Source organism: Variovorax durovernensis, assembly GCF_977011995.1.
This window is the reverse complement of the sequence record NZ_CDRNCW010000001.1, coordinates 4,911,823-5,134,396: the sequence shown is the minus strand read 5'-3', so window position 1 is coordinate 5,134,396 and position 222,574 is coordinate 4,911,823. Positions and strand designations below refer to the sequence as shown.

At 67.0% G+C, this 222,574-nt stretch carries 211 protein-coding genes, 4 tRNA genes and 1 pseudogene (2 of these 216 running past the window's edge); 127 read left to right on the top strand and 89 right to left on the bottom strand.

Features of this window, described 5'->3' with window-relative positions:
• Positions 1-1,511 carry the 5' portion of an MFS transporter gene (locus tag ACWV14_RS24415; protein WP_454904173.1) on the bottom strand. Its footprint begins 58 nt before the window's first position, so 1,511 of the gene's 1,569 nt are visible here — the first part of the coding sequence; its start codon is at positions 1,509-1,511; its stop codon lies beyond the left edge, outside the window.
• A gap of 109 nt (positions 1,512-1,620) precedes the next feature.
• Between ACWV14_RS24415 and ACWV14_RS24410 the strand changes: the two genes are divergently transcribed.
• On the top strand, positions 1,621-2,487 hold the full coding sequence (locus tag ACWV14_RS24410; RefSeq protein ID WP_454904172.1) for a LysR family transcriptional regulator: 867 nt from the start codon (positions 1,621-1,623) through the stop codon (positions 2,485-2,487).
• Positions 2,488-2,557: 70 nt separating this feature from the next.
• On the opposite strand, the gene ACWV14_RS24405 is transcribed toward ACWV14_RS24410, so the two are convergent.
• Positions 2,558-3,469 (bottom strand): LysR family transcriptional regulator, encoded by a 912-nt coding sequence (locus ACWV14_RS24405; protein ID WP_454904170.1) that lies wholly within the window; start codon positions 3,467-3,469, stop codon positions 2,558-2,560.
• Positions 3,470-3,645: 176 nt separating this feature from the next.
• On the opposite strand from ACWV14_RS24405, the gene ACWV14_RS24400 reads away from it, so the two are divergent.
• Together ACWV14_RS24400 and ACWV14_RS24395 are read left to right on the top strand one after the other, a co-directional pair.
• Positions 3,646-4,521, top strand: coding sequence for an NmrA/HSCARG family protein (locus ACWV14_RS24400; protein ID WP_454904168.1), 876 nt, complete (start codon positions 3,646-3,648; stop codon positions 4,519-4,521).
• Between the two features lie 54 nt (positions 4,522-4,575).
• Positions 4,576-4,977 carry a hypothetical protein gene (locus tag ACWV14_RS24395; protein WP_422087830.1) on the top strand — a complete coding sequence of 134 codons (402 nt, stop codon included), beginning with the start codon at positions 4,576-4,578 and terminating at the stop codon, positions 4,975-4,977.
• A 136-nt stretch (positions 4,978-5,113) separates the two neighbouring features.
• On the opposite strand, the gene ACWV14_RS24390 is transcribed toward ACWV14_RS24395, so the two are convergent.
• On the bottom strand, positions 5,114-8,344 hold the full coding sequence (locus ACWV14_RS24390) for an Rne/Rng family ribonuclease (RefSeq protein ID WP_454904166.1): 3,231 nt from the start codon (positions 8,342-8,344) through the stop codon (positions 5,114-5,116).
• A 553-nt stretch (positions 8,345-8,897) separates the two neighbouring features.
• Here ACWV14_RS24390 and ACWV14_RS24385 point away from each other — a divergent pair.
• Genes ACWV14_RS24385 through ACWV14_RS24370 form a run of 4 tightly spaced genes read left to right on the top strand, consistent with a single transcriptional unit; the run spans position 8,898 to position 12,070 of the window.
• The gene (locus tag ACWV14_RS24385; RefSeq protein WP_454904165.1) at positions 8,898-9,998 is read left to right on the top strand and encodes an RluA family pseudouridine synthase; all 1,101 of its coding nucleotides are present in this window, start codon (positions 8,898-8,900) and stop codon (positions 9,996-9,998) included.
• Positions 9,991-10,662, top strand: coding sequence for an HAD family hydrolase (locus ACWV14_RS24380; protein ID WP_081271213.1), 672 nt, complete (start codon positions 9,991-9,993; stop codon positions 10,660-10,662). Before ACWV14_RS24385 ends, ACWV14_RS24380 begins: the two co-directional genes overlap by 8 nt.
• A gap of 21 nt (positions 10,663-10,683) precedes the next feature.
• Positions 10,684-11,052: a Rieske (2Fe-2S) protein gene (locus tag ACWV14_RS24375; protein ID WP_454904163.1), complete on the top strand. Its 369-nt coding sequence runs from the start codon at positions 10,684-10,686 to the stop codon at positions 11,050-11,052.
• A 1-nt stretch (position 11,053) separates the two neighbouring features.
• The gene (locus ACWV14_RS24370; protein ID WP_237679208.1) at positions 11,054-12,070 is read left to right on the top strand and encodes a S49 family peptidase; all 1,017 of its coding nucleotides are present in this window, start codon (positions 11,054-11,056) and stop codon (positions 12,068-12,070) included.
• Positions 12,071-12,080: 10 nt separating this feature from the next.
• Here ACWV14_RS24370 and ACWV14_RS24365 read toward each other — a convergent pair whose 3' ends face one another.
• Genes ACWV14_RS24365 through ACWV14_RS24355 form a run of 3 tightly spaced genes read right to left on the bottom strand, consistent with a single transcriptional unit; the run spans position 12,081 to position 14,574 of the window.
• Positions 12,081-13,232 carry an MFS transporter gene (locus tag ACWV14_RS24365; RefSeq protein ID WP_454904161.1) on the bottom strand — a complete coding sequence of 384 codons (1,152 nt, stop codon included), beginning with the start codon at positions 13,230-13,232 and terminating at the stop codon, positions 12,081-12,083.
• A 2-nt stretch (positions 13,233-13,234) separates the two neighbouring features.
• Positions 13,235-13,996 carry an SAM-dependent methyltransferase gene (locus tag ACWV14_RS24360; protein ID WP_454904160.1) on the bottom strand — a complete coding sequence of 254 codons (762 nt, stop codon included), beginning with the start codon at positions 13,994-13,996 and terminating at the stop codon, positions 13,235-13,237.
• The gene (locus ACWV14_RS24355) at positions 13,993-14,574 is read right to left on the bottom strand and encodes a Maf family nucleotide pyrophosphatase (protein WP_454904158.1); all 582 of its coding nucleotides are present in this window, start codon (positions 14,572-14,574) and stop codon (positions 13,993-13,995) included. The genes ACWV14_RS24360 and ACWV14_RS24355 overlap by 4 nt, the downstream gene beginning before the upstream one ends.
• An 82-nt stretch (positions 14,575-14,656) precedes the next feature.
• Here ACWV14_RS24355 and ACWV14_RS24350 point away from each other — a divergent pair, with 82 nt between their 5' ends.
• The 22 genes from ACWV14_RS24350 to nagZ all read left to right on the top strand — a co-directional run bounded on the left by ACWV14_RS24350 (position 14,657) and on the right by nagZ (position 34,145).
• Entirely contained in the window at positions 14,657-15,226 is a 570-nt protein-coding gene (locus ACWV14_RS24350; protein ID WP_454904156.1) for a YceD family protein, read from the top strand.
• 146 nt (positions 15,227-15,372) lie between these two features.
• Positions 15,373-15,555, top strand: coding sequence for a 50S ribosomal protein L32 (gene rpmF, locus ACWV14_RS24345; protein WP_007830466.1), 183 nt, complete (start codon positions 15,373-15,375; stop codon positions 15,553-15,555).
• A gap of 61 nt (positions 15,556-15,616) precedes the next feature.
• Positions 15,617-16,714, top strand: coding sequence for a phosphate acyltransferase PlsX (gene plsX, locus ACWV14_RS24340; RefSeq protein WP_422087822.1), 1,098 nt, complete (start codon positions 15,617-15,619; stop codon positions 16,712-16,714).
• Positions 16,714-17,694 carry a beta-ketoacyl-ACP synthase III gene (locus ACWV14_RS24335; protein WP_454904154.1) on the top strand — a complete coding sequence of 327 codons (981 nt, stop codon included), beginning with the start codon at positions 16,714-16,716 and terminating at the stop codon, positions 17,692-17,694. Before plsX ends, ACWV14_RS24335 begins: the two co-directional genes overlap by 1 nt.
• Before the next feature lie 54 nt (positions 17,695-17,748).
• On the top strand, positions 17,749-18,702 hold the full coding sequence (fabD, locus tag ACWV14_RS24330; protein ID WP_454904153.1) for an ACP S-malonyltransferase: 954 nt from the start codon (positions 17,749-17,751) through the stop codon (positions 18,700-18,702).
• Between the two features lie 27 nt (positions 18,703-18,729).
• The gene (gene fabG, locus ACWV14_RS24325; RefSeq protein ID WP_106935307.1) at positions 18,730-19,473 is read left to right on the top strand and encodes a 3-oxoacyl-ACP reductase FabG; all 744 of its coding nucleotides are present in this window, start codon (positions 18,730-18,732) and stop codon (positions 19,471-19,473) included.
• A gap of 99 nt (positions 19,474-19,572) precedes the next feature.
• Positions 19,573-19,812 (top strand): acyl carrier protein, encoded by a 240-nt coding sequence (acpP, locus tag ACWV14_RS24320; RefSeq protein WP_007830471.1) that lies wholly within the window; start codon positions 19,573-19,575, stop codon positions 19,810-19,812.
• A gap of 99 nt (positions 19,813-19,911) precedes the next feature.
• Complete coding sequence (gene fabF / locus ACWV14_RS24315) at positions 19,912-21,156, top strand: beta-ketoacyl-ACP synthase II (protein ID WP_454904151.1); 1,245 nt, start codon at positions 19,912-19,914, stop codon at positions 21,154-21,156.
• A 13-nt stretch (positions 21,157-21,169) separates the two neighbouring features.
• On the top strand, positions 21,170-21,652 hold the full coding sequence (locus tag ACWV14_RS24310) for a hypothetical protein (protein WP_454904149.1): 483 nt from the start codon (positions 21,170-21,172) through the stop codon (positions 21,650-21,652).
• A 10-nt stretch (positions 21,653-21,662) separates the two neighbouring features.
• On the top strand, positions 21,663-22,337 hold the full coding sequence (gene rpoE, locus ACWV14_RS24305; protein WP_081271200.1) for an RNA polymerase sigma factor RpoE: 675 nt from the start codon (positions 21,663-21,665) through the stop codon (positions 22,335-22,337).
• A 17-nt stretch (positions 22,338-22,354) separates the two neighbouring features.
• Positions 22,355-23,032: a sigma-E factor negative regulatory protein gene (locus tag ACWV14_RS24300; protein ID WP_454904147.1), complete on the top strand. Its 678-nt coding sequence runs from the start codon at positions 22,355-22,357 to the stop codon at positions 23,030-23,032.
• 27 nt (positions 23,033-23,059) lie between these two features.
• On the top strand, positions 23,060-24,154 hold the full coding sequence (locus ACWV14_RS24295; RefSeq protein WP_454904146.1) for a MucB/RseB C-terminal domain-containing protein: 1,095 nt from the start codon (positions 23,060-23,062) through the stop codon (positions 24,152-24,154).
• A 103-nt stretch (positions 24,155-24,257) separates the two neighbouring features.
• Positions 24,258-25,739, top strand: coding sequence for a DegQ family serine endoprotease (locus ACWV14_RS24290; protein WP_454904145.1), 1,482 nt, complete (start codon positions 24,258-24,260; stop codon positions 25,737-25,739).
• Positions 25,740-26,261: 522 nt separating this feature from the next.
• Positions 26,262-28,073, top strand: a complete 1,812-nt coding sequence (gene lepA / locus ACWV14_RS24285; RefSeq protein ID WP_454904144.1) for a translation elongation factor 4 — start codon at positions 26,262-26,264, stop codon at positions 28,071-28,073.
• 8 nt (positions 28,074-28,081) lie between these two features.
• Positions 28,082-29,047, top strand: a complete 966-nt coding sequence (lepB, locus tag ACWV14_RS24280) for a signal peptidase I (RefSeq protein ID WP_454904142.1) — start codon at positions 28,082-28,084, stop codon at positions 29,045-29,047.
• Between the two features lie 34 nt (positions 29,048-29,081).
• On the top strand, positions 29,082-29,450 hold the full coding sequence (locus ACWV14_RS24275; RefSeq protein ID WP_422087811.1) for a DUF4845 domain-containing protein: 369 nt from the start codon (positions 29,082-29,084) through the stop codon (positions 29,448-29,450).
• Between the two features lie 17 nt (positions 29,451-29,467).
• Positions 29,468-30,154, top strand: coding sequence for a ribonuclease III (gene rnc / locus ACWV14_RS24270; RefSeq protein ID WP_081271193.1), 687 nt, complete (start codon positions 29,468-29,470; stop codon positions 30,152-30,154).
• 7 nt (positions 30,155-30,161) lie between these two features.
• Positions 30,162-31,127: a GTPase Era gene (gene era, locus ACWV14_RS24265; protein ID WP_081271192.1), complete on the top strand. Its 966-nt coding sequence runs from the start codon at positions 30,162-30,164 to the stop codon at positions 31,125-31,127.
• A 1-nt stretch (position 31,128) separates the two neighbouring features.
• Positions 31,129-31,902, top strand: coding sequence for a DNA repair protein RecO (gene recO / locus ACWV14_RS24260; RefSeq protein WP_454904139.1), 774 nt, complete (start codon positions 31,129-31,131; stop codon positions 31,900-31,902).
• Positions 31,899-32,660 (top strand): pyridoxine 5'-phosphate synthase, encoded by a 762-nt coding sequence (locus ACWV14_RS24255; RefSeq protein ID WP_454904138.1) that lies wholly within the window; start codon positions 31,899-31,901, stop codon positions 32,658-32,660. The genes recO and ACWV14_RS24255 overlap by 4 nt, the downstream gene beginning before the upstream one ends.
• A gap of 13 nt (positions 32,661-32,673) precedes the next feature.
• Entirely contained in the window at positions 32,674-33,066 is a 393-nt protein-coding gene (gene acpS, locus ACWV14_RS24250; RefSeq protein WP_081271189.1) for a holo-ACP synthase, read from the top strand.
• On the top strand, positions 33,063-34,145 hold the full coding sequence (gene nagZ / locus ACWV14_RS24245; protein WP_454904137.1) for a beta-N-acetylhexosaminidase: 1,083 nt from the start codon (positions 33,063-33,065) through the stop codon (positions 34,143-34,145). Before acpS ends, nagZ begins: the two co-directional genes overlap by 4 nt.
• A gap of 30 nt (positions 34,146-34,175) precedes the next feature.
• Here nagZ and ACWV14_RS24240 read toward each other — a convergent pair whose 3' ends face one another.
• The 4 genes from ACWV14_RS24240 to ACWV14_RS24225 all read right to left on the bottom strand — a co-directional run bounded on the left by ACWV14_RS24240 (position 34,176) and on the right by ACWV14_RS24225 (position 38,312).
• A complete protein-coding gene (locus ACWV14_RS24240; protein WP_422087807.1) occupies positions 34,176-34,706 on the bottom strand; it encodes a YgjP-like metallopeptidase domain-containing protein in 531 nt (176 codons plus the stop codon).
• Entirely contained in the window at positions 34,706-35,980 is a 1,275-nt protein-coding gene (locus ACWV14_RS24235) for an Hsp70 family protein (RefSeq protein ID WP_454906059.1), read from the bottom strand. Before ACWV14_RS24235 ends, ACWV14_RS24240 begins: the two co-directional genes overlap by 1 nt.
• A 2-nt stretch (positions 35,981-35,982) precedes the next feature.
• On the bottom strand, positions 35,983-37,530 hold the full coding sequence (gene lysS / locus ACWV14_RS24230) for a lysine--tRNA ligase (protein WP_454904136.1): 1,548 nt from the start codon (positions 37,528-37,530) through the stop codon (positions 35,983-35,985).
• Between the two features lie 137 nt (positions 37,531-37,667).
• Positions 37,668-38,312 carry an LON peptidase substrate-binding domain-containing protein gene (locus tag ACWV14_RS24225; RefSeq protein WP_422087805.1) on the bottom strand — a complete coding sequence of 215 codons (645 nt, stop codon included), beginning with the start codon at positions 38,310-38,312 and terminating at the stop codon, positions 37,668-37,670.
• A 49-nt stretch (positions 38,313-38,361) separates the two neighbouring features.
• Here ACWV14_RS24225 and ACWV14_RS24220 point away from each other — a divergent pair, with 49 nt between their 5' ends.
• Positions 38,362-38,922 carry a YggT family protein gene (locus ACWV14_RS24220; protein WP_422089061.1) on the top strand — a complete coding sequence of 187 codons (561 nt, stop codon included), beginning with the start codon at positions 38,362-38,364 and terminating at the stop codon, positions 38,920-38,922.
• A 68-nt stretch (positions 38,923-38,990) separates the two neighbouring features.
• On the opposite strand, the gene accD is transcribed toward ACWV14_RS24220, so the two are convergent.
• The 18 genes from accD to ACWV14_RS24130 all read right to left on the bottom strand — a co-directional run bounded on the left by accD (position 38,991) and on the right by ACWV14_RS24130 (position 58,297).
• A complete protein-coding gene (accD, locus tag ACWV14_RS24215; RefSeq protein WP_422087804.1) occupies positions 38,991-39,863 on the bottom strand; it encodes an acetyl-CoA carboxylase, carboxyltransferase subunit beta in 873 nt (290 codons plus the stop codon).
• Positions 39,864-39,888: 25 nt separating this feature from the next.
• On the bottom strand, positions 39,889-40,734 hold the full coding sequence (gene trpA, locus ACWV14_RS24210) for a tryptophan synthase subunit alpha (protein ID WP_285412101.1): 846 nt from the start codon (positions 40,732-40,734) through the stop codon (positions 39,889-39,891).
• The gene (trpB, locus tag ACWV14_RS24205) at positions 40,734-42,020 is read right to left on the bottom strand and encodes a tryptophan synthase subunit beta (RefSeq protein WP_454904134.1); all 1,287 of its coding nucleotides are present in this window, start codon (positions 42,018-42,020) and stop codon (positions 40,734-40,736) included. The genes trpA and trpB overlap by 1 nt, the downstream gene beginning before the upstream one ends.
• A gap of 48 nt (positions 42,021-42,068) precedes the next feature.
• Positions 42,069-42,773, bottom strand: coding sequence for a phosphoribosylanthranilate isomerase (locus ACWV14_RS24200; RefSeq protein WP_454904133.1), 705 nt, complete (start codon positions 42,771-42,773; stop codon positions 42,069-42,071).
• Complete coding sequence (gene truA / locus ACWV14_RS24195) at positions 42,770-43,582, bottom strand: tRNA pseudouridine(38-40) synthase TruA (protein ID WP_422087800.1); 813 nt, start codon at positions 43,580-43,582, stop codon at positions 42,770-42,772. The genes ACWV14_RS24200 and truA overlap by 4 nt, the downstream gene beginning before the upstream one ends.
• A gap of 30 nt (positions 43,583-43,612) precedes the next feature.
• Entirely contained in the window at positions 43,613-46,444 is a 2,832-nt protein-coding gene (locus ACWV14_RS24190; RefSeq protein WP_454904132.1) for a FimV/HubP family polar landmark protein, read from the bottom strand.
• A 168-nt stretch (positions 46,445-46,612) separates the two neighbouring features.
• On the bottom strand, positions 46,613-47,782 hold the full coding sequence (gene asd, locus ACWV14_RS24185) for an aspartate-semialdehyde dehydrogenase (protein WP_454904130.1): 1,170 nt from the start codon (positions 47,780-47,782) through the stop codon (positions 46,613-46,615).
• 90 nt (positions 47,783-47,872) lie between these two features.
• On the bottom strand, positions 47,873-48,961 hold the full coding sequence (gene leuB / locus ACWV14_RS24180; protein ID WP_422087797.1) for a 3-isopropylmalate dehydrogenase: 1,089 nt from the start codon (positions 48,959-48,961) through the stop codon (positions 47,873-47,875).
• 36 nt (positions 48,962-48,997) lie between these two features.
• On the bottom strand, positions 48,998-49,654 hold the full coding sequence (gene leuD / locus ACWV14_RS24175) for a 3-isopropylmalate dehydratase small subunit (RefSeq protein ID WP_454904128.1): 657 nt from the start codon (positions 49,652-49,654) through the stop codon (positions 48,998-49,000).
• Positions 49,655-49,668: 14 nt separating this feature from the next.
• Positions 49,669-51,090: a 3-isopropylmalate dehydratase large subunit gene (gene leuC / locus ACWV14_RS24170; protein WP_454904126.1), complete on the bottom strand. Its 1,422-nt coding sequence runs from the start codon at positions 51,088-51,090 to the stop codon at positions 49,669-49,671.
• 61 nt (positions 51,091-51,151) lie between these two features.
• Positions 51,152-52,096, bottom strand: coding sequence for a LysR substrate-binding domain-containing protein (locus tag ACWV14_RS24165; RefSeq protein ID WP_454904124.1), 945 nt, complete (start codon positions 52,094-52,096; stop codon positions 51,152-51,154).
• Positions 52,097-52,273: 177 nt separating this feature from the next.
• On the bottom strand, positions 52,274-53,584 hold the full coding sequence (gene gltA, locus ACWV14_RS24160; protein WP_081270664.1) for a citrate synthase: 1,311 nt from the start codon (positions 53,582-53,584) through the stop codon (positions 52,274-52,276).
• Positions 53,585-53,608: 24 nt separating this feature from the next.
• Entirely contained in the window at positions 53,609-53,923 is a 315-nt protein-coding gene (locus ACWV14_RS24155) for an FAD assembly factor SdhE (RefSeq protein ID WP_081270663.1), read from the bottom strand.
• A gap of 29 nt (positions 53,924-53,952) precedes the next feature.
• Positions 53,953-54,654, bottom strand: coding sequence for a succinate dehydrogenase iron-sulfur subunit (locus ACWV14_RS24150; protein ID WP_081270662.1), 702 nt, complete (start codon positions 54,652-54,654; stop codon positions 53,953-53,955).
• A 16-nt stretch (positions 54,655-54,670) separates the two neighbouring features.
• Entirely contained in the window at positions 54,671-56,479 is a 1,809-nt protein-coding gene (sdhA, locus tag ACWV14_RS24145) for a succinate dehydrogenase flavoprotein subunit (protein ID WP_422087794.1), read from the bottom strand.
• A gap of 7 nt (positions 56,480-56,486) precedes the next feature.
• Positions 56,487-56,852: a succinate dehydrogenase, hydrophobic membrane anchor protein gene (gene sdhD, locus ACWV14_RS24140; protein WP_454904122.1), complete on the bottom strand. Its 366-nt coding sequence runs from the start codon at positions 56,850-56,852 to the stop codon at positions 56,487-56,489.
• Positions 56,853-56,865: 13 nt separating this feature from the next.
• Complete coding sequence (gene sdhC, locus ACWV14_RS24135; protein ID WP_081270659.1) at positions 56,866-57,312, bottom strand: succinate dehydrogenase, cytochrome b556 subunit; 447 nt, start codon at positions 57,310-57,312, stop codon at positions 56,866-56,868.
• 226 nt (positions 57,313-57,538) lie between these two features.
• Positions 57,539-58,297: a GntR family transcriptional regulator gene (locus ACWV14_RS24130; protein ID WP_106935286.1), complete on the bottom strand. Its 759-nt coding sequence runs from the start codon at positions 58,295-58,297 to the stop codon at positions 57,539-57,541.
• A gap of 183 nt (positions 58,298-58,480) precedes the next feature.
• Here ACWV14_RS24130 and ACWV14_RS24125 point away from each other — a divergent pair, with 183 nt between their 5' ends.
• The 7 genes from ACWV14_RS24125 (at position 58,481) to ACWV14_RS24095 (ending at position 67,703) form a co-directional block, all read left to right on the top strand.
• A complete protein-coding gene (locus ACWV14_RS24125; RefSeq protein ID WP_301506779.1) occupies positions 58,481-59,467 on the top strand; it encodes a malate dehydrogenase in 987 nt (328 codons plus the stop codon).
• A gap of 12 nt (positions 59,468-59,479) precedes the next feature.
• Positions 59,480-60,271, top strand: coding sequence for a trans-aconitate 2-methyltransferase (gene tam / locus ACWV14_RS24120; protein ID WP_454904120.1), 792 nt, complete (start codon positions 59,480-59,482; stop codon positions 60,269-60,271).
• The gene (locus ACWV14_RS24115; RefSeq protein ID WP_454904118.1) at positions 60,268-61,266 is read left to right on the top strand and encodes an HpcH/HpaI aldolase/citrate lyase family protein; all 999 of its coding nucleotides are present in this window, start codon (positions 60,268-60,270) and stop codon (positions 61,264-61,266) included. The genes tam and ACWV14_RS24115 overlap by 4 nt, the downstream gene beginning before the upstream one ends.
• Before the next feature lie 34 nt (positions 61,267-61,300).
• Positions 61,301-61,873, top strand: coding sequence for a hypothetical protein (locus ACWV14_RS24110; RefSeq protein WP_454904117.1), 573 nt, complete (start codon positions 61,301-61,303; stop codon positions 61,871-61,873).
• Positions 61,874-61,953: 80 nt separating this feature from the next.
• The gene (locus ACWV14_RS24105; RefSeq protein ID WP_454904116.1) at positions 61,954-64,539 is read left to right on the top strand and encodes a bifunctional aconitate hydratase 2/2-methylisocitrate dehydratase; all 2,586 of its coding nucleotides are present in this window, start codon (positions 61,954-61,956) and stop codon (positions 64,537-64,539) included.
• 177 nt (positions 64,540-64,716) lie between these two features.
• On the top strand, positions 64,717-65,316 hold the full coding sequence (locus ACWV14_RS24100) for a hypothetical protein (RefSeq protein ID WP_454904114.1): 600 nt from the start codon (positions 64,717-64,719) through the stop codon (positions 65,314-65,316).
• A gap of 110 nt (positions 65,317-65,426) precedes the next feature.
• Positions 65,427-67,703: an acyl-CoA dehydrogenase gene (locus tag ACWV14_RS24095; RefSeq protein ID WP_454904113.1), complete on the top strand. Its 2,277-nt coding sequence runs from the start codon at positions 65,427-65,429 to the stop codon at positions 67,701-67,703.
• Here ACWV14_RS24095 and ACWV14_RS24090 read toward each other — a convergent pair.
• Complete coding sequence (locus ACWV14_RS24090; RefSeq protein WP_454904111.1) at positions 67,591-68,454, bottom strand: helix-turn-helix domain-containing protein; 864 nt, start codon at positions 68,452-68,454, stop codon at positions 67,591-67,593. The genes ACWV14_RS24095 and ACWV14_RS24090 overlap by 113 nt on opposite strands.
• Before the next feature lie 120 nt (positions 68,455-68,574).
• Between ACWV14_RS24090 and ACWV14_RS24085 the strand changes: the two genes are divergently transcribed.
• Both ACWV14_RS24085 and ACWV14_RS24080 read left to right on the top strand, forming a co-directional pair.
• Positions 68,575-68,988, top strand: coding sequence for a hypothetical protein (locus ACWV14_RS24085; RefSeq protein ID WP_454904110.1), 414 nt, complete (start codon positions 68,575-68,577; stop codon positions 68,986-68,988).
• Between the two features lie 114 nt (positions 68,989-69,102).
• The gene (locus ACWV14_RS24080; RefSeq protein ID WP_454904108.1) at positions 69,103-71,967 is read left to right on the top strand and encodes an aconitate hydratase; all 2,865 of its coding nucleotides are present in this window, start codon (positions 69,103-69,105) and stop codon (positions 71,965-71,967) included.
• Between the two features lie 34 nt (positions 71,968-72,001).
• On the opposite strand, the gene ACWV14_RS24075 is transcribed toward ACWV14_RS24080, so the two are convergent.
• Positions 72,002-73,450 carry a C13 family peptidase gene (locus ACWV14_RS24075; protein WP_454904106.1) on the bottom strand — a complete coding sequence of 483 codons (1,449 nt, stop codon included), beginning with the start codon at positions 73,448-73,450 and terminating at the stop codon, positions 72,002-72,004.
• An 83-nt stretch (positions 73,451-73,533) separates the two neighbouring features.
• Between ACWV14_RS24075 and ACWV14_RS24070 the strand changes: the two genes are divergently transcribed.
• From ACWV14_RS24070 to ACWV14_RS24030, 9 genes are all read left to right on the top strand, one after another.
• On the top strand, positions 73,534-73,995 hold the full coding sequence (locus tag ACWV14_RS24070) for a metallophosphoesterase family protein (protein ID WP_454904104.1): 462 nt from the start codon (positions 73,534-73,536) through the stop codon (positions 73,993-73,995).
• Positions 73,996-74,108: 113 nt separating this feature from the next.
• Complete coding sequence (gene efeU / locus ACWV14_RS24065; protein WP_081270647.1) at positions 74,109-74,945, top strand: iron uptake transporter permease EfeU; 837 nt, start codon at positions 74,109-74,111, stop codon at positions 74,943-74,945.
• A gap of 8 nt (positions 74,946-74,953) precedes the next feature.
• The gene (efeO, locus tag ACWV14_RS24060) at positions 74,954-76,144 is read left to right on the top strand and encodes an iron uptake system protein EfeO (RefSeq protein ID WP_454904103.1); all 1,191 of its coding nucleotides are present in this window, start codon (positions 74,954-74,956) and stop codon (positions 76,142-76,144) included.
• A 19-nt stretch (positions 76,145-76,163) separates the two neighbouring features.
• On the top strand, positions 76,164-77,489 hold the full coding sequence (gene efeB, locus ACWV14_RS24055; protein ID WP_454904102.1) for an iron uptake transporter deferrochelatase/peroxidase subunit: 1,326 nt from the start codon (positions 76,164-76,166) through the stop codon (positions 77,487-77,489).
• Between the two features lie 52 nt (positions 77,490-77,541).
• Positions 77,542-78,378, top strand: a complete 837-nt coding sequence (gene efeO, locus ACWV14_RS24050) for an iron uptake system protein EfeO (protein ID WP_454904100.1) — start codon at positions 77,542-77,544, stop codon at positions 78,376-78,378.
• A gap of 204 nt (positions 78,379-78,582) precedes the next feature.
• Complete coding sequence (locus ACWV14_RS24045) at positions 78,583-78,882, top strand: FeoA family protein (RefSeq protein ID WP_454904098.1); 300 nt, start codon at positions 78,583-78,585, stop codon at positions 78,880-78,882.
• Positions 78,875-80,770, top strand: a complete 1,896-nt coding sequence (gene feoB, locus ACWV14_RS24040; RefSeq protein ID WP_454904096.1) for a ferrous iron transporter B — start codon at positions 78,875-78,877, stop codon at positions 80,768-80,770. Before ACWV14_RS24045 ends, feoB begins: the two co-directional genes overlap by 8 nt.
• 129 nt (positions 80,771-80,899) lie before the next feature.
• Positions 80,900-81,187, top strand: a complete 288-nt coding sequence (locus ACWV14_RS24035) for a DUF6587 family protein (RefSeq protein ID WP_454904094.1) — start codon at positions 80,900-80,902, stop codon at positions 81,185-81,187.
• 5 nt (positions 81,188-81,192) lie between these two features.
• Positions 81,193-82,377, top strand: a complete 1,185-nt coding sequence (locus ACWV14_RS24030) for an FAD-dependent monooxygenase (protein WP_454904092.1) — start codon at positions 81,193-81,195, stop codon at positions 82,375-82,377.
• Positions 82,378-82,379: 2 nt separating this feature from the next.
• Here ACWV14_RS24030 and ACWV14_RS24025 read toward each other — a convergent pair whose 3' ends face one another.
• The 7 genes from ACWV14_RS24025 to ACWV14_RS23995 all read right to left on the bottom strand — a co-directional run bounded on the left by ACWV14_RS24025 (position 82,380) and on the right by ACWV14_RS23995 (position 89,107).
• The gene (locus tag ACWV14_RS24025; protein WP_454904091.1) at positions 82,380-83,630 is read right to left on the bottom strand and encodes an SMI1/KNR4 family protein; all 1,251 of its coding nucleotides are present in this window, start codon (positions 83,628-83,630) and stop codon (positions 82,380-82,382) included.
• Positions 83,631-83,732: 102 nt separating this feature from the next.
• Positions 83,733-84,605, bottom strand: a complete 873-nt coding sequence (kynA, locus tag ACWV14_RS24020) for a tryptophan 2,3-dioxygenase (RefSeq protein ID WP_454904090.1) — start codon at positions 84,603-84,605, stop codon at positions 83,733-83,735.
• Positions 84,602-85,879, bottom strand: coding sequence for a kynureninase (gene kynU, locus ACWV14_RS24015; protein ID WP_454904088.1), 1,278 nt, complete (start codon positions 85,877-85,879; stop codon positions 84,602-84,604). Before kynU ends, kynA begins: the two co-directional genes overlap by 4 nt.
• Before the next feature lie 10 nt (positions 85,880-85,889).
• Positions 85,890-86,540, bottom strand: a complete 651-nt coding sequence (gene kynB, locus ACWV14_RS24010) for an arylformamidase (protein ID WP_454904086.1) — start codon at positions 86,538-86,540, stop codon at positions 85,890-85,892.
• Between the two features lie 78 nt (positions 86,541-86,618).
• Positions 86,619-86,933 (bottom strand): YkgJ family cysteine cluster protein, encoded by a 315-nt coding sequence (locus tag ACWV14_RS24005; RefSeq protein WP_422087769.1) that lies wholly within the window; start codon positions 86,931-86,933, stop codon positions 86,619-86,621.
• Positions 86,934-86,966: 33 nt separating this feature from the next.
• The gene (gene argF / locus ACWV14_RS24000; RefSeq protein ID WP_454904084.1) at positions 86,967-87,902 is read right to left on the bottom strand and encodes an ornithine carbamoyltransferase; all 936 of its coding nucleotides are present in this window, start codon (positions 87,900-87,902) and stop codon (positions 86,967-86,969) included.
• A complete protein-coding gene (locus ACWV14_RS23995) occupies positions 87,899-89,107 on the bottom strand; it encodes an acetylornithine/succinylornithine family transaminase (RefSeq protein ID WP_454904083.1) in 1,209 nt (402 codons plus the stop codon). The genes argF and ACWV14_RS23995 overlap by 4 nt, the downstream gene beginning before the upstream one ends.
• Positions 89,108-89,267: 160 nt before the next feature.
• On the opposite strand from ACWV14_RS23995, the gene ACWV14_RS23990 reads away from it, so the two are divergent.
• The gene (locus tag ACWV14_RS23990; protein ID WP_081270633.1) at positions 89,268-89,597 is read left to right on the top strand and encodes a DUF3579 domain-containing protein; all 330 of its coding nucleotides are present in this window, start codon (positions 89,268-89,270) and stop codon (positions 89,595-89,597) included.
• A gap of 136 nt (positions 89,598-89,733) precedes the next feature.
• Here ACWV14_RS23990 and rpsT read toward each other — a convergent pair whose 3' ends face one another.
• A complete protein-coding gene (gene rpsT / locus ACWV14_RS23985; RefSeq protein WP_007831346.1) occupies positions 89,734-90,048 on the bottom strand; it encodes a 30S ribosomal protein S20 in 315 nt (104 codons plus the stop codon).
• A gap of 129 nt (positions 90,049-90,177) precedes the next feature.
• Between rpsT and murJ the strand changes: the two genes are divergently transcribed.
• From murJ to ACWV14_RS23960, 5 genes are all read left to right on the top strand, one after another.
• Entirely contained in the window at positions 90,178-91,731 is a 1,554-nt protein-coding gene (gene murJ / locus ACWV14_RS23980) for a murein biosynthesis integral membrane protein MurJ (RefSeq protein ID WP_454904081.1), read from the top strand.
• Positions 91,732-91,807: 76 nt separating this feature from the next.
• Complete coding sequence (locus ACWV14_RS23975) at positions 91,808-92,659, top strand: SirB1 family protein (RefSeq protein WP_422087765.1); 852 nt, start codon at positions 91,808-91,810, stop codon at positions 92,657-92,659.
• Between the two features lies 1 nt (position 92,660).
• Complete coding sequence (locus ACWV14_RS23970) at positions 92,661-93,086, top strand: bleomycin resistance protein (protein ID WP_454904079.1); 426 nt, start codon at positions 92,661-92,663, stop codon at positions 93,084-93,086.
• Positions 93,087-93,277: 191 nt separating this feature from the next.
• Positions 93,278-93,709, top strand: coding sequence for a YciI family protein (locus tag ACWV14_RS23965; RefSeq protein ID WP_422087763.1), 432 nt, complete (start codon positions 93,278-93,280; stop codon positions 93,707-93,709).
• 28 nt (positions 93,710-93,737) lie between these two features.
• Positions 93,738-95,030 carry an RNA polymerase sigma factor gene (locus ACWV14_RS23960; RefSeq protein WP_454904077.1) on the top strand — a complete coding sequence of 431 codons (1,293 nt, stop codon included), beginning with the start codon at positions 93,738-93,740 and terminating at the stop codon, positions 95,028-95,030.
• Positions 95,031-95,066: 36 nt separating this feature from the next.
• On the opposite strand, the gene ACWV14_RS23955 is transcribed toward ACWV14_RS23960, so the two are convergent.
• The 5 genes from ACWV14_RS23955 to purM all read right to left on the bottom strand — a co-directional run bounded on the left by ACWV14_RS23955 (position 95,067) and on the right by purM (position 99,522).
• A complete protein-coding gene (locus ACWV14_RS23955) occupies positions 95,067-96,071 on the bottom strand; it encodes a GlxA family transcriptional regulator (protein ID WP_454904076.1) in 1,005 nt (334 codons plus the stop codon).
• Positions 96,032-96,658: a DJ-1/PfpI family protein gene (locus tag ACWV14_RS23950; protein WP_454904075.1), complete on the bottom strand. Its 627-nt coding sequence runs from the start codon at positions 96,656-96,658 to the stop codon at positions 96,032-96,034. Before ACWV14_RS23950 ends, ACWV14_RS23955 begins: the two co-directional genes overlap by 40 nt.
• Complete coding sequence (locus ACWV14_RS23945) at positions 96,655-97,215, bottom strand: cysteine hydrolase family protein (RefSeq protein ID WP_454904074.1); 561 nt, start codon at positions 97,213-97,215, stop codon at positions 96,655-96,657. The genes ACWV14_RS23950 and ACWV14_RS23945 overlap by 4 nt, the downstream gene beginning before the upstream one ends.
• Before the next feature lie 123 nt (positions 97,216-97,338).
• Positions 97,339-98,430: an AI-2E family transporter gene (locus ACWV14_RS23940; RefSeq protein WP_454904073.1), complete on the bottom strand. Its 1,092-nt coding sequence runs from the start codon at positions 98,428-98,430 to the stop codon at positions 97,339-97,341.
• 51 nt (positions 98,431-98,481) lie between these two features.
• Positions 98,482-99,522 (bottom strand): phosphoribosylformylglycinamidine cyclo-ligase, encoded by a 1,041-nt coding sequence (gene purM / locus ACWV14_RS23935; RefSeq protein ID WP_285412071.1) that lies wholly within the window; start codon positions 99,520-99,522, stop codon positions 98,482-98,484.
• A 139-nt stretch (positions 99,523-99,661) separates the two neighbouring features.
• On the opposite strand from purM, the gene hda reads away from it, so the two are divergent.
• The 6 genes from hda (at position 99,662) to ACWV14_RS23905 (ending at position 105,069) form a co-directional block, all read left to right on the top strand.
• Positions 99,662-100,348 carry a DnaA regulatory inactivator Hda gene (gene hda / locus ACWV14_RS23930; protein WP_285412070.1) on the top strand — a complete coding sequence of 229 codons (687 nt, stop codon included), beginning with the start codon at positions 99,662-99,664 and terminating at the stop codon, positions 100,346-100,348.
• Positions 100,349-100,376: 28 nt separating this feature from the next.
• On the top strand, positions 100,377-102,011 hold the full coding sequence (gene pcnB, locus ACWV14_RS23925) for a polynucleotide adenylyltransferase PcnB (RefSeq protein WP_454904072.1): 1,635 nt from the start codon (positions 100,377-100,379) through the stop codon (positions 102,009-102,011).
• On the top strand, positions 102,008-102,658 hold the full coding sequence (gene folK / locus ACWV14_RS23920) for a 2-amino-4-hydroxy-6-hydroxymethyldihydropteridine diphosphokinase (RefSeq protein WP_454904071.1): 651 nt from the start codon (positions 102,008-102,010) through the stop codon (positions 102,656-102,658). The genes pcnB and folK overlap by 4 nt, the downstream gene beginning before the upstream one ends.
• A 6-nt stretch (positions 102,659-102,664) precedes the next feature.
• Positions 102,665-103,273, top strand: coding sequence for a trimeric intracellular cation channel family protein (locus ACWV14_RS23915; protein WP_454904069.1), 609 nt, complete (start codon positions 102,665-102,667; stop codon positions 103,271-103,273).
• A gap of 126 nt (positions 103,274-103,399) precedes the next feature.
• A complete protein-coding gene (locus ACWV14_RS23910) occupies positions 103,400-104,044 on the top strand; it encodes a DUF47 domain-containing protein (protein ID WP_012746613.1) in 645 nt (214 codons plus the stop codon).
• A gap of 14 nt (positions 104,045-104,058) precedes the next feature.
• Positions 104,059-105,069, top strand: coding sequence for an inorganic phosphate transporter (locus ACWV14_RS23905; protein WP_422087754.1), 1,011 nt, complete (start codon positions 104,059-104,061; stop codon positions 105,067-105,069).
• Between the two features lie 19 nt (positions 105,070-105,088).
• Here ACWV14_RS23905 and ACWV14_RS23900 read toward each other — a convergent pair whose 3' ends face one another.
• Entirely contained in the window at positions 105,089-105,535 is a 447-nt protein-coding gene (locus tag ACWV14_RS23900; RefSeq protein WP_454904067.1) for a hypothetical protein, read from the bottom strand.
• A gap of 7 nt (positions 105,536-105,542) precedes the next feature.
• Positions 105,543-106,067 carry an N-acetyltransferase family protein gene (locus ACWV14_RS23895; protein WP_454904065.1) on the bottom strand — a complete coding sequence of 175 codons (525 nt, stop codon included), beginning with the start codon at positions 106,065-106,067 and terminating at the stop codon, positions 105,543-105,545.
• 179 nt (positions 106,068-106,246) lie between these two features.
• Between ACWV14_RS23895 and rpsP the strand changes: the two genes are divergently transcribed.
• The 8 genes from rpsP to ACWV14_RS23855 all read left to right on the top strand — a co-directional run bounded on the left by rpsP (position 106,247) and on the right by ACWV14_RS23855 (position 112,401).
• Positions 106,247-106,510 carry a 30S ribosomal protein S16 gene (rpsP, locus tag ACWV14_RS23890; RefSeq protein ID WP_007831311.1) on the top strand — a complete coding sequence of 88 codons (264 nt, stop codon included), beginning with the start codon at positions 106,247-106,249 and terminating at the stop codon, positions 106,508-106,510.
• 16 nt (positions 106,511-106,526) lie between these two features.
• Positions 106,527-107,081, top strand: coding sequence for a ribosome maturation factor RimM (rimM, locus tag ACWV14_RS23885; protein WP_454904063.1), 555 nt, complete (start codon positions 106,527-106,529; stop codon positions 107,079-107,081).
• A gap of 16 nt (positions 107,082-107,097) precedes the next feature.
• Complete coding sequence (trmD, locus tag ACWV14_RS23880; RefSeq protein ID WP_454904061.1) at positions 107,098-107,844, top strand: tRNA (guanosine(37)-N1)-methyltransferase TrmD; 747 nt, start codon at positions 107,098-107,100, stop codon at positions 107,842-107,844.
• Positions 107,845-107,953: 109 nt separating this feature from the next.
• On the top strand, positions 107,954-108,334 hold the full coding sequence (rplS, locus tag ACWV14_RS23875) for a 50S ribosomal protein L19 (RefSeq protein WP_422087749.1): 381 nt from the start codon (positions 107,954-107,956) through the stop codon (positions 108,332-108,334).
• A gap of 162 nt (positions 108,335-108,496) precedes the next feature.
• A complete protein-coding gene (locus ACWV14_RS23870; protein ID WP_454904059.1) occupies positions 108,497-109,216 on the top strand; it encodes a CoA pyrophosphatase in 720 nt (239 codons plus the stop codon).
• 30 nt (positions 109,217-109,246) lie between these two features.
• Positions 109,247-110,248, top strand: a complete 1,002-nt coding sequence (locus tag ACWV14_RS23865) for a CobD/CbiB family protein (protein ID WP_454904057.1) — start codon at positions 109,247-109,249, stop codon at positions 110,246-110,248.
• 18 nt (positions 110,249-110,266) lie between these two features.
• The gene (gene hisC, locus ACWV14_RS23860) at positions 110,267-111,361 is read left to right on the top strand and encodes a histidinol-phosphate transaminase (RefSeq protein ID WP_454904055.1); all 1,095 of its coding nucleotides are present in this window, start codon (positions 110,267-110,269) and stop codon (positions 111,359-111,361) included.
• Positions 111,358-112,401 (top strand): hypothetical protein, encoded by a 1,044-nt coding sequence (locus ACWV14_RS23855; RefSeq protein WP_454904053.1) that lies wholly within the window; start codon positions 111,358-111,360, stop codon positions 112,399-112,401. The genes hisC and ACWV14_RS23855 overlap by 4 nt, the downstream gene beginning before the upstream one ends.
• 9 nt (positions 112,402-112,410) lie before the next feature.
• Here the strand turns inward: ACWV14_RS23855 and rsgA are convergent, their stop codons facing one another.
• Genes rsgA through ACWV14_RS23840 form a run of 3 tightly spaced genes read right to left on the bottom strand, consistent with a single transcriptional unit; the run spans position 112,411 to position 115,032 of the window.
• On the bottom strand, positions 112,411-113,370 hold the full coding sequence (gene rsgA, locus ACWV14_RS23850; RefSeq protein ID WP_454904051.1) for a ribosome small subunit-dependent GTPase A: 960 nt from the start codon (positions 113,368-113,370) through the stop codon (positions 112,411-112,413).
• A gap of 12 nt (positions 113,371-113,382) precedes the next feature.
• The gene (locus ACWV14_RS23845; protein WP_454904050.1) at positions 113,383-113,742 is read right to left on the bottom strand and encodes a 4a-hydroxytetrahydrobiopterin dehydratase; all 360 of its coding nucleotides are present in this window, start codon (positions 113,740-113,742) and stop codon (positions 113,383-113,385) included.
• A gap of 30 nt (positions 113,743-113,772) precedes the next feature.
• Positions 113,773-115,032 (bottom strand): M48 family metallopeptidase, encoded by a 1,260-nt coding sequence (locus ACWV14_RS23840; RefSeq protein ID WP_454904049.1) that lies wholly within the window; start codon positions 115,030-115,032, stop codon positions 113,773-113,775.
• 60 nt (positions 115,033-115,092) lie between these two features.
• On the opposite strand from ACWV14_RS23840, the gene orn reads away from it, so the two are divergent.
• The 6 genes from orn to ACWV14_RS23810 all read left to right on the top strand — a co-directional run bounded on the left by orn (position 115,093) and on the right by ACWV14_RS23810 (position 121,811).
• Positions 115,093-115,689 carry an oligoribonuclease gene (gene orn, locus ACWV14_RS23835; protein WP_454904048.1) on the top strand — a complete coding sequence of 199 codons (597 nt, stop codon included), beginning with the start codon at positions 115,093-115,095 and terminating at the stop codon, positions 115,687-115,689.
• Positions 115,690-115,937: 248 nt separating this feature from the next.
• Positions 115,938-117,842, top strand: a complete 1,905-nt coding sequence (locus ACWV14_RS23830; protein WP_454904046.1) for a DEAD/DEAH box helicase — start codon at positions 115,938-115,940, stop codon at positions 117,840-117,842.
• Positions 117,843-118,062: 220 nt separating this feature from the next.
• Positions 118,063-119,136 carry an NAD/NADP octopine/nopaline dehydrogenase family protein gene (locus ACWV14_RS23825; RefSeq protein ID WP_454904045.1) on the top strand — a complete coding sequence of 358 codons (1,074 nt, stop codon included), beginning with the start codon at positions 118,063-118,065 and terminating at the stop codon, positions 119,134-119,136.
• Complete coding sequence (locus tag ACWV14_RS23820) at positions 119,126-120,130, top strand: 3-hydroxybutyryl-CoA dehydrogenase (protein WP_454904043.1); 1,005 nt, start codon at positions 119,126-119,128, stop codon at positions 120,128-120,130. Before ACWV14_RS23825 ends, ACWV14_RS23820 begins: the two co-directional genes overlap by 11 nt.
• Positions 120,127-120,930, top strand: a complete 804-nt coding sequence (locus tag ACWV14_RS23815) for an alpha/beta fold hydrolase (RefSeq protein ID WP_454904042.1) — start codon at positions 120,127-120,129, stop codon at positions 120,928-120,930. The genes ACWV14_RS23820 and ACWV14_RS23815 overlap by 4 nt, the downstream gene beginning before the upstream one ends.
• Complete coding sequence (locus ACWV14_RS23810; RefSeq protein ID WP_454904041.1) at positions 120,927-121,811, top strand: quinone oxidoreductase family protein; 885 nt, start codon at positions 120,927-120,929, stop codon at positions 121,809-121,811. Before ACWV14_RS23815 ends, ACWV14_RS23810 begins: the two co-directional genes overlap by 4 nt.
• Before the next feature lie 27 nt (positions 121,812-121,838).
• Here the strand turns inward: ACWV14_RS23810 and ACWV14_RS23805 are convergent, their stop codons facing one another.
• Positions 121,839-122,318 carry a MarR family winged helix-turn-helix transcriptional regulator gene (locus ACWV14_RS23805; RefSeq protein WP_454904039.1) on the bottom strand — a complete coding sequence of 160 codons (480 nt, stop codon included), beginning with the start codon at positions 122,316-122,318 and terminating at the stop codon, positions 121,839-121,841.
• 144 nt (positions 122,319-122,462) lie between these two features.
• Here ACWV14_RS23805 and ACWV14_RS23800 point away from each other — a divergent pair, with 144 nt between their 5' ends.
• From ACWV14_RS23800 to ACWV14_RS23690, 23 genes are all read left to right on the top strand, one after another.
• Complete coding sequence (locus tag ACWV14_RS23800; protein WP_454904037.1) at positions 122,463-124,655, top strand: thiamine pyrophosphate-dependent enzyme; 2,193 nt, start codon at positions 122,463-122,465, stop codon at positions 124,653-124,655.
• Positions 124,656-124,754: 99 nt separating this feature from the next.
• Positions 124,755-126,290, top strand: coding sequence for an indolepyruvate oxidoreductase subunit beta family protein (locus tag ACWV14_RS23795; protein ID WP_454904035.1), 1,536 nt, complete (start codon positions 124,755-124,757; stop codon positions 126,288-126,290).
• Between the two features lie 13 nt (positions 126,291-126,303).
• The gene (locus tag ACWV14_RS23790; RefSeq protein WP_454904034.1) at positions 126,304-127,296 is read left to right on the top strand and encodes a PDR/VanB family oxidoreductase; all 993 of its coding nucleotides are present in this window, start codon (positions 126,304-126,306) and stop codon (positions 127,294-127,296) included.
• Positions 127,297-127,316: 20 nt separating this feature from the next.
• On the top strand, positions 127,317-128,630 hold the full coding sequence (locus tag ACWV14_RS23785) for an aromatic ring-hydroxylating dioxygenase subunit alpha (RefSeq protein WP_454904033.1): 1,314 nt from the start codon (positions 127,317-127,319) through the stop codon (positions 128,628-128,630).
• Positions 128,630-129,118: an aromatic-ring-hydroxylating dioxygenase subunit beta gene (locus ACWV14_RS23780; protein WP_454904031.1), complete on the top strand. Its 489-nt coding sequence runs from the start codon at positions 128,630-128,632 to the stop codon at positions 129,116-129,118. Before ACWV14_RS23785 ends, ACWV14_RS23780 begins: the two co-directional genes overlap by 1 nt.
• Positions 129,119-129,125: 7 nt before the next feature.
• Positions 129,126-130,751: an AMP-binding protein gene (locus ACWV14_RS23775; protein WP_454904030.1), complete on the top strand. Its 1,626-nt coding sequence runs from the start codon at positions 129,126-129,128 to the stop codon at positions 130,749-130,751.
• Positions 130,748-131,923: a thiolase family protein gene (locus tag ACWV14_RS23770; RefSeq protein ID WP_454904028.1), complete on the top strand. Its 1,176-nt coding sequence runs from the start codon at positions 130,748-130,750 to the stop codon at positions 131,921-131,923. Before ACWV14_RS23775 ends, ACWV14_RS23770 begins: the two co-directional genes overlap by 4 nt.
• An 85-nt stretch (positions 131,924-132,008) precedes the next feature.
• Positions 132,009-133,262, top strand: a complete 1,254-nt coding sequence (locus tag ACWV14_RS23765) for an SDR family NAD(P)-dependent oxidoreductase (protein WP_454904026.1) — start codon at positions 132,009-132,011, stop codon at positions 133,260-133,262.
• Positions 133,263-133,278: 16 nt separating this feature from the next.
• Entirely contained in the window at positions 133,279-134,091 is an 813-nt protein-coding gene (locus ACWV14_RS23760) for a cyclase family protein (protein ID WP_454904024.1), read from the top strand.
• A complete protein-coding gene (locus ACWV14_RS23755) occupies positions 134,088-134,822 on the top strand; it encodes an SDR family NAD(P)-dependent oxidoreductase (RefSeq protein ID WP_454904022.1) in 735 nt (244 codons plus the stop codon). The genes ACWV14_RS23760 and ACWV14_RS23755 overlap by 4 nt, the downstream gene beginning before the upstream one ends.
• A 49-nt stretch (positions 134,823-134,871) precedes the next feature.
• Positions 134,872-136,038 (top strand): ABC transporter substrate-binding protein, encoded by a 1,167-nt coding sequence (locus tag ACWV14_RS23750; protein WP_422087724.1) that lies wholly within the window; start codon positions 134,872-134,874, stop codon positions 136,036-136,038.
• Between the two features lies 1 nt (position 136,039).
• The gene (locus ACWV14_RS23745) at positions 136,040-137,185 is read left to right on the top strand and encodes an ABC transporter substrate-binding protein (protein WP_454904021.1); all 1,146 of its coding nucleotides are present in this window, start codon (positions 136,040-136,042) and stop codon (positions 137,183-137,185) included.
• 138 nt (positions 137,186-137,323) lie between these two features.
• Positions 137,324-138,649, top strand: coding sequence for an aromatic ring-hydroxylating dioxygenase subunit alpha (locus tag ACWV14_RS23740; RefSeq protein ID WP_454904020.1), 1,326 nt, complete (start codon positions 137,324-137,326; stop codon positions 138,647-138,649).
• Positions 138,646-139,110 carry an aromatic-ring-hydroxylating dioxygenase subunit beta gene (locus tag ACWV14_RS23735; RefSeq protein ID WP_454904018.1) on the top strand — a complete coding sequence of 155 codons (465 nt, stop codon included), beginning with the start codon at positions 138,646-138,648 and terminating at the stop codon, positions 139,108-139,110. Before ACWV14_RS23740 ends, ACWV14_RS23735 begins: the two co-directional genes overlap by 4 nt.
• Before the next feature lie 43 nt (positions 139,111-139,153).
• On the top strand, positions 139,154-140,317 hold the full coding sequence (locus ACWV14_RS23730) for an ABC transporter substrate-binding protein (RefSeq protein ID WP_454904017.1): 1,164 nt from the start codon (positions 139,154-139,156) through the stop codon (positions 140,315-140,317).
• A gap of 34 nt (positions 140,318-140,351) precedes the next feature.
• Entirely contained in the window at positions 140,352-141,407 is a 1,056-nt protein-coding gene (locus ACWV14_RS23725; protein WP_422087719.1) for a branched-chain amino acid ABC transporter permease, read from the top strand.
• On the top strand, positions 141,404-143,191 hold the full coding sequence (locus tag ACWV14_RS23720) for a branched-chain amino acid ABC transporter ATP-binding protein/permease (protein WP_454904016.1): 1,788 nt from the start codon (positions 141,404-141,406) through the stop codon (positions 143,189-143,191). Before ACWV14_RS23725 ends, ACWV14_RS23720 begins: the two co-directional genes overlap by 4 nt.
• Positions 143,192-143,273: 82 nt before the next feature.
• Positions 143,274-144,005, top strand: coding sequence for an ABC transporter ATP-binding protein (locus ACWV14_RS23715; RefSeq protein ID WP_422087717.1), 732 nt, complete (start codon positions 143,274-143,276; stop codon positions 144,003-144,005).
• Positions 143,995-145,584, top strand: a complete 1,590-nt coding sequence (locus ACWV14_RS23710; protein WP_454904014.1) for an ATP-dependent acyl-CoA ligase — start codon at positions 143,995-143,997, stop codon at positions 145,582-145,584. Before ACWV14_RS23715 ends, ACWV14_RS23710 begins: the two co-directional genes overlap by 11 nt.
• Positions 145,585-145,588: 4 nt before the next feature.
• Positions 145,589-146,335, top strand: coding sequence for an SDR family NAD(P)-dependent oxidoreductase (locus tag ACWV14_RS23705; RefSeq protein WP_454904013.1), 747 nt, complete (start codon positions 145,589-145,591; stop codon positions 146,333-146,335).
• 53 nt (positions 146,336-146,388) lie between these two features.
• Positions 146,389-147,165: an SDR family NAD(P)-dependent oxidoreductase gene (locus ACWV14_RS23700; RefSeq protein ID WP_454904012.1), complete on the top strand. Its 777-nt coding sequence runs from the start codon at positions 146,389-146,391 to the stop codon at positions 147,163-147,165.
• Positions 147,162-147,692, top strand: a complete 531-nt coding sequence (locus ACWV14_RS23695) for a MarR family winged helix-turn-helix transcriptional regulator (protein ID WP_237679327.1) — start codon at positions 147,162-147,164, stop codon at positions 147,690-147,692. Before ACWV14_RS23700 ends, ACWV14_RS23695 begins: the two co-directional genes overlap by 4 nt.
• A 2-nt stretch (positions 147,693-147,694) precedes the next feature.
• Positions 147,695-148,129 carry an acyl-CoA thioesterase gene (locus ACWV14_RS23690; protein ID WP_422087713.1) on the top strand — a complete coding sequence of 145 codons (435 nt, stop codon included), beginning with the start codon at positions 147,695-147,697 and terminating at the stop codon, positions 148,127-148,129.
• A gap of 10 nt (positions 148,130-148,139) precedes the next feature.
• Here the strand turns inward: ACWV14_RS23690 and ACWV14_RS23685 are convergent, their stop codons facing one another.
• Positions 148,140-148,535 (bottom strand): hypothetical protein, encoded by a 396-nt coding sequence (locus ACWV14_RS23685; RefSeq protein WP_422087712.1) that lies wholly within the window; start codon positions 148,533-148,535, stop codon positions 148,140-148,142.
• A 153-nt stretch (positions 148,536-148,688) separates the two neighbouring features.
• Between ACWV14_RS23685 and ACWV14_RS23680 the strand changes: the two genes are divergently transcribed.
• The 5 genes from ACWV14_RS23680 to ACWV14_RS23660 all read left to right on the top strand — a co-directional run bounded on the left by ACWV14_RS23680 (position 148,689) and on the right by ACWV14_RS23660 (position 150,218).
• Positions 148,689-148,892 carry a hypothetical protein gene (locus ACWV14_RS23680; protein WP_454904010.1) on the top strand — a complete coding sequence of 68 codons (204 nt, stop codon included), beginning with the start codon at positions 148,689-148,691 and terminating at the stop codon, positions 148,890-148,892.
• Between the two features lie 271 nt (positions 148,893-149,163).
• A tRNA-Arg gene (locus tag ACWV14_RS23675) sits at positions 149,164-149,240 on the top strand.
• 38 nt (positions 149,241-149,278) lie between these two features.
• Positions 149,279-149,485, top strand: coding sequence for a short-chain dehydrogenase (locus ACWV14_RS23670; RefSeq protein ID WP_454904008.1), 207 nt, complete (start codon positions 149,279-149,281; stop codon positions 149,483-149,485).
• A gap of 34 nt (positions 149,486-149,519) precedes the next feature.
• A tRNA-His gene (locus ACWV14_RS23665) sits at positions 149,520-149,593 on the top strand.
• Positions 149,594-149,654: 61 nt separating this feature from the next.
• Positions 149,655-150,218, top strand: coding sequence for an HNH endonuclease (locus ACWV14_RS23660; RefSeq protein ID WP_454904006.1), 564 nt, complete (start codon positions 149,655-149,657; stop codon positions 150,216-150,218).
• Between the two features lie 91 nt (positions 150,219-150,309).
• On the opposite strand, the gene ACWV14_RS23655 is transcribed toward ACWV14_RS23660, so the two are convergent.
• Positions 150,310-150,486 carry a hypothetical protein gene (locus ACWV14_RS23655; RefSeq protein ID WP_422087708.1) on the bottom strand — a complete coding sequence of 59 codons (177 nt, stop codon included), beginning with the start codon at positions 150,484-150,486 and terminating at the stop codon, positions 150,310-150,312.
• 272 nt (positions 150,487-150,758) lie between these two features.
• On the opposite strand from ACWV14_RS23655, the gene ACWV14_RS23650 reads away from it, so the two are divergent.
• A complete protein-coding gene (locus ACWV14_RS23650) occupies positions 150,759-151,175 on the top strand; it encodes a hypothetical protein (RefSeq protein WP_454904003.1) in 417 nt (138 codons plus the stop codon).
• A 46-nt stretch (positions 151,176-151,221) separates the two neighbouring features.
• On the opposite strand, the gene ACWV14_RS23645 is transcribed toward ACWV14_RS23650, so the two are convergent.
• The 4 genes from ACWV14_RS23645 to ACWV14_RS23630 form a co-directional block, all read right to left on the bottom strand.
• Positions 151,222-152,031, bottom strand: a complete 810-nt coding sequence (locus tag ACWV14_RS23645; protein ID WP_454904002.1) for a winged helix-turn-helix domain-containing protein — start codon at positions 152,029-152,031, stop codon at positions 151,222-151,224.
• A gap of 580 nt (positions 152,032-152,611) precedes the next feature.
• Positions 152,612-152,884, bottom strand: a complete 273-nt coding sequence (locus ACWV14_RS23640; protein WP_454904000.1) for a hypothetical protein — start codon at positions 152,882-152,884, stop codon at positions 152,612-152,614.
• A 182-nt stretch (positions 152,885-153,066) separates the two neighbouring features.
• Positions 153,067-153,249: a hypothetical protein gene (locus ACWV14_RS23635; protein ID WP_455342718.1), complete on the bottom strand. Its 183-nt coding sequence runs from the start codon at positions 153,247-153,249 to the stop codon at positions 153,067-153,069.
• 247 nt (positions 153,250-153,496) lie between these two features.
• Positions 153,497-153,572 (bottom strand) — tRNA-Lys (locus ACWV14_RS23630).
• Positions 153,573-153,711: 139 nt separating this feature from the next.
• On the opposite strand from ACWV14_RS23630, the gene ACWV14_RS23625 reads away from it, so the two are divergent.
• The gene (locus ACWV14_RS23625) at positions 153,712-154,419 is read left to right on the top strand and encodes an SDR family NAD(P)-dependent oxidoreductase (protein WP_454903997.1); all 708 of its coding nucleotides are present in this window, start codon (positions 153,712-153,714) and stop codon (positions 154,417-154,419) included.
• A gap of 51 nt (positions 154,420-154,470) precedes the next feature.
• Here the strand turns inward: ACWV14_RS23625 and ACWV14_RS23620 are convergent.
• Positions 154,471-154,546, bottom strand: a tRNA-Ala gene (locus ACWV14_RS23620).
• A gap of 91 nt (positions 154,547-154,637) precedes the next feature.
• Between ACWV14_RS23620 and ACWV14_RS23615 the strand changes: the two genes are divergently transcribed.
• On the top strand, positions 154,638-155,504 hold the full coding sequence (locus ACWV14_RS23615) for an alpha/beta hydrolase (RefSeq protein WP_454903996.1): 867 nt from the start codon (positions 154,638-154,640) through the stop codon (positions 155,502-155,504).
• 27 nt (positions 155,505-155,531) lie between these two features.
• Here the strand turns inward: ACWV14_RS23615 and ACWV14_RS23610 are convergent, their stop codons facing one another.
• Positions 155,532-156,509, bottom strand: a complete 978-nt coding sequence (locus tag ACWV14_RS23610) for a GMP reductase (protein WP_454903994.1) — start codon at positions 156,507-156,509, stop codon at positions 155,532-155,534.
• 206 nt (positions 156,510-156,715) lie between these two features.
• Here ACWV14_RS23610 and ACWV14_RS23605 point away from each other — a divergent pair, with 206 nt between their 5' ends.
• The 3 genes from ACWV14_RS23605 (at position 156,716) to ACWV14_RS23595 (ending at position 164,495) form a co-directional block, all read left to right on the top strand.
• On the top strand, positions 156,716-159,154 hold the full coding sequence (locus ACWV14_RS23605) for a UvrD-helicase domain-containing protein (RefSeq protein ID WP_454903993.1): 2,439 nt from the start codon (positions 156,716-156,718) through the stop codon (positions 159,152-159,154).
• Between the two features lie 107 nt (positions 159,155-159,261).
• On the top strand, positions 159,262-162,978 hold the full coding sequence (locus ACWV14_RS23600) for a DUF2339 domain-containing protein (protein WP_454903992.1): 3,717 nt from the start codon (positions 159,262-159,264) through the stop codon (positions 162,976-162,978).
• Entirely contained in the window at positions 162,975-164,495 is a 1,521-nt protein-coding gene (locus ACWV14_RS23595; protein ID WP_454903990.1) for a DUF3999 domain-containing protein, read from the top strand. The genes ACWV14_RS23600 and ACWV14_RS23595 overlap by 4 nt, the downstream gene beginning before the upstream one ends.
• A 27-nt stretch (positions 164,496-164,522) precedes the next feature.
• Here ACWV14_RS23595 and ACWV14_RS23590 read toward each other — a convergent pair whose 3' ends face one another.
• The 3 genes from ACWV14_RS23590 to ACWV14_RS23580 are packed head-to-tail and all read right to left on the bottom strand — an operon-like array spanning position 164,523 to position 166,857.
• Positions 164,523-165,353, bottom strand: a complete 831-nt coding sequence (locus ACWV14_RS23590) for a BPSS1780 family membrane protein (protein WP_454903989.1) — start codon at positions 165,351-165,353, stop codon at positions 164,523-164,525.
• Between the two features lie 9 nt (positions 165,354-165,362).
• Entirely contained in the window at positions 165,363-166,427 is a 1,065-nt protein-coding gene (locus tag ACWV14_RS23585) for a homoserine kinase (protein WP_454903987.1), read from the bottom strand.
• 55 nt (positions 166,428-166,482) lie between these two features.
• Positions 166,483-166,857 (bottom strand): hypothetical protein, encoded by a 375-nt coding sequence (locus ACWV14_RS23580; RefSeq protein ID WP_422087695.1) that lies wholly within the window; start codon positions 166,855-166,857, stop codon positions 166,483-166,485.
• 96 nt (positions 166,858-166,953) lie between these two features.
• Here ACWV14_RS23580 and polA point away from each other — a divergent pair, with 96 nt between their 5' ends.
• From polA to ACWV14_RS23565, 3 genes are all read left to right on the top strand, one after another.
• Positions 166,954-169,770, top strand: a complete 2,817-nt coding sequence (gene polA, locus ACWV14_RS23575) for a DNA polymerase I (protein ID WP_454903985.1) — start codon at positions 166,954-166,956, stop codon at positions 169,768-169,770.
• A gap of 41 nt (positions 169,771-169,811) precedes the next feature.
• Entirely contained in the window at positions 169,812-171,095 is a 1,284-nt protein-coding gene (locus ACWV14_RS23570) for a M20/M25/M40 family metallo-hydrolase (protein WP_454903983.1), read from the top strand.
• A 126-nt stretch (positions 171,096-171,221) separates the two neighbouring features.
• Entirely contained in the window at positions 171,222-172,124 is a 903-nt protein-coding gene (locus tag ACWV14_RS23565; RefSeq protein WP_454903982.1) for a LysR family transcriptional regulator, read from the top strand.
• 22 nt (positions 172,125-172,146) lie between these two features.
• On the opposite strand, the gene ACWV14_RS23560 is transcribed toward ACWV14_RS23565, so the two are convergent.
• On the bottom strand, positions 172,147-173,358 hold the full coding sequence (locus tag ACWV14_RS23560) for a D-amino acid dehydrogenase (RefSeq protein ID WP_454903980.1): 1,212 nt from the start codon (positions 173,356-173,358) through the stop codon (positions 172,147-172,149).
• A 241-nt stretch (positions 173,359-173,599) separates the two neighbouring features.
• On the opposite strand from ACWV14_RS23560, the gene ACWV14_RS23555 reads away from it, so the two are divergent.
• From ACWV14_RS23555 to ACWV14_RS23530, 6 genes and pseudogenes are all read left to right on the top strand, one after another.
• Positions 173,600-174,490, top strand: a complete 891-nt coding sequence (locus ACWV14_RS23555; RefSeq protein WP_454903979.1) for a transporter substrate-binding domain-containing protein — start codon at positions 173,600-173,602, stop codon at positions 174,488-174,490.
• Between the two features lie 45 nt (positions 174,491-174,535).
• Entirely contained in the window at positions 174,536-175,285 is a 750-nt protein-coding gene (locus ACWV14_RS23550; protein ID WP_454903977.1) for an aspartate/glutamate racemase family protein, read from the top strand.
• Positions 175,286-175,386: 101 nt separating this feature from the next.
• Positions 175,387-175,787, top strand: a pseudogene (locus tag ACWV14_RS23545) (dienelactone hydrolase family protein); the annotation flags it as partial.
• 120 nt (positions 175,788-175,907) lie between these two features.
• Positions 175,908-176,810: a ZIP family metal transporter gene (locus ACWV14_RS23540; RefSeq protein ID WP_454903976.1), complete on the top strand. Its 903-nt coding sequence runs from the start codon at positions 175,908-175,910 to the stop codon at positions 176,808-176,810.
• Positions 176,811-176,921: 111 nt separating this feature from the next.
• Complete coding sequence (locus ACWV14_RS23535; protein ID WP_081266868.1) at positions 176,922-177,134, top strand: hypothetical protein; 213 nt, start codon at positions 176,922-176,924, stop codon at positions 177,132-177,134.
• Between the two features lie 37 nt (positions 177,135-177,171).
• Entirely contained in the window at positions 177,172-177,711 is a 540-nt protein-coding gene (locus tag ACWV14_RS23530) for a DUF6886 family protein (RefSeq protein WP_454903975.1), read from the top strand.
• 25 nt (positions 177,712-177,736) lie between these two features.
• On the opposite strand, the gene ACWV14_RS23525 is transcribed toward ACWV14_RS23530, so the two are convergent.
• The 8 genes from ACWV14_RS23525 to ACWV14_RS23490 all read right to left on the bottom strand — a co-directional run bounded on the left by ACWV14_RS23525 (position 177,737) and on the right by ACWV14_RS23490 (position 187,930).
• On the bottom strand, positions 177,737-179,200 hold the full coding sequence (locus ACWV14_RS23525) for an N-acyl-D-amino-acid deacylase family protein (protein ID WP_454903974.1): 1,464 nt from the start codon (positions 179,198-179,200) through the stop codon (positions 177,737-177,739).
• A 333-nt stretch (positions 179,201-179,533) separates the two neighbouring features.
• On the bottom strand, positions 179,534-180,526 hold the full coding sequence (locus ACWV14_RS23520) for an ABC transporter ATP-binding protein (protein ID WP_454903972.1): 993 nt from the start codon (positions 180,524-180,526) through the stop codon (positions 179,534-179,536).
• The gene (locus ACWV14_RS23515) at positions 180,523-181,554 is read right to left on the bottom strand and encodes an ABC transporter ATP-binding protein (protein ID WP_454903971.1); all 1,032 of its coding nucleotides are present in this window, start codon (positions 181,552-181,554) and stop codon (positions 180,523-180,525) included. Before ACWV14_RS23515 ends, ACWV14_RS23520 begins: the two co-directional genes overlap by 4 nt.
• A gap of 10 nt (positions 181,555-181,564) precedes the next feature.
• The gene (locus ACWV14_RS23510; protein WP_454903969.1) at positions 181,565-182,458 is read right to left on the bottom strand and encodes an ABC transporter permease; all 894 of its coding nucleotides are present in this window, start codon (positions 182,456-182,458) and stop codon (positions 181,565-181,567) included.
• A 143-nt stretch (positions 182,459-182,601) separates the two neighbouring features.
• Complete coding sequence (locus ACWV14_RS23505) at positions 182,602-183,537, bottom strand: ABC transporter permease (RefSeq protein WP_081266863.1); 936 nt, start codon at positions 183,535-183,537, stop codon at positions 182,602-182,604.
• Between the two features lie 30 nt (positions 183,538-183,567).
• On the bottom strand, positions 183,568-185,151 hold the full coding sequence (locus ACWV14_RS23500) for an ABC transporter substrate-binding protein (protein ID WP_454903967.1): 1,584 nt from the start codon (positions 185,149-185,151) through the stop codon (positions 183,568-183,570).
• 137 nt (positions 185,152-185,288) lie between these two features.
• Positions 185,289-186,734: a M81 family metallopeptidase gene (locus ACWV14_RS23495; RefSeq protein WP_454903966.1), complete on the bottom strand. Its 1,446-nt coding sequence runs from the start codon at positions 186,732-186,734 to the stop codon at positions 185,289-185,291.
• A gap of 35 nt (positions 186,735-186,769) precedes the next feature.
• A complete protein-coding gene (locus ACWV14_RS23490) occupies positions 186,770-187,930 on the bottom strand; it encodes an NAD(P)/FAD-dependent oxidoreductase (RefSeq protein ID WP_454903964.1) in 1,161 nt (386 codons plus the stop codon).
• 203 nt (positions 187,931-188,133) lie between these two features.
• Here ACWV14_RS23490 and ACWV14_RS23485 point away from each other — a divergent pair, with 203 nt between their 5' ends.
• Both ACWV14_RS23485 and ACWV14_RS23480 read left to right on the top strand, forming a co-directional pair.
• The gene (locus ACWV14_RS23485) at positions 188,134-188,862 is read left to right on the top strand and encodes a helix-turn-helix domain-containing protein (RefSeq protein WP_454903962.1); all 729 of its coding nucleotides are present in this window, start codon (positions 188,134-188,136) and stop codon (positions 188,860-188,862) included.
• A 97-nt stretch (positions 188,863-188,959) separates the two neighbouring features.
• Positions 188,960-190,228: a M20/M25/M40 family metallo-hydrolase gene (locus tag ACWV14_RS23480; protein WP_454903960.1), complete on the top strand. Its 1,269-nt coding sequence runs from the start codon at positions 188,960-188,962 to the stop codon at positions 190,226-190,228.
• 52 nt (positions 190,229-190,280) lie between these two features.
• On the opposite strand, the gene ACWV14_RS23475 is transcribed toward ACWV14_RS23480, so the two are convergent.
• From ACWV14_RS23475 to ACWV14_RS23440, 8 genes are all read right to left on the bottom strand, one after another.
• A complete protein-coding gene (locus ACWV14_RS23475) occupies positions 190,281-192,323 on the bottom strand; it encodes a DUF3300 domain-containing protein (RefSeq protein ID WP_454903958.1) in 2,043 nt (680 codons plus the stop codon).
• Positions 192,324-192,486: 163 nt separating this feature from the next.
• Positions 192,487-193,125: a DUF3299 domain-containing protein gene (locus ACWV14_RS23470; protein WP_422087675.1), complete on the bottom strand. Its 639-nt coding sequence runs from the start codon at positions 193,123-193,125 to the stop codon at positions 192,487-192,489.
• Between the two features lie 2 nt (positions 193,126-193,127).
• Positions 193,128-194,390 (bottom strand): ABC transporter permease, encoded by a 1,263-nt coding sequence (locus ACWV14_RS23465; protein ID WP_237679377.1) that lies wholly within the window; start codon positions 194,388-194,390, stop codon positions 193,128-193,130.
• The gene (locus ACWV14_RS23460) at positions 194,387-195,133 is read right to left on the bottom strand and encodes an ABC transporter ATP-binding protein (RefSeq protein WP_454903957.1); all 747 of its coding nucleotides are present in this window, start codon (positions 195,131-195,133) and stop codon (positions 194,387-194,389) included. Before ACWV14_RS23460 ends, ACWV14_RS23465 begins: the two co-directional genes overlap by 4 nt.
• A 4-nt stretch (positions 195,134-195,137) precedes the next feature.
• A complete protein-coding gene (locus ACWV14_RS23455; RefSeq protein ID WP_422087673.1) occupies positions 195,138-195,716 on the bottom strand; it encodes a DUF2796 domain-containing protein in 579 nt (192 codons plus the stop codon).
• Complete coding sequence (locus tag ACWV14_RS23450) at positions 195,713-196,621, bottom strand: sulfurtransferase (protein ID WP_454903955.1); 909 nt, start codon at positions 196,619-196,621, stop codon at positions 195,713-195,715. Before ACWV14_RS23450 ends, ACWV14_RS23455 begins: the two co-directional genes overlap by 4 nt.
• A gap of 52 nt (positions 196,622-196,673) precedes the next feature.
• Positions 196,674-197,606, bottom strand: a complete 933-nt coding sequence (locus ACWV14_RS23445; protein ID WP_422087671.1) for a DMT family transporter — start codon at positions 197,604-197,606, stop codon at positions 196,674-196,676.
• A gap of 73 nt (positions 197,607-197,679) precedes the next feature.
• Positions 197,680-198,819, bottom strand: coding sequence for an aromatic ring-hydroxylating oxygenase subunit alpha (locus ACWV14_RS23440; protein WP_454903953.1), 1,140 nt, complete (start codon positions 198,817-198,819; stop codon positions 197,680-197,682).
• Between the two features lie 229 nt (positions 198,820-199,048).
• On the opposite strand from ACWV14_RS23440, the gene xseB reads away from it, so the two are divergent.
• The 3 genes from xseB to dxs are packed head-to-tail and all read left to right on the top strand — an operon-like array spanning position 199,049 to position 202,111.
• Entirely contained in the window at positions 199,049-199,315 is a 267-nt protein-coding gene (gene xseB / locus ACWV14_RS23435; protein ID WP_454903951.1) for an exodeoxyribonuclease VII small subunit, read from the top strand.
• Entirely contained in the window at positions 199,312-200,235 is a 924-nt protein-coding gene (locus ACWV14_RS23430) for a polyprenyl synthetase family protein (protein ID WP_422087669.1), read from the top strand. The genes xseB and ACWV14_RS23430 overlap by 4 nt, the downstream gene beginning before the upstream one ends.
• A 22-nt stretch (positions 200,236-200,257) precedes the next feature.
• The gene (gene dxs / locus ACWV14_RS23425; protein WP_422087668.1) at positions 200,258-202,111 is read left to right on the top strand and encodes a 1-deoxy-D-xylulose-5-phosphate synthase; all 1,854 of its coding nucleotides are present in this window, start codon (positions 200,258-200,260) and stop codon (positions 202,109-202,111) included.
• A 139-nt stretch (positions 202,112-202,250) separates the two neighbouring features.
• Here the strand turns inward: dxs and ACWV14_RS23420 are convergent, their stop codons facing one another.
• From ACWV14_RS23420 to ACWV14_RS23400, 5 genes are all read right to left on the bottom strand, one after another.
• Positions 202,251-202,982, bottom strand: coding sequence for an ABC transporter ATP-binding protein (locus tag ACWV14_RS23420; RefSeq protein WP_454903949.1), 732 nt, complete (start codon positions 202,980-202,982; stop codon positions 202,251-202,253).
• Positions 202,979-203,782, bottom strand: a complete 804-nt coding sequence (locus ACWV14_RS23415) for an ABC transporter ATP-binding protein (protein WP_454903947.1) — start codon at positions 203,780-203,782, stop codon at positions 202,979-202,981. Before ACWV14_RS23415 ends, ACWV14_RS23420 begins: the two co-directional genes overlap by 4 nt.
• A 61-nt stretch (positions 203,783-203,843) precedes the next feature.
• A complete protein-coding gene (locus ACWV14_RS23410; RefSeq protein ID WP_454903945.1) occupies positions 203,844-204,707 on the bottom strand; it encodes a branched-chain amino acid ABC transporter permease in 864 nt (287 codons plus the stop codon).
• Between the two features lies 1 nt (position 204,708).
• Complete coding sequence (locus tag ACWV14_RS23405; RefSeq protein WP_422087664.1) at positions 204,709-205,590, bottom strand: branched-chain amino acid ABC transporter permease; 882 nt, start codon at positions 205,588-205,590, stop codon at positions 204,709-204,711.
• Between the two features lie 129 nt (positions 205,591-205,719).
• Positions 205,720-206,874: an ABC transporter substrate-binding protein gene (locus ACWV14_RS23400; protein ID WP_454903943.1), complete on the bottom strand. Its 1,155-nt coding sequence runs from the start codon at positions 206,872-206,874 to the stop codon at positions 205,720-205,722.
• 220 nt (positions 206,875-207,094) lie between these two features.
• Here ACWV14_RS23400 and ACWV14_RS23395 point away from each other — a divergent pair, with 220 nt between their 5' ends.
• Positions 207,095-208,177, top strand: a complete 1,083-nt coding sequence (locus tag ACWV14_RS23395) for a TRAP transporter substrate-binding protein (RefSeq protein ID WP_081266844.1) — start codon at positions 207,095-207,097, stop codon at positions 208,175-208,177.
• A gap of 69 nt (positions 208,178-208,246) precedes the next feature.
• Here the strand turns inward: ACWV14_RS23395 and ACWV14_RS23390 are convergent, their stop codons facing one another.
• Together ACWV14_RS23390 and ACWV14_RS23385 are read right to left on the bottom strand one after the other, a co-directional pair.
• Positions 208,247-210,082 carry a TRAP transporter large permease gene (locus ACWV14_RS23390; protein ID WP_454903941.1) on the bottom strand — a complete coding sequence of 612 codons (1,836 nt, stop codon included), beginning with the start codon at positions 210,080-210,082 and terminating at the stop codon, positions 208,247-208,249.
• Between the two features lie 19 nt (positions 210,083-210,101).
• Complete coding sequence (locus ACWV14_RS23385; RefSeq protein WP_454903939.1) at positions 210,102-210,728, bottom strand: TRAP transporter small permease subunit; 627 nt, start codon at positions 210,726-210,728, stop codon at positions 210,102-210,104.
• Between the two features lie 162 nt (positions 210,729-210,890).
• Here ACWV14_RS23385 and ACWV14_RS23380 point away from each other — a divergent pair, with 162 nt between their 5' ends.
• Positions 210,891-212,177: an SUMF1/EgtB/PvdO family nonheme iron enzyme gene (locus ACWV14_RS23380; RefSeq protein ID WP_454903937.1), complete on the top strand. Its 1,287-nt coding sequence runs from the start codon at positions 210,891-210,893 to the stop codon at positions 212,175-212,177.
• 117 nt (positions 212,178-212,294) lie between these two features.
• On the opposite strand, the gene ACWV14_RS23375 is transcribed toward ACWV14_RS23380, so the two are convergent.
• From ACWV14_RS23375 to ACWV14_RS23355, 5 genes are all read right to left on the bottom strand, one after another.
• Positions 212,295-213,743, bottom strand: a complete 1,449-nt coding sequence (locus ACWV14_RS23375; protein ID WP_454903936.1) for an MFS transporter — start codon at positions 213,741-213,743, stop codon at positions 212,295-212,297.
• Positions 213,744-213,836: 93 nt separating this feature from the next.
• Positions 213,837-214,967 (bottom strand): 2-aminoethylphosphonate--pyruvate transaminase, encoded by a 1,131-nt coding sequence (locus tag ACWV14_RS23370; protein ID WP_454903934.1) that lies wholly within the window; start codon positions 214,965-214,967, stop codon positions 213,837-213,839.
• Positions 214,968-215,014: 47 nt separating this feature from the next.
• Complete coding sequence (locus tag ACWV14_RS23365; protein WP_454903932.1) at positions 215,015-216,748, bottom strand: putative 2-aminoethylphosphonate ABC transporter permease subunit; 1,734 nt, start codon at positions 216,746-216,748, stop codon at positions 215,015-215,017.
• On the bottom strand, positions 216,745-217,881 hold the full coding sequence (locus tag ACWV14_RS23360) for a putative 2-aminoethylphosphonate ABC transporter ATP-binding protein (RefSeq protein WP_454903931.1): 1,137 nt from the start codon (positions 217,879-217,881) through the stop codon (positions 216,745-216,747). Before ACWV14_RS23360 ends, ACWV14_RS23365 begins: the two co-directional genes overlap by 4 nt.
• A gap of 110 nt (positions 217,882-217,991) precedes the next feature.
• The gene (locus ACWV14_RS23355) at positions 217,992-219,032 is read right to left on the bottom strand and encodes a putative 2-aminoethylphosphonate ABC transporter substrate-binding protein (RefSeq protein ID WP_422087655.1); all 1,041 of its coding nucleotides are present in this window, start codon (positions 219,030-219,032) and stop codon (positions 217,992-217,994) included.
• A 158-nt stretch (positions 219,033-219,190) separates the two neighbouring features.
• Here ACWV14_RS23355 and ACWV14_RS23350 point away from each other — a divergent pair, with 158 nt between their 5' ends.
• The 3 genes in view from ACWV14_RS23350 to phnY are tightly spaced (at most 27 nt apart) and all read left to right on the top strand, a layout consistent with a single transcriptional unit that may run on beyond the window.
• Complete coding sequence (locus ACWV14_RS23350) at positions 219,191-219,919, top strand: phosphonate utilization associated transcriptional regulator (RefSeq protein ID WP_454903929.1); 729 nt, start codon at positions 219,191-219,193, stop codon at positions 219,917-219,919.
• Between the two features lies 1 nt (position 219,920).
• The gene (gene phnA, locus ACWV14_RS23345; RefSeq protein ID WP_454903928.1) at positions 219,921-221,147 is read left to right on the top strand and encodes a phosphonoacetate hydrolase; all 1,227 of its coding nucleotides are present in this window, start codon (positions 219,921-219,923) and stop codon (positions 221,145-221,147) included.
• A gap of 27 nt (positions 221,148-221,174) precedes the next feature.
• Positions 221,175-222,574, top strand: the 5' portion of a protein-coding gene (gene phnY, locus ACWV14_RS23340; protein WP_454903926.1) for a phosphonoacetaldehyde dehydrogenase. It continues 49 nt past the right edge of the window; the window shows 1,400 of its 1,449 coding nt (coding positions 1-1,400); its start codon is at positions 221,175-221,177; the stop codon falls past the right edge of the window.

Below are 222,574 nucleotides of genomic sequence, written 5' to 3'. Positions count from 1 at the left end.
CCGCTGCCGAAAATCAGCAGGCTGACGCCGGCCAGCACCCACACGCCGATACCGCCGTAGAGCATCACCCAGCCGAAGCTCTGCACAAGCGCCGCGTGCACCGTGGCGCCTGACGGGTCCGCCTGCGACAGCGCCGGAAAACTCTCGCCGAGCGATGCGAAGCTGCCGGCCGCGATCTTCTCCGCCAAAGCGCGCAGTTGCGGCGCGTCCAGCGACGCGGACAGCACGGCTTTCAGGTGCGCGTGAATGCCCTCGAGCAGGATGAAGCCCATCAACGCGATGTTGATGGCCAGCGTGATCAGGCGCGCGCTCATGTCCATGCCCGACGCCATGCCGGCGCGCGTGCTCGGCACCGATCCGGTCGCGGTGTTGGTGACAGGCGTGTTCGTCAGGCCCAGCCCGACGCCGGCCAGCAGGCAGCCGGGAAGCATCGTGACCCAGCTTGCATCGGCCATGCCACTGCCTAGCCGCATTGCCATGAAGCCCAGCCCGATCACGAACAGGCCCATGGGAATGACCACGCCGGGCTGCCAGCGCAGCGACAGCCGCTCCGCCAACGGTGGCAGCACCAGCGTCGGCAGCGTGTACGCCAGCAGGGCCGAGCCGGCGGTGACGGCGTCGTAGCCCAGCGCGCCCTGGAAGTAGAGCGGCAGGTAGATCATGAAAGGCCAGAAGCTGAAGTTCATGCCGACCGAGCCGATCATCGAGCCCGAGAAGTTGCGGATGCGGAACACCGAGAAATCGAACATCGGATGCGGATTGATGTTCTCGACCCACACGAAGACCGCGAAGCTCGCGGCCGACGCGGCAAGGATGCCCAGCGCCAGCGGGCTGCCGAAGCCGAGGCCCGGCCCCTGCGTGATGAAGCAGGTCAGCCCCAGCACCGCGAGCGACAGCGTGACGATGCCCGCGAGGTCGAGCCGGCGCGCGTCGGGGTCGCTGGACTCGCTCACGCTGCCGAGCACGAGGGCGAGCGCCACGGCGGCCAGAAGCACGTGCACCAGGAACACCCACTGCCAATTCGACAACGCGACGATCGCGCCGCCCACGATCGGCCCGAAGCCCAGGCCCATGCCGAAAACCACGCCCCAGATGGCGAAGGCCTTGCTGCGCTCCTTGCCTTGCTGGAACTGGTGGGAGAGCACCGCGAGCTGGCAGATCAGCATCGCGCCACCGGCCAGGCCCTGCAGGAAGCGGCTCGCGATGAGCACCCAGGCGCTCTGCGAAAGCCCGCAAACCAACGAAGTAATGCCGAACAGCACCACGCCGATGATGAGAATGCGCTTGCGGCCGTAGCGGTCAGCCAGCGTGCCCGCGGCCATCAGTACCGTGGTGCAGGCGATGGTGTAGGCGTTCATGATCCACTGCATGTCGCTGAAATCGCCATGCAGTTCTTTTTCGAGCGTGGGAAGAATGACCGGCACGCTGGAGATTTCCAGGCCGAACATGAGGGCGATCAGCGAAATCGCGGCCAGCGCGATCCGGTTCCTGCCGGTGTGGGAGAGAGACATCTGGCGTTTTCCGAAAAGTGGTTTCGGGGCGATTCTGGTGAAACCCGCCTCATGATGGAAATGATTAAATTTCCTAGAATTCATTAGGATCGATCATTTATCGGATGCCATGGACTTCGACCCCACGCTGCTGCGCGCTTTCGTCGCCGTCAAGGAAACCGGCGGCTTCACGCGCGCGGCGCAGCGGCTGCACCTGACGCAGTCCGCCGTCAGCCACCAGATACGGCGGCTCGAGGAGCAGGTGGGCCGGCCGTTGCTGCACCGCACGACGCGCCGGCTCACCGTCACCGAAGACGGCGAGGACTTTCTTCGCTACGCGCAGCAGATCCTGGAGACGCTGGACGCGATGACCCGGCGCTTCCAGCCTTCGCCGATTTCGGGCGTGGTGCGCTTCGGCGTGCCGGACAACTTCATGGGCGACCGGCTGCCGCCGCTGCTGTCGCAGTTTGCGCGCGCCTTTCCGGCCACGCGCATGGAGGTCAGCGTGAGCATGCACCTCGATTTGCGCGCAATGATCCGCGCGAGCGAACTCGATCTGGCGGTGGTGATGTCTCCGCCCGACTGCGTGGAAGGCACGCGCCTGCGTCGCTCGCAGTTGGTCTGGGTGGCGGCGGAAACCTTCGAGCCGCCGCCGGGCGCATCGCTGCCGATGGCGTTTTCTCCCAAGCCCTGCGTCAACCGGGAGGTGGCGGGCGCCGCGCTCGACGCCGCACCGTTCGAATGGCACGTCGTCTTCACTTCGGTCAGTCCGCACGGCATTCGCGCGGCAGTGCTGGCAGGTTTGGCGGTCACGGTGCTGGCGCGCGAGGACGTGGAGCCGGGCATGAAGATCGTCGACGGCCGCTATGGGCTGCCGCGGCTGCCCAGCGTGGATTTCTCGCTGATCTGGAGCGAGGGTGGGCGCACGGAATGCGCCTGCCGCTTCGGCCAGCTGATTCTCGAAATGCCGGACCTGCCGGTGTACGGGAAGGCATGAAAAACGTCGCCCGAACAAGCCGTGCAAACAGCCTGCGTCGAGTCCGAGACAAGTGCCTGTGTTCGTCCGCTCAACCGTGACTCAGCGCGTCGCGATGGGCGTCCTCACTGAAGTAGTCGCAGACGAAGGCGACGAATGCGCTGACCTTGGGGCTCACCAGCCGATGCGACGCATGAAGCACCCAGATTTCGGTCGCGGCCGCCGTCGACAAGCCCCAGCTCACCAGCCGGCCTGACGCGAGTGCGTCGACCGCGATCGTGCGCGGGATCATGGCGGCGCCCGCACCGCCCAGAACAGCGTCTCGCATCGACAGCGGCGACGCCAGGCGCAGCACCGCCTGCGGATGGAACACCCTCTCCAGGCCGGTCTCCTCGTCGATGACGCGCCACGTCTCGTCGTGCGACGCTCCCGTGCGCATGACGGCCGGGAAGCGGTCGGGCCGATCCGGTTGAGCGCCGACGGCGGGCCGCGGCAAGCCGGGCGGCGCGACCAGCATCAGCCGATTGCGCAGAAAGCATCGCCCCACGAGTTCGCTGTCCGGGCGAGGGTTCACGCGGATGACGGCGTCGACTTCGTCGGCGACGAGGTCGACGAAGCGGTCGTCGGTAGTGACCTCAAGCAGCACCTCCGGAAAAGCGGCCAGGAACGCGGCGGCCAGCGCGCCCAGGCTCGTCTGCGCGAACAACAGGGGCACGCTGACGCGCAGGCGGCCACTCGGTCGACCCAGCCCGGCCCTGACGTCCTGCAAGGCCTCTGCAATCTCGCCCATGTGGGAGCCGGTGCGCGCGTGCAGGGCCACGCCCTCGTCCGTCAGGCGCAGCGTGCGCGAGCCGCGCTCGATCAGCCGCACTCCGAGGCTTTTCTCGAGTTCTCGAACGCGACGGGACAGCGTCGCCTTCGGCTGGCCGCTTGCGCGACTGGCGCGGCCGAAACCTCCGTGGGTGGCGACGAGGTGGAAGTCGGCGAGGGCATGAAGATCCATTGCTGTTCCGGATATGAGACGAACCGTCCAAATACTGGAGTCTATGCGCCGGAATGGAGACAACCTAATCTTCAGTCATGGGAACAGAACGCCATGCCGACCCCGCCGGGCCGACAGCGGAAAGATCCCTTCCAACCCAGCGCAGCCATCGCCGCGCTTCACTTTCGGAGCAAATCATGTCCATCCTCGTTACAGGCAGCACCGGCCGCATCGGTGCCCAGGTCATCGCCCAACTCGCCGCAAACGGCGCCAGCGTCCGCGCGCTCACCCGTACGCCGCAGAAGGCCGGCTTTCCCGCCGGCGTCACCGCCGTCCGCGGCGATCTGCTGGACGCCGACGCGATGCGCCTGGCCCTCGCTGGCGTGAACACGCTTTTCCTGCTCGTCAGCAACGCGCCCGACGAACTGACCCAGGCCATCAACACGCTCGGGCTGGCCCGCGAGGCGGGCGTGAAGGGCATCGTCTACCTGTCGGTGACGCGAAGTGCCGAGTACACCGATGTCTCGCACTTCACCGCCAAGTACGCCGTCGAGCGGATGATCGAACAGATGGAACTGCCCGCGACCGTGCTGCGCCCGTCCTACTTCTTCCAGAACGACGCAACGCTCAAGGATCCGCTGACGAAAGCCGGGCTCTATGTCTCGCCGGTCGGCGACAAGGGTGTGTCGATGGTCGACGTGCGCGACATCGCGGATGCGGCCGTCATCGAGCTGCTGCGGCGCGATCGCTCGCCAGCCGCGCTGCCGCGCGCAACCTATGAGCTGTCGGGCCCCGACGCGCTCACCGGTGCCTCGCTGGCCAACGTCTGGTCCGACGCGCTGGGCCGCGACGTTCGCTACGCGGGCGGCGATCTCGACGCGTTCGAGAAGGCTGTCAAGACCCAGGCGCCGGCCTGGCTGGCGTATGACCTGCGCGCGATGATGCGTCGCTACCAGGTCGACGGCGCGGTCGCCACGCCAGCAGACATCGAGCGGCTGACGACCCTGCTGGGCCGCCCGCCGCGCAGCTACCGCGACTTCGCGCGCGAGACGGCCCTCGGCTGGCAGGCGTGATCGACTGTCCGTCCCCGGCACTTCATTTCTTCAACGAACCAGCAGGAGATTTTTATGACCTCGTCCATTGCCCCCAAGCGCGTGCTGTTCATCGGCCAGCAGCCCGAGACCGTCGATTTTTCGGACCCGGCGCTGCCACCCGGCTTCGACGCCGCGAAGATCCATGCCGGCATCGCCATCGGCATGCAGCAGATGGCCGATCGCGGCTGGGCCGCCGAGCTGTGCCTGGTGCCACCCGACGCCTCGGCGACCGAGATGGTGAAGAAGCAGCTCGCCGGCCAGGCCTACGATTGCGTGGTGATCGGCGGCGGCATCCGCATCCCGCCGAAGAGCCTGCTGCTCTTCGAGCAGCTGGTGAACGCCGTGCATCGGGCCGCACCCGGCACGGCCATCGCCTTCAACACGACGCCGCAAGACACCGCGGACGCGGCGGCGCGATGCTTCGGGACTGACTGAAGACGGTGCGGGCGTCTTGCGCGCTCGATCACGAGACCATCGCGCAATTCGCTCCCCCAATGAAAAATGCCCCGCTCATGCGGGGCATTTCGATTCAAGCGACCAGCAGACCAGTTACACGGCCTGCGGATGCCGCTCAGAGGGGATGTTGCTGCTGTTGCTGTTCGAACGGCAGCGACATCGAACCGAGGTCGCGACGGGTCTCGACCAGCACCAGCGGGCCTTCGTCGAGCACCACCAGCGGCGGACGCTCGCGCGGCACATGCACTGGCTTCGGCTCGGCGGCAATGACGGCGCGTGCCTGCGCAATGCGTTCGGCATCGGAGTTGACCCACTGCAGGCCCGAGTTCTGGGCGATCTGCGCGAGTTCGTCCAGCGGCAGTTCGAAGGGCTGAACCTTCGGCAGCGCGCGGCCGTTGGCGACGGGCACCGTAGCGGCTGCAGGCACGACGGCCGGCGCGGGGCGCTCGGCGCGCACCGGCTGGGGCGCGGGCTCGCGTGCTTGCGGCGCGGCGACTGCGGCTTCGGCCACGACGGCCTGCTCCGACGCGATCGGCAGTGGCTGTTGCTGGCGGCGCTGCACCGGGGCTTCTTCCTGCACGTCGGCCGTCGGTGCGGCTTCCGCCACGGCGACTTCGGCGGCGTTGGCGGTTGGTGCGCCGGCTTCGTTTTCGTCGCGCGGACCGCGTTCGCGGCGATCGCGGCCGTAACGGTCACGCGAACGGCCACGGCGCTCGTCGCCTTCGCGGCGGGGTGCCTGCTCGTTGCCGCCGTCGTTGGTCTGTTCGACATCGGCTGCTGCCGCCTCGGCACCGCGTGCATCGGCTTCGGCCTGCGGCGCGTCGTTGCGGCGCTCGCGGCGGCCGTCGTTGCGCTCGCCACGTTCGCCGCGCGGAGCGCGCTGTTCGTCGCGGCCGTTGCGCGGCTGGCGCTCGCCCTGGGCGGCTTCTTCGCCGGCAACGGCGGTTTCGCCGCGGGGCTGCTGGGCGTCGCCGTTGCGTTCGGCGCGGTCGTTGTTGCGCTCGCCGCGTTGTTCGCCACGCTCGTTGCGCTCGCCACGTTCACGGCGTTCGCCGCGGGCGCGCGGTGCGCGTTCGCCTGCATTGCCTTCTTCGCCCGAGACCAGTTGCTGGGCTTCGAGGTTCAGGTTGCCTTCGACTGCTTCTGCCGGTGCGTTGCGGCCATCGCGGCCTTCGCCTTCGCGGCGCTCGCCACGGCCGTTGCGGCGTTGTTCGCCGTCGCGCGGTGCGCGTGCTTCGCGCGGCTCGCGGGGTTCACGCTGTTCGCGCGGCTCGCGTTGTTCACGCGGTTGCTGCGGGGCGCCGTCGGCGCGCAGTTCGCTGCTGTTGCGACCTTCACGGCCTTCGCGTCCTTCACGGCGCTCGCCGCCGCGGCCGCCACGGCGTTCGCCGTCGCGACCACCCGAACGTCCGCCGCCTTCGCCGCGGCCTTCCGCGTTGCGACCTTCACCGCGGCCTTCGCCACCACGGCCGCCACGGCGCTGTTCGCCGTCACGCGAACCGCCGCGTGCTTCGCCGTCGCGGCCAGGGCGGCCATCGCGACGGGGCTTCGGTGCCTCGACCGGAATCGCGGACGGGGCCGGCGCCGGAGCAGGGGCCGGCGTACCGCCGAACAGGTTCTTGATCCAGGCGAAGAAGCCGGTCTGTGCCGGAACCGGTGCGCTGACCACGGGCGGTGCGACCGGTGCGGGTGCTGCGACGGGCGCGCGCACGGCTTCGGGCTTGGGCGGCACCACGGGCGCGGGCGCATCGGGCAGCACGCCCTTGATGACCGGCGTCTGCTTGTTGGTGGGTTCTTGCGAACGGCGCGTGACCGAGGTCGGGTCTTCGATCTCGTCGGCCATCTTGTAGCTGGCTTCGATGTGGTCGAGGCGCGGATCGTCGTGCTTCAGGCGCTCGAGCTTGTAGTTCGGCGTTTCGAGCGTCTTGTTGGGCACCATCAGCACGGTGACGCGCTGCTTGAGCTCGATCTTGGCGATTTCGGGGCGCTTTTCGTTCAGCAGGAACGAGGCGACTTCCACGGGCACCTGCACATGCACGGCGGCCGTGTTGTCCTTCATGGACTCTTCCTGAATGATGCGCAGGATCTGCAGCGCGCTCGATTCGGTGTCGCGGATGTGGCCCGAGCCACCGCAACGGGGGCAGGGGATCGACGAACCTTCCGACAGCGCCGGCTTCAGGCGCTGGCGGCTCATTTCCATCAGGCCGAACTTGCTGATCGAGCCGAACTGCACGCGGGCGCGGTCCTGGCGCAGTGCGTCGCGCAGGCGGCTTTCGACTTCGCGGCGGTTCTTCGACTCGTCCATGTCGATGAAGTCGATGACGATCAGGCCGCCCAGGTCGCGCAGGCGCATCTGGCGGGCCACTTCGTCGGCGGCTTCGAGGTTGGTGCGGGTGGCGGTCTCTTCGATGTCGCCGCCCTTGATGGCGCGGGCCGAGTTCACGTCGACCGAAACCAGTGCTTCGGTATGGTCGATCACGATGGCGCCGCCCGAGGGCAGCTGTACGGTGCGGGCGTAGGCCGATTCGATCTGGTGCTCGATCTGGAAGCGGCTGAACAGCGCGGCGTCGTCGCGGTAGCGCTTCACGCGGGCGGCATGCTCGGGCATGACGTGCGCCATGAACTGCTGCGCCTGGTCGTAGATGTCGTCGGTGTCGATCAGGATGTCGCCGATGTCGTGATTGAAATAGTCACGAATGGCGCGGATGACGAGCGAGGATTCCTGGTAGATCAGAAAAGCACCCTTGCCGCCCTTGGCGGCGCCGTCGATGGCGCTCCAGAGCTTGAGCAGGTAGTTCAGGTCCCACTGGAGTTCGGACGCGATGCGGCCGATGCCGGCGGTGCGCGCGATGATGCTCATGCCCTTCGGGTACTCGAGCTGGTCCATCGCCTCCTTGAGTTCGGCGCGGTCGTCGCCCTCGATGCGGCGCGAAACGCCACCTCCACGGGGGTTGTTAGGCATCAGCACGACATAGCGGCCGGCCAGCGAGATGAAGGTGGTGAGGGCAGCGCCCTTGTTGCCGCGCTCTTCCTTTTCGACCTGGACGGTGAGTTCCTGGCCTTCGCGGATCGCGTCCTGGATGCGGGCCTGGCTGGCCGACACGCCTTCGGCGAAATATTGCTTGGAGATTTCCTTGAACGGCAGGAAGCCGTGGCGGTCTTCGCCGTAGTCGACGAAACAGGCTTCGAGCGAAGGCTCGACGCGGGTCACGACCGCTTTGTAGATGTTGCCCTTGCGCTGTTCGCGCCCTTCGATTTCGATTTCGTAGTCGAGCAGTTTCTGCCCGTCGACGATGGCCAGGCGGCGTTCTTCGGCCTGCGTGGCATTGATCAGCATCCGCTTCATGATGCGTTGTCCTTATATGTATCGTTCTACCGGCTCTTGACGAGCCAACGATGCACGGACGACGCCCGCGAAACCAGGGAATTGCCGCTTCGGCCCCGAATGCTGTTCACTGCCGCGCCAGGCGCGAGCAGGCCTCTCGAGCGCTAGCTCAAGAAGACAGTCGGGGTGGGGGCGCGTGGATGGGCGCGAGCCAGATTCGGTGTTGAGTGGCTATCTTTTTGATAGCCGGTTGCGCAATGGTGGCGCGCGCTGCGGGCGATCCAATGCCTGAGGCCACTGGCATCAGCCAGTGCAGGCACATTTGAATCAGCAGCATCAACACAACAAGGGACTCGCTTCGATCCGCCGGCAGCTTGGACAGCTGCAGGCTGGTATTCCGTATCGGTGTTTCGTGGGTGTCGGCTTGACTCGGGTGCCGGGCCTGCCACTTTGCGCGATTGCGCGGGGTTTGCAGCTCGGCGCCAAAGCGGCATCGACCTCACAGCGCCGCCCTGGGTATTTGATGGCAGTGGACTAAACTTCTGTCTAATCAAGCACTTACATGACCGCGCTGGTGAAAAACATTATAGGTGCGAAGCAGAGCCTCGCGGCTGCTCCAAATCCCGCAGGCCAAAAAGCCTCAGGCGAGTCCGGGGCGCCGAATGCCGCCATCAAATTCCTCACGGTCGATGCCGAATCCGCCGGGCAGCGGCTCGACAACTTCCTGTTCCGCCATCTGAAAGGCGTGCCCAAGACGCATGTCTACCGGATCATCCGGTCGGGCGAGGTGCGCATCAACAAGGGCCGTGTGCAGGCCGAAACCCGCATCGAGGCCGGCGACGTGCTGCGGCTGCCGCCGATCCGTATTTCCGCGCGCGCGGAAGAGGGCGCGGCCCCGCCCGCGCCAGCGCGCGAATTTCCGGTGCTGCTGGAAGACGACGCCGTCCTGGCCATCGACAAGCCGGCCGGCGTGGCCGTGCACGGCGGCAGCGGCGTGAGCTTCGGCGTGATCGAGCAACTGCGCACGGCGCGGCCGGGCGCCAAATTCCTGGAATTGGTGCACCGGCTCGACCGCGAGACCTCCGGCATCCTGCTGGTCGCCAAGAAGCGCAGCGCGCTGGTCGCCCTGCAGGACCAGTTCCGCGAGCGCGAGACCGGCAAGACTTATCTGGCGCTGGTCGAGGGCGACTGGCCCGCCAACAAGAAGGTGCTCGATGCGCCGCTTGCCAAATACCTGCTGCCCGACGGTTCCGGCGCAGGTGCCGGCGAGCGCCGCGTGCGCGTGGTCGCCAAGGATCACCCGGACGCGATGCGCGCCGTGACGCTGGTGCGCGTACTGGCGCGGCTCACGCTGCCGGGCGATGCCACGCCGGTGTCATTGCTGGCCGTGACCATCAAGACCGGGCGCACCCACCAGATCCGCGTGCACCTCGCGTCGGCGGGCCATCCGATCGCCGGCGACGACAAGTACGGCGAATCCGACCGCCAGCGCGCCCTCCAGAAACTCGGCCTCAAGCGCATGTTCCTGCATGCCTGGCGCCTGCAATTCAACCATCCGGCCAGCGGAGAACGCGTGGCGCTGCAGGCTGGCCTGCCGCCCGAACTGAATACGCTGATGCCACCCGCCGCCCTCGAGGCGATGGCCCAACACCCCACTCCCACGGCCCATGACTGACGCTTCCCGACCTCCCCGTTTCGACCTGATCGCCTTCGACTGGGACGGCACCCTCTACGACTCCACGCGCCTGATCGTGCGCTGCATCCAGGCGGCGGTGATCGACGTCGGCGGCGCCAAGCCGAGCGAGAACGACGCCGCCTGGGTCATCGGCCTGGGGCTGGCCGAGGCGCTGGCGCGCGCGGCCCCCGACGTGCCGAAGGAGAAATACCCCGAGCTGGGGGCGCGCTACCGGTACCACTACCTGCAGCACCAGGACGACCTGGTGCTGTTCGACGGCGTGCTGCAGATGCTCGATGCGCTGCGCGCGCGCGGCCACAAGCTCGCCGTGGCCACCGGCAAGTCGCGCCGCGGCCTGAACGAGGCGCTGAAGTCGGTCGCCCTGCGCGACCGCTTCGAAGCCTCGCGCACCGCCGACGAAACCTTCGGCAAGCCGCACCCGCGCATGTTGCTGGAGCTGATGGAAGAACTCGACGTCACGCCCGAGCGCACCCTGATGATCGGCGACACCACGCACGACCTGCAGCTGGCGCAGAACGCCGGTTGCGCCAGCGTGGGCGTGAGCTATGGCGCCCACGAGCCCGCCAGCTTCGACGAATTCAAGCCGCTGCACGTCGCGCACTCGGTGGCCGACCTCGAAGCGTGGCTCCTGGGCAACGCCTGAACAACAAACCAGAGTGCTTCCATGAGTGAAGAATGCATCCCGCTTTGCAATGCCTCGGACCTGGTCGAGGGCGGCCTCGCCGTGCCTTTCGACGTGGTTCATGGCGGTGAAACCTGCCGCGCGTTCGCGGTGCGTTTCGAGGGGCGGCCGCATGCGTTTCTCAACCGGTGCAGCCATGTGGCGATGGAGATGGACTTCCAGCCCGACCGCTTTTTCGACGACACCGGCCAGTGGCTGCTGTGCGCCACGCACGGTGCCGTCTACAGGCCCGATACCGGCGAATGCGCGGGCGGCCCGTGCCGCGGCGGCCTCGTGAAGATCGCACTCAGCGAGCATGACGGCGTAGTGCACTGGCATACTGACTGGAACCTCCACCCCCTGACTTTCTGACATGACCGACCCGAACAGAACAGAACCCGCCGGGTTCGAGCCATTTGAGCCGGCCACCCCCAGCAACATGGCCAAAGATCCCACGCAGCGCCCCGGATGGGAGCGCGCCACCCTCGAGAAACTCGCCTTCGCATCGCTGAACGAGCAGAAGGCCACGCGACGCTGGAAGACCTTCGTGCGGCTCTCTTGGCTGGCCTTCTTCATATTCCTGGCCTGGCTGGCGCTGTCGCGCAGCGCGCCGAGCACGGCCAAGACCACGGCCCACACGGCGGTCGTCGAGATCAAGGGCGAGATCGCCAATGGCGGCGACGCCAGCGCCGAATTCGTGGTCGCGGCCATGAAGACCGCATTCGAGGACGAAGGCGCCAAGGGCGTGATCCTGCTGATCAACTCGCCCGGCGGCAGCCCAGTGCAGGCTGGCATCATCAACGATGAGATCAAGCGCCTGAAGGCCAAGTACAAGAAGCCCATCTACGCCGTGGTCGAAGAGACCTGCGCGTCGGCTGCGTACTACATTGCCGCCGCCACAGACAAGATCTATGTCGACAAGGCCAGCATCGTGGGCAGCATCGGCGTGCTGATGGACGGCTTCGGCTTCACGGGCGTGATGGAAAAGGTCGGCGTCGAGCGCCGCCTGCTGACGGCCGGCGAGAACAAGGGCTTCCTCGACCCGTTCAGTCCCATGAGCGATGCGCAGCGCGCCCATGCGCAGACCATGCTGAACCAGATCCACGCGCAGTTCATCAACGTGGTCAAGACCGGCCGCGGTGACCGCCTGAAGCTGGACACCCCGGGCCTGTTCAGCGGTCTTTTCTGGAGCGGCGAGCAAGCCGTTGAATACGGCCTGGCCGACCAGCTGGGCAACGTCGACTACGTGGCGCGCGAAGTGATCAAGGCCGACGAGGTGATCGACTACACCCGGCGCGACAACGTGGCCGAGAAGCTGGCCAAGAAGTTCGGCGCCTCGATGGCCGAAACCACCGTGCGCCTGATGCACACCGCGCCAGCACTGCGCTGACGCTGAGCTTCTATTTGCTTTCGCCGCTGGCGGTGTAGCGGGCAGACGCCGCCAGCGCCACGGCGAAGGCCACCACCACATAGAGCGCGGCGGTCAGCGAGGTCGCCCGCGCCAGCAGGCCGATCACCGCGGGGCCTGCCATGAACCCCAGATAGGCTACGGCCGAGACCGACGCAATGCCGCGCGCCGGCTCGACGCCCGGCACCTTCGCAGAAGCCGAGAACAGGATCGGCACCACGTTCGCGAAGCCGACGCCCACGCCGGCGAAGCCCACCAGCGCCAGCCAAGGCATGTCGATGACGAGCACCAGAGTCATGGCCGCCGCGGCGAGCAGGCCGCTGCCGAGCAGCAGCGTGGCCGGCGCGAAGCGGGCGCGCATGGCATCTCCGCCAAAGCGCGCCGCAGCCATTGCGGCCGAGAAGCTCGCATAGGCCAGCGCGGCCTGCTGCTGCGGGCTGCCGATCTCCTGCTGCATGTAGAGCACGCTCCAGTCGTAGATGGCGCCTTCGGCGATCAGGCCCAGTGCGGCGAGCACGCCCAGCACCGCCAGCGTGCCGCGCGGCAGCAGGAAGCCGTGGTCGGCTCCGCTCGCGCCGCTGGTGGCGGGGCGGGGAAGCATTCGCCGAGACGCCACGGCAACGAGCAGCACCATCGCTGCGGCGACCAGCAGCAGATGCGCCTGCGCGCCGAGCCCGGCCGCGAGCGCCGCACTGCCGCTCGCGGCGCCAGCCATACCGCCCAGGCTGAACATGCCGTGCATGCCGCTCATCAACGGCGTGCCGCCGTGCAGTTCGAGTTGCGCGGCCTCGGTGTTGATCGAGACATCGAACACGCTGGTCACGAGGCCGAAGGCCGCCAGCAGGCCCAGCAGCGCCACATAGCCGGGCATGGCGATCAGGCCGGCCAGCAACAGCGCGTAGATGCAGCCGCAGATGCCGGCCATGCGGCGCGGGCCATAGCGGCCGATCCAGCGGCCCGCGCTGGTCAGGCCGACCATCGCGCCGGCACCGGCCGCGAGCATGGCGAGGCCGAGTTGCGCCTCGTCGATGCCGTAGTGCGCCTTGACCGTGGGCACGTGCACGCCCCAGGTCGCGAAGATGAAACCAGCGGAAAAGAATTGCGCGCGCGATGCCCAGCGCGTGGCGGCGGTGATGGCTACCATGGTCAGCGCCCGATCGCGAACACGGCGGGCAGGCGTTCGTCTGTCGTGGGTTGCGGCTTGGCGCGCCAGGACTTCACCGTTTCGCTGCGCACATGCGCCGTGGCCAGCGTGAGGCCGCGGGCCACCGCAAGACGGGTGTTGTGCTGGAGCGTCTGCATTAGCGCTTGCAGCAAGGCGGCGTTGCGATAGGGCGTCTCGATGAAGAGCTGCGTCTGTCCCGACTTGAGCGCAAGCGCCTCGAGTTCGCGGATGCGAGTCTGGCGCTCGCCGGCGTCCTGCGGCAGGTAGCCGACGAAGGCGAAATTCTGGCCGTTGAGCCCGCTCGCCGCCAGTGCGAGCAGCAGCGAGACCGGGCCGGTGAGTGGAATCACCGTGAGACCCAGGTCGTGCGCGGCGCGCGCCACCGAGGAGCCGGGGTCGGCCACCGCCGGCATGCCGGCTTCGCTGAGCAGGCCGATGTCGTGGCCCTCCAGTGCGGCGGCGAGCAGGGGGCGGGCGTCGAACTGCCCGGCATGGTCGCCTTTCTTGTGCACCTCGCGCGGCAGTTCCTGGATGTTCTGTGCCTGCAGCGGCGCGGCCAGCGGCGTGACGGCGTCGATGCGCTTCAGGTAGGCGCGTGCAGACTTTGCGTTCTCGCAGATCCAGTGGGTGATGCCGGCGGCAGCCTGCAGCGTGCCCAGGGGCAGGGCGTCCTGCAGGGGTGCCTGGGTGTCGCAGCCGAAATCGAGCGGCGCGGGAACGAGGTAGAGCTTGCCGTGTGTCACAGGAGTTCGACTCCCGCGGCACGCAGCATGCGGCAGGTGCGGATCAGCGGCAGGCCGACCAGCGCGGTCGGGTCGTCGCTGTCTATGGCGTCCAGCAGCGCGATACCAAGGCCTTCGCTCTTGGCGCTGCCGGCGCAGTCGTATGGCTGTTCGGCCAGCAGGTATTGCTCGATGGCGGCGTCGCTGAGGTCGCGGAACACCACGCGCACGGGGGCGATGTCGCGCTGGACGAAGCCGGTGGCGTTGCAGACCACGGCCACCGCGGTCTGGAAGATCAGCGTCTGGCCGCGCATGCGGCGCAGCTGCGCCGTGGCGCGCTCATGGTCGCCGGGCTTGCCGAGCGCCTCGCCGCCGAGGTCGGCCACCTGGTCGGAGCCGATGACCACGGCTTCGGGAAAGCGGGCGGCGACGGCGTTGGCTTTCTCGAGCGCCAGGCGGACGGCCAGGGCATGTGGCGTTTCGCCGGGCAATGGCGTTTCGTCGACTTCAGGGGACTGCACGTCGAAAGGCAGTCGCAGGCGGGTGAGCAGTTCGCGGCGGTAGCGCGAGGTCGAGGCAAGAATCACAGGGCGTTGCATGGGGACGATTGTGCGTGAGTCGCATGGAATCCTCAGGCATGCACCATGCCGGTGAATCGTCCGGCGCGCTAGACTGGCGCGGATGAAGAGAGAATTTGCCCCCGAACGGCTCAATGTGCCCGCCTTTGCCGCGGCCGCCGCGACCCTGGAAGCCGCCGACCCGGTGCCCAACTACCTGCGCCTGAGCGCCGAACTGGCGGTGCCCGCGCCCGATGCGGCGGTCGATTGGAAAGCCAGCGCGGAAGAGCGCCCTGGCGCCGACGGCAAGGCCGTTCCCTGGCTGCACCTGGATGCCGAAGCCACGGTTCCGCTGGTTTGCCAGCGCTGCCTGTCGCCGGTCGATACCCTGTTGATGGTCGACCGCTGGTTCCGTTTCGTGGCCGACGAAGCCACGGCCGAGGCGGAAGACGAGGAATCGGAAGAAGACCTGCTCGTCGTGAGCCGCGATTTCGACCTCCATGCCCTGATCGAAGACGAACTGCTCATGGACATTCCCGTCACGCCCGTCCATGACGTCTGCCCCACGCCCGTCCAGCTTTCATCCAGCGACGACGACTTCAAGGCGGCCGAAGAAGCCAAGCCGAACCCGTTCGCGGTGCTCGGAGCGTTGCGTTCGCGCAAGCCGCAAGACGGGTCGGAAGAGGGCAAGTAGCCCTTTTCCTCAGGCTGGGCTATAATCATGGGCTTCGCGCGCGCCGCCGTGAGCAGCAATGCAGATCCAGGGATGCCAGCCATCCTTTTTCATTGCCACCGCTTGAGCCCGCATCCCATCACTCACTTAACAGTCCAGGAGCCATCATGGCCGTCCAGCAAAACAAGAAGTCGCCTTCCAAGCGCGGCATGCACCGTTCCCACAATGCGCTGGTCGTGCCCGGCATCGCCGTGGAGCCGACCACCGGCGAAACGCACCTGCGCCACCACATCAGCCCCAACGGTTTCTACCGTGGCCGCCAGGTGCTCAAGAACAAGTCCGAAGCCTGATCTCGCATCCCAAGGCCAAGGCCCGAAGCTACTTCTGCCGTAGCGTCGGGCCTTTGTTTTGATGGCTACGCCTTCTTCTCCCGAATTCACTGCTGCGCCCGCCGCAATCACGCTCGCCGTGGATTGCATGGGGGGTGACCATGGGCCGCGCGTCACGCTCGCGGCCTGCCGCGCGTTTCTCGAGCGGCACAGCGAGGCTTCGCTGCTGCTGGTCGGCGCGCCGGCCGCACTCGCGGGGTTTGCCGCGCATCCACGTGCCCGCATCGTTGCAGCCAGCGAGGTTGTGGGCATGGACGATCCGATCGAAATTGCCCTGCGCAAGAAGAAAGACTCTTCGATGCGCGTCGCGATCCAGCAGGTCAAGGATGGTGCCGCCCAGGCTGCCGTGTCTGCCGGCAACACCGGCGCATTGATGGCCATTGCGCGCTATCTGCTCAAGACGCTTGATGGCATCGACCGCCCGGCCATTGCGCCGCAACTCCCGAACGTCAAGGGTGGGGCGACGACCGTGCTGGATCTTGGCGCGAACGTCGATTGCGACGCCGAAGACCTGCTTCAGTTCGCCGTACTCGGTTCGGCATTGGTCTCGGCTCTGACCGGCAACGAGGCGCCTTCGGTCGGCCTGCTCAATATTGGCGAAGAAGCCATCAAGGGCAGCGAAACGATCAAAAAGGCCAGTCAACTGCTGCGTACGGCTGCCAACTCCAAAGATCTGAACTTCTACGGCAACGTGGAAGGCAACGATATTTTCAAAGGCACGACCGACATCGTCGTCTGTGACGGTTTTGTCGGAAATGTGGCGTTGAAGGCCAGCGAAGGCGTTGCATCGATGATCGGCGAGTTCATTCGCGTCGAGTTCTCGCGAAGCCTCTTCACCAAACTGGCTGCAATTGTTGCCTACCCGGTTCTAAAAGCTTTCAAAAGTCGTCTGGATCACCGTCGTTACAACGGGGCGGCCTTGCTGGGCCTGCGTGGCCTGGTTTTCAAGAGCCATGGCTCGGCTGATGAAGTGGCTTTCGGACATGCGCTCGATCGCGCTTATGATGCCGCTCGCAACAACCTGCTCGATCGCGTGCGGGCCCGCATCGCCCACGCCGCGCCTTTGCTCGCGCGGCAGGAACCGGCGGCGCCGGTCGACGCGACGGCCCTTCACGTTTGATGACGACCCCTTACTCACGCATTACCGGCACCGGCAGCTATCTGCCCCCACGCCGCGTGACCAATGACGATCTCGCCAAGGAATTGGCGACACGCGGCATCGAAACCTCCGATCAGTGGATCATCGAGCGCACTGGCATCCACGCGCGCCACTTCGCTGCGCCGGAAGTCACGAGCAGCGATCTTGGCTACGAGGCCGCCAGGCACGCCCTGGAAGCTGCCGGACGCAAGGCCAGCGATATCGACCTGATCATCGTCGCGACCTCGACGCCCGACATGGTGTTTCCGTCGTCGGCCGCCATCCTCCAGCACAAGCTCGGCATTGCCGGATGCCCGGCGTTCGACGTCCAGGCGGTCTGCAGCGGCTTCGTCTACGCGCTGACCGTCGCCGACGCCATGATTCGCACCGGCACCGCGCGTTGCGCGCTGGTGGTGGGCGCCGAAGTGTTCTCCCGCATCCTCGACTTCAACGATCGCACCACCTGTGTGCTGTTCGGCGACGGCGCGGGCGCGGTGGTGCTCGAGGCGAGCGAAGAGCCGGGCATCCTGGCCAGCGACCTGCACGCGGACGGCAAGCACGTGGGCATTCTTTGCGTGCCGGGCCACGTGTCCGGCGGCAAGGTGCTGGGTACGCCGCTGCTGCACATGGACGGCCAGGCTGTCTTCAAGCTCGCGGTTCGCGTGCTCGAAGAGGCGGCGCGCGCCACGCTGGCCAAGGCCGGCAAGACCGATGCCGACATCGACTGGCTGATTCCGCACCAGGCCAACATCCGCATCATGGAAGGCACGGCCAAGAAGCTGAAGCTTCCGCGCGAAAAGCTCATCGTCACGGTAAACGAGCACGGCAACACGTCCGCTGCGTCGATCCCGCTGGCTCTCGACGAAGCCGTGCGTTCCGGCAAGGTGAAGAAGGGCGAAACACTCATGCTCGAAGGCGTGGGCGGCGGCTTCACCTGGGGCGCGGTGCTATTGAATCTGTAGTGTGTTGCGCCGTCCCGGGAAGGGCGGCGGCAATGCCGAGACAACGCATAAACAATGAAATCCTTTGCTTTTGTTTTCCCTGGCCAGGGCTCGCAGGCTGTCGGCATGCTCGACGGCTGGGGCGATCATCCGGCCGTGGTCGAAACCCTGCGCGAAGCGTCCGAAGCGCTCGGCGAAGACATCGGCGCGCTGATCAAGAACGGCCCCAAGGAAGAATTGGCGCTCACGACCAACACCCAGCCCGTGATGCTGGTGGCAGGAGTCGCGGCCTGGCGCGCATGGCTGGCTGAAGGCGGCGCAACGCCAGCCGTGGTGGCTGGCCATTCGCTCGGCGAATATTCGGCGCTGGTCGCTTCCGGTGTGTTGACGCTGGCGCAAGCCGCGCCGCTGGTGCGCTTCCGCGCGCAAGCGATGCAACAGGCTGTGCCGGTGGGCGTCGGCGCGATGGCTGCTGTTCTGGGAATGGAATCCGGCAAGGTGGTCGCGGGCTGCGCGGAAGCCACTGCCAGCTTTGGTGCTGGCAGCGCCGAAATCGTCGAGGCGGTGAATTTCAACGACCCGATGCAGACAGTGATCGCCGGCAGCAAGGCTGCTGTCGACAAGGCCTGCGAGCTGCTCAAGGCCAACGGCGCCAAGCGTGCATTGCTGTTGCCGGTGTCGGCGCCGTTCCATTCGAGCCTGATGAAGCCTGCCGCCGAGGCGCTGCGCGAGAAACTGTCCTCCATCACGCTGGCTGCGCCGCAGATCCCGGTGCTGAACAACATCGACGTCGCTGTCGAAACCGATGCCGACCGCATTCGCGACGCCCTGGTGCGCCAGGCTGCGGGTCCGGTTCGCTGGGTCGAGAGCGTCCAGGCCTTGAAACTGCGCGGTGTAGCCGCCATCATCGAGTGCGGTCCCGGCAAGGTGCTGGCCGGCATGGTGAAGCGCATCGCCCCCGATCTGGACGCCGCGTCGGTGTACGACCCGGCCACGCTCGCGGACACCCGACAATCGCTCGCCGGCTGACCGGCGCAAGGCCCGATACTTTTTCTTATGAGCATTCCCAAATTCGAAGGGCAAGTCGCCCTGGTCACCGGCGCGACGCGCGGCATCGGCGCAGCCATCGCGCTGGAGCTGGCGCAGCGCGGCCTGAAGGTCGTGGGCACCGGCACCACCGACGAGGGCGCGGCCAAGATCACTTCGGCCCTGAGCGCCTACGACGGCCGCGGCCGTGCGCTCGATGTGAACGACGGCGCAGCGGTCGAAGCCCTGGTCGACGAGATCGTCAAGGCCTACGGCGCGATCCACGTGCTGGTCAACAACGCCGGCATCACGCGCGATACGCTCGCCATGCGCATGAAGGACAGCGACTGGGATGCGGTGCTCGACACCAATCTCAAGGCCGTCTTCTCGCTCTCGCGCGCCGTTATCCGCCCGATGATGAAGCAGCGTTATGGCCGCATCATCAGCATCACCAGCGTGGTCGGCGCCTCCGGCAATGCCGGCCAGGCCAACTACGCGGCCGCCAAGGCCGGCGTTGCGGGCATGACCCGTGCACTGGCCCGCGAACTCGGCAGCCGCAACATCACCGTCAACTGCGTCGCACCCGGTTTCATCGAAACCGACATGACGGCAAGCCTGCCCGAAGCCCAGCAACAGGCGCTGCTCCAGCAGATCCCGCTGGGCCACCTGGGCAAGCCGGCCGACATCGCGCACGCAGTGGCTTACCTCGCATCGCCCCAGGCGTCCTACGTCACGGGGCAGGAGCTGCACGTCAACGGCGGCATGCACATGTAGCCGCAAGGCGCAAGTTTTTCCCGTACCGGATGCGCGGCAAATGCCACAATGCGCCCGGCTAAAATCCACCGATTACCTACAACCCTCAGAGGGAACCAAATGAGCGATATCGAAGCACGTGTCAAGAAAATCATCGCCGAGCAACTCGGCGTGGAAGAGTCCCAAGTGACGAATGAAAAGGCTTTCGTGGCCGACCTCGGCGCCGACTCTCTCGACACGGTCGAACTCGTGATGGCACTCGAAGACGAATTCGGCATCGAAATTCCCGACGAAGATGCCGAGAAGATCACCACGGTGCAAAACGCCGTCGACTACGCCACCAAGAATCAAAAGGCCTGATCGGCCAGCTGACAAGATTGCAACTGCGGCCGGCGGCTTTTACTTGAACCGCACGCGCCGACAGGCAACTGTTCAGCGCTTCCAGAAAGGTTTGCCGGCATGACCAAACGCCGCGTCGTCGTGACCGGGCTCGGTTGCATCGCTCCTGTCGGAAACACCGCAACCGAATCCTGGGCCAACTTGTTGGCCGGGAAGTCGGGCATTGCGAACATCACCGCGTTCGATGCAAGCGCCTTCGCTTGCAAGTTCGCCGGTGAAGTCAAGGGTTTCGACATCACCCAATACATCTCGGAGAAGGAAGCGCGTCACATGGACCGCTTCATTCATCTGGGTCTGGCCGCCGCCATCCAGGCGGTGCAGGACAGCGGACTGCCGACCGGCGACGCGCTCTGCTATGAAGAGGCCGTGCGCATCGGCTGCAACATCGGCTCCGGCATCGGCGGCTTGCCGATGATCGAGGAAACGCACGGCGAACTGATGAACCGCGGCCCGCGCCGCGTGTCACCATTCTTCGTGCCTGCGTCGATCATCAACATGATCTCCGGCCACGTGTCGATCAAGTACGGCTTCAAGGGCCCGAACATCGCCGTCGTGACCGCCTGCACCACAGGCCTGCACGCCATCGGCACCTCGGCCCGCATGATCGAGTACGGCGATGCCGACGTGATGATCGCCGGCGGCGCCGAGTCGACCATTTCCCCGCTCGGTATCGGCGGCTTCACCGCGCCTCGCGCGCTGAGCACCCGCAACGACGATCCCGCCACGGCTTCGCGTCCGTGGGACAAGGACCGCGACGGCTTCGTGCTGGGCGAGGGCGCCGGCGTGCTGGTGCTCGAGGAGTACGAACACGCCAAGGCGCGCGGCGCCAAGATCTATGCGGAAGTCGCCGGCTTCGGCCTGACGGGCGACGCGTATCACATGACGGCACCCGACGTCGACGGCCCGCGCCGTTCGATGGCCATGGCGCTGTCCAATGCGGGCGTCAATGCCGACCAGGTGCAATACCTCAATGCACACGGCACCTCGACGCAGATCGGCGACGTCAACGAGACCAATGCGGTCAAGCTGGCCTTCGGCGATCACGCGAAGAAGCTCGTCGTCAATTCGACCAAGTCCATGACCGGCCACCTGCTGGGCGGCGCGGGTGGCATCGAATCGGTGTTCACGGTCCTGGCGCTGCACGAGCAGAAGAGCCCGCCGACCATCAACATCTTCAACCAGGATCCGGAGTGCGATCTCGACTACTGCGCCAACGAGGCGCGCGATCTGAAGATCGATGTCGCGGTCAAGAACAACTTCGGCTTCGGGGGCACCAACGGCACGCTGGTGTTCAAGCGCGCTTGAGCATTGCTCTGTCATGCACAGCGCACCGTCGGTGAACTACCCGGTGGGGCGCTCGCGCGGCGCAACCCGGATTCTCGTTGTCCTGTGGGCCCTCGGCGCCTGCTGCGCGGGCGCGTCCTGCTATCTGTTCGATAGCGCCGGATGGCGTCAGTTGTTGCTGGTGCTCAGTGTGGTGTTCGCGGGTGTCGCGGCGGGTTTCGGCCTGCGGCGCGACGGCGCGGGCGTGCTGCACTTCGATGGCCTTCAGTGGTCCTTGTCGAGTGCCGACGTGGCGCGTGGCGTGCGAAACGCGCGTGTGCTGGTGGCACTCGATTTCCAGTCGCTGATGCTGCTCCGGCTCACCGAGCCAGGCCGCGCCCGGCGTTGGATCTGGATCGAGCAGCGAGCCATGCCTGAGCGCTGGCGCGACGTGCGCCGTGCGGTATATTCGCGCCCCCCATCCGCGGAGCCAGCGGGCGACTCGTGGCGTGCGACGGCACCTGCCGACGCGCCCTGAACCTTTCTCGATGACCACTTCTCCGCCGCCAGTGCCGCCGGATTCCGGCCTGACCGATGCGCCCGCGGAAGCGCCGCGTCCGGGTGAGGTCGACTTCCAGCTGGTCCAGCGCACGGTCGCGGGCGACCAGAAGGCATTCGAGCTGCTGGTCATCAAGTACCAGCGCCGCATCGAACGACTGATCGGACGCATGGTGCGCGATGTCGACCTGATCGAGGACATCGCGCAGGAAACCTTCATTCGGGCCTACCGCGCGCTGCATCAGTTCCGCGGAGAGGCGCAGTTCTACACCTGGCTCTACCGGATCGCCGTCAACACCGCCAAGAAGGCGCTGGTGGACATGAAGCGCGACCCGACCGTTTCCGAAGCCGCCCTGAGGTCTTCTTCTGAGGACGAAGATGAAACTTACCGTCCCGGAAACGAACCAACCACCGACGAAACCCCCGAATCGGTACTGGCGGCGAACGAAATCGCCAGTGCCGTCGAAGCTGCCATGGAAGCACTCCCCGCCGAGTTGCGCCAGGCGGTCACGCTGCGCGAAATCGAGGGCATGAGTTACGAAGAGATCGCCGAGGTCATGGATTGCCCTATCGGCACGGTGCGTTCGCGTATTTTCCGGGCGCGCGAGGCCATTTCGGCCAGGGTCAAGCCGCTGCTGGACAACCAGTCCGGCAAACGTTGGTAAGTAAGCAGGTGAATGAAATGAATCAGACGATGACGGTTCGGGAACAGGTGTCCGCACTTGCGGATGGTCATTTGCAGGGCGAGTCGTTCGCGCAGGCGATCGAGGCCATCTGCGCCGACAGCGAGTCGCGCGCGACTTGGCAGGCCTACCACGTGGTGGGCGACGTGCTGCGTTCGGGCTCCCATTCGCCGTGCAGCGACAGCTCTGCCTTCCTGGCGCGCTTCCAGCAACGCCTGGCTGCCGAGCCCGTGGTACTTGCTCCGGTGGTGGCGCCGGTCGCCGCTCCAGTGGCACTCCCGGTGCAGCGCAGGGCCGAGGCGGCCAACGAGCCGGTGTTCCGCTGGAAGCTGGTGGCTGGCGCGGCCTCGCTGATGGCGGTGGCCGCCATCGGCTGGACGCTGGTCGGCAACGGCGCTGCCATTCCTCAGCCGGGCGCGCAACTCGCGTCGATCCAGCAACAACAACAGCCGGCCGTCAATTCGGTGCTGGCCTCCGCAGCCCTGAACGGCCCGCAGCAGCCTGCCAGCGGCACGCTGACGCCCACGCGCGTGATTGTCGGCAACGGCAGTCCGCAGGTCATGCTGCGCGACCCGCGGCTGGACCAACTGCTCGAAGCGCACCAGCAAGCCGGCGGCGCTTCGCAAATGCCCTCGGGCTTCCTGCGCAATGCCACTTTCGAGGGACCAACGCGCTGATAGCGCGCCCTTAGCCGCCCGCCCCTAATGACCGTTCAGATGCCGATCTCCGCGCGCGCCTGCGTGCTCGTGTTTGCAGCTTTCTGCCTGGCGCAGGTTTCCACTGCGCAGCCTCGTTCAGGCGCGGCGAATTCCAAGAACGCAACTGCGGCGCAGACGGACGAGCCGCCGGCAATGAGCGTCACAGAGTGGCTGCAGCGCATGCACGCAGGAGCCCGGCAGCGCAATTACGTGGGCACCTTCGTGGTGTCGGCGCCGGGCGGCGACCTTTCGAGCGCGCGCATCTGGCACGTACGCGATGGCGAGCACCAGATCGAGCGCATCGAGGCCCTGTCGGGGCCGCCGCGTTCGACCTTCCGGCGCAACCGCAACGTCATGACCTTCCTGCCGGAGGCGAAGGTCGTCAAGGTCGAGAAGCGGGAGAACCTCGATCTCTTCCCGAACCTGCCCGACAAGCCCGATTCCTCGATCGGCGAGTTCTACGACGTGCGCGCGATCGGCAAGGACCGCGTGGCGGGCTTCGATGCCGACGTGGTGCAACTGGTGCCGCACGACGCGCTGCGCTTCGGCTACCGCGTCTGGAGCGAGCGCCGATCCGGCCTCGTGGTGAAGCTGCAGACCATCGACAGCGAATCGCGCGTGGTGGAACAGTCGGCGTTCTCCGAGCTGCAGCTCGACGCGCCCGTGAAGCCGCAGGCGTTGGCACAGATGATGGCCAATACCTCGGGCTACCGCATCGAGAAGCTCGAACTCGAGCGATCCAGCGCACAGGACGAGGGCTGGACCCTCAGCACACCGGTGGCCGGCTTCAAGCCCCGCAGCTTCTTCCGTCGCCCCCCGAGCGGCGACGGCGGCAGCAGCAACAACGGCGGCAAGCAGATACAGCAGGACGCGACCACGGTCCAGTGGACCTTCTCCGACGGACTGGCCTCGGTGTCGCTCTTCATCGAGCGCTACGATGCCGCGCGCGCGCCCCGCGACGGCGTGCTGACCATCGGCGCCACCAATGCGATCCGCCGGCGCCTGCCGGAACCCGCCAGCGACTGGTGGCTGACGGCGGTCGGCGAAGTACCGCAGCAGACGCTCAACGCCTTCGCCCAGAGCCTCGCACGCACGCGTTGATTCGACGCATTTGCCGCGCAAGGCCGGTTGCGCTGAACCAAGCCTGTGCAGCAGACTCATAGCACTTGTTTTTTAGCCGCTCTGCTCTTTTGAAAGAAAACCGATGATCTTCAAAGTCGAGGGACACAAGCTTCGTTCCGGTGTTTTGGCTTTCGCGCTTGCGCTCACGGCGGGCGCCACCTTCCTGCCGGTGAAGTCCGTGCACGCGCAGACGCGCACGTTGCCCGATTTCACTGACCTGGTCGACCAGGTCGGCCCCTCCGTCGTCAACATCCGCACCGTCGAGAAGGTCACGCCGCGCGCCGGCAACGGAGAGATGGACGAGGAGATGCAGGAGTTCTTCCGCCGCTTCTTCGGCCAGCCGCTGCCGGGCGCACCCCGTTCGGGCCCGCGCCAGAACCGGCCGCAGCAACCGCAGGAAGAAGAGCGTCCTCGCGGTGTCGGCTCCGGCTTCATCCTGACGGCCGATGGCTACGTGATGACCAATGCGCATGTGGTGGAAGACGCCTCCGAGGTGTTGGTCACGCTGCCCGACAAGCGCGAGTTCAAGGCCAAGATCGTGGGCGCCGACAAGCGCACCGACGTCGCGGTCGTCAAGATCGAGGCCACGGGCCTGCCCGCCGTGAAGGTGGGCGACATCTCCAGGCTGCGCGTCGGCGAATGGGTCATGGCCATCGGCTCGCCGTTCGGCCTCGAGAACACCGTCACCGCCGGCATCGTGAGTGCGAAGCAGCGCGACACCGGCGAATACCTGCCGTTCATCCAGACCGACGTGGCCATCAACCCCGGCAATTCGGGCGGCCCGCTGATCAACATGCGCGGCGAAGTGGTCGGCATCAACAGCCAGATCTACTCGCGTTCGGGCGGCTTCATGGGCATCTCGTTCTCGATCCCGATCGACGAGGCGATCCGCGTGAGCGAGCAGCTGCGCACCTCGGGCCGCGTGTCGCGTGGCCGTATCGGCGTGCAGATCGACCAGGTGACGAAGGACGTGGCCGAGGCCATCGGCCTTGGCAAGGCGCAAGGCGCGCTGGTGCGCGGCGTCGAGGCCGGATCGCCGGGCGAGAAGGCCGGCGTGGAGCCGGGCGACGTCATCACCAAGTTCGACGGCAAGGCCATCGAGAAGCCGAGCGACCTGCCGCGCCTCGTGGGCAACACCAAGCCCGGTACGAAGAGCACGCTCACGGTGTTCCGCCGCGGCGCGTCGCGCGACCTCAGCGTGACCATCGCCGAGATCGAACCCGACAAGCCCAGCAAGCGCGCAACCGACCGCGACGAAACGCCGGCCAAGCCGCCGGTATCCGCGGCCGCCAAGTCGCTCGGACTGGCCGTGAGCGACCTCACCGACGCCCAGAAGAAAGAGCTCAAGCTGAAGGGCGGCGTAAAGGTCGATGCAGCCAACGACGCTGCAGCGCGCGCGGGCCTGCGCGAGGGCGACATCATCCTGGCCGTTGGCAATTCGGACATCTCGAACGCGCGTGAATTCGAGTCCGCCATTGGCAAGGCCGACAAGAGCAAGGCGCTCAGCGTGCTGTTTCGCCGCGGTGACTGGGCGCAGTACGCCCTGATCCGCCCCGCACGCTGATCTGACGCTGGCGTCAAGTGGCCCCACCCGGCAGTCGGGTTTGGGGCCGTTTTTTTGAGGTGTTTACGACGTTCTGGCGCCGCGCCCGAAAAAAATCTGCGAGGCCAAAAGCCTCCGAATTTGTTTGCGCCTACTAACTTGTAAAAGGGCTAAGGACGGATTTCGGTAGAATAGAGCACCCTCGACGGCCGGTCAGCGCATAAGGAGTGCGCTGACCTTCACGATGCGAGATGTCAGACAGCAGTCCACCGGTGCTCCACAGATCGCCCACAAGTTGTTCAGTAACTGCTCCACCGATCCTGTTGATAACCTGTTTATATCTTTGATGTTGTGGACCTGCAACGACCCCTTTGGAGCCTGTTCCCGGATGTACGTGCTTCCCTTTTTGCCTACAATGAAGTTCCAACTACTGCAGTTGCCATTGCTTGTTGGTTCAGGGCGCGTCTCCAGAAGACGCGCCCTTTTTTCTTGCCTGTCGCCCTCTGCGCACGAGCCAATTCAAGTACTTAAGCGTTCCCGTTGATGAATCACATCAGAAATTTTTCGATCATTGCGCACATCGACCATGGCAAGTCGACGCTCGCAGACCGTTTGATCCAGCGCTGCGGCGGCCTCGCGGAACGCGAGATGGAAGCGCAGGTGCTCGACTCGATGGACATCGAGAAAGAGCGTGGGATAACCATCAAGGCACAGACCGCAGCGCTGCACTACAAGGCACGCGATGGACAGGTCTACAACCTCAATCTGATCGACACGCCGGGCCACGTCGACTTCTCGTATGAAGTGAGTCGCTCGCTGTCCGCATGCGAAGGCGCACTGCTCGTCGTCGATGCATCGCAAGGCGTCGAAGCGCAGACGGTGGCCAACTGCTACACCGCACTCGACCTCGGTGTCGAAGTGGTGCCGGTGCTCAACAAGATCGACTTGCCCAACGCGGACCTCGAGAACGCGCGCACCGAGATCGAAGACGTGATCGGCATCGACGCGACCGATGCGATCCCTTGTTCCGCCAAGACCGGTGTCGGCATCGACGACATCCTCGAAGCCATCGTCGCACGCATGCCCGCGCCGCGCGGCAACCCCGACGGCCCGCTGCGCGCGATGATCGTCGACAGCTGGTTCGACCCGTACGTCGGCGTCGTCATGCTGGTGCGCGTGGTCGACGGCCGGCTCGTGAAGGGCGAGCGCATCAAGATGATGGCGTCGGGCGCGATGTACAACGCCGACAGCGTCGGCGTGTTCACGCCGGCCAACGAGCCGCGGCCTTCGCTGGAGGCGGGCGAGGTGGGCTACATCATCGCGGGCATCAAGGAACTGCAGGCCGCCAAGGTCGGCGACACGGTCACGCTCATCAAGCCGGGCACCGGCGGTGCGGCGGCCACGGCAACCGAGGCTCTGCCCGGCTTCAAGGAAATCCAGCCGCAGGTGTTCGCGGGCCTGTACCCCACCGAGGCGAGCGAGTACGACTCTCTGCGCGACGCGCTCGAGAAGCTCAAGCTCAACGATTCGTCGCTGCGCTACGAGCCCGAAGTGAGCCAGGCGCTGGGCTTCGGCTTCCGCTGCGGCTTCCTCGGCCTGCTGCACATGGAAATCGTGCAGGAGCGCCTTGAGCGCGAGTTCGACCAGGACCTGATCACGACCGCGCCCAGCGTGGTCTACCAGGTTGTCAAGAACGACGGCGAGGTGATCATGGTCGAGAACCCGTCCAAGATGCCCGACGTCGGCCGCATGGCGGAGATCCGCGAACCGATCGTCACCGTGCACCTCTACATGCCTCAGGAATACGTCGGCTCCGTCATGACGCTGGCCAACCAGAAGCGCGGCGTGCAGATGAACATGGCCTACCACGGCCGCCAGGTCATGCTGACCTACGAGATGCCGCTCGGCGAGATCGTGCTCGACTTCTTCGACAAGCTGAAGTCGGTGAGCCGCGGCTACGCCTCCATGGACTACGAGTTCAAGGAGTACCGCGCGTCCGACGTGGTGAAGGTCGACATCCTGCTGAACGGCGACAAGGTCGACGCGCTGTCCATCATCGTGCACCGCAGCCAGTCGCAGTACCGCGGCCGGGCGGTGGTGTCGAAGATGCGCGAGATCATTTCGCGCCAGATGTACGACGTGGCGATCCAGGCGGCCATCGGGGTCACCATCATTGCGCGTGAGACAATCAAGGCCCTTCGCAAGAACGTGCTGGCCAAGTGCTACGGCGGCGACATCTCCCGCAAGAAGAAGCTGCTCGAGAAGCAGAAGGCCGGCAAGAAAAGAATGAAGCAGATCGGCTCCGTCGAGGTCCCGCAAGAGGCCTTCCTCGCGATTCTGCAAGTCGAAGACTGATCAAAAAAATGGCATTCCTCACCTCCCTGGTACTCGCGCTTTTCGCCGGCTATGTCGGTGCCTGGTATTTCGGCGCGATCGAAGGCAACTTCGCGCTGCTGCTGTTCCTGGCGACGGTGGTCACCGGCCTCTACTGGCTGGCCGAACGCTTCTATTTCCTGCCGCGGCGCGAGCAGGCGGCAGCGAAGCTCGAGGCCTCGCTGGCCGAGCGCAACGAGCGGCTGGCCGGCCAAGGCATCAAGCAGGTCGACACCGCCGACGCCAAGGCGAGCGAACGCCTGCTGATGCAGCCCTGGTGGCTCGACTGGACCGCAGGGCTCTTCCCGGTGATCCTGGTGGTGTTCCTGCTGCGCTCGTTCCTGTACGAGCCCTTCAAGATTCCCTCGGGCTCGATGATGCCCACGCTGCTGACCGGCGACCTGATCCTGGTCAACAAGTTCACCTACGGCCTGCGCCTGCCGGTGATCAACACCAAGATCACCGATGGCACGCCGCTGGCGCGCGGCGACGTGGTGGTGTTCCGCTACCCGCCCAAGCCCAGCATGGACTACATCAAGCGCGTGGTCGGCATCCCAGGCGACGAGGTCTCCTACCTGAACAAGAAGCTCATGATCAACGGCCAGCCGGTGTCCAAGGAGCCGGACGCCGACTACCTCGACGGCGAATCGATGCGCCTGCTCAAGCAGTACACCGAGAACCTCGCCGGCAAGCAGCACAAGATCCTCAACGACGACGCCGCGCCCAACTTCGTGCCGGGTGCCAGCGACTTTCCGGGCCGCGAAAACTGCCGCTACTCGGTCGAAGGCGTGGTCTGCAAGGTGCCCGCCGGCCAGTATTTCATGATGGGCGACAACCGCGATAATTCGGCGGATTCGCGTTTCTGGGGCTTCGTCCCCGACCAGAACATCGTCGGCCGGGCGTTCTTCGTCTGGATGAATTTCGGCGACCTGGGACGCATCGGTCCGTTTCAATAAGCCGTCATCGGCATCGTTCGAGGGGTAAGAGGGCATGAGAACACATCGGTCTGTCGCCAGCAGGGCGTCGCAACAGCGCGGCATTTCGTTCATCGGCCTGGTGTTCGTAGCGGTCGTGCTCGCGTGCGTGGGCGTGGTCGTTGCGCAGGTCATTCCGACGCTGATCGAGTGGCAGGCGATCGACAAGGCCGCCAACAAGGCCAAGGAAGGCACGACCGTGCCCGAAGTGCGTGCCATCTTCGACCGCGCGCAGGCCATCGACGACTTCAAGTCGGTCAGCGGCAAGGACCTGGACATCAAGAAGGTCGGCGACAAGGTGGTGGTCTCGTATGCCTACGAGCGCGAGATTCCCCTGTTCGGCCCGGCCTACCTGACGCTCAAATACAAAGGCGAGACCCGCTGAACGCGGCGCTTAAAAAGGTGGACGGCAGCCTTGTCGCGCTGCAGGCGCGTCTCCAGCACACCTTCTCCGATCCGCGGCTGCTCCAGCTCGCGCTCACGCACCGCAGTTTCTCGGCCGACCACAACGAGCGCCTGGAGTTTCTCGGCGATTCGGTGCTGAATCTCGCGGTTTCCCACCTGCTTTACATCCGTCTTTCGGCGCTGCCCGAAGGCGACCTGTCGCGCGTGCGTGCCAACCTCGTCAAGCAGGACACCCTGCACCGCCTGGCGGTGGGTCTGGCGCTGTCACCGCTGCTGAAGCTCGGCGAAGGGGAGGCCCGTTCGGGCGGTCCCAACCGCCCGTCGATCCTGGCCGATGCGCTCGAGGCGTTGATCGGCGCGGTCTATCTCGACGCAGGTTTCGCGGCCGCCCAGGCGCTGGTGCACCGGCTCTACGAGGCGGTCGAGATCAACCCGCGCATGGAAGCCGCGGCGAAAGATCCGAAGACCGAATTGCAGGAATGGCTGCAGGGTCACAAAATGAAGCTGCCGGTGTACCGCGTGGCCGCCACACTGGGCGCGGCGCACAAGCAGACTTTCGATGTCGAGTGCGAAGTGCCCGAGTTGGGCCTTCGCGAACGCGGCATCGGCGGCTCGCGCCGCGCCGGCGAGCAGGCTGCCGCGGCCGCCATGTTGATCCGGCTCAAGGCACGCGGCGCCGCGTGAAATCAGAATGAACGATGCTATCAATCCCGTAGCGGGACCCGAAGACACCGCAGGCGATGCGCCTGCAACCGGGCCGCAGCACTGCGGCCTTATCGCCATCGTCGGCAAGCCCAACGTGGGAAAGTCGACGCTGCTCAATGCGCTGGTCGGCCAGAAGATCAGTATCACCTCGCGCAAGGCGCAGACCACGCGCCACCGCATCACCGGCATGCGCACGCTGGGCGCCACGCAGTTCGTGTTCGTCGACACGCCGGGCTTCCAGACCCTGCATGCCAATGCGCTGAACAAATCGCTCAACAAGACCGTGCAGGGCGCGGTCGGCGACGTGGACCTGATTCTTTTCGTGGTCGAGGCGGGCAGCTTCACGCCGGCCGACGAGCGCGTGCTCAAGCTGCTCGGCAAGGGCATTCCGACAGTGCTGCTGGCCAACAAGCTCGACAACGTGCACCGCCGCGGCGACATCGCACCCTGGCTGCAGACCATGCAGGAGAAGCACAGCTTTGCAGAGTTCGTGCCGATGTCGGCCAAGAACGCCAAGGACGTCGAGCGCCTGTTCGACATCTGCAAGAAGTACCTGCCCGAGCAGCCCTGGTTCTACGACGAGGACGAGCTCACCGACCGCAGCGAGAAATTCCTCGCGGGCGAACTGGTGCGCGAAAAACTGTTCCGCCTGACCGGCGACGAACTGCCCTACACCTCGACCGTCATCATCGACAAGTTCGAGGAAGAGCCGCCCCAGAAGAAGGGCCAGAAGCGCCTGCTGCGCATTGCCGCCACCATCGTGGTCGAGCGCGACGGCCACAAGGCCATGGTGATCGGCGACAAGGGCGAGCGCATCAAGCGCATCGGCATGGAAACCCGTGTCGAGCTCGAGAAGCTGGCCGACGCCAAGGTGTTCCTCGAACTGTGGGTGAAGGTACGCTCGGGCTGGGCCGACGACGAAGCCCGAGTCCGTTCGTTCGGCTACGAATGAAGTGGCTGCTGCCCACCGCGTTTCGCACGAACCGGCTTATGTGCTCCACCGCTACGACTGGAGCGAGTCGAGCCTGATCCTCGAGGTCTTCACCCGGCACCACGGGCGCATCGCGCTGGTGGCCAAGGGGGCGAAGCGGCCGAGTTCCAACTTCCGGCCGGTGCTGCTGCCGCTGCAGCCGCTGCAGCTCAATTACGGCGGCGACGCCGAGATCCGCACGCTCAAGGGTGCCGAGTGGATGGGCGGCCACGTCATGCCGACCGGCGAGGCGCTGCTGTCGGGCTACTACGTCAACGAACTGCTGCTGCGCCTGCTGGCGCGCGACGACGCCCATGAAGCGCTGTTCGACGCCTATGCTGGCGTGGTGCAGGTGCTGGCGGGCGACCACGCTGGCGCCCAGGCGGCCACCCATGCCGCCGCGTTGCGCGCCTTCGAACTGCTGCTGCTGCGCGGAGTGGGGCTGCTGCCGTCGCTCGAGGTCCAGACCCTGACGCTGGAGCCGCTCGTGGCCGATACCCGCTACAGCCTCGTACCCGAAGCCGGCCTGCGCCAGGCGGACGGCAAGGAGGCCGCGCTGGCCGGCGCCGACTGGCAGGCGCTGCAGGCCGTGCTCGACGACCGCGCCCCGTTCACCGCCACGCTGCGCGAAGTGGCCACCATGAACGCCGGCAGCAACAGCGCCCTGCGGAACCAGCTGCGCGCCTTGCTCAACTACCATTGCGGCGTGTCCACGCTGCGCACGCGGCAAATGATGAGAGATCTGCAAGCACTATGAGCACCTCAGGCAACGTCACCTCGCTGTCCGTCAACCTCAACAAGGTGGCCCTGGTCCGCAACACGCGCCATTTGGGCATTCCTGGCGTGGTCAAGGCCGCCCAGGCCTGCCTGGCCGCCGGCGCGCAAGGCATCACCGTTCACCCCCGGCCCGATGCCCGCCACATCCGCGCGCACGACGTGAGCGACCTGTCCGAACTGCTCGCCAAGGACTGGCCCGCCATCGAGTTCAACATCGAAGGCAACCCGTTCCAGAACCTGATGGACTTCGTGCGCACGCTGAAGCCGCACCAGGCCACCTTCGTGCCCGACAGCGAAACCCAGTCGACCAGCGACCACGGCTGGACTTTCCCCGACGATGCCGAGCGCCTGCGCCCGCTGATCGCCGAGGCCAAGGCGCTGGGCGTGCGCGTCAGCCTGTTCATGGACCCGATTCCCGAGATGATGGCCGCCGTCAAGGCCGTGGGCGCCGACCGCGTCGAGCTTTACACCGAAGGCTATGCCTCCTCGCGCGGCAAGCCCGACGAGCAGGCCGTGCTCCAGCGCTATGCCGACACGGCGCGCGCGGCCCATGCCGCCGGCCTGGGCATCAACGCAGGCCACGACCTGAGCCGCGACAACCTGACTGCATTCCTGCGCGCGGTGCCTGGCGTGCAAGAGGTGTCGATCGGCCATGCCTTCGTGGCCGACGCCCTCGAACTCGGCTATGCCGCCACCACCCGCGACTACCTGCGATGCATCAGCGAGGCGCAGCAGTGAGCGCCGGCGCCGAATGATCTACGGCATCGGCACCGACATCTGCGACCTGCGTCGCATCACCGCGACTTTCGAGCGCCAGGGCGAGCGCTTCGCCCGCAAGGTGTTGAGCGACGCCGAGTTCGCGGTCTGGAAGGCCCGCAGCGCGCGCTGGCCCAAGCGCGGCATCAGCTACCTCGCGACCCGCTTTTCCGCCAAGGAGGCTTTCAGCAAGGCGATCGGCATGGGCATGCGCATGCCGATGAGCTGGCGCCTGTGCGAGATCGCCAACCTGCCCAGCGGCAAGCCCGTCATCGTGCTGCACGGCGGCCTGAAGGACTGGTTCGAGGCGCAAGGGCTCACGGCCCACGTGACCGTAACCGACGAAAACGAATACGCCGCGAGCTTCGTGGTGGTGGAGAAGGTATGACCCCCGAGCTTGCTGCTCGCCCCCATGCGCCGCTGATCATCGATGTGGCCGCGACCGAACTCAATGCGGCCGACCGCCGGCGTCTTGCCAATCCGCTGGTCGGCGGCGTGATCCATTTCTCCCGCAACTGGCATGACCGGGCGCAGATGACCGCGCTCAATGCCGAGATCAAGGCGATCCGCCCCGACCTGCTGATCTGCGTCGACCACGAAGGCGGCCGCGTGCAGCGCTTTCGCACCGACGGCTTCACGCGCCTGCCGTCGATGCGCGCCTTGGGCGAACTGTGGATGCGCGACGCCATGCGCGCCACGCAGGCCGCGACGGCCGCCGGCCAGGTGCTTGCGGCCGAGTTGCGTGCCTGCGGCGTCGATTTCAGCTTCGCGCCGGTACTCGACCTGGACCACGGTGGCAGCGGCGTCATCGGCGACCGCAGCTTCCACCGCGACCCGCGCGTGGTGGCGCTGCTGGCAAAGAGCGTCATGCACGGCATGCTGCAAAAGGGCATGCGCAACTGCGGCAAGCATTTTCCGGGGCACGGCTTCGTCACCGCCGATTCGCACGTCGAGATCCCGGTCGACAAGCGCAGCCTCAAGGACATCTTGTCCGACGACGCGCGGCCCTACGACTGGCTGGCCGGCACGCTCACCGCAGTGATGCCGGCGCACGTGATCTACCCCAAGGTCGACAAGCGGCCGGCGGGGTTCTCATCGAAATGGCTCAAGGCGGTGCTGCGCCAGCGCTTCGCCTTCGACGGCGCGGTCTTCAGCGACGACCTGAGCATGGAAGCAGGGCGCTATATCGACGGCGAACTGCTGAGCTACACCGACGCCGCGCTGGCGGCGCTGGCGGCAGGCTGCGACGTGGCATTGCTGTGCAACCAGAGCATCGGCGACGGACGCGTGCTCGACCAATTCCTCGACGGCTTCGAGGCGGCCTCGCGCAGCGGGCGCTGGCAGCCCGACGCGGACAGCGAGGCACGCAGGCTCGCGCTGCTGCCGCAAGAGGCCGCGCCCGACTGGGACGCGCTTTCCACATCGCGCACATACCGTGACGCGCGGCGCCTGCTCGCCGCGATCTGAGCGCTTGGAGCGGCAGTACCAGGCTTTGCTTCAGGTAGGCGTGTCGTCTGCGCCCGAGGGGCGCCAGAGCCGTTCCCCGCCCGTTTCCAGATGGGTCAGGTATAGCCGCAGGTCGAATTCGAGCTGCTGGTACTCCGGCTCCATGTGCATGCACAGCGAATAGAAGGCCTTGTCGTGGTCGCGCTCCTTCATGTGGGCGAGTTCGTGCACGACGATCATGCGCAGCCAGGGAAGCGGCACGTCCTTGAACAGGCTGGCCACGCGGATCTCCCGCTTGGCCTTGAGCTTGCCGCCCTGCACGCGCGAGACGGTGGTGTGCGTGCCCAGCGCGTTGCGGATCACGTGCAGCTTGCTGTCGAACATCACCTTGGACAGCGGTTCGGCCTTGCGCATGAAGTCGCTCTTGAGCTCGCTCACGTAGGCGTACAGCGCGCGGTCGGTCTGGATGTCGTGCGAGCCTTCGGGGTAGCGCTTGAGCAGCAGCCCGGCGAGCCTGTCTTCGGCCATCAGCTGGCGGACCTGGTCCAGCAAGGGTGCCGGATAGCCCGCCAGGTATTTCATCAGCGTGCCGCGCGTCCGGTGCGCGCCACGCAGGCCAGGCCGGTGGCGACGCCGCCGAACAGGTCGCCTTCGACCAGGTTCACGCCCGCGAAGCTCTTGCGCAGCGCATGCTGGAACGGGCGCAGGGCCGACGAGCCGCCGGTGAGGTAGATCGCATCGAGGTCGCCGCTGCGAAGGCCCGCGCGCTTGACGCAGGCGTGGGCGCAGGCGATCACATTCTCGAGCGGGCCGGCCAGCTGCTGCGCCATGTCGGCGGGAGACAGCGAAGCCACGAGCCCGCGCTCGGCGCAATCGAGGTCGATGGAGGTTTCCGCGTCGGTCACCGAGGCATCGATCTTGGCCGCTTCCACGGCGCTGGCGATGCGGTGGCCGTGCCGTTCTTCCAGCACGTTCATGAGCCGGTCGTGCAGCCGCGTGTCGCTGTAGCTGGTGCGCAGTTCCTTGGCCTGGCGCACTGCCTTGGCGGCGTAGAGCCAGTTGATCAGGTGCCAGGACGACAGCTCGAAGAACACCTTGCTCGGCACCTCGCGCCCCTGGGGGCCATGGTGGCGAAAGCCGAAATGCGGCATCACGCGTTCGAGGTTCAGGCGCTGGTCGAAGTCGGTACCTCCGATGTGCACGCCGCTGGTGGCCAGCACGTCGTCGCCGCGGTCCTCGCGCGCCGCGCGGTCGGGACCGACGCGCACGACGGTGAAGTCCGAGGTGCCGCCGCCGATGTCGACGATGAGCACGATCGATTCCTTGCTGATGCGCTGCTCGTAGTCGAAGGCCGCGGCAATCGGCTCGAGCTGGAAGGCGATCTCGCGGAAGCCCGCCGCGCGCGCGGCGACGCGCAGGCTTTCTTCGGCGCGCTCGTCGCGCTTCGGGTCGTCGTCCACGAAGTGCACGGGCCGCCCGATCACGACGCGCTCAGGCAGCTGGCCCAGTTCGCGGCTGGCGCGCACGGCCAGTTCGCGCAGGAAGCGCGCGATGATGTCCTCGAAGCTCACGAGGCCGTCGTAGATCGCCGTCTTCTCCTGCATCAGCGCGCTGCCGAGCAGGCTCTTGAGCGAACGCATCAGGCGGCCTTCGGTGCCCGAGAGGTACTGCGCGATGGCATCGCGGCCGAAGTGGGTCGTGCGGTCTTCCGAGTTGAAGAAGATCGCGGTCGGCAGCGTGGTGGCCGCGCCTTCGATGGGCAGCAGGCGGGCGACGCCGTCGACCCGGCAGGCCACGGCGGAGTTGGAGGTGCCGAAGTCGATGCCGATCGTCGGCAGCGACGACGGTGACGACACGCTCAAGATTCCCTGCGCAGGGCGGGGAACAGGATCACGTCGCGGATGCTCGGCGAATCGGTCAGCAGCATCATCAGCCGGTCGATGCCGATGCCGCAGCCGCCGGTGGGCGGCATGCCGTATTCGAGCGCGCGCACGAAGTCATGGTCGTAATACATGGCTTCGTCGTCGCCGCCGTCCTTGGCCGCGACCTGCGCGTTGAAGCGCGCGGCCTGGTCCTCGGCGTCGTTCAGCTCGCTGAAGCCGTTGCCGAACTCGCGGCCGGTGATGTAGAGCTCGAAGCGCTCGGTGACTTCGGGGCGCTCGTCGTTGGCGCGGGCCAGCGGCGAGATCTCGGTCGGGTGCTCCATGATGAAGGTCGGCTGCCAGAGCTTCTCTTCGACGGTTTCCTCGAAGTACATCACCTGCAGGCTGGCCAGGCTGCGCTGCGAGAGCTTGTCCTTTTCTTCGCTCAGGCCGATCTTGCGCAGGGCGGCGATGAGCCAGGCGGTGTCGTCCACGCCCTGGGCCACGCCTTCGGCATCGGTGTACTTCAGGATGGCTTCGCGGATCGTCAGGCGCTCGAAGGGCTGGGTCAGGTCGACCGGCTTGCCCTGGTAGGTGAGCTGCTGCGTGCCCACGGCCTTGTCGGCGATGGTGCGGATCAGCGTCTCGGTGAAGTCCATCAGGTCGCGGTAGTTCCAGTAGGCCGCGTAGAACTCCATCATCGTGAACTCGGGGTTGTGCCGTACCGAGATGCCCTCGTTGCGGTAGCTCCGGTTGATTTCGAATACGCGCTCGAAGCCGCCGACGATCAGGCGCTTGAGGTACAGCTCGGGCGCGATGCGCAGGAACATTTCCTGGTCGAGCGCGTTGTGGTGCGTCTTGAAGGGCTTGGCGTTGGCACCGCCGGGAATGGGGTGGAGCATGGGCGTCTCGACTTCGAGGAAGTCGTTGGCCACCATGAACTCGCGCAGCGCGCTCACTGCCTTGCTGCGCGCGGTGAAGCGCACGCGCGCCGACTCGTCGGTGATCAGGTCGACGTAGCGCTGGCGGTACTTCTGCTCCTGGTCGGCCATGCCGTGGAACTTGTCGGGCAGCGGGCGCAGGCTCTTGGTGAGCAGGCGCAGCTGCGTGACCTTGACCGACAGCTCGCCGGTCTTGGTCTTCATCAGCGTGCCTTCGGCGCCGACGATGTCGCCCAAGTCCCAGCGCTTGAACTCGGCATAAGCCTCTTCGCCCACCGCGTCGCGCGTGACGTAGAGCTGGATGCGGCTGGTGGCGTCCTGCAGCGTTGCGAAGCTGGCCTTGCCCATGACGCGCTTGAGCATCATCCGGCCCGCTACGCTCACGGCAACGGCTTGCGCCTCGAGGGCTTCGGCTTCGGTGGCGCCATGTGCCTCGACGAGTGCCGCGGCGCGGTGGCCGGGCTTGAAGTCGTTCGGGAACGCAACGCCTTTGCCCTCGACCTGCGCGGTGCGCAGCAGCTTGAGTTTTTCGCGGCGTTCGGCGATGAGCTGGTTTTCGTCGACGGCGGGCGTGGGAGGCGTAGGGGTCTTTTGATCGGACATGGGGGGCGGGTGGCGCGCAACCGGGAGCGTGCGCGGGGCTGGCATTTTAGCCCATCGGGTTTGAACGGAGACTGCCCCTGAGTGCCCGTCAATCCTGCACAAAGCGCTACAAAAAAAGTAGCTGCCAAATGCGGTGTCTATTCAGTGATGCCCGTGCGCGCCAGCAGATCGCTCACCAGCTCCAGGCGCATCAGCGGGCTGTCGAGCTCCATCAGCCGCTGCCGCAGCTCGAGCTGCATCGGTACCAGCTCGCACCAGCGGTTGGCGACCCAGCCGCAGTCGTCGAGCCGGTAGGGTGCGCTGATAGGTAGCCGCACCGATTCGCCTTGCGCGCGGCGCCGTTCTTCGAGGGTGTCGAGCAGGCGCCGCAGCGCGGTGGCGGTGTGCTCGAGGTCGTCCGGAATCTCGAGCGCGACGTCGTCGTTCACCGCCTCTACCTCTGCCACCCACAGCCCGTGCTTCTGCAGTTCGGTGCGGCGCACGCGAAAGCGCTGCGTGCCGATGCATTCGATCTGCAGCAGGCCGCTTTGCGGCGACTCGAACTCGCGGATCATGGCCAGCGTGCCGATGCCGGCGAAGCTCTCGGTGTCGGCGCCGGCCTTGCGCACTTCGCTGCCGCTGGTGAGGCTCACCACGCCGAAGGGCGCATCGGCCTTGCGGCACTTGCCGATCATGTCGAGATAGCGGACCTCGAAGATTCGCAGCGGAAGCAGGCCGCCCGGAAAGAGAACCGTGCCGAGCGGGAACAATGGCAGTGAATGCAAAAGGGGTTGTGTCGTCATCGAAGAGCCTTGCGTGGCTATCATCGCATTCCGCTCACGGCTGCGCCCCATGCTCTATCAGATTCCCTCGTTCCTTCTCGACGTGATCGTCGGCCTGCTCGGCGGCGCCTGCCTGCTGCGCCTGTACATGCAGTACCACCGCGTGCCTTTCGGCAATCCGCTCGGGCGGTTCATCTTCGCCATCACCGACTGGATCGTGCTGCCGCTGCGGCGCATCGTGCCGCCGGTGAAGCGCTGGGACCTGGCGAGCCTGATCGCGGCGTGGCTGCTGGTGCTGGTGAAGTTCCTGCTGCTCTGGCTGCTGATCGGCAACCTCGGGCGGATCGCGACCTTGCCGCTGGTGTCGCTGGTGGGGCTGATGCAGCTGGCGGTCTCCGGGCTGACGGCGCTGCTGGTGGTCTATGCCGTGCTGTCGTGGATTCCGGGTGCGTCGCCGATGCTGCTCGACCTCATCTCCCGCCTGGCCGAGCCGCTGGTGCGGCCGTTCCGGCGCTTCATCCCGCTGATCGGCGGCATCGACCTGTCGCCGCTGGCGGCCATCGTGGTGCTGCAGGTGGTGGCGATCGTGCTGAGCAACCTGCTGGTGTTCGCCTACCAAATGACGTTCTGAACGAGCCCAACGAAAAAAGGGCCCTGGTGCATTGCACCCGGGCCCTTTTTCTTGTCGGCGCTTGTCTGTCAGCTGACAGCGTCGGCCGGCTGGCGCAGCAGCATCGCGAGCGTGTTGGCAATGGTCTTGCGCAGTTCGCGGCGGTCGCTGATGAAGTCGATGGCCCCCTTGGTCTGCAGGAACTCGGCGCGCTGGAAGCCTTCCGGCAGCGTCACGCGCACGGTCGATTCGATCACGCGCGGGCCGGCAAAGCCGATCAGCGCCTTGGGCTCGGCGATCACCACATCGCCCACGAAGGCGAAGCCTGCCGACACGCCACCCATGGTCGGGTCGGTCAGCACGCTGATGTAGGGCAGGCCCTTCTTCGCCAGGCGGGTGAGGGCGGCGTTGGTCTTGGCCATCTGCATCAGCGAGAGCAGGCCTTCCTGCATGCGCGCCCCGCCGGTGGCGGTGAAGCAGATGAAAGGCACCTTCTGCTCGATGGCGGTCTCGACGCCGCGCACGAAGCGCTCGCCCACCACGCTGCCCATGGAGCCGCCCATGAACTCGAACTCGAAGCAGGCCACGACCACGCTGATGCTGTGAACCGAGCCGCCCAGGACGACCAGCGCGTCGGTCTCGCCGGTGTTTTCCAGGGCTTCCTTCAGGCGCTCGGGGTACTTGCGGCTGTCCTTGAACTTCAGGGCATCGACCGGCAGCACTTCCTGGCCGACCTCGTAGCGGCCCTCGGCGTCGAGGAACGCGTCCAGGCGCGCGCGGGCGCCGATGCGGTGGTGGTGGCTGCAGCTGGGGCAGACGTTCTGGTTGTGCTCGAGGTCGGTCTTGTACAGAACGGTCTCGCAGGCGGGGCATTTGATCCACAGGCCCTCGGGCACCTGGCGGCGCTCGGACGGGTCGGTTTGCGCGATCTTGGCGGGTAGCAGTTTTTCAAGCCAGCTCATAAGGGGCTCCTTGTGTTGGCGGTGATTATCGACCAGCCGCGTTCTTGGCCGTCGCGGCGGGCAGCGCGTCGAGCGCCTCGCGGATGCCCGCGAGGAATTCACGCACGGCCGGCACGACCTTGTCGCGGGGCTGGTCTTCGATGAGTTGAATGATCTTGGTGCCGATGATGACCGCGTCGGCGGCCGATCCGACCGCCTGCGCCGTCCTGGCGTCGCGGATGCCGAAGCCCACGCCGACCGGAATGCCCACATGCTGGCGGATGCGCGGAATCATCTGGCCGACCGCTTCGGCGTCGAGGTGGCCGGCCCCCGTCACGCCCTTGAGCGACACGTAGTAGACGTAGCCGCTGGCGATGCGCGCGACCTGGGCCATGCGCTCGTCGGTGCTGGTGGGGGCGAGCAGGAAGATCAGGTCGATGCCGGCGGCCTTCAGGTCGGCGGCAAAGGCTTCGCACTCCTCGGGCGGGTAGTCGACGACCAGCAGGCCGTCCACGCCGGCGGCGGCGGCGTCGCGGATGAAGGCCTTCTTGCCGTGCACCAGGTCGTAGCGCTCGACCGGGTTCGCATAGCCCATCAGCACCACAGGCGTGGTGGCGTCCTTCTGGCGGAAGGCGGCCACGATGGCCAGCACCTGCTTCATGCCGACGCCCAGCGCCAGCGCGGCCTCGCCGGCCTTCTGGATCACGGGGCCGTCGGCCATCGGGTCGGAGAAGGGCACGCCGAGTTCGATCACGTCGGCGCCGGCCTCGACCATGCCGTGCATCAGTTCGGGCGTGATGTCGGCAAAGGGAAAGCCTGCCGTGACGTACGGCACGAGGGCGCGGCGGCCGTCTTTTTTCAGCGCGGCGAAGGTTGCTGCAATGCGGCTCATCACTTGCCTCCCTTCACGCTCAGACCGCGCATCGAAGGGCGGTCGTAGAAGTCGACGCCCGACAGGTCGGCCACGGTGCCGATGTCCTTGTCGCCGCGGCCCGAGAGGTTCACCAGGATGGATTGGTTGGGACGCATGGTCTTGGCGAGCTTCATCGCATGTGCCACGGCGTGGCTGGATTCGAGCGCAGGAATGATGCCCTCGGTTCGGCACAGGTAGTGGAAGGCGTCGAGCGCTTCCTTGTCGGTGATGCCGACGTACTCGGCACGGCCGATGTCCGCCAGGTAGGCGTGCTCGGGGCCCACGCCCGGGTAGTCGAGGCCCGCGCTGATGCTGTGGGTTTCGGTGATCTGGCCGTCTTCGTTCTGCAGCAGGTAGGTGCGGTTGCCGTGCAGCACGCCGGGGCTGCCGCGCAGGATGGAGGCCGAGTGCTTGCCGCTGTCGAGCCCTTCGCCCGCCGCCTCCACGCCGATCAGGCGCGTGCCCGCGAACGGAATGTAGGGGTGGAAGATGCCCATGGCGTTGCTGCCGCCGCCCACGCAGGCGACGACCACGTCGGGCTGCCTGCCCTCGGCCTCGCCGGTGATGCCGTCGGCGGCCAGCATGGCCGGCATCTGCTCGATGCATTCCGTGCCGATCACGCTCTGGAAGTCGCGCACCATGGTCGGGTAGGGGTGTGGGCCGGCGACGGTGCCGATGATGTAGAAGGTGTTTTCCACATTCGTGACCCAGTCGCGCATCGCCTCGTTGAGCGCGTCCTTCAGCGTCTTGCTGCCGGATTCGACGGGCACCACGGTCGCGCCGAGCAGGTTCATGCGGTAGACGTTGGGGCTCTGGCGCTTCACGTCCTGGCTGCCCATGTAGACCACGCATTCGAGGCCGTAGCGCGCGCAGATGGTGGCGGTGGCCACGCCGTGCTGGCCCGCGCCGGTCTCGGCGATGACGCGGGGCTTGCCCATGCGCCGGGCGAGCATCGCCTGGCCGATCACGTTGTTGATCTTGTGCGCGCCGGTGTGGTTGAGGTCTTCGCGCTTCAGGTAGATCTGCGCGCCGCCCATTTCGCGGCTGGTGCGCGCGGCGTGGTAGATCGGCGAGGGGCGGCCGACGAAGTGCTTCAGCTCGTAGTGGAATTCGGCCAGAAAGGCCGGATCGTCCTTGAACTTCGCATACGCGTCGCGCAGTTCGTTGATCGCGTGGGTGAGCGTTTCGCTCGCGAAGGTGCCGCCGTAGTTGCCGAAGTGGCCGGTGGCATCGGGTTGCTGGTAATCTTGGAATTGGCTTTGCATGGTTCTCGATCGGTGGGCCGCAGCCCGACAAACGATCGGCTGCGGCGGCTAACTTGAGAAGGACGCGTCTGCGGCCCTGACGGCTGCGACGAACTGCCGGATCTTTCCGGCGTCCTTGAGGCCCTTGTTCCCGGGACCGTCGATTTCGACGCCCGAGCTCACATCAACGGACAGCGACTTGCAGCGCGTCCGCAGGATGCGAATGCCATCGCTCACGTTTGCAGGTGTGAGCCCACCACTCAAGACGAGGTGAGCGTCGACGGCGGGTGGAAGAAGTGACCAATCGAATGCCTTGCCGCCACCGCCATAACCTTCGACATGGGCGTCGAGCAGGATGGCCTGGGCGTGGGAGTAATCGGACGCGTATTTTACGAGGTCGAAGCCGGCTCCGGCAGCCCCCATCGGAATGCGGGCCGCGCGCATGTAACGAAAGCGCTCCGGGCCGGTCGATTCCTCGCACTGTCCGGGCGTTTCCTCGCCGTGAAATTGGGCGATGGCGCCTCGCACGCGGGCGAGCGACGCCATGACTGCGGAGGCGTCTTCGTTCACGAACAGCAGCACCGGCGTGATGAAAGGCGGCAGGCGCGAGGCCAGCTCCGCGGCGCGCTCGAGGGTTACCGCGCGGGGGCTCTTGGGGTAGAGCACGAAGCCGATGGCGTCGGCGCCGGCTTCGACCGCCGCGTCCACGTCGGCCTCACGGGTCAGGCCGCAGATCTTGATGCGGGTACGGGTGGGGGCGCTCGTGGAAGTCATGGCGGGCCATCATACGGAGCCCCGCCGGCCTGCAGCGTGGCCTCGGGCGGCAGCCCCCACTTCGCGTCGTACAACGGGCCCAGGAAATAAAGGCCGTCCGCCGAGAATGTGGGCGCCGCGACCTTGCGGCTGCGCGCCTCCAGTACCTGAGAGATCCATTCGACACGCTCGTCGCCCCGGCCGATGCGCACCAGGCAGCCCATCAGGTTGCGGATCATGTGGTGCAGGAAGGCGTCGGCCTCGAACTCGAAATGCCAGCGGCAGCGCTCGCCGTCGCCGACGCGGGTGATTTCGATGCGCCGCAGGTCCTTGACCGGCGAGCGGGCCTGGCAGGCCGAGGCGCGGAACGAGCTGAAATCGTGCCGGCCAACGAGCAGTGCGGCGGCTGCGCGCATCGCGTCGCCGTCGAGCGCATGCATCGACCAGCCGACCCGGCCCGCATCCAGGCTGGGCCGCACCGGCGATTGAGAAAGCACGTAGAGGTAGCGGCGCGCCAGGGCGCTGGCGCGGCAGTGGAACTCGTCGGGCACCGGCTGGGCCCACTGCACGGCGATGTCGTCGGGCAGGAAGCGGTTGGGGCCGCGCATCCAGGAGAAGGGTTCGCGCTCGACGGTGGTGTCGAAATGCACCACCTGCATGAGCGCGTGCACGCCGGCGTCGGTGCGGCCCGCGCACAGCGTGCCGATGGGCTGTGCCGCGAACTTGGAGAGGGCCGCCTCGAGCTTGTCCTGCACCGTGCGGCCCGAGCGCTGGCTTTGCCAGCCCTCGTACGCCTGGCCGTTGTAGCGAATGCCGAGCGCCAGCCTCACGAATTCAGGAACGGGAACAACGACAACCGCTCAGCGCAGTTCCGCGAGCAGTTGACGGGCTTGCGACTTGAGGTCGCCAGCGCTTTCGGCTTCGACTTCCTCTACCAGCGAGCGTGCGCCTTCGACGTCGCCGATGGCTTGCAGTTCGCGAGCGAGGGACAGCTTGACGGCGTGGGGGCTGTCATCGCCTTCGTCGTCGTGCGTGGCGACAGAGGGGCGTGCCACGGGCGTTTCGGCGGTGCGAGCGGGCAGGCCGGCCAGCGCGCTCATGTCGAACTCGATGAAGCCCGAGTCCGCCGGCAGCGTGTTGCGCAGCATGGCGGGACGGGTGTTGTGCTCCGTGTCGCTCAGGCTCAGCGAGGACGGGCGCGTGTCGGGCGCCAGGGCGGTCAGGGCGCCGGGCGCGGTGTCGAAGTCGTTCTCGAGATCGACGGGCGTCGCGGCGTGGCCGTTCGACAGCGGGGCAGCGGGGCGCGCGGTCGTCGGTGCGGGGGCGTAGACCGACTTCGGCAGGCTGGCGCCGACCGGCGCATGGCTCGGGGCTGGAGCTGGTGCAGGGGGCGGCGGGGCGGTCAGGTCGAGGTCGAAGTCCAGTGGTGCCACCGACGGAACGAAAGCAGGCGGAGCGACAGCCGCCGGCGGCGCAGCAGGAGGCGGTGCCACCGGCTTGGCGGCTGCGGCGAGGGCGCCCGCGAAGGCGGCCGTCTCGGCGGCGCTGGCACCACCACCGCTGCGGCTGGCGCCGGATTCGTACAGCGGGTTGCCCGGATCGAGGTCCTTGCCCATGTCGACCACGCGCGTCCATTCGGAGCCCAGGCCGCCGGTCAGCTTGTGGACTTCGGTGGCGAGGCTTTCATAGGCCCGCACGTCGCGGCGCTTGGCATGGATTTCGAGCAGCTTGAGGTGGATTGCCGTGCGATCGGGGTTCAGGCGCAGCGCTTCGCGCAGGATTTCCTCGGCCTGCAGGTCGCGGCCATAGGCGAGGTAGACGTCGGCTTCGGCCACGGGGTCGACATCGCCTGCGTCGAGCTGGCTCGGCGAGTACGACAGTGACGACACGGTGGAGTCGCCGCGGTTCTTGGTATCGACCGATTCGCCGCCGCTGGCGCCGAAGAACGAGTCCTTGGGAATGCGGCTCTCGAGGAACACGCTTTCGCTCATTTCCTCGCGGCGGCGGCCCAGCACGCGGTACAGCAGGAAGCCGACCAGCAGCGCGATCAGCGCAGCGCCGGCCAGCATCAGCGGGTTGTCCAGCAGTTCTTCGAAGAAGGTGGGCTCCGGTGGGGGCGGGGGCGGTGCCACCACTTTCTTCGGGGCCGGCTTCGGCGCGGCGGCTGCCGCGGCGTCGCCTGCGGGAGCGGCAGGAGGCGTGGTGGCGGCATCGGCTGCGGGTGTTGCCGCAGGCGTCGTGGCTGTTGCTGCTGCGGGCGCGGCGGCTGCAGCCGTTGCTTCGGGGGCGGGCGCGGCTGGGGCTGCCGCAGGGGCGGCGGCTGGCGTTGCAGCTGCCGGTGCTGCCACCGCAGGTGCGGCGGCGGCCGGGGCCGCTGGCGCTGGTGCAGGCGCAGCAGCCGGTGCCGGTGCGGGGCTCGCGGGTGCCGTCGTGGCTGCGGTGGACGGAGCCGGAACAGGAATGCCCGGCGTGGCGGGTGCGGCTGCCGGTGCGGCTGCGCCGGTACCGCTCTTGAGCTTGTTCAGGTCGTCGATGTTCTTCGACAGCTCGGCGACGCGGTTGCTGGCGTCCTGCGCCTGGCGGGCCTGTGCGACCTTTTCATCGGCGGCACGGGTGGAGGCGCTGCCCTGCGAGATGGTGAGCTTGTCGGGGGCGCTGGCCGCGGCGTTGCGGTCTTCGACGTTGGCCTGCAGCTTGCCCGAGGCATTGCGGCTGGCGGCCGCGACGTTCGAGGTCGGCGCGTTCTCGGCCAGGCGCTGGCGGTAGGAGCCGAAGTCGCGGCTTTGGGCCGTGACCGTGCGGCGCGCCTCGGCGGCCGGCGTGGCTGCTGCTTCGGCTGCGGTCGGCAGGTCGAGCACGGCGCCCGCGCGCATGCGGTTGACGTTGCCGCCGATGAAGGCATTGGGGTTGGCGGCCAGCAGGGCCACCAGCATCTGGTCGAGCGACACGTCGGCCGGCTTGTAGGCGCCGGCGATCTTGCTGGCAGTATCACCGCGCTGCACCGTGACCTGTTCGCCGCTGCTGCCGCCGCCGGTACGGGCGGGTGCGCTGGCAGCGGCAGGAGCCGAAGCGGCGGCTGCCGGCGCGGGCGCCGCAGCGACCGGAGCCGAAGGTGCGGCGGCCACCGGCGCACGCTCGCGGCGCGCGCGTGCGGCCGGGCGCTCGACGGGTGTCGTGATCTGCGGGGCAATCGGGGATGCCGGCACGCTCGCTGCTGCCGCCTGCCGTGTGGTCGGCGGGTCGAGCAGCACGGTGTAGTCGCGCACGATCCGGCCCGACGAGCCGTTGGCTTCCAGCAGCAGGTCGATGAACGGGTCGTTGAGAGGGCGGTTGCCACTCAGGCGCACCACGTACTGGCCGCCCGCACGACGCTGCAGGGTCGCCCGGACGTCGCTGAGCGCCGGGTTGTACGGCACGCCGGCGTTCTTGAAAGCCTCGGCCGTGGCTATGTTGATCTTCAGGCCGTCAGCCTCGTTGGCGGCTATCTCGGTCACGTCGATCTCGGCGCGCAACGGCTCGCCCAGCGCCGATTGGACCTTCAGCTGGCCCAGCGCGAATGCGCTGGCGTCGGTGCTGGCGAGGCCCAGAGCCACGGCGGCCGCCGCGCCCAGAATGGAAAGGCGCCATCCGTTCGATGGCAGAGGCGGGCGAGCGGCCGATGGACTGGCCGCAGGCAACAGATGTCTTGTCATGCTGATAGGGGCGGCTCAGGCCCAGAATTTGTAAGAGGACGTTAGCACCATCACCGGGCACTGACAAGGCAATGCGCCCGTTCTACCCAGTGCGCGCATACTTACGATCACACCTTATGTCGCCTTTCGGCAACAATTTGTGTTTCAAAAGGCCCTGAGCACCCCGCATCAGGCTTCGAGCAGGATGCGCAGCATGCGGCGCAGCGGTTCCGCGGCACCCCACAGCAATTGGTCGCCGATGGTGAAGGCGCCGACGTATTCCGGGCCCATGGCCAGCTTGCGGATGCGGCCGACCGGAATGTTCATGGTCCCCGTCACTGCCACCGGCGTGAGGTCCTTGACCGTGGCTTCGCGCGTGTTCGGCACGACCTTCGCCCACGGGTTGTCGGCGGCGATCATCGCTTCGATGTCGGCCAGCGGGACGTTCTTCTTGAGCTTGAAGGTCAGCGCCTGGCTATGGCAGCGCATGGCGCCGATGCGCACGCAGAAACCGTCGACCGGCGTGGCGGCGGTGCCGAAGCCCGCGCCCTGGCCCAGGATCTTGTTGGTCTCGGCGCCGCCCTTCCATTCTTCCTTGGACATGCCCCATTCGGCGTCGTCCTGGCTCTTGCCCAGGCCCAGGTCCTTGTCGATCCAGGGGATCAGCGAGCCGCCCAGCGGCGCGCCGAAGTTGGCCGTTTCGGCGGCGCTGAGGTTCTGCTGCTTGTGCAGCACCTTGCGGTCGATTTCGAGGATGGCCGACTTCGGGTCGTCCAGCAGCGCGCGCACTTCGGCGTTGAGCGTGCCGAACTGGGTCAGCAGTTCGCGCATGTGCTGCGCGCCGCCACCCGAGGCTGCCTGGTAGGTCATGCTGGTCATCCAATCGACCAGGCCGGCCTTGTAGAGGGCACCCACGCCCATGAGCATGCAGCTCACGGTGCAATTGCCGCCAATCCAGTTCTTGCCGCCCTTGGCCAGTGCGTTCTCGATGACCGGCAGGTTCACCGGGTCGAGCACGATGATGGCGTCGTCCTTCATGCGCAGGGTGGACGCGGCGTCGATCCAGTGGCCGTTCCAGCCTGCGGCGCGCAGCTTGGGGAACACCTCGCTGGTGTAGTCGCCGCCCTGGCAGGTGATGACGATGTCGCACTTCTTCAGTGCTTCGATGTCGTTCGCATCCTTCAGCGCGGTCTCGTTCTTGGCCATGGCCGGGGCCTTGCCGCCGGCGTTGGAGGTCGAGAAGAAGATCGGCTCGATGAGACCGAAGTCGCCTTCGGCCTGCATGCGGTCCATCAGGACCGAGCCGACCATGCCGCGCCAGCCAACGAGGCCGACCAGAGGTTGAGATGCGTTCGCCATTTCAGTTTGCCCTTATGAAAAAAGAAAAAGTTGTCTTTTTTTGCCCCCGACTCGTCGAGCCGGGGAGGGGCGTGACGAAGCGGGCTGCGGTTAGCCGGTAATCGTCTTTTTGGTGATTGCTGCAACGACCGCGTCGCCCATCTCGCGGGTGCCGACGCGCTTCGTACCTTCTGACCAGATGTCACCCGTGCGCAGGCCGGAGGCCAGCACGTCCTTGACCGCCGACTCGATACGGTCGGCAGCCTCGGCTTGGTTGAGTGAGAAGCGGAGCATCATGGCAGCGGACAGTATTGTAGCCAAAGGATTGGCAACCCCTTTGCCGGCAATGTCTGGGGCGCTGCCGTGGCTGGGTTCGTACAGGCCCTGGTTGCTCGAATTGAGCGACGCCGAGGGCAGCATGCCGATGGAGCCGGTGAGCATCGCGGCCTCGTCCGAGAGGATGTCGCCGAACATGTTGCCGGTGACCACCACGTCGAACTTCTTGGGCGCCTTCACGAGCTGCATGGCCGCGTTGTCGACCAGCATGTGGTCGAGTTCGACATCCGGATATTCCTTCGCGATGTCGAGCATCACGTCTTTCCACAGCTGCGAGGTTTCCAGCACGTTGTTCTTGTCGACGCTGGTCACGCGCTTGCTGCGCTTGCGTGCCGCCTCGAAGGCCACGCGCGCGATGCGCTCGATCTCGGGGCGCGAGTAGCGCATCGTGTCGAAGGCTTCCTCGGCACCCGGGAAGTGGCCGTCGACGGCGGTGCGGCGGCCGCGCGGCTGGCCGAAGTAGATGTCACCGGTCAGCTCGCGGATGATCAGGATGTCCAGGCCCGCGATCAGCTCGGGCTTCAGGCTCGACGCGTCCACCAGCTGCTCGTAGCAGATGGCGGGGCGGAAGTTCGCGAACAGGCCCAGGTTCTTGCGCAGCCCCAGGATGGCTTGCTCGGGGCGCAGCGGGCGGTCGAGCTTGTCGTACTTCCAGTCGCCGACGGCGCCGAACAGCACAGCATCGGATTCCTTGGCCAGCTTGAGCGTCGATTCGGGCAGCGGATGGCCGTGCGCCTCGTAGGCCGCGCCGCCGACCAGCGCCGATTCCATCTCGAACTTCAGGTCGAGGACGTTGAGCACCTTGACCGCTTCGGCCACGATTTCGGTGCCGATGCCGTCACCCGGGAGAACTGCGATTTTCATTTTTGTCGTGTGTAGAAGAGAAGAAACGGAACGCGTTCAGGCGTTGGCGAGCATCGTATGCGCGAGCCACGGCTTCTGCGCCAGGCGCTCGGCCTCGAAGGCCTTGATCTTGTCCTTGTGGCGCAGCGTGAGGCCGATGTCGTCCAGCCCGTTGATCAGGCAGTACTTGCGGAAGGCCTGCACGTCGAAAGCGAACTCCTGCCCGTCGGGCTTCACCACCACCTGGCGCTCCAGGTCGATGGTCAGCGTGTAGCCGGGGAAGGCGAAGGTCTCGTCGAACAGCTGGCCCACTTGCGCTTCGGACAGCACGATCGGCAGCAGGCCGTTCTTGAAGCTGTTGTTGAAGAAGATGTCGGCGTAGCTCGACGCGATGATCGCGCGGAAGCCGTACTGGTCGAGCGCCCACGGCGCATGTTCGCGCGACGAGCCGCAGCCGAAGTTCTTGCGCGCCAGCAGCACCGAGGCGCCCGCGTAGCGCGGCCGGTTCAGCACGAAGTCGGGGTTCGGCTTGCGGCTGGCCGGGTCCTGGCCGGGCAGGCCCGGGTCGAGGTAGCGCCATTCGTCGAACAGGTTCACGCCGAAGCCGGTCTTCTTGATCGACTTGAGGAACTGCTTCGGGATGATGGCGTCGGTGTCGACGTTCTCGCGGTCCATCGGTGCCACGAGGCCCTTGTGCACGGTGAATTTCTGCATGTGATGTCTCCTGGTCAGGCGAAGGTGCGCACGTCGACGAAGTGGCCGTGCAGGGCGGCGGCAGCGGCCATGGCCGGGCTCACGAGGTGGGTGCGGCCGCCGGCGCCCTGGCGGCCTTCGAAGTTGCGGTTGCTGGTCGATGCGCAGCGCTCGCCGGGTTCCAGGCGGTCGGCGTTCATCGCCAGGCACATCGAGCAGCCGGGCTCGCGCCATTCGAAGCCCGCGGCCTTGAAGATCACGTCGAGGCCTTCGCGCTCGGCCTGTTCCTTCACCACGCCCGAGCCGGGCACGACCATCGCCAGCTTCACGTTCTTCGCGACCTTCTGGCCCAGCTTCTTGACCACGGCGGCGGCTTCGCGCATGTCTTCGATGCGGCTGTTGGTGCACGAGCCGATGAACACCTTGTCGATGAAGATGTCGTTCATGGCCTTGTTGGGCTCCAGGCCCATGTAGACCAGCGCGCGCTCGATGGCGCCGCGCTTGCTCGCATCCTTTTCCTTCTCGGGATCGGGCACGCGGCCGTTGATCTCGACCACCATCTCGGGCGAGGTGCCCCAGGTCACTTGCGGCTGGATCTGCGTGGCGTCGAGCTCGACCACGGCGTCGAACTTCGCGCCGGGATCGGACTGCAGCGTGCGCCAGTAGCTCACGGCCTGCTCCCATTCCACGCCGGTGGGCGCGAGCGGGCGGCCCTTGACGTAGCTGATGGTTTTTTCGTCCACGGCCACCAGCCCGGCGCGCGCGCCGGCCTCGATGGCCATGTTGCAGACCGTCATGCGGCCTTCCATGCTCAGGTCGCGAATGGCCGAGCCGGCGAACTCGATGGTGTAGCCCGTGCCGCCGGCCGTGCCGATCTTGCCGATGATGGCCAGCACGATGTCCTTGGCCGTGCAGCCGAGCGGCAGCTTGCCTTCGACCTTCACGAGCATGTTCTTCGCCTTCTTGCCCAGCAGCGTCTGCGTGGCCATCACGTGCTCGACCTCGCTGGTGCCGATGCCGTGCGCCAGCGCGCCGAACGCGCCGTGCGTGGAGGTGTGCGAGTCGCCGCAGACCACTGTCATGCCCGGCAGCGTCGCGCCCGATTCGGGGCCGATCACGTGCACGATGCCCTGGCGCTTGCTCAGGAACGGGAAGAACGCGGCTGCGCCGAACTCGGCAATGTTGTGGTCCAGCGTGGTGACCTGTTCCTTGCTGGTCGGGTCGGCAATGCCTTCGTAGCCGCGCTCCCAGCCGGTGGTGGGCGTGTTGTGGTCGGCCGTGGCCACGACGGAGCTGATGCGCCACAGCTTGCGGCCGGCTTCGCGCAGGCCTTCGAAAGCCTGCGGGCTGGTGACTTCATGCACCAGGTGGCGGTCGATGTAGAGGATCGCGGTGCCGTCTTCCTCGGTGTGGACGACGTGTTCGTCCCAGATCTTGTCGTAGAGCGTGCGTGCCATGTCGGTCTCTTTGTCTTTCGTGGGGAAATGGATTGTCTGTGTGTGCGGCTGCAATGTGGGTTCAGGCCGCGAGTTGTTCTGTCGCATCCGCGGCGGCGTGCAGGTGGTTCACCAGCGAGCGCGCTGCCACCGGCAGGGTGGAAAAATCGCGTGCCACGAGGCGAATCTCGCGCGCCGCCCAGGCGTCGTTCAGGGCGACGCTCGCCAGGCCGCGTCCGATGCCGTTCTGCATGAGCTCGAAGGCGCGCTGCGGCATCACGCCGATGCCCAGGCCGTTCTCGATCATCCGGCACATGGCGTCGAGGCCGGTCACGTGGATGCGCAGCTTGATGCTGCGCCCGGCATTCAGCGCCGCCTCGTGCATCGCGACGTAGATCGAGCTGTTGGTGTGCAGGCCGACGTGGTCGAAGTCGAGCGAGTCGATGAAATCGATGGCGCCCTGCGTGGCCAGCACGTGGCCGGTGGGCACGATGAGCGCCAGGCGGTCGTGCCTATAGGAAAGGCTCTGCAGTTCGCCAGCGCCGCCGGCCACGTGGCACACGCCGAGGTCGGCCGCGCCTTCCTGCACCGCGCGGATCACTTCGCTGCTCAGGTGCTCCTCGAGGTCGATCTTGATGGCCTCGTGTGCCCGCGTGAACACGCCCAGGTCTTCAGGCAGGAACTGCACGATGGCCGAGATGTTGGCATGCACCCGCACATGGCCGCGCACGCCGTCGGCGTATTCGCTGAGCTCGCCCTGCATCTTCTCGAGGCTGTAGAGCACCGAGCGCGCATGGTGCAGCAGGCTTTCGCCGGCCGGCGTGAGGTCTACGCCGCGCGCATGGCGGTAGAGCAGGGTGGTGCCCAGCGTGGCTTCGAGGTCGGACAGCCGCTTGCTGATGGCCGACGCCGCGATGAACTCGCGCTCCGACGCGCGGCCGATGCTGCCCAGTTCGCACACGGCCACGAACAACTGCAACGACGTGAGGTCGATGCGGCGGGCGAAGTTGCGTTCTGACGTGCTCATGGGGCTTGGGCATCGCGTCTGGCGATGAGTTGGCTATTTTCTTCTTGTTTTTCTCTTGAAGCCATCGTGATATGCGATGACCTCAATGCCCGCCGGCGAAGAGCGCTCACCGGCAGGCGGCCCCAAAACGAAAAAAGCTGCCCGAAGGGGCAGCTTTTTATTGAGGAAAGCGCTCGATCAGCGAGCCGAGATCGGCTTCACGTCACGCTTCGGCGAGCCTTCGAACAGCTGGCGCGGGCGGCCGATCTTGTACTCGGGGTCGCCGATCATTTCGTTCAGCTGGGCGATCCAGCCGACCGTGCGGGCCAGCGCGAAGATCGCGGTGAACAGCGGCACCGGGATGCCGATGGCGCGCTGCACGATGCCCGAGTAGAAGTCGACGTTCGGGTACAGCTTGCGCGACACGAAGTATTCGTCTTCCAGGGCGATCTTTTCCAGTTCCTTGGCCAGCTTGAACAGCGGGTCTTGTTCCAGGCCCAGCTCGGTCAGCACTTCGTTGCAGGTTTCCTGCATCAGCTTGGCGCGCGGGTCGTAGTTCTTGTACACGCGGTGGCCGAAGCCCATGAGCTTGACGTTCGAGTTCTTGTCCTTGACCTTCTTGATGAACTCGCCGATCTTCTCGACGCCGCCTTCCTTCTGGATGTCGTACAGCATGTTGAGTGCTGCTTCGTTGGCGCCGCCGTGGGCCGGGCCCCAGAGGCAGGCCACGCCGGCCGCGATGGCCGCGAAGGGGTTCGTGCCCGACGAGCCGCACAGGCGCACCGTCGAGGTCGAGGCGTTCTGCTCGTGGTCTGCGTGCAGGATGAAGATGCGGTCGAGCGCGCGCTCGAGCACCGGGTTCACCTTGTACTCTTCGCACGGGGTGGCAAACATCATGTGCAGGAAGTTGCCGGCGTAGCTCAGGTCGTTCTTCGGGTACATGTACGGCTGGCCGATCGTGTACTTGTAGGCCATGGCCACGAGCGTGGGCATCTTCGCGATCAGGCGGATCGCGGCGATCTCGCGGTGCTCGGGATTGTTGATGTCCGTGCTGTCGTGATAGAAGGCCGACAGGGCGCCCACGAGGCCGGTCATGATGGCCATCGGGTGGGCATCACGGCGGAAGCCGCGCAGGAAGAACTGCATCTGCTCGTTCACCATGGTGTGGTTCGTCACGACCTTGGTGAAGTTTTCCTTCTTGGCCTGGTCCGGCAGTTCACCGTACAGCAGCAGGTGGCAGGTCTCGAGGAAGTCGCAGTTGGTGGCGAGTTGCTCGATGGGGTAGCCGCGATACAGCAGTTCGCCCTTGTCGCCGTCGATGTACGTGATGGCCGACTGGCAGGCGGCGGTCGACATGAAGCCCGGGTCGTACGTGAACATGCCGGTCTGTGCGTACAGCTTGCGGATGTCGATCACGTCGGGGCCCACGGTGCCCTTGTAGATCGGCAGGTCGACGCTGTCGCCGCCGTTGCTGAACGACAGCGTGGCCTTGGTATCGGATGCTTTCATTTCGGTTTACTTTCAGAGGTGGATTCAGGACGAAGGAGAAATTGCGGGCCGCTGCGCACCGTCAGTGCGCATCAGCTGCAGCAATGCGACCACCTCGGCCCCGGCCCATTCGGGCTCGGGCTCCTTTCTGCACAGAAGGAGGTCGAGGAGATCGTTGTCCGACAGGTCCATCAGTGTCTCCATCGCTCCCGCTTGACCCACGGTCATGCGGGATTCGTGTCGCTCGAAGAAGCGGGCGATGAACAGGTCGTTCTCGAGCAGTCCGCGCCGGCAGCGCCATTTCAGCTTGCTCAGCGCACGTTCGCTGAGCGGCTGGTCGAGGTCGGCGGCGGGTTGCATGGTGGCGTCTCTAGGCAATGGATCAGGGATCAGATGGCGCGGCGCACCATCAATTCCTTGATCTTGCCGATGGCCTTGGTCGGGTTCAGGCTCTTCGGGCACACGTCCACGCAGTTCATGATCGTGTGGCAGCGGAACAGGCGGTACGGGTCTTCCAGGTTGTCCAGGCGCTCGGCGGTGGCTTCGTCGCGGCTGTCGGCGATGAAGCGGTAGGCCTGCAGCAGGCCGGCCGGGCCCACGAACTTGTCGGGGTTCCACCAGAAGCTCGGGCAGCTCGTCGAGCAGCTCGCGCACAGGATGCACTCATACAGGCCGTTGAGCTCTTCGCGCTCTTCGGGTGACTGCAGGCGTTCCTTCTCGGGCGGCACGCTGTCGTTCTGCAGGTACGGCTTGATCGAGTTGTACTGCTTGAAGAACTGCGTCATGTCCACGATCAGGTCGCGGATGACGGGCAGGCCCGGCAGCGGCTTGAGCACGACGGTGCCTTTGAGCGTGTTCATGTTGGTCAGGCAGGCCAGACCGTTCTTGCCGTTGATGTTCATCGCGTCGGAGCCGCAGACGCCTTCGCGGCACGAACGGCGGAACGACAGCGTCGGGTCCTGCGCCTTGAGCTTCATCAGGGCGTCGAGCAGCATGCGCTCATGGCCGTCGAGTTCGATCTCGACGGTCTGCATGTAGGGCTTGGCGTCCTTGTCCGGGTCGTAGCGATAGATCTGGAATGTGCGCTTCATCGTATGTTCCTAATTTTTAGAATGTCCGGACCTTCGGGGGCACCGAGGCGACCGTCAGGGGCTGAAGCTTGACCGGCTTGTACGACAGGCGGTTGTCTTCGCTGTACCAGAGCGTGTGCTTCATCCAGTTGGCGTCGTCGCGGCCGAGCGGTGCGACAGGATCGTCCGCCGGGCGTTCGTAGTCTTCCACCGTGTGCGCGCCGCGGCATTCCTTGCGGGCTGCTGCGGAAACCATGGTGGCTTGCGCCACTTCGATCAGGTTGTCGACTTCCAGCGCTTCGATGCGTGCGGTGTTGAACACCTTCGACTTGTCCTTCAGGCCGATGGCCTTGACGCGCTCGCGCACGGCGGCGATCTTGGTCACGCCTTCGTCCATCGAGGCCTGCTTGCGGAACACGGCGGCGTGCTGCTGCATGACTGCGCGGATCTCGCCGGCCACGTCCTGGGCGTATTCGCCGGTGGTGGTCGACTCGAGGCGGTTCAGGCGCTCCAGCGTGCGGTCGGCCGCATCGTTGGGCAGGGGCTTGTGTTCCTTGAGCTTGTCGTTGAACTCGACGATGTGGTTGCCGGCCGCGCGGCCGAACACCAGCAGGTCGAGCAGCGAGTTCGTGCCCAGGCGGTTGGCGCCGTGCACGCTCACGCAGGAGCATTCGCCCACCGCGTAGAGGCCATTCACGACGGCGCTGTTGTCTTCGCCCTTCTGGATGACGACCTGGCCGTGGATGTTGGTCGGGATGCCGCCCATCTGGTAGTGGATGGTCGGCACGACGGGGATCGGCTCCTTCGTGATGTCGACGTTGGCGAAGTTGACGCCGATTTCATACACCGAGGGCAGGCGCTTGTGGATGGTGTCGGCGCCCAGGTGGTCGAGCTTGAGCAGCACGTAGTCCTTGTTGGGACCGCAGCCTCGGCCTTCCTTGATTTCCTGGTCCATGGAGCGCGAGACGAAGTCGCGCGGCGCCAGGTCCTTCAGCGTGGGCGCATAGCGCTCCATGAAGCGTTCGCCGTTGCTGTTCAGCAGGATCGCGCCTTCGCCGCGGCAGCCTTCGGTCAGCAGCACGCCCGCGCCGGCCACGCCGGTCGGGTGGAACTGCCAGAACTCCATGTCCTGCAGCGGAATGCCCGAGCGGGCAGCCATGCCGAGGCCGTCGCCGGTGTTGATGAAGGCGTTGGTCGAGGCCTGGAAGATGCGGCCTGCGCCGCCGGTGGCCAGCAGCACGGTCTTGGCCTGAAGGATGTGCAGGTCGCCGGTTTCCATTTCGAGGGCGGTCACGCCGACCACGTCGCCTTCTTCGTCACGGATGAGGTCGAGCGCCATCCATTCGACGAAGAACTGGGTGCGGGCTTCGACGTTCTTCTGATAGAGCGTGTGCAGCATCGCGTGGCCTGTACGGTCGGCCGCGGCGCAGGCGCGCTGCACGGGCTTCTCGCCGTAGTTGGCCGTGTGGCCGCCGAACGGACGCTGGTAGATGGTGCCGTCGGGGTTGCGGTCGAACGGCATGCCGAAGTGTTCGAGCTCGTAGACGACCTTCGGTGCTTCGCGGCACATGAACTCGATCGCGTCCTGGTCGCCGAGCCAGTCGGAGCCCTTGATCGTGTCGTAGAAGTGGTAGTGCCAGTTGTCCTCGCTCATGTTGCCGAGCGATGCGCCCACGCCACCTTGAGCGGCGACGGTGTGCGAACGGGTCGGGAACACCTTGGAGAGCACGGCCACGTTGAGGCCGGCACGTGCGAGTTGCAGCGAGGCGCGCATGCCGGAGCCGCCGGCACCGACGATCACGACGTCGAACTTGCGCTTGGTGATTTTTTCTTTTGTGTAGGTCATGGTGGGGTCAGATCTTCCAAAGCACTTGAATGGCCCAACCCGCACAACCGACAAGCCAGACTATGGTGAAAATTTGCAGCACGAGACGGATGGCGACGGGCTGGACGTAGTCCATCCAGACGTCGCGCATGCCGACCCACACGTGGTAGAGCAGGGCGACGATCACGGAGAACGTCAGCACCTTCATCCACTGCTCCGCGAAGATGCCGGCCCAGAGGTCGTAGCCGATGGGGCCGCGGGTGAAGATCAGTTGTGCGAGCAGCACGATCGTGAAGAGCGCCATCAGGCCGCCCGTGATGCGCTGGCTGAGCCAGTCGCGAAGACCGTAGTGCGCGCCGACGACGATGCGCTTGGAGCCGTAGTTCACAGACATGGTTGGCTCCTTCTCAGTACAGGCCGAACAGCTTGGCGCCCAGCACCAGCGTGAGGATGATGCTCGCGCCCAGCGTGAAGAGGGCGGAGGTGTGGCCGAATTCCTTGGTCACCGCGGAGTGGCTCACGTCCATCCAGAGGTGGCGCAGGCCGGCGATGAAGTGGTGCAGGTAGGCCCAGATGAGCGCGAGCGCGACAAGCTTGAAGAACCAACCCGGAGCGAAGCCGATGCCGACGTTGAAGGCGCCCTTGAATTTCGCGAACGAATAGTCGGATGACAGCGAAGTGTCGAACATCCAGATGATGAACGGCAGCAGCAGGAACATGAGCACGCCGCTCACGCGGTGCAGGATCGACACGATGCCCGCCGGCGGAAGCCGGTAGGTCGTCAGATCGGTGAAGGCATTGATGTTCCGGAATTCGCGGCGCGGTGGCCGGGGAGGATTTGCAAGCTCTGTCATGGGGGGAGGGCTTTCGTGGCTTGGATGACTTGTTCTGAGAGCGAACGCTTTTGTTTCTTATGCGGAAGTGCAAACAACGCAAAATTCTATTGCAATGCACCATCGGGCAGCGGACGCGCATGAGTCAGCGCACCGTTGCAGTCGGATGCTATTGACTTCGTAGCACGTAGTGCATGTTGCGCGCGCACGCTGGCGCGCCGTGATTCGGCCTTTGTCTGCATCGGGGTCAGCCCAGCTGGTTCCTGTAGTGGTGCGTGTCGGTGCGATAGAGCCCGCGGCGCAATTCCATGGGCATGTCATGGTAGGTGTGCGCTACGCGTTCCACACTCAGCAGGGGCATCTGCGGTGTGACGTCGAGCAGCGCGGCCTGTTCGGCATCGGGTAGCACGGCGCGGATTTTTTCTTCGGCCCGCACCATGCGCACGCCGAACTCGGTTTCGAACAGCGCGTACATCGGCCCCGGCCACGCGCGCAGCCGCTCGGCCGTGAGGCCCTTGAAGGGCGTGCCGGGCAGCCAGAGGTCTTCGAGGATGGTCGGCACGCCGGCATAGGCCAACACGCGGCGCACCTGCAGCACGGCGTCTCCGGTGCGCAGGCCGAGCGCGCGGGCCACGTCGGCCGACGCGCGCAGGCGCTTGCAGTCGACGATGGTGCGCACGGCGGGGCCTTCGCTGCTGGGGTCGCCGGCATCGGGCACGAGCTTGAGGAAACGGTACTGCACATGCTGCTCTGCATGCGTGGCGACGAAGGTGCCCTTGCCCTGGCGGCGAACCACCAGGTTTTCGGCCGACAGTTCGTCGATGGCCTTGCGCACCGTGCCCTGGCTCACCCGATAGCGCACGGCCAGGTCCATCTCGCTGGGGATGGGTTCGCCCGGCTTCCACTCGCCCGCCTGCAGGCTCTGCAGGATCAACGTCTTGATCTGCTGGTAGAGCGGACTGAAGGACGGCGTCGCGGGCTCGTCGAGTGTTGTGGGCGTGTTCATGGCAGCGGTGGGGTGCGCCGTGGCGGCGCCCCCGAGGATATCTTATATAAGACATAAGACGGGGCTTATTGAATCGGCTTAAAATGCGGCCGGTCTCGCGCTGCGGGAGGGTATTTCACCCCGCAGAACCCTGGCGCCCCACGAGAGCGCCGACACCGTTTCATCACCTTCTGGAGTCTTCCCATGAGCAAAAAACCCGTCCGCGTTGCCGTCACCGGTGCCGCCGGCCAAATCGGTTACGCCCTGTTGTTCCGCATTGCATCCGGCGAAATGCTCGGCAAAGACCAGCCGGTCATCCTGCAACTGCTCGAAATCCCCGACGAGAAGGCCCAGAAGGCGCTCAAGGGCGTGATGATGGAACTCGACGACTGCGCGTTCCCGCTGCTGGCCGGCATGGAAGCCCACGGCGACCCGATGACCGCCTTCAAGGACGCCGACTACGCACTGCTGGTCGGTTCGCGCCCCCGCGGTCCCGGCATGGAACGTGCCGAACTGCTGGCCGTCAACGGCGCCATCTTCACGGCACAAGGCAAGGCCCTCAACGCCGTCGCCAGCCGCAACGTCAAGGTGCTGGTGGTCGGCAACCCGGCCAACACCAACGCCTACATCGCCATGAAGAGCGCACCTGACCTGCCGCGCAAGAACTTCACCGCCATGCTGCGCCTGGACCACAACCGCGCCGCCAGCCAGATCGCCGCCAAGACCGGCAAGGCCGTGGCCGACATCGAAAAGCTCACCGTGTGGGGCAACCACTCGCCCACGATGTACGCCGACTACCGTTTCGCCACCATCAACGGCGAAAGCGTCGCCAAGATGATCAACGACCAGGAATGGAACGCCAACGTGTTCCTGCCGACCGTCGGCAAGCGCGGCGCGGCCATCATCGAAGCACGCGGCCTGTCGTCGGCTGCCTCGGCCGCCAATGCCGCCATCGACCACATGCGCGACTGGGCCCTGGGCACCAACGGCAAGTGGGTCACCATGGGCATCCCGTCGGACGGCCAGTACGGCATTCCGAAGGACGTGATGTTCGGCTTCCCCGTCACCTGCGAAAACGGCGAGTACAAGCTGGTCGAAGGCCTCGAGATCGACGCATTCAGCCAGGAACGCATCAACAAGACGCTGGAAGAGCTCGAAGGCGAACGCGCCGGCGTTGCCCACCTGCTGTAAGCCATCCGCAGCATGCTCGACTGGAACCCCGCGCTCTACCGTCGCTACGAGGACGAGCGCACCCGCCCCGCACAGGAACTCCTGGCGCGGGTGCCGCTGACGGAGGCGGCCCGCGTGGTCGACCTCGGCTGCGGTCCGGGCAATTCCACCGAGCTGCTGGTTCAGCGGTTCCCGAAGGCGCAAGTCACCGGGACCGACAACTCCGAAGCCATGCTGGCCAGCGCGCGCGAGCGCCTGCCGCAGGCGCGCTTCGAGTTGAGCGACATCGCGACCTGGGCGCCGCGTTCTCAGGAAGAAGCGCCCGACCTCATTTATGCCAACGCGTCCCTGCAGTGGGTGCCCGATCACGAAAAGCTGATCCCGCGCCTGTTCGACGCGCTGGCCCCGGGCGGCGTGCTCGCCGTCCAGATGCCCGACAACCGCCAGGAGCCCACGCACCGGCTGATGCGCGCCGTGGCCGCCGAAGCGCCGTGGGTCGAGCCCATCGGCGACGCCGACAGGCTGCGCACCCGGCTGCTCGACCTCGGTGGCTACTACGACCTGCTGGCGCCGCGCGCCGCGCACGTCGATGTCTGGCACACCATCTACCAGCACCGCATGGCCGACGCCGCATCCATCGTCGAATGGGTGCGAGGCACGGGGCTGAAGCCTTTCGTCGATCGCCTCGAGCCGGCGCTGCAGGCCAGCTACCTGGCCGAATACGAACGCCGCGTGAACGAGGCTTATCCGCCCCGCGCCGACGGCAAGCGGCTGCTCGCGTTTCCGCGCATGTTCATCGTCGCTCAGAAGGGCGGCAACGCATGACGAACACTGTCCACCCCGCGCAAGTGCTGCTCGGCGCGCAGGCCGGCGCCGTGACGCTGCCCGTGTGCGACCACTACAGCGGCGTCGAGGCACGCATGAAGAAGAGCCTCGCGCTCCAGGCCGAGATGGCCGAGGAGTTCGGCGCGTGCGTGTTCGACGTCACCCTCGATTGCGAGGACGGCGCGCCCGTGGGCGGCGAGGCGGAGCATGCCGCACTCGTCACCGAGCTCGCGCTGGCCGCCAGGCCCGGCATGCGTGTGGGTGTGCGCGTGCATCCGGTCGACCATCCGGCCTTTGCCGGCGACGTGGTCACCATCGCCGGACGCGCCGGCCATCGCCTGAGCCACCTGATGGTGCCCAAGGTCGAATCGGTGGCCGATGTGTTGCAGGCTGTTTCCGCGCTCGAGGCGGCCGATGCCGGCGCGCTGCCGCTGCACGTGCTGATCGAGTCGCCGCTGGCCGTGCACAACGCCTTCGAGATCGCCGCACATCCGCGCGTGCAGTCGCTGAGCTTCGGCCTTATGGACTTCGTCTCGGCCCACGCCGGCGCCATTCCAGCCGACGGCATGGGCGCGGCGGGGCAGTTCAGCCATCCGCTGGTGGTGCGGGCCAAGCTGGCCATCGCATCGGCCGCGCATGCCTACGGCAAGGTGCCGTCGCACTGCGTGGTCACCGAGTTCAACAATACCGATGCCATGCGTACCGCAGCCCGCAAGGCGGCCACCGAATTCGGCTACACGCGCATGTGGAGCATCCACCCGAACCAGATCCGGCCCATCCTCGAGGCTTTCGCGCCCGACGAGGCACAGATTCAAATTGCCACAAAAATCCTTGTAAAGGCGGCAGCCGCAAATTGGGCTCCGACACAAATTGATGGCACATTGCACGACCGCGCGAGCTACCGCCATTTCTGGCAGGTTCTGACACGTGCCCACGCAACAGGGCGCGCGTTGCCCCCCGAGGCGAAAGCCTGGTTTGCGCTCGCGGCCTCCTGAAACCACCCGAACCCAGCCTCAAGGAAACCCACACATGAAGAAAATTGCCCTGATTGCAGCTGTCGCACTGGCTCTGCCCCTGGCCGCAATGGCCCAGGACGCTGCCAAGCCGGCCGCAAAGCCCGCCGCCAAGGCAGCTTCCTCCAGCACGGCAAAGGCCCCCGCCAAGAAGCACCAGGTCACCCGCAAGGCCGCCAAGGCCGTCGAGGAAGTCACGCCCATCAACACCGACACCGACGTGACGCTCTCCGAGGCCGACCTGGCCGTGGCCCAGCGCGTGTCCGTCGGCAAGGCCCAGTGCGAACTCGGCGCCGACGTGACCGTCACGCCCGACGACAAGAAGCCCGGCTTCTTCACCGTCAGCACCAAGGGCGCGAAGTACCGCATGCACCCGGTCGAAAGCCGCACCGGCGCCATCCGCCTCGAAGACCCGCGTGCCGGCGCCATGTGGCTCCAGCTCGGCAACAAGTCGATGCTGATGAACCAGAAGGCCGGCCTGCGCCTTGCCGACGAATGCCAGACCGAAGCCCAGGTCGCCTTCGCCGCAGAAATGAAGAAGAACCCACCGAAGGCGCTGTTCGACGGCGCTGACGGCGAAAAGAAGTAAGCGTACCGAGCGCCGGGTGCGGTGCGGCTCTTGCTAGACCGCACCGCATTCCTGCAAGACCAGTTTCCGGAGAAAAGAAGATGTTGCAAGCCTACGTTGATCATGTTGCCGAACGCGCCGCGCTCGGTATCCCGCCGCTGCCCCTGAGCGCGAAGCAGACCTCTGAAGCGATCGAGCTCCTCAAGAGCGCGAACGCAAAGGACGGCGCTTTCCTGCTGGACCTGCTCACCTATCGCGTGCCCGCCGGCGTCGACGACGCGGCCAAGGTCAAGGCGAGCTACCTCGCTGCCGTGGCGCACGGCACCGAGAAGAGCGAGTTCATTTCGCGCGCCCGCGCGACCGAACTGCTCGGCACCATGCTCGGCGGCTACAACATCAGCCCCATGATCGACCTGCTCGACGACGCCGAAGTCGGCGCCGTGGCTGCAGAGGGCCTCAAGAAAACCCTGCTGATGTTCGACCAGTTCCACGACGTCAAGGAAAAGGCCGACAAGGGCAACGCCAACGCCAAGGGCGTGCTGCAGAGCTGGGCCGATGCCGAGTGGTTCACCAGCCGCCCCGAAGTGCCCGAAAGCATCACCGTCAGCATCTTCAAGGTGGCTGGCGAAATCAACACCGACGACCTGTCGCCCGCACCCGATGCGACGACCCGTCCCGACATCCCGATGCACGCCCTGGCGATGCACAAGAACGCACGCCCCGGCATCGTTCCCGAAGAAGACGGCAAGCGCGGCCCGGTGAAGTTCATCGAAGACCTGCGCGCGCGCGGCCACCTCGTGGCGTATGCCGGCGACGTGGTCGGCACGGGTTCGTCGCGCAAGAGCGCCACCAACTCGGTGCTGTGGTTCACCGGCGAAGACATTCCCTTCGTGCCCAACAAGCGCTTCGGCGGCGTCTGCCTCGGCGGCAAGATCGCTCCCATCTTCTACAACACGATGGAAGACTCGGGCGCGCTGCCTATCGAACTCGACGTCACGCAGATGAACATGGGCGACGTGGTCGAACTGCGCCCCTATGAAGGCAAGGCGCTGAAGGACGGCAAGGTCATCGCCGAATTCCAGGTCAAGAGCGACGTGCTGTTCGACGAAGTGCGCGCCGGCGGCCGCATTCCGCTGATCATCGGCCGCGGCCTGACGGCCAAGGCGCGTGAAGCGCTGGGCCTGCCCGTTTCCACGCTGTTCCGCCTGCCGCAAAGCCCGGTCGACACCAAGAAGGGCTTCTCGCTCGCACAGAAGATGGTCGGCCGCGCCTGCGGCCTGCCGGAAGGCCAGGGCGTTCGCCCAGGCACGTATTGCGAACCCAAGATGACCTCGGTCGGCTCGCAGGACACCACCGGCCCGATGACGCGCGACGAACTGAAGGACCTCGCCTGCCTGGGCTTCTCGGCCGACCTCGTCATGCAGTCGTTCTGCCACACGGCGGCGTACCCCAAGAAGGTCGACGTCAAGATGCACCACGAACTCCCCGAGTTCATGGCCAACCGCGGCGGCGTGTCGCTGCGTCCGGGCGACGGCGTGATCCACAGCTGGCTCAACCGCCTGCTGACGCCCGACACCGTGGGCACGGGCGGCGACAGCCACACCCGTTTCCCCATCGGCATCAGCTTCCCCGCGGGCTCCGGCCTCGTGGCCTTCGCGGCCGCCACCGGCGTGATGCCGCTGGACATGCCTGAATCGGTGCTGGTGCGCTTCAAGGGCAAGATGCAGCCTGGTGTCACGCTGCGTGACCTGGTCAATGCGATTCCGCTGTACGCCATCAAGGCAGGCCTGCTGACCGTGGCCAAGCAAGGCAAGAAGAACATCTTCTCGGGCCGCATCCTCGAAATCGAGGGCCTGCCCGACCTGAAGGTGGAACAGGCTTTCGAGCTGAGCGACGCTTCGGCCGAGCGTTCGGCCGCCGGTTGCACGGTGCACCTGAACAAGGACCCGATCATCGAGTACATCAACAGCAACATCACGCTGATGAAGTGGATGATTGCCGAAGGCTACGCCGATGCCCGCACGCTGCAGCGCCGCATCGCCGCGCAGGAAGCCTGGCTCGCGAACCCGCAACTGCTCAAGGGCGACGACGATGCCGACTACGCCGCCGTCATCGAGATCGACCTGGCCGAGATCCACGAGCCCATCGTGGCCTGCCCGAACGATCCGGACGACGTGAAGACCCTGAGCGACGTGGCCGGCGCCGCGATCGACGAAGTGTTCATCGGTTCGTGCATGACCAACATCGGCCACTTCCGCGCGGCGTCGAAGCTGCTCGAAGGCAAGCGCGACATCCCGGTCAAGCTGTGGATCGCTCCGCCGACCAAGATGGACGCGCAGCAGCTCACCGAAGAAGGCCATTACGGCGTGTTCGGCAATGCCGGTGCCCGCACCGAAATGCCGGGCTGCTCGCTGTGCATGGGCAACCAGGCACAGGTGCGCGAAGGCGCGACGGTCATGTCGACCAGCACGCGCAACTTCCCGAACCGCTTGGGCAAGAACACCAACGTGTACCTCGGCTCGGCCGAACTGGCCGCCATCTGCTCGCGTCTGGGCCGCATCCCGACGCGCGAGGAGTACATGGCCGCCACGGGCGTGCTCGACGCCTCCAGCGCGCAAATCTACCAGTACCTGAACTTCGACAAGATCGAAGACTACAAGGGCGTGGCGGACTCGGTCACGGCCTGATCTCCGCGGCTTGGCCGCACCATTGAAGAAGCCCCGCCAGCCGGGGCTTTTTCTTGCGCGCTTCATTCTTGGGTGCAACGGCTGAAAACGGAAATAAGCCACCAAAGCGGGCAACCTCGCCACTGCCGTCCGCGGCATCGGCGAGAGCGCCTTCCTTTTTGCTCGACACTCGGCGCGATGCGCATCGGCATTTCAATCTTCACTCACGCGGGGCGGGGCGTCTGGCACCTGCTGCCCGCTCTGGCCGCATGGGCCACCACTGGCGCGGCGATCGCGCAAGGCGCGCCGGCGCCCCAGACACTCCCATTGCAGCAAGACACGCTCACACGTGCCGCCGCCAGCGTGGGCGTCGGGCGTTGCCTGAGCGCCATCACGCGGCTTTCCACACTCGCGGTGCATGGCAGCCGCGGCCATGACGTGCTGCTCGACTGGGACCGCAAGCGCCCCAATGCGGGACCTATGTTCTCGCTGATCGGCATCCAGTACCCGAATGCCGGCGTGGCCGCCTCGATCACCGCCGTGCCAGACGACACCGGCGGCTGCACCATGTCGGCCGAGCGCATCTCGGTCGCGCCTTTCACCTGCGCGAGCGTCGCGCAGCAGGAGCTGGCAGGCTACAAGGTGACGCAGTTGCTGCCCATCTACGCGGTCTACACCGACGACAGTGAGCCCGCCTCGTCGGTCTCATTGATCGATTCGCCGCCGGGCTGCCTGGTGATTCGGCGCTATGTGGAGTACGGCTGGAAAGACCCCGCGGCCGCCGCCAGAAAGCGCTAGGCGCGACCGTCTCCGACACACGGCTTCGCCCTCCGCCGGCCCGCGCGGCCGGTTACAAGCCTGAAGAATGGTGTCAATCCGCGCACGTTCGTCGCGGAAGGAGACGCACCATGCCGCTGGCGACACTGATCGGCCGATGGGCCATGAAGCCATTCTCGAAGGCGCTGCCACCGCTCGGCGACACCGAGCGGGCCGCGCTCGAGGCCGGCACGGTCGGCTTCGAGGGCCAGCTGTTCGCGGGGCGACCTGATTTCGACGCGCTCTCGGCCATGGGGCCGAACCGGCTCACCGAACGCGAGCAGGCTTTTCTCGACAACGAGGTGCGCACGCTGTGCCACATGCTGGACGACCACGCCATCGATCAGGCGCGCGACCTGCCGCCCGATGTGTGGCGCTTTCTTCGCGAGAAGCGCTTCTTCGGGATGATCATCCCCGAGGAGTTCGGTGGCCTCGGCTTCAGCCACTTCGCGCACGCCACCGTGGTGACGCGCATTGCCACCGTCAACACCGCCACGGCCGTCACGGTCATGGTGCCCAACTCGCTCGGCCCGGCCGAACTGCTGCTGCGCTACGGTACCGACGCACAGAAAGACCACTACCTGCCGCGCCTTGCTGATGGCCGCGAGCTGCCGTGCTTCGGCCTGACTTCGCCCTACGCGGGGTCGGACGCGGCGTCGATTCCCGATCGCGGCGTGGTGGTCGAGCGCGAGTTCGACGGCCGCAAGACGCGCGGCTTCCTGGTCGATTTCGACAAGCGCTACATCACGCTCGCGCCGGTGGCCACCGTGGTCGGGCTGGCCTTCCATGCCGTGGACGAAAGCCGGCCCGAGGGCCAGCGCGACCTCGGCATCACCTGTGCGCTGATTCCGGTGCCGCACGAGGGCATGGAGATCGGCCGGCGCCACCGGCCGATGGACAGCGCCTTCATGAACGGCCCCATCCACGGCCGGCAGGTGTTCGTGCCGATGGACTGGATCATCGGCGGCGAGAAGCAGGTCGGCCAGGGCTGGCGCATGCTGATGGAGTGCCTGGCCGCGGGCCGCGCCATCTCGCTGCCCGCGCTGGGCTCGGCGATGCAGCAGACCGCGCTGTACGTGAGCAACGGCTACGGCCAGATCCGCGAGCAGTTCGGCATGCCGGTCGGCAAGTTCCATGCAGTGGCGGGGCTGGTGGCGCAGATGTCGGCCGAGCTGTATGCGACCGACGCGGCACGCCGCTATACCGCAGCGGCGCTCGACAAGGGCGAGCGACCCAGCGTGGCCAGTGCCATCCTCAAGGTGCAGCTGACCGAGGCGGGGCGGCGCGCGGTGAACCACGGCATGGACATCCTGGGCGGCAAGGGCATCATTTCTGGCCCTTCCAACCTGCTCGGCGTGGCCTATCGGCAGGCGCCGATCGCGATCACGGTGGAGGGCGCGAACATCCTCACGCGCGCGCTCATCGTGTTCGGGCAGGGCGCGGTGCGCTGCCACCCGCACGTGCTCGACGAAATGGCTGCCGTGCAGGCGGGCGACGAAACCGCCCTCGGCAAGGCGCTGATGGCGCATGGCAGGCACGTGGCCGTCAATCTTTGGCACAGCCTGTTCGGTGCGCCGGTGTTGGGAAAACCGCCTGAAGACCTGCTGCCGGAGGCACGGCTGGTCGCGCGCATGAGTGCCAAGTACGCGCTCACCGCCGACCTCGCGATGGGCATGCTCGGCGGCAAGCTCAAGCGCATGGAACTGCTGTCGGCAAGGCTCGGCGACGTGCTCGCGCACCTGTACCTGGCCAGTGCGTGCATCTGGCGCTACCGCGTCGACGGGGCGCCCGAACTGCTGCCGTTCGCGCAGGCCGCAATCCGGCTGCAGCTCGACGAGGCCGGCAAGATATTGCGCGACCTGTACGCCAACCTGCCGACCTCCGGCCGGCGCGTGATCGGCGCGCTGGTGCTGCGCCGCACCGCGCACCTGGCGCCGTTGCGCGATGTACAGCTCATTGCGCTGGCAGATCTGCTGCGCAAGAACCCTCGCATCGTCGAGCGCCTCGCACCGGACCTCAGCGAGCCCGCGCCCGGCGGCCTGCGCGACCTGATGTATGCGATGGAACTCTCGGTGCAGCTCGGAGACACCACCGCCGCGCTCAACAAGGTGCTGCGCCGCACGAATTCACTGGAAGAGGCGGCCAGCTCGGCGCCCGATCCCGAACTGGCGCTGGCCTACCTGAAGGCGGCCGACAAGGTCATCCAGGTGGACGACTTCGAAGGCCCGCCGCGCGGCGCGGACGGCAGGGCCGATCTCAATCCGCCTGCGGCGTCGACTGCGCCAGCTGCGCCGCCAATGCAACCAGCGCCGCAGCCGTCTGCTCATCGGCCGGAAAGAACGATTCCACCGCGAGTTCCTGCAATGTGACGTCGACCGGCGTGCCGAAGATCGTGATGGTGCTGATGAAGCTCAGCACGCCGCTCGGCATGACGACCTGGAAGGGCACCGCCACCGCCGACAGCGCGGTGTCGAGCACGGGGGCGTCGTGGCTCACGGCGGGCGCGGGGTAGGCCGCGAGTTCGTCGTGCAGCGACTGCAGCACCGCGTCTCCGGTGGCCGCGATCTGCTGCTGCAGCCGCTCGATCAGGTGGGTGCGCCACTGCGCGAGGTTGGCGATGCGCGGGGCCACGCCGTCGGGGTGAAGGCTCAGGCGCAGCACGTTGATGGGCGGCTTCAGGAGCTCGGGCGCGGCGCCTTCCATCAGCAACGGCACCAGCGCGTTGTGCGCGACCAGGTTCCAGTGGCGGTCCACGGCCAGTGCGGGAAATGGCTCGTGCCCCTTCAGCACCAGGTCGATGGCGCGGCGCGCGGAGGCCATCGCCGGGTCGTCGAGCGAGCGCTGCCGGTACATCGGCGCGAAGCCCGCAGCCACCAGCAGCGCATTGCGCTCGCGCAGCGGCACTTCCAGCCGTTCGGCCAGCCGCAGCACCATTTCGCGGCTGGGGGCGGCGCGGCCGGTTTCCACGTAGCTCAGGTGGCGCGTCGAGACCTCGGCCTCCTGCGCCAGGTCGAGCTGGCTCAGGCGGCGGTGGGTGCGCCAGTGCCGCAGGTGGACGCCGAACGGGTCGCGAGCGCCGGGGCGGTCGGCCTTGGACGAATGAGAGCGGATGGTGTTCATGGAGCCGCATTCTGGCGCGGTACCGGCGCGGCGCCATGACCTCGGGGGTCATCGACGCGATGCGGTGTCGCGGGAATCATTGGCGCCGTACCGCCCCGGTACTACACCAAGGAGAACCGCATGTCCGTCTTCGCATCCCCCCGTTTCCTGCCCAACGTGATGTGGGCCGACGCCGCCTCATGCGCCGCGACCGGCGCGCTGCAGGTGGCGTTCACCGACGCGCTGGCGCGGCTGACCGGCCTGCCGGCGCTGCTGCTCATGGGCACGGGCGTCTTCCTGCTGGCCTATGCGGCAATGGCCGCCTTCATGGCCAGCCGCCCCACGCCGCCGCGCGGGCTGATCGGCCTTGTCGTCGTGGGCAATTTCGGCTGGGCCGTGGCCTGCGTCGCGCTGCTGGTGAGCGGCGTGTTCGCGGTCAGCGCGCTGGGCATGGCGTGGGTGCTGGCGCAGGCGGCCTGCGTGGTCGTGCTGGCCGAGCTGCAATGGACCGGCCTGCGCCGCACGCGTGGCGGTGCGCGAATGGCCATGGCCTGAAATGCCGGCTGCTCATTCGGAAAAACGGGGGCGAGCCGAGTCCCCCGACTACAGCCACTGACATCGATCCCTGCTATCTTTGAGAGGCTTCCACGAACCAACAGGAGTCTCTCTATGGCCAAAGCACCGGCGCATGCCTTTGCGTCCACCCTCAAGACCTTCAAGACAGCATCTGGCAAGTCCGGCAAGTACTGGTCCCTGAAGGAGCTGGCCAAGCAATATCCGACCGTCGACAGGCTGCCGGTTTCCATTCGCATCGTGCTCGAATCGGTGCTGCGCAACTGCGATGGCCAGAAGGTTTCGGCCAAGCACGTCGAAGAGCTGGCCCACTGGGCGCCCAACGCCGAGCGCACCGACGAAATTCCCTTCGTCGTCACCCGCGTGGTGCTGCAGGACTTCACCGGCGTGCCGCTGTTGGCCGACCTCGCCGCCATGCGCAGCGTGGCCGCCAAGCTGGGCAAGTCGCCCAAGACCATCGAGCCGCTGGTGCCCGTCGACCTGGTGGTCGACCACTCGGTGATGGTCGACTACTACGGCACGCCCAAGGCGCTCGACCTGAACATGAAGCTGGAATTCCAGCGCAACAACGAGCGCTACCAGTTCATGAAGTGGGGCATGCAGGCCTTCGACACCTTCCGCGTGGTGCCGCCGGGCTTCGGCATCGTGCACCAGGTGAACCTCGAATACTTTGCGCGCGGCGTCTACAAGAGCCCGTACGACAACGGCGACAAGCCCACCTACTACCCCGACTCGCTGGTCGGCACCGACAGCCACACCACCATGATCAACGGCATCGGCGTGGTCGGCTGGGGCGTGGGCGGCATCGAGGCCGAGGCGGCCATGCTGGGCCAGCCGGTCTACATGCTCACGCCCGACGTGGTGGGCTTCGAGCTCACCGGCAAGCTGCGCGAAGGCGTCACGGCCACCGACCTGGTGCTTTACGTCACCGCCATCCTGCGTGCCGAGAAGGTGGTGGGCAAGTTCGTCGAGTTCTTCGGCCCCGGCGCCGCGTCCATCGCCGTGCCCGACCGCGCGACCATCGGCAACATGGCGCCCGAATACGGCGCGACCATGGGCTTCTTCCCGGTCGACGAAATGACCGTGGCCTACTTCGAGGGCACTGGCCGCACCAAGGAAGAGGTCGAGCGCTTCGAGGCCTACTACAAGGCGCAGGGCCTGTTCGGCATGCCCGCCCCGGGCGACATCGACTACACCAAGGTCGTGCGCCTGGACCTCGGCACCGTGTCGCCCAGCCTGGCCGGCCCGAAGCGCCCCCAGGACCGCATCGACCTCGGCCACCTGGCCACCAAGTTCTCGGAGCTGTACAGCAAGCCCAACGACGCCAACGGCTTCAACCAACCGGCGGACAAGCTCAAGGTGCGCTATCCGCTGGTGGCTGCCGGCAAGGGCAGCGATGAGGAGGCGGCGTCGCCGCCCGCCGGCGCGCCGCTCGACGTGGTCGAGATGGTGGCCAACCGCTCCACCAAGGCGGCTGCGCACGTGAGCGCCACCGCGCCTTCGGCACCTAAGGGCGAAGTGACCATCGGCAACGGCGACGTGCTGATCGCCGCCATCACCTCGTGCACGAACACCTCCAACCCGAGCGTGATGCTGGCCGCCGGCCTGCTGGCCAAGAAGGCGGTGGAAGCCGGCCTCACCGTCAAGCCGCACATCAAGACCTCGCTGGCCCCGGGCTCGCGCATCGTGACCGAATACCTCGAGAAGGCCGGCCTGCTGCCGTACCTCGAGAAGCTGGGCTTCTACCTTGCCGGATACGGCTGCACCACCTGCATCGGCAACGCCGGCGACCTGACGCCCGAGATCAACGAAGCCATCACCAAGAACGACCTGATCGGCGCGGCCGTGCTGTCGGGCAACCGCAACTTCGAGGCGCGCATCCACCCGAACCTGAAGGCCAACTTCCTGGCCTCGCCGCCGCTGGTGGTGGCCTTTGCCATCGCGGGCAACGTCATGACCGACCTGATGACCCAGCCCGTGGGCAAGGGCAAGGGCGGCAAGGACGTGTACCTGGGCGATATCTGGCCCACGCCGAAGGAAATCGACGACAACCTGCGCTATGCCATGAACGCCAAGTCGTTCCGCGCGAACTACGAGAAGGTGAAGACCGATCCGGGCAAGTTCTGGACGAGCATCAAGGGCACCAACGGCCAAGTCTACGACTGGCCCAAGTCCACCTACATTGCCGAGCCGCCGTTCTTCGAGGGCTTCAAGATGAAGCCGCACGCGTCGGACGCGGGCTTCAAGGGCGCACGCATCATGGCGCTCTTCGGCGACTCGATCACCACCGACCACATCTCGCCGGCCGGCTCGATCAAGGAAAGCTCGCCCGCGGGCATCTGGCTGAAGGCGAACGGCGTGGTCAAGGCCGACTTCAACAGCTACGGCTCGCGCCGCGGCAACCATGACGTGATGATGCGCGGCACTTTCGCCAACGTGCGCATCAAGAACCTCATGATTCCGCCGGACGCCAACGGCGCGCAGGAAGAGGGCGGCGTCACGCGGTTCCAGCCCGGCAACGAGAAGATGTTCATCTACGACGCCGCCATGAAGTACATGGAGCAGGGCGTACCCACCGTGGTGTTCGGCGGCGAAGAGTACGGCACCGGCTCGTCGCGCGACTGGGCGGCCAAGGGCACGCAGCTGCTGGGCATCAAGGCCGTGGTGGCGCGCAGCTTCGAGCGCATCCACCGCGCCAACCTGGTCGGCATGGGCGTGCTGCCGCTGCAGTTCCGCGGCGCCGATTCATGGCAGACGCTGGGCCTCACGGGCGACGAGAAGATCGACGTGGTGATCGGCAGCGAACTGAAGCCGCAGATGGACGTGAAGCTGGTGGTGCACCGCCCCGACGGCACGCACCAGGAGGTGACGGTGCGCCTGCGCATCGACACGCCGATCGAGGTCGACTACTACAAGCACGGCGGCATCCTGCCGTTCGTGCTGCGGCAGCTTCTGGAATAACCCCCGGGGCCCCCTTGCAGGGGGCGCCCGACTGCTACTTCGCGATGCCGTCGAGGCGCTGCGCGAGGCGGTCGAGCACGGGGCGGATCTTTTCGCCGACGCTGATCTGCGGGTTCGAGAAGCCGTCTTCCTTGCCGGCATCGATCTCGCGCTGCTTGATCAACGGCACTGCCGCCGCGAAGGCGGTCTCGAAGGAGCGGGTCTTGCGCAGCTCCTCGTTGAACATCGCACGGCCGAAGAAGGTCAGCTCGGACAGCCGGCCGCATCCGTACGAGGTGTGGGTGGCGTCGGCGGCGGTCATCACCAGCGTGTCGTCGTTGGCCAGCGGCTCTATCCATCCTCCCGAATAGCAGGCCGAGACCGCGACCACCCTGTGGCGGATGCCGGCCTTGTCGAGCGCCTCGCGCAGTTCTTCCGGCGTGAGCCAGGGCACGGACAGCGGCCAGTGCGCGGCTGCAAGCTTGTGGTCGCGCGCGCCGTGCGAGGTGAGGTAGATCACCAGCACGTCGTTCTCCCGGTCCATGCGCTCGGCCAGCGCGGCGATGGCGCGCTCCAGGTTCAGCGGCGTGGCCCAGGGCAGCGTTTCGGCGGTGGTCGCATGGTTCATGAGGTGGATCACGCGGCCCTTGGCGTCGAAGCGCTCTTCCAGCAGTGCGGCGACCATGCGGCTTTCGCGCAGGAACACGTCTTCCGAAGCGTAGGGCGCGAACACGAGGCCGTAGACATCGGCCTGCCCCGGCTTGCCGGCGGCAAGGGTATCGACCGTGTGGTCCCACAGCGCCTGCTGTTCCTCGAAGAGCTCCTGCGTCAGGCGCATGCGCGGGCGCTCGGGCTCGGAGGACGCGCTGGCATCGGCCTGCCAGACGCGCTCCTGCGTGTATAGCGACTGCCAGAAGGTCAGCGCGAGCATGGCCACGAATGCGGGTACGAAGATCGCGAGTCGCCAGCGCGCACCGGCTTCGCGCGCGGTGAAGCGCGCGAGCGCCAGCACGATCCACGCGCAACCCAGGCCGAAAACGATCCAGTAGCCGGGAGAGGTCGCAAGCTTTGCCGGCAGCCAGCCGCGCGTATAGCCCAGGGCCAGCAGGCTGAGCATCAGGTTGGCCGGAAGCATTGCCCAGGTGGCCAGCACGAACCAGCGCGCCAGCCCGTTGTTGCCCGCCCGGGCAGACAGCGCGAACCAGCCCAGCCACGCGAGCACGCCGAGCGACCAGAGCGTGTTGAGGTTGACGGTGGCGTAGAGCCGCGCGGGGCCGTCTATCTCCAGGCGCGCCAGGCCGGTCCATGCGAGCTCGGGCAGCAGCACGAGCAGCAACAGCTGCCAGGGCGCGGGCCGTTCATCGACGCGCGGGTCGAGCAGCATGGAGGCACGCAGGCCGCCAGCGATCCATCGCAACAGGCCCGCGCGCGGCTGCGGCGTGGCCGCAGGGGGTTCTCCTGCGTTTTCGGAAGGGGTCGGCGATGCGATGATGTCTTCGGGCATGGCGCCGATCATGCCTTTGCGTGCCGCGCTTTTCGCGGGCCTTGCGGCCACCCCGGGTTTGCCTCGATAACTTTCTTCTTCCCATGCTTCGCATCGGTCTTGTCTCCGACACGCACGGCCTGCTGAGGCCGCAGGCGCTCGCGTTCCTGAAGGGCAGCGATGCCATCGTGCATGGCGGCGACATCGGCAATCCGGGCATCCTCGATGCGCTGCGCGAGCTGGCACCGCTGACGGTGGTGCGCGGCAACAACGACCGGGAAGCCTGGGCCGACGGCATCGCGGAAACCGAACTCGTCGCGTTCGGCGGCGTGCATCTGTATGCGATCCACGATCTTTCGCAGCTCGACATCGACCCGGCCGCCGCCGGCGTGCGCGTGGTCGTCTCGGGCCATTCGCACAAGCCGAGGATCGAGGAGCGCGGCGGCGTGCTGTACGTCAACCCGGGCAGCGCGGGGCCGCGCCGCTTCAAGCTGCCCATCGCCGTGGCCGAATTGCGGATCGACGGCGGTGCGGTCACGGCTCGCATCCACGAAGTCAGCGCCTGACACATGGCTTTCATTACCATTCGGTAATCAAAGCCATCAAATGAGAATGGATCTTATTTGATGGGGTATGCTCATTGGCTCCGGGACTTTCTACGCCCTGAATCCAGAAGCCGATGCTCATTCCCTTTCTCATCATGCTGCGCGAAGGCATCGAAGCCGCGCTGATCGTCGGCATCGTTGCCAGTTACCTCAAGCAAAGCGGACGCGGCGCGTTGATGCCCGCGGTGTGGGTCGGCGTGCTGCTGGCCGCCGCGCTTTCGCTGTTCGCGGGCGCGGGCCTGCAATTGCTCGCCGCGGAGTTTCCGCAGAAGCAGCAGGAGCTGTTCGAAGGCGTGGTCGGGCTCATCGCGGTGGTCATGCTGACGTCGATGGTGTTCTGGATGCGCAAGGCGGCGCGCTCGATCAAGGGCGAACTGCAGGCCTCCATCGACAGCGCGCTCGCCAAGGGCGCCGACGGCCAGGGCTGGGCGCTGATCGGCATGGTGTTTCTCGCGGTGGCGCGGGAAGGGCTGGAGTCGGTGTTCTTCCTGCTGGCCGTGTTCCAGCAGAGCAGCGGCTGGGAGGCGCCCGTGGGCGCGCTGGCCGGCATCGCGGTGTCGGTGGTGGTCGGCTGGGGGCTCTACTCTGGCGGCGTGCGGCTCGACCTGCGCCGCTTCTTCCGCTTCACCGGCCTCTTCATCCTGCTGGTGGCCGCGGGCCTGCTGGCCGGCGTGCTGCGCAAGCTGCATGAAGGCGGCGTGTGGAACCACCTGCAGACGGTGGTGTTCGACATGAGCGACAAGCTGCCGATGGACAGCCCCGTGGGCGCAGTGCTTTCGGGCCTGCTGGGCTATCAGGCCGCGCCCGTGGTGGGCGAGGTCATCGTCTACCTGGCCTTCCTGGCCGTCGCCCTGTTCTTCTTCCTGCGTCCGGCGCCCGCGCCGGCGCCACGCGCGGCCGCCGCCCGCTGAAACCCGCAATGTCTTCTTCTTCCTCCGACAACAAGCCCTCCACCTCGAACCTGATGCGCGCGGCGGTGGCCGGCTCGGCGCTGCTGGTCGTCGCCGGCCTCGCGGCCTTCTGGTATGCCTCGAACGAGGCCCGCAAGGCGCCGCCCAGGACGGCCGACAACGCCGTCACCGTCACGATCCAGGGCAACGCCTGCGATCCCAACGAGATCACCGTGCCCGCGGGGCGCACCACCTTCACCATCGTCAACAAGTCGAACCGCGCGCTCGAGTGGGAAATTCTCGATGGCGTGATGGTGGTGGAAGAGCGCGAGAACATCGCTCCCGGCTTCTCGCAGACCATGACGGTCAAGCTGCAGCCGGGCGAGTTCGCCATCACCTGCGGCCTGCTGAGCAACCCGCGCGGCAAGCTGCGCGTCACGCCTTCGGCAGCGTCCGATGCCGAAGCGGCGCGGCCGTCGCTGGTCAACTACGTCGGCGCGCTGGCCGAGTACCAGACCTTCCTGCGGCTGGAGGCGGGCTCGCTCGAAGACGCGGTGAGTGCGCTGTCCGATGCGATCAAGGCGGGCAACCTGCAGCAGGCGAGGGCGCTCTACACGCCGGCGCACCAGGCTTACAAGCGCATCGAGCCGATGGCCGAACTGTTCGCCGACCTCGACACCCGCATCAACGCGCGCGCCGACTACTTCGAGAAGCGGGAGGCCGACCCCGGCTTCACCGGCTTCCATCGCATCGAGTACGCGCTGTACAGCCAGAACGATGTGAAGAGCCTAGCGCCCGTGGTCGACAAACTGACGGGCGACATCGGCACCCTCAAGGAGCGCCTGCGCGGCCTCGACATGCCGCCGGAGCGGCTCGCGGGCTCGGCCTCGAAGCTGCTGCGCCGCGTGGCCGACAACCTGCCGGCCGGCGGCGAAGACCACTACGGCCACGCCGAAGTCGCCAACCTGCAAGGCACCTACGAAGGCACGAAAAAGATTTCCGAACTGCTGCAGCCGCTGCTGGTGAAAGCGGCGCCCGCGCTGCAGAAGAGCGTGGACGAGCGCTTCGCGGCCTTCGACGCCGCGCTGGCCCCGTACCGCGAGGGCGAGGGCTTCAAGCCTGCGCCGCTCGACGAAGCGCAAAGAAAGGCACTGGCCGAACCCGTGCGCGCGCTGGCCGAGGAACTCGGCAAGGTCAACGCCGCGCTCGGCCTGGAATGACGTGAGAGCAAGCATCCCCATGGAAAAGTTGAAGATCAACGAAGCCGTCTCGCCTGAGGGACGTCCCGAATCCCCGCACCGCCGCCGCATGCTTGGCGCAGCCGGCGTCGCCTTTGCAGGGCTGGCCGCCTCGGCCCGTGCCGGCGCCGCGCCTTCGGGCCCGCCCAATTCGCCGGACAGCGGCGCGCAAGTGACCGACGCGCCGCAGAGCACCCACACGCAAGACCGTGTGCCCTTCCGCGGCAAGCATCAGGCCGGCATCGTCACGCCGCGCCCGACGGCCGGCATGATCGCCTCGTTCTACGTGCTGGCCGAGAACCGCGGCGACCTGGAGCGGCTGTTCCGCACGCTCACCGAGCGCATCGCCTTCCTCACGCAGGGCGGCCCGCAGACCGACCCAGACCCCAAGCTGCCGCCCGCGGGCTCCGGCATCCTCGGGCCGGTGGTGCAGCCCGACGGGCTGACCGTGACGGTGTCGGTCGGCACTTCGCTGTTCGACGAGCGCTTCGGCCTCGAGAAGAAAAAGCCCCTGCGGCTGAACCAGATGCAGCGCCACCCGAATGACGCGCTCGACGCCGCGCTGTGCCACGGCGACCTGTCGATCCAGTTCTGCGCCAACACGCCCGACACCAACATCCACGCGCTGCGCGACATCATCAAGAACACGCCCGACCTGCTGGTGCTGCACTGGAAGCAGGAAGGCACCGTGCCGCCGATTCCGGCGGTGCCCGGCAAGCCGGCCGAGAGCGCGCGCAATTTCCTCGGCTTCAGGGACGGCTCCGCCAACCCCGACTCGGCCGACGACAAGCTCATGGACAACATCGTATGGGTGCAGCCCGGCGGTGACGAGCCGGCCTGGGCGGTGGGCGGCAGCTACCAGGCGGTGCGCATCATCCGCAACTTCGTGGAGCGCTGGGACCGCACGCCGCTGCAGGAGCAGGAGGCCATCATGGGCCGCCTGAAGCCCACCGGCGCGCCGCTGGACGGCGGCAAGACCGAGCACGACGTGCCCGACTACACCAAAGACCCCGAAGGCAAGGCCACGCCAATGGACGCGCACATCCGCCTGGCGAACCCGCGCACCAAGGCCTCGGACAAGAACCTGATGCTGCGCCGGCCCTTCAACTATTCGAACGGCGTGACCAAGTCCGGCCAGCTCGAGATGGGGCTGCTGTTCATCTGCTACCAGGCCAACCTGGAGAACGGCTTCATCGCGGTGCAGAAGCGCCTGGACGGCGAGCCGCTCGAGGAATACATCAAGCCCATCGGCGGCGGCTTCTTCTTCACGCTGCCGGGCGTGCGGGACGAGCGCGACTGGCTGGGGCGCAGCCTTATGGCCGCCTGAGGCGGCATCGGGCGCACAAGTTTTTTCACCACTGCCCAGAACAAGGAGATCCATGACCGTGCAGTTCCGCCGCCACTTCCTCGCCACTTTCGTTGCAGGCTTCGCCGGGCTCTGTGCCGTTGGCGCACAGGCCGCCGTGTCGCCGCTCGAGCTGGTCGGACCGATCTCCGACTACAAGATCTACGTCGCCGAGAACGTGCGCAAGCTGGCCGCGGACACGCGCGCCTTCACCGCCGCGGTGAAGGCCGGCGACATCGAGAAGGCGAAGAAGCTGTATGCGCCCACGCGCACCAGCTACGAGCGCATCGAGCCGGTGGCCGAGCTGTTCAACGACCTCGACAAGGCGATCGACTCGCGCGCAGACGACCACGAAAAGGCCGAGAAAGACCCGGCCTTCGGCGGCTTCCACCGCATCGAATACGGCCTGTGGGTGCAGAAGAGCACCAAGGAGCTCAACCCGGTGGCCGACAAGCTGCTGGCCGACGTGCTCGAGCTGCAGAAGCGCCTGGTCGCGCTGACCTTCCCGCCCGAGAAGGTGGTGGGTGGCGCCGCGGTGCTGATGGAAGAAGTCGCCGCGACCAAGATCTCCGGCGAGGAAAACCGCTACAGCCACACCGACCTGTGGGACTTCCAGTCGAATTTCGAGGGCGCTTTCAAGATCGTCGAACTGCTGCGCCCGCTGGTCGTGAAGGAAAACAAGGCCTTTTCGGACAAGACCGACGCCAATTTCAAGGTGGTGTTCGACACGCTGGCCAAGTACAGGACGGCCGATGGCGGCTTCGAGACCTATTCGAAGCTCACCGAGCGTGACCGCAAGCTGCTGGCAGGCCGCGTCAATACGCTGGCCGAAGACCTGTCGAAACTGCGCGGCATGCTCGGGCTGAACTAGGCTCGCCCCCAGGCTTCGCGCATTTCGTGTCGCTTCGCCTACCCCCTGCCGGGGGCAACACCTGCGGCCCGGCAAAGCCGGTTCCGCGGTGTTTCTTGCTTATGGCCCCCCATTTTTGACGGTGGTCAGGTTTTCGCGAGTGAGAATTGCTAGCATTCGGGTATTGCTTACTTGGCGCGCCGATATTCAGGGCGCACTCTCACCGTGCACACCAAAGACAACGGCGCAGCGCCGGCATCCGCCGTCCTGCACCTCGACCAGCTTCCGAACAACCAGTGGGCCACCGTGCTCGACGTGGCGCGCCCCGAGAGCGCCGATGAGCGCGAACTCGTGTTGCGCCTGACCGAAATCGGCTTCGTGCCTGGCGAGGCCGTGCGCATCGTCGCCAGCGGCCTGCCGGGCCGCGAGCCGCTGGCGGTTCGCCTGGGTCACACCACCTTCGCGCTGCGCCGCCACGAGGCCGCGCTCATTCACGTCACGCCGGGGGCTGCCAACCATGGTTGAGGCCGTCATCCAGGGCCCCGGCGGCTTTGCGCCCACCGCGCAGCCGGGCCGCATCGCCTTGCTGGGCAATCCCAATTGCGGCAAGACCGCGCTGTTCAACCTGCTTACCGGCAGCCGCCAGAAGGTGGCCAACTACGCCGGCGTGACCGTCGAGCGCAAGGAAGGCACTCTGCGCACGCCCTCGGGCCGGCGCGTGTTCGTGCTCGACCTGCCGGGCGCCTACAGCCTGAATGCGCTGAGCGCCGACGAGGCCGTCACCCGCGACATCGTCACCGGCCAGAGCAAGGAAGCCCTGCCCGACCTGCTGGTGTGCGTTACCGACGCCACCAACCTGCGGCTGAACCTGCGGCTGGTGCTCGAAGCCAGGAGGCTCGGCCTGCCGATGGTGGTGGCGCTCAACATGACCGACATGGCCCGGAAGCAGGGCATCGTGGTCGACAAGGCGGCGCTCTCGCGCGAACTGGGCGTGCCGGTCATCGAGACCGTCGGTGTGCATACCGGCGGCGCGCAGGGCCTGCTCGAAGCGCTCGACACTCCCGTGGCCGCCGCCGCGCCGCAGCCTTGGCAGGCCCCCGGCCTGGACGACGTGCTGGCCACGCAGCGCGAGGTACGCCGCATCCTCGGCCTCACGGTGAAAGAGCCGGTCGGCAGCCTCGCCACGAGCGACCGTATCGACCGCCTGGTGCTGCATCCCGTGTGGGGCATGCTGGTGCTGGCCGTCACCATGTTCCTGATGTTCCAGGCGGTGTTCAGCTGGGCCAATGTGCCGATGGACGCCATCAAGGCCGGCACCGAGGCGCTCGGCGGCCTCATCAAGGCGCACATGGGCGAGGGCATGCTGCAGAGCCTGCTGGTCGACGGCGTCATCGCGGGCGTGGGCGGCGTCATCGTCTTCCTGCCGCAGATCCTGATTCTTTTCCTGTTCATCCTCGCGCTCGAAGACTCCGGCTACCTGCCGCGCGCGGCCTTCCTGCTCGACCGCGTGATGGGCACCGTGGGCCTGTCGGGCCGCTCGTTCATTCCGCTGCTGTCGAGCTTTGCCTGCGCCATTCCGGGCGTGATGGCCACGCGCACCATCAGCAACTGGCGCGACCGCATCACCACCATCATGATCGCGCCGCTCATGACCTGTTCGGCGCGGCTGCCGGTGTATGCGCTGCTCATCGCGGCCTTCATTCCGGCGCGCACGGTGGGCGGGGTGTTCAACCTGCAGGGCGTGGTGCTGTTCGCGCTGTATGTGTTCGGCATCGTCTCGGCCATGGCCGTGGCGTGGGTGATGAAGCGTTTCCGCGACAACACCGCGCATTCGCCGCTGATGATGGAGCTGCCCGCCTACCGCTGGCCCAACCCGCGCAACCTGGCGCTGGGCCTGTACGAGCGCGCATGGATCTTCCTGCAGCGCGTGGGCACGATCATCCTCACGCTGACCATCCTGCTGTGGTTCCTGTCGACCTTCCCGTCGCCGCCCGAGGGCGCGACCGGCCCGGCCATCCAGTACAGCCTGGCCGGCATGATCGGCCGCGGGCTGGAGCACATCTTCGCGCCCATCGGCTTCAACTGGCAGATCTCGATCGCGCTGGTGCCGGGCATGGCCGCGCGCGAAGTGGCCGTGGGCGCGCTGGGCACGGTGTATGCGCTGTCGGCCACCGGCGACGATGTGGCGGGCCAGCTGGAGCCGCTGATCGCGGGCAGCTGGTCGCTGGCAACGGCGCTGTCGCTGCTGGTCTGGTACGTGTTCGCGCCGCAGTGCATTTCGACGCTGGCGGCTGTGAAGCGCGAGACCGGCTCGTGGAAGTACGTGTGGATCATGGCCGGGTACCTCTTCGCGCTTGCCTATATGGCCTGTTTCATCACCTACCGCGTTGCGGTGGCACTCGGAGCAGGGTAAAAAACAAACCCCCAGGCTTGCCCACTTCGTGTGGCCGCCAACCCCCTTGCAGGGGGCAATACCTGCGGCCCGGCAAAGCCGGTTCCGCGGTATTCCTGGAGTAGGCTTGGGGATTGGAGTATTCGAGATATGACGCAACAACTGATCGTCGGATTCATCGTCGCCGCCGCCGCGTTCTACGCGGTCTGGCGCTGGATGCCCGCAGGCTGGCGGCGTGGTGCCGCGCAGAAGCTCGCGGCCGGCACGCACCGCGCGGGCTGGGTCGACGAAGAGCGCGCCAAGGAACTGGCCGCCTCGCTGGCCAAGACATCGGGCTGCGGCTCGTGCGACAGCTGCGGAAGCTGCGCTCCCAAGACACCCTTCAAACCCACGGAAGCCGACCAGGCCACCGCCCGCCCGTCCACGCAAAGCCGCTGAGACCGATGCCCGCGCACATCCTCGTCGCCGGGGGCGGCATCGGGGGGCTGGCCACCGCGCTGGCGCTTTCCCGGCATCGGCACCGGGCAGACGTTTTCGAGCAGGCCGCCGTCTTCGGCGAAATCGGTGCCGGCGTGCAGCTCGGCCCCAACGCCACGCGGCGCCTTCAGCAGTTGGACCTGGGGCCGGGGCTCGCGGCCATCGCGGCGCGGCCCGATGCGCTCGTGGTCCACAGCGCCGACAGCGGCTCCGACCTGGCCCGCATGCCGCTCGGCGACGCCATGCAGCAGCGCTACGGCGCCCCTTACTTCTGCGCCCATCGTGCCGACCTGCACGGCCTGCTGCTCGACGCCGTGCGTGCGCGCGGCATCGGCAACCTCGTCACCGCCGCACGCATCACGCAGGTCGAAACCAGCGACGACCTCGTCTGCATGTCGAGCACCGACGCACGCGCCTGGGAAGGCGAGGCGATCGTGGGCGCAGATGGTCTCTGGAGCCTGGTGAGGCGCCAGCTCGACACCGCATCGGCAGCGCAATCGCCCCGCGTCACCGGCCACACGGCGTGGCGCGCGCTGATCGAGCAGGCGAAGCTGCCTGCTGCCCTGCGCCGCCGGCAGGTCGACGTGTGGCTCGGCCCGCGCCTGCATGCGGTGGCGTATCCGGTGCGCGGCGGCGACTGGCTCAACGTGGTCGTGATCGCCGAATCCGCGCCCGCGGGTGATGCGCGCGACTGGGACCAGTCCAGCAGCATCGCCGCGCTCAGGCAGGCCATGGGCTGCAGCTGCGGCGCTCTGCAGTCGCTGCTCGACGCCATGCCCGGCTGGCGCGCATGGTCGCTCGGCGACCGGGCGCCCATGACCTCCGCAGCCGACATGGCCCACGAGCGCGTCGCGCTGGTCGGCGACGCCGCGCACCCGATGGTTCCGTACCTTGCGCAGGGCGCGGGCATGGCCATCGAAGACGCGCTGGCGCTGGCCGATGCGCTGGGCGAGGGAAACGCGGCAGCCGTGCCCGCCGCCTTCGCGCGCTATGCCGAGGCGCGCTGGGCGCGCAATGCGCAAGTGCAGGCCAGGGCGCGCCGCAACGGCGAGATCTTCCACGCGACCGGCGCGGTGCGGCTGGGCCGCGACATGGCAATGCGCCTGCTGGGCGCCAAGCTGCTCGACCAGCCCTGGCTCTACGGCGGGTAGAACTAGAGCCTGAACGCCTGCAGGTGCTCGATGCGCTCGGCGATTCCTTCCTGCCCCAGATAGTGGCCGAGCTTGCCGTCCTGCATCTGCGCAAGCGTGGTCTCCAGCTCCACCAGCATCGCATCGCGGTCCGCGACGAAGGCCGGCGCCACGTCGATGCCTGCCTGCTCGCAGGCTTCCGCGATCAGGTGCGCGCTCGCAGGCGCGCCACAGGCCGCGCACTTGACGATGGCCGCCACGTTGGGCTCCGCGCCGTTGGCCAGCAGCGCGGCCGTGAGTTCGGGCGCGATCTGCCCGTCGATGCTGCCCAGCGCATCCGCAGCCACCGGCGCACCGGCACGCACCAGCGCTGCCGCTGCGGCAAAAGCACCATTCCCGACCGCGACATCGACCGCAAGCGCGCTGCCTTGCAGCGGCCCGTCGAAGCCCACGCCCGCTGCGGCAAGCTGGGCGACCATATCGGCGTCGTCCGTCGCGATCGCGTGGCGCAGCGCCACGCGTGCGAGCGAGGGCTTGTGGCGCAACGTGCCTTCGGCCAGCGGCGTGCGCCAGTCGACCACGGCGCGCGAATAGAAGGCAATCAGCTTGTCCATCAGGTCGAGATCGAGCCCGTGTTCCTCGTGCCGGTCGTCGAGGTATTCGAGCAGTGTCTGCCCCGCGAAATAGTCGCTCGTGGGGGCCAGCGGGTCTTCGTCCAGGTGCAGCGCAGCGAAGGCGCCCATCAGGTCGGAGGCGATGGTGTTCACGCTGTCTTCGTGCAGCGCGTGCGTCCAGGCCGGCGGCAGGCCCTTCTTCCAGGCAACGATCTGCCCGTGCTCGGCGCCCGGCTCGACCACCGCGTAGATGCGGTCGGTGTACTCGAAGCCGCCGAAGGGCAGGTGCGTGAGCTTGCCGCTCCACGGTTCGCCGCTTTCTTGCGCGGCTTCCCCGGCCAGTTCCAGTTCGTGGTCGATCCAGCCTTGCAGGTCGTGATAGCCGTCGCTGCCGTTCCAGAACACCTCGGTCCAGCTGATGCCTTCGAGGTTGCCGTTCATCTCGAGCGACAGGTCGTAGTCGAGCCGCCCGCCCGCGGTGACTTCCCACAGCGCCAGCAGCCCGCCGGGAATCGGCCCCGCGCACAGCGACTGCACGGCGGCAATCTGTGCCTGGGGCATCGGCGGCTGCGCGTCGAAGATCACGCGGTTCGCGAACAGCACGACTCCGTGTTCGCGCAGGGTGGAAAGCTCTTCGGGTGTGAACCGGATGTCGTGCATGGCGGTGGCCTCCGTTGTTTCCAAAACTGTAGCGCTTTGCGCCGAAGGAACAATCCGGACCACCCCAGCCTCATGAGGGCGTTTGCACGACGAGGCTGAGTTCTACAGGTCGGTGCGCAGCTTCCAGATCTCCGGAAACAGCACCACGTCGAGCATCTTGCGCAGGTAGCTCACGCCGCCGGTGCCGCCGGTGCCGCGCTTGAAGCCGATGACGCGCTCGACCGTCGTCACATGGCGGAAGCGCCAGAGGCGGAAGGCGTCTTCCAGGTCGGTGAGCTTCTCGCCGAGCTGGTACAGGTCCCAGTGGTCGTGCGGGTTGCGGTAGACGGTGAGCCATGCCGCTTCGACACCGTCGCTCGATTCATAGGGCTGCGTCCAGTCGCGCTCCAGCCGGTCGGCGGGCACGGGCAGGCCGTGGCGCGCGAGCAGGCGCAGCGACTCGTCGTACAGCGAAGGCGCGCGGTAGGCTGTCTCTACCTGCGCGAGCAGGTCGGCGCGGTGCGCGTGCGGCTTGAGCATGGCGGCGTTCTTGTTGCCGAGCGCGAACTCGATGCAGCGGTACTGCGCGCTCTGGAAGCCGCTGGAATTGGCAAGGTATGGGCGCATCGCCGTGTACTCGGGCGGCGTCATGGTCGACAGCACGGTCCAGGCGCTCACCAGCTGTTCCATGATGCGGCTCACGCGGGCCAGCATCTTGAAGGCATCGGCCAGTTTTTCTTCGGCGATGCAGGCGGTGGCGGCGCGCAGCTCGTGCAGCATGAGCTTCATCCAGAGCTCGCTGGTCTGGTGCTGCACGATGAACAGCATCTCGTCGTGCGCGGGCGAGAGCGGATGCTGCGCGTTGAGTATCTCGTCGAGGTGCAGGTAGTCGCCGTAGCTCATGGACTTGCTGAAGTCCAGCTGCGCCTTCTCTTCGTGAACGATGTTCTCGGGGCTTTTCGAGGGGCTCTTCTCGGGGTTCTGGTCGGCGGTCATGTCACTGCGTTCTTGCGGTTGAATTCAGCGCGTCGCCAATCGCCGGTCTCGAGCACCTGCACCAGATGCTCGACCGAGTTCCACACGTCCTCGAAGCCGATGTACAGCGGCGTGAAGCCGAAGCGCAGGATGTCGGGCATCTGCGAGTCGCCGGCGCGGTAGTCGCCGATCACGCCGCGCGCGATCAGCGCCTGCACGATGGCGTAGGCACCTTCTTCGCGGCTCAGGCACACCTGCGAGCCACGTTGTGCGTGATCGCGCGGCGTGACCAGCGAGAGGCCTTGTCCGGCGCAGCGCTCTTCGACCAGCGCGATGAACATGTCCGTAAGCGCGAGCGACTTGGTGCGCAGCGCCGCCATCGCGCCTTGGTCGCGGTTGAAGGCCTCGGCCGCGAGCACGGTGTCGATCCCGCATTCGAGCCCGGCCAGCGCGATGATCGGCTGCGTGCCGCAGAGATAGCGGCCGACACCTGGGGCAGGGCGGTAGTGCGGCGTGAACTCGAAGGGGGCCGCATGGCCCCACCAGCCGGACAGCGGCTGCTCGAACTGCCCTGCGTGCTTCGTGTTCACCCATGCGAACGCCGGCGCGCCGGGGCCGCCGTTCAGATACTTGTAGCCGCAGCCGATGGCGTAGTCGGCGTTGCTGTCGTTCAGCGCAACCGGCACGGCGCCCGCGCTGTGCGCGAGGTCCCATACCGTGAGCGCGCCCACGGCATGTGCGGCGGCGGTGATGGCCTTCATGTCGTGCATGGCGCCGGTGCGGTAGTTGACGTGCGTGAGCATCAGCACGGCCACGTCGTCGGTCAGCACGCCGGGCAGTTCGCTCGCGTCGATCAGCTTGAGCGTGAAGCCGCGCTCGCGGCACAGCGACTCGGCAATGTAGAGGTCGGTCGGGAAGTTGCTGCGCTCGCTCACCACCAGCTTGCGTCCGCTGTCCTTCTGCTGGGACAAGGCAGCGAACAGCACCTTGTAGAGATTGACCGAGGTGCTGTCGGTGCACACCACTTCGCCGGGCGCGGCGCCGATCAGGCGGGCCACCTTGTCGCCCAGGCGCTGCGGCAGGTCGAACCAGCTCGCGGTGTTCCAGGAGCGGATGAGGCCTTCGCCCCATTCCTTGGTCACGACTTCGGCGATGCGTGCCGGTGCGGCTTTCGGCATCACGCCGAGCGAGTTGCCGTCGAGGTAGAGCACGCCCTCGGGCACGATGAATTGGTCGCGCAGGGCGCGCAGCGGGTCTTGCGCGTCGAGCGCGCGGCAGTCTGCAAGGGTCGTCATGGTGGAGGTTTCAGCGAGGAAGTTCGCGCAGCACGGCGCGAACGGGGGAGGCATCGGCGCTGACCAGCTTCAGAGGCAGCGCGATGAGTTCGTAGTCGCCTTCGGGCACGTCGTCGAGCACGAGGTTCTCGAGCACGCGCAGGTCGAGGCGGCGGATGCGTTGGTGGCTCTCCAGCGTCTTGCTGTCGGCCGGGTCGATGCTGGCGGTGTCGATGCCGATGAGCTTCACGCCCATGGCCGCGAGGCGCTCGACGGTGGCGGGCGCATAGGCCGCGAGCTGCGGGTCCCAGTGGCCGACCGGCATGCTGTCGTAGGTGCGCACCAGCACGCGCTGGGGCAGGTGGCTGTCGATGGCGTGGGCGATGTGCTCCCACTCGATCAGCGGGCCCTTGTCGATCGCATGGATCACGCGGCAGGGGCCGAGGAAGGGCGTGAGGTCGACGTCGCCAATGGTCTGGCCCTCGGGGTCGTAGTGCAGCGGGGCGTCTGCGTGCGCGCCGACGTGGGGCGAGAGCTTGATCTCGCTGACGTTCACCGGGCAGCCGGGCGAGATGGTCGCGGCCCAGCGCTGCTGGTAGGGCGTGTCGCCGGGAAAGACCGGCGCGCCTTCATGCACGGGCGGCGAAATGTCCCAGATGCGGTGCTGATGTGATGAAGCCATGGCGCGAAGTTAGCGCCGGGCGAGGGGTCGTGGTGTCGGTTATTTCCAACACACTGCGTGACGAGTTGAAGCGAAGGCTCAGTGCGGCGACGACAGCGCCGGCAGCCCATGCCGGGCCCGCGCACGCTCGCAGGCATCGCTGCCCGATTGCAGCTCGTGGCACGGATTGGGCCGCCATTCGTAGATGCCGCAGCTCACGGACTGGCCGATCTTGCCGGTGAGGGCGGCGCAGCGCATGGGCGTGTGGTCGGTGCCGCGCATGCGGCAGAGGCTGTCGTTCACCTCGACGGCAAGGCCGGACGGCACCTTGCCGCCGTTGTCGTCGAGTTCATGCACGCTGAAGTCGACGCGGTAGCTGGCGCAGCAGGCGCCGCATTTCTGGCAATCGGACATGCGGCTGCGCCTTGCTTGTGCTTCAGGGAATGGTCAGAGCCTGCCCAGGAGCAGGAACTCCATCAGCGCCTTCTGGGCGTGAAGGCGGTTCTCTGCCTCGTCCCACACCACCGACTGCGCTCCGTCGATGACCTCGGCCTGCACTTCCTCGCCGCGGTGGGCGGGCAGGCAGTGCATGAAGAGGGCGTCGGGCTGGGCGGCGCGCATCATGTCCTCGTCGACGCACCAGTCGGCGAAGGCCTTGCGGCGTGCCTCGTTCTCGGCTTCGTAGCCCATGCTGGTCCAGACGTCGGTGGTGACGAGGTCGGCGCCGCGGCAGGCTTCCATCGGGTCCTTGAAGACCTTGTAGCTGTCGCCCGAGCGGATGCCGGCGATCGACTGGTCGACCTCGTAGCCGCTGGGCGTGCTCACGTGCACCGTGAAGCCCAGGATCTCGGCCGCCTGCAGCCAGGTGTTGGCCATGTTGTTGCCGTCGCCCACCCACGCCACCGTCTTGCCCTGGATGGAGCCGCGGTGCTCGATGTACGTGAAGATGTCCGCCAGGATCTGGCAGGGGTGGAACTCGTTGGTCAGGCCGTTGATGACCGGTACGCGCGAGTGCGCCGCGAAGGCGTCGATCTTGGTCTGCTCGTAGGTGCGGATCATCACGATGTCGACCATGCGGCTGATGACCTTGGCGCTGTCCTCGATAGGCTCGGCACGGCCCAGCTGGCTGTCGCCGGTGGTCAGGTGGACCACGCTGCCGCCGAGCTGGTACATGCCGGCCTCGAAGCTCACGCGGGTGCGCGTGCTGGCCTTCTCGAAGATCATGGCCAGCGTGCGGTCGACCAGCGGCTGGTGCTTCTCGTAGGTCTTGAACTTCTTCTTGATGACCGCCATGCGGTCGAAGAGGTAGGTGTATTCGTCGGCCGTGAAGTCGGCGAACTGCAGGTAGTGCCGGATGTTGGTGTTCGCGGTGGCGTTCGTCATTGGGGAGCAGGCTCCGACAGGAAGGCTTTGACGATGGGCGCGAGGATGGCGACGATCTCGTCGGCCTCGGCGATGGTCAGGATGAGCGGCGGCACGAGGCGGATCACCTTGTCGGCCGTCACGCTCAGCAGCAGGCCGGCGTCGCAGGCGCGGTTCAGGATCACGCCGCAGGGCCGGTCGAGCTCGATGCCCAGCATCAGGCCCTGGCCGCGCACTTCCTTCACGCCCGGCAGGCCGCCGATTTCGCGCTCCAGCGCGGCCTTCAGGTGGGCGCCCACGGTGGCGGCGTTCTCGAGCAGCTTGTGCTCTTCCATGATGCGGATGGTCTCGACACCGGCGCGCATGGCCAGTGGGTTGCCGCCGAAGGTGGTGCCGTGGTTGCCGGGGCCGAAGATGCTGGCGGCCTTGGGGCCGGCCACCACGGCGCCGATCGGCACGCCCGAGCCCAGGCCCTTGGCCAGCGGCATCACGTCGGGCTTGATGCCCGCCCACTGGTGGGCGAACCACTTGCCGGTGCGGCCCATGCCGCACTGCACTTCGTCGATCATCATGAGCCAGTCGCGCTCGTCGCACAGTGCGCGCACCTGCTTGAGGTATTCGATGCGCATCGGGTGGATGCCGCCTTCGCCCTGGATGGTTTCGAAGAACACGGCGACCACGTTCGGATTGCCTTCGGTGGCCTTCTTCAGCGCCTCGATGTCGTTCAGCGGCACGCGGATGAAGCCCTCGACCAGCGGGCCGAAGCCGGCCTGCACCTTGGGGTTGCCGGTGGCCGACAGGGTGGCGATGCTGCGGCCGTGGAAGGCGGCTTCGTAGACGACGATCTCGGGGCGCTCGATGCCCTTGTCATGGCCGTACTTGCGGGCCAGCTTCAGGGCGGCTTCGTTGGCTTCGAGGCCGGTGGAGCAGAAGAAGACGTTGGTGAGGCCCGACAGTTCAGTCAGCTTGGTGGCGAGCTGTTCCTGGCCGGGCACGTGGTAGTAGTTGGAGCTGTGGATCAGCTTGGTCAGCTGGTCCTGCAGCGCAGGCACCAGTTCGGGGTGGTTGTGTCCCAGGGTGTTGACGGCAATGCCGCCGAGGCCGTCGATGTAGGCCTTGCCCGCGGTGTCCCAGACTCGGCAGCCCTGGCCGTGCGACAGTGCGATCGGCAGGCGACCGTAGGTGTTCATGACGTGGGGCGAGGTGGGCTGGGCGGTAGCGCTCATTCGGGTTCTCCAGATAGGGAACGCGGATTCTAGGCGTGCGGTTTGACGGCTTCGTTGAGGATTCCGCATTACAGCAATGCCCCATGTTCAGGATGCAAAAAGTGGCGCAGATAGAATCTCGTGTTGCACCGCAGCACCTGCTCGGGCGCCTCATTCAACGATGATTTCCCCCACAGCCAAAGAAATCTTCATCCAGGGCATCACCAAGGATGGACGGACCTTTCGCCCGAGCGATTGGGCCGAGCGCCTTGCCGGCGTGATGAGCTCCTTCCGCCCCGGCGGCGCCTTTCCCGGCAGCTACCTGAGCTACTCCCCCTGGTGCGTGCCGACGACCATCAACGGCGTGAAGTGCGTGGTCGTGAACCGCGCGCTGCGCGATGCCGAGCCCATGGCCTGGGACTTCTGCGTGAACTTCGCGAAAGACAACGACCTGCAGGTAGCCGAGGCCTGCCTGGTGCCCGACACACCCATCCCCCCCAAGAAGGCCTGACAGACAGGCCTTTTTCTTTTTGCGAGCCGAGCAGGCATGAAAAAACCGCCCGAAGGCGGTTTTTTACACTTTGCTGCAGCGCACCCCGATCAAACGGCGGACCGGAGAATTCCGGCCCGGGCTTGCCTGACAGGTGTCAGGCGGCTGCCTTTTCAGGCGCCAGGGCGAGGGCCTTGACCTTGGCCGACAGGCGGCTCTTGTCGCGGGCTGCCTTGTTCTTGTGGAAGATGCCCTTGTCGGCGACGGTGTCGACGATGCTCTGGGCCTTCGCGAAGAGTTCGCTTGCCTTGGTTTTGTCGCCAGCCAGAACAGCCTTTTCGACGTTCTTGACAGCGGTACGGTATTTGGAGCGCAGCGAGGTGTTCGCAGCGTTGAGCTTGGTGTCCTGGCGGACGCGCTTACGGCCGGAGGCGAGGCGCGGGTTCTTTTTCTTGGGCTTGGCGGATGCCATGATTTAGTTCCTTAGGTGTCTGAGGATGATGCAGCAAAGCCCTCCATTATAGGCCGGGTTGGCCCATTCGCCCAATTCGCGCCCGAATCCGCCCGTTCCGGCGGCCGGCGGGGCCTACACTCGGCCCCCGTGTCCCTGCTCAAATCCGCCTCCACCGTCTCCCTGCTGACTCTCGCTTCGCGGATCACGGGCCTTGTGCGCGACGTGCTTTTCGCCTCGGTTTTCGGCGTCAGCGCGCTGACCGACGCCTTCAACGTCGCCTTCCGCATTCCCAACCTGTTTCGCCGCGTGTTCGGCGAAGGCGCCTTCAGCCAGGCTTTTGTGCCCGTGCTGGCCGCGCGCAAGACCGAAGACGGCCAGGAAGGAGCGCGGCAGCTGATCGACCATGTCGCCACGCTGCTGACCTGGACGCTGGTGATCGTCTGCGTAGCCGGCGTGGTCGGTGCGCCCCTGATGGTCTGGGCCATGGCGAGCGGGTTGCCGGGTTTCGACTCGGCCGTGGTCATGACGCGCTGGATGTTCCCGTACATCGGCTTCATGTCGCTGGTGGCGCTGGCGGGGGGCATTCTCAATACCTGGCGCAAGTTCGCGGTGCCGGCGGCTTCGCCGGTGCTTTTGAACATCGCGCTGATCCTGTCGATCGTGATCGGCGCACCGCTTTTTCGCAGGTATGGCATCGAGCCAATCTACGCGCAATGCGTGGGCGTGCTGGTGGGTGGCGCGCTGCAGCTGGGCCTGCAGATCCCGGCGCTGCGCAGGCTCGGGCTGCTGCCGCGCATCGGCGTGAGCCTTCGGGCGCTGCGCACCGCGTGGACCGATCCGAACACGCGCAAGGTGCTCAGGCTGATGCTGCCTGCGCTGCTGGGCGTGAGCGTGGCGCAGATCTCGCTGCTCATCAACACGCAGATTGCCTCGCACCTCGCGGTGGGCAGCGTTACCTGGGTGACCAACGCCGACCGCCTGATGGAATTCCCGACCGCCATGCTCGGCGTAGCCCTCGGCGTTGTGCTGATGCCTCAACTGGCCGGTGCCCGGGCCGCCAAGGACGATGCGCGCTATTCGTCGCTGCTCGACTGGGGCCTGCGCCTCGTGGTGCTGCTCTCCGCGCCGTGCGCCGTCGCACTGCTGCTCTTCGCGCAGCCGCTGGTGGCCGTCCTGTTCCATAACGGCGCTTATCCCGACGACGCCGTGCGGCGCACCGCCCTCGCGCTGACGGGCTACGGCGTGGGTCTGATCGGCATCGTGGCCGTCAAGGTACTCGCGCCCGGCTACTACGCCAAGCAGGACACGCGCACGCCGATGCTCATTGCCGTGGGCGTGCTGGTGCTGACGCAGGTACTCAATGTCTTCCTGGTGCCGGTGCTGCAGCACGCGGCGCTCACGCTGACCATCGCCATCGGGGCACTGGTCAATTCGGCCTGGCTGCTGGCCGGCCTGATCCGCCGCGGCAGCTACAAGCCCGAGCCCGGCTGGGGCAAGTTCGCTTTGCAGGTGCTGGCCGGCACGCTGGTGCTGGCGGCGCTGCTGGTTTGGGGCTCGGCCCATTTCGACTGGATCGGCCTGCGCCAGCAGCGCCTGCTGCGCATCGGCCTGCTGGCCGCGCTGATCGCCGCTTCCATGGTGCTGTACTTCGGCGTTCTGGCGGCGGTGGGCGTTCGCTTGCGCAGTTTCCTGCGCCGCTGAAAGCGCTCTCCGAGGGCGGCTGCAATACCCTGACGCCACGCCTTGACGCCCCCGGCGGGCTCCTCTACAAAGACACATGACGTTCAGCTTTCAGGTTCCCACCGCGCTGGAATATTTCGAATCGCTGGTCCGCAGCGACGATCACTTTCCGCTGCTCGAAGCCGCCGCCAGCCTGGCGCAGGACGAGTACCCCGATCTCGACGTGCAGCAGGTGCTGGGCGATGTCGATCAGCTCCTTGCCCGCCTCAGGCGCCGCCTGCCCGCCGATGCGGCCCCGCTGGCCAGGCTGCGCGCGCTGAACCAGTTCTTCTTCAACGACCTGAACTTCGGCGGCAACCTCAACGACTACTACGACCCCGACAATAGCTACCTGAACGCCGTGCTGCGCACCCGCCGCGGCATTCCCATTTCGCTGGCGGTGCTGTGGATGGAACTGGCGCAAGGCCTGGAACTGCAGGCGCGGGGCATCGGTTTTCCGGGCCACTTCATGCTCAAGGTGACGCTGCCCAAGGGTCAGGTGGTGATCGATCCGTTCACCGGCAAGTCGCTCTCGCGCGAAGAACTCGGCGAGCGGCTGGAGCCCTACAAGCGCAGCAACGGCCTGGTGGGCGACTTCGACGTGCCGCTGGGCCTGTACCTGCAGCCGGCCAGCTCGCGCGAGATCATCGCCCGCATGCTGCGCAACCTGAAGGAAGTGCACCACGCGCAGGAAGACTGGTTGCGCGTCATCGCCGTGCAGGACCGGCTGATCGCCTTGCTGCCCGGCGCCTGGGGCGAATACCGCGACCGCGGCATCGCGCATGCGGAGCAGGGCAACACCACGCAGGCCGTGCGCGACCTCGAGACCTACCTGGCAAAGGCCGAAGACGCCCTGGACATCGACGCGATCGCCGAGCGCGTCGCCGCCTTGCGCCGCATGGCCAACTGAAATGGACACCAAGGCCGGTGTGAGCCCGGCGCCCGACCTGGGCACCCTGCATGAGTTCCACGGCGTGCAGCCGGTGCTCCCGGTGTCGGACGTGTCGCGCGCCGCGCGCTGGTTTCGCGACGTGCTGGGCTTCGAGCTCGATTTCATCGCCGGTGAGCCGCCCAGCTATGCCCGCGTGAAGAAGGGCGACCGCAGCTACGGCGACCCGGTCTACCTGCGGCTTTGGCAGTGCAACACCCGCGAGGCCGTGCCCTGGCGCGGCGAAATCGTGATCCACGTGGGCAAGGACATCGACGGCCTGCATGCGGCCTACGTGAAGCGCGGCGTGACGGTCGTCGAGCCGCCGGTGTCCCAGCCCTGGGGCCTGCGCGAATTCGCGATTCGGGAGCCCGATGGGCATGTGCTGCGCTTTTGCGGCTATTTATGACCCACCCCCAGGCTTCGCGCACTTCGTGTCGCTGCGCTTCTGGCCTTGGCCGCGCCAGACTCAGAATTGATACACAAATTTACAAATAGATCGATGCGATCGTGTCGATCCGACTTGCGCCCGTCCGACGTGTGAACAGGAGCAGGCAATTTCCAGCAGCTCCCAGCCTCATCAACTTCAGGAGAAAAGACATGCGATTCATGATTCTGGTCAAGGCCAATGCAGATTCCGAAGCCGGCGTGATGCCCAGCACCGAAATCCTCACCGCCATGGGCAAGTTCAACGAAGAACTGGTCAAGGCCGGCGTGCTGCTGGCCGGCGAGGGCCTGCACCCCAGTTCCAAGGGCGCCCGCGTGCGCTGCGAAGGCCCGACCAAGCGCACCGTCATCGACGGCCCCTTCGCCGAGACCAAGGAACTGCTGGCCGGCTTCTGGCTGTTCCAGGTCAAGTCGAAGGAAGAAGCCATCGAGTGGATCAAGCGCAGCCCCTTCCAGGAAGGCGAGATCGAGATCCGCCAGGTGTTCGAGGCTGCCGATTTCGGCGACTCGATGACGCCCGAGCTGCTCGCCCAGGAAGATCGCCTGCGCGCCGAGACCGAGGCCCGCGGCAAGACCGGCGGCTGACAGTTCCCGGCGCATCGCGGGAGCCGCCGTGACCGCAGAAGAGGGCCGCGAAGACGCCATCCGCCGCACCGTCGAGGCGGTGTGGCGCATGGAGTCCGCGAAGATCATCGCCACCGTCGCGCGCATGGTGCGCGACGTGGGGCTGGCCGAGGAACTGGCGCAGGACGCGCTGGTCTCGGCCCTCGAGCAGTGGCCCGGCGAAGGCGTGCCCGACAACCCCGCCGCCTGGCTCACCGCCGTGGCCAAGCGCCGCGCGCTCGACCGCCTGCGCCACCTGCAACTGGCAGAGCACAAGGCCGGCGAGATCGGCCGCGAACTCGATGCGCAGCATGAAATGGCGCAGGCCGACTTCACCGACGCGGTCGATGCGGCGCTGGGCGACGACATCGGCGACGACCTGCTGCGGCTGGTGTTCACCGCCTGCCACCCAGTGCTGTCGACCGAGGCGCGCGTGGCGCTCACGCTGCGTCTCATGGGCGGCCTCACGACCGGCGAGATCGCCCGCGCGTTCCTCGTGCCCGAAGCCACCGTGGCGCAGCGCATCGTGCGCGCCAAGCGCACGCTGGCCGAGGCACGCGTGCCCTTCGAGGTGCCGCGCCGCCACGAGCTGGAGGGCCGGCTCGCTTCGGTGCTCGAAGTGATCTACCTGATCTTCAACGAAGGCTATTCGGCCACCGCCGGCGACGACTGGATGCGCCCCGCGCTGTGCGACGAGGCCCTGCGCCTCGGCCGCATCCTGGCCGAGCTGGTGCCCAGGGAGGCGGAGGTGCACGGCCTCGTCGCGCTGATGGAAATCCAGGCCTCGCGCATCGCCGCGCGCGTCGGCGCCTCGGGCGAGCCCGTGTTGCTGCTCGAGCAGAACCGTGCACGCTGGGACCACATGCTGATCCGCCGCGGCCTGGCCGCGCTCGCACGCGCCGAATCGCTTGGCGGCGCGCTCGGCCCCTATGCCCTGCAGGCCGCCATTGCTGCCTGCCATGGCCGTGCGCGCACCGCCGATGAAACCGACTGGGCGCGCATTGCCGCGCTCTACGACGCGCTGGCCGAGCTTGCGCCGTCGCCCATCGTCGAGCTCAACCGGGCGGTCGCGCTGTCGATGGCCTTCGGACCGGCGGCGGGGCTGGAGGTGGTCGACGCCCTCATGGACGAACCCGCGCTCAAGGGCTACCACCTGCTGCCGACGGTGCGCGGCGACCTGCTGTTCAAGCTCGGCCGCCACGACGAGGCTCGCAAGGAGTTCGACCGCGCTGCCACGCTCACGCGCAACACGCGCGAACGTGCGTTGCTGCTGGCGCGTGCGCGGGCCTGCATGGCCGAGTGAACGCCTGGCACTGAGCGCCACTGCTCAGGCCTTGACTCAGGCCTTGAAAGCCTGGCCGGCCTCCGACGGCGAGCCCGGCAATCCGAACTGGTGCCACGCGCGGCGCAGCTGCGTGTCGGAGCCGAAGCCCGACTGCTCCGCCGCCCGCGTGACGCTCGCACCCGAGGCCAGCGCGAGCTGCGCCACCGCCAGCCGCAGCCTGCGCAGGTAGGCCAGCGGCGCGACGCCCGCATGCTCCATGAACAGCCGCGTGAGATGACGCGCCGAGGTGTGCGCCACCTCGGCCATGCGCGGCACGCTCCAGTCGGCCTGCGGCTGTTCGCTGACCGCGTCCTGCACGCGGTGCAGCGCGGCATGCAGATGGTTGCGATAGGCCAGGAAGGGCGACAGCTCCGGGTCTTGCGGGCCGCGCCGCAGCGCCACCACCATGGTCTGCGCGACCTGCGCCGCCAGCGCCTCGCCGCAGAGTTCGCCGATGCGGTGCAGCACGAGGTCGATGCCGGTCGTCACGCCCGCGCTGCTGTAGACCGGCGGGTCGATCACGAAAACCCGGTTGGCGACCACGTCGCAGCGCGGCTCCACCGTGCGCAGTTCACCGAGGTGATGGTGGTGCGTGGTCGCGCGCCGGCCCGCGAGCGCGCCGGCATGCGCCGCCAGCACTGCGCCGGCGCAGATCGTCACCAGTTCCAGGCCGCCGCGCTCGAAGCGCTGGCCGCGCAGCCAGTGCAGCAGGTCTTGCGCCTCCGGGGTGTCGACGGCGATGGTGTCGCCGGGCAGCCCGACCAGCACGACCCAGCCAGGGCCGTCCCACTGCGCAGGCAGCGGCGCGAGCCCGGAAAGCGCGACGCCGACCGAGCCCATCGCGGTCGGCCGGGGGCTCGCGAACTCGATGGCGAAGCGCTCTGGCTGGCCCAGGGCGCGCAGCCGCTGGTTGGCGATGCGCAGCGCCTCGGCCGGTCCGGCCCAGTCGAGCACGAGGCTGCCGGGCAGGAGGACGAAGACTACGCGGATGGGCCGGTGCTGGCGGGGTTGCGGGTCCATGCGTAGTCCATCTGGCGCGCGGTGCGCTCGGCCAGTTCGTGGCCGGCCAGCCGCTCCACGAGGTGCAGGCTCATGTCGATGCCTGCGCTGATGCCGGCCGAGCTGACGATGCGGCCGGTGTCGACCCAGCGCACGTCTTCGCGCACGTCGAGCGAGGGGAATTGCGCGCGCAGGTCGGCGATGTCTTCCCAGTGCGTGGTGACGGCGTCGCTGGTGACCACGCCGCTTGCCGCCAGCAGGAAGGCGCCGGTGCAGACCGAAGCGACCACCTGCGCGCCGGTCGCGTTGCGGGCGATCCACCCCAGGGTGTCGGGGCTCGCCATCGGCGCATCGACCACGCCGCCGGGGACGACCAGCACGTCGGCTTGCGGGCTGTCCGCCAGCGTGTGGCTGGCCAGCAGTTGCAGGCCGGCGCGCGCCTGCACCGGCTGGCCCACGGCGGCCGAGACCACCTCGAAGGGCGCAGCCGTGCCGGGGCGCATTCGCCGGCTGACGCGGCTTGCGGTGGTGAAGACCTCGAAGGGACCGGCGAAATCGAGCGCTTCCACGCCGTCGAAGGCCAGGATCACTACACGCAGGCTGCTCATGCCACGGCCCGTTCCAGCGCATGCGCCACGGTGCAGACGGTGGCGAAGCGCCCGTGCAGCACGGTGGCGGTTCGGGCCTTGATGTCGGCGGCCGACAGCGGCTTGCCGTCGGGCTGCACCATGTCGAAGGTGAGGGTGGCGTCGGTCACGTAGTCGACCTGCCAGCCCAGGTCGGAGGCGTGGCGGGTGGTGGTTTCGCAGCACTGCTCGGTGCGGATGCCGCTCACTATCAGCCGGCCGATGCCGTTCTGGGTGAGCCAAACATCGAGTCCGCTGTTGACCAGCGCGCTGTGGCGGTGCTTGGTGAAGGTGGAGGCGGCTTCGAAGTGCGCCAGCCCGGTGATGGGACGCACATGGCCCGATTCGTCCGCGAAGGGGTTGCTCGCATCCGACGGCCCGTCGGTGTGGAAGACCCGCACGACCGGCAGGCCGGCGGCGGCGCAGCCCTCGATCAGGGCGTTCTGGGCGCCCAGATAGTCGGCGGCCAGGCTCTCGTTCCAGTAGGGGCGATGGCGGAACGACTCCTGTGCGTCGATCACAATCAGACAGGTTTTCATGGCGGAGGCTCGCAAGGGTGCGGAGTGGATGATGCCCCCGATTCTTTCGCGCGGCCAGTCGAAGGGCCGCTCGGTGCCGGACCAGAATCGATCAGATCCGGACATCGCTGTCCGGGCGGCCGGTCAGACCAGCGCCGCCGCCTGCAGCTCTTTCTTCAGGTACGCGTAGTACAGCGGTGCCGCCACCAGCCCGGCCGGGCCGAACACCGCCTCGGCCACGAACATCACGGCCAGCAGTTCCCACACGCTCATCTGCGTGCGGGCGCCGACCACCTTGGCGTTGATGACGTACTCGGCCTTGTGGATCACGATCAGGAAGATCAGGCAGGCCGCCGCCGTGACCGGCGACACCGACAGCCCCACCAGCGTGATGACCGAGTTGCACACCAGGTTGCCCACGATCGGCACCAGCCCCGCGAGGAAGGTGAGGGTGATGAGCGCCGGCGTGTAGGGCAGGTGCGCGCCCCACATCGGCATGATGAACAGCAGGAAGATGGCCGTGAGCAGCGTGTTGAAGGCGGCGATCCAGAACTGGGCCGCGACGATCTGGCCGAAGGCCTCGCCGAAGGTCTGCACGCGCTGGTGCAGCTGGTCGGCCAGCGGCAGGCGGCGCAGCGGTGCATGCGCCACGGCCGCCAGTGCGCCGACGATCAGCCCCACATAGGAAAAGAGCAGCCCGTGCAGCCAGGCGCGGCCGGCCATGGCCAGCGAACCGGCCTGCGCGCGCAGGTAGTTGGCGATCACGCGCTGGATTTCGGCCGCGCCCTCGGGCAGGTAGGCCGCGATTTCGCCGGGCAGCTTGGAACGCAGTTCGAGCACCGTGCGCGCCGTGTAGTCGAGCAGCTCGCGGTACTGGTCGGGCGCGTCGACGATGTATTCGCGGGCCTGCGACAGCAGCAGCGTGAGCAGCGCGATCGGCCCCACCAGCACCAGGATCACGGCCAGCACGTTGGCCCAGCCGCCGGCCCGTTCAGGGCGCCGGCCGAGCGGCGGAATGCGCTGCAGGCCGCCGGTGAGCACCCGAGCGAACCAGCGCGTGGCCAGGAAGCCGATGCACACGCACAGCAATCCGGGCAGCAGGTGCTCCCACATCACCAGCAGGAGCGCAGCGAGCATCAGCAGGTAGCTCGCGATCGTCACCCCGCGCGAGGCCGGGGGGCGTTGGATGGGGGCCTTCGCAACGGCGGGGGTGATGGGTTGCGGCTTCTTGGCCATCCGGTGGGTGTCGCGTGCTCTGCTCAGGGAATCGGACGGAGCAGCCGGCGGTCAGCCGACGACCACCGGGGCGCCTTCGCCGCGCGGGGCGATCACGCCGATTTCATGCACCGTCTCGCCGGCGGCGCGCAGGGTGGCGGCACAGGCGGCGGCTTCGGCCGCGTCGATGACCACGACCATGCCGATGCCGTTGTTGAAGGTGCGGTTCATCTCGATGTCGTCGATGCCGGCCACCTTCTGCAGCCAGGCGAACAGCTCGGTCTGCGGCCAGCTGCCCTTCTTGAGGTGGGCAGCCGTGCCTTCAGGCAGCACGCGCGGGATGTTTTCCAGCAGGCCGCCGCCGGTGATGTGGGCCAGCGCCTTGATCGGGTGCTTGCCCAGCGCTTCAAGCACCGGCTTCACGTAGAGGTGGGTGGGCTCCATCACGGCTTCGCGGAAGGGCTTGCCGTCGAGGGTGGCGGGCAGATCGGCGCCGGCGCGCTCGATCACCTTGCGCACCAGGCTGAAACCGTTGGAATGCACGCCGGCCGAGGCCAAGCCCAGCACCACGTCGCCGGGCTTGACGTTCTGGCCCGTGAGGATCTTCGATTTTTCGACCGCGCCGACCGCGAAGCCCGCCAGGTCGTATTCGCCGGCCGGGTACATGCCGGGCATTTCAGCGGTTTCGCCGCCGATCAGCGCGCAGCCCGAGAGCTCGCAGCCGCGGGCGATGCCGCCGACCACGGCCGCGGCCGTGTCCACGTCGAGCTTGCCGCAGGCGAAGTAGTCGAGGAAAAAGAGCGGTTCGGCGCCTTGCACCAGCACATCGTTGACGCTCATGGCCACCAGGTCGATGCCGACCGTGTCGTGCATGTTCCATTCGAAGGCCAGCTTGAGCTTGGTGCCCACGCCGTCGGTGCCGCTGACCAGCACCGGTTCCTTGTAGCGCTTGGGCACCTCGAACAGGGCGCCGAAGCCGCCGATGCCGGCCAGCACGCCTTCGCGCATGGTCTTCTTCGCGAGCGGCTTGATGCGGTCGACCAATGCGTCGCCGGCATCGATGTCGACACCTGCGTCCTTGTAGCTGAGCGGGGTGGGCGTGGAGGAGGTCATGGATGGTCGAGGTCGGAAGGACGCGAAAGGATGCGAGGAGTAGGAGCGGAAGGCGGCCCCGGTAACCATGTTGGCCGGGCCGATAGAATTCCTCACGATTTTAAGGGCCCTCGCGGCCCCCTCCATGAACCTTCCCGGGATGAAACAGCTCGCGCTCGATATCGGCATTGCGACGGGCCCCAGCTTCGACGCCTTTTTTGCCGGCCCCAACGAGGCGGCGCTGCGGCACCTGCAAGTGTGGGTGGGCGGCGCCGGCGGCCCCGCGCTGCACTCGCCGGTGCCGACCTATCTGTGGGGCGACGGCGGCAGCGGCAAGACCCACCTGCTCGAATCGGTGCGTGTCGCACTGCGCGAGCAGGGCGCCAGCGTGGGCTGGCTGCATGCCGGCCTGCTGGAGCCGCCCGAGTTCGACGAGCGCTGGGGCGCCGTCCTGCTCGACGACGTCCACCTCTACACCGCCGTGCAGCAGCACGCGGCCTTCAACTGGTTCGTCAACGCCCAGACCCTGCAGCGCGGCGTGGTTGCCGCCGGCGCCTTGCCGCCGGCCGACCTGCCGCTGCGCGAAGACCTGCGCACCCGCCTCGGCTGGGGCCATGTGTTCCACCTGCAGGTGCTGAGCGAAAGCGAACGCCGCGCGGTGCTGCGCCAGGCGGCCGATGCGCGCGGCGTGATGCTGTCCGACGACGTGCTCGACTACATGCTGCACCGCTTCAGCCGCGACCTCGGCAGCCTGATGGAGCTGCTCTCGCAGCTCGACGGCTATGCCCTGCAGACGCAACGCGCGATCACCATTCCGCTGATCCGCTCCATGCTCGAGAACGAATAAAAGAGCGAACTAGGCTTTCAACCAACAAATGATCAAGAAATTCATCGACAAGCTGCTCGGCAAGACCGCCGGCGGCGCACAGGGCAAGAGCCGCTTCGGCAAGCGCCAGGAGGTGCCGGCAGAGGTTCACAAGATCGATCCGGCCCTGGTCGACGAACGCGCGAAAAACGTGGTCACCACGCTGCAGCAGGCCGGCTACGAGGCCTACGTGGTGGGCGGCGCGGTGCGCGACCTGCTGCTGGGACTGCGCCCCAAGGACTTCGACGTGGCCACCAACGCCACGCCCGAGCAGGTCAAGTCGCTGTTTCGCCGCGCCTTCATCATCGGGCGGCGCTTTCGCATCGTGCACGTGGTGTACGGCCGGGGGCGCGAGCACGAGGTGATCGAGGTATCGACCTTCCGCGCCTACATGGACAACGCCGCCGCCGAGCAGGTGTCGGGCAACGAGCGCACCAGCAAGGGCGAACTCGCGAGCATGAAGCACGCGGTGGACGCCAGCGGCCGGGTGCTGCGCGACAACGTCTGGGGCCCGCAGGAAGAAGACGCTGCGCGCCGCGACTTCACCGTCAATGCCATGTATTACGACCCGGCCAACCAGGTCGTGGTCGACTATCACAACGGTATCAAGGACGCCCAGAAGCTCACGCTGCGCATGATCGGCGACCCGGCTACGCGCTACCGCGAAGACCCGGTGCGCATCATTCGCGCCATCCGCTTCTCGGCCAAGCTCGCTGCCCTGGGCTTCAAGATGGAAGCCAAGACGGCGGCCCCGCTGGTCGAGTCGAGCAAGCTGCTGGCCGACGTGCCGCAGAGTCGCCTGTTCGACGAAATGCTCAAGTTGTTGCAGACCGGCCATGCAATTGCCACGGTCGAGCAGCTGAAAAAGCTGGGGCTGGCCAAGGGCATCTATCCGCTGCTCGACGTGGTGGTCGAGCGTGCCGACCAACCTTTCGTGAAGGCCGCCCTGCAGGACACCGACCGCCGCGTGGGCGAAGGCAAGCCCGTGGCGCCCAGCTTCCTGCTGGCCTGCGTGCTGTGGGCCGACGTGCGCGACGGCTGGGCCCAGCGCCAGGAAGGCCAGCGCGGCCAGCGCCCGCAGGCGCCGTTCCCGGCTCTGCAGGACGCCATCGACGACGTGTTCAACGCCCGCATCGGCGATGTGTCGGGCCGCGGCAAGCTGGCCGCCGACATGCGCGAGATCTGGATGATGCAGCCGCGCTTCGACAAGCGCACCGGCTCCACGCCCTACAGCCTGGTCGAGCAGGCGCGTTTTCGCGCGGCCTTCGACTTCATGCGCCTGCGCGCCGACGTGGGCGAGGTCAGCGAGGCGATTGCCGAGTGGTGGCAGGAATTCAGCATTGCCGACGACGTGCGCCGGCAAGACCTGCTGGAGCAGGTGCGCGAAGAACAGAAGGTGCGCCAGCGCGTGCGGGTGCGCGACACCGCCGCGCCAGCCAAGCTGCGCAACGAGCCCGCGCCTCGCCAGAACCCGGCCCAGAACCAGAGCCGCGGCCAGGATGCGGAGCCGGACGACGAGGTCGAAGTCGAGGCCGGTGCCGTTCCGCCCGATGGCGAAGCCGTGGCGCCGCGCAAGCGCCGGCGCCGCCGCAAGCCGCGTCCCGCGGGTGGCGGTGAGGGTGGCGGCAGCGCCGCAGCCGAATGAGCGCGTCCGACCAGCCGAAGGACGGCAAGAAAAAAAGCCCTGCGGCCAAGGCAGGCAAGCCAAAGGCCGCGCCGCCGCGCGCCGCGGGCAAGCCGCCGGCAGCCGGTGCCAGGAGCGGCCCGCCCGCCCGCCGCGCACCCAGCCGTGCCCCCTTGCGCAGCCCCCGCGGCCCGCGCGAGGACTACCCGACCGTGCAGGCCTTCGTCGCCATCGGCGCCAACCTCGGCGATGCCGAAGCGGCAGTGAAGGCGGCCATGGCCGCGATCGGCGCGCTGCAGCGAACCCAGGTGACGGCCCGTTCGTCGCTCTATCGCAGCGAGCCGGTGGACGCCGAAGGCCCTGATTTCATCAATGCCGTGGTGGCCGTGCGCACCGGCCTGGATGCCGAGCAGCTCCTGGTGGCATTGCAGCGCATGGAGACGCAGGCCGGCCGCGAGCGGCCCTTTCCCAATGCGCCGCGCACGCTCGATCTCGACTTGCTGATGCACGGCAATTCGGTGATCGACACGCCGACCCTGACCCTGCCGCATCCCCGCATGCGGGAACGCGCCTTCGTGCTGAAGCCGCTTGCCGAAATCGCGCCCGACAAGGTGCCGCGCGCGGCGCTGGCGCGCGTCACGGGCCAGGTGGTCAAGCGCATCGTCTAGACGGCCGTGCTGCTCTACGTCCTCGATCTCGCCGGCGTGGCGGTTTTCGCGGTCAGTGGGGCATTGGCGGCCGGCCACGCGGGCCTCGACTGGCTGGGCGTGGTGGTGATCGCTTCTGTCACCGCGGTGGGCGGCGGCACGCTGCGCGACCTGCTGCTCGACCGGCATCCGGTGTTCTGGATTCGCGACACCCGCTATGTCTACGTGATCCTGGCCGCGGCGGTGTTCACCATCGCCTGGGTGCACTGGATGCCCTTGCACGAGCATTCGCTGGCCGTTGCCGACGCACTGGGGCTCGGCCTGTTTGCCATCACCGGCGCGCAGGTGGCCGAGGAAAGGCGCCTGCCGGCCGTCATAGTGATACTTGTCGGCACCATGACCGGCGCGGCCGGCGGCCTGCTGCGCGACGTGTTCACCGCCCGCGTTCCGCTGCTGCTGAGCAGCGGCATCTACGGCTCGGCCGCCATCGCGGGCATTGCTATCTACCTGCTGCTGCAGGCGGCCGGCACGCCGCGCCGCTGGGCCTTTCATGCAGGCGTGCTGCTGATCGTGGCGCTTCGCATGGGCGGCATTTATGGCGGCTGGCACCTGCCGGTGCTGCGCTTGCCGGCCTGAATTTCCGGCGTTCCGTCGGCCTCGAAAAGCCTGTCGGGCCGGATTGGACTCGCGCGCCCGTTAAACTTCGCCGGTTTTTTCATGAAGGCGTCATGAAATTGTGATTGGCGCACCCCAGGAGTTTCCATGTTCGGCAAGCTGCTGCCCCGCGAGGGCAATTTCTTCGAGATGTTCAACCAGCACGCCGAGCGCATCGTGGAGGCGGCCAGGGCGTTCGAGCAACTGGTCGCCAACTACAGCGACGTGCACCTGCGCGAGCAGTACAACCGCGACGTCGACAACGCCGAGCGCGCCGCCGACCGCGTGACGCACGACGTCAACCGGCTGATCCACAAGACCTTCATCACGCCCATCGACCGCGAGCAGATCCACAAGCTCATCAACACGATGGACGACGTGGCCGACCTGATCCAGGACTCGGCCGAGACCATGGCGCTGTACGACGTGCGCCACATGACCGACGAGATCGTGCGCCTCACGGCCCTGAGCGTGAAGTGCTGCGACCGCCTGAAGGACGCCGTCAAGTTCCTCGGCAAGATCGCCGACCCGGCCGTGGCCGAGGCGACGCTCAAGACCTGCGAGGAAATCGACCGCCTCGAGTCGGATGCCGACCGCGTCATGCGCAGCGCCATGAGCAAGCTGTTCCGCGAGGAGCCGGACGTGCGCGAGGTCATCAAGCTCAAGGCGATCTACGAACTGCTGGAGACGATCACCGACAAGTGCGAGGACGTGGCCAACGTGATCGAGGGCATCGTCCTCGAGAACTCCTGAGCGGGTAGCGACCGATGGCAACGGTTCAGGTCGCCCTCTGGGTGGTGATAGTGCTGGTCGCGCTCGCGATCCTGTTCGACTTCATGAACGGGTTCCACGACGCCGCCAATTCGATTGCGACGGTGGTTTCCACCGGGGTGCTCAAGCCGGGGCAGGCCGTGGTGTTCGCGGCTTTCTTCAACCTGATCGCGATCTTCGTCTTCCACCTGAGCGTGGCGGCCACGGTGGGCAAGGGCATCGCCCAGCCGGGCGTCGTCGACGTGCACGTGGTGTTCGGTGCGCTCGTGGGGGCCATCAGCTGGAACCTCGTCACCTGGTACTACGGCATTCCGAGCAGCTCGTCGCATGCGCTGATCGGCGGCATCGTGGGCGCCGTGATCGCCAAGACCGGCACCGGCGGCCTGGTGGCCTCGGGCATCTGGAAGACGGTGGCCTTCATCTTCGTGTCGCCGCTGCTGGGCTTCCTGCTCGGTTCGATGATGATGGTCGTGGTGGCCTGGGGCTTCCGGCGCGCCACGCCGTCGCGCGTGGACCGCTGGTTCCGCCGGCTGCAGCTTGTGTCTGCCGGTGCCTACAGCCTGGGCCACGGCGGCAACGACGCGCAGAAGACCATCGGCATCATCTGGATGCTGCTGATCGCCACCGGCTACGCCAATGCCGGCGACGCGAATCCGCCGACCTGGACCATCGTGAGCTGCTACGCCGCCATCGCGCTGGGCACGATGTTCGGCGGCTGGCGCATCGTGAAGACGATGGGCCAGAAGATCACCAAGCTCAAGCCCGTGGGCGGCTTCTGTGCAGAGACGGGCGGCGCGCTCACGCTGTTCCTGGCGACGGCGCTGGGCATTCCGGTGTCGACCACGCACACCATCACCGGTGCCATCGTCGGCGTCGGCTCCACGCAGCGCGCGAGCGCGGTGCGCTGGGGCGTGGCGGGGAACATCGTGTGGGCGTGGATCTTCACGATCCCGGCGTCGGCCTTCGTGGCGGCGATTGCCTACTGGGTCAGCATGCAGCTGTTCTGAGCGGCAGCCGTTAGCGCCGTCACTGCGAGATCTTTCGCCCCTCTTCGACCTGGTGCTCGAAGTACCGCTGGAAACTGAAAACGATGCTCGCCATCAGGATCGTGCTGCCGAAGAAAAGCGACAGCACCACCGCGCCGATGGTGAACCAGTTCGTGCGGCCGGGCGCCGCGTCGGAGGCGGCACTTGCGTTGAAGCGGGCGTTCCACTTCTCCGGCGTCATGAGGCCGTAGACGATAGCCGTCAGCGCGCAGCCGGCGATGGTGAAGCCCAGCAGCGGAATGAGTGCCCAGCTGACGCCATCGTCCACGCCGTACATGCGCACACGCTCGATGCCGTAGATGCCCAGCGCCGTGGGAATGGGCAGCAGCCAGCCGAGCCAGTCGCCCATGCCGCGCAGGTAGAAGCGGTGCAGGCCGAGCGGGCCGCCGAGGAAGGTGAGCCAGGCGGCGGTGGTCTTGTTTTTCATGCGGGTTTCATTCGGGTCGGGTGGCGCTGCCTTCGCCGAGCACTTTTTCCATCAGTACGACATCGCGCCATTCGCCGAACTTCCAGCCGCAGTCCTTCAGCACGCCCACGTGCGTGAAGCCCTGGCCGCGGTGCACGCCGATGGAGCCCGCGTTGGCCGAGTCGCCGATCACCGCGATCAGCTTGCGCACGCCGGCCGCCTCGGCAGCCTGGGACAGCGCGGCGAGCAGCTTGGCGCCCAGACCCTTGCCGCGTGCTGACTCGGACATGTAGATCGAGTCTTCGGCCGAAAAACGGTAGGCCGGGCGTGGCTTGAACCAGTTGCAGTAGGCAAAACCCAACACTTCGCCGTTTTCTTCCGCGACCAGGTACGGCAGGTTCTTGCCCAGTACGTCGGCGCGACGAGAGGCCATGTCGGCAGGGGAGGGAGGCTCCGTCTCGAAGGTGCCGGTGCCGTGCAGCACGTGGTGGGCGTAGATGGCCGTGATGGCTGCAACGTCTTCGTCGCGGCTGGGGCGGATGGTCAGGGGCATGGGCGAAAAACGGATGGCGCTAGGCCGGAATTCGGAGAAAACGCGTGTCGGGCTATAATCGCGGGCTTTTCAGCGTGTCGCTGGCCGGGTGGCCATGTCGCGTGTCTCGACGCTGGAAGAACATTGTGAGCGGGCCTTTTCTTAATCCACAAGGCTTGCTGACCACCCAAGGATAAATCATGGTCGTCATTCGACTCTCCCGCGGCGGCTCCAAAGGCCGTCCGTTCTTCAACATCGTCGTGTCGGACAAGCGCGTTCGCCGCGATGGCCGCTTCATCGAGCGCCTGGGCTTCTACAACCCGACCGCCAAGGAAAACGAAGAAAGCATCCGTATTGCCCAGGACCGCCTGGCGTACTGGAAGAGCGTCGGCGCACAAGCTTCGCCCACCGTTCTGCGCCTGATCAAGCAAGCTGCCGCGGCAGCTCCCAAGGCGGCGGCCTAAGCCGCCCCGCACGGCGATGCTGCCCACACTCGAAGCCGCCGAATTGCCGGCGGATGCGATCGAAGTAGGGCGCATCGCCGATGCATGGGGAATCAAGGGCTGGTTCAAGGTCCTTCCCCATAGCGCCCAGCCCGAGGCGCTTTTTTCTTCCAAGCGCTGGTTCCTGCAGGCTCCCGGAGCCTCTGCGAGCACCGCTTTCCGGCTTGCGATCCGCGAAGCCAAAGAACATTCCGACTGCATCGTCGCCACGTCCGAGGACGTGCCCGACCGCAATGCAGCCGAAGCCCTGCGCGGCGCACGTGTTTTCGTGCCGCGCTCCAGCTTTCCCACTGCCGGCGAGGACGAGTACTACTGGGTCGACCTGATCGGCCTGTCTGTGGTCAACCGCGAAGGCGTGGTGCTCGGCACCGTGCGCGAACTGCTCGCGACCGGCCCGCAGACCACGCTGGTGCTTGCCGCCGAGGAAGACGGCAAGGCCGTCGAGCGCATGGTGCCCTTCGTTTCCGTCTTCGTCGACAAGGTCGACTTGCCCGGCCGGCTCATCACGGTCGACTGGCAGCCCGAGTTCTGATCGGCGCTCGCGCGGCATGCGCTTCGACGTCATCACCCTGTTTCCCGAACTGTTCGCGCCTTTCCTGGCCAGCGGCGTGACGCGCCGCGCCTACGAATCGAAGCAGGTCGAGGTGGTGCTCTGGAATCCGCGCGACTATGCGCAGGGCAACTACAAGCGCGTGGACGACCGTCCGTTCGGCGGCGGCCCTGGCATGGTGATGATGGCCGAGCCGCTGGCTGCCTGCCTCGACGCGGCCTTGGCTGCGCGCGGGGCGCAGGTGCCCGTGGTGCTGTTCTCGCCCATCGGCGAGGCCTTGCGGCATGAATCCGTCGAGCGCTGGTCCGCCAGCGAAGGCGCGGTGCTGGTCTGTGGCCGCTACGAGGGCATCGACCAGCGCTTCATCGACGCGCGCATCACACACCAGGTCAGCCTCGGCGATTTCGTCCTCTCCGGCGGCGAGATCGCGGCGATGGCGTTGCTCGACGCCGTGGCCCGCCTGCAGCCGGGCGTGCTGGGCGACGAAGCAAGCCATGTGCAGGACAGCTTCAACCCCGCGCTCGACGGCCTGCTCGACTGTCCCCACTACACCCGTCCCGAGCAATGGAACGGGCAGGGCGTGCCGGCACCGTTGCTTTCCGGCCACCATGCGCAGATCGAGCGCTGGCGCCGCGACCAGCGCCTCGCCATCACGGCCGAGCGGCGCCCCGAGCTGATCGAGGCGGCCCGCGCCGCCGGCCGCCTGGGCAAGGCCGATGAGGCCGCGCTGAAAAAAAAGCTATAATCGTCGGCTCCCCGATCCTCTGTCCGGCCGCGCCCGGTCTTCTTGCGGTTGTCCCGTGAAGCCAAAGGCGCCTTTTGTGTAGCCCGACACGATCGAATATCAGGAAATCATGAACCTCATCCAGACCCTCGAGCAGGAAGAAATCGCCCGTCTCGGCAAGACCATCCCCGATTTCATGCCCGGTGACACGGTCATCGTCAGCGTGAACGTCGTCGAAGGCACCCGCAAGCGCGTGCAGGCCTACGAAGGCGTCGTGATCGCCAAGCGCAACCGTGGCCTCAACAGCGGCTTCACCGTGCGCAAGATCTCCAGCGGCGAAGGCGTGGAGCGTACGTTCCAGACCTACAGCCCGCTGATCGCCGGCATCGAAGTCAAGCGCCGTGGCGATGTGCGCCGCGCCAAGCTGTACTACCTGCGCGACCGCAGCGGCCGTTCGGCACGTATCAAGGAAAAGCTGCCGAGCAAGTCGACGGCTGCGTCGGCCGCTTAATCAGCCGCCTTCCTGTCGTGCAAGAAAAGCCGCCGCTCTGGCGGCTTTTTGCGTTGGTGCTCCGCACGGGACACGGCCCGAAAGACAGCACCGCGTTTTTACGCTCTACTCCCTCCAGCCGGTTCCCCGCCAATTCATCTCTTGACCAACATCGCCGTCCCCATGCAATCCGCGCCCCTCGAACCCGTCAATGCCGTGGTGCCGCCCACGCTGCTGCAGTTCGATCCGCGCGAGGCGCCGTTCGTGGATGGCAGTGATGGCTTGCCCGCCGTGTCGGCCGGGCAACTGACGGCGCAGGCCCTGCGCGCGCGTTTCGCCAACCCGCCGGAATGGACGCCCGAGCTGCGCCGCGAGCCAAGAATGATCGACCGCGCACCCGCGCAGGCCGCCGTACTGGTGCCGATCGTGCAGCGTCCCGAGGGTGCGACCGTGCTGCTCACCGAGCGCACCACGCACCTGTCGAACCATTCGGGCCAAGTCGCGTTTCCTGGCGGCCGCGTCGATCCGGAAGACGCCAACATCTCCGCCGCTGCGTTGCGCGAGGCCTGGGAAGAAGTAGGTCTCTCCGCGCAATTCATCGAAGTGCTCGGCAGCCTGCCGACCTACACGACCGTGACCTCGTTCATCGTCACGCCCGTGGTCGCGCTGGTGCAGCCCGACTTCGAACTCACCATCAACCCCTACGAAGTGGCGCAGGCCTTCGAAGTGCCCCTTGCGTGGCTGATGGACCCGGCCAACCACCGCCGCCACGCCGTGAGCGCAACCGACGGCCGCAAGCGCGAGTGGTATTCGATGCCCTACCAGGACGGGCCCGACGAGCGCTTCGTCTGGGGCGCGACGGCCGGCATGCTGCGCAATCTCTATCGCTTTCTCGCGGCCTGAACCTTCAGGCTGGATCGCTATCATCGAAGGATGAGCTTTTTTGCCATCCTGTGCGCGCTGCTGATCGAGCAGGTGCGGCCGCTGGGCCCGCACAACCCCGTGTACGGCAGCGTTCTGGCGTGGACCCGCTGGACGAGCCGCAACTTCGACGCGGGTAAACCGCATCACGGATGGATCGCATGGGGGCTTGCGGTGTTCGTGCCCACGCTCATCGCGCTGGGCGTGCACTGGCTGCTGGTGCTTACGCTGGGCCTGCCGTTTGCGGTGCTCTGGAGCATTGCGGTGCTCTACGTCACGCTGGGCTTCCGGCAGTTCAGCCACCATTTCACCGACATCCGCGACGCGCTCGACGAGGGCGATGAGCCGCTCGCGCGCTCGCTGCTCGCGCACTGGCAGGGCGTCGATGCGGCGGACCTGCCGCGCAGCGAAATCGTGCGCCACGTCATCGAGCATTCGGTGATCGCCGCGCACCGCCATGTGTTCGGCGTGCTCGCGTGGTTTTCGATCATTGCGGCCATCGGGCTCGGGCCGGCCGGTGCTGTGTTCTATCGCATGAGCGAGTTCGTGTCGCGCTACTGGGCCCACAAGAACGGCGCCGCGGTGCAGCCTTCGAGCGTCGCGGTGCAAGAGGCGGCCGACCGCGCCTGGCATGCGGTCGACTGGCTGCCCGCGCGCATCACGGCGCTCGGTTTCGCCGTGGTCGGCAGCTTCGAGGAAGCGATCGATTGCTGGCGCAACGACGCTCAGCGCTTTCCGAACGAGAACGACGGCGTGATCCTGGCTGCCACCTCCGGCGCGGTCAACGTGCGGCTCGGTGGCGGCTCGCTGCGGCCCATTCCCACGCTCGACCCGCTGTCGCGCGCCCAGGCCGGCGACACCATCGCCGACGGCCGCGCGCCGGACAGCGGCAGCACGCCCGGGCGCGAGCCCGAGCCCGGCCACCTGCGCAGCGTCGTCGGCCTGGTCTGGCGTTCGGTCGTGATGTGGATGGTGCTGCTGGCACTGCTCACGCTTGCGCGCCTGCTCGGCTGAGCTGGCGAGGAACCCTTCATGACCACCCAAGTACTGGCTTTCTGGAGCCCGCGCATCGGCGCGCTCGAACCCTACGTGCCCGGCGAGCAGCCGCGCATCGCGAACCTCGTCAAGCTCAACACCAACGAGAACCCGTATCCACCTTCGCAGGGCGTCGTCGAGGCCATCCAGCGTGCCGCGACGAACGGCCTGGAGCTCTACCCCGACCCGACCTCGCTGGCGCTGCGCGAGGCCGTTGCGAGGCGCCACGGCTTGCGCGTCGACCAGGTGTTCGCGGGCAACGGCTCCGACGAGGTGCTGGCTCATGCCTTCTTCGCGTTCTTCCAGCAAGCCGAGCCGTTGTTGATGCCCGACGTGAGCTACAGCTTCTACAAGGTCTATGCGCAGATTTACGGCATCGCCTGCGAGCTGCAGCCGGTCGACGAGGGTTTGCGAATCGACATCGACGCGCTCGCGGCGCGTGCCCGCAAGGGCTGTGGCGGCATCGTCATCGCCAACCCGAACGCGCCCACGGGCATCGGCCTGCCGCTCTCGCGCATCGAGCAATTGCTGCAGGCGTGCCCTGACCGCGTGGTGCTTGTCGACGAGGCCTATGTCGATTTCGGCGGCGAGAGCGCGCTGTCGCTGGTCGGCAAGTATCCGAACCTGCTTGTGGTGCAGACGCTCTCCAAGTCGCGCTCGCTGGCCGGCCTGCGCGTCGGTTTCGCATGCGGCCAGTCGCATCTGATCGACGGGCTGGTGCGCGTGAAGGACAGCTTCAATTCGTACCCGATCGACCGGCTCGCGTTGGCCGGCGCGGTGGCGTCGCTCGAGGACGAGGCCGCGTTCCGCACCGCCTGCGACAAGGTGATCGACACCCGCGAAGGCCTCACGCTGCAGCTCGAAGACCTGGGCTTCGAAGTGCTGCCTTCGCAGGCCAATTTCGTCTTCGTGCGCCATCCGCAGCGCGATGCGGCCGAGTTGGCCGCGCTGCTGCGCGAGCGCGCGGTGCTGGTACGGCATTTCAGGCAGCAGCGGATCGCGCAATACCTGCGCATCAGCATCGGCACGCGCGAGCAGTGCAGCCTGCTCGTCCAACATCTGCAAGACATCCTCCACACCCCCGCGCCATGAAGGAAGCCCCGGCGATGCCGACCCTCGACACCGACCCGCGCTCGACAGCCTGCGCCAGCTTCTGGCAAGCCGTGAGCGGCCAGCTCGAGAGCCTGCGCGCATTGCCTGGCCGTGAGCTGATGGAGGCCCTGAACGGGCTGCTGGAGCCCTCCTTTCCGAAGCTTGCCGTGGAGGTGGCGGGTGATTCGCCCGCATTCACGCTCGTGGTCACGGCGCATGGATCGGTGGAAGACTTCGACGACGTGATGGTGCTGGTGCAGAGCGCCCCCGCGCTGCCTCAGGTGGAGGTCGAGGCCTTCCGGCAGCGCATGGGCAAGGGCTTCAGCATCCGCATGGACGACTTCGAGCTATCGAGCGCGGACGTGCTGGTGAAGCACGAGCGCTACAAGGGTCTGGTGGCGCTGGAGATCGGCTTTGCCAAGCCCATCCCCATGGACATGCAGGACCACGCCCGCCACATGAGCCTGATCATGCTCGACCACATCCTGGGCGAGTACGACACGGCCATCAAGGTCGGTCCGGTCGACTATGTCGAGGCCGGCGAGCAGGCTTCTTTCGACGGCGTGCCGCTCGATGATTTCGTGCCGCTTTTCGACAGCTGCTGGCGCGAGGAACTCGGTCACACCGGCTTGTTTCCAGTGGGCGAACATGCATGGTCCGCACTGAGCGCCACACGCGACACGGAGGACGGCGGCGAGGTCGAGCTGATCGTGATGCGCAACGACTCCGCCGCCGCGCTGGTGGGGCGCGCCGACCTGTGCCACCGGCTCTCGGCCGCGGTGCCGGTGGAGTCTGGCGAGGAGCTGGAAGAAGCGCGCCTCTTCGGCGACCAGCTGACGGCACTGCTGCAGACGCACGAGGACGGCTGCTGCACGCACGTCGTGCTGGAGGAGGGCGTGCGCACCATCAACTTCCATGTGGCGCACCCTGAGGCGGCAATTGCGCATGCGCAATCCATCCAGGAGAACTCGGAGCTGCCGGTGACGCTCGACCTGGCTTTCGACCCGACCTGGAATTCGTACCGGACCTGGGTCAACTGAGGGGCGGTTTCAGTACCGCTTCTGGCTCAGTTCGGCGAACAGTTCGCCATAGATCTTGTAGCGGCTCGCGCTGATGGCGCCTTGCCCATCGGCCGAGGCGACATTCGCGATCACGCCGCAGCCCGGCTCGTGCAGATGGGTGCAGTTGTAGAACTTGCAGTCGTTCGCGTGCTCGGCAATGTCGGGCATGAGCCCCGCGAGCTGCATCGGCGCGATGTGGTTCAGGCCGAATTCCTGGAAGCCCGGCGAGTCGATCAGGCCGGTGGTGCGCGCTTCGTCGATCCAGTACCAGGTGGTGCTGGTGGTCGTGTGCTTGCCCGAATTCAGCGCCTGAGAAATCTCCTGGGTCAGCACGCTCGCGCCCGGCACAAGCAGATTGGTCAGCGTGCTCTTGCCCGAGCCCGACGGACCGAGCACCAGTGTCGACTTGCCCGACAGCAGCTTCATCAGCGAGGCGTAGTCGGCTTCGCCAGATGCCTTCAGCGACAGCGGCAGTACGCCGTGGTGCATGCGCCGGTAGGGCGCCAGCTTGGTCCAGGCGCGCTCGAAGGGCTCGACCAGGTCGCTCTTGTTGAGCGCGATGATCGGCGCGATGCGCTCGGCTTCCGCCGCGATCAGCGCGCGGGCCAGCTGATGTTCGGAAAACTCCGGCTCGGCCGCGATCAGGATCAGCACCTGGTCGAGGTTGGCCGCGAACGACTTGGTGCGGATTTCGTCCTGCCGGTAGAACAGGTTGCGGCGCGGTAGCACCTGCTCGATCGTGCCTTCGTCTTCGCTGGCCTGCCAATGCACGCGGTCGCCAACCACGGCCTGGCTCTTCTTGCCGCGCGGATGGCAGATCAGCCGCTCGCCCGTGGGTGTCTCGACCAGGCAGTGACGCCCGTGGCTGGCGACGACGAGGCCGTCCTGGAGGGCCTTTGCAGCAGTTGCGGCTGCTGCTGGCGCGGCGCGGCGGCCCGGCTTAGCCAAGGGCAGGTACCGTCATGCGGCAGCGGCGGCCGGAGCGGCCACCAGCGCGTCGGCCTGGCGCGCGCAGTCGAAGTCTGTGGCGGACAGTCCGCTCACGTCGTGCGTGTTGAAGCGCACCACGCAGCGGTTGTAGTGCACCGACAGGTCGGGGTGATGGTCCTGCGTATGCGCCACCATGGCCAGCGCGTTCACGAAGGCGATGGTCTCGAAGTAGTTGGCGAAGGTGAAGGTCTTCTCGATGGCGACGTCGGCGCCATCGCCGGTGAGCTTCCAGCCGTCCAGGCGCGCAAGGCCGGCGACGATCTCGGTGGCGCTCAGCCCCTTGCGGGGAGGAAGGTTCTTCCAGTCTTTGGGCTTGAACATGCTGCTCATGGGAGGCTTCTTCTGAATGAGGTGATGGGGTCAGGCGGCCGTCATGCGCGCAAGGCGCTCCGAGGCCGGTGGGTGCGAGTAGTAGAAGCTGACGAACACCGGGTCGGGCGTGAGCGTCGATGCGTTGTCCTGGTAGAGCTTGAGCAGCGCGGCCGACAGGTCGGCACCGCTGGTCTGCGCCACGGCGTAGGCGTCGGCCTCGAATTCGTGCTTGCGCGACAGGCGCGCTGGCAGCGGCGCCACGAAGAAACCGAACACAGGCACGGCGAGCATGAACAGCAGCAGCGCGAGTGCGCTGTTTGGCGCTGCCATGTTGGGCTGCACGCCCAGGCCGGTGTAGAACCAGACCTGCGTCGACACCCAGCCCAGCAGCGCAAAACCGGCCAGGCTCAGCGCAAACATGGCGATCAGGCGCTTCACGATATGACGGTGCTTGAAGTGGCCGAGCTCATGCGCGAGCACGGCCTCGACCTCGCTCGCGTTGAGCTGGCGCAGCAGCGTGTCGTAGAACACCACGCGCTTGCTGGCGCCGAAGCCGGTGAAGTAGGCGTTGGCGTGCGCGCTGCGCGTGCTGCCGTCCATCACGAACAGGCCCTTGGCGGCAAAGCCGCAGCGCTTCATGAGGGCAGTGACACGCGCCTTCAGCGTGGGGTCGTCGAGCGGCTTGAACTTGTTGAACAGCGGGGCGATGAAGGTCGGGTAGATCAGCATCAGCAGCAGGTTGAAGCCCATCCACGCACCCCAGGCCCAGAGCCACCACAGCTGGCCCGCGGCGCCCATGAGCCAGAGAATGAGCGCCGCAATCGGCAGCCCGATCACCGTGCCCAGCAGCGTCGACTTGACCGTGTCGGCCAGCCAGAGCTTCCAGGTCATCTTGTTGAAGCCGAATCGCTCTTCGAGCCGGAAGGTCTGCCAGAGCGTGAAAGGCAGCTCCAGCAGCCCGCCGATGGCCGCGAATGCCGCCAGCAGCGCCAGTTGCTGCACCATGCCGCCGCCGATCCAGGCCAGCAGCAGCTTGTTGAGCATGTCGAGCCCGCCGAGCAGCGTCCAGCCGAGCAGCAGGGCGGTGCCCCAGGCCATTTCGATCAAGCCGAAGCGCGCCTTGGCGATGGTGTAGTCGGCCGCCTTCTGGTGGGCGGCGAGGGTGATGGTTTGCGCGAAAGCGGCCGGCACGGTGCCGCGATGCTGCGCCACATGGCGCACCTGCCGGGAGGCGAGCCAGAACTTCACGAGGAGCCCCGCAACCAGCGCGACCGCGAAAGCAATGGTGAAGATGAGCGAATAGGACATAGGAGCGGCGAGTTTAGCCCTCGCTATCTTGGGGCGCAGACCTTCGACGACAATCCTGCGATGCCCGAATCCCTTGACCCGACGCCCCCGGCCGCCGTGCCCACCCTCAAGAAAAGCGACCAGAACCTGGTCTGGCTCGACTGCGAAATGAGCGGCCTCGACCCCGAGAAAGAGCGCCTGCTCGAAATCGCGGTGGTCGTCACCGGCCCCGATCTCACGCCCCGCATCGACGGCCCCGTGCTCGTCATCCACCAGAGCGACGCCGTGCTCGACGGCATGGACGCCTGGAACAAGGGCACCCATGGCCGCAGCGGCCTGATCGACAAGGTCAAGGCCTCGACGCTCGACGAGGCAGCCGCCGAGCAGCAACTGCTGGAGTTCATCGCCAAGTACATCCCGCGAAGCGGCTCGCCCATGTGCGGCAACACCATCGGGCAGGACCGGCGCTTCCTGGTCAAGTACATGCCCAAGCTCGAGGCATATTTCCACTACCGCAACCTCGACGTCAGCACGCTGAAGGAACTGGCCAAGCGCTGGAAGCCCACGGCCTACAGCAGCTTCAAGAAGCAGCAGGCGCATACCGCGCTGGCCGACGTGCACGAGTCCATCGAGGAACTGGCGCACTACCGCGAAACCTTCCTGCGTTTGGCAGATTGATTTCGATTAGGTAAAAACCCGGATTCGTGCCATAATTGCGGGCTTCGCTGATCGGGCCATGTGTTTCAAGCCCGGCCAGCGTCTCTTGCATCTCCCTATCTTGCACACCGCGCCCGATCGCATCCGCTGATCAAAAAGGGCCGCAGCCCCAGGCGAAAGCCTGAAGCTGAATGTCGTTGGATGGTTGATGTTTTTAACCACCAACGGGGCGCCGCCCACGGCAGCGCTCGCGTTTGAGATTGATATACATGACCGACGCTTTTGAAGCGCAGGGCGACTTCGCGCCTGTGCAATCCGCTACCAACAACGAGTTCACCGCTGTCGTGGACACCGTTTCCGAGGCTCCCATCCTCGAGGCGCTCGACGCCGCCGCTCCCGAAGCGGCCGTGGCCGAAGAGCCCGCCAAGCCCAACGGCTTCATCAAGCTGGGCCTCGCGCCCGAACTGATCGCCGCCGTGGCCGACATGGGATTCACCCAGCCCACCACCGTCCAGGAAAAGGTCATCCCGATCGCCATGGGCGAGCAGGCCGGTACCGCCCAATCGGCGCGCTTCGTCGACCTGATGGTGTCCAGCCAGACCGGCTCGGGCAAGACCGCCGCCTTCCTGCTGCCCGTGCTGCACACGCTGATCAAGCGCCAGGCCGAAGCCGAAGCCGAAGCCAAGGCCGAATTCCAGCGCCAGGCCGCCGAAGCCGCCGCCCGCGGTGAAACCGTGCCGAAGAAGCCGAAGCGCAAGGACCCGACCAACGCCCGTCATTTCAAGGCCGCCACCCCCGGCGCCCTCATCCTGTGCCCGACGCGCGAACTCGCGCAACAGGTCGCGCATGACGCCATCGAGTTGGTTCGCCACTGCCGCGGCCTGCGCATCGCCAACGTGGTGGGCGGCATGCCCTACCAGCTCCAGATCGCCCGCCTGCAGAACGCCGACCTCGTCGTCGCCACGCCGGGTCGCCTGCTCGACCTGCAGCGCTCGATGCAGATCAAGCTCGACCAGGTCAAGTTCCTGGTGGTCGACGAAGCCGACCGCATGCTCGACCTCGGCTTTGCCGACGACCTGGCGGAAGTCAACCAGCTCACCATCGAGCGCCAGCAGACCATGATGTTCAGCGCCACCTTCGCGCCGCGCATCCAGCAACTGGCCACTCGCGTGATGCGCGAACCGCAGCGCGTGACCATCGACAGTCCGCAGGAAAAGCACGCCAACATCAAGCAGGTGCTGTTCTGGGCCGACAACGCCCAGCACAAGCGCAAGCTGCTCGACCACTGGCTGCGCGACACCAGCATCAACCAGGCCATCGTGTTCGCGAGCACGCAGGTCGAGTGCGACGGCCTCGCCAACGACCTGCAGCAAGACGGCTTCAGCGCCGTGGCGCTGCACGGCGCCCTGAGCCAGGGCCTGCGCAACCGCCGCCTGATGGCGCTGCGCCAAGGCCAGGTCCAGATCCTGGTGGCCACCGACGTTGCCGCCCGCGGCATCGACGTGCCGACCATCACCCACGTCTTCAACTTCGGCCTGCCGATGAAGGCCGAGGACTACACCCACCGTATCGGCCGTACCGGCCGTGCCGGCCGCGATGGCCTGGCCATCACGTTTGCCGAGTTCCGCGATCGCCGCAAGATCATGGACATCGAGCAATACAGCCGCCAGCAGTTCAAGGCGGAAGTGGTGCCGGGCATGGAGCCGCAGCAGCGCATGCCGCAATCCCGCCCGCAAGGCGACTTCGGCGGCCGCGGCCGTGGTGACAACCATTCGCGCGACCGCAAGTTCGGTGGCGGCGGTGGCGGCCATCGCGGTGGCAATGCCGGCGGCTTTGGCGGCGGCAACAGCAACTACGCCGGTGCCAGCGGCTTCAACGACCGCGGTTCGCGCGCTCCTGGACCGCGTACCGGCGGCTTCGGCGGCCAGAACGCCGGTTTCGGCGGCGGCCGTGACGAAGGCAACGGCGGCGGCGGTTATGGCCGCAAGCCGGGCTGGGGCGACAGCGCCCCGCGCGGCGGCAACGGCGGTGGCCGTGGCGACTTCGCTCCCCGCGAAGGTTTCGCACCGCGCGAGGGCTTTGCGCCCCGCGGCAATGGCGCCGGCCACGGCGGCCCGGGCAAGGTGTTCGTGCCCCGCGACGCGCAAAAGCGCGCGTTCAAGCCCACCCGCTGATCCCGCTGATCCCGCTTGCCGAGCGGCCTGATGGCCGTCTCTCCAAGAAAGCCCGCGCTTCTCACGAACGCGGGCTTTTTCATTTCGGGTTTCCGAGCAGCCCGGTGTCGTCGAATTTGATTGACACCTGAATCGATGAAAAGTAATGTAATAACGCATTGCTTCCCCGGGTCCGTCCTGCGGCCGCCGGTTCATCGACACCTGCTTTTCGACTTTCAACATGAAAATTGCGATTCTTGGGGGTGGTCACGGCGCCTATGCGGCCGCCGCCGACCTGTCTGAAACCGGCCACGAGGTGCGCCTGTGGCGCCGCGACGCCGCGGCGCTGGAACCCGTCGTCCGCGCCGGAGCGATCACGCTGAAAGACGCCGAAGGCGTGCGCGAAGTGCCGATCACGCTCGCCACTGCCGACATCGGCGCGGCGCTGCAGGACGCCGAACTCATCGTCATCCCCACGCCCGCCATCGCCCAGCACGACATCGCGCTCGCGATGGCTCCGCACCTGGCCGACGGGCAGGTGGTGTTCCTGCCGCCGGGCACCTTCGGCAGTTACGTGATGGCACGAGCGGTGAAAGAGGCCGGCAGCCATGCCGACGTCGCCTGGGCCGAGACCGGCACCTTGCCCTACTTGGCGCGCAAGCACGGTGAGCGCGAGGTCAACGTCACCATCCGCGCGATCCGGCTGCCCACGGGCGTCTATCCGGCCCGCATGGAGGCGCAGGCCATCGAGGTGATCCGCCGCGCCTACCCGTCGGTGCATGGCTGTGGCGATGCGCTCTCGGGCGCGCTCATGAATGCCGGCCCCGTCATCCATCCGCCGCTGATGGTGATGAACGCCGCGCCGCTGCAGCACTTCGAGCGCTGGGACATCCACAACGAAGGCACGCAGCGCGCGGTGCGCGACGTGACCGACCGGCTCGACCAGGAACGCATCGCCGTGCGCGAAGCCTTCGGGCAGGGCGCGCCGCACTATCCGCTGGCCGACCACTACAACAACGACCGCTGGATGTACGGCGATGCGCACAAGCAACTGGTCAAGTCGGGCGACTGGCGCGAGAACATCGACCTGCACACGCACCGCTACATCACCGAAGACACGGAGCTCGGCTTGGCCTTCCTGGCCTCGGCGGCGCGCCATGCGGGTGTGGATGCGCCCATTGCGCACGGGCTGCTGGCCATCGTCGGCGGCTTCCTCGGCCATGACTTGCGCAAAGGCCCGCGCACTTTCGAGAGCCTGGGCCTTGCCGGCCTGAGCGCGACGCAGCTCAAGCAGAGGCTGCACGATGGCGAATGACGCCGCGCCGCCCCGATTCGCCGCCGTCGGCGCAGGCCGCATGGGGCGCGGCATCGCGATCGCTTTCGCCTATGCCGGCCACCGCATCTCGCTGATCGACCTGCGCCAGCGCAGCAACGAGGCCTGGCAGCGCCTGCGCGACGAAGCGAAGGCCGAGATCGAAGCCAGCCTCTCGGGCCTGGCGCAGCTCGGCGTGATCGACGCTTCGCAGATCGAGCGCATTGCCGCCCGCGTGGATTTCGTCGACGCCGCGTCTGCCCCGCGCGCGCTGGCCGGCGCCGAACTCGTGTTCGAGGGCGTGCCCGAAACCATGGAGGCCAAGCGCGAGGCCTTCGAGCACATCAACCGGCATTGCCGCGACGATGCCATCCTCACCTCGACCACCAGCAGCATCCTCGTGACGCAGCTGGCCGCGTTCGTGCGGCTGCCAGAGCGCTTCCTCAACATGCATTGGCTCAACCCGGCCTATGTGATCCCGGTGGTGGAGCTGAGCTGCCACCCCGGCACCGATGCCGCCGTGCTCGCGCGCACCAAGGCGCTGATGGAGCAGATCGGCAAGCTGCCCGTGGTCTGCGGTGCGTCGCCCGGCTACATCGTGCCGCGCCTGCAGGCCCTGGTGATGAACGAGGCCGCGCGCATGATCGAAGAGGGCGCTGCCACAGCCGAAGAGATCGACAAGGCCACGCGCTACGGCCTGGGCTTGCGCTTCGCCGCGCTGGGCGTGGTCGAGTTCATCGACTTCGGTGGCTGCGACATCCTGCACCACGCGAGCCGCGAGATGTCGGCCTCGCTCGACAAGGGCCGCTACACCGCACCGGCCATCGTCGGCCGCATGGTCGAGGAAGGGCGGCTGGGGCTGAAGAGCGGCAGCGGCTTCTACGACTACGAAGGCCGCGACATCGGTGCCTACCGTCGCGACGTGCTGTCGCGCACGCTTGGTGAACTGCGGCATGCGGGCCTGTGGCGCGCACCTGCCGACGAGACGCTGTCATGACCACCATCCGCCGCGCCTTCGCAGACCTGTCGGTGGGGCAGGTGCACTACGCGGCATGCGGCGAACCCGATGCGCGCGCCGTTCTGCTGCTGCACCAGTCGCCGCGCAGCTGGGCCGAGTACCGCGCGGTGCTGCCGCTGGTGGGGGCGCATCGGCACGCTATCGCGATGGACACGGCCGGCTTCGGCGATTCCTCGGATGGCGGCGTGCCGGCGAGCATCGAGCAATGGGCGCGCGTCGCCTGCGAGCTGCTCGATGCGCTGGGCGTCGCGCAGGCCGATGTGGTCGGCCATCACACGGGCGGTGTCGTGGCGGTCGAGCTTGCGGCGGCGTTCCCTGATCGTGTTCGCAGTCTCGTGCTGTCTTCGACGCCCTATACCGACGAGCCGTTCCGGCGTGCGCGTGCGCAGCGCCCGCCCATCGACGAAGTCGCGCCCAGCGAAGACGGCACCCATCTCGCCGCGCTGTGGCAGAAGCGCCAGGGCTTCTATCCGGCGGGGCGGGCCGATCTGCTCGAGGCCTTCGTGCTCGATGCATTGAAGGTCGGCCATCGTGTCGAAGAAGGCCATCGCGCCGTGGCTTCGTATCGCATGGAAGACCGCATCGGCCGCATCGCGCAGCCCGCGCTGATCGTGCGCGCCACCGACGATCCCTTTGCCGCGCCGCATGCGGCGGAACTGCAGCACCATCTGCCGCAGGCCCGCATCGTCGATATCGAAGGCGGCATGGTGCCGCTGCCCGACCAGATGCCCGAGGCCTTTGCGCGCACGGTGCTCGAATTTCTCTCCGCGCTGCCATGAAGGCTGTTCGCATCCACGGCTTCGACGCAGTGCCGGTTCTGGAGGAAGTGGCCGACCCTGTCGCGAGGCCCGGTCGCACTCTCGTGCAGATGGAGGCCGCAACAGTCGGCCACATCGACCGCACGGTGTGGCGCGGCAGCTTCCTGCGGCATCCGCCTTTGCCGTATACGCCCGGTGTCGAGGCGGCGGGCATCGTCGTCGCGAGCGGGTGCTACCAGGTCGGCCAGCGCGTGTGGCTACGCGGCAGCGGCCTCGGCACGCTTTTCGACGGCACGTGGTGCGAACGCATCGATGCGCCCGACGAAGCGCTCGGACCATTGCCGGACGAAGTGCCGATGACGCTGGGCGCTGCATTCTTCTCGCCGACGACTTCGGCCTGGGTGGCGTTGCACGAAGTCGCGAAGCTGCAAGCCGGAGAACGAGTGTTGGTGACAGGCGCGAGCGGCGCCGTGGGGTCGCTCGTGATGCAGCTTGCGCGCGATGCAGGATGCGCCGTTGCAGCGGTGATGCCGGATGCAGACTCGCCGCCCGTGGCCAGTGCGGACCTGCTGATCGATACCGTCGGTGGCGATGTCCTCGCGAAAGTCCTGCCGTGCGTGCGGCCGGGCGGGCGCGCCGTGCTGGTCGGCTACACCGCCGGCCCGACGCTGCAACTGGACATCGCTCACTTCCTGCAACGCGATGTTGCGCTGTTGCCTCTGAACATGTTCCGGCGTGAAGCAGCGGGCCGTGCCGCCGCACCTGAACTGCTGGCAAGGCTCGCCGATGGCCGCCTGCATCTCGACGTGCAGCCGTTCGCACTGGCGGACGCGGCCCTCGCGCTGGACTGGATCGCGCAGCGGGGCCACCGCGGACGGGCTGTTCTCGTGCCTCGCCTCTGAGCCGTTGAAGAGGCGCGCCTCGATCCTTCAGTCTTCCTCTGGCCCTTCGACGGGTACGTGCACGTGCAGCTCGATCATCTGCCGCAGTGTCTGCTTGAGTTCCTCGGCACGGCGCAGGCCGAAGGGCTCCAGCACGCGCCGCTCGTGGTCGCGCGCCAGTTCCATCAGGTGCTCGACCGCCTTCAGCCCCTTGCGCGTGATGCGCACCAGCGTGATGCGGCGATCACTTTCATGGGGCAGGCGCTCGACCTGTCCGCGCGATTCCATGCGGTCCAGCAGCCGCGTCACCGTCGGCTGCTTGGTGACGGTCACCTGCGCGAGCTGGCCGATGCTGAGCGGCTCGCTGCCAGCAAGGGACGCCATCACTCGCCATTCCGACACGGAGAAGCCCTGCTGCCGCGCCACCTCGTGGAACTCCGAAGAGATCAGCTGGCTGGCCTGCGCCAGCAGCGCGGGCAGGTAGTCGTCGACGAAGCGGTGGGACTCGACGGGTTGTTCTTCAGCCATGAAGGCACCTCACGGTCGCCGCGGGCACGCAGCTTGCATGTCTAGGGTAATTCATGATTGTGGATACATTCATTTGTCAACATTATAGAAAGCGTGATGTGGCAATTGATGCCCATCCTCCCACGATAGAGAACAAGGACCCACATGGCTGAGCGTTCGTTCGTCGAAGAAGTCAAGAAGCTGCGGCTTTCTGGCGGAGAGGTGTTCCGTGGAGAGGGCATTCTGGCCGTCACCAAGGCCCTGCTCGAATCCGGGGTTTCCTATGTGGCGGGCTACCAGGGCGCGCCGATCTCCCACCTGATGGACGTGCTGGCCGACGCGCAGGACATCCTGGCCGACCACGGCATCCGCTTCGAGAACAGCGCGAGCGAAGCCACTGCAGCCGCCACGCTGGCCGCCTCCGTCAACTACCCGCTGCGTGGCGCAGTCACCTTCAAGGCCACCGTCGGCACCAACGTGGCGTCCGATGCTCTGGCCAACCTCGCCTCCGGCGGTGTGACCGGTGGAGCGCTCATCATCGTGGGCGAGGACTACGGCGAAGGCTCGTCGATCATGCAGGAGCGCAGCCATGCCTTCGCGATGAAGTCGCAGATCTGGCTGCTCGACCCGCGTCCCAACCTGCCGAGCATCGTCGACGCGGTGAAGCAGGGCTTCGATCTGTCGGAGGCCAGCAACACGCCCGTGATGCTCCAGCTGCGCATCCGTGCCTGCCATGTGCACGGGCACTTCGTGGCCGGCGACAACAAGCGCGCGAAGTTCACGCTGAAAGACGCGCTGGAGAATCCGCAGCGCGACGTCGGCCGCATCGTGCTGCCGCCAGCGAGCTTCGTGCACGAACAAGAGAAGGTGAAGGACCGCTGGCCCGCCGCCGTGCGTTTCATCGAAGAGCGCAAGCTCAACGAGTTCTTCTCGGAAGACGCCGACGACATCGGCATCATCGTCCAGGGCGGCAGCTACAACACGCTGCTGCGCGCACTCGAGCGGCTGGGCCTGGCCGATGTGTACGGCAACACGCAGGTGCCGCTCTACGTGATGAACGTGGCCTACCCGGTCATCGAGAGCGAGGTGATCCGCTTCTGCAAAGGCAAGCGCGCGGTGATGATCGTGGAAGAGGGGCAGCCCAACTTCGTCGAGCAGAACCTCGCGACCATCCTGCGCCAGGCCGGATCGACCACCGCGCTGCACGGCAAGGACATGCTGCCGGTGGCCGGTGAATACACCGCCGCCGAATTGCTCAGGGGCGCGCGCAGCTTCTGCGAACGCTACGAGCGCCTGGCGCCGCTGCCGGTGCCTGTGCCGGTGCGCAAGGTGATTCCGCTGAAGGAAGTCGCCGCCATCGGTGTCGATGCCGCGCCCGAGCCCGTGCAGCCATCGACCGCGCTCGGCGACGTGGTGCATGCCCGTCCGCCGGGCTTCTGCACCGGTTGCCCCGAACGCCCGATCTTCAGCGCGATGAAGCTGGTGGAGCGCGAACTCGGAGCGCACCACGTGAGCGCCGACATCGGCTGCCACCTGTTCTCCATCCTGCCGCCCTTCAACATCGGCAACACCACCATGGGCTACGGCCTGGGCGGCGCGGGTGCCGCGGCGCTCAATGCGCCCGCCGGCAAGCGCGCGATCTCGATGATGGGCGACGGCGGCTTCTGGCACAACGGCCTCACCAGCGGCGTGGCCAACGCCGTCTTCAACAAGAGCGACAACCTCACCATCGTCGTCGAGAACAACTACACCTCGGCCACGGGCGGGCAGGACATCCTCTCCTCGCATGCCGTCAACAAGACGCGCAGCACCGGCCATGAGATCGAGCGTGCCGTGCGCGGCGTGGGCGTGGAGTGGGTCAAGACGCTGCGCCGCACCTACGACGTGGCAGGCATGCGCGATGCGCTGAAAGACGCACTCACCACGACGAAGAAGGGCCCCAAGGTCCTGATCGCCCAGTCGGAGTGCATGCTCAACAAACAACGCCGCGAGAAGCCGCTTGTTCGCAAGGCCATCGCCGACGGCAAGCGCATGGTGCGCGAGAAGTTCGGCGTCGATTCCGACACCTGCACCGGCGACCACTCCTGCATTCGCTTGTCGGGCTGCCCGTCGCTGTCGATCAAGCCCAACCCCGATCCGTTGCGTACCGACCCGGTCGCGACTGTGCTCGACAGTTGCGTGGGCTGCGGCGTGTGCGGCGAGGTCTCGCATGCCGCGGTGCTGTGCCCGTCGTTCTACAAGGCCCAGATCGTGAGCAACCCCAGCCGCTGGGACGTGCTGCGCGAGCGCGTGCGTGCTGCCGTCATCGGCTGGCTGCAACGCGGCGAGGCGCGCCGCCGTGAAGCCTATGCCTTCTGAACGAAGCTCCGCTATGCAACATAGGAAGACATCGGGAAATGGCCAGGGATACCGCGGAACCGGCTTTGCCGTGCCGCTGGTATCGCCCTCGGTAGGGGGTTGGCGGCTACACGAAGTGAGCAAGACTGGGGGCGAGCCATGAGCCCCATCAAGATAGCCATCCTCGCCATGGGCGGGGAGGGCGGCGGCGTGCTGGCCGACTGGATCGTCGACATGGGCGAAGCCAACGGCTACGTCGCCCAGACCACGTCGGTGCCGGGCGTGGCCCAGCGCACCGGCGCGACCATCTACTACGTCGAGCTGTATCCCGTGGCGCAGGCCGAGGCCGACGGTGGGCGACCTGTGCTGGCGCTGATGCCGCTGCCGGGCGACGTCGACGTGGTGCTGGCGTCGGAGCTCATGGAGGCAGGGCGCGCCGTGCAGCGCGGCCTTGTCACGGGTGACCGCACCACGTTGATTGCCTCCACGCATCGCGTCTTCTCCATCGCGGAGAAGAGCGCGCTGGGCGATGGCCGCGTCGACAGCGATCAGCTGCTCGCACACACGGCCAAGGCCGCCAAGCGTTTCATCCGCTTCGATATGGCGCAGGCGGCCGAAGCTTCTGGCAGCGTGATCAGCGCGGTGCTCTTCGGCGCGCTCGCGGGCTCGGGCGTGCTGCCGTTCAGCCGCGCGCAGTTCGAGGCGACCATCGAGCGCGGCGGCGTGGGCGTGAAGCCCAGCCTCAAGGCCTTTGGCGCGGCGTTTGCTCGCGCTCAGCACGGTGACGACGGGGAGCCTGCGAAGGGAGTGCCGATCACCGCGCTAGCACCGCAGCCGCGCCACCCGGCCGTGCGGGCATTGGTCGAGCGGGTACAACGCGATTTCCCCTTGCAGGCGCAAGACTTCCTGCTCGAAGGCGTGCGTCGCCTCATCGACTACCAGGACCCGGCCTATGCCAACCTGTACCTCGACCGCATGGCAGCCGTTGCCGCGCTGCCCGGCAACGATGACCATTGCCTGCTGCGCGAAACTGCGCGCCACCTCGCGCTCTGGATGTCCTACGAAGACACCGCCCGCGTTGCAGCCCTGAAGACCCGCGCCACCCGCTTCGAGCGCGTGCGCGGCGAGGCAAGCGTGCAGCCCGGCCAGGTGCTCGCCATCAACGAATACATGCACCCGCGGCTGCAGGAAATCTGCGAGACGCTGCCCGGCGGCATCGGCCGCTGGCTCATGAATTCGACGCTGCCCAAGAAGCTCGTCGAGCGCTTCACCCAGCACGGCCGGGTGATCCAGACGAGTTCGCTGCGCGGCTACCTCATGCTGCGCATGGTGGCGGCATGCAGGCGCTGGCGCCTGTCCACCATGCGCTATGCCGAGGAAAACCGCCGCATCGAGGAATGGCTGCAACGCATCGCCGCGACCGCGCAGCGCAGCCCCGAACTGGCCGTGGAGCTGGCCCAGTGCCAGCGCCTAGTCAAGGGCTACAGCGACACGCACGAGCGCGGCATCCGCAACTACGACACCGTGATGCGCGCCGTCGAGCGTGCCGGCACCGCGCTGGCGCCAGCCACGCTGCGCGAACTGCGCGACGCGGCGCTGGCCGACGAACACGGCCACAAGCTGCAGGCCGCGCTGGCGCAGCACGCACTGGCCTGAAGAGACAACGAAGATGACCGCACCCTCAGCCACCCTTTCACTGCGCGTCGTCGAGGCGCGGGCGTTGAATCCGCTGATCCGCATGCTGCGCCTGCGCGCCGAAGACGGCCGCGCGCTGCCCGGCTTCTCGGCCGGTGCCCACATCCGCGTGCAGGTGTCGCTGCCCGACGGCAAGACCGACTGGCGCCACTATTCGCTCATCAATTTCGATACGGCACGCAACGCCACCAACGCGCCTGCGGAATACGTGATCGCCGTGCGCAAGGAAGCCGAAGGCCGAGGCGGCTCCCGCTTCATGCACGAGCAGTTGAAAGAGGGCGACGCCCTCGCCATCGAGGCGCCCAAGAACGACTTCCCGCTGCACACCGGCCCCGGTGGCACCGTGCTGGTAGCCGGCGGCATCGGCGTGACGCCGCTCGCCACCATGGCCGCCCGCCGCCGCGCCGAAGGTGCCGCCGTGTGCATGCATTACGCCGGCCGCAGCCGCGAGCTGATGGCCTTCCTGCCCGAACTGCAGGCGCTGCTGGGCGACGACCTGCACGTGCACGCCGATGCGGAGGCCGGTGCGCCGCTCGGCATCGATGCAGTGCTCGACGGCGTTCCCGCCGGCGACCGGCTCTACGTCTGCGGCCCCAAGGTCATGCTCGACGCCGTGCTCGAGCGCACCCAGGCGCGCGGCTGGGAACACGACCGCGTGCACTTCGAACTCTTCACCGAGCCTGTCGCCGAAGAGGGTGACCAGCCCTTCGAAGTGGAACTTGCGCAGTCGGGCCAGCGCTTCACCGTGCCGGCCGACCAGAGCATCCTCGACTGCCTGATCGAGCACGGCTGCGACCCGATGTTCGACTGCAAGCGTGGCGAATGCGGCGTGTGCGCCGTACCCGTGCTCGAAGGCGAGATCGAACACCGCGACTACGTGCTCACCGCCCGCGAGAAGGCGGAAGGCAACGTCATGCAGATCTGCATCTCGCGCGCCAAGGGTGCGCGGCTGGTGCTGGACATCTGAAGCCAGGAGCCCAAGAAACCATGACCTCGTACCGAGACAACCCCGATGCCGTCCGTGCACTGGTGCAGCACGACCGGGTGCACCGCGACCTGTACACCAGCCAGGAACTGTTCGAGCTGGAGCAGGAGCACTTCTTCGCCAACACCTGGAACTACGTCGGCCATGAAAGCCAACTGCCCAAGCCCGGCGACTGGATCAGCAACGAGATCGCGGGCCGCCCGCTGATCGTGGTGCGCCACTCCGACGGCAGCGTGCGCGTGATGATGAACCGCTGCGCACACAAAGGCTCGCGGCTGGTCAACGGTGCGTGCGGCAATACCGGCAAGTTTTTCCGCTGCCCGTACCACGCCTGGACTTTCAAGACGGACGGCGCGCCGCTCGCGATTCCGCTGAAGACGGGCTACGAGCACACGCAACTGCACGAATGCGAATCGGGCAAGGGCCTCACCACGGTGAAGCATGTGCGCAGCCATCGCGGCTTCATCTTCGTGAAGATCAACGACGCGGGCCCCGACTTCGACGAATACTTCGGCGACTCGCTGAGCTCCATCGACAACATGGCCGACCGCTCGCCAGAAGGCGAACTCGAAATCGCGGGCGGCTGCCTGCGCTTCATGCACCAGTGCAACTGGAAGATGTTCGTCGAGAACCTCAACGACACCATGCACCCGATGGTGGCGCACGAGTCTTCGGCCGGCACCGCCAAGCGCATGTGGGCCGACAAGCCCGAAGACGAGCCCAAGCCCATGGCGGTGGAGCAGTTCGTGCCCTTCATGTCCGACTACAAGTTCTTCGAGGACATGGGCATCCGCACCTACGACAACGGCCACAGCTTCACGGGCGTGCACTTCAGCATCCACAGCAAGTACAAGGCGATTCCCGCGTACGACGACGCCATGAAGGCGCGCTACGGCGAGGAGAAGACGGCGCAGATCCTGGGCATGGCGCGGCACAACACCGTGTACTACCCGAACCTCACGATCAAGGGCGCGATCCAGGCGATCCGCGTGGTGAAGCCGATCTCCGCCGACAAGACGCTGATCGAGAGCTGGACCTTCCGCCTCAAGGGCGCACCGCCCGAACTGCTGCAGCGCACCACCATGTACAACCGGCTCATCAATTCGCCGTTCTCGGTGGTGGGCCATGACGACCTGCAGGCCTACCGTGGCATGCAGGCAGGGCTGCATGCGAGCGGCAACGAGTGGGTGAGCCTGCACCGCGACTACGACCCGTCGGAGCTGAAGGGCGGCGAGATCACCACCGGCGGCACCAACGAGCTGCCCATGCGTAACCAGTACCGAAGCTGGGTGCAACGCATGACGGAGACCATGTAATGGCCGGCACCGAAGTCACCCGCCAGGACCTGATCGACTTCGTCGTGAACGAAGCGCACCTGCTCGACACGCGTCGCTACGAGGAGTGGAACGCGCTCTTCACCGACGACGCCTTCTACTGGATTCCGCTGGTGCCCGACCAGGAAGACGGCCTAAACCACACATCGCATCTCTACGAAGACAAGCTGCTGCGCGACTTGCGCATCGAGCGCCTGAAGAGCCCGCGCGCCTTTTCGCAGCAGCCGCAGAGCCGCTGCCACCACCTGCTGCAGGTGCCGGTGGTCGAGCAGTTCGATGCTGAAGCCAATCGCTTTGTGGTGCGTACCGCATTCCACTACACCGAATCGCAGGGCGACGAACTGCAGTTCTATGTCGGCACCTTCTTCCATCACCTCGCGGTGCAGGACGGCGCACTGCGCATGACGCTCAAGCGCGTGAACCTGCTCAATTGCGACGCGGCGCTGCCGGCCGTGCAACTCTTCATCTAGGGACGCGATGCCACACGACACCGTCCATCAAGTCTTTGCGGCCACCGCGGCGCGCACGCCGCAGGCCGAGTTCCTGTTCACCGAATCGGTAACTGCCGCCGCCTATGGCATCGAGGCAGGCGCTATTCGTTGGGGCGAGGCTGCCGCACAGATCGAGCGCCTGCGCGCGGCCTATGCGCAAGCCGGCTACGGGCACGGCCACCGCGTCGGCCTGCTGCTTGAGAACCGGCCGGCCTTCATCTTTCACTGGCTCGCGCTGAACGCACTGGGCGTGAGCGTGGTGCCCATCAACGCAGAGATGCGTTCCGCCGAACTGGTCTACCTGATCGGCCACAGCGAGATCGGGCTGGCCGTGACGCTGCCGGGCCGCGCCGCCGACCTGCGTGCGGCAGCGGCGCAGGCGGGTGTCGAATTCGAGACGATGGGGCCTGAAGACACAGTGCCGCCAGCTAAGACCGCCGCCCCGCGCGCCCATGAGCCCATCGGCACAGACACCGAATGCGGCCTGCTCTACACATCGGGAACCACGGGCCGCCCCAAGGGCTGCATCCTGAGCAATGCCTACTTCCTGCGCGCTGGCGAGTGGTACGCCGCGCTCGACGGCGTGTGCGGCATCCGGCCCGACACGGAGCGCGTGATCACGCCGCTGCCGCTGAACCACATGAACGCGATGGCCTTCTCCACCATGGTGGTGCTGGTCGCTGGCGGTTGCCTGGTGCAGCTCGACCGCTTCCATCCGAAGACCTGGCTGGCCAGCGCGAAGGAAAGTGGCGCGACCATCGTGCATTACCTGGGCGTGATGCCGGCCATGCTGCTGTCCGCGCCCGCATCGCCGGCCGACCGTGACCATGCCATCCGCTGGGGCTTCGGCGCGGGCGTGGACCGCAAGAACCATGTGCCCTTCGAGGAGCGCTTCGGTTTCCCGTTGGTCGAGGCCTGGGCAATGACCGAGACCGGCGCGGCCGCCTGCATCATGGCCAACCGCGAGCCGCGCCTCGTGGGCACCAGCTGCTTCGGGCGGCAGGAAGATTTCGTCGAGATCCGCCTCGTGGGCGAGGACGGCAGCGACGTCGGCGTCGATGCACCGGGCGAACTGCTGGTGCGTTCCGCCGGCACCGACCCAAAGCGCTATTTCTTCTCCGGCTACCTGAAGGACGAAGAGGCCACGCGCGAAGCCTGGGCCGACGGCTGGTTCCACACCGGCGACCTGGTGCGCCGCGACGCTGAAGGCAATTTCTTCTTCGTCGACCGCAAGAAGAACGTGATCCGCCGCAGCGGCGAGAACATCTCCGCCGTCGAGGTCGAGAGCGTGCTCAACCAGCATCCGGCAGTGAAGGCATCGGCCGTGGCCGCCACGCCCGACGCGGTGCGCGGCGATGAAGTGCTGGCCTGCATCGTGGTGCGGGAAGACGTCGACGCCGCGCAGCGCACGCAGATCGCCGCCAGCATCGTCGAGCATGCGCTGGCACAGCTTGCCTACTACAAGGCACCCGGCTACGTCGCCTTCGTCGATGCGTTGCCGCTCACGCCTTCGCAGAAGATCCAGCGCGGCCAGTTGCGCGAGATGGCGCAGTCGCTGCCTGCCCAGGGCCATTGCATCGACACGCGCGCCATGAAGAAAAGGCAGCCATGACCACGAAACGACGGCTCTCCTACGAAGGCGTCGCGGTCGCGGTGCCCATCACCGTGCCCTATGTGCGCTACTCCACGCGCACCGCGCACTGGTTCATCGGGCAGGCCATCGAGGCGCTGGTAAAGGCCAGCGGCGTGCCAAAAGAGCAGATCGACGGCCTGTGCCTCAGCAGCTTCTCGCTCGCGCCCGACACGGCCGTGGGCGTCACGCAGCACCTGGGCATGTCGCCGCGCTGGCTCGACCATGTGCCCACCGGCGGTGCATCGGGCGTGATGTGCCTGCGCCGTGCCGCGCGTGCGGTGCAGGCGGGCGATGCCGAGATCGTGGCCTGCGTGGGCGCTGACACCAACCATGTCGACTCCTTCCGCCAGACGCTCGGCAGCTTCAGCAACTTCGCGCGCGACGCGAGCTACCCGTATGGCTCGGGCGGCCCGAACTCGATCTTCGCGTTCATCACCGCCAATTACATGCGCACCTACGGCGCGAAGCGCGAAGACTTCGGCCGCATCTGCGTCGACCAGCGAACCAACGCGCTGGGCAACCCGAACGCGATGTTCAAGAAGGGCCTGGCGCTCGACGAGTACATGGCCGCGCGGCCCATCTCCGATCCGATCCACCTGTTCGACTGCGTGATGCCCTGCGCGGGCGCCGATGCCTTCCTGGTGATGAGCGAGGAGCGCGCACGCGACCTGGGCCTGGCGCACGTCGTCATCCGCGGTGCCATCGAACGCCACAACGCCTACGCCGAAGACCCGGTGATGGTGCAGGGCGGCTGGCGCAAGGACCGCGACGACCTGTACGCACAGGCCGGCATCCAGCCAGCGGAACTCGACTTCGTGCAGACCTACGACGACTACCCCGTCATCGTGATGATGCAGTTCGAAGACCTGGGCTTCTGCGAGAAGGGCGAGGGCCCGGCCTTCGTACAGGCCAACACCATGACCTTCGACGGCAGCTTTCCGAACAACACGAGCGGCGGGCAGCTGTCGGCCGGGCAGGCCGGCGCGGCGGGCGGCTTCCTCGGCATGGTCGAGGCGATCCGCCAGTTGACCGGTGAAGCCGGCGCGCGCACCGTGCCCGATGCCCGGTTGGGCCTCGTCGCCGGCTTCGGCATGGTGACCTACGACCGCTGCCTTTGCACAGGCGCCGTCATCCTCGGGAGACCGGCATGATTTACCCCCACGTTTGCCGCTTCGCGGCTGCACTGCCCCCCGAGGGGGCCGCGCGCCTGCCTTGGGGCGGCCCGGCGGAGGCGCTATGACCATGCCCCTGATGCGCCCCCCGCGCAAGAACCCGGTGCTGCGCACCCGGCAGATGAACCTGCCGCCCGGCGCGCGTGGCCGAGTGGCGCTCGGCCTTACGGCCGCTGCCGCCGAAGGCCGCTTCGAGCTGCAGGCCTGCGAGGACTGCGGCACGGTGCAGTACCCGCCGCGCGAGGTCTGCCACAAGTGCCTGTCGGCCGCGTTGCGCTGGCGCGAGCAGAGCGGCGAGGGTGAGCTGCTCGGCAGCACCACGCTGCATCACAGCAACGACCTGTTCTTTCGCGAGCGGCTGCCCTGGCGGCTGGGCCTGGTGCACCTGGATGCCGGCCCCACGCTCATGGTCCATCTGCATGGCGAAGTCGGCGACGCGCCGCAACGCGTTCGTGTCGGCGCCCGGCTCGACCGCGCGGGCCAGGCCGTTCTCATTGGTTTTCCGAATGAAGGGAGTCCCCACATGGCCGACGACAAGATGCTGCGCGAAATGACCAGCGACCCCAAATTCCGCAAGGTGCTGGTGACCGACGGCAAGACCGAGACCGGCCAGTCCATCGTGCGTGCGCTGGTGAAGGCCGGTGCCGACATCGTCTGGGTCGGCCATGCCGAGCCCTGGAAGAAGATGGGCGACGGGCTGGACGACATCTCTGCGCTGCCGCAGGTCACGCTGGTGCCGCTGGACCTGACCAATGGCCGCCAGGTGACGGAGCTTGCGGGTTCCATCGGCGGCAAGGTCGACATCGTGATCAACAACGCCGAGGTGCACCGCACCTTCGGCATAGGCGCGCGGCGCGGCACCGACGTGGCCAAGGCCGAGATGGACATCAACTACTTCGGCCTGCTGCGGCTGGCGCAGGAGTTCGGGCCTGCGCTCAAGGGCCGTTCGGCCGATGGCGTGACGGGCGCTACGGCATGGGTCAACCTGTTGTCGATCTATGCGCTGAGCAATTTCCCGCCGCACGGCACCTTCAGCGCCTCGAAGGCGGCGGCGCATTCGCTTGCGCAGTGCCTGCGCGCAGAGATGCGGCCGGCCGGCATCCGCGTGATCAACGTGTTCCCGGGCCCCATCGACGACGAATGGAACCAGCACACGCCGCCGCCCAAGCTCGCACCTACCGCGCTGGCCAATGCCATCGTGAAGGCGCTGCGCGACGGCGTGGAAGACGTCTACCCCGGCGACGTGGCGCAGGAGTGGTTGGAGCGCTGGCGCGACAACCCCAAGGTGCTCGAACGCGAGCTGGCCGCAGGCGGCTGAGACAGGAGCCACACGAATGACAACGACAACCGAACTGATGTCCGCCGCCGAAATCCTCGGTGGCCTGGTGACCGCGATGGCCAGTGGCCGCATCCGCGTGATCGACCTCACGCAGACGCTGACGCCCGAGTTCCCGCAGATCGCGCTGCCGCCCGAGATGGGCCAGTGCTGGCCTTTCCGCATCGAGGAAGTGTCGAAGTACGACGAGCGCGGCCCGGGTTGGTACTGGAACAACTTTTCCTGCGGCGAGCACACGGGCACCCACTTCGACGCACCGATCCATTGGATCTCCGGGCGCGACCTGCCGAACAACTCGGTCGACACCATTCCCGTGCAGCACTTCGTGGCGCCGGCCTGCGTGATCGACTGTTCGCCGCAGGTGAAGGACGACCCCGACTACCTGCTGACCCTCGAGGACATCGAAGCCTACGAGGCGGCGCATGGCCGCATCCCCAAGGGTGCGTGGGTGCTGATGCGCACCGACTGGTCCAAGCGCACCGACCCCGAGGCGTATCAGAACTTCGACGAGACGGGCCAGCACACGCCGGGCCCGAGCACCGCGGCCGTGCGCTTCCTGGTAGAGCAGCGCGACGTGCTGGGCTTCGGCTCCGAGGCCATCGGTACGGATGCGGGCCAGGGCTATCACCTGCGGCCGCCGTATCCGTGCCATTACTACATGCATGGCGCGGGCCGCTACGGCCTGCAGTGCCTGAGCAACCTCGACCTGCTGCCGCCGGCCGGCGCCGTGCTGATCTGCCCGCCGCTGAAGATCGAGAAGGGCAGCGGCAGCCCGCTGCGTGTGCTGGCGTTGGTGGGAGCCTCGTCATGAGCAGCGTGGCACCCAAAGTTGCGGCCGTTACCGGAGGCAGCGCGGGCATCGGCAAGGCGATCTGCGAAGACCTGCTCGCGCAGGGCTATGAGGTGGTGTCGCTCGCACGCCGCAAGGCCGAGATCGACCACCCGAAGCTGCGCAGCATCGAGGTCGACCTGAGCGACCGCGCCGCCACGGGCGAAGCGGTGCGCGAACTGGTCGAACGCTTCGCACCGACCACCATCGTGCACAACGCAGGCGTCATCCGCGCCGCGCTGCTGCCAGACGTGAAGCTCGACGACCTCGATGCGCTGGTCGACCTGCACCTGGGCTGTGCGATACAGCTCGTGCAGGGTGCGCTGCCCGCGATGCGCGCGCAACGCTTCGGCCGCATCGTGCTGCTGTCGTCGCGCGCCGCGCTGGGCCTTGCCACGCGCACCAGCTATTCGGCCACCAAGGCCGGCATGCTGGGCATGGCGCGCACCTGGGCGCTCGAGCTGGCGGCCGACGGCATCACGGTGAACGTGGTGGCCCCGGGGCCTATCCGCACCGACATGTTCTACGATGTGGTCGAGGCCGGCAGCGAGAAGGAACGCGCGCTCGCCGCCTCGGTGCCCGTCAAGCGCCTGGGCGAATCGGCCGACGTGGCACGCGCCGTGCGCTTCTTCGCCGATGCCGACAACAGCTTCGTCACCGGGCAGGTGCTGTACGTGTGCGGCGGCACCAGCGTCGGAAGCCTCGCCCTCTGAATTTCCAGTTTTCCTCACGTCCAACCAAAACCACCTCTGGAGCATCGCCATGAAAGTCATGAACCGAATTCGCACACTCGCGGCCGTGGCCGTGGGTATCGGCGCGCTGGGCGCCGCGAGCGCCTGGGCCGCCGATCTCAAGGTCGGTTTCATCACTTCGCTGTCGGGGCCTGTGTCGTCGCTGGGCATTCCCTACGACAAGGGCATGAAAGCCGCAGTCGCCTACAAGTCGGAGGTGGGCGGCCGCAAGGTGCAGGTGATCCAGCTCGACGATGCGTCCGACCCGTCCACGGCCGCGCGCAACGCGCGCAAGCTGATTGAGGAAGACAAGGTCGACGTCATCATCGGCACGGCCGGTGCGCCAGGCTCCCTTGCCATCGCCGGCGTGGCGCGCGAAACGAAGACGCCGCTCATCTCCATCGCCAATGCCGACCTGGCCGGCGAGGAGGGCGCGTGGATGGTGACGCTGCCGCAACCCGCGCCGCTGATGATGGGCGCGATGGTCGAGAAGATGAAGCAGGCCGGCGTGAAGACGGTGGCCTACATCGGCTATTCCGACGCCTGGGGCGACCTGGTGTACGACGCGCTCACGAAGTCGGCGCCCGCGGCCGGCATCAAGGTAGTGAGCAACGAGCGCTATGCGCGCAGCGATTCGTCGGTGGCGGGGCAGGTGCTGAAGATCGTGGCGCTGCGGCCCGACGCGGTGATCACCGGCGCCTCGGGCACGCCTGGCGCGCTGCCCTACCTGGCGCTGGCCGAGCGCGGCTACAAGGGAAAGATCTACGGCATGCACTCGCTGATCAACCCCGACTTCATCCGCGTCGGCGGCCCCTCGGTCGAAGGCCTGCTGGCGCCCACCGGCCCCGTGGTGGTGGCCGAGCAGTTGCCCGACAGCAACCCGATGAAGAAGATCTCGATGGACTTCCGCGCCGCCTACCAGAAGGCCAACGGCGCGCCGCCCACCGACACCTTCTCGGCCTACAGCTTCGATGCATGGCTGATCTACCTCGACGCCGCGCAGCGTGCGCTGGCCGGCAAGGCCGAGCCCGGCACGCCGCAGTTCCGCCTCGCTTTGCGTGATGCCATCGTCAGCACCAAGGAGCTGGTGGGTACGCACTCGGTCTACAACTTCAAGCCCACCGATCGCTATGGCTCGGACGACCGCTCGCGCGTCGTCGTGAAGCTCGAAAAAGGCCAATGGAAGCTGGTGCCCTGAAATGAAGCTGAAGCTCACCCACATCCTCGGCGCCACGGCGCTTGCACTGGCCGCCACGCAAACCATGGCAGCCGACCTGAAGATCGGCTTCATCAGCTCGCTCTCAGGCCCGGTCGCCGCGCTCGGCATTCCGTACGAGAAGGGCATCCGCGCGGCGATTGCCGAGCATCCCGAGATCGCAGGCCGCAAGGTCCAGCTGGTCGTGCTCGACGACGCTTCCGACCCCACCACCGCCGGGCGCAACGCGCGCAAGCTCGTGACCGAGGACAAGGTGGACGTGCTCATTGGCACTTCGGGCGTGCCCGGCGCGATGGCCATCGCCGCGGTGGCCAAGGAACTGAACACGCCGCTGATCTCGCCCACGCCGGTCACCATCGCAGGCCCCGAGGGCGCGTGGACCGTGACGGTGTCGCAACCGTTCCCGCTCATGGTCGCGGGCGTGGTCGACCGCATGAAGAAGTCGGGCGTGAAGACGGTGGCCTTCATCGGCTTCTCGGACGCGCTCGGCGACCTGGCCTACGACTCGCTGGTGAAGAGCGCCGATGCTGCCGGCATCAAGGTGGTGGCGAACGAGCGCTATGCGCGCAGCGATTCGTCGGTGGCCGGGCAGGTGCTGAAGATCGTCGCGGCGCGGCCTGACGCGGTGTTTGCGGGCAACTCGGGAACGCCCGGCGCGCTGCCGTACATCGCGCTGGCCGATCGCGGCTACAAGGGCAAGATCTACGGCACGCACGGCCTCATCAACGCCGACTTCGTTCGCGTGGGCGGCGCCTCCATCGAAGGGTTGCAGGTGCCCAGCGGACCGGTGCTGGTGGCCGACCAGCTGCCCGACAGCAACCCGATCAAGAAGGTGTCGATGGCCTTTCGCAGCGCCTACCAGAAGGTCAACGGCGTGGTGCCGACCGATGCGTTCTCGTCATACACCTACGATGCCTACCTGCTGCTGGCCGACGCAGCCTCGCGCACCAAGGGCGAGCCGGGCACGCCGCAGTACCGCACGGCGCTGCGCGATGCCATCGTGAGCACCAAGGAACTGGTGGGCACGCATGGCGTCTACACCTTCAAGCCCGACGACCGCTATGGCTCCGACCAGCGCGGCGTGGTCATCGTGCAGATGACCAAGGGCCAGTGGAAGCTGGTCCCGTGAGCAAGCTCGCCCCCAGGCTGCGCTCACTTCGTGTCGCTTCGCCCACCCTCTACCGGGGGCAACACCGGTTGCCCGGCAAAGCCGGTTCCACGGTGTTCCGCGAATTGACGTGACGCGACCTGAATCAGGAGCACGTCCATGAACATTTATCGCAATCGCCCCGATCTTGTCGCGGCGCTGGTTCGCGACGACCGGGTGCACCGCGACCTGTACCTGAGCGAAGAGCTTTTCGCCCTGGAACAGGAGCACCTGTTCGCCAACACCTGGGTCTTTCTCGGCCACGCGAGCCAGGTGCCCGAGGCCGGCGACTTCGTGACGCAGGACATCGCGGGCCGGCCGCTGCTCATGGTGCGGCAGCCCGACGGCAAGGTGCACGTGCTCTACAACCGCTGCGCCCACAAGGGCACGCAGCTGGTGACCGACGAGTGCGGCAACACCGGCCGGTTCTTTCGCTGCCCCTACCACGCGTGGACCTACAAGCTCGACGGCGCGCCGCTCGGGCTGCCGCTGAAGAACGGCTATGAGGGCACGCAGCTCAAGGCCTGCGAGTCGGGGCAGGGGCTGTCGGTGGTGAAGAACGTGAAGGTGTATCGCGACTTCGTGTTCGTGCGGCTCTCGGACAACGGCCCCTCGTTCGAAGACTACTTCGGCGAAGTGCTGGGCGCCATCGACAACATGGTCGACCGCTCGCCCGAAGGCAAGCTGACGGTGAGCGGCGGCGTGCTGCGCAACATCGTCCACTGCAACTGGAAGATGTACCTGGAGAACATCAACGACACGGTACACCCTATGTCGACGCACGAGTCGGCCACCAAGGCGGCCGAGGCGCTGTGGGAAGGCCACGCGCCCACCGACCCCAAGCCGATGGCGATGGAGCAGATACTGCCCTTCGGCTCGGGCTACGAGTTCTTCGACAAGATGGGCGGGCGCGTGTTCGCCAACGGGCACAGCGTGCTGGGCGTGAACTTCAGCATCCACTCCAACTACGCGCAGCTGCCCGAGTACGAAGCCGCGATGCGTGCCGCGCACGGCGAGGAGCGTGCCGCCGAGATACTGCAGCGCTCGCCGCAGAACTCGGTCTTCTATCCGAGCCTTTCGGTCAAGGGCTCGCCGCAGGCCATTCGCGTGATTCGCCCGCTGGCTGCCAACCGCACGCTGATCGAGGCCTGGAGCTTCCGTGCGGCGGGCGCGCCGGCACTGCTGTTCGAGCGTGCCATGAGCTACAACCGCCTCGTGTTCTCTCCGATGTCGGTGGTCGCGCATGACGACGTGCATCTGTTCGAGAGCATCCAGCAGGGCCTGCGGGCTGGCGGCAACGAATGGGTGAGCCTGCATCGCAATTTCGACCCTGCCGAGACGCAGCAGGCCACAGTCACCACCAACGGGATCAATGAGCTGCTGATGCGCAACCAGTTCCGCGCATGGGCGAAGTCCATGGCGGCGGGCATGGAGGCCGCGCAATGACGGACCCACGCGATTTCGTCGCCCACGAGGCGGCCCTGCTCGACGAGCGTCGCCTCGACGAATGGTTGGCCTTGTTCGCCGAAGACGGCCACTACTGGGTGCCGCTGCTCGGCGCGGCGCAGGCCGACCCGTTCTCGCACAACTCGCTGGCCTATGAAGACCGGCTGCTGCTGCAGCTGCGCGTGGACCGCCTCAAGAACCCGCGCGCCCATTCGCAGCACCCGGCCAGCCACAGCCAGCATGTGCTGCAGCCGTCGCGCATCGAGCGCGAGGAGGGTGACGAGGCATGGCTGCGCACGCCGTTCCTCTACGTCGAGGCGCGCGGCGAAGACCAGGTCCTGCTGAGCGGCACTGCCCGCCATCACCTTGTCCGCACACCCGCCGGCTGGGCTATCCGCCAGAAGCGCGTCGACCTGCTCAATGCCGGACGCGCGCTGCCGGCCATCCAGTTGTTCATCTGAGTTACCTGTTCATTCCAACAACCATCCTCACCGGAGCTACGACATGAAGAGCCTGATGCAGACCTTGACGCGCGGCACACTCGCCGCGGTGCTGACCGCCTGTGGCGTTGCGAGCGCGCTGGCGGCCGACCTCAAGGTCGGCCTGAGCGTGTCGCTGTCGGGGCCGAACTCCTCGCTGGGCGTGCCCTATGCCAAGGGCATGCAGGCCGCGCTGGCCTACAAGGGCGAGGTGAACGGCCGCAAGATCCAGCTCGTCGTGCTCGACGACGGCTCCGACCCCACCACGGCCGGGCGCAATGCGCGCAAGCTGATCGAGGACGAGAAGGTCGACGTGCTCATGGGCACCTCTGGCGTGCCCGCGGCAATAGCGATGGCGCAGGTGGGCAAGGAAGCGAAGACGCCGATGATCGGCCTCACGCCGATCCTGCTCGACCCCAACGAGAACCCTTGGGTCATGACCGTGGCGCAGCCCACGCAGCTGATGATCGACGCGGTGGTCGAGCGCATGAAGCGCAACAACGTGAAGACGGTGGGCTACATCGGCTTCTCCGACGCCTGGGGCGACCTGGTCTACGACGCGCTCATGAAGGCCGCGCCCGGCGCCGGCATCAAGGTGGTGAGCAACGAACGCTATGCGCGCGCCGACGCCTCGGTGACCGGCCAGGTGCTGAAGATCGTGGCGCTGCGGCCCGACGCGGTGATGACCGGCGGCGCCGGCACACCCGGTGCGCTGCCGTTCCTTGCCCTGCAGGAACGCGGCTTCAAGGGGGGCGTGTACGGCCAGCATGGCCTGATCAACCCCGACTTCGTGCGCGTGGTCGGCGCGGCCGGCCAGAACGCGCTGATGCCCACCGGCCCGGTGATCGTGGCCGAGCAGTTGCCCGACAGCTATCCGACCAAGAAGATCGCGACCGATTTCCGCGCCGTCTTCCAGAAGGTCAACAACGCACCGACCAGCGATGCCTTCTCGGCCTATTCGTTCGACGGCTGGCTGGTGTTCGCCGATGCAGCCTCGCGCGCCATGAAGAAGGCCGAGCCGGGAACGCCCGAGTTCCGCGTGGCGCTGCGCGACGCCATCTTCAGCACGAAGGAAGTGGTGGGCACGCACGGCGTGTACACCTTCAAGCCAGGCAGTCTCTATGGCGTGGACGAACGCGCCCGCGTGATCGTCAAGCTCGACAACGGCCAATGGAAGCTCGCACCTTGAACCGCTCGCCTTTGCTTTACCGGAGGGCCGCGCGATGACATGGGACGTGGCGCTCATTCTTCTCACCGACGGGCTGGCCAACGGCGCCGTCTACCTGCTGGCCGGCCTCGGGCTGGTGTTGATCTTCTCCGTCACGCGGGTGGTGTTCGTGCCGTTCGGCGACATTGCGGCATTTGCGGCCCTGTCGCTCGCGGCCTTCGAAACCGACCGTGTGCCGCCGACCATCGGCATGGTCGCGGTGCTGGCTGCGCTGGCGCTGGCCACCGAGATCGGCAGCCTGCTGCGTCGCGGCGAGGCCGCGCGCATTCCCAAGGCGGTGCTGATGTGGGGCGTGCTGCCTGCCATTCCGTGCGTGCTCGCGTGGCTGGCGGCGCGGCCCGGCGTGCCGGTGGCGGTGCACATCGCGGTGGCCGTGCTGCTGGTGGTGCCGATCGCACCGCTGCTGGCGCGGGTGGTGTTCCAGCCGATCGCGGATGCATCTGTGTTGGTGTTGTTGATCGTCTCCCTGGCGCTGCACTTTCTCCTGTCGGGCTTGGGCCTGCTGTTCTTCGGACCTGAAGGCTCGCGCACCACGCCGCTCACCAGCGCCGTGTTCACGCTGAGCGACGGCTTCACCGTCAGCGGGCAGGTGGTGCTGATGGTGGGAGCGGCCATCGTGCTGAGCGGGCTGTTCTTCCTGGTGTTCGAGCGCACGGTGGCTGGCAAGGCACTGCGCGCCACGGCCGTGAACCGCGTGGGTGCTCGGCTGGTCGGCATACGGCCGGTGCGCACGGCGCTGCTGGCGTATGGCTGCGCCTCGCTGCTGGCGGGGCTGATCGGCGTGCTCATCGCGCCGGTGACGACGATGTATTACGACTCGGGTTTCATCATCGGCCTGAAGGCCTTCGTGGCCGCGATCATCGGCGGGCTCGTGAGCTATCCGATGACGGCCGTGGGTGCGTTGGCGGTCGGCGTGGTGGAGAGCTTTGCCTCGTTCTGGAGCGGCGCGTTGAAGGACGTGATCGTGTTCAGCCTGCTGATTCCCGTGCTCATGCTGCGTTCGTTCATGGCGGCGCATGCCGAAGAGGAAGAAGACGAGGTGGACCAATGAACGGCAACCGCAAACGCATGGCGTGGATCGCCGGGCTTGTCGTCGTGCTGGCGCTGGTGCCGGCGGTGGCGGGCAGCTTTACCGTCTCGCTGCTGAACGACATCGGCATCGGCGCGCTGGTGGCGCTGGGGCTGGTGCTGCTGACCGGCGTTGGCGGCGCGACTTCCTTCGGGCAGGCGGCCTTCGTGGGTATCGCGGCCTACGCGACAGCGTGGCTCACGACGACGCAGGGCATGTCGCCCTGGATCGGGCTGCTGTTCGCATTGCTGCTCACGGGACTGTCGGCGCTGGCCATCGGCATGCTGACGCTGCGGCTGGGCGGGCACTTCCTGCCGCTGAGCACCATCGCGTGGGGGTTGTCGATCGCAATGCTGTTCGGCAATGTCGATGCGCTCGGACGGCACACGGGGCTGTCGAACATTCCGGCGCTGCAGGTGGCGGGCTGGTCGCTGGCCGATCCGCGCGCGATGTACTACCTGATCTGGGTGGTGGTCGGCCTGGCCTGCCTGTTCAGCTACAACCTGCTGCAGTCGCGGCCTGGGCGCGCGATTCGCGGGCTGCGCGGCGGCGCGACGCTGCTGGCGAGCGTGGGGGCGGATGCATACCGCGTGCGGCTTTCGCTGTTCGTCACAGCCGCGCTGTTCGCGGGGCTGGCGGGCTGGCTCTATGCGCACATGAACCGTTTCGTGAGCCCGTCGCCCTTCGACGTGCGTGCAAGCATCGAGTATCTGCTGATGGCGGTGGCCGGCGGGCTGGGCCAGCTTGCCGGCGCGCTGGTGGGCGCCGCGCTGGTGCTGGTGCTGAAGAACGGCCTGCAAGACGTCCTGCCAATGCTCACGCAGCGCGCCGGACAACTGGAGGCGGTGGCCTTTGCGGCACTGTTCATCCTGTTGCTGCACTTTGCGCGCGGTGGCGTGATGGGGCTGCTGCGCCGCTGGACGCGTCGGCGCGGCGGCGCCCAGGGGCCTTCGCGCCACGATGCGCCACCCGTGGAGCCGCTGCCGCACCGCACGCTGCCCGAGCGCGGCTCGCAGGTGCTGTCGGTGAACGGCGCGGTCAAGCGCTTCGGCGGGCTGGTGGCGGTGAACGACGTGAGCTTCGACGTCAAGGCCGGCGAGATCGTCGGGCTCATCGGGCCCAACGGCGCGGGCAAGTCGACCATGTTCAACCTGCTGACCTGCACGCTGCCGATGAGTTCGGGCCAGGTGCGCTTCCTGGCCCACGACATCGCAGGCATGCCGCAGCGCGAGGTGGCGCGGCTGGGCCTGGCGCGCACCTTCCAGCACGTGAAGCTGCGCCCGCACATGAGCCTGCTCGACAACGTGGCGCTGGGCGCGCACTCGCGCACACGCTCGGGCATCCTGAAGGCCGGGCTGCGGCTGGACCGCACGGAAGAGCGGCAGATCCTGCAGGAGGCACAACGCCAGCTCGACCGCATCGGCCTGGGCGACCGCGCGCACGAACTCGCGGGCAGCCTGCCGCTGGGCACGCAGCGCATCCTGGAAATCGCGCGCGCGCTGGCCGCCGACCCGGTGCTGCTGGTGCTCGACGAGCCCGCAGCGGGCCTTCGCCGCAAGGAAAAGATGGCACTCGGCGATCTGCTGCGCAAGCTGCGCGAGGAAGGCGTGACCATCCTCATCGTCGAACACGACATGGACTTCGTGATGAAACTGGTGGACCGGCTGGTGGTGATGAACTTCGGCTCCAAGCTCGTGGAGGGCGTGCCTTCGGCGGTTCGCGCCGACGAGCGCGTGCAGGCGGCTTACCTGGGGAGCGTCGTATGAGCGCCGCACGGCCGCCCGAAGGCGCGGGCCCCCTTCAGGGGGTGCGCGAAGTACACGAAGTGACGAGCCTGGGGGTGTCGAAATGACCGCGATGCTGGAGATTGGCGATCTGCACGTTTCTTATGGGCAGGTGGAGGCGGTGCGCGGCGTGTCGCTGGACTTGCAGCCGGGGCAGATCATCTCGGTGATCGGCCCTAACGGCGCTGGCAAGACCACGCTGCTGGCCGCGGCGATGGGGCTGCTGCCTTGCAAAGGCACGCTGCGCTTCGAGGGCGAAGACCTGCAGGGGCTGGACGTGGAGGCGCGCGTGGAACGGGGCCTGTGCCTCGTGCCGGAGAAGCGCGAACTGTTCGGCGAACTCACCGTGCTCGACAACCTGCAGCTCGGCGCCTACGCGAAGCGGCTGCGCGGCGATGCGATGAAGAAGCGGCTGCAGTCGGTGTATGACCGCTTCCCCCGGCTGGCGGAGCGGCGTTCTCAACGCGCCGATACGCTGTCGGGCGGCGAGCGGCAGATGCTGGCCGTGGGGCGCGCGCTGATGTCGGCGCCCCGGCTGCTGATGCTCGACGAGCCCAGCCTCGGCCTTGCGCCGCTGATCGTGCGCGACATCCTGACCATCGTGCGCAAGCTGCGCGATGACGGCGTGTCGATCCTGCTGGTGGAGCAGAACGCGCGCGCGGCGCTGGAGAGCTCGGACCAGGGCTACGTGCTCGAGACTGGAGAGATCGCGCTGTCGGGTGCGTCGGCCGAGCTGGCCAGTGACCCGCGTGTGCAGGCGACATATCTCGGCGGAGGCACGCACGATGACGACTGACGCCCGCGCCGTGCCGCCCGCCCGGCGCACGCTGCCCGCGATGCTGCAGCGGCAGGCCGATGTGTTCGGCGCGCGCGCGCTGCTGCGCATCGGCGCGCATGCCTGGACCCACCGCGATGCGGCTCGGGCCGCCGCCGTTCGTGCCGGTGCACTGGCGGCTGCGGGCGTGGTGCGCGGCGACCGCATCGCCGTGATGTGCGGCAACCGCATCGAGTTCCTGGAGAGCTTTCTTGGCGCGGGATGGCTGGGTGCATCGACCGTGCCCGTCAACACGGCATCGATGGGGCCGCAGATCGAATACTTCCTGGCGAACAGCGAGGCGAAGCTGCTGGTCATCGAGGCCGCGTTCGTCGAGCGGCTTGCAACGGCGGACCTGGGGCGAACGGCGCTGCGCGAGATCTGGGTGGTCGGAGAGACGCAAGCTGCCGAATGGCAGGCGCCTGCCGGCGTGCGCATGGTGTCGTACCCCGAGGCAGGAGACGCGCTGGAGCCGGCGCCGGTTCAGCCGGGCGATCCGCTCGCCATCCTGTACACCTCCGGCACCACCGGGCCGGCCAAGGGCGTGATCTGTCCGCATGCGCAGTATTTCTGGTGGGGCCTGAACAGCGCGGAGGTGCTGGGCGTTGGTGCCGACGACGTGCTGTGCACCACGCTGCCGTTGTTCCACATCAATGCGCTCAACACCTTCGCGCAGGCTGCGTTGACCGGTGCCGAGGTCGTGTTCGAGCAGCGCTTCTCCGCATCGGGCTTCTGGCCGGCGATGCGCGCGAGCCGCGCCACTGTGGTCTACCTGCTGGGCGCGATGGTACCGATCCTGCTCGCGCAGCCGGAAGCGGCGGGGGAGCGGGATCACCAGGTGCGCATCGGGCTCGGGCCGGGCGTGCCTTCCGCCGCAGGGGCGGCGTTCAAGGCGCGCACAGGCGTGTCCTTGCTCGAAGGCTACGGCTCTACCGAGACCAACTTCGCCATCGCCACCGCGCCGGATTCGCCGCGCGGCGGCGTCATGGGTTGGTTGCGCCCGGGCTTCCAGGCGCGCGTGGCAGACGAAGACGACGTGGCGCTGCCGCCCGGCGAGGCCGGCGAACTGCTGCTGCGCGCGGACGAGCCTTACGCCTTTGCGAGCGGCTACTTCAACATGCCGGAGAAGACGGTCGAGGCCTGGCGCAATCTCTGGTTCCATACGGGCGACCGCGTGGTGCGCGATGCCGATGGCGCGTTCCGTTTCGTCGACCGCATCAAGGACGCGATCCGCCGGCGCGGCGAGAACATCTCGTCGTTCGAGGTCGAGCAGGTGCTGCTGAGCCACCCGGGCGTGGCCTCGTGCGCGGTGTATCCGGTGCGCTCCGAGCTGGCCGAAGACGAGGTGATGGCCGCGCTGGTAGCGCGCGAGGGCGTGCCGGTCGATCCTGCGGAGCTTGCGCGTTTCTGCGAAGGCCGACTGCCTTATTTCGCCGTGCCGCGGTATATCGACGTGCTGGCCGACCTGCCGCGCACCGAGAACGGCAAGGTGCAGAAGTTCAAGCTGCGCGAGCGCGGCGTGGGGCCGCTGACCTGGGACGGCCGGCCCGCGAGGAGCTAGATGCATGACGAGCGCAGCGCAACCCCTTTCCGGCCGCGTGGCGTTCGTGACGGGCGCGGGGCGAGGGCTCGGCTTGGCGATTGCGCGCGGGCTCTGCCAGGCGGGGGCTCGCGTGGCGCTCGCCGACATCGACCTTGCCAGCGTGGAAGCGGTGGCGAAAGAAACCGGCGGGCTCGCGCTGGAACTCGACGTGCGCGACGAGACCGGCTTCTCCGCCTGCTTCGACAAGGCCGTGGCGCACTTCGGCGCGGTCGACGTCATGGTCAACAACGCGGCCCGAACGCCGACAACCTCGCTCTGGGACATCACGCCCGAGGAATGGGACGACGTGCTCGCCATCAACCTGCGCGGCAGCTTCTTCGGCTGCCGCATCGCCGGGCGGCACATGTGTGGGCGCGGCGCGGGCCGCATCGTCAACCTCGCATCGATGGCGGGGCAGCAGGCCAGCGCGGCGACCGGCGCGCACTACGCGGCCAGCAAGGCGGGGCTGCTGGCGCTGACGCGCTCCTTCGCGCAGGAGCTGGCGCCGCATGGCGTGACGGTGAATGCGCTGGCCCCGGCGGCCATCCAGAGCCCCTTGCTCGAGTCGCTGGACCCCGCGCGACGGCAGGCGCTGCAGGCCGGCATTCCGATAGGGCGCTTCGGCTTGCCGGAAGAAGTGGCGGCCGCCGTGGTCTATCTCGCGTCCCCGGCGGCAGCCTTCATGACCGGTGCCACGCTGGACCTGAACGGTGGCCGTTTCATGCGGTGACAACCGGCATCCGTCCGCGCCGCTAAAATGATTCAGAACTAAAACATTCAGGTATGCACTCAAATTCACTGACTGGCCGCCACGCACTCGTGACAGGTGCCGCGCGTGGCATCGGCGCCGAGATCGCCCGCACCCTTGCCGCCGAGGGCGCCGTCCTGACCCTGCTGGGGCGTGACCGCGAGGCACTGCAGCGCGTTGCAGATTCGCTGGAGGGCACCGGGCACGGCGTAGCTGCTGCCGATGTGGCGAATCCGGAGGCGGTGCAGGCCGCTTTCGCCGAGGCGCGCGCCGCGCGCGGGCCGGTCGCGATCCTCGTCAACAATGCGGGCGCGGCCGAGAGCGCGCCCTTCCTCAAGACCTCGTTCGATCTCTGGCAGCGGATGCTGTCGGTCAACCTCACGGGCAGCTTCCTGTGCGCGCAGGCCGCGCTGCCCGACATGCTCGATGCCGGCTGGGGCCGCATCGTCAACATCGCGAGCACGGCCGGTCAGAAGGGCTACGCATATGTGGCGGCCTACACCGCGGCCAAGCACGGCGTGGTCGGCCTTACGCGCTCGCTGGCGCTGGAGGTGGCACGCAAGGGCATCACGGTGAATGCGGTGTGCCCGGGCTATACCGACACCGACATCCTGCGCAACAGCGTGGCCAACGTGGTCGGCAAGACGGGGCGCAGCGAGGCCGATGCGCTGGCGGAGTTCTCGAGCGTCAATCCGCAGCGCCGCATCGTTCAGCCGGCCGAGGTGGCCGATGCCGTGCGCTGGCTGTGCGGTGCGGGCGCCGCGTCGGTCACGGGGCAGTCGATCTCGGTTTCCGGAGGAGAAGTGACATGACGCGCAACGACGCTTCCCACGCCGCGCTGAGCGATGCCGAAGAACTGGGCCACGAGGCGCGCGCGGGCCATGAAGATCACGCGATGCTCAAGCTGTGGCTGCGCATGCTGGCCAGCACCACGCAGATCGAGGCCGAGATCCGGCGCCGGCTGCGCGAGCGCTTCGGCATCTCGCTGGCGCGCTTCGACTACATGGCGCAGCTCTACCGCTACAAGGACGGCCTGAAGATGCGCGTGCTGTCGCGCTACCTGATGGTGACGGGCGGCAACGTCACGGGCCTGACGGACGAGCTGGAGCGCGAAGGCATGGTGGCGCGCGCCCCCAGCCCCGACGACCGTCGCGCGTGGATCGTGAGCCTCACGCCCACGGGCCGCCGCACCTTCGAGACCATGGCTAGCGAGCACGAGCAATGGATCCTCGAGATGTTCTCGGGGCTCGACATGAAGACGGTCAAGCAGCTGCACACGCAGCTCGGCCTGCTGCGGGTGCATGTGATGCGCGGCGAGCCTTCGGGCGAGGAGGGCTGAGCATGGGCGAGGGCACCGAGTTTTGCCGGCCGCGGCTGATCCGTTTCTCGGATTGCGATCCGGCGGGAATCGTCTTCTATCCACAGTACTTCGTGATGCTCAACGGCCTCGTCGAAGACTGGGTGAACGAAGGCCTCGGGCTCAGCTATCACGGGCTGGTGGCGCAGCGGCGAATCGGCCTGCCCACCGTGAAGCTCGAAGCCGACTTCCGCGCGGTGAGCCGCATGGGCGACCAGGTGATGCTCGGTCTGACCGTGGAGCGGCTGGGCTCGCGCTCAATGACGTTGCGCGTGCGCTGCTTCGATCCGGTCGACGGTGAAGTGCGCATGCAGATGCAGCAGGTGCTGGTGACTACGTCGCTCGAAACCCATCGCGCGGTTGCCATTCCGGACGACATGCGCGCGGCCATCGTGCGCAACGCGCCGGAATTGGGCTGAGCCTTCGCTCTTAGGGCGCGGGCTCGCTGCCGGACGCTGCGTCCTGCGCGCGCTTTTTCAGCCAGCCGGTGAGTTCCTTCTTGCCCTTGGCATTGGCGCTGCGCCATGCCTCGCGTGCCGCCGCGATGAAGCGCTCTTCCGCCGCGTCCGGCACTTCGCTGGGACGGTCTTCCTTGTCTAGCCAGCCAGCTTCCACGTCGCAGTGCCGTTCGATCTGCCGCGCCAGGTTGTCGCCGATGGGCCGCGAACTCTTGATCTGGCTCCACATGCTGGGAGAGATTTCGATCTTCTTGGCGAACGCCTGATCCAGCCCCTTGGCAGGCAGGCCCGCGGCAACGGCCTCTTCGAGAAAACGGCGATGAAGCGCGAGGGCATTGCGGCGACGCGCGACGGTGATATTGGGCACTGTTCAAAAACAACAACAAGACAAAAAAAGATTGTCCCGGTTGTTGACGTCGCCGTAAACACTATTTACAGTTGTCTTCATTCGCGGCCCAAGCCGTCCCTTTTTTCCAACCCCTAACGGCCGACAGCGGCAATTTTTGACCCAGGAACCATCGTGAACATCGCATTGACCTTCACCAGCATTCGACCCGCCTCGGGCCGATCGCTCGTGCGCGTCTGGGCGTGCGGTGGTTTCGGCGACATGCCGTCGACCCGACTGAATCAGCACCAGAGCCACGTGTATTCCACGAAAGCCGCAGCCAGCCTGCGCGTTGGAAAAGTCGAGGATCAGGTGCTACCGGGTGGAGGTTGCGCGTAGGCGCATACCTTCCAAGCTCTCTCATGCAGAGGCCCGGACACCGAAAGGTTCCGGGCCTTTTTGTTTTGTTTGTTGCCGGCCGTGCTTGGCCATTCCGGGTGTGCCTTCACCACACCGCCAGAGTCCACCGCGTAGACGGTCTGGCGGGATGTGCAGGAATTGATCACTCCTGTGCAGCGACGTCGTACGGGGCAGCGCCCAGCGCTGTCCGTCGCGTGAGGACACAACCGGAATGGAAAGCGGGCGGGCAAATTTCGATCCCTGTTTTCAACCCGCGTTAGCTCAATGGATCAGAGCACTTGCCTACGAAGCAAGGGGTTGCACGTTCGAGTCGTGCACGTGGGGCCAGTTTTTCTGTTTGCTGTCACATCAACCAAGGAGCCGTCATGCGCAAGCGCAATACCCCGATCCGGATGATCACCGTGCGTCCCGCACAGCCGCGCAAGCGCATGGTGCTGGCCTTGGCCCGCCGATTCGGCATCGTGACCGATGCACGGCGTGTCCCTGAAGGCGCGGATGCATCGCCTGGTCGCGAGCCTCGACTGGAGGGCCTCGATCTCGATCAGCGCGTGCGCGCAGTCGGCGAGTGGTAGAGGCTGCCTGACAGCAGGCCGCTCATGTTTCATGGTGCGCGTAGCTCAATGGCAGAGCCGCGGGTTGTGGTCCCGCTGACGACGGTTCGATTCCGTTCGTGTACCCCACCGTTTTCTGGATTTCATTCAACGTCGTCAAGACGACCATCGCCGCGAAAGGAGGCGATATATGCATCCTCACGTCCTGCAACTCGACATTCAGGGCACGCCGCAAGCCTGGATCTCGCTGGAGCAGGCGGTGTTGCACTACGCCACCGGCTCCGTGGCTTGGGAAGACGGCGACCTGCCGCTGGCGACGCTGCGCGGCGGCTTCAATGTGGCGCGCGGCGTGCAGTCTCGCGTCGAGGTGGCGCCCATCATCGCGCTGCGCGGTGCCTCGAAGATCAATCTCTTCGACGTGGTTCCGAGCGTTACCAAGAGCAAGCTGCTTCGACGCGACCGCCACACCTGCGCCTACTGTGCGGGCGTGTTCCAGGAGCGCGACCTGCAATGCGAGCACGTAATGCCCGAATCACGCGGCGGCCCGTGGACGTGGACCAACCTCGTGAGTGCGTGCGCGGTCTGCAACAACCGCAAGGCCGCGCGCACGCCGGAGGAAGCCGGCATGCCGCTGGTGTATCTGCCTTATGTGCCGAGCCGCTTCGAGAACTTTCTGCTCGAAGGCCGCAACATCCGTGCGGACGTGCACGAGTGGCTGGCGAAGCGGCTGCCGAAGGGTTCGCGGCTGCAGTAGGGGCTCGGCCGTGATGCTTGCTCCAGCCCGCGCCCATGAAAAAAGCCCGCTGTCTTCGAGGCAGCGGGCTTTGCCATATGCAGTGTGCGGGTCAGCGCCCGACACCGAAGAAGCGGTATGCGATCACTCCTGCGGCTGCAATTCCCCCCACGATGACGGCAATCACCTTGGCGGTGCGGCCATTGCCGCGCCGCGAGCGAGGCCAATGGTCCGGGCCGATCAAGTCGATGGGTACCGTGGGTTTGCCTATGTCGGAAGCCTTTTCCATGGCAAGAAATATAGCCGACGCCCGAAGCCGCATGCCGCTGCCGGTCCATTCTGTGGCTCCCTGGCGTCGCTGCCGATGCAGGCTGCGAGCAGGCAAAAAAATACCCGCATGAGCGGGTCTGAACGAGCTTTTGAGCTTCGAGTTTGTTTCCCTGTCGTAATGTTCTTGTGATGCGTGACAGCCATTGCAAGATGCCATGCGACATAGGTGGCTTTTGTAGGTTGCGTCCCGGCGGGGCGCAAGAAGTCGACAAATGTGTGGAATATTTCCTTATGAACAAAAAAATCGTTCTCGAAGGTTTGGCTAAAGCACTCGAGAGTTGGGTCCGCAACGCCTCGGCGGCGCAGCTCTGGCAGGTGCATCAATCCGGTGGTTTGGGTGCGTCCATCGATATGGACGAAGACATCGTCCGGGTTCGTGTCACGCTGGGCGGCCCGCGCAACGCGCTGTCGGATCTCGGCAAGACCGACGGGCGCTTGCCGGTGACGGAGGCTTTTCTTGGCGGCAGCAACGCGGCTTGGGGCACGCCGCCATTGCAGGGCAGTCTTGCGCGCGAGCAGTGGTTCCTTTCGAGTGAACTCGCTCAGGAGCACGCACGCCAGTACCTTGCGGCTGAGATCGGTGAGCAACAGGAGGCACTCATGCGATTTCTCGATGACTGGGCCGCCGGGCAAGGCGCCGCGTCCTGAGTTTGTCGGTGCGCGCGATGTGACTGTCTTTTCTCTCGGGCGCGAATTACATCGCGGGGATGTGAACCTCCTCGACGCGCAGGCTCGTGAAGGGCCCTGTTCTTTGCGGTTGATGCGTCGGCTGCAAAACTCGTCCTAGTTCATAGCCGCGCCCATACACCGTGTGCAGGATGAAGCCGTTCTCCCTGGACAGGGCGAGCTTGCGGCGTATGCCCGACATGCAGACATCGAGCACGCGGCTGTCCTTGCGCGTCACGCCGGTACTCCAGAGCAGCGAGAGTATCCAGTCCCGCTCCAGCAACTGGCCGCTGTTGCGGAAGAGCAATAGCGCGAGTTCGAACTCGCGGGGCTTCAGTCGCACCTCCTGATCGTCGTTCATGACCACGCGGTTGGGTCCGAGAAAGCGATAGCAGCCAAACACGAGATCGACGGTGCGCGCAGGCGGCGCGGGCGACACCTCGACGCGGTGGACGAGGGTGCGTATGCGCCAATCGAGGTCGAGATCGCTGATTGGCCAGACGATGAAGTCGATGGCGTGATTCTTCGAAGCTTCTTCCCGCACCGCGACCAATTCGTCGACTGGCATATGGCGCGGTGCTTCGTTGACGACCAGGAGTGCTGGAACATGAAGCACCTTGCACATGGCAACGAGACCTGTCCATCCTCCCTCGCCCTGCAGCGTCAGCAGGAGCAGGCCGAATTTCCTGCCGCTCCCCAGCGCTACCAGGAAATCGGCACCGCTGTCGAATGTCGCGGATGCATGCCCCATGGACCGAAGCTTTTCGGTAAGCAGCACCGCCTGTACCTTGTCGCAGCCCACGAGCGCGATGGGCTTCATTTCCGCCAACTGGTTCATTGCCAGTTCCCCCTGTCAATAAGTTTTCGATCGAGCCATGCCGGCGTGCGGTTTGCAGCACCGGGCCTATATCGACTGCTTTCGAGGAAGCGGTCGATGGCTTGAATCTCCACTTTTCATTGCGTTCGGAAAAGGTTGGGACGAGACAGCAATGGGTTCCATTCGGCCAAACGCTCAGACTTGTTCAGTAAGGTCTGAGCATTTGTGAAGAAAGTCATGCTTGGCGGGAGGGACCCATGCGACGAGATCTGCAAGGCAGAGGGGCTCAGGCCTCTTGGCGCTGGTGCGTACATCGCCACCACCTAATATGGCGGCGGGGTGCGGGCCCACATCCCGGCTGGACAACTCGACCGGAACAGCTTGGACGCCTTCCCCCGTTTGCCATCAAGGTGGGCAAGCAAGGCGCGCGCGAGTCACGCGCGGCGCGGTTGGATGCGCGATGGCGATCCGAGAGGCACGCACGCAAGAACAGACCTGGCGCGCCCGCGCCGATGCCGTCCGTGCAGCCAGCGCGGCGCCCATCGCTGCCGGTGGAAGGCCACCAGCTGAAGCCGCCTTCGATTTGCCCGCCAGCTTATAGCTAGGACGCTGGCACGAGTTGTACGTCTTGCGCGGGATCCTGATGGAGGATCATTGCCCAGGTCAATTCGAAGCCCATCAGTGCCTTGTCCGATACGGGACTTGCTTCAAGATGAGCCTGAGAAAACTGCCGCTGTTGCACAAGTTCTTGTGCGAGCAGGTTGGGCTGGGGGTGAGTCTTGATGAGCGCTCTCAGAGCTGCCGTAAGCGCCATCTCTGTTCCGAGAAGGTTCGCAGCTGAAGCGGTTGCAGTTGCCTCTTCCGGTGTGGCCATTTTGTCCTACCCTTGCGGGCTCCGTGTTGAGGACTTATGACTGTACTCCAAGAGCAGGCCCGAGCGGTGCACCCGCTTTGCGACTGCTTGGCAGTGCCGACCGGCATAGCACGCACGCCAATGAAAAAGCCCGCACAAGGCGGGCTTTGAGAATGTGGTCGTGAACTCTTACGCGGTCCACGCTACGGCAAATTCTTTTGCATGAAGTCATTTTTGTTTTCTTCGTCGTAGTGACTTCGACGCGCTGGTATGGGGTTCAGCTTGCCCGGAGGACAGCGCTCAGAACCATTGAGCGTTGCAGGATTGTACCCGACCGCCAGTCTTTGATCGGGTTGGGCGTCAGCGTGGCCGGTAACGTAGTCCATGGTGCCGGACTTCACGGCAATCATCGCGTCATCGAGCAAGGGGCACTGCCCGCCGCCTCGGCCGACTGCGCCACCTCAATTTGAGGCCGCCGTTGCGTTGTGATGCGCGGCTTTCAGATAGGCCGGAAAAGAAAAAACCTCCCAGTCTTTCGACGGGAGGCTTCTCTGTTTTGCGGAGCACGTTTCGCGATTGCGGAACAGTGCTTCTTAAGAAATAGCGCGAGAACCGCGCAGTTCCTAGTGTTGGTGGTGGGCCCTGAGTGACTCGAACACTCGACCTACGGATTAAGAGTCCGCTGCTCTACCAACTGAGCTAAGAGCCCTTGCTTTGAAAACGTTTAGTGTTTTCTGGCAAGACCACGAGTATATCCCAGATTTTGATCTTGTCCAAAAAATTTGTGAGTCGCAGCGTTAGGATTCGCCACACCCGACGGGCGAGGCCCTTCAACCAGGAGAATTTCGATGAGCGATGCAAGCACCACGTCCCATGTCTTGATCACCGGCGCCGCTGGCGCACTGGGCCGCGCAGTGGCCCAGCATTTCCTTGACCAAGGCGCGCGCCTTGCGTTGGTCGACCATCATGCAGGCCGGCTCGCCGAGGTCTTTCCGGGCCTCGACAACTCGCGGCACCTGCTGCTCGCGGGCGACGTGACCTCGGCGTCCGGCATGGCCGGCCTTGCCGCGCAGGCGCTCAAGTCCTTCGGGCAGATCGATGCGCTCGTGCACATCGCGGGCGGTTTCGAAATGGGCGAGGCCACGCATGCGCTCTCGCGCGATAGCTGGGACCGGATGATGAATCTCAACGCATGGTCGTTCGTTGCTGTGACTCAGGCTGTGCTGCCTTCGATGATCGAACGCCGAGCAGGCAGCGTCGTGGCCGTGACGGCGAAGGTCGCCGCGCGCGGCCTGCCGGCAATGGCCGCGTACATCGCTTCGAAGAGCGCGCTGCAGCGGCTGGTGGAAGCCATGGCGGCCGAAGCGGCACCGCACGGCGTCTGCGTGAACAGCGTGGCGCCGAGCGTGCTCGACACGCCCGCGAACCGCCAAGCCATGCCCGACGCCAATCCGGCCGAGTGGGTGTCGACCTCGGTCGCCGCGCAGACCATTGGCTTTCTTGCGTCGCCGGCGGCCGCCGCGCTGCACGGCCAGCACCTGACGCTCGACACCTGAGCCGCAAAAGGAAAAGGCCCTGGCGGATGCCAAGGCCTTTTCAGTATCGGTTGGTGGAGAGGATGAGGATCGAACTCACGACCTCCGCATTGCGAACGCGGCGCTCTCCCAGCTGAGCTACCCCCCCAACGCAGGGCAAATTTTAACCAGAACCGCGGTTTTGGAACATGCCGCCGTGCCAAGATTCGCGCCTTTCGAAGCACTGAGAAAAGAACCGCATGGCCTCGTACGAACCCGCCTGGCTGGAAGGCATGTACAACAACCTTGCGCGGGTGAAAGACCACCCCGCGTACTTCCAGCGCTGGGCGCGCGACTCCGCCGCCGCGCGCGACACCTTGCCCGCCCGGATAGACATTCCCTACGGCAGCGGCACGAACGAAACGCTCGACGTCTTTCCGGCGCCCGTGCCCGACGCGCCGGTGCTGGTCTTCATCCACGGCGGCTACTGGCGCGCCATGGACAAGAAAGACCACTCTTTCATCGCCCCGGCGTTCAACGACCGCGGCATATGCGTGGTCCAGCCCAACTACGCGCTTTGCCCCGGCACGCCGGAGCAGCCGGTGACCGTGCCCGGCATCTTGATGCAGATGGTGCGCGCGCTGGAATGGACGTGGCGTCACGTTGCGGCCTACGGCGGCGACCCCTCTCGCATCACCGTTGCGGGCCATTCGGCCGGCGGCCACATGGCGGCGGCTTTGCTGTCGTGCGACTGGAAAGCGGTCGCGCCCGATCTGCCAGCGCAGTTGGTGTGCAACGCGCTGTCGATCTCCGGCCTCTATGACCTGCGTCCGTTGCAGCACACGCCGTTCCTGGTGAACACGCTGAAGCTGACCGATGCTGACGCCTTGCGCGCCAGCCCGGCGCTGTGGCCCGCGCCGAAGCGCGGCCAGCTCTATGCAGTGGCCGGCGGCGAGGAGAGCGAGGAGTTCATCCGCCACAACGCGATGATCCGCGAGGCGTGGGGCCGCAACACCGTGCCGGTGTGCGAAGTGCTGCCGGGTCTCAACCACTTCGGCGTGGTCGATGCGCTCGCCGACCCGGCCCACGCATTGCACCGCCATGCGGTGCATTTGCTCGAAGCCTGACCGGCGTGGCGCGGCAGCGCAGGGCGCTTACATCAGCAGGTGTTCGCCCGCGTTGTCGCCGCCCAGCGTGACGTAGTTGACCTTGCGGATGTCCATCAGCGTGCGGCCGCCCGCATAGCTGATCGAGCTTTGCACGTCCTGCTCCATCTCGACCAGTGTGTCGGCCAGCTTGCCCTTGATCGGCTCGAGGATGCGCTTGCCTTCGACGTGCTTGTATTCGCCCTTGTTGAAGTCGCTGGCGGAGCCGTAGTACTCCTTGAACAGCGTGCCGTCGACCTCGACCGTCTTGCCCGGCGATTCTTCATGGCCCGCGAACAGCGAGCCGATCATCACCATCGACGCGCCGAAGCGCACGCTCTTGGCAATGTCGCCGTGGTCTCGGATGCCGCCGTCGGCAATGATCGGCTTGGTCGCCACGCGGGCGCACCACTTGAGCGCCGACAACTGCCAGCCACCCGTGCCGAAGCCGGTCTTTAGCTTGGTGATGCAGACCTTGCCCGGGCCGATGCCGACCTTGGTTGCGTCCGCGCCCCAGTTCTCGAGGTCGATCACCGCTTCGGGCGTGCCGACGTTGCCGGCAATCACGAAGGCCTTCGGCAGCTTCTGCTTCAGGTAGCCGATCATGTTCTTCACGCTGTCGGCGTGGCCATGCGCGATGTCGATGGTGATGTATTCGGGCGTCAGGCCCTCGGCCACCAGCTGGTCGACGGTGTCGTAGTCGGGCTTCTTCACGCCGAGCGAGATTGAGGCGAACACGCCCTTGCCCTGCATGTCCTTGACGAACTTGACGTTGTCGAGGTCGAAGCGGTGCATCACGTAGAAGTAGCCGTTCTGCGCCAGCCACAGGCAGATCGACTCGTCGACCACCGTCTTCATGTTGGCGGGCACCACCGGCAGGCGGAAGCTGCGCTCGCCCAGCGTCACGCTGGTGTCGCACTCGGAGCGGCTCTCCACGCGGCATTTGCGCGGGAGCAGAAGAATGTTGTCGTAGTCGAAGATTTGCATGGCCAGGCTCCAGAAAGGAATCGTTGAAGGGAACGAAAGAGCGCTTGGTCCGGCCGGTTTTCGTGGTGCGTTCAGCAAAGAAAACGCCCACAAAAAACCGGGCGCAAGAAACTTGGGCCCGGTGATTGATTTTACGCGGTCTTGCGAAGCCGGGTCTTCCGCTTCTTCGTATAACCAGCATACGCAGTGGTTTCTACAATCGGAGGATGTTGTTTAACGATCCTGCGGCTGACGCCCACTCCCCGAATCCTTCGGACCTGCCGCTGCTCAAGAACCTGAACGCGGAGCAACTGGCCGCGGTCACGTTGCCCGCAGGCAACGCGCTGATCCTCGCGGGCGCCGGTTCCGGCAAGACCCGCGTGCTGACCACCCGCATCGCATGGCTGCTCCAGACCGGGCAGGTGTCCGCCGGCGGCATCCTCGCCGTGACCTTCACGAACAAGGCCGCCAAGGAAATGATGACGCGGCTGACGGCCATACTGCCCGTCAACGTGCGCGGCATGTGGATCGGTACCTTCCACGGCCTGTGCAACCGCCTGCTGCGTGCGCACTGGAAGCTGGCCAACCTGCCGTCCACCTTCCAGATCCTCGACACGCAAGACCAGCTCTCGGCCATCAAGCGGCTGATGAAGCAGTTCAACGTCGACGACGAGCGCTTCCCCGCCAAGCAGACCCAGTGGTTCATTGCCGGCGCCAAGGAAGACGGCCTGCGCCCCGGCGACGTCGAGGTGCGCAGCGACGACGACCGCAAGAAGGTCGAGCTCTACCAGCTGTATGAAGAGCAATGCCAGCGCGAAGGCGTGGTCGACTTCGGCGAACTCATGCTGCGCAGCTACGAACTGCTGCGCGACAACGATCCGGTGCGCGAGCACTATCAGCGGCGCTTCCGCCACATCCTGATCGACGAGTTCCAGGACACCAACCGCCTGCAGTACGCGTGGATCAAGATGCTCGCCGGCAACACGGTCGGCGGCCAGTTCGAGCCCGGGCGTGACAACAGCGTGATTGCCGTGGGCGACGACGACCAGAGCATCTATGCGTTCCGCGGCGCGCGCGTGGGCAACATGACCGACTTCGTGCGCGAGTTCGACGTGCGCCACCAGATCAAGCTGGAGCAGAACTACCGCAGCTACAGCAACATCCTGGACTCGGCCAACGAGCTCATCAGCCACAACAAGAAGCGCCTGGGCAAGAACCTGCGCACCGACCAGGGTCCGGGCGAACCGGTGCGCGTGTACGAGTCGACCACCGACCTGGCCGAGGCGCAGTGGATGGTCGAGGAAATGCGCCAGCTCGCGCGCGACGGCTTCGAGCGCAAGGAAATGGCCGTGCTCTACCGCAGCAATGCGCAGAGCCGGGTGATCGAAACCGCGCTCTTCAATGCCTCGGTGCCGTACCGCGTGTACGGCGGCCTGCGCTTCTTCGAGCGCGCAGAAATCAAGCATGCGCTGGCCTACCTGCGCCTGCTCGAGAACAAGGACGACGACACCAGCTTCCTGCGTGTCGTGAACTTCCCGCCGCGCGGCATCGGTGCGCGCACGCTCGAAACCCTGCAAGACGCGGCCCGCGCGGCCGGCCGTTCGCTGCACGACGCGGTGAGCGTGGTCGGCGGCAAGGCGGGCGCCAACCTCACCGGCTTCGTCGCCAAGATCGATGTGTTGCGCGAGCAGACGCAGGGCGTGAGCCTGCGCGAGATCATCGAGCTGGTGCTCGACCACAGCGGCCTCGTCGAGCACTACAAGGCCGACCGCGAAGGCGCCGACCGCATCGAAAACCTGGACGAACTGGTGAACGCAGCAGAGAGCTTCGTCACGCAGGAAGGCTTTGGCCGCGATGCGGTGGCGTTGCCGGTCGACGAACTGCGCCAGTCGCCCGCGAGCCAGGGCATCGACCTGACGCGGCCGGTGATCGACGAGCCGCTCGCGCCCGACGCCGAAACCGGCGAAACGCTGAGCCCGCTGGCTGCGTTCCTCACGCACGCCGCGCTCGAGTCGGGTGACAACCAGGCGCAGGCCGGGCAGGACGCGGTGCAGCTGATGACCGTGCACGCCGCCAAGGGCCTGGAGTTCGACTGCGTGTTCATCACCGGCATGGAAGAGGGCCTGTTCCCGCACGAGAACTCGATGAGCGACTTCGAGAGCCTCGAGGAAGAGCGCCGCCTGATGTACGTGGCCATCACCCGCGCCCGCAAGCGCCTGTACCTGAGCCACTCGCAGACTCGCATGCTGCACGGCCAGACCCGCTACAACGTCAAGAGCCGCTTCTTCGAAGAGCTGCCCGAGGGCGCGCTCAAGTGGCTCACACCCAAGAACCAGGGTTTCGGTGGCGGCACTTCGGCCTTCGGCTACGGCGGCGGCTACGGCAGCACGCGCGGTGGAGGAGGGGGCGGTGGCGGCTACGGCGCCAACAGCTACGGCGGCGGCAGCCGCGACAAGGACACCTTCGCCAGCCCGCCGGTGCCGCCGCAGAAGACGGCGCCTTCGCACGGATTGCGTTCGGGCATGCAGGTGTTCCACAACAAGTTCGGCGAAGGCACGGTGACGGCCCTCGAGGGCACCGGGGACGACGCGCGGGCGCAGGTCAAGTTCGCGCGGCATGGCGTGAAATGGCTGGCCCTGTCGGTGGCCAAGCTCACGCCGATCTGAGGTTGCTACTAAAGCTATAGCTAACAATCCAGGCTGCTCGCGGCGCCGTGCCGCCCTGGCTGCTGAACCGCCGTAAACTCCGCACTCGCCAAACAAGGGGAGTCAGGATGTGGTTCATAGGCATCATTGCCGGCCTGTTCATCGGGGCGCTGTTCGAATCGGTGCCCGTGGCGCTGGTGCTCGCGGTGGCTGGTGCGTTCCTGTTGCCGCGGTTGATCGGCAAGAAGAAGGCCCCGCCGCATCGCACCGAAGCTGAACGCATCCCGGGCCAGGCTCCCGCGGACCCTGCGGTCGCCGATGGCGGCATGATGAAGCTGCAGCGGCGCGTGACGGAGCTCGAACAGCGGGTCGCCATGCTCGAGCGGCGGCTGACGCAAGGCGCGGGCGATATTGCAGTGCAAGCCACTGAACTGCCTGCGGTGCCCGAAGTCACGCTGGCCGAAGTGCCATTGCCGCCAGCCCAGCCCTTGGAGGTGCAACGGCCGCAAGTCGCCGTCGTGCAGGTTCCGAGGCCGGAGGCCGCACCCGAGCCGGCCGCTCCGGCAATTCCGGTCGCCAAGCCGCCGGTAGCCGCCCCCGCACCCGTGCGCCGCCCGCCGCCTCCACCCCCGGTCCCGCTGCGAGACCGTCTCCCCGCGCCTATTGCGAACCTGATCTTCGGCGGCAACATGCTCGTCAAGCTCGGCGTGCTGATCCTGTTCCTTGGACTGGCTTTCCTGCTGCGCTACACGGCCGAACGCGTGACCGTGCCGATCGAATTGCGCTACGCGGCGGTGGCGCTGGTCGGTGCCGGCCTGCTGGTGCTGGGTTGGTTGCTGCGCAACAAGCGCGCGGGCTATGCGCTGATCCTGCAGGGCGCGGGTATCGGCGTCTTCTATCTCACGACGCTCGCGGCCATGAAGCTCAGCGGGCTGCTGCCCGCCGGCGTCGGTTTCGCATTCCTGTTCGGCGTGGCGGTGCTGAGCGCCGCGCTGGCGGTGCTGCAGAACGCGCCGGTGCTGGCGATCGTCGCGGCGCTCGAGGGCTTCGCCGCGCCGGTGCTGGCGTCCACCGGCTCCAACCAGCCGGTGGGGCTCTTCACCTACCTGCTGGTGCTCGACATCGGCATCGTGCTCATCGCCTGGTTCCGGGCCTGGCGCGTGCTCAACCTGATCGGCTTCGTCGGCACCTTCACGCTGGCCGCCGGCTGGGCGCACAAGTACTACACCGACGACCAGTACGCGACGGTGCAGCCCTTCCTGATCGTCTTCTTCCTGCTGTTCACCGCCATCGGCCTGCTGTTCGCGCGCCGCACGCTGTTCGACGCGCCGGTGCAGCCCGCCCAGCCGCTGGCCACCCGCGCGCTCGACACCCTGCGCCGTGCGGGCCGTGTCGACAGCTCTCTGGTGTTCGGCACACCGATGGTCGCGTTCGGCATGCAGGTCCTGCTGATGCGTCCGTGGGAATACGGGGCTGCGTTCTCGGCGATGGCGCTCGCGGCCTTCTACCTCTTGCTGGGGCGGCTGGTGTTCGCCACCCAGCCCAAGGGGCTGGCGCTGCTCGCGGAGGCCTACGCCATCGTCGGCGTGATCTTCGGCACCCTCGCGATTCCGCTGGGCCTCGAGGGGCAATGGACCGGCGCGGCCTGGGCGGTCGAGGCCGCTGGCATGTACTGGCTGGGCGCACGGCAGCAGCGGGTGTATGCGCGCGCCTTCTCGTTCGTCGTGTTCGCCGGCGCCGTGCTGAAGCTGCTGGAGGCCACACGCCTTGACGCAGCGCCGGGCCATCCCTTGCTCGATGGTTCGGTGATTGGCCCGGTGCTCGTGGCCGTCAGCGCATTCGCGATGTGGGCCATCCATCGCCGCGCGAGGCTCGACGAAGGCAAGGGCGTGGAGGCCGTGGCCGGCGGTGCCTTGCCGTGGCTAGGCATGGCCGCGCTCACGCTGCTGCTGTGGCAGTGGTGGACGCCGCCTTGGGCCGCCGCCGCCACGGCAGTGCTCGCCTCGGTCACCTTTGCGGTGGCGATCCGCTTCGCGTTGTCGCCGCTCGCGCAGGTGAGCTTCGGCATGCAGGCGCTGGCGGTTGCGGGTTTCATCGCGACGCTGCACCGCACCGGCGAGATCGCCGACGGGCGCGTGCTCGAAAGCGGATGGCAGGGGGCCGTGGCTGCCACTGTCATCGCGCTCAGCGTTCTCGGCAGCGCCGCGTGGTCGATGCTGCAGGCGCATCGCGCCGCGTTGGCGCGCGGCGTGCAGCCGGTGTGGTCGACGGGCAATGTGCTCGGCGTGCTGGCCGGCGTGAGCCTGCTGCATCTGGCGATGCTGTTCCAGTTGAGCCTTGCGCAAGCCGCGCTGCTGTGGCCGCTCACCGCCACGGTGGTGCTGTGGGTCGCACTGCGCATGGCGCATTTCCCGCTCGCCGCGCTGGCCGGGGTGCTGCAGGTAATCAGCGCTCTTGCATTTGGCGCTACCCAGTCGGCCGAGCTCGATGCAGCCGGCGCACCGGCCTTCGCCAGCCTGCGTTTCTGGACGCCCGTGGTGCTCGGCCTGGCCGCACTGCTGGCAGGCGACTGGCTGCGCGACGAGGCAAGGCCTCGCGTGAGCGAGCCGGCTGGCTCGGCGCGCAAGCGCTGGGCCAATGCGTGGTGCGCCATCCCTGTGGTGCTGTGGGCGCCGGTGGTCTGGGGGCTCGGCTGGTGGCTGTTCGGCATGCTGGACGAAAGCGTTCGCGTGCTGGATCGTCATGGCCTGTCGAGCCATGTGCCCGCCGCCGCGATGGCCGTGGTGCTCGTCACCTCCGCGCTGGCAGCCTTGGTTGCGCACCGCCGCGACTGGTCGCAGCTCGGCAAGGCGACCATCGCCACGTTGCCGGGCTTCGGCCTGATCGCGGCCTATTGCATCGTGGGTGGCCCGACGCTGTTCTACGTGCCGTCGAGCGCGCTGGGCTGGATCGCCTGGCCGCTCGCGCTCGCCTGGCATCTGCGCTTGCTGCGCGCGCAAAAGCAGTGGTTCGAGGCCTGGGTGCTGACGCCGTTCCATGTCGCCGGCTTCTGGCTCTTCCTGCTGCTGGCCGCGCGCGAATGCCAATGGCAGCTCGGCCGCGTCGGCGCCGAGTGGTCGAGCTGGCAACTGCTGGGCTGGGCGATCGTGCCGGCGCTGGTGCTGTGGGCGATGCGCTCGCGCGCGCTGCTGCAACGCTGGCCGCTTTCCGAGTACCGCCCCGCCTACCTCGAGTTGGCTGCGACGCCGGTGGCGGCGTACCTGCTTGCCTGGGTGTGGGTGACGAACGCCGTCAGCCCTGGCGACGCTGCACCGCTGCCTTATGTGCCACTGCTGAATCCGCTCGAACTCGCGCAATGGCTCGTGCTGTTTGCGCTGGTGCTGTGGTGGCGTGCGCTGCCGACGGCGTCGTTCGCACGCGTGCAGCCGATGGTCGCGAAGGGCGCGGCCGGCTTCACCGGGCTTGCGCTGTTGACCGGCATGGTGCTGCGCACCTGCCACCACGATGCGGGCGTCGAATGGCGCTTCGATGCGCTCTATGCCTCATGGCTCACGCAGGCGGCGCTGTCCATCACCTGGGCGGTCTGCGGCGTGGTGGCGATGGTGCTCGGCCATTCGCGCCGGGTGCGCACGCTGTGGGTGGCGGGCGCGGCGCTGCTCGGCGTGGTGGTGCTGAAGCTGTTTTTCGTCGAGCTGGCGGACCGGGGCGGCCTGTTCCGCATCGTGTCGTTCATCGCGGTGGGCGCCTTGCTTCTGCTGGTGGGGTACTTCGCGCCCGTACCGCCGAAGCGGGAAGAGCCACAGGATGCGTCGGAGAAGGCGCCAGCGGAAGGCGGGGCGGCATGAGCCAATATCGCTCATCGATGCGGACGCTTCGCGCGGGCGCCGTGCTCCTGGCCGTGATGGCTGGGAGCGCCATCGCACAACCGGCAACCACGGCGCCCATCACGCTGCAAGGCACGGGGCCGTACCACCGCCTCACGCTGCCACTGTCCATCCATAGCCGCGCCGCCTATGCCGACTTGCGCGACCTGCGGGTGCGCAATGGCGCCGGCCATGCCGTGCCCTATGCATGGCTGCGCAACGAAGCCGCGACACCGCGAACCGCTTCGCGGAACGTGCCGATCTTCGCGTTGCCCGGTGTCGATGCCAGTGCTGCGTCCGGCGATGCGGCGCTCGCCTTCACGGTGCGCCCCGACGGCTCGCTGGCGCTTGAAGGCAAGGCCGCCAGCCGGAAGGCGACCGACGCGGCCCAATGGCTCATCGACCTGAGCCGGGTCAAGGGCAGCCTGCTGCAGGCGCGCTTCGAGATCGCGCCCGACGCGCGCGGGCTGTTCGCTTTCCATCTCGAAGCCAGCGACGACCTGCGGCGCTGGCGCCCCGTGGGCGGCGAGGAGCAGCTCGTGCGGCTGTCCCACGGCGGCCAGGCCATCGAGCGCCTCGCGGTCGACCTGGGCAACCTGCGCGCGCGCTTCCTGCGCTTGCGCTGGAGCGATCCGCAGCACGGCGTGGCGCTGACCGGCGTTGGCATCGACAGCGTGCAGGAGGTCGAGCCGGTCGCGCCGCTCGAATGGTCTGCTTCGCTGAAGCCCGAGCGCTGCGCCACCGACTACTGCGACTACCTGCTGCCGCGCGGCCTGCCGGTGCAGAGCCTGCGCATCGACCTCGCCGACATCAACACCTTGGCGCAGGTGGCGATTTCGGGCCTGTCCGATCCGGTGCCCGCGTCATCCGCCCTGCCGCCGCGACCGGTGCCGCTCAATCCGCTCTATGCGCTGCGGCATCGGCAGCGCCAGCCGGTGCAACGCTCTGCCCTGGCGGACGAAGCTCCGCTGGTCGACACCGTGGTGTACCGGCTCGCGCAGGCAGGCGGCGAAGCGCGCTCGCCGGTGCTGGCGCTCGATGGAGCGGTGCATGCGCGGCTGCGGCTGCGCACCTCGGGCCCGGTGAGCGTGCTGGGTGCCACGCCGCCGACCATCGCCGTGGGCGCGGTGCCGCGCACGCTGGTGTTCCTGGCGCAAGGCGCGGCGCCGTTTTCGCTGGCATGGCGCTCGGCGCCGGAAGCCGCGGGCACCGTGGAAGGCGTGGAGCCCGGTGCACCGCTGGCGCTGTCCACGCTGATTCCGGGCTATGCGGCGGACAAGCCTGTCGCCGCCGACGGTGCATCGGTCGAGCTGCCTCTGATGAGTGTTGCCGCCGCCGTGGCGCCAGCGGTCCAGGCGCGAGCCGCTCCCGTGCAGGAGTCGTCGCGCAAGTGGTGGCTGTGGGGGGCTCTGGGTGCCGGCCTGCTGCTGCTGGCCGGAATGGCGTGGTCGCTGTTCGCGAGCCTGCGCAAGGAGAAGGAACGGGCCGCGGCCGACTGATCCGGCGATGGCCGCAGCGGGCCGTCTTCAGTTCGGATCGAAGGTGTCGCGGAAGGTGAACCAGGTGGAGCTCAGCGACATCGCCGCGAGCACCAGCGCCGTGCCGATGATCAGGATGTTGCCCACCGCCAGCGCGGCTCCGCCGGCGCCCAGTGCGCCCACGCCGACCAGCACAGTGGCCACCAGCCCCATGCCGATGCCGGCGATCAGGAACACGCCGAACCACGCGATGCCGAACAGCGCATAGGCGCCGAAGTTGCGGAACAGCGCGACGATGCTGAAGAAAATGCTCTTCACCGGCTCCACGCGGTGCCAGTGCACCAGCGCCGGCGCGTGCCACATGGCCAGCGACAGCGGCAGGTTCAGGCACATCAGCAGCATGCGCGAGAGCTGGAAGTCGCTGCTGGCAAACACCTCGGGTGTCAGCGGGTCGTCGAGCAGGTAGGCCTTTGCGAGCAGGCCGCCGTCGACCAGCGTGGTCACCAGCACGGCCAGCACGAAGTACACGGCGGAAATGACGCCAAGCACCAGCAGCGCGCGCCATTCGGCGCGCATGGCGGAGAACACCGCCACGAGCATCGCGGAACCGGTGGGCCGCCGCGCGTCACCGGCGCGGCCGGCGCCTTCGGCGTTGTCCGTGTAGGCCACCGACGTGGCCACCATCAGGCCCAGCGTCATGAACGGCACCAGCGCCGGCGCGACGATGCTGCCGATCACCGGCAGGATCGACACCGTCGACATCATCGCCATCAGCAGGAAGAACAGCGAGATGAAGGCCAGCGGCTGCCGCCAGAAGGTCTTGAGTCCGAGGCGGACCCATTCGGCGCCGGTTCGCGCCGGCACGAGGTTGAGTTTCATGGGTGAGGGTCAGGCTGCCATGAGCGGCGCGAGCGCCTGGGCCATGGCATGCGGGTGGGTGGCGCGGTCGCGCAGCACGCGCTCGAAATGCGCGGGGTCGTGGGGCTTGAGCATGCTCGCCTCGCGCGGCAGGTGGAAGTCCCAGAGGCGGGAAATCCAGAAGCGCAGCGCGGCGGCACGCAGCATCGCGGGCAGCAGCGCGCGTTCCGCCGCGTTCAGCGGGCGCACGGTTTCGTAGGCCGACAGGAGGGCGTCGGAACGCTCGGCGTCGTGGCGGCCGGTCGGCAGGTCGATGGCCCAGTCGTTCAGGCACACAGCCAGGTCGAACAGCCAGGTGTCGGTGCCGGCGAAATAGAAGTCGAACACGCCGGTCAGGCGGGGCGGGGCGCCTTCGTCGCTGCCGCCGGTCGCGAACATCACGTTGTCGCGGAACATGTCGGCATGCACCGGCCCGCGCGGCAGCGCCGCATAGGCCGACGACTCGGCGACGTGGTTCTGGTAGGCCAGCTCGGCGCGCAGCAGAGTCGCCTGCGATTCCTCGATGTACGGCAGCACCACCGGCACCGTCTCGTTCCACCAGGGAAGGCCGCGCAGGTTGGGCTGGATGCGGGGGTAGTCGCGGCCCGCGAGGTGCATGCGCGCGAGCATTGCGCCCAGTTCGGCGCAGTGGGCGGCGCCGGGCGCCAGTTCGCTGCGGCCGGAAAGCTTCTGGACCACTGCCGCAGGCTTGCCGGCGACGGTGTGCAGCAGGTCGCATGCGGCTTCGGCAGCGCCTGCCGCGGGCGACGACACCTTCCTGGCAGCCTTATCGGGTGCGGGCGGCTCGGCCACCGGCGCGGGCACCGGCAGGCCGGCACTCGCCAGATGCTTCATCAGGCAAAGGTAGTAGGGGAGCTGCTCGGCGCTCAGGCGCTCGAACAGCGTGAGCACGAACTCGCCGGACTCCGTGGTCGCGAAGTAGTTGGTGTTCTCGATGCCGCCCTCGATACCGCGCAGCTCGCGCAGCGGGCCCAGGCCCAGGCGTTGAACGAGCGCGTCTGCCTCGCCGAATTCGACTTCGGTAAAAACTGCCATGACGGGGCTCAGCGCCGCGTTGCGCTTGCTGCTGCGGAAACGAAGAAGCGCACGGTCAGAACTTCATCACGTTCCAGACGCGGGGGCCGTTGGCGCCCGTTTCCGTGGAGCCCTGGCGTCCGGTGGCGGCGTCGGCGGGGAGCACTTCGTAGCCGGGCATGTTCGACTTGGGCTTGACGTTGATGCTCTGCGTACGGCCGCCGTAGCGGACTTCGTCGACTGTGGCGGCGCTGTCCTCGGTGTGCAGGTTCTCCACCTTCTGGTTTCGGCGGCCTTCGGCGGCTTGCTCCTGATTTTGTAGCGGTTCGCCCGGCGGTGCGGCTGCCGGTGCGGGCGCGGGCTGTTGCGCATGCACGGTGGCGGCAAACGGGGTTGCGAAAGCCAGCGCCAGCAGGATGCGGCGGGCGACCAGGAGTGTGGAGCTAGGCATACGCTCATTGTAGGCGTGCGCCTGCACGGGGGTGTCGGTTTGCACCTCGTCCCGGTGTGGTTCCGCAGGCCAGGCCGGGCACGGCAAAATGCCTCGATGACCGACAAGAAAACGCTGCTGCTCGTGGATGGCTCGAGCTACCTCTACCGTGCCTTCCATGCCATGCCCGACCTTCGGGCCGTGCCCGGCGACCCGAAGAGCCCGGCCACCGGCGCCATCCGGGGAATGATCAACATGATGACCGCGCTGCGCCGCGAGGTTCGCGCCGACTACGCAGCCTGCATCTTCGACGCACCCGGCAAGACTTTCCGCGACGACTGGTACCCCGAATACAAGGCCAACCGCTCGCCGATGCCCGACGACCTGCGCAGCCAGATCGACCCCATCCATGAAGTGGTCAGGCTGCTCGGCTGGCCCGTGCTCAGCGTGCCCGACGTGGAGGCCGACGACGTGATCGGCACGCTCGCCAAGATCGCCGCCGCGCAGGGCATCGAGGTGATCGTCTCCAGCGGCGACAAGGACCTGAGCCAGCTGGTCGACGAGCACATCACCATCATCGACACGATGAACGGCAAGAAGCGCGACGTGGCCGGCGTGACGGCCGAGTTCGGCGTGCCGCCGCACCTGATGGTCGACTACCAGACACTGGTGGGCGACTCCGTCGACAACGTGCCCGGCGTGCCCAAGGTCGGTCCCAAGACGGCGGCCAAGTGGCTGCTCGAATACGGTTCGCTCGACGCGCTGGTCGAACGCGCCGCCGAAGTGAAAGGCGCCGCCGGCGAAAACCTCCGCGGTGCGCTCGACAAGCTGCCGCTGAGCAAGCGCCTGGTGACGATCCGCACCGACTGCGACCTCGACGGCCACGTCGCCGGCCTGCCGTCGCTCGAAAACCTGCCGGTCGGCGCGCCGCAGACGGCCGAGCTCAAGCCCTTCTACGAGAAGTTCGGCTTCAAGAGCCTGGTGAAGACGCTCGAGGCGCAGGAAGTACCGCCCGAGCTGATCGAGGAAAGCCTCAAGAAGAAAGCCGGTGCCAAGGCCAGCAAGGACCAGGGCGGCCTGTTCGACGAGCCCGCCGACCTGTCTGCGCTGGAGGCGGCCGCCCCCGCGAGCAATCTCAAGTACGACACCGTCATGACCTGGGAGCAGTTCGATGCCTGGCTCGCCAGGCTGGAGGCATCGGAGCTGGCCGCCATCGACACCGAGACCACCTCGCTCGACGAGATGGTCGCGCAGATCGTCGGCGTGAGTTTCAGCGTCACGCCCGGCGAGGCGGCCTACATTCCGCTCGCGCACAACTATCCCGATGCGCCCCAGCAGCTGTCCATCGACGAAGTGCTCGCCAAACTCAAGCCCTGGCTCGAGAACGGCGACAAGAAGAAGCTTGGCCAGCACATCAAGTACGACCGCCACGTGTTCGCCAACCACGGCATCGAGGTGCAGGGCTACGCGCACGACACCATGCTGCAGAGCTACGTGCTCGAAGTGCACAAGCCGCACGGCCTGTCGAGCCTGGCAGAGCGCCACCTGGGCCGCAGCGGCATCTCGTACGAAGACCTGTGCGGCAAGGGCGCACACCAGATCCCTTTCAGCCAGGTCGACATCGCCAAGGCGGCTGAATATTCCTGCGAAGACAGCGACCAGACGCTCGACGTGCACAACACCCTCTGGCCCCAGCTGGAGCGGGACGAAAAGCTGCGCTTCATCTACCAGCTCGAAATGGATTCGAGCGAGGCGCTCTACCGCATCGAGCGCAACGGCGTGCTGATCGACGCGCCCACGCTGGCCTCGCAGAGCCACGAACTCGGCACGCGCATCATGGCGCTCGAGCAGGAGGCCTACGAAATCGCCGGCCAGCCTTTCAACCTCGGATCGCCCAAGCAGATCGGCGAGATCTTCTTCACCAAGCTGGGCCTGCCCGTGGTCAAGAAGACGCCGAGCGGCGCGCCCAGCACCGACGAGGAAGTGCTCGAGAAGCTGGCCGAGGACTACCCGCTGCCCGCCAAGATCCTCGAGCACCGCGGCCTGTCGAAGCTCAAGGGCACCTACACCGACAAGCTCGGCCAGCTCGCCAATCCGCGCACTGGCCGCGTGCACACGCACTATGCGCAGGCCGTGGCCGTCACGGGGCGCCTGAGCAGCAACGACCCCAACCTGCAGAACATCCCGATCCGCACGCCCGAAGGCCGCCGCGTGCGCGAGGCCTTCGTGGCCCCCGCCGGCAGCGTGATCGCCAGCGCCGACTACTCGCAGATCGAGCTGCGCATCATGGCCCACATCAGCGGCGACGAGTCGCTGCTGCGCGCCTTCACCGAGGGCATCGACGTGCACCGCGCCACCGCGGCCGAGGTGTTCGGCTCCACGCCCGGCGAGGTGTCGAGCGAGCAGCGCCGCTATGCCAAGGTCATCAACTTCGGACTGATCTACGGCATGAGCAGTTTCGGGCTGGCCAAGAACCTCGGCATCGAGACCAAGGCCGCGGCCTCGTACATCGAGCGCTACTTTGCGCGCTACCCGGGCGTGAAGGCCTACATGGACGAGACCAAGGCGCTGGCCAAGGAGCAGGGCTACGTGGAGACCGTGTTCGGCCGGCGCCTGTACCTGCCCGAGATCAACTCGCCCAACGGCCCGCGCCGCGGTGGCGCCGAGCGCGCGGCCATCAACGCGCCGATGCAGGGCACCGCGGCCGACCTCATCAAGCTCAGCATGGTGAAGGTACAGAACGTGCTTGACGAAGAGAAGCGCGGCACGAAGATGATCATGCAGGTGCACGACGAACTGGTGTTCGAAGTGCCCGAGGCAGAGGTCGAATGGGTGCGCACGGAAATCCCGCGCATCATGGCCGGCGTTGCCGCGCTGAAGGTGCCGCTGCTCGCCGAGATCGGCGTCGGCCCCAACTGGGACAAGGCGCACTGAAAACCATGCTCGAAGACAAGACGAAAGAAAAAGCCTCCCCAATGAAATTCCCGCATCGCAAGCTCCTGCACACCGCCGTCTTTGCCGTCTGTGCCGCCACGTTCGGCACCGCCTTCGCCGCCCCAGACGCCCGCATCGCCGCGCTCGCCGCCAAGGAAAAGCCGGCGCTGCTCGAGACGCTGAAAGACCTGGTCTCCATCGAGTCGGGCAGCCGCGACCTCGAGGGGCTCGAGAAAATCTCGAACCTCATCGCCGACAGGTTCAAGGCACTGGGCGGCGAGGTCGAGCTGATCGACCCGAGCGCCGAGGCCTACCGCATGGAAGACACGCCCGAAAAGATGGGCCGCGTGGTGCGCGCCACCTTCAAGGGCACCGGCAAGAAGAAGATCCTGCTGATCGCGCACATGGACACGGTCTACACCGTCGGCATGCTCAACAAGCAGCCGTTCCGCGTCGAGGGCGACAAGGCTTACGGCCTGGGCATTGCCGACGACAAGCAGGGCATTGCCGTCATCACGCACATCGTGTCGATGCTGCAGGCGATGAAGTTCAAGGAATACGGCACGCTCACCGTGCTGATCAACGGCGACGAGGAAATCAGCTCGCCCGGCGCCCGCGCGCTCATCACGCGCATGGGCGCGGAGCACGACGCGGTCATGTCCTTCGAAGGCGCCTACGTCAAGGAAGACAAGCTCTCGCTTGCCACCGCCGGCATTGCCTCGGTCACGCTGCATGTCACGGGCAAGGCCTCGCACGCGGGCTCCGCGCCCGAGCTGGGCGTGAACGCGCTGTACGAGCTGTCGCACCAGATCCTGCAGATGCGCGACCTGTCCGACCCGGCCACGGGCCTCAAGATGAACTGGACCATCTCGAAGTCGGGCAGCAACCGCAACGTGATCCCGGCCAGCGCCACGGCGGGCGCGGACGTGCGCGTGCTCAAGGTCAGCGACTACGACCGCATCGAGCAGCAGGTGAACGAGCGCGTGAAGAAGCAGCTGATTCCCGAAGCCAAGGTCCAGCTGAATTTCGAACGCCGCCGTCCGCCGCTGGAAGCCACCGACGCCTCGCGCGCCATGGCTCGCCATGCGCAGCAGATCTACAAGGACGAACTCGGCCTGCCGCTGGGCGCGGACGACAAGGCTGCCGGCGGCGGCACCGACGCGGCCTTCGCGGCGCTGAAGACCAAGGCGCCCGTCATCGAGCGCTTCGGCCTGCAGGGCTTCGGCGCGCACTCGGCCGATGCCGAATACGTGCTGCTCGACTCCATCGAGCCGCGCCTGTACCTGGGCACCCGCATGGTGATGGACATCGCCCGCGGCAAATGAGTTCGCCCCCAGTCTTCGCGCACTTCGTGTCGCTTCGCCAACCCCCTGCCGGGGGCAACACCGGTGGCCCGGCAAAGCCGGTTCCACGGTGTTCTGCGAAGAAGGCATGACCCACCGCTGATCATCATGCGCCTGCGCCATATCGAAGTCTTCAACGCGATCATGCTCACCGGCAGCGTGAGCGCGGCGGCGCGGCTCATCAACATCACGCAGCCGGCGGTCAGCCGCACCCTGCAGCATGCGGAGCTGCAGCTGGGCTTTCCGCTGTTCCAGCGCGCCAAGGGACGGCTCACGCCGACCACCGAGGCGCTCACGCTGTATCCGCACATCGAGCGCCTGTTCGCGCAGCTCGACGAGGTGCAGCGGCTTGCCTCCAACCTGCGCACGGCGGGCGACTCGGGCGAGCTGCGCATCCTGAGCGTGCTGGCGCTGAGCTACGAGATCCTGCCGCGCGCGCTCAAGGCCTTTCGCGAACAGTACCCGGGCTATGCGATCACGGTCGAGTCGCTGCACTCGCCGCAGATCATGTCGGCGCTGCTGCTGCAGGAGGCCGACGTGGGCTTCGCGTTCAGCCCGGCGGTGCATCCTTCGCTCACGCAGGAGTCGCTGGCCGACAGCCGCATGGTGTGCATCGCCCCCAAGGGCATGCTGCCGCGCGCGCTGCTGCGCAACGGCTCGGTGGCGCTGCACGACTTGGTCGACCGGCCTGTGATCGGGCTGGACAGCCGTGATCCCGTCGGCACCAGCCTGAGCCAGGCTTGCCGGCAGGCCGGCGTGGGCTTCCAGCAGGCGGTGGTGACGGTGCAGACCTACCACGCAGCCTTGGCCATGGCGCACCACGGCATCGGCATCGCGCTGATCGACGGCTGCACCGCGCGCTCGGCAGACCGCGAGAAGGTCGACGTGCTCATGCTGGAGCCGCACATCCCGGTGCCGATAAGGGCGCTGCGCTTCGCGGGGCGGCCCGATTCGGTGGTCGTGCGCGGCATCACGCGCTGCATGCAGCAGGCGCTGCAGGACGCCGTCTAGCGCGCTGTTCCGTTCGTGCCGGTCATTCCGCCAGCGCCCGCGCAATCCTCTGCGCCGAGCCGAAGGCCAGCGTGAACCCCAGCGCGCCGTGGCCGGTGTTGAACAGCATGTTCGACGGTGCGCCGTCCAGCCGGCCGATGATCGGCAGGCCTGTCGGCGTGGCGGGCCGCATGCCGGTCCAGGGATGCAATTCTTCGAATCGGCTCGCATGCGGGAAGAGGGCGCGCGTCGCTGCCTCCAGCGTTTCGATGCGCGTGGCCGGAATGCGCGCGTCGTGCCCCACCAGCTCGGCCATGCCCGCCACGCGCAGGCGCGAGCCGATGCGTGCGAACACCACCTTGCGCGCGCTGTCCGTCACGTTCACGCGCGGTGCCGCGCCTGGTGCTGGATCGACATCGACCGTGATGCTGTAGCCCTTGAGCGGATACACCGGCAGGTAGGCGCCGAGCAGGCGGCCCAGCTTGTGCGAGGCAGCGCCCAGCGCCATCACGAAGGCATCGGCCTCCACGTCGCCGCTGCCGGTGCGCACGGCGGCGATGCGCTTGCCGTTGCGCGCAAAGCCGTGCACGTCGGTGCCGAGCATGAAGCGCACGCCGCGCGCGCTCAGGGCGCGCATCAGCTCGGCGCACACCTTGAGGCAGTCCGCCGCGCACTCGCTCGGCGTGTAGACCGCACCCACCATCTGTCCGCGATAGCCTGCCAATGCAGGTTCGATGGCGATGCATTCATCGGGTGTCACCAGCCGCTGTTCACTGCCCATGGCGCGCTGGAGTTCGAGCTGCGCACGCGCGCCTGCCAGCGATGCCGCGCCGGCATACAGCACCAGCTTGCCCGTGGCGGAGAAATCGCAGTCGGGCGAAATGTCGGCCTGCATCGCCTCGAAGCCCGCGCGGCTTTCGGCTGCAAGCGCCAGGAGTTGTGCCGTGGTGTGCTGCGAGGTTTGCGCGTTGCAGGCGGCCAGGAACGCCATGCCCCAGCGCCACTGCAGCGGGTCGAGCTGTGGCCGCAGCTTGAGCGGCGAGGTGGGCGAGAGCAGCAGCTTGGGCAACTGCTTCCAGATCGACGGATCGGCCAGCGGCTGCACGTAGGAATAACTGAGCTGCGCGCCGTTGCCGCCGCTGGCACCGGCCCCCGGGGTTGCGCGATCGATCACCGTGACCTGGTGGCCCTGGCGTTCCAGCTGCCAGGCCGTGGCCAGGCCCACGATGCCGGCACCGAGCACACAGACATGCATTGGGATAACTTTCCGGGAGTGATGAAGAAAAAAGAATGAGGCGCAGCGCAGACTTTAGAGCCGCGCGGCACCCGCCGTCCATGCCAATAGCACGCTGCCCCATAGCCAAAGTGCATGCCCGAGAGACCTCGTTTTGCACCCATAACCTTTGGGCATGGGCCGGGTTTCAATTGGAATTATTCGCCCAGGCCAGTCCTTCCTACACTGACCTTCTGTTCAATCCAACCGAACGAAGGCTCGAATGAAACTCTCTGTCCTGATGGCTTCCATGGCCGCAACGGTGATCTTTACCGCCACCGGCGCGCAAGCCGCCGACACGCTGGCCAAGATCGCCGAGTCCGGCAAGATCACGCTCGCCTATCGCGAGTCTTCGGTGCCTTTCAGCTACCTCGACGGCCCCAACAAGCCGATCGGGTTTTCGGTCGAGCTTTCGAATGCCGTGGTCGAGGCGGTGAAGAAGAAACTGAACAAGCCCAACCTGCAGGTCGCGCTGATGCCCGTCACCTCGCAGAACCGCATTCCGCTGATCACCAACGGCACCATCGACCTGGAGTGCGGCTCCACCACCAACAACACCGCGCGTGGCAAGGACGTGGCCTTCGCCATCAATCACTTCTACACCGGCACGCGCCTGCTGGTGAAGAAGTCCTCGAAGATCAAGGACTACGCCGACCTCGCGAAGAAGACCGTGGCCAGCACCACCGGCACCACCAACGCGCTGGTCATGCGCAAGTACAACACCGAGAAGAACCTCGGCATGAACATCGTGCTGGGCAAGGACCACGCCGACTCGTTCCTGCTGGTGGAAAGCGACCGCGCCGTGGCCTTCGCAATGGACGACATCCTGCTGTTCGGCCTGATCGCCAATGCGAAGACGCCTTCCGACTTCGAGGTGGTGGGCGAGCCGCTGCAGGTCGAGCCCTATGCCTGCATGCTGCCCAAGGACGACCCGGCCTTCAAGAAAGTGGTCGACGACACCTTCGCCGCCATGATGAAGAGCGGCGAGTTCGAGAAGCTCTACGACAAGTGGTTCATGCAGCCGATTCCGCCGAAGGGCGTGCCGCTCAACTTGCCGATGAGCCCGCAGCTGAAAGAAAACCTAAAAGCCTTGAGCGACAAACCGGCCAATTGAGCTCGCCCCCAGGCTGCGCGCACTCCTGAAACAGAAATAGAGATCATGGTTTCGACGAACGTTGTTGGCATTCTTGGGGGCATGGGCCCCGCGGCGGGCGCCGATTTCGTCCGGCTCTTCGTGCAGGCCTGTGCGCAGCAGATGCGCGCGCGCGGCGAGCCTGTGCGCGACCAGTCCTTTCCCGAGCATTGGCTCGCGCAGGTGCCGGTGCCCGACCGCACCGACGCGCTGGCCTCCAGCGAGCAGGGCGCGCACCAGCCGCTGGAGCCGATGCTGCAGGCGCTGGGCCGGCTGGCCGCGCTCGGCAGCCGGGCCGTGGCCATCGCCTGCAACACCGCGCACGCCTGGCATGCCAACCTGCAGGAGCGCTTTCCGCAGGTCGAGCTGCTGCACATGGCGCGCGAGACCGCGCGGCAGCTGTCGGCGCAGGGCGCGACCGGCGTGGCGCTGATGGCCACCGAGGGCACCTACCGCGTGCGCCTCTACGAACAGGCGCTGGCCGAAGCGGGCCTGGGCTGCCACATCCCGTTGGCCGAAGAGCGCCGGACCATCACGCGCGGCATCTTCGACGGCGTGAAGGCCGGCAACATGGCGCTGGCCGAACAGTGCTTCTCCGAAGTGGCGCTGCGGCTTGCCGAGCGCCACGGACCGGTGACCATCGTCATGGGCTGCACCGAAGTGCCGCTGGGCCTGCAGGGCTCGGCCGCCGTGGCTGGGCTCGACCTGATCGATCCGGCGCAGGTGCTGGCCGCCGCGCTGGCGCGCCGCGCCTACGGCGTGGACCAACCCCACTGAAATTCCGGGCATGGAGGTCGCCGGCCGAGCACCGCCTACATTGCGGCGGTGCGTTTTTCGCGCATCCCCCTTGTCTGACGATTCCACTGGAGCCCTCCCATGCCGACATCGTCAACAGGGTGCCCGACGCCCAGGTCATGGCTGACCTCGACGGTGCGCTGGCCTATGCCAAGGCCAGCGGCGGCGACACCAGCAAGGCCGGCTGGTCGGCCAGCCCGGCGAACTGACCCCGAAGCACCCCGTCGACATTGCCGCCAGCCTGCAGGCGCCGGTGCTCGGCCTGTACGGCGGAAAAGATCAGGGGATCCCCCTTGACACGGTTGATAAGATGAAAGCTGCTCTGGCCAATGGGACTCCGGCGGCCAAGGCTTCGAGCTTCGTCGTGTACCCCGAAGCAGGCCACGCATTCCATGCCGACTACCGCCCCAGCTACCTCAAGAGCGCGGCGGACGACGGCCGGCAACGCGCCACGGCCTGGTTCAAAGCCAATGGCGTCGCCTGAACACGGCGCCCTGTAGCCATCCCCGCCGAAGGCCGTCCGATGTGACGGCCTTTTTCTTTTTTATGATCGGGCAACGGCTCCGAGACCGTCTCGGTGGCCGTCCCTCTTGCGCAAGCAGCTATGAATTTGATAGTCATCATCGTGGCAACCCTGGTTGCCGGTATCGGGAGCGTCTGGCTCGCGGCCCTGTTGCTGAAAGTGGGCGTGCGCAGTGGTTCGGGCGGCGTCAACCCGCAGCACCTGCTGAGCCTTGCGGCGGGCGCGCTGCTTGCCACCGCCTTCATGCATCTCCTGCCCGAGGCCTTCGAAAGCGGCATCGAGCCCGCGCTGCTGTTCGCGGTACTGCTGTTCGGGCTGGTCTTCTTCTTCCTGCTCGACAAGGCCGAGCTGTGGCACCACGGCCATGAACATCACCACGGCGGCGAGGCTGACGCGCATGCGGGGCACGACCATGGCCACGATCACGGACATGCCCACGGCCATGACCACAGCCACGACAACACCCCGCGCACCGGCGGCTGGGCCGTGCTGACCGGCGACAGCGTGCACTGCTTCGGCGACGGCATCCTGATCGCCTCGGCCTTCACCGCCGACATCCGCCTGGGCCTGGTGGCCGCCATAGCGGTGCTGGCACACGAGATCCCTCACCACATCGGCGACCTCGTGGTGCTGCGCCAGAGCTCGGCCAACCAGCGTGCGGCGCTGGTGAAGGTGTCGCTCGCCGGCACCATGACCACGCTCGGCGGCATCGTGGGCTGGTGGCTGGTCGACCAGTTGCACAGCTGGCTGCCGTATTTCCTGGTGCTGGCCGGCAGCAGCTTCGTCTACGTGGCGCTGGCCGACCTGATTCCGCAGCTGCAGAAACGCCTGCCCGCCCGCCAGACCGCCGCGCAAATCCTTTGGTTGGCCGCGGGCATCGTGCTGGTCACCGGCGTGAGCCGCCTGGCACACGGCGAGCATGGCCACGATCACGGCCACAACGACCCCGGGCATGGCGAACACGGCCACGTGCACAAGGACTGACACGCCGGGCGGGAAACTTTCCGACACCGACGCTGCGTGCCGGATGAACCGGAACGGCTGAAACAGGCGCACCATAGGGGGCCTGTCAGCAATCAGCCGAGGAACCGAATCATGAACAACGTCGACGCCACCGCGCGCTCCGCTTCGCCCTCCGACGACGATGAGGACAACACGCCAGCCGACGACTTCGAAGAAATCGAGAGCGATGCCTCCGACGACCTGTCGGATGAAACCGGCATCGATCTCACCGATGCGAGCGAGCTCGATGCCGACAACGTGCCGGCAGACGAGGAATTCGATCGCGTGATGAACGCGCCGGATTGACCCTGAAGGTGGTGCCTCGGGCGGCTACGCTCAGGGCATGCGCCTTTTTCACTTCAGCGACGACGCTGGCATCGATCGCTTCGACCCTCGCCCTGTCCGCACGCCGGCCCGGCGCCCCCCGGGCATGGACTGGCTCAACGGCCCGCTGGTCTGGGCAATTGCCGAGGATCACCAGCAGCTGTACCTCTTTCCCAGGGAGTGCCCTCGCATCGTGATGTGGGCGCACGCCGGCACAAGCCCGAGCGACCGGCAGATATGGCTCGGCGATGCGCCACACGGCATCGTGGCCCTTGCCTACATCGAAGCGCGCTGGCTGGAACGGCTGGACCACGCGTCGCTGACGCGTTACGAGTTGCCGCGCGACCACTTCGTGGACATCAATGACGCCGGCATGTGGGTGTCGCGTGCGGTGGTGGTGCCGCGCGAGGTTACCCATCTGACCGATCTGCGGGCCGAACTGGCCGCGTGCCGCACCGAGCTGAGGGTGGTCGATTCGCTTCTACCCCTTAAGCCTGTGTGGCAATCGTCGATGCACGCCAGCGGCATCCGGCTGCGGAACGCCGTCGGCTGGGCTTAGGGTCGTCGGTTCCCTTTCCTGCCCCTCAAGCTGGGGCGGTCTCGCGCCGCGTGATCACCTGCCCATTGCGCGCACCGCTGTGCACGCCGTCGCGCCAGGTCACGGCTCCGTTCACGATCACTGCGTCGATGCCTTCGGCTGGCTGCATCGGCGTTTCGTAGTTCGCGGTGTCGCGCACCGTCGCGGCGTTGAAGATCACCACGTCGGCGTGGTGGCCCGGCTTCAGCGTCCCGCGTTCGTGCAGGCCGAAGTTGCGGGCGGTGAGGCCGGTCATCTTCCACACTGCGGTTTCGAGCGGGAACAAGCCGATGTCGCGGCTGTAGTGGCCGAGCACGCGCGGGAAGGTGCCCCACAGGCGCGGATGGGGCTTGTCGCCTAGCGGAATGCCGTCGGAGCCGATCATGGTGTCGTCGAACGCGAGAATGCGTTGCACGTCGTCCTCGTCCATCATGAAATAGATCGCGCTGCCGGGTTGCAGTCGCTGCGCGGCCTCTTCGCCCGACACGCCCCATTCGGCGGCGATGTCCTTCAGGTCGCGGCCGGCGCACTCGGGGTGCGGCACGCTGGACGCGATGAGCACGCGGCCTTCCATCATTCCGCGGTCGGTGCGGATCATGGTGGAGCCGGCGGTGTAGGGGTAGCAGTCGAGCCCGATGCACTGGTGCCGCATGGCCTCCTTGATGAAGGGCAGCGTGACCTTGGTCTTGCCGAAGTTCTGCGTGTTCTGCACCTTGTGGTGCGACACCACCACGGGGATGTCGAGCGCGCGGCCGATCTGGAAGGTTTCTTCCAGCGACTCCATCACGCGGTCGCTTTCGTCGCGCATGTGGGTCACGTACAGCGCCTTGCGCGCGGTGAGCGGGCGGCCGACTTCGATGATTTCCTCGGTCGTGGCCTTCACGGCGGGCGGGTAGAAGGTGCCGGTCGACATGCCGATGGCGCCGGCCTGCATGGCTTCTTCGACGAGCGCCTGCATGGCGGAGATTTCGCTTTCGTTGGCGGGGCGGTCGAGGTCCGCCATGACGACGGCGCGCAGGGTCGAGTGGCCGACCATCGCGGCGACGTTGACGGAAGAGGGCGTGGCGCGCAGTGCGTCGAGGTAGGCGGCGAAGCTGGTGAAGCGGCCTTCGGCGGGCGAGTCGAGCAGGCTCAGCGGCATCGGCAGGTCCATATCGATGCGCAGCGGCGCGGCGCTGATGCCGCAGTTGCCGGCGACCACGGTGGTCACGCCCTGCGAAACCTTGAAGGGCATTTGCGCCTGGGACAGCACGGCCTGGTCGTCGTGGGTGTGCGAGTCGATGAAGCCGGGCGCGACGATGCGGCCGGTGGCGTCGATCGTCTGGTCCGCCGTGTGGCCTGCGAGGTTGCCGATGGCTGCGATGCGGCCTGCCGTGATGCCTACGTCGGCGTCGAAACGCGGCGCCTTGGTGCCGTCGATGACTGTGCCGCCGCGGATCAGGAGGTCGTAGTGGGGGAGGGGTTCGGTCATGTCGGTCCTTTCGTGTTTTTTGGGCGTTTTTTTCTTGGTGCTGTGGTTCAGGGCGCGTGCACAGGCCACCGGGTACTCCCCTCCGCGAATGTCCCCCGGCCTGCGGCCTCCTCCTTTATTTCGCTGCGGGGAGCACCCGACGCCCTGTGCACAGGACGCGCTGCTGGTGTTCGGCTGATCAAGTTGCGCTCTGTCCAACGGTCACGACGGCGGGGTGCCTTGCGCAGCGAAATAAAGGAGGAGGCCGCAGGCCGGGGGACATTCGCGGAGCAAGGTACCCCGTCGGCGTGAGCGCGCCCTGAACACCCAACGCGATGAACAAGGAAAGGCATCTCAGCGAAAGTGGCAAGCAACCCAATGCCCGCCGTTGGAAGACGAAGGCCGTTCGCTCAACTCGGGCACCTTCTCCTTGCACACCGCCTGCGCCATCGGGCAGCGCGTGTGAAAACGGCATCCCGAGGGTGGATTGGCGGGGCTCGGTGGATCGCCCTGCAGCAACATGCGTCGCGCGGGCGTGCGTGGGTTGGGTACGGGCACGGCCGACAGCAGGATCTCCGTGTACGGATGCAGCGGCGCCGAGAACAGCGTGTCGCGGTCCGCGATTTCCACGATGTGCCCGAGGTACATCACCGCCACGCGATGGCTGATGTGCCGCACCACCGCAAGATCGTGCGCCACGAAGAGATAGGCGATGCCGAACTCCGCCTGCAGGTCCATCAGCAAGTTGACCACCTGCGCCTGCACCGACACGTCGAGCGCGGACACCGGCTCGTCGCACACGATCAGCTTCGGGTTCAACGCCAGCGCGCGTGCAATGCCCAGCCGCTGCCGCTGGCCGCCAGAGAACTCGTGCGGATACTTCTTGGCCGCCTCCGGCCGCAAGCCCACGCGCGAGAACAGCCACTGCACGCGCTCGCGCCGCTCGGCCGCGCCGCCCGTGCCAAGGCTGCTGAAGTTGCGCATCGGCTCGGCCACGATGTCGCCGGCCGTGAGGCGCGGGTTCAGCGAGGCGTACGGGTCCTGAAAAATGATCTGCAGGTCGCGCCGGCGCATGCGCATGTCTTCGGACGAGAGCGTCAGCAGCTCCTCGCCTTCGAGCTGCACCGAGCCCCCGCTGGGCTCCACCAGCCGCAGCACCGACTTGGCCGTGGTCGTCTTGCCGCAGCCCGACTCGCCGACCAGCGACAAGGTCTCGCCGCGCGCCACCGAGAAGGACACGCCGTCGACCGCCTGTATCGGCGGCTTGCGCGGGCTGAGCCAGCGCTTGGGCGCGGTGTAGTGCTTGCGCAGGTCGCGCACCCGCAGCAGCGGTGCTGTCGTCGTCATGCCGTCACCTCTTCCACGCCTGACCATTGTTCTTCGACCGCGAAGCAGGCGACCACATGGTCGCCGCCTTGCCGGGTGAGTTGCGGCGCTTCGGCGCGGCAGCGTGCACGCGCATGGCTGCAGCGTGCCGCGAAGGCGCAGCCGCGCCCCAGTTCGTGCGCGGCCGGCACCAGGCCCGGTATCTCGGTGAGCCGGGTGCTCGCGGTGTTCATCGCCGGCATCGAGGCCATCAGCGCGCGGGTGTAGGGGTGCAGCGGGCGGTCGAACAGGTCGATCACGTCGGCTTCTTCCACCTTCTTGCCGGCATACATGACCACGACGCGGTCGCAGCTCTCGGCCACCACGCCCAGGTCGTGCGTGATCATCACCACGCCCATGCCCAGCTCCTTCTGCAGCCGCTTGATGAGGTCGAGGATCTGCGCCTGGATGGTCACGTCGAGCGCGGTGGTCGGCTCGTCGGCGATCAGCACCTCGGGGTTGCAGGCCAGGGCCAGCGCGATCATCACGCGCTGCCGCATGCCGCCGGAGAGCTGGTGCGGATATTCGTTCACGCGGCGTTCCGGCTCGGGGATCTGCACCACGCGCAGCATCTCGACCGCGCGCTTCAGTGCATCGGCGCGGCTGGCCTTCTGGTGCAACTGCACCGTCTCTGCGATCTGCCGGCCCACGGTGAGCACCGGGTTCAGCGATGTCATCGGCTCCTGGAAGATCATCGAGATGCGGTTGCCGCGGATCTGCCGCATCTCGCGTTCGCTGAGCTGCATCAGGTCGGTGCCGCGCAGCCGTACGGCCCCCATGTGGCGGCCCGGCGGCGTGGGCACCAGCCGCAGGATCGACAGCGCGGTCACGCTCTTGCCGCAGCCCGATTCGCCGACCACGCCCAGCGTGCGGCCGGCGCGCACGGTGTACGAAACCCCGTCGACCGAGCGCACAACTCCGGCCAGCGTATGGAAGTGGGTGCGCAGGTTGTCGACCTCGAGCAGCGGCTCGCCCGGGGCGAGCGCGGTGTGGGACATGTTGATCGTCATTGCATGCCCTTCACAGTTGCCGCGCCAGGCGTGGATCGAGCGCGTCGCGCAGGCCGTCGCCTAGCAGGTTGATGGCCAGCACCGTGGCCGCCAGCAGCAGCCCCGGGTACAGGATGATGTGGAAGGCCACGGTCACGAAGTTGCGGCCCTCGGCCATCATGTTTCCCCAGCTCGGCGTCTGCGAAGGCACGCCCACGCCGAGGAAGGACAGCGCTGCCTCCGTCAGCACCGCGGCGGCGGCCACGAAGGTGGCCTGCACCACCAGCGGCGCCACGATGTTCGGCAACACATGGCGCACCAGGATGGTCGGCAGCCGCGTGCCCACCGCATGCGCGGCCTCCACGAACAGCTGCTCGCGCAGCGTGAGCGCCAGCGAGCGCACCAGCCGCACCACGCGCGGGATCTCGGGCACGGTGATGGCGATGATCACCGTCGTCAGGCTGGCGCGCGTCACGGCCATCAGCGCGATGGCCAGCAGGATGCCTGGGATGGCCATGAGCCCGTCCATCACCCGCATCACGGGGCCGTCGGCCCAGCGCACGAAGCCTGCCACCAGCCCGAGCGCGATGCCGAAGAAGGTAGCGAGTACCGCCACCGTGGCGCCCACGATCATCGACACCTGCCCGCCCCATACGGCGCGGCTGAACACGTCGCGCCCCAGCGCGTCGGTGCCGAACCAGTGTTCGGTCGAGGGCGGCTGCATGCGCGCGAGCGGGTCGATGTCCTGCGGGTCATGCGTGGCGATCCACGGCGCGGCAATGGAAAGGGCGGCAATCGCGATCAGCAGCAGCGCGCCGATGATCAGCGTCGGGTGCTTGCGCACCCAGCGCCAGCGCGGCGGCACGAAGGGCGCTTCGTCGTGTGCCTCCGCGGTGGAAGGTGCGGGCACTTGGTGTTCACTCATCGGAAGTACCGTGGACATGATTCAGTGGCGGTTGCGTGATCTGTTCGGGAGACACCGCGGAACCGGCTTTGCCGGGCCGCTGGTGTCGCCCCCTGAAAGGGGGTTGGCGAAGCGACACGGAGTGCGCGAAGGCTGGGGGTCATCTAGTACTGGATACGCGGGTCGAACAGGCGGTAGCTCAGGTCGATCAGCAAATTGATCAGCACGTACACGCCCGCCGACAGCAGCAGCACGCTCTGGATCACCGGGTAGTCGTGCCGCTGCACCGAGTCGATCACCAGGCGGCCCACGCCGGGAATGGCGAACACCGTCTCGGTGACCACCACGCCGCCGATCAGCAGCGCGATGCCCGCGCCGATGGTGGTGGCGATGGGAATGGCCGCGTTGCGCAGCGCATGCCCGAGCACCGGCAGCACGCCCAGGCCCTTGGCGCGGGCGGTGCGGATGTAGTCTTCATGCAGCACCTCGAGCACGGTGGCGCGCGTCATGCGCGTCACCAGCGCGATGTACACCAGCGCCAGGTTCACGCAGGGCAGCACCAGCGAGCGCAGCCATTCGCCGGCGCCGTCAGCGAAGCGCACATAGCCCTGCACCGGAAACCACGGCAGCTGGATGGCGAAGCTGTAGACCAGCAGGTAGCCCACCAGGAACACCGGCACCGAAAAAGCCAGCACCGCGAACAGCATCACCAGCCGGTCGATCCAGCTTCCCGCGCGGTAGGCCGCGAGCGTGCCCAGCGGCACCGCCACCACCAGCGTGATGAGCATGGTCAGCGCGGCGATCGACACCGTGGGCTCCAGCCGCTGGCCCAGCAGCTGCGCCACCGGCACCTGCGTGAAGATCGAGGTGCCGAGGTCGCCGGTGAACAGCTTGCCCAGCCACAGCGTGAACTGCTGCCACAGCGGCAGGTTCAGCCCGAGCGTGGCGCGCAGCTTCTCGATGTCTTCGGTGGTGGCGAGGTCGCCCGCGATGAGCGCGGCCGGGTCGCCCGGCGACAGGTGGATCAGCAGGAACACCACCACGGCCACCACCGCCATGACCGGAAGGGTCGAGAGAAAACGTCGAACGATGTAGCCCATGGAGTGACCTGCGTGCGCTGTTGGTGCGCGTTACTTGTCGAGCGCCCAGAACACCGGCATGCCGGCCCAGAGCTTGTCCAGCCCCTTGAGGCTCGAGCGCGCGGCATACGCGGCCGAGTACTGGCCCGCGTTGATGTACGGCACGGCCTGGTAGGCGCGGGCCTGGAAGGCGTCGAGCAGTTCCTTGCGCTTGGCGGGCACGGTCTCTTTCAGCCAGGCGGTGCGCAGCTCGTCGAGCGGCTTGTCGCATGGCCAGCCGGGCAGCGTGTTGCCGCAGGCCGCGCCAAGGTAGGCGTTGGCGATGGGTGAGTTGGCGTCGAACTCGCCGGCCACCGTGACGTACATGTTCCAGCCGCCAGCGTCGCCCGCATCGCGCTTGGCGCGGCGCGCGCCGATGGAGGCCCAGTCCATGGTCTGGGCATCGACGTTCAGGCCGATGCTCTTCATGGTCTGCGCGGCCATCAGCGCCTCGGCGTTGAGGTAGGGCACGTCGCTGGGCACCATCAGCACCACCTTCTCGCCCTTGTAGCCGGCGTCGGCGAGCATCTTCTTGGCCTTGGCCACGTCGGCCTTGCGATAGGGCTCTGCGCCGGCGGAGGTCTCGTTGGGGCTGCCGCAGATGAAGTAGGTGGCGCAGTAGGCCATGCGCATGTCGAGCGGGAAGCCCATGCCGGCCATGAAGCGTTCCTGGCTCACCGCCTGCAGCAGCGCCTGGCGCACCTTCGGGTTGTCGAAGGGCGGGTGCAGCTGGTTCATGACCAGGAAGGCCTGGTAGGCACCGCCGGAGCCGATCTTGACGTTGGAATCGGTGCGCAGCGGCGCGATGTAGTCGGGCGGCAGCTGCTCGATGAAATCGACCTCGCCGCGCTTGAGCGCCGACACCGCGCTGTTGGCGTCGGGCAGGTAGAGCCATTCGACGCGCTCGAAGTTGCTCTTCTTGCTGCCCGCCAGGCCGTTCGACGGCTCGCTGCGCGGCACGTAGTTGGGGTTGCGCACGAACACCGTCTTGTTGCCCGGCACCCATTCGTCGCGCTTGAAGATGAAGGGGCCGGAGCCCAGCACTTCGGGCAGCGGCGCGGACGCCGGCATCCTGGCCAGCCGCTCGGGCAGGATCACCGGCGGAAAGCCCGAGGGCTTGGCCAGCGCGTCGAGCACCATGCCGAAGGGCTCGTTCAGCGTAAGCGTGAGGGTGCGCGCGTCGGTGGCCTTCCATTCGGCGCCGACGGCCGTCATGGCGCGGCCCAGGCTGTCGCGGGCGGCCCAGCGCTGCAGCGAGGCCACGGCGTCGGCCGCGGTCACTGCGCTGCCATCGGAGAACTTCAGGCCCGGGCGCAGGGTGAAGCTCCACTGCTTGCCGTCCTTCGAGGTGGTGTACTTCTCGACCATCTGCGGCTGCGGCTTGCCGGTCGAGTCCTGTGCGAACAGGGTGTCGTAGACCATGTAGCCGAAGTTGCGCGAGATGTAGGCCGTGGTGAAGGTCGGGTCGAGGATCTTCAGGTCGGCGTGCGCCACCACCTTCAGGGTCTTGGGCTGCGTCTGGGCGATCGCCGGGAAGCTCGCTGCGCAAGCGGCAAGGGCCATGGCAGCGAAGGCGGCAAGCGTTCGTCGTTTCATCGTCGGTTCTCCGGTAAAGGCTGAAAAGAAGCAAGCCACACCAATTCGCGAAACGCCGCGGAACCGGCTTTGCCGGGCCGCTGGCGTTGCCCCCTGGAAGGGGGTTGGAGGCCACACGAAGTGGGCAAGCCTGGGGGTCATGCTGTGATCGGCCACTTGGGCAGGCGTGCCTTGCGGTAGGGCAGCGTCGTGAGGTCGAGCGTCACGGCACCCGGCGCGCCCGCGTAGATGACGTGCTTCGCCACCTTGGAGTACGACGCGTAGAAGTGCTGTGAAGACTTCACGACCACGATCTTCTTTGCGGCCAGGTCGCAGCCCAGCTGGGTGAACAGGTCGGTGCCCATGGCCTGGTTGCGCCGCGTGATCAGCACGATCTCGATGCCGCCCGCCTCGATCAGCGCGCAGTCGCCCATGGCCGTGGGCGTGTTCGACAGGCCGGTCATCACCAGGTCGTGCATGAGTGCCTTCACCGTGCAGTCCAAGTCCAGCGGGTCGCCCGACAGCGGGCTGATCTTGCCGCCGATGCGCATCTGCAGCCTGGCGCCCACGCCCGCGTCGAACGCGATGCGCACCGCGATCGGGTCCCACATCGGGCCCAGCGCCGCGTTGGTGATGCCGCGCTCCAGCATGCGGCGCAGGATGAAGGTGGAGTCGCTCGCCGCGCCGCCGCCGGGGTTGTCGGCACCGTCGGCCAGCACCACCGGGCCGCCGTCGAAGGCCAGTGCTTCGTCGAGCGAGGCGTCGATGCTGGGGTAGTTGACCGTGAGGCCGTCGCGCATGGCGATGACTTCGTCTGCCAGCTGGCGTGCCAGCGCATCGGCCTTGGCTTGGTCGCCGTCGGTGTAGACCAGCACCTTGGTGCCCATCTCGGGCACGTCGCCCCACGAGAAACCGTGCGTGAGCGAGACCGAGAGCACGCCGTCTTTTCCTTCGAGCGACTGCATGCGCTCGACGAAGCTGCGCGCCGGCTCGCGCGAGGTGTGCACGGTGACGATGATGTCGCAGTCGACCATCGCATGCACCGGCTTGACCTTGCCTTCGACCGCCGCGGCGCAGATGTCCACCAGCTCCAGCCCGCGCTCGAGCACGTCGGTGTGCGGATATTCCTTGAAGGAAACCATCACGTCGGCGTTGTCGACCATCGCGGGCGTGAGGTGGTTGTGCGGATCGAGCTCGGCGCCGATGACCACGTCGGGCCCGACGATCTGCCGCACGCGCTGCAGCATGTCGCCTTCGCAGTCGTCGTAGCCGTCGGCCACCATCGCGCCGTGAAGGCCGAGCAGCACCATGTCCACCGGCAGTGCGGCGCGCAGGTCGGTGAGCATTTCGTCGCGCAGCGTCTCGTAGGCGTGGCGCGTGGTGATGCCGCTGGGCTGTGCGCCGGCCACCATGCCTTCGAGCAGCGTCCAGCCCTTTTCCTTGCCGCGGATGCGCGCCGCCCACAGCGGTCCCGAGTAGATCGTCAGCGCATCGGGATGCTGGCCGGCGGGGAAGTAGCCGCGGTCCTTGAAGGAGGCGAGGCCGGTCGGCATCGGGCCGAAGGTGTTGGTCTCGGTGGCGAGGGAGGCGCTGAACACACGCATGGATGGTCTCTTTTGTGGTTGTGGGTTTTTTCTGTTCAGGCCGCGGCGGCAGTGCGCAGCCGCTGCGGGCCGAGCATCTCGGCCGTGAGCCCGAAGTCCGCGATGCGCTGCGGCAGCGGCAGACCGCGCGCCAGTGCGGCGCAGGCCTCGCCCATGGCAGCCGAGGTCTGGATGCCGTAGCCGCCCTGCGCCGCCACCCAGAAGAAGCCGGGCGCGGCGGGCTCGAAGCCGCCGACCAGGTCGCCGTCGGCCACGAAGGAGCGCAGGCCCGCCCAGGTGCGCGTGGGCCGGCGGATGCTGAGCGTGGTGGCTTCCTCGATGTGGTGGATGGCGTAGGCGATGTCCAGCTCTTCGGGCTGCACGTCCTGCGGTTCCACGGGGTCGGCGTTGGCCGGCGAGCCCAGCAGCATGCCGGCGTCGGGCTTGATGTACCAGCTCTCGTCGGCGCCGAACACCATCGGCCAGTGGGCCACGTTCTCGCCCTCGGGCGGCGCGAAGATGAAGGCCGAGCGCCGGCGCGGCTCTATGCCCAGCGGAGGCACGCCGGCCAGCCGCGCGATGGTGTCGACCCATGCGCCGGCGGCGTTGAGCACCACAGGGGCTTCGTACACGATGCCGCCTGCGGTCACGCGCCAGACATCGCCCGTGCGCTCGATGGCCGTCACGCCCGCATCGCACACCAGCTTGCCGCCGGCCTGCCGCATGCCGCGCAGGTAGCCCTGGTGGATGGCGTGCACGTCCATGTCGGCGGCGTCGGGCTCGTACACGGCGCCCTGCACCTGCTCGGGCCGCAGCGCGGGCACCAGCTCGCGGGCCTGCTCGCCGCTCAGGCGCGAGGCGCCGGTGTCCATGGCGCGAAGCACTTCCCAGTGGGCTTCGAGCTCGGCCATGTGCTCGGCGCCCGCGACCATCATGGCGCCGCGCGGCGTGAGCAGCGGATGCTCGGAGAAGCCTTCGGGCGGATGTTCGAGGAAGGCACGGCTGGCCATGGTGAGGGCGCGGACCTGCGCCGTGCCGTAGCTCTCCATGAAGAGCGCGGCCGAGCGGCCGGTGGAGTGGTAGCCCGGCTGGGACTCCCGCTCCAGAAGGATCACACGGGCGTGCGGCGCGAGCCAGTGGGCCACCGAAGCCCCGGCAATGCCGCCGCCAATCACAAGGTAGTCGGCCACGAGGGGCGCTGGTGTGTTGGAAGTCATTGGCGAAAAGTGTAGGAACAAATTTGCGGATACGCAAATTAAAAAAGACCAACCAAGGGGAAACCATGGTGCACCGTCGTGGTGAAATTTGCGTTCACGCAATTTGCGGATACGCAACTTCCGGGCCCGGCAAGCGTCTGCCCGCATGGATGGCGCGGCCGCGGACTGGCAGAATCCCCTTGCATCACAAGAGAAAGCCAAGCGTGAATCCACACACAGGGACCAAGCCGGCGACCAGGCCGAAGGACGAGCCGCCCACGCTGGACCGCACCACTTTCGGTCATCGCCTGCGCAGCGCGCGCAAGCGGTTCGGCTGGACGCTGGCGCAGCTGGCCGAGCGCTCGGGCGTGTCGATCACCACCATCTCTCGCGCGGAGCGCGGCCAGCTCGCGCTGGGCTACGAGAACTTCACCGCGCTGGGCCGCGCGCTCGAGATGGACATGAACGCAATGTTCGCGGGCGCCGGCGTCAAGCCCGCGCAGCTCGACGGCCCGGTGGTCACGCGCGCGGGCAAGGGCGTGGTGTACCGGGGCCTGTCCATTGCCTACGAGTTCCTGGGCACCACGGCGGCCGGCAAGCAGATGAGCCCGATCGTCGGCACGGTGCATGCGCGCCGCATCCACGGGCCGGAAGACTTCGTGCGGCATGCGGGCGAGGAGTTCGCCTATGTGCTGTCGGGCGAGATCGACGTGCACTTCGACAACGGCGAGGTGCTGCGCCTGTCGCGCGGCGACTCGCTCTATTTCGACAGCCGCCTGGGCCACGCCTATGTGAGCGTGAGCCGGCAGCTCGCGCGCATCGTCGGCATGACGATCGGCGAGAGCGGGCACATGAAGTCGGCGCGAGAGGCTCCGGCGTTGAAGGTGCCGCGCATCGTCAGGGCGAAGGCCGAGCAACCCGCGAAGAAGCGGGCGGCGCGCGGCAAGGGTTGAGGGCCGGGGCGAGGCGGCGGGTGTCGCCGATTTGCTGGCAAACCGCGACGTCGCCGATATGCTGTGCGCCGCTCATCAACCAGAGTCGACAACACACATGACCCAGCACTCTTCCTTCTTCGCCCTCCGCTCCATTGCCGCTGCCTGCGGCCTTGCATTCGGCGCCATGGTTGCCGCGCACGCCGCACCCGACGCCAGGCTGCTGGCCGCCGCCGAGAAGGCGCAGCCGGCAGTGATCGACAACCTCAAGGAAATGGTGCTGATCGAGTCGGGCAGCCTCAACGTCGACGGCCTGCTCAAGATGGCCGACGTGGTGGAAGGGCGCCTGAAGGCCGCCGGCTTCAAGACCGAGCGCCGCAAGGCGACGGCCGGCGCGGGCGCAGACATCGTGATCGCCACGCTCAAGGGCACGGGTAAGCGCAAGATCATGCTGCAGGGCCACATGGACACGGTGTACCCGGCCGGCATCCTGAACGGCCAGCCCTACAAGGTCGACGGCAACCGCATCTACGGCCCCGGCATTGCGGACGACAAGGGCGGCCTTGCGGTCATCATGGCCTCGCTGAAGATCCTGGCCGACGCCGGCTGGCGCGACTACGACACGCTCACCGTGGTGATGAACCCCGACGAGGAAGTGGGCTCGGTCGGCTCCGGCGAACTGATCGCGACCATGGCCGACCAGCACGACACGGTGCTGTCGTTCGAGCCGACGGCGGCCAAGTCGGTGGTCAAGGGCGAATCGCTGCTGCTGGGCGCTGCCGGCATCGCCACCGCCACGCTCGAGGTGAAGGGCCGCGCGGCACATGCAGGCGCCGCGCCCGAGTTGGGCCGCAACGCGCTGTACGAACTGTCGTACCAGATGCTGCAGACCAAGGACATCGCCAAGGACATTCCCGGCGTGACGCTCAACTGGACCGTGGCGCGCGCCACCGGCCCGCTCAACCAGATCACCGAGAAGGCGCAGGCGCAGGGCGACGTCCGCATCACGCAGCCCGGCGCGGAGAAGAAACTCAACGAAGCGCTGCAGGCGAAGGTTGCGGCCGGCAAGCTGATTCCCGACACCGAGACCACCGTGAAGGTGGAAGTGGGCCGCCCGGCCTTCATCGCTGGCGAGAAGGGCCGCGCGCTGGCCGAGAAGGCGCAGGCCATCTACAAGGAAATCGACCGCGACCTCGCGCTCACGCCCATGACCGGCGGCGGCACCGACGCGGGCTATGCGGGCCGCTCGGGCAAGGCCACGGTGGTCGAGAGCTTCGGCCTCGCGGGCTTCGGCTACCACGCCCGCGACGAATACATCGAAGTCGATTCGATCGTGCCGCGCATCTACCTCGTCACGCGGCTGCTGACCGAAATCGGCAAGAACTGAGCGAACGTTGCTGAAAAAAAGAGCCGGCCTGCGCTAGCAGCCGGCTCCCCGCTCAGGGATGCTGTGGCGGTTGCCCCGGCTCGCCGGGGCGGGGTGGGCGATGGGCGGCTGCGGCCGCCGCTGCAGCGGCTACGCGCTGTTGCTGCTGTGCCTGTTGCTGGGCGTGCTGTGCCTGTTCTTGCTGCATGCGCTGCTGCTGTTGCTGTGCCTGCTGTTGTTGGCGTTGCTGCTGCATCTGCATCGCTTGTTGCTGTTGCTGCTGGCGAGCCTGGTTCTGCGCCTGTTGCTGCTGCAGTTGCTGCTCGCGCTGGTGCTGCATCTGTTGCTGCTGCTGTTGCGCCTGGGCCTGCTGCTGCGCATGCGCTTGCTGCTGAGCCTGCCGTTGCTGCTCCATCTGCTGGCGCCTTGACTGCTCCTGCGCCTGCTGTTGCTGGCGAGCCTGATTCTGCACCTGTTGCTGCTGCAGTTGCTGTTCGCGCTGGTGCTGCATTTGTTGTTGCTGCTGTTGCGCCTGGGCCTGCCGCTGCGTATGCGCTTGTTGCTGAGCCTGCCGTTGCTGCTCCATCTGCTGGCGTCTTGATTGTTCCTGCTGCGCTTGTTGTTGCTGGCGTTGCTGCTCCTGTTGCTGCACGCCTGGAGGCTGGCCCGCGAGGCGCGCAGGCTGGTGCTGCTGTTGTGCCTGCTGAGCCTGCTGCTGACGGCGCAGTTGATCCTGCTGTTGCTGCTGCTGGAGTTGTGCTTGCTGAACCTGCTGCCGCTGTTGTTGCTGCAGTTGTTGCGCGTGGAGCTGCTGTGCCTGTTGCACCTGCTGTTGCTGAGCCTGCGCTTGCTGCTGCGCGCGCTGCTGTCCCTGCTGCTGCATCTGCTGCTGGCGCAACAGGGCTTCCTGCTGACGGGCCTGCTGTTGTTGCTGCTGCTGGGCCAGCGCAGCTTGCTGCTGCATCTGCTGTTGCTGCTGCGGCGCAAAGCCCGGAGCGGCCGCGAAGTTGGGTGCGCCAGCGCCTGCCGGGAGCCCGCGCGGCGCACCGTTATTGTTGTTGTAGACGTTGCGCACGTTGGTCACGCTGTTGACCACGGTGGTCGAGCGCGAGACGTAGGTGTTGTTGTTGTAGACCACGGCAGGGCGGTACGCCGGCGGCGGCGGCGCGCCGGTGTCGCGGCCGCGCCAGCCCGGTGCACCCCAGTTCATGTTCCATGAATGCCAGCCCCAGTCGTGGCGCTCCAGTGCGGCACCGACCACGATGCCGGCACCGAAGGCAAGCGCGCCTGTCGCGATCACCTGCCCCTGGCTGTAGCCCGGCGCCACTTCGACCGCCGGTGCATAGGCGTAGCCCGGGTACACCGGCTGGGGCGTGCCGTAGATCACTTGCGGGTCATAGGCGGGCACGTACACCACGTCGGGCTGCACCGGTTCGATGGTGATGTACTGCGGCGGGGCCTCGATCACGGGCGGGCCGCTGTAGTACACGGCCTGCGAATCCGGCGCGGGTGCGTAGTTCTGCGGCGTCGTCGCGGCGGTGGCCACGCGCAGCTTGTCGTTGTTCTTGAGGCGACCGGCCTTGGCCGCGCGTTGCCGCATGACCTGGATGGCGTTCATCACGTCCGTCGGGTCGTTGTAGTAGGCCTTGCCGAGCGATTCGGTCCACGGAATGTTCGCGGCCATCTGGTTGACCACGCTGCGGAAAGCGGTGAGCGACTTCACGCTCGGATCCCATGGTTGCTGGTTGGCCGCGTCGGCCAGCGGACCGGCCTTGAGGTTGGGGTTCTGCGCAAGCCAGTCGTGCGCGGCGGTGATCTGTTCGGGATAGGTTGCGCCAGCCAGGATCTGCGCTATCAGCTTGTCCGGATAGAGCGCTATGGGCGCGACCATTTCATAGAGCTTGTCGGCCGACGGCGGCGTGTAGGCCACCGGCACCGCAGCGGCGGGTGCATTGGTCTGCGGGACCGAGGGTGCTGGAATCGAAGAGGCGGCGGGGTCGACGGCGGCAGCCGGCGTGCCGGGTGTCTTGTTGTCGCAGCCGGCGAGGGCAATGGCCCCTATGCACAGCGAGATCGTAAGGAGCCGCGGGACCGTTGGGCGATGGTTTCTTGTCATCTGGAGTTCCTTGTAGCGCCGGTGTCGTGCCCGGAACTCTTTCAACGGCGCGCGGCAACAGGCGATGACAGAGCCTGCGCCGTGGATGCAACGGTCTGTGTCGGCGGCGCGCCGTCAACCCTGTCGGCGCGGGACCACAGTCCGCTGCTGTCGGCCCAAAGACCTACTTGGCGCCGCCCGTGTACTTGGTCACATTGGCCGCGCTGACGTGGTAGCCGCTCACGCCCATCATGGAGTCGTTGCGCAGCGTCTGCAGCTTGCCGGTGACCCACACGGTGTCCATGGCGCGGAACTTGGCACCCTTCTGCGGCACCACGTGAAGGATCTGGTTGGCCGGCGGCGGCGGCGTGTGGATGCAGGCGCCGAAGTAGGGCACCAGCAGGAACTCGGTGACCTCGCCCTTGGCTTCTTCGAGCGGCACGATGAAGCCCGGGATCTTGACCTCCATGCCATTCATGGCGGGGTTGGTCGGTGCGTTGTTCGACACCTCCTGCATCTTCATGAGCAGCTCGTTGGCGCGCGGGTCGCCGTCATCAAGGGCGCTCAGGTCCATGCCCTTGAACTCCTTGGCCGGGTCCCAGTCTTTGGGCACCAGTTCTTCCCAGGTGATCTGGCGCGGCTGGCCCGGCGTGGCCTTGGCGGCCGCCGGGGCTGCTGCCTTGCCGCCGAGCGGGTTGGTGGCCGTGGTGTCCTTGGGTGCCGGGTCGGCGGCCCAGGCAGCGGCCGCGAGGCCGGCGCCGGCGAGCAGCATTGAAAGCCGCATGAAAGGCTGGACCGTGGGTGTCTTCTTTGCGATGCGCATGTTCATATCCTTGGGGAAAGGCCATCCGCCAGCGAGAGGCGGTAGGCGCGGATGCCAGGCAAGAGGCTTGCCAGCCAGCCCGCGACCAGCAGGCTCGCCATCAGCAGCCATTCGTTCAGTGTAGGTTCGGAAAGGCTCAGTGTCAGCCCGAACTGCGCCTGCAGCCATGGGGAGAGCAGGGCGATGCCCAGCACCGCCATCACCACGCCGAAGGCCACGCCCAGCACCGTGACCATCGCGCCTTCGAGCGCGAGCAGTGCCAGCACATGGCGCAGCCCGGCGCCCACGGCGCGCAGCACGGCGAGTTCGCGGCGGCGCTCGTTGAGCCCGGCCATCACCACCGACACCAGCCCCGCGAGGCTCACCAGCGCGACCAGCGCCGACATCAGCAGCAGCGCGTTCTCGCCGATGCCGATCACGCTCCACAGTTCGTCGAGCGCCACGCCGGGCAGGATGGCCATCAGCGGTTCGCCGGTGTAAGTGGAGATCCAGCGCTGCACGCCGAACACGGCGGCGCGGTTCTTCAGGCCCACCAGCGCGGCCGTCACGTTCTTGGGCGTGAGGTCGAACTTGCGCACCTGCTCGGCCGGAATGTGCACGCCGGGCATCGGCGCGCCGCCCACCCATTCGAGGTGGATGGCTTCCATGGCCGGCAGGCCGATGTGCACCGTGCGGTCGACCGGCGTACCGGTTCGCGCGAGCACGCCCACCACGGTGAAGGGCTTGTCGGCATGCTCGGCCACGTTGAGTTCGCCGCTGCCATGCGCGAGCGTGATCTTCTGGCCCACGTGGTAGCCGAGCTTGTCGGCCACTTCGGCGCCGACCACCGCGTCGAAGAGTTCGCTGAAGGGCTTGCCTTCGCGCATCTTCAGCAGTTGCCGGTCACCGTAGCGAAAGCGCGTGAAGTATTCGGGCGAGGTGGCCAGCACCGCGAAGCCGCGATGCGAATCGCCCAGCGACAGCGGCACCACCCAGTCGACACCGGGGTGCGCTTCGAGCGCCTGCACGCTCTTCCACGAGATGTTGTTGGTCGCCGCGCCGATGCGGAACACCGAATACAGCAGCAGCTGCGTGGAGCCGGTGCGCGCGCCGACGATCAGGTCGGTGCCGGAGACGGAGGACGCGAAGTTCTCGCGCAGCTCGGTGCGGATGCGCTCCACGCCCAGCAGCAGGAAGGTCGACAGCGCGATGGAGAACACGGTGAGCGCGAGCGTGAAGCGCCGGTTCCAGGCGCTGCGCCACGCAATCGAGAAAAGCGCCTTCATGCGTCCACCGCCATTGCGCTGGATGCCGCGCGGTTGATCTCGGGCAGCAGCACGTGCCGCACGAAGCGCTGCGCTATTCGCTGGTCATGGCTCACGAACACCAGCGCGCTGTGGTTCTGCGCGCAGGCCGTCAGCAGCACGTCGAGGAAAGCTTCGCGGCGGTCTTCGTCGAGCGCCGAGGTGGGCTCGTCCGCGATCACCACTTCAGGCTGGCCGATGAGCGCGCGCGCCGCGGCCACGCGTTGCTGCTGGCCGACCGACAACTGCAGCGCCTGTCGCTTCCAGAGGTTGCGGTCCAGGCCCATCTGCGCGAGCAGGTGCTCGGCCTCTTCGCGGGCGCTGCCGTTGCGTGAGGCCTGCGCTTCGCGCCGCGCGGAGAAGCGGCAGGGCAGCAGCACGTTGTCGATCACGCTCAGGTAAGGCAGCAGGTTGAACTGCTGGAAGATGTAGCCCACGTGCGCTACGCGGCTGCGGTCGCGCTGGGTGCCCGAGAGCTTCGACCAGTCGTGGCCCAGCAGCGTGACGCGGCCTTCGTCGGCCACCAGCACGCCGGCCAGCAGCGACAGCAGCGTGCTCTTGCCGCAGCCGCTGGGGCCGTGGAGGAACACCGATTCGCCGGCGGTGATGCGAAAGGCCTCGATGTCGATGCATGGCGTCTTCACGCCGGGCCATGAGAAGCGCAGCGCTTCTGCAGCGAGAACGACGCGCAATGCCGACGTCTCGCCCTGCGGGGAGTTGCTCACAGCGTCACTTGCCCCAGCTCAGCCGGACCGGCTGCGACGCCTGCGCGCCGGCGGGACGCTTGAGCTGGCGCTTGAACTGGCCTTGCGCGGAGGCGATCTGCGAATCGATCTGGCGCAGTCCCTTGAACGCGCCGAACAGGTTCACGTCGATGAACTTCGCGGCGGCCGCATTGGTGCAGTTGAAGGAGAAGGTGGCGTCGAGGTCGGCATGGCCGACGGGTTCGGCCGGGTCGGGGTTGCCCAGGCCCAGCGCGCCCGAGCGCAGGTCGACCGGGCCCAGCTTGCAGTTGGCGGCCGGGTCGACGATGAAGAGCTTGTCGGCCGCGCGCAGCACGGCCACGGCGTCTTCGACGGCTTTCTTCTCGGCGTCGGTCTTGGGGGCGCGTTCGAAGCCGACGATGTTGTCCAGCGGCGACTCCATGTCGATCACCACCGTGGGCCCGTCGACGGCCACGTCGAGCTTGAGCTGGCCGTGCACGTGCGCATGCTGCTGCTGTGCCTGCGCGGAAAGGAACGGGGCGGCCGCGAACAGCGCGGCTGCGATTGCGAGACCGGTGGTGCGTCGGAGTCGGGTGTGCTTCATGGTTCAGCGCCTTGCCGGGTCGGCAGCCCCGGCGTGTTGCTCCATTCGCTCCAGCTGCCGGCATAGAGCGCGGTCGTCCCGAACCCCGCGATCTGCATCGCGAGCAGATTGGGCACGGCGCTCACGCCACTGCCGCATTGGTGGACGACGGTCGCCGGGTCGCGTCCCGCGAGCAGCGATTCGAACTCGGCACGCAATTGCGATGCCGGCTTGAACTTGCCGTCCGGGCCGATGTTCTCGGCGAAGGGCCGGTTCAGGGCCCCGGGGATGTGACCGGCGATCGGGTCCAGAGGTTCCACCTCGCCGCGGTAACGTGCGCCGGCGCGTGCGTCGATCAGGTTCTGGTCAGGCTGGCCGAGCCGGCTCAGCACGGTGTCGGTGGTCACGAGCTTCGCAATGGGCTCGCCCGCCACGAAGTTCGACTGGAAGCGCGCGGGCTCCTCGCGGTCGGTCACCTCGCCGCCCGCGGCCTGCCAGGCCTGCAGCCCGCCGTCGAGCACGGCCACTGCCTCGTGGCCCATCCACTTGAGCATCCACCACAGGCGGCCGCAGTAGTTGGCGCCGTTGCGGTCGTACGCCACGGCCTGCATGTCGTTGGCAAAGCCGATGCCCGAGAGCCATGCCGCGAACTTCTCGCGGCTCGGCAGCGGGTGGCGTCCGCCCGATGCGGGAACGCCGTCTTCCTGCGCTGTCACGACTTCGCCGTGGGCGCCCGGTGCGCCGTGCTTCGCGCTGAGGTCGGTGTCGAGGTTGGCGTACAGCGCGCCCGGAATGTGCGCGGCGGCGTACAGCTGCGCACCGGCTTCGGGCTTCATGAGGTCGAAGCTGCAGTCGAACAGCATGAAAGGCTTGTCGCCGGCCTGCAGTTGCCGTAGCTGTTCGACGGTGACGAGGGTGGTGTACATGGCGTTTGTCCTTCGTTGCCGGGGCCGCGCGGGCCCGCTGTTTCGATTCAGTTCAATGTTCTTCGGCAGGTGCCTTGGGCACCGCCCGTTGCCGCAACACAGTTGCGGCAATGCCGCTCGCGATGATAAGAGCCATGCCACCCCAGCCGGAGGCGTCGATGCGGTCGTTGAACAGCACCACGCCGTAGAAGGCCGCGAAGACGATGCCCGAATACTGCAGGTTGGCCACCACCAGCGTACCGGCCTGGGTCTTGGCGGTGGCGTAGGCGCGGGTCATGCACAGCTGTCCGAGGGCGGCGAGCAGGCCGATCGGCAGCAGCCACAGCGCATGCTGCCATGTCCACGAGGCACCCCCCGAAAACCCCGTGGCCGCCGTGGCGAAGGCACCAGCCACTGCCGAGCCGACCGCGAAATAGAACACCGTGCGCAGCTCGGGCTCGCCGATGCGCGACAGCGCCACCACCTGCATGTAGGCAAAGGCGGCGGTCAGGCCCGACAGCAGGCCCAGCATGCCGGCGAAGCCTTCGTTGCCGCTGACCGTGGGCTTGAGCATGAGCACGACGCCCGCGAAGCCCGCGAGCACCGTCATGGCCAGCGTGCCCTGCAGCGGCGGGCGCTCCACCCGGCCGTCGCGCCCGGGCACCGGCACCCAGGCCAGCAGCGCGCCGCCGACCAGGAAGGCCGCGACCCACACGCTGCTCATGTAGTTGAGCGTGACGGCGGTGGCCAGCGGCAGGTGGGCGATGGCATAGAACCACGCGCCCAGCGAGATCACGCCGATGGTGCTGCGCCAAGCGTGCATGCCGGGGTACCGGGTGGCGAGCGAGACGCCGCGGTTGCGTGCCAGCAGCCACAGGAACACGATGCCGATGAGGCCCCGGCCCAGCACCATCTCGCCGCTGTTGAACCACTCCGAGGCAATTTTCACGACCACGCTCATCGTGGCGAACAAAAAGGCGCCGAGCACCATCCAGAGCGCTTGCATCGTCAGTCAGTCTCGAAAACTAGAAGGAAATAAAAAAGCCCGATGGTTTCATCGGGCCGGAGGCGGCAGGGGCTCAGGGCTGCTGCATTGCAGCCTTGTACCACTCGTGGAACTGCTGCATGCCGTCTTCCATGGGGCTCTGGTAGGGGCCGGTCTCGTTGTCGCCGCGCAGCATCAGCGCGCGGCGGCCCGCGTCCATGCGCTCGGCGATTTCGTCGTCTTCCACGCAGGTTTCCATGTAGGCGGCCTGCTGGGCTTCCACGAATTCGCGCTCGAAGGCGACGATTTCCTCGGGATAGAAGAACTCGACCATGTTGAGCGTCTTGGTCGGGCTGACCGGGTGCAGGGTCGACACGGTCAGCACGTGCGGATACCACTCGACCATCACGTGCGGGTAGTAGGTCAGCCAGATGGCGCCGTACTTCGGCGGCTTGCCGTCGCGGTACTTGAGCAGCTGCTCCTGCCATTTCTGGTAGATCGGGCTGCCCGCGCGGCCCAGGCGGTTGGCCACACCCACCGTCTGGACCGAATAGCGGGGCTTGAACTCCCAGCGCAGGTCGTCGCAGGTGACGAAGCTGCCCAGCCCCGGGTGGAACGGGCCTACGTGGTAGTCCTCGAGGTAGACCTCGATGAAGGTCTTCCAGTTGTAGTTGCACTCGTGCAGCTCGACGCGGTCGAGCGCGTACCCCGAGAAGTCGAGGTCGGCCTGCGGGCCGAGACCGGCCATGTCGGCGGCCACGTCGGGGCCGGAGCCGTCGGCGTTCTTTTCGAAAAGAAGGCCGTTCCATTCGGTCAGCGGGTAGTTGTGCAGGTTCAGGCAGGGGTCCTGCTCGAAGTGCGGTGCGCCGATCAGGGTGCCGGTGGTGCGCGAGTCGCTCGCGGCGTAGGTCCAGCGGTGCAGCGGGCAGACGATGTTGCCGCCGGTCTGGCTGTCGAGCTGGCCCCGGCCCTTCAGGATCAGGGCCTGGCGGTGGCGGCAGACGTTGGAGATCAGCTCCACGCCCTTGGGCGTGTGGACCAGCGCGCGGCCCTGGTGCTCCTGCGGCAGGGTGTGGAAGTTGCCCTGTTCGGGCACGGCCAGGCGATGGCCGACGTAGCGGGGCCCTCGCGAGAAAAGGTTTTGCATTTCGCGGGCATAGAGCGCCTCGTCGAAATACGCGGAAACTGGAAGTTGGCTCGCGGCCTGCTGCAGTTGAAGACTTAAATCAGACATGGATGACCTGACCAAGCTCCCCACAGGGAGAAAAAGGAAAAAGAACGGAAAGGCGCCGCCTGGATGGCTCGGCGGCCCGAAGAATGTGCTGGCGTTGCCAACGAGAGAAGTTCGCATTGTACCCGGGGGGCATCTTTTGGCTCGATCCGTGCCGGGGTGGCCCGCAGGCGGTGGCCGCTTGTGCCCGTCCCAGTCCTAAAATGCCCGGTTTCACCCACGTTTCGCTTGCATGCCCAAGGTGCCAACCCCTTCCTCGTCCAGCCCGGCGGCAACGCCTGATACGGGCCCGCTGCCCGCCAGTTACGAAGCCGGGCTCCAGGAGCTGGAACAACTGGTTGCGGAACTCGAATCAGGCCAGCTCCCCCTCGACCAGCTGCTCGTCAGCTACCAGCGCGGCGCCGCGCTGCTCGCCTTCTGCCGCGACAAGCTGCAGGCGGTCGAAGACCAGATCAATGTGCTCGATGCGGGCAGCCTGAAGGTCTGGACTTCCGAATGAGCACGGCCACGATCACGGCTTCCCCCCGCTGGGACGCAAAGACCCTGGCCGCCTGGTGTGATCCCCACCTGGCGAACGTCGAGGCGGCGCTGTCGCGCTGGGTCGGCGTCGACGCCCCCGTGCTGCTGGGCGACGCCATGCGCTATGCCGTGCTCGACGGCGGCAAGCGCCTGCGGCCGCTGCTGGTGCTGGCTGCGAGCGAGGCCGTCGGCGGCAACAAGGCCGCCGCGCTGCGCGCCGCCTGCGCCACCGAGCTGATCCACGCCTATTCGCTGGTGCACGACGACCTGCCCTGCATGGACAACGACGTGCTGCGGCGTGGCAAACCCACGGTCCACGTCAAGTTCGGCGAGGCCGACGCCCTGCTGGCCGGCGATGCGCTGCAGGCCCTGGCCTTCGAACTGCTCACGCCCGAAGGCGACGAGGTTCCCGCTGCCACCCAGGCCCTGCTGTGCCGCCTGCTCGCACGTGCCGCTGGCAGCCAGGGCATGGCCGGCGGCCAGGCCATCGACCTGGCCAGCGTCGGCATCGCGCTCGACGAGGCGCGGCTGCGCGAAATGCATCGCCTGAAGACCGGCGCGCTGCTGCAGGGCAGCGTCGAGATGGGCGCCGCCTGCGGCGCCGTGACGCCTGCCGCGCTGGCCGCACTGCGCGACTACGGCGCGGCCATCGGCCTCGCATTCCAGGTGGTCGACGACATCCTCGACGTCACCGCCGACTCGCAAACCCTGGGCAAGACCGCCGGCAAGGACGCCGCGGCCGACAAGCCCACCTACGTATCGCTGCTCGGCCTCGACGGCGCGCGCGCCCAGGCCCGCCAGCTGCTGGCCGACGCGCTCGCCGCGCTGGAAAAGAGCGGCCTGGCCGACACTGCCGCCCTGCGTGCACTGGCCCACATGGTGGTCGACCGCGATCGCTGAGAGAAAAGAACAAACCTCCCCCATGGCTGCTCCGCTGCTTCCCACACTCCACGACCCCGCGCCGATCCGCAAGTACGACCGGGCGCAACTGCGCCAGCTGTCCGACGAGGTGCGCGCCTGCGTGCTCGACAACGTCTCGCGCACCGGCGGCCACCTGAGCTCGAACCTCGGCACGGTCGAGCTGACGGTCGCGCTGCACCACGTGTTCAACACGCCGCACGACCGGCTGGTGTGGGACGTGGGCCACCAGACCTACCCGCACAAGATCCTCACGGGCCGGCGCGAGCGCATGCCCACGCTGAGGCAGATCGGCGGCATCTCGGGCTTCCCGCAGCGCAGCGAGAGCGAGTACGACACCTTCGGCACCGCCCACTCGTCGACCAGCATCTCGGCGGCGCTGGGCATGGCCATGGCCGCCAAGCAGAAGGGCGAGGATCGCCACACCGTGGCCATCATCGGCGACGGCGCGCTCACCGCCGGCATGGCGTTCGAGGCGCTGAACAACGCGGGCGTGTGCGACTGCAAGCTGCTCGTGATCCTGAACGACAACGACATGTCGATCAGCCCGCCGGTGGGCGCGCTCAACCGCTACCTCGCGCAGCTGATGAGCGGCAATTTCTACGCCGCCGCCAAGAGCGTGGGCAAGAGCGTGCTGCGCAATGCGCCGCCGCTGTTCGAGCTGGCCAAGCGGCTGGAGCAGCATGCCAAGGGCATGGTCGTGCCGGCCACGCTGTTCGAGCAGTTCGGCTTCAACTACGTCGGCCCGATCGACGGCCACGATCTCGATTCGCTGGTACCCACGCTCGAGAACCTCAAGCACCTCGAGGGCCCGCAGTTCCTGCACGTGGTCACCAGGAAGGGGCAGGGCTACAAGCTGGCCGAGGCCGACCCGGTGGCCTACCACGGCCCCGGCAAGTTCGATCCGCAGGTGGGGCTGGTCAAGTCCACCGCCGCGGCCAAGCAGACCTTCACGCAGGTGTTCGGCCAGTGGCTGTGCGACACGGCCGCGGCCGACGGCCGCCTCGTGGGCATCACGCCCGCGATGCGCGAAGGCTCGGGGCTCGTGGAGTTCGAGAAGCGCTTTCCCGGCCGCTACTACGACGTCGGCATCGCCGAGCAGCACGCCGTGACCTTCGCTGCCGGCTTGGCCTGCGAAGGGCTGAAGCCGGTGGTCGCGATCTACTCGACCTTCCTGCAGCGCGCCTACGACCAGCTGATCCACGACGTGGCGATTCAGAACCTGCCGGTGGTGTTCGCGCTCGACCGCGCGGGCCTGGTGGGGGCCGACGGTGCCACGCACGCGGGCGCCTACGACATTCCGTTCCTGCGCTGCATCCCGAACATGAGCATCGCGTGCCCAGCCGACGAGCGCGAGTGCCGCCAGCTTCTGACCAGCGCCTACGAGCAGAGCCATCCGGTGGCGGTGCGCTATCCGCGCGGCTCGGGTGCCGGCGTGGCGCCGCATCTCACGCTCGACGCGCTGCCCCTGGGCAAGGGCGAGATCCGCCGCGAGGGCAAGCGCATTGCGATCCTCGCTTTCGGCACGCTGTTGTATCCGGCGCTGACGGCGGCCGAGTCGCTCGATGCGACGGTGGTCAACATGCGCTGGGCCAAGCCGCTGGATGTCGAACTGCTGCTGCAGGTCGCGCGCACGCACGATGCCATCGTGACGCTGGAAGAGGGCGCCATCATGGGCGGCGCCGGCAGCGCGGTGCTCGAGGCGCTGCAGGCTGCCAACGTGCAGAAGCCGGTGCTGCAGCTGGGCTTGCCCGACCAGTTCGTGGAGCACGGCGATCCGGCGAAGCTGCTGGCCGGCATCGGGCTCGATGCGGCGGGTATCGAGAAGTCCATCGCGGACCGCTTCGGCCGCGCCTGACCCGGATTCGCTCCTTCCCCCGCTGGGGGAAGGCTGGGATGGGGGCAAGCGGCGCTGGAGAGGCCGCTGCGGTTCGAAGGCCGCCGTGCCCCCACCCCGACCCTCCCCCAGCGGGGGAGGGAGGAATACCAAAGACCCGTCAGCTCCCCAGGTACGCGTCCTGCACCTTCGGGTTGCCCAGCAGCTCCCGCCCGGTGCCCGACAGCACGATGCTGCCCGTCTCGATCACATAAGCCCGGTCCGCAATCTTCAGCGCCTGGCGCACGTTCTGCTCCACCAGGAAGATCGTCAGCCCCTGCTTGTTGATCTCGCGCAGCGTGCGGAAGATGTCCTGCACGATGATCGGCGCCAGGCCCATCGAGGGCTCGTCCAGCAGCAGCACGCGCGGCTTGGCCATCAGGGCGCGGCCGATGGCCAGCATCTGCTGCTCGCCGCCCGAGAGGTTGCCGGCCAGGCCATCGGCCCGGTCCTTCAGCACCGGGAACAGGGTGTAGATGCGTTCCAGGTCGGCTGCGCGCGCGGCCGCACCGTCGCGGCGCGTGTAGCCCCCCAGTTCCAGGTTGTCGCGCACCGTGAGGGTGGTCAGCGTGGCGCGGCCTTCGGCCACCTGCACCACGCCGCCGGCCACGATCTTGTGGGGCGACAGCGCCGTGATGTCCTGGCCCGCGAACAGCACGCGTCCGCTCGTCTTCTTGACGAGGCCCGACAGCGCCAGCAGCGTGGTCGACTTGCCCGCGCCGTTGGCGCCGACCAGCGTGGTGATCTGCCCTTCGTGCAGTTCGAAGTCGATGCCCTTCACCGCCTGCACATGGCCGAAGTTCACCTTCAGGTCCTGCACCTGCAGCAAGGGGTTGCTCGTTGCGGCGCTCATGCGGCGGCCTCCTGGTCGTTCGTGGCTTCGTCGTCCTCGCGGCCGAGGTAGGCCTCGATCACCTGCGGGTCGTTGCGGATCTGCTCGGGCCCGCCGCGCGCGATGATGCGGCCGAAGTTCAGCACCGCGATCTGCTGGCACAGCCCCATCACGAAGCGCATGTCGTGCTCGATCATGAAGACCGTGAAGCCGCGCGCCGCGATGTTCTCGATCTCGACCATCAGCTCGCTTTTCTCGGTGCTGTTCATGCCGGCCACCGGCTCGTCGAGCAGCAGCAGCGTGGGCTCGGTGGCCAGCGCGCGCGCCAGCTCCAGCTTGCGCTGGTCGCCGTACGAGAGGTTGTCGGCCACGTCGTTGGCCTTGTGGTCGAGCTTGACCCAGCTCAGCAGTTCGCGCGCGCGGTCGCGGGCGCGCTTTTCCTCGCTGCGGAACAGGCCCGTGCCCGCCAGCAGGCCCAGCGGGCCGTAGCGCAGCTTGGCGTCCATGCCGACCGTGACGTTCTCCAGCAGCGACATCTCCTTGAAGATGCGGATGTTCTGGAAGGTGCGTGCGATGCCGCCACGCGTGATCTGGAAGGGCTTGCGGCCCGCCAGGTCCTGGCCCTGGAAGTGGATCGTGCCGCTGGTGGTGGGCAGCAGGCCGGTGATGAGGTTGAACACCGTCGTCTTGCCCGCGCCGTTCGGGCCGATGAGCCCGAAGATGCCGCCCTTGGGAATGTCCAGGTTCACGTCCTGCAGGACCTTGAGCCCGCCGAAGTGGCGCGACACGTTCTTCAGTGTCAAAAGCGTGTTGTCGCTCATTTGAATACCTCCGTGCTTCGCATTGCGGTGCGAGCTTGCTTGGGGCGGCCCGGCGCGGCGCTCATGCCGCGCTCCCCTTGCGTCCGAACCACTGGCGGATGCGCGTCGGGTCCCAGATGCCCTTGGGCAGGAACAGCACGATCAGCACCAGGATGAAGCCGTTGACCACGAGGCGGAACGCGCCCAGGCCGCGCAGCGTTTCCGGCAGCAGCGTGAGGATGGTGCCGCCCAGCACCGGGCCGGTGAGGCTGCCGATGCCACCAAGAATGGCCATCGTCAGGATGTCGACCGCGCGGTTGAAGCCGTACTCGGCCGGGCCGATGAAGAAGGTCAGGTGCGCGTTCAGCGTGCCCGCCAAGCCGGCAATGGCGCCGCCCAGCACGAACGCCAGCATCTTGTGGCCCGCCACGTCGATGCCCATCAGGCCGGCGGCGGTTTCGTCTTCCTTGATGGCCTCGAAGGCGCGGCCGACCTTGGAGCGGCGGATGCGCCACAGCACCAGCAGCACGAGCACCAGCGCCAGCGCCACGTGCCACCACTCGGTGGATTGCGGAATGCCGTTCAGGCCCAGCGCGCCGCCCGTGAGCGACTCGGCGTTCAGGATGGCGATGCGCACCACCTCGCCGAAGGCCAGCGTGGCCATGGCCAGGTACACGCCCGACAGCCGCAGCGTCGGCTTGCCGATGATGAAGGCGACCAGCGCCGGCGCGGCCATGCCCGCGGCAATGGCCACCGGGAACGGCGCGCCGTAGTTCAGCGTGAGGATTGACGCGGTGTAAGCGCCGATGCCCATGAATGCGGCATTGGCCAGCGCCAGCATGCCGCAGGCGAGGGTGAGCCAGATCGAGAGTGCCAGCAGCCCGTTGATGCCCAGCGAGAGCACCAGGTTGCTGTAGACCGACCAGAAATTGTCGAGGGCTTCCATGTCAGACCTTGCGCTCCTTCAGCGAACCAAAGAGGCCCTTGGGACGAACCAGCAGCACGAGGAACAGCAGGCCGAAGGCCACCGCGTCGCGCATGTTGGAGCCCACGTAGGCCACCGACAGCACCTCGGCGAAACCGAGGAACAGGCCGCCCAGCAGCGCGCCGCGGATGTCGCCCATGCCGCCCAGGATGATCACCGCGATGCCCTTCTCGAGCATCGGCTGGCCCATCAGCGGGAAGAGCGCGTTCGAGTACAGGCCGATCAGCACGCCCGCCACGCCGCCCAGGCCGGCGGCCACGAAGGAGGTCAGGAAGAACAGGCCTTCGACGTTCACGCCCACCAGGTAAGCCGCCTTGGGTGACTCTGCGATGGCGCGCAGCGCGCGGCCCAGTTGCGTGCGCTGCAGCGACAGCATCAGCACGCCCATCAGCACGAACGATGCGAGCACGATGCCCAGTTCGAGCACGGTGACATGGATGCCGGCGAACACCAGCGCGTCGTCGGGAATGGTGCCGGGCGGGAAGCGCAGGTTCTCCGCGCCGAAGATGCCCTGGATGCCGTTGTTCAGGATGATGGCCACGCCGATGGTGGCGATCATCGGAATCAGGTGGGGTGCGTTGCGCTTGCGCAGCGGTTTGAGCACCAGCACGTCGATCAGGAACCCCATGACGCCGCAGAACGCGAAGGCGAACGGCAGGCCGACCCACAGCGGCATGCCCGACACGCGCATGAATTCGGCCGCGGCATACGCGCCGACCATGAACACCGCGCCGTGCGAGAGGTTGATGACGCCGAGCACGCCGAAGATGAGTGTGAAGCCGAGCGCGAAGAGTGCGTAGACGCACCCCAGCGACAAGGCATTGACAAGCTGCTGATCGAGCACGATGGGCTTTCGTCAGGCCGCGACACGGGCGTGTTGCGGCAAATCAAAAAAGAAAACGGCGCAGTGACTGTCCTGCGCCATATGCGGGAGGCATGGCGGGCCGCGCGGCCCGCCACCGGGACTGCTTGCTTACTTCTCGATCACGAACGCGGTGCCTTTCGTGACGCTCACGATGGCCGTCTGCTGCGCGTCGTAGCCGGCGGGCTTGCCGGCCTTGTCCTTGGCGCGTGCGAAGGCGAAGGCGCCGGTGGCGCCGGTCCACTTCACGTTGGGCAGCGCGTCGCGCAGGGCGGTGCGGTCGGCCGCCAGGTTGCCCGACAGCTTCACGCCCTTGAGCGCCTGGGCCACCACGTACAGGCCGTCGTAGGCCTGCGCGGCGAACTGGTCGGGCGCCATCTTGAACTTGTCGTTGTAGGCCTTCTGGAACTTGGTGTTCTCGGGCGTGGCGTTGCTGGCCGACCAGGGGCTGCCGACGTACAGGTTGTCCGAGCTGCCCTTGGCCAGATCGAAGATCTTGGTCGAGTTCATGCCGTTGCCGCCGATGACCGGCACGTTCAGGCCGAGCTGGCGGGCCTGCACCATGATCGGCGCGCCTTCGGCCAGCAGGGCCGACAGCACGATGGCGTCGGGGTTGGTGGCCTTGATCTTGGTGAGCTGGGCCTTGAAGTCGACGTCGCCCTTGGCGAAGGTCTCGGTCGTGGTCACGGGCAGCTTCAGGTCTTCCAGGGCCTTCTTGAAGTTGTCGTAGCCGCTCTTGGTGAACACGTCGTCATTGCCGTACAGCACGGCGACCTTCTTCACGTTGCCGTGCTTGATGGCCACGCGCAGGGTCTCGGGCAGCACGTCGGCCTCGGTCACGGAGTTGCGGAACACGTAATCGCCGATCGAGGTGATGCCGTCGGCCGTGTTCGAGGTGCCGAAGGCCACCGTCTTGGCGGCCTGGGCGATCGGGTCGGCCGCCTGGGCCGAGTTCGACAGCGTGGGGCCGAAGGTCATCAGGACCTTGTCCTGGAAGATCAGCTTCTTGAAGACGTTGATCGCGTCTTCCTTCTTGCCCTGCTCGTCCTCGACGGCCAGCACGATCTTGTCGCCGTTGATGCCGCCGGCGGCGTTGATTTCGTCCGCGGCCAGCTGGAAGCCGTTGCGGATGGCGGCGCCGTACTGCGCGGCACCGCCCGACAGTGCGGCCGCGACGCCGATCTTGATGTCGGCGGCTTGCGCGCCGAAAGCGGTGGCCGCGGCGAACGCGAGCAATGCGGGCTTGAAGGAATTGGGGAGTCTCATGTCTTGATGCCGTTTTCGGGGGTGTATGTAAGGCGATATAACATTTTATGCCTCGTCTACACGAGACCGAGTTCGTGCGCGATTGGGGAAGGCGCCGGGCGCAGGGTAAACCCCCGCCGGAGGCTGTAAGCGCGTTTTTACAATCCCCCGGACTTATACAAAAGTCCCAACGCGGTCACAAGCCGCGTTTTGTTTTTTCCAAGAACTCGGAGAGCTATCAATGGATCGTCGTTCCCTTATCAAAAACGCCGGCATCGCCGGCGTTTTGGCTGCTGGCATTGCGCCTGCCGTTCATGCGCAGACCGCAGTCCGCTGGCGTCTGGCCTCGAGCTTCCCGCGCTCGCTCGACACGATTTTCGGCAGCGCCGAAATGCTGTCGAAGACTGTCAAGGCGCTGTCCGGCGGCAAATTCGAAATCTCGGTCCACCCCGCCGGCGAATTGATGCCCGCATTCGGCGTGGTCGACGCACTGCAGGGCGACACGCTCGAAATGGCGCAGACCGCCGCCTATTACTTCACCGGCAAGGATCCGATCTTCGCGTTCAGCTGCGCAGTGCCCTTCGGCCTGACCGCGCGCCAGACCGACTCGTGGAAAGAGTACGGCAACGGCCGCAAGCTGCTCGACGCCTTCTTCGCGCAATACAACTTCCGCACGGCCAGCGCCGGCAACACCGGCACGCAGATGGGCGGCTGGTACCGCAAGGAAATCAAGACGGTCGCCGACCTCAAGGGCCTGAAGATGCGCATGGGCGGCGGCGTGTTCGGCGAGGCCATGGCCAAGCTGGGCGTGGTGTCGCAGAACATGCCCGCCGGCGACGTGTACCAGGCGCTCGAAAAGGGCACGCTGGACGCCGCCGAGTTCGTCGGCCCCTACGACGACGAGAAGCTGGGCTTCAACAAGGTGGCTCCGTACTACTACTACCCCGGCTGGTGGGAAGGCGGCGCGGACCTCGAGTTCTTCATCAACAACAAGGCCTTCGCCAAGCTGTCGGACGAGAACAAGGCCATCCTCGACGCGGCCACCAAGGTCGCCGCGCGCGACATGATCGCCAAGTACGACGCCTACAACCCGGTGGCGCTCAAGCGCCTCGTGGCCGCCAAGACCGAACTCAAGCCGTTCCCCAAGGCCGTGATGGACGCGGGCTTCAAGGCCTCGATGGAAGTCTTCGCCGAGCACGAAGCCAAGTCGCCCGAGTTCAAGAAGATCCACCAGGACATGCGCGCCTTCCAGCGCGACCAGATCCTGTGGAACCGCTTCTCCGAGTACCCGTTCAACCAGTACATGAACTCGGTCAAGATCTGATCCCGACGCGACTCGCATGAAAAAGGCCGCCCCGTTTGCACGGGGCGGCCTTTTCACTTGCGGGGTTGCTCAGGGCTTCTGCTGCTGCTTGAGCGCGTCCTGCATGGCTTTCATGGGGTCGGTCTCGCCGCTTTCGGCCGGCGGGGCCTCGGGGGCCGGTGCCGGCGCGGCGCCCTCCGAGCCCGGCTGCGGTTCGGCGCCCGGCGTGGCCTCCTCGGGGCCGCCGTAGGGGTCGGCGGCCGGTCCGCCGTCCTCGGGCTTCAGGCTGTCGCGCATCTGCGCACCGATGTCGTCGAGGTTGACCTTGACCTCTTTGTCGAGCGCGCCCGTCACGATCTGCGGGAACGCGATCAGCACGCCCACCATGGTGAGCTGGATCAGCACGAACGGGATCGCACCCCGGTAGATCTGCATCGTCGTCACCGGCTCCATGACCTTCTGGGTCACGCGGTCCACGTACTGCTTGTCGGGTGCGACCGAGCGCAGGAAGAACAGCGCGAAGCCGAAGGGCGGGTGCATGAACGAGGTCTGCATGTTCACCGCCAGCAGCACGCCGAACCAGATCAGGTCGATGCCCAGCTTGTGGGCCACCGGCGCCAGCAGCGGCACCACGATGAACGACAGCTCGAAGTAGTCCAGGAAGAACGCCAGGAAGAACACCAGCACGTTCACCGCGATCAGGAAGCCCACCGGGCCGCCGGGCAGGGACGACAGCAGGTGCTCGACCCAGATCGGGCCGTCGGCGGCCTGGAACACCAGGCTGAACACCGTGGCGCCGATCAGGATGAACATCACGAAGCTCGACAGCTTGGTGGTCGAGGCCAGCGCCTGCTTCAGCAGCGTGAGGCTCATGCGCCGGCGCACCCAGGCCATGATCAGCGCGCCCAGGGCGCCCATCGCGCCGCCTTCGGTGGGCGTGGCAACGCCCAGGAAGATCGTGCCCAGCACCAGGAAGATCAGCAGCAGCGGCGGAATGAGCACGAAGGTCACGCGCTCGGCCAGCCGCGACAGCAGGTTGAGCTTCAGGCCCTTGTTGATCAGCGCGATCACCAGGGCCACGAACACGCCGCCGCACATGGCGACCACGACCTTCTCGTCGGTGGCCACCGAGGTCACTTCCTGGCCCTGGAACCAGGTGTGCACGGCCGCCATGTTGCGCGCCAGCCAGACCGCCACCACGGCCGACAGCGCGGCGAGCGCCACCAGCGACGTGTAGCCGCCGCTGCCGTTGGGTTCGCGGAAGGTGCGCGCCTCGGGCGGCAACGCCGGCACCTGCGCGGGCCTGAAGATCGCGAGGAACACGACATAGACCACGTACAGGCCCATCAGCATGAAGCCGGGCAGGAAGGCGCCCTTGTACATGTCGCCGACGCTCTTGCCGAGCTGGTCGGCCATGATGATCAGCACCAGCGAGGGCGGGATGATCTGCGCCAGCGTGCCCGATGCGGCAATCACGCCGCTGGACAGCCGCCGGTCGTAGCCGTAGCGCAGCATGATCGGCAGCGAGATCAGGCCCATCGAGATGACCGATGCCGCCACCACGCCGGTGGTGGCCGCCAGCAGCGCGCCGACGAAGATCACCGCCAGCGCCAGGCCGCCGCGCATCGGACCGAAGACCTGGCCGACCGTGTCGAGCAGGTCCTCGGCCATGCCGCTGCGCTCCAATATGAGCCCCATGAGCGTGAAGAAGGGCACCGCCAGCAGTGTGTCGTTGGCCATGATGCCGATCAGCCGCTGGGGCAGCCAGGCCATCACCGACGACTGGAACACGCCGAGCTCGATGCCGACGAGACCGAAGAACAGGCCGCAGGCCCCGAGGCTGAATGCGACGGGATAGCCCAGCAGCAGGAAGCAGATCAGCCCCGCGAACATGATCGGGGCGAAGTTGGCAACAATGAATTCCATGGTGTCTGTGCTCGGCCGTTCAGTGTTGCGGGCCTGGAGCGGCCGTGCCGGCCTTGGCGGCGTCTTTCTCGGCCTGCAGGCGCAGGGCTTCGATCAGTTCGGCCTCGGCCGTCTTGTCGGTCAGCCGGCCCATGGGGTCGGGGCCTTCGCCGCGCAGGAACGCGATGCGCTTGATCAGCTCGGACCAGCCCTGCAGCATCAGCAGCACGAAGCCGGCCGGCAGCGCCGCCCACACTGGCCAGCGGATCAGCCCGCCCGAGTTGCCGGACATTTCACCCGACTGGTACATCTGGATCACCACGGGCATCGACAGGTAGAGCACCGTCAGGCACAGCGGCGTCAGGAAGAATGCGAAGCCGATGATGTCGATCCACACCTGCTTGCGCTTGGACAGGCGGCTGTTGATCACGTCGATGCGCACATGCTCGCGGTGCAGCAGCGTGAAGCCGGCGGCGATAAGGAACGACCAGGCGAACAGATACCACTGCACTTCGAGAAACGCGTTGGAGCTGGTGTTGAATATCTTGCGCACCACCGCGTTGAGGGCGCTGATCACCGTGGCGGCCAGGATCAGCCAGATCGCGTATTTGCCCACCTGGGCATTGAGCCAGTCGATGGCCCGGGAAAGCTTGAGCAAGCCTTGCATTTCATCTCCATTTTTGTATTGGATGCCCCACATACGACCGCACCCGACGCACTGGCCTTGTGTGCCAGCGGGTCGGGTGCGTGAGGCGGTGCGGATTCTATCGATGTAATCGAAAGTGTCTTCTGGGGGCTACCCGGAGGCGTGGCTTGGCCATAATGTTTCATGGCCCAGACACCGCGACCCCCTCCGGCCCCGGCCGTGGCGACGTCCCAATCGATCGATTCCCCCGACATGAGCCGGGCCGGCCGGGAACTGCTTTCCCTGGCGCTGATCGACGCGCGCAACCACACGCTGCACCTGCTGTCGCTCTTCGAGCAGGCGCTCGGCGAAGGCATGCCGACGCCGCGTGGGCCCGATGTCGTGCCGCCGATCTGGCTGGCCGGGCACATCGGCTGGTTTGCCGAATGGTGGATCGGGCGCAACACCCAGCGCGCTTTCGGCGCCGATTGCCCGGTGCGGCCCACGCGGCTGGCGGCCATCGAGCCCGGCGCCGACAGTTGGTGGAACCCGGCGCAGGCCACGCCCGACCAGCGCTGGTTGCCCGAGCTGCCCGACCTCGCCCAGACCAAGGCCTACCTGCTCGAGACGCTGGAGAGCACGCTCGAGCTGCTGGAGCACGCGGCCGAGACCGACGCCGGCCTTTACTTCTACCGGCTCGCGCTGTTCCATGAAGACCTGCGCGGCGAGCAGTTCGTGGTAATGGCGCAGACGCTGGGGCTGCCTCTGGGCGTCGAGCAGGCGCCCATCGCCGTCACGCGCGAGCCGCTGCTGCTGCCGGCCACCCGCTGGGAACTGGGCGTGCCCGACAGCGGCTTTGCCTTTGCGCAGGAACGCGCCACGCACCGCATCGACGTGCCGGAGTTCGAGATCGACGCCCAGCCCGTCACCTGGAACCAGTACGTCGAGTTCGTCGACGACGGCGGCTACGACCGCGAGGAGCTGTGGCGCGGCGAAGGCTGGCGCTGGCTCGGTGCCCAGATCGAAGGGCGGCGCGGGCCGCGCCACGTGGAGCAGATCGGCGCCGCGCGGCACGGCTCCGGCGGCTCGGTGCTGCAGCATCGCTTTGGCGCGACGGTGCGCGCCGCCGGCCACCACAGCGCGGTGCACCTGAGCTGGTGGGAGGCCGATGCCTGGGCGCGCTGGGCCGGGCGCCGCGTCGCGACCGAGGTCGAATGGGAGATCGCGGCACATACCGCCGCGCGGCGCGGCTTCCGCTGGGCCGACGTGCACGAATGGACCGCCGGCACGCTGAACCCCTGGCCCGGCTACCGCGCCGACCCGTGGAGCGCGGGCGGCGAGTTCGATCCCGCTGCGGCATTCGGACGTGCGCGCGTGCTGCGCGGCGCGTCGTTCGCGACACGCGCGCGGCTGCGCTCGCCCAAGCGGCGCGGCTTCGCATTGCCGGAGCGCGACGACGGGTTCTTCGGCTTCCGCACCTGCAGTCTTTGATTCGCCCCCAGGCTGCGCGCACTTCGTGTCGCTTCGCCAACCCCCTTCCGGGGGCAGCGCCTGCGGCCCGGCGAAGCCGGCTCCGCGGCGCTCACGACGGGACGCGGTGGTGTGGTCTCAATCGTTTCGAGTAACGACGCCCGGGTCTGCCGCCAGCGGCGGCGCCACTTCTTCCAGCGGCTTGCGTTCAGCGTCCGCCGCATAGCGCAGGGCCAGCAGCCCCGCCACGATGACCAGCACCGCGCCGATGCCGTAGCCCACCATCACCGCGCCACGGCTGCCGGTCTCGATCAGCAGGCCGAACAGCACCGGCGCCACGAAGCCGCCTGCGCCCATGCCGACGGCGTAGAAGATGGCGATGGCCATCGCGCGCATCTCCAGCGGGAACACCTCGCTCACCGTGAGGTAGGCCGAGCTTGCTGCCGCCGAGGCCAGGAAGAACACCGCCGACCAGCACAGCGCCTGGCTGCGCGCATCGAGCCAGCCCATCATGAAGGCCCAGCCGGTGAGCGCCAGGCCCACGCCCGCGAGCACATAGGTCAGCGCGATCATCTTGCGCCGGCCCACGCTGTCGAACAGCGGGCCCAGCAGCAGCGGGCCGAGCACGTTGCCTAGCGCGAACGGAAAGATGTAGAGCGCCACGCTGGCTTCAGGCACGCCGTAGAAGCGCGTGAGCACCAGCGCGTAGGTGAAGAAGATCGCGTTGTAGAAGAAGGCCTGCGACACCATCAGCGCAAGCGCGACCACGCTGCGCTGCCGGTAGCGCTTGAACAGCACGCGCGCCACTTCGCGCATCGACGGGCTGGTCTGGTGCGCATCGGTGTAGTTCACATGGCCTTGCGGCGCGGGCAGCGTGCCGTGCTGCGCCGAGACCTCCGCCTCGATCTGTTCGACGATGCGCCTGGCTTCGTCCGCGCGCCCGTGTGCAATGAGCCAGCGCGGGCTTTCGGGCACGTCGCGCCGCACCAGCAGGATGGCCACCGCCAGCACCGCGCCCAGCGCGAAGCCCACGCGCCAGCCCCACACCGGGCCGATCACATGGGGGTCGAGCAGCACCAGGCTCAGCCCCGCGCCGAGCGCCGCGCCGATCCAGAAGCTGCCGTTGATCGCGAGGTTGACGCGCCCGCGCACGCGCGCCGGAATCAGTTCGTCGATGGCCGAGTTGATGGCTGCGTACTCGCCGCCGATGCCCAGCCCGGTAACGAAGCGGCAGAGCGCGAAGAAAGCAAAGTCGGGAGAAAAAGCCGTGGCCAGCGTGCCCACCGTGTAGACCACCAGCGTGACAAGAAAGAGCTTCTTGCGCCCGAGCCGGTCGGTGAGCCGCCCGAAGAGCAGGGCGCCGATCACCGCGCCCGCCACGTACACCGAGCCCGACAGCCCGATCTCGCCCGCCGTGAGGCCCAGCGTGTCGGGCCGCTCCAGCACTGCGCCGATGGAGCCCACCAGCGTGACCTCCAGGCCGTCGAGCACCCAGGCCACGCCCAGCGCGATCACCACGCGCCAATGCCAGCGCGACCACGGCAGGCGGTCCAGGCGGGCGGGGATGTCGCTGCGCAGAGCCGTCATGCGCGAAATTATGTGAAGCGCACAGCCTCCACGGTTGTAGGACCGGCGCTGCAATGCGCCGGTCTAACGGCTCCGAAGTTCAGGCTCTGGCGTTCAGGCCGCGACTGGCACCGACACCTGCCGGATGCCCATGGCCTCGAGCGTGTCGGCAATGGCCGCCACCGCGCCCGGAATGCCGGCCTCGCCGAAGTGCCCCATGCAGCCGACGCGGAAGGTCTCCACCTGGGTCAGCTTGCCGGGGTAGAGGATGTAGCCGCGCTTCTTGACCTCCTGGTAGAAGGTCTTGAAGTTGTAGTTGGCGTCGTCGGGTGCGTGGAAGGTGATGATGATCGGCGCCTGGATGGCCGGGTCGAGGAAGCTGCGGAAGCCCAGCGCGGCCAGCCCGTCGATGAGCCCCTTGCAGTTGCGCGCATAGCGTGCGCCGCGCGCCTTCAGGCCGCCTTCTTCGATGTACTGCGCAATGGCGGTGTCGAGCGCCGCGACCACGTGCGTGGGCGGCGTGAAGCGCCATTGCGTGGTCTTTTCCATGTACACCCACTGGTCGTACAGGTCCATGCTCAGGGAGTGGCAGTTGCCTTCGCATTTTTCGAGCGTGCTGCGCTTGATGACCACGAAGCCCATGCCCGGCACGCCTTCGAGGCACTTGCCCGAAGCGGCTACGACTGCATCGAAGGGCGTCTTGCGCGCATCGATCTCGATGGCGCCGAAGGAACTCATGGCGTCGATGATCAGCCCGCAGCCGTGCTTCGCGACGACCATCGCGATCTCGTGCAACGGGTTGAGCACGCCGGCTCCGGTCTCGCAATGCACCACCGCGACATGGGTGATGCTCGGGTCGGCCGCGAGCGCGCGGTCGACGTCCGCGGGCGAGACCTGCTTTTCTTCCGTGTAGTCGATGGTGCTCAGCTTGCGCCCGAGCACCTTGCAGATCTTGGCCAGGCGCTGGCAGTAGGCGCCGTTGCTCGGCACCAGCACATGGCCGTCGCGCGGAACCACGGTGCCGATGGCCGCTTCCACCGAGAAGGTACCGCTGCCCTGAAGCGGAACGCATTCATGCGTGCCCGTGCCGTGCACGATTTTCAACACTTCCTTGCGGATGCGCGCGGTGATCTGGTTGAAGTCGGCGTCCCACGATCCCCAGTCGCGCAGCATCGCATTGCGCGTGCGGTCCGAAGTGGTCAGGGGGCCGGGGGTGAGCAGGATGGGGTAGTCGGCTTGACTCATGGTGTCTCCAGGCAAGGAAGGGAACGGGGGCAAGGGTTGTCGTGGGTTTAGCCGCGGCTCAGGTTGCGCCAGGCCTGCGTGCGCGACAGCAGCACGCGGGTGAGCAGCGAATAGGCGATGCACACGATGGTCGAGGTGACGACGATCAGGCTGGCCAGCGCCGCGGCCGGGCCGATGTCGCCGGCGTCGTCCAGATGCATGATCGCGACCGAAGCCAGTATGGTCTCCGGCGTGTAGAGAAAGATGGCGCAAGACAGGCTGGCCATCGACACCACGAAGAAGTAGCGCCCGATGTCCAGGATGGCCGGCAGGCACACCGGTACCGTCACCCGCAGGAAGGTCTTGAAGAACGGCACCTTGAGCGAGGCCGACACGGCCTCGAACTCGTTGTCGATCTGCTTGAGCGCGGTGACGGCCGTGAGGTGGCTCGACGTGTAGTAGTGCACCACCATCGAGATGATCAGGATCGCCATCGTCTGGTAGAGAAAGTTCAGCGGGTTGGCCGGATGGTTGAAGAACATCACGTAGCCCAGGCCGAGCACCAGGCCGGGCACCGCCATCGACAACACCGCCATCAGGTGCATGCCTTTGCGCATCAGGCCCAGGTTGCGCGTCTTCTCGATCAGGTAGGCACCCACGAACACGATGAGCGAGCCGGCCACGGCGGTGGCCATGGCGACGATCAGGCTGTTGGTGTACGCGTTGGCCATGTCGCTTTCGATCAGCACGAAGTGGTAGTGCTTCAGCGTGAGCGAAAGGTCATAAGGCCACAGCGAGATCAGCGAGGTGTAGATCGCCATGCCGATGGTGGCCAGCAGCAGGCCGCACACCACCGTGCAGAACAGCGTCAGCAGCGGATCGGCGAGCTTGCGGCGCTTGGGGCTGTAGGGCACCGAACGGGCCGTGAGCTGCGCCTTCAGCTTGCGCCGCACCACGTAGTCGATGACGAAGGAAATGATCGACGGAACGAGCAGCAGCATGCCCACCACCGCTCCGATGGAGAAGTTGTGCTGCCCCACCACCTGCTTGAACACGTCGACCGACAGCACATTGAAGTTGCCGCCGATCACCTTGGGTGCGCCGAAGTCGCTCACCACGTAGGTGAAGACCACGGTGGCCGGGCTGATCAGGCCGTACTTGCAGGACGGCAGCGTGATGGTCATGAACTGGCGGAACGGCCGCGTGCGCAGCGCGGTGGCCGCCTCGTACAGCCGGCCGTCGGCCAGCGACAGCGCGGTGACCAGGATCATCAGCGCATGCGGAAAGGTGTTGTAGACCTCCGCCATGATGATCCCCGGCGCGCCGTAGATCGACACGCCGCCCAGCAGGAACTTGAGCGCGCCCTGGTTGCCGAACCACTGCACGAAGGAAATGGCCGACAGCAGCGAGGGCGCCAGCAGCGGAATCAGCGCAATGAGGCGGAACACCGCCTTGAGCGGCGTCGGCATGCGGCTGCGCGTGAGCGCATACGCGAAGACGAAGGCGGTGGGCACCGAGATCATCACCACGGCTGCCGACACCCAGATCGAATTCCATGCCGCGCGCAGCAGGCTGGGCGTCTGGAAGTAGGTGATGAAGTGGGTGAGGCCGACGAAGCGGCCCTCCTTGTCCTGCACCGCATGCGCCAGGATGGTCAGGAGCGGCGCGATCAGGAACACGAACAGCATCACCATCACCACGAGCAGGATCGCGCGGGCAATGGTTTCGTCGCGGCTCCAGCGCATGACGGGGCGTGCGTTGAATGCAGCGAGTGCGGGAAGAGGGCGGGCCAGCGTGTTCATGGCTTCGGTGCGCGAGCGGAGAAGGCGCGGATGCGGTTCGCTCGCAGCGCGATGTCGATGGTGTTGCCTTCGCGGATGTCCAGGTCGTGCAGCTGGTTGAGCGAGAAGTGCAGGCCGAGCGCCTGTCCGTGCAGCGCATCGGCCGTGACCTCGGCAATGCAGAGGCCGCCGAGGAACTCGACCTTGGTGACCAGCGTCCGCAAGCGGTTGGCCGTGTCGTCACTCAGGTGCTCGACCGCACGGTCTTCGGGGCGCAAGTAGAGATTGATGGCTTCGCCGGGCTCGAAGGCGCCGTCGCAGGCATCGCACTGCAGTTCCATGTCGCCTACCTTGAAGCGCTGGTTGCCCAGCGCCACCGCGCGCAGCACGTTGACCTTGCCGACGAAATCGGCAACGAAGGGCGTGGCCGGCTGCTCATAGACTTCCATCGGCGTGCCGACCTGCTCGATCACGCCGTGGTTCATGACCACGATGCGGTCCGCCATCGACAGCGCTTCTTCCTGGTCGTGCGTGACCATGATGGTCGTGATGCCGACCTGCTTCTGCAGCCGGCGGATTTCGCCGCGCAGCCGTATGCGCTCCAGCGCATCGAGCGCCGACAGCGGCTCGTCGAGCAGCAGCAGGCCGGGACGCGTGGCAAGGGCGCGCGCCAGCGCCACGCGCTGCTGCTGCCCGCCGGAGAGCTGGCTCGGGTACTTGTTGCCAGAGGTCGGCAGGCCGACCAGCTTCAGCAGCTCTTCGACGCGGGCCTTGATCTCGCCGCGCCGGGCACGGCTGTTGACCAGGCCGTAGCCGATGTTCTCTGCGATCGACAGGTTGGGAAACAGCGCATACGACTGGAAAACGATGCCGTAGTCGCGCCGGTCGGGCGGCAGCCACGAGACGTCCTTGCCGTTCTGCAGGATCTGCCCGGAGGTCTGCGTCTCCAGCCCCGCGATGATGCGCAGCAGCGTGGTCTTGCCGCAGCCCGAGGGGCCGAGAAAGCACAGCATCTCGCCCGGGTTCACCCGCAGGTGCACGTCGCGCAGCGCACTGAAGGATTCGAAGTCCTTGCGCACGCCGATGATCTCGAGCGCTGCGGGAGCGCTCGCAGGCACCGGGCTGGCAATGAACTTGGTGTCGGTCATATCCATTTTTCGCACTCGTCGTTGGCGCACGCCTCAAGGATGGGCGTCGCGGGTTGTGAGAAAGGCTGCAGGGGGTGGCGAAGCGACACGAAGTGCGCGCAGCCTGGGGGCGAGCCTTATTTCGGTTCAGCCTTGCCTTCGTAGCGCTTGCTCCACTCGGCCAGGATGCGTTCGCGGTTCTTTGCAGCCCAGTTGATGTCGTTCTTGGCCAGCAGCTTTTCGTAGTTGTCCGGAATGCCTTCCAGCTTCGAGGCCACGCCGGGGTAGGCCACCACTGCCCACCATGTGGAGGTGATCTGGTTGGCCTCCTTGCTGGCCATCCAGTCGGCGAAGCGCTTGGCCTGGTCCAGTTTCTTGCTCGTCTTCATGACGCTGGTGGCCTCGATGTCCCAGCCCAGGCCTTCCTTCGGGAAGATCAGGTCGACCGGAGCTCCCGACTTCTTGACCTGGTGCGCGCGGAACTCGAACGAGATGCCGATGGGGAACTCACCGGCGCCGGCCTGCTTGCAGGGCTTGGAGCCCGAGTGCACGTACTGCGCGATGTTCTGGTGCAGCGCGTCCATGTACTTCCAACCCTCGGCGTCGCCCATGTTCTGCAGCCATGACGACACGTCGAGGTAGCCCGTGCCGCTGGAGGCCGGGTGGGGCATGGTGATCGTGCCCTTGTAGACCGGCTTGGCCAGGTCCTGCCAGGTTTCCGGCTTGGGCAGGTTCAGCTTCTTCGCCTCGACGCGGTTGAAGCAGATGGTGGCCGCCCACACGTCCATGCCCACCCAGGCCGGCGGGCGCGCGGCGTCGGAGTAGGCCGGGTTCAGCTCCTTGAAGCCCTTGGGCTCGTATGGCAGGAGCATGCCTTCCTGCTGCAGCAGCGCGAGGCTGCTGGCGGCCAGGCCGGCCACTACGTCGGCCTGCGGGTTGGCTTTTTCGGCCAGCAGCTTGGCGGTGACGATGCCGGTGGAGTCGCGCACCCACTTCACTTCGATGTCGGGGTTGGCTTTTTCGAAGGCGTCCTTGTAGAGCTTCATGGCGTCGGTTTCGAGCGCCGTGTAGACCAGCAGCGAGGTCTTTTGCGCCCATGCGGCGCCGCTGGCCGCAAGGCCTAGCGCCGCCGCACACAGAACCGCCGTGAGACGGCGCGTGCTTTGTTTCATCGTCATCTGTTTCTCCTGAGAGGGCTTGCTGTCACTGGAAGAGGTGAGTGGCGGGCTCCGGCAACTGGTGTACCAAGCTCCGGTGAGCAAAATGTAGATTGGTGATTGAAGACTGTCAATAAAAAATTGTTGACAGTTTTCAATTCATCGGGAAAATACGCCCCATGGTCACCAGCAATCACTCCGCCGCCCTCGCATTCCTCCAGTCCAGCTCGCTGCCGATGCTGATGCAGGAAGAAATCGAGCGTTTGATCATGACGGGCGAGCTTCCCGTCGGTAGCCGCATCAACGAAAGCGAGCTTTCGCAGCGCTTCAACACCAGCCGCGGCCCCATCCGGGAAGCGCTGCGTGCGCTGGAAGAGGCCGGCCTCGTGCGCAACGAAAAGAACCGCGGCGTCTTCGTGCGCGAGATCGCATTCGAGGAAGCCGACGAAATCTACGAACTGCGCGAGGCGCTGGAAGAAGTCATCGGCCGGCGCGTGGCGCTCGCCATCAAGCCCGACGCCATCGAGCGCCTGCGCGCCATGCTCGACGCGATGCGTTCGGCAGCCCAGGCCCAGGACGTGGAGCAGTACGCGCAGCTCAACCTGCAGTTCCACGAGATCCTGCTCGACACCGCAGGCAGCAAGAAGCTGACCGAAACCTACAAGCGCCTGGTCAAGGAACTGCACCTTTTCAGAATGCGCGCGCTCGACAGCGGCGGCGGCCTGCGGGTTTCGGCCGACGAGCACCGCGCCATCGTCGACGCCATTGCCAGCGGCAATCCCGACATCGCGGGGCAGGCGCTGCGCAAGCACGTCGCCGGCAGCCGCGCACGCATGCACAAGGCCTTCGGCCGCGCCGATTCCGCTCCCATTGAAGCCCCGAACAACCCACCCCAAAAGGAAGTCTGAAATGACACCGGAGACACTCGAAGTCAATGCCCGCAGCTATCGCTGGATGTCGCGCCCCGTCGTGGTCGTGTGTGTCGACGGCTGCGAGCCGGCGTACCTGGACGCAGCCATCGCCGCGGGCGTGGCCCCGTACTTCGACCGCATGAGGAAGTCCGGCGCCAACCTGCTGGCCGACTGCGTGGTGCCCTCGTTCACCAACCCCAACAACCTGTCCATCGTGACCGGCGCACCCCCGGCGGTGCACGGCATCTGCGGCAACTACTTCTTCGACCGCGAACTCGGCCAGGAAGTCATGATGAACGACCCCAAGTACCTGCGCGCGGGCACCGTGCTGGCGGCCTTTGCCGACGCAGGCGCCAAGGTCGCCGTGGTCACCGCCAAGGACAAGCTGCGCAAGCTCTTGGGCCACCGCATGAAGGGCATCTGCTTTTCCTCCGAGAAGTCCGACCAGGTCACGATGGAGGAGAACGGCATCGACAACGTGCTCGACATGGTCGGCATGCCCGTGCCCTCGGTCTACAGCGCCGAACTGTCGGAGTTCGTCTTCGCCGCCGGCGTCAAGCTGATGGAGTCGCGCCGCCCCGACCTCATGTACCTGTCGACCACCGACTACGTGCAGCACAAGGCCGCCCCCGGCAGCCCCGCCGCCAACGCCTTCTACGCCATGATGGACGGCTACCTCGCGCAGCTCGACGCACTGGGCGCCACCATCGTCGTCACCGCCGACCACGGCATGAACGACAAGCACGGCGCCGACGGATCGCCCAACGTCATCTACCTGCAGGACGTGCTCGACGGCTGGTACGGCGCTGGAACCGCACGGGTCATCCTGCCGATCACCGACCCGTACGTGGTCCACCACGGCGCCCTCGGCTCCTTCGCCACCGTGTATGCACCCGACGAAGCCAGCGTACCCGGCTGGATCGAACGCATCCGGCAGGTGCCCGGCATGGAGTCGGTGCTCTCGCGCAAGGACGCCGCCGCGCGCTTTGAGCTGCCGCCTGATCGCATCGGCGACATCGTGGTCGTCAGCGAGCAGAACACCGTCATCGGCACCTCGGCCAGCCGGCATGACCTGTCGGCGCTCGAAGTGCCGCTGCGCTCGCACGGCGGCGTCTCGGAGCAGCGCGTGCCGCTGATCTGCAACCGCCCGGTCACGGGCATTGCCGCCGGGCGCCGGCTGCGCAACTTCGACGCGCTGGACATCGCGCTGAACCACGCCCAGTAACGACAACGACTTCCGGAGCACTTCCCCATGAGCCAAGCCATCCTGAAGCCAGGCACCATCCACCGCGAGGCCCTGCGCATTGCCGGCGAACGCGTGCACCGCGACCGCACCATCGAGGTCACCTACCCCTACACCGGCGAAGTCATCGCCACCGTGCCCAAGGCCACGCTGGACGACGTGCGCCATGCCCTGCGCGTCGCGCGCGACTACAAGCCCACCCTCACGCGCTACGAGCGCTACAAGATCCTGATGCGCGCGGGCGAGATCATCGCCTCGCGCCTGGACGAGATCTCGCGCGTCATCACCATGGAGTCGGGCCTGTGCCGCAAGGACTCGCTGTACGAAGTGGGCCGCGCCTCCGACGTGCTGCTGTTCGCCGCCAACCAGGCCCTGGTGGACGACGGCCAGGTGTTCTCGTGCGACCTCACGCACCATGGCAAGAGCCGCAAGGTCTACACGCTGCGCGAGCCGCTGCAGGGCGCCATCACCGCCATCACCCCGTTCAACCATCCGCTGAACCAGGTGATCCACAAGGTGGCGCCGGCCATTGCCACCAACAACCGCATCGTGCTCAAGCCCAGCGAGAAGACGCCGCTCACCGCCTTCCTGCTGGCCGACATCCTGTACGAGGCGGGCCTGCCGCCGCAGATGCTGTCGGTCATTACCGGCGATCCGGCCGAGATTGCCGACGAGCTGCTGACCAATGCCGATGTCGATCTGGTCACCTTCACGGGGGGCGTGCCCATCGGCAAGTACATCGCGGGCAAGGCGGTCTACAAGCGCCAGATCCTGGAGCTGGGCGGCAACGATCCGATCATCGTGATGGAGGATGCCGATGTCGAGGAGGCCGCGACGCTGGCGGCCAGTGGTTCGTACAAGAACTCCGGCCAGCGCTGCACGGCGATCAAGCGCATGCTGGTGCACGAGTCGGTGGCGGACCGGTTCGTCGAGCTGCTGGTGGCCAAGACGAAGGCCTTGAAGTACGGCGACCCGATGGACCCGGCCACGGACATGGGCACGGTGATCGACGAGGCGGCGGCAATCCAGTTCGAGTCGGTGGTCAACGAGGCCATCAAGGCGGGGGCGAGGCTGCTGTACGGCAACGAGCGCCGCGGAGCGCTGTATTCGCCGACGGTGCTCGACCATGTGGACCCGCAGATGACCGTTGCCAGGCACGAGACCTTCGGGCCGGTGTCGCCGGTGATCCGCTTCAAGAGCATCGAAGAAGCGATCCGCATCTCCAACGGCACGGCCTATGGCCTGTCGTCGGCGGTGTGCACCAACCGCATGGACTACATCACGCGCTTCATCCGCGAGCTGAACGTGGGCAGTGTCAATGTGCGCGAGGTGCCGGGCTACCGGCTGGAGCTCACGCCCTTCGGCGGCATCAAGGACTCGGGCCTGGGCTACAAGGAAGGCGTGCTCGA

What these genes read in the sequence shown, in the direction of transcription:
- ACWV14_RS23550 (WP_454903977.1), top strand. Translation starts at nt 174,536, where the DNA reads ATGGTTTCGACGAACGTTGTTGGCATTCTTGGGGGCATGGGCCCCGCG.
- ACWV14_RS24115 (WP_454904118.1), top strand. Translation starts at nt 60,268, where the DNA reads ATGACGAACACTGTCCACCCCGCGCAAGTGCTGCTCGGCGCGCAGGCC.
- ACWV14_RS23490 (WP_454903964.1), bottom strand. Translation starts at nt 187,930, where the DNA reads ATGACTTCCAACACACCAGCGCCCCTCGTGGCCGACTACCTTGTGATT.
- asd (WP_454904130.1), bottom strand. Translation starts at nt 47,782, where the DNA reads ATGGCGAACGCATCTCAACCTCTGGTCGGCCTCGTTGGCTGGCGCGGC.
- ACWV14_RS23760 (WP_454904024.1), top strand. Translation starts at nt 133,279, where the DNA reads ATGACAACGACAACCGAACTGATGTCCGCCGCCGAAATCCTCGGTGGC.
- efeU (WP_081270647.1), top strand. Translation starts at nt 74,109, where the DNA reads ATGCTCATTCCCTTTCTCATCATGCTGCGCGAAGGCATCGAAGCCGCG.
- lysS (WP_454904136.1), bottom strand. Translation starts at nt 37,530, where the DNA reads ATGTCCGATCAAAAGACCCCTACGCCTCCCACGCCCGCCGTCGACGAA.
- ACWV14_RS24335 (WP_454904154.1), top strand. Translation starts at nt 16,714, where the DNA reads ATGACGACCCCTTACTCACGCATTACCGGCACCGGCAGCTATCTGCCC.
- efeO (WP_454904103.1), top strand. Translation starts at nt 74,954, where the DNA reads ATGTCTTCTTCTTCCTCCGACAACAAGCCCTCCACCTCGAACCTGATG.
- ACWV14_RS23710 (WP_454904014.1), top strand. Translation starts at nt 143,995, where the DNA reads ATGACGACTGACGCCCGCGCCGTGCCGCCCGCCCGGCGCACGCTGCCC.
- fabF (WP_454904151.1), top strand. Translation starts at nt 19,912, where the DNA reads ATGACCAAACGCCGCGTCGTCGTGACCGGGCTCGGTTGCATCGCTCCT.
- ACWV14_RS24365 (WP_454904161.1), bottom strand. Translation starts at nt 13,232, where the DNA reads ATGGTAGCCATCACCGCCGCCACGCGCTGGGCATCGCGCGCGCAATTC.
- ACWV14_RS23730 (WP_454904017.1), top strand. Translation starts at nt 139,154, where the DNA reads ATGAAGAGCCTGATGCAGACCTTGACGCGCGGCACACTCGCCGCGGTG.
- ACWV14_RS23515 (WP_454903971.1), bottom strand. Translation starts at nt 181,554, where the DNA reads ATGACGATCAACATGTCCCACACCGCGCTCGCCCCGGGCGAGCCGCTG.
- ACWV14_RS24375 (WP_454904163.1), top strand. Translation starts at nt 10,684, where the DNA reads ATGAGTGAAGAATGCATCCCGCTTTGCAATGCCTCGGACCTGGTCGAG.
- rplS (WP_422087749.1), top strand. Translation starts at nt 107,954, where the DNA reads ATGAACCTCATCCAGACCCTCGAGCAGGAAGAAATCGCCCGTCTCGGC.
- leuC (WP_454904126.1), bottom strand. Translation starts at nt 51,090, where the DNA reads ATGGCACGCACGCTCTACGACAAGATCTGGGACGAACACGTCGTCCAC.
- ACWV14_RS23690 (WP_422087713.1), top strand. Translation starts at nt 147,695, where the DNA reads ATGGGCGAGGGCACCGAGTTTTGCCGGCCGCGGCTGATCCGTTTCTCG.
- ACWV14_RS24370 (WP_237679208.1), top strand. Translation starts at nt 11,054, where the DNA reads ATGACCGACCCGAACAGAACAGAACCCGCCGGGTTCGAGCCATTTGAG.
- ACWV14_RS23950 (WP_454904075.1), bottom strand. Translation starts at nt 96,658, where the DNA reads ATGAGCAGCCTGCGTGTAGTGATCCTGGCCTTCGACGGCGTGGAAGCG.
- lepB (WP_454904142.1), top strand. Translation starts at nt 28,082, where the DNA reads ATGGCATTCCTCACCTCCCTGGTACTCGCGCTTTTCGCCGGCTATGTC.
- ACWV14_RS23610 (WP_454903994.1), bottom strand. Translation starts at nt 156,509, where the DNA reads ATGCAAATCTTCGACTACGACAACATTCTTCTGCTCCCGCGCAAATGC.
- kynU (WP_454904088.1), bottom strand. Translation starts at nt 85,879, where the DNA reads ATGACGACCCTTGCAGACTGCCGCGCGCTCGACGCGCAAGACCCGCTG.
- ACWV14_RS24225 (WP_422087805.1), bottom strand. Translation starts at nt 38,312, where the DNA reads ATGACGACACAACCCCTTTTGCATTCACTGCCATTGTTCCCGCTCGGC.
- ACWV14_RS23780 (WP_454904031.1), top strand. Translation starts at nt 128,630, where the DNA reads ATGGCCGGCACCGAAGTCACCCGCCAGGACCTGATCGACTTCGTCGTG.
- ACWV14_RS23400 (WP_454903943.1), bottom strand. Translation starts at nt 206,874, where the DNA reads ATGAGACTCCCCAATTCCTTCAAGCCCGCATTGCTCGCGTTCGCCGCG.
- ACWV14_RS24300 (WP_454904147.1), top strand. Translation starts at nt 22,355, where the DNA reads ATGAATCAGACGATGACGGTTCGGGAACAGGTGTCCGCACTTGCGGAT.
- ACWV14_RS23365 (WP_454903932.1), bottom strand. Translation starts at nt 216,748, where the DNA reads ATGAACACGCTGGCCCGCCCTCTTCCCGCACTCGCTGCATTCAACGCA.
- hisC (WP_454904055.1), top strand. Translation starts at nt 110,267, where the DNA reads ATGACCACCCAAGTACTGGCTTTCTGGAGCCCGCGCATCGGCGCGCTC.
- ACWV14_RS23370 (WP_454903934.1), bottom strand. Translation starts at nt 214,967, where the DNA reads ATGAGTCAAGCCGACTACCCCATCCTGCTCACCCCCGGCCCCCTGACC.
- purM (WP_285412071.1), bottom strand. Translation starts at nt 99,522, where the DNA reads ATGACCTCCTCCACGCCCACCCCGCTCAGCTACAAGGACGCAGGTGTC.
- ACWV14_RS23525 (WP_454903974.1), bottom strand. Translation starts at nt 179,200, where the DNA reads ATGACCGAACCCCTCCCCCACTACGACCTCCTGATCCGCGGCGGCACA.
- plsX (WP_422087822.1), top strand. Translation starts at nt 15,617, where the DNA reads ATGGCTACGCCTTCTTCTCCCGAATTCACTGCTGCGCCCGCCGCAATC.
- acpP (WP_007830471.1), top strand. Translation starts at nt 19,573, where the DNA reads ATGAGCGATATCGAAGCACGTGTCAAGAAAATCATCGCCGAGCAACTC.
- ACWV14_RS23705 (WP_454904013.1), top strand. Translation starts at nt 145,589, where the DNA reads ATGACGAGCGCAGCGCAACCCCTTTCCGGCCGCGTGGCGTTCGTGACG.
- ACWV14_RS23415 (WP_454903947.1), bottom strand. Translation starts at nt 203,782, where the DNA reads ATGAGCGACAACACGCTTTTGACACTGAAGAACGTGTCGCGCCACTTC.
- ACWV14_RS23350 (WP_454903929.1), top strand. Translation starts at nt 219,191, where the DNA reads ATGGTCACCAGCAATCACTCCGCCGCCCTCGCATTCCTCCAGTCCAGC.
- ACWV14_RS24070 (WP_454904104.1), top strand. Translation starts at nt 73,534, where the DNA reads ATGCTTCGCATCGGTCTTGTCTCCGACACGCACGGCCTGCTGAGGCCG.
- ACWV14_RS24090 (WP_454904111.1), bottom strand. Translation starts at nt 68,454, where the DNA reads ATGAACACCATCCGCTCTCATTCGTCCAAGGCCGACCGCCCCGGCGCT.
- acpS (WP_081271189.1), top strand. Translation starts at nt 32,674, where the DNA reads ATGATCTACGGCATCGGCACCGACATCTGCGACCTGCGTCGCATCACC.
- ACWV14_RS24150 (WP_081270662.1), bottom strand. Translation starts at nt 54,654, where the DNA reads ATGAAGCGCACATTCCAGATCTATCGCTACGACCCGGACAAGGACGCC.
- ACWV14_RS23570 (WP_454903983.1), top strand. Translation starts at nt 169,812, where the DNA reads ATGAAATTCCCGCATCGCAAGCTCCTGCACACCGCCGTCTTTGCCGTC.
- fabG (WP_106935307.1), top strand. Translation starts at nt 18,730, where the DNA reads ATGAGCATTCCCAAATTCGAAGGGCAAGTCGCCCTGGTCACCGGCGCG.
- ACWV14_RS23475 (WP_454903958.1), bottom strand. Translation starts at nt 192,323, where the DNA reads ATGACAAGAAACCATCGCCCAACGGTCCCGCGGCTCCTTACGATCTCG.
- ACWV14_RS24095 (WP_454904113.1), top strand. Translation starts at nt 65,427, where the DNA reads ATGCCGCTGGCGACACTGATCGGCCGATGGGCCATGAAGCCATTCTCG.
- ACWV14_RS23750 (WP_422087724.1), top strand. Translation starts at nt 134,872, where the DNA reads ATGAAAGTCATGAACCGAATTCGCACACTCGCGGCCGTGGCCGTGGGT.
- ACWV14_RS23755 (WP_454904022.1), top strand. Translation starts at nt 134,088, where the DNA reads ATGAGCAGCGTGGCACCCAAAGTTGCGGCCGTTACCGGAGGCAGCGCG.
- efeO (WP_454904100.1), top strand. Translation starts at nt 77,542, where the DNA reads ATGACCGTGCAGTTCCGCCGCCACTTCCTCGCCACTTTCGTTGCAGGC.
- sdhA (WP_422087794.1), bottom strand. Translation starts at nt 56,479, where the DNA reads ATGACCTACACAAAAGAAAAAATCACCAAGCGCAAGTTCGACGTCGTG.
- ACWV14_RS23495 (WP_454903966.1), bottom strand. Translation starts at nt 186,734, where the DNA reads ATGCGTGTGTTCAGCGCCTCCCTCGCCACCGAGACCAACACCTTCGGC.
- ACWV14_RS23995 (WP_454904083.1), bottom strand. Translation starts at nt 89,107, where the DNA reads ATGAGCGCTACCGCCCAGCCCACCTCGCCCCACGTCATGAACACCTAC.
- ACWV14_RS24355 (WP_454904158.1), bottom strand. Translation starts at nt 14,574, where the DNA reads ATGCAACGCCCTGTGATTCTTGCCTCGACCTCGCGCTACCGCCGCGAA.
- ACWV14_RS23725 (WP_422087719.1), top strand. Translation starts at nt 140,352, where the DNA reads ATGACATGGGACGTGGCGCTCATTCTTCTCACCGACGGGCTGGCCAAC.
- ACWV14_RS24395 (WP_422087830.1), top strand. Translation starts at nt 4,576, where the DNA reads ATGACCTCGTCCATTGCCCCCAAGCGCGTGCTGTTCATCGGCCAGCAG.
- ACWV14_RS23640 (WP_454904000.1), bottom strand. Translation starts at nt 152,884, where the DNA reads ATGGCCACACCGGAAGAGGCAACTGCAACCGCTTCAGCTGCGAACCTT.
- ACWV14_RS23735 (WP_454904018.1), top strand. Translation starts at nt 138,646, where the DNA reads ATGACGGACCCACGCGATTTCGTCGCCCACGAGGCGGCCCTGCTCGAC.
- ACWV14_RS24350 (WP_454904156.1), top strand. Translation starts at nt 14,657, where the DNA reads ATGAAGAGAGAATTTGCCCCCGAACGGCTCAATGTGCCCGCCTTTGCC.
- ACWV14_RS23650 (WP_454904003.1), top strand. Translation starts at nt 150,759, where the DNA reads ATGAACAAAAAAATCGTTCTCGAAGGTTTGGCTAAAGCACTCGAGAGT.
- argF (WP_454904084.1), bottom strand. Translation starts at nt 87,902, where the DNA reads ATGACGAACGCCACCGCGAACACCAACATCCGGCACTACCTGCAGTTC.
- ACWV14_RS23480 (WP_454903960.1), top strand. Translation starts at nt 188,960, where the DNA reads ATGACCCAGCACTCTTCCTTCTTCGCCCTCCGCTCCATTGCCGCTGCC.
- ACWV14_RS24275 (WP_422087811.1), top strand. Translation starts at nt 29,082, where the DNA reads ATGAGAACACATCGGTCTGTCGCCAGCAGGGCGTCGCAACAGCGCGGC.
- ACWV14_RS23540 (WP_454903976.1), top strand. Translation starts at nt 175,908, where the DNA reads ATGAATTTGATAGTCATCATCGTGGCAACCCTGGTTGCCGGTATCGGG.
- ACWV14_RS23605 (WP_454903993.1), top strand. Translation starts at nt 156,716, where the DNA reads ATGTTGTTTAACGATCCTGCGGCTGACGCCCACTCCCCGAATCCTTCG.
- ACWV14_RS24025 (WP_454904091.1), bottom strand. Translation starts at nt 83,630, where the DNA reads ATGCACGACATCCGGTTCACACCCGAAGAGCTTTCCACCCTGCGCGAA.
- era (WP_081271192.1), top strand. Translation starts at nt 30,162, where the DNA reads ATGAACGATGCTATCAATCCCGTAGCGGGACCCGAAGACACCGCAGGC.
- ACWV14_RS23465 (WP_237679377.1), bottom strand. Translation starts at nt 194,390, where the DNA reads ATGAAGGCGCTTTTCTCGATTGCGTGGCGCAGCGCCTGGAACCGGCGC.
- ACWV14_RS23825 (WP_454904045.1), top strand. Translation starts at nt 118,063, where the DNA reads ATGAAAATTGCGATTCTTGGGGGTGGTCACGGCGCCTATGCGGCCGCC.
- ACWV14_RS24240 (WP_422087807.1), bottom strand. Translation starts at nt 34,706, where the DNA reads ATGAAATACCTGGCGGGCTATCCGGCACCCTTGCTGGACCAGGTCCGC.
- polA (WP_454903985.1), top strand. Translation starts at nt 166,954, where the DNA reads ATGACCGACAAGAAAACGCTGCTGCTCGTGGATGGCTCGAGCTACCTC.
- ACWV14_RS23715 (WP_422087717.1), top strand. Translation starts at nt 143,274, where the DNA reads ATGACCGCGATGCTGGAGATTGGCGATCTGCACGTTTCTTATGGGCAG.
- ACWV14_RS23625 (WP_454903997.1), top strand. Translation starts at nt 153,712, where the DNA reads ATGAGCGATGCAAGCACCACGTCCCATGTCTTGATCACCGGCGCCGCT.
- ACWV14_RS24295 (WP_454904146.1), top strand. Translation starts at nt 23,060, where the DNA reads ATGACCGTTCAGATGCCGATCTCCGCGCGCGCCTGCGTGCTCGTGTTT.
- ACWV14_RS23660 (WP_454904006.1), top strand. Translation starts at nt 149,655, where the DNA reads ATGCATCCTCACGTCCTGCAACTCGACATTCAGGGCACGCCGCAAGCC.
- ACWV14_RS23505 (WP_081266863.1), bottom strand. Translation starts at nt 183,537, where the DNA reads ATGGGCTACATCGTTCGACGTTTTCTCTCGACCCTTCCGGTCATGGCG.
- hda (WP_285412070.1), top strand. Translation starts at nt 99,662, where the DNA reads ATGAAACAGCTCGCGCTCGATATCGGCATTGCGACGGGCCCCAGCTTC.
- folK (WP_454904071.1), top strand. Translation starts at nt 102,008, where the DNA reads ATGAGCGCGTCCGACCAGCCGAAGGACGGCAAGAAAAAAAGCCCTGCG.
- ACWV14_RS24405 (WP_454904170.1), bottom strand. Translation starts at nt 3,469, where the DNA reads ATGGATCTTCATGCCCTCGCCGACTTCCACCTCGTCGCCACCCACGGA.
- ACWV14_RS23390 (WP_454903941.1), bottom strand. Translation starts at nt 210,082, where the DNA reads ATGGAATTCATTGTTGCCAACTTCGCCCCGATCATGTTCGCGGGGCTG.
- ACWV14_RS23800 (WP_454904037.1), top strand. Translation starts at nt 122,463, where the DNA reads ATGGCTGAGCGTTCGTTCGTCGAAGAAGTCAAGAAGCTGCGGCTTTCT.
- ACWV14_RS23790 (WP_454904034.1), top strand. Translation starts at nt 126,304, where the DNA reads ATGACCGCACCCTCAGCCACCCTTTCACTGCGCGTCGTCGAGGCGCGG.
- ACWV14_RS24075 (WP_454904106.1), bottom strand. Translation starts at nt 73,450, where the DNA reads ATGCCCGAAGACATCATCGCATCGCCGACCCCTTCCGAAAACGCAGGA.
- gltA (WP_081270664.1), bottom strand. Translation starts at nt 53,584, where the DNA reads ATGAAAGCATCCGATACCAAGGCCACGCTGTCGTTCAGCAACGGCGGC.
- orn (WP_454904048.1), top strand. Translation starts at nt 115,093, where the DNA reads ATGCCCGAATCCCTTGACCCGACGCCCCCGGCCGCCGTGCCCACCCTC.
- ACWV14_RS24310 (WP_454904149.1), top strand. Translation starts at nt 21,170, where the DNA reads ATGCACAGCGCACCGTCGGTGAACTACCCGGTGGGGCGCTCGCGCGGC.
- ACWV14_RS23430 (WP_422087669.1), top strand. Translation starts at nt 199,312, where the DNA reads ATGAGCACGGCCACGATCACGGCTTCCCCCCGCTGGGACGCAAAGACC.
- ACWV14_RS23865 (WP_454904057.1), top strand. Translation starts at nt 109,247, where the DNA reads ATGAGCTTTTTTGCCATCCTGTGCGCGCTGCTGATCGAGCAGGTGCGG.
- ACWV14_RS23895 (WP_454904065.1), bottom strand. Translation starts at nt 106,067, where the DNA reads ATGCCCCTGACCATCCGCCCCAGCCGCGACGAAGACGTTGCAGCCATC.
- ACWV14_RS23910 (WP_012746613.1), top strand. Translation starts at nt 103,400, where the DNA reads ATGTTCGGCAAGCTGCTGCCCCGCGAGGGCAATTTCTTCGAGATGTTC.
- ACWV14_RS24400 (WP_454904168.1), top strand. Translation starts at nt 3,646, where the DNA reads ATGTCCATCCTCGTTACAGGCAGCACCGGCCGCATCGGTGCCCAGGTC.
- pcnB (WP_454904072.1), top strand. Translation starts at nt 100,377, where the DNA reads ATGATCAAGAAATTCATCGACAAGCTGCTCGGCAAGACCGCCGGCGGC.
- ACWV14_RS23770 (WP_454904028.1), top strand. Translation starts at nt 130,748, where the DNA reads ATGACCACGAAACGACGGCTCTCCTACGAAGGCGTCGCGGTCGCGGTG.
- ACWV14_RS24220 (WP_422089061.1), top strand. Translation starts at nt 38,362, where the DNA reads ATGCTCTATCAGATTCCCTCGTTCCTTCTCGACGTGATCGTCGGCCTG.
- ACWV14_RS24130 (WP_106935286.1), bottom strand. Translation starts at nt 58,297, where the DNA reads ATGAACACGCCCACAACACTCGACGAGCCCGCGACGCCGTCCTTCAGT.
- rimM (WP_454904063.1), top strand. Translation starts at nt 106,527, where the DNA reads ATGCTGCCCACACTCGAAGCCGCCGAATTGCCGGCGGATGCGATCGAA.
- nagZ (WP_454904137.1), top strand. Translation starts at nt 33,063, where the DNA reads ATGACCCCCGAGCTTGCTGCTCGCCCCCATGCGCCGCTGATCATCGAT.
- rpsT (WP_007831346.1), bottom strand. Translation starts at nt 90,048, where the DNA reads ATGGCATCCGCCAAGCCCAAGAAAAAGAACCCGCGCCTCGCCTCCGGC.
- ACWV14_RS23500 (WP_454903967.1), bottom strand. Translation starts at nt 185,151, where the DNA reads ATGAAACGACGAACGCTTGCCGCCTTCGCTGCCATGGCCCTTGCCGCT.
- ACWV14_RS24155 (WP_081270663.1), bottom strand. Translation starts at nt 53,923, where the DNA reads ATGCAACCCGCCGCCGACCTCGACCAGCCGCTCAGCGAACGTGCGCTG.
- ACWV14_RS24165 (WP_454904124.1), bottom strand. Translation starts at nt 52,096, where the DNA reads ATGAGCACGTCAGAACGCAACTTCGCCCGCCGCATCGACCTCACGTCG.
- ACWV14_RS23775 (WP_454904030.1), top strand. Translation starts at nt 129,126, where the DNA reads ATGCCACACGACACCGTCCATCAAGTCTTTGCGGCCACCGCGGCGCGC.
- ACWV14_RS23535 (WP_081266868.1), top strand. Translation starts at nt 176,922, where the DNA reads ATGAACAACGTCGACGCCACCGCGCGCTCCGCTTCGCCCTCCGACGAC.
- ACWV14_RS23360 (WP_454903931.1), bottom strand. Translation starts at nt 217,881, where the DNA reads ATGGATATGACCGACACCAAGTTCATTGCCAGCCCGGTGCCTGCGAGC.
- ACWV14_RS23600 (WP_454903992.1), top strand. Translation starts at nt 159,262, where the DNA reads ATGTGGTTCATAGGCATCATTGCCGGCCTGTTCATCGGGGCGCTGTTC.
- ACWV14_RS23830 (WP_454904046.1), top strand. Translation starts at nt 115,938, where the DNA reads ATGACCGACGCTTTTGAAGCGCAGGGCGACTTCGCGCCTGTGCAATCC.
- ACWV14_RS23815 (WP_454904042.1), top strand. Translation starts at nt 120,127, where the DNA reads ATGACCACCATCCGCCGCGCCTTCGCAGACCTGTCGGTGGGGCAGGTG.
- ACWV14_RS23945 (WP_454904074.1), bottom strand. Translation starts at nt 97,215, where the DNA reads ATGAAAACCTGTCTGATTGTGATCGACGCACAGGAGTCGTTCCGCCAT.
- ACWV14_RS23440 (WP_454903953.1), bottom strand. Translation starts at nt 198,819, where the DNA reads ATGTCTGATTTAAGTCTTCAACTGCAGCAGGCCGCGAGCCAACTTCCA.
- ACWV14_RS23455 (WP_422087673.1), bottom strand. Translation starts at nt 195,716, where the DNA reads ATGAAGCACACCCGACTCCGACGCACCACCGGTCTCGCAATCGCAGCC.
- trpA (WP_285412101.1), bottom strand. Translation starts at nt 40,734, where the DNA reads ATGAGCCGCATTGCAGCAACCTTCGCCGCGCTGAAAAAAGACGGCCGC.
- ACWV14_RS23975 (WP_422087765.1), top strand. Translation starts at nt 91,808, where the DNA reads ATGACGTTCAGCTTTCAGGTTCCCACCGCGCTGGAATATTTCGAATCG.
- ACWV14_RS23805 (WP_454904039.1), bottom strand. Translation starts at nt 122,318, where the DNA reads ATGGCTGAAGAACAACCCGTCGAGTCCCACCGCTTCGTCGACGACTAC.
- ACWV14_RS23655 (WP_422087708.1), bottom strand. Translation starts at nt 150,486, where the DNA reads ATGGAAAAGGCTTCCGACATAGGCAAACCCACGGTACCCATCGACTTG.
- ACWV14_RS23420 (WP_454903949.1), bottom strand. Translation starts at nt 202,982, where the DNA reads ATGAGCGCCGCAACGAGCAACCCCTTGCTGCAGGTGCAGGACCTGAAG.
- ACWV14_RS23450 (WP_454903955.1), bottom strand. Translation starts at nt 196,621, where the DNA reads ATGTACACCACCCTCGTCACCGTCGAACAGCTACGGCAACTGCAGGCC.
- sdhD (WP_454904122.1), bottom strand. Translation starts at nt 56,852, where the DNA reads ATGTCTGTGAACTACGGCTCCAAGCGCATCGTCGTCGGCGCGCACTAC.
- ACWV14_RS23785 (WP_454904033.1), top strand. Translation starts at nt 127,317, where the DNA reads ATGACCTCGTACCGAGACAACCCCGATGCCGTCCGTGCACTGGTGCAG.
- ACWV14_RS23555 (WP_454903979.1), top strand. Translation starts at nt 173,600, where the DNA reads ATGAAACTCTCTGTCCTGATGGCTTCCATGGCCGCAACGGTGATCTTT.
- ACWV14_RS24380 (WP_081271213.1), top strand. Translation starts at nt 9,991, where the DNA reads ATGACTGACGCTTCCCGACCTCCCCGTTTCGACCTGATCGCCTTCGAC.
- ACWV14_RS23385 (WP_454903939.1), bottom strand. Translation starts at nt 210,728, where the DNA reads ATGCAAGGCTTGCTCAAGCTTTCCCGGGCCATCGACTGGCTCAATGCC.
- ACWV14_RS23990 (WP_081270633.1), top strand. Translation starts at nt 89,268, where the DNA reads ATGATTTCCCCCACAGCCAAAGAAATCTTCATCCAGGGCATCACCAAG.
- ACWV14_RS23695 (WP_237679327.1), top strand. Translation starts at nt 147,162, where the DNA reads ATGACGCGCAACGACGCTTCCCACGCCGCGCTGAGCGATGCCGAAGAA.
- ACWV14_RS23745 (WP_454904021.1), top strand. Translation starts at nt 136,040, where the DNA reads ATGAAGCTGAAGCTCACCCACATCCTCGGCGCCACGGCGCTTGCACTG.
- sdhC (WP_081270659.1), bottom strand. Translation starts at nt 57,312, where the DNA reads ATGACAGAGCTTGCAAATCCTCCCCGGCCACCGCGCCGCGAATTCCGG.
- ACWV14_RS23700 (WP_454904012.1), top strand. Translation starts at nt 146,389, where the DNA reads ATGCACTCAAATTCACTGACTGGCCGCCACGCACTCGTGACAGGTGCC.
- fabD (WP_454904153.1), top strand. Translation starts at nt 17,749, where the DNA reads ATGAAATCCTTTGCTTTTGTTTTCCCTGGCCAGGGCTCGCAGGCTGTC.
- ACWV14_RS23635 (WP_455342718.1), bottom strand. Translation starts at nt 153,249, where the DNA reads ATGGACTACGTTACCGGCCACGCTGACGCCCAACCCGATCAAAGACTG.
- ACWV14_RS23595 (WP_454903990.1), top strand. Translation starts at nt 162,975, where the DNA reads ATGAGCCAATATCGCTCATCGATGCGGACGCTTCGCGCGGGCGCCGTG.
- xseB (WP_454903951.1), top strand. Translation starts at nt 199,049, where the DNA reads ATGCCCAAGGTGCCAACCCCTTCCTCGTCCAGCCCGGCGGCAACGCCT.
- ACWV14_RS23870 (WP_454904059.1), top strand. Translation starts at nt 108,497, where the DNA reads ATGCAATCCGCGCCCCTCGAACCCGTCAATGCCGTGGTGCCGCCCACG.
- ACWV14_RS23645 (WP_454904002.1), bottom strand. Translation starts at nt 152,031, where the DNA reads ATGAACCAGTTGGCGGAAATGAAGCCCATCGCGCTCGTGGGCTGCGAC.
- trmD (WP_454904061.1), top strand. Translation starts at nt 107,098, where the DNA reads ATGCGCTTCGACGTCATCACCCTGTTTCCCGAACTGTTCGCGCCTTTC.
- ACWV14_RS24100 (WP_454904114.1), top strand. Translation starts at nt 64,717, where the DNA reads ATGCGCATCGGCATTTCAATCTTCACTCACGCGGGGCGGGGCGTCTGG.
- ACWV14_RS24190 (WP_454904132.1), bottom strand. Translation starts at nt 46,444, where the DNA reads ATGACAAGACATCTGTTGCCTGCGGCCAGTCCATCGGCCGCTCGCCCG.
- ACWV14_RS24030 (WP_454904092.1), top strand. Translation starts at nt 81,193, where the DNA reads ATGCCCGCGCACATCCTCGTCGCCGGGGGCGGCATCGGGGGGCTGGCC.
- ACWV14_RS23965 (WP_422087763.1), top strand. Translation starts at nt 93,278, where the DNA reads ATGCGATTCATGATTCTGGTCAAGGCCAATGCAGATTCCGAAGCCGGC.
- ACWV14_RS23530 (WP_454903975.1), top strand. Translation starts at nt 177,172, where the DNA reads ATGCGCCTTTTTCACTTCAGCGACGACGCTGGCATCGATCGCTTCGAC.
- leuD (WP_454904128.1), bottom strand. Translation starts at nt 49,654, where the DNA reads ATGCAGAAATTCACCGTGCACAAGGGCCTCGTGGCACCGATGGACCGC.
- ACWV14_RS23940 (WP_454904073.1), bottom strand. Translation starts at nt 98,430, where the DNA reads ATGGCCAAGAAGCCGCAACCCATCACCCCCGCCGTTGCGAAGGCCCCC.
- ACWV14_RS24080 (WP_454904108.1), top strand. Translation starts at nt 69,103, where the DNA reads ATGGCCAAAGCACCGGCGCATGCCTTTGCGTCCACCCTCAAGACCTTC.
- tam (WP_454904120.1), top strand. Translation starts at nt 59,480, where the DNA reads ATGCTCGACTGGAACCCCGCGCTCTACCGTCGCTACGAGGACGAGCGC.
- trpB (WP_454904134.1), bottom strand. Translation starts at nt 42,020, where the DNA reads ATGCAAAGCCAATTCCAAGATTACCAGCAACCCGATGCCACCGGCCAC.
- efeB (WP_454904102.1), top strand. Translation starts at nt 76,164, where the DNA reads ATGGAAAAGTTGAAGATCAACGAAGCCGTCTCGCCTGAGGGACGTCCC.
- ACWV14_RS24390 (WP_454904166.1), bottom strand. Translation starts at nt 8,344, where the DNA reads ATGAAGCGGATGCTGATCAATGCCACGCAGGCCGAAGAACGCCGCCTG.
- ACWV14_RS23395 (WP_081266844.1), top strand. Translation starts at nt 207,095, where the DNA reads ATGGATCGTCGTTCCCTTATCAAAAACGCCGGCATCGCCGGCGTTTTG.
- ACWV14_RS23585 (WP_454903987.1), bottom strand. Translation starts at nt 166,427, where the DNA reads ATGGCAGTTTTTACCGAAGTCGAATTCGGCGAGGCAGACGCGCTCGTT.
- ACWV14_RS23580 (WP_422087695.1), bottom strand. Translation starts at nt 166,857, where the DNA reads ATGCCTAGCTCCACACTCCTGGTCGCCCGCCGCATCCTGCTGGCGCTG.
- ACWV14_RS23855 (WP_454904053.1), top strand. Translation starts at nt 111,358, where the DNA reads ATGAAGGAAGCCCCGGCGATGCCGACCCTCGACACCGACCCGCGCTCG.
- kynA (WP_454904090.1), bottom strand. Translation starts at nt 84,605, where the DNA reads ATGACCGCCGACCAGAACCCCGAGAAGAGCCCCTCGAAAAGCCCCGAG.
- ACWV14_RS24255 (WP_454904138.1), top strand. Translation starts at nt 31,899, where the DNA reads ATGAGCACCTCAGGCAACGTCACCTCGCTGTCCGTCAACCTCAACAAG.
- ACWV14_RS23380 (WP_454903937.1), top strand. Translation starts at nt 210,891, where the DNA reads ATGGCCCAGACACCGCGACCCCCTCCGGCCCCGGCCGTGGCGACGTCC.
- kynB (WP_454904086.1), bottom strand. Translation starts at nt 86,540, where the DNA reads ATGGCTTCATCACATCAGCACCGCATCTGGGACATTTCGCCGCCCGTG.
- ACWV14_RS23520 (WP_454903972.1), bottom strand. Translation starts at nt 180,526, where the DNA reads ATGACGACGACAGCACCGCTGCTGCGGGTGCGCGACCTGCGCAAGCAC.
- ACWV14_RS24290 (WP_454904145.1), top strand. Translation starts at nt 24,258, where the DNA reads ATGATCTTCAAAGTCGAGGGACACAAGCTTCGTTCCGGTGTTTTGGCT.
- ACWV14_RS23670 (WP_454904008.1), top strand. Translation starts at nt 149,279, where the DNA reads ATGCGCAAGCGCAATACCCCGATCCGGATGATCACCGTGCGTCCCGCA.
- ACWV14_RS23565 (WP_454903982.1), top strand. Translation starts at nt 171,222, where the DNA reads ATGCGCCTGCGCCATATCGAAGTCTTCAACGCGATCATGCTCACCGGC.
- ACWV14_RS23970 (WP_454904079.1), top strand. Translation starts at nt 92,661, where the DNA reads ATGGACACCAAGGCCGGTGTGAGCCCGGCGCCCGACCTGGGCACCCTG.
- feoB (WP_454904096.1), top strand. Translation starts at nt 78,875, where the DNA reads ATGGTTGAGGCCGTCATCCAGGGCCCCGGCGGCTTTGCGCCCACCGCG.
- dxs (WP_422087668.1), top strand. Translation starts at nt 200,258, where the DNA reads ATGGCTGCTCCGCTGCTTCCCACACTCCACGACCCCGCGCCGATCCGC.
- ACWV14_RS23410 (WP_454903945.1), bottom strand. Translation starts at nt 204,707, where the DNA reads ATGGAAGCCCTCGACAATTTCTGGTCGGTCTACAGCAACCTGGTGCTC.
- ACWV14_RS23720 (WP_454904016.1), top strand. Translation starts at nt 141,404, where the DNA reads ATGAACGGCAACCGCAAACGCATGGCGTGGATCGCCGGGCTTGTCGTC.
- ACWV14_RS23590 (WP_454903989.1), bottom strand. Translation starts at nt 165,353, where the DNA reads ATGAAACTCAACCTCGTGCCGGCGCGAACCGGCGCCGAATGGGTCCGC.
- rpmF (WP_007830466.1), top strand. Translation starts at nt 15,373, where the DNA reads ATGGCCGTCCAGCAAAACAAGAAGTCGCCTTCCAAGCGCGGCATGCAC.
- ACWV14_RS23955 (WP_454904076.1), bottom strand. Translation starts at nt 96,071, where the DNA reads ATGGACCCGCAACCCCGCCAGCACCGGCCCATCCGCGTAGTCTTCGTC.
- ACWV14_RS23740 (WP_454904020.1), top strand. Translation starts at nt 137,324, where the DNA reads ATGAACATTTATCGCAATCGCCCCGATCTTGTCGCGGCGCTGGTTCGC.
- ACWV14_RS24035 (WP_454904094.1), top strand. Translation starts at nt 80,900, where the DNA reads ATGACGCAACAACTGATCGTCGGATTCATCGTCGCCGCCGCCGCGTTC.
- ACWV14_RS23905 (WP_422087754.1), top strand. Translation starts at nt 104,059, where the DNA reads ATGGCAACGGTTCAGGTCGCCCTCTGGGTGGTGATAGTGCTGGTCGCG.
- ACWV14_RS23375 (WP_454903936.1), bottom strand. Translation starts at nt 213,743, where the DNA reads ATGACGGCTCTGCGCAGCGACATCCCCGCCCGCCTGGACCGCCTGCCG.
- ACWV14_RS23615 (WP_454903996.1), top strand. Translation starts at nt 154,638, where the DNA reads ATGGCCTCGTACGAACCCGCCTGGCTGGAAGGCATGTACAACAACCTT.
- ACWV14_RS23810 (WP_454904041.1), top strand. Translation starts at nt 120,927, where the DNA reads ATGAAGGCTGTTCGCATCCACGGCTTCGACGCAGTGCCGGTTCTGGAG.
- ACWV14_RS24410 (WP_454904172.1), top strand. Translation starts at nt 1,621, where the DNA reads ATGGACTTCGACCCCACGCTGCTGCGCGCTTTCGTCGCCGTCAAGGAA.
- ACWV14_RS24085 (WP_454904110.1), top strand. Translation starts at nt 68,575, where the DNA reads ATGTCCGTCTTCGCATCCCCCCGTTTCCTGCCCAACGTGATGTGGGCC.
- ACWV14_RS23765 (WP_454904026.1), top strand. Translation starts at nt 132,009, where the DNA reads ATGACCATGCCCCTGATGCGCCCCCCGCGCAAGAACCCGGTGCTGCGC.
- phnA (WP_454903928.1), top strand. Translation starts at nt 219,921, where the DNA reads ATGACACCGGAGACACTCGAAGTCAATGCCCGCAGCTATCGCTGGATG.
- ACWV14_RS24125 (WP_301506779.1), top strand. Translation starts at nt 58,481, where the DNA reads ATGAGCAAAAAACCCGTCCGCGTTGCCGTCACCGGTGCCGCCGGCCAA.
- ACWV14_RS23445 (WP_422087671.1), bottom strand. Translation starts at nt 197,606, where the DNA reads ATGCAAGCGCTCTGGATGGTGCTCGGCGCCTTTTTGTTCGCCACGATG.
- accD (WP_422087804.1), bottom strand. Translation starts at nt 39,863, where the DNA reads ATGAGCTGGCTTGAAAAACTGCTACCCGCCAAGATCGCGCAAACCGAC.
- ACWV14_RS24200 (WP_454904133.1), bottom strand. Translation starts at nt 42,773, where the DNA reads ATGACTTCCACGAGCGCCCCCACCCGTACCCGCATCAAGATCTGCGGC.
- ACWV14_RS24105 (WP_454904116.1), top strand. Translation starts at nt 61,954, where the DNA reads ATGTTGCAAGCCTACGTTGATCATGTTGCCGAACGCGCCGCGCTCGGT.
- lepA (WP_454904144.1), top strand. Translation starts at nt 26,262, where the DNA reads ATGAATCACATCAGAAATTTTTCGATCATTGCGCACATCGACCATGGC.
- ACWV14_RS23900 (WP_454904067.1), bottom strand. Translation starts at nt 105,535, where the DNA reads ATGAAAAACAAGACCACCGCCGCCTGGCTCACCTTCCTCGGCGGCCCG.
- ACWV14_RS23560 (WP_454903980.1), bottom strand. Translation starts at nt 173,358, where the DNA reads ATGCATGTCTGTGTGCTCGGTGCCGGCATCGTGGGCCTGGCCACGGCC.
- ACWV14_RS23845 (WP_454904050.1), bottom strand. Translation starts at nt 113,742, where the DNA reads ATGAGCAGCATGTTCAAGCCCAAAGACTGGAAGAACCTTCCTCCCCGC.
- ACWV14_RS23510 (WP_454903969.1), bottom strand. Translation starts at nt 182,458, where the DNA reads ATGAGTGAACACCAAGTGCCCGCACCTTCCACCGCGGAGGCACACGAC.
- ACWV14_RS23355 (WP_422087655.1), bottom strand. Translation starts at nt 219,032, where the DNA reads ATGACGATGAAACAAAGCACGCGCCGTCTCACGGCGGTTCTGTGTGCG.
- ACWV14_RS23820 (WP_454904043.1), top strand. Translation starts at nt 119,126, where the DNA reads ATGGCGAATGACGCCGCGCCGCCCCGATTCGCCGCCGTCGGCGCAGGC.
- ACWV14_RS24110 (WP_454904117.1), top strand. Translation starts at nt 61,301, where the DNA reads ATGAAGAAAATTGCCCTGATTGCAGCTGTCGCACTGGCTCTGCCCCTG.
- ACWV14_RS23840 (WP_454904049.1), bottom strand. Translation starts at nt 115,032, where the DNA reads ATGTCCTATTCGCTCATCTTCACCATTGCTTTCGCGGTCGCGCTGGTT.
- leuB (WP_422087797.1), bottom strand. Translation starts at nt 48,961, where the DNA reads ATGAAAATCGCAGTTCTCCCGGGTGACGGCATCGGCACCGAAATCGTG.
- rpsP (WP_007831311.1), top strand. Translation starts at nt 106,247, where the DNA reads ATGGTCGTCATTCGACTCTCCCGCGGCGGCTCCAAAGGCCGTCCGTTC.
- ACWV14_RS23470 (WP_422087675.1), bottom strand. Translation starts at nt 193,125, where the DNA reads ATGCGCATCGCAAAGAAGACACCCACGGTCCAGCCTTTCATGCGGCTT.
- rpoE (WP_081271200.1), top strand. Translation starts at nt 21,663, where the DNA reads ATGACCACTTCTCCGCCGCCAGTGCCGCCGGATTCCGGCCTGACCGAT.
- ACWV14_RS24005 (WP_422087769.1), bottom strand. Translation starts at nt 86,933, where the DNA reads ATGTCCGATTGCCAGAAATGCGGCGCCTGCTGCGCCAGCTACCGCGTC.